The following is a 230,686-nucleotide window of genomic DNA, read 5'->3' on the forward strand; positions in this document are numbered from 1 at the left end:
ATTTGCCCAAAGGACGTAACTATCATGCATGTTCGCCAAGGTGTAGCAAAAGGCTTAGGCCATGCGGTGTTATGTGCACGTCCAATGGTAGGCGACGCACCCTTTGCAGTGGTGCTCCCCGATGTCATTATCGATGAGTACACCAGCAACCTTAAAAAAGATAATTTGGCGAATATGGTGGCTAAATTTAATACTAGCCGTGTTAGTCAGATCATGGTTGAGCAAGTCTCTCAAGAAGATGTCAGTAAATATGGCATTGTTGACTTAGAAGGCTTAGATTTAAAACAAGGCGAGTCAGGCAAAATTTACGGTATGGTCGAAAAACCTGACCTAGAAGATGCGCCTTCTGATTTAGCCGTTGTAGGACGTTACGTTTTATCTGAAAATATTTGGGATATGCTAGAATTCACTCCACCAGGCGCTGGTGACGAAGTGCAGCTAACGGATGCTATTTCCTCTTTGATGAAAACAGAACAGGTTGATGCTTATTACATGAAAGGCAAAAGCCATGACTGTGGTAGCAAGTTAGGATATATGACAGCGAATGTAGAATATGCTTTACGCCACCCTGAATTAGGTGACCAATTTAAGACATTTCTTAAAGACTTAAAACTTTAATATATAGGCGGCTCATCTTTATGATGAGCCGCCTATGCTGATAACCCATTCTACTTTACCATTGCTGTGCAGTTTTAATAATCTAAATACTAATTTGTCTCTATCTGATTCTTCAACTTTTGAAGCATTTTTTTACCTACACCTTTTACATTTACCAAGTCGTTTACAGACTTAAACTTACCATGTTTGGCCCTGTATTCGATGATGGCCGCTGCCTTTTTCTTACCTAAGCCCGGTAAAGAAACTAATTGTTCTAAAGACGCGGTATTCAGATTGACCCTAGACATATGTTTTTGACTAATTTCACTTTTTGTCGGATCAGCCATCGCTAAATTGACTGAAGTAGTCAAACATACGCCGGAAAGTAATAATATACAGATGAGTTTTTTCATAGATAAATTCCCTATTGTTGATTCCATGTTGATGCTATTACATCAAGCCAAGCATAGTAGAGGCAGCTAAGTTCGTAAAGAAATTAGCTGCGGATCTAAAAGATTAAAAATCGAATGTAACCTTAAGCATTTCGATTAGTTCACAGAAAATATTTTTTTGTGACTATGTTAGTCATTATGTCGGTAAATTCAGCTTGGCTTAGACCTAGTTCAGTTAACCCTGTATTGACGTAGGATGTTGTTTCATTACAACGTGTTGTCTTTGCTAAGTAATATTCTTTGGCAAGGGTTAGATTTAGCCCAAATAGAAAACTAAGCTGGCGGGCGTTGCCTTTATTTTCTTGCTTCTGCATGACTAAATCGTAGTGCTGCAATATGTCTAATATTTGTTTGTCTTGTTGCCATGCATTAGCCAGTGCAAGTGCGTTGTTTTTTCATGTTTTCGGTTGCTTTTAGTTTAACCAGATTTGCCACTTTAAAAGTAGGAAGGGTAGATGATTCTCATTGGTTCATGGAACGAATGCTGGTTAGGGTAAATAACCTAAACACTAAAAAGTAAGCTATTTTGCTGGCTAATCCTGGGGATATTAGTTTAGTTCTGGCTGCTAATTTACTTATTATAAATACAAAAAACTGACTAAAAGTGAGTAATGCTTTCTGTAGAGGAAAGTAGCGTTGGTTACGGCGCAACAGCAAAAATTGCTGTAATAAAAAGCTATTGGCTCGTTCAAAACCAAGCATGGCTAAAGCATGTTGAATGCTTTGCACTAGCTGTTTATTCAGGTTTTTAGCAGAGGCTGAAATTTGCAGTTGATGAGCATAAGAGGGTTCATTTTCTATTGCTTTAACCATCATGGCTACATTAGTTTTGATGTGACTGAGTTGGTCTTGAATAACCAATAAAGATGCAGGGGGAACCTGCATTCGCAGTACCGGAGCAAAAGCGGTTATTGGTTAATGCCTACTTTTTATGGAAATATAATCCATCAAGTCAGTGCCCCACCATTGGTTGAGTCGAGTAAAACCATTGAGTTGCTGACACGGATAATTTTGGATTACTTGCTGTGTTAGTGTGAGCTGAATATTTGTTTGATCTGCTGGCAGCACAACAGCTTGTTTGGTCGGTAAGGGTTTGGTGACTAAGCCTTCATTTGTTAGGGATAACACTATATGGATAGAGCTATCTTGTAATCGAATATAACTGCCTATTGGCAATACGCTTGGGTACTGTAGTAATGGTGTCAGCAACGTATACCATCTCTGACCACACTTGATAATTAGGTGTTTGATAGCGTTTGCAAAACTAATCGCTTGTTGATGTTTGTTGGGGATACATAACAACGTTAATCTGTTCGCCATGTAAGCTAAGTTTGTGACAGGGCTAGTCATATTGACGCGAGGATAACGAGTTAAGTGGATATGAGTACATAGTAGATAATTACAAAGCCAGATATGCTGTTTGTTATTTTTTAATAGCTGCGCAAATCTAGGATTTATTTGTCCGACACTTGTGGTCTGCGACTTTTCATTTTCTTCAACGGTTTGATAGTGCTTTTCTATGGATGCTTGTTCTAATGCATAGATACTCAGCGAGCCGCACATTAATTGAATCGTAACCGACGAATCAAACTTGTTTCTCACTGCTAATAAACACGTAAAAACAGCTGATTTGAAAGCGGGGTTAACAATAAATGGTAGTTGTGGTTTATACAACTGTGGTTGAGCAAAAATGAGATCGGGATAAGTCTTGGCTGCGTCATATAAGCTTTTGCAAAAGTGTGGTGACGCTTTAAGTAAATCTCTGTCTAAAAGTGCAGTGCGGTAAATTTTGAGTAACTTTGCCAGAGCAATATAGTGTTGCTTAACTATTTCTGATGGTATAAGAACATTATTTAACCATCAACATAGGATTGATATGCACTATCACCCCAAGCAATAAGCTCGTTGTTCTCAAAAAATAGTGCGGTGCATTCGTCTTCTGTGGTGATTCCGTCGGCTTGTCTGTGCTGAGTACGATAAAACATCACTTGTAGTTCTTTATCATCGTTGCGTTTAGCTTCGGTTATATCTGGGCTACCTAACAACTCTATTACCTGTTTTTTCTGAAGTCCTAATTCTAGCTTAGATATCTGAATTTTATTGTATTCTTCACGGTCTTTCCAGTCCATATCTTTGGGCGTATCTGGGTAAAATGTAATGACTGCCATAACAAAAGCAGCGTACAAACCAACACCAATACCTATTCTTTTAACTACTTTTTTGTTCATGTGCTTCTTTCTAATGTTTTACCAATCTAATCATATAAAAATAATTGATTGATTACAGCGAGTTGAACCTATATTTTCGTTAACCCAGCGTAATACATTTATTACGCTCGGATCTAGATAATTATTAACTAAATTTATTCGTTAATCGACGTTGATTTTACTGACTATGCTTTATGTTTTCACTATTCAGTGATTTGATAGCAGGGCATATATTTGCTTCCAGGAAGTTTCATTCTTTGTTGTTCAACAAAAGACTCTAACAAAGCGTCCATCATTTGCATTAATTTTGGATCGCCTTTCAGTTGAAAAGGACCGTGTTCTTTTATCAAAGCCACACCCTCTGACTTTACATTCCCCGCGACTATTCCAGAGAATACTTGTCTTAATGCTGCTGCAAGTTCAGTTTTAGGTTGGTCAAAATGTAAATTTAGCTGTGCCATGCTGCTATGATTCGGCATAAAAGGGCTCTGAAATTCGGCCGCTATTTTTAGGGACCAATTAAAATCATATGAATCGCCAGTTTGTTTGCGATAGTCTCTGACTAGACTTTGTTTTTGCTTGATTATTCGCGCCACTTTTGCCGCATCGCCTACTACTATTTCATATAGCTTCTGTGCTTCAGGACCCAAAGCCTCACCAATAAAATAATCGATGGATTCAAAGTAGGCTTTACTTTGTTCTGGTCCGGTGAGAATGATAGGCAATACTTGTTCTTTGTTTTTGTTGTCTAACATAATGCCAATTAGATACAGTAATTCTTCTGCCGTGCCTGCTCCTCCTGGAAAGATAACGATCGCATGCGATAAGCGAATAAAAGCTTCTAAGCGTTTTTCGATATCTGGCATTATTACCAGTTCATTTACTATCGCATTAGGTGGTTCGGCGGCAATGATCCCTGGCTCGGTTAAGCCTAAGTAACGGCCATTTTTATAACGTTGTTTGGCATGTCCGATGGTGGCACCTTTCATTGGACCTTTCATTGCTCCAGGGCCACAGCCAGTGCAGATGTTGAGTTCTCTCAAGCCAAGCTGATAGCCAACTTCTTTTGTATATTTGTATTCAACAGTACCGATTGAGTGCCCACCCCAACAGACCACCATATTTAATTCTGCAGTGTTTTTTATGGTTTGTGCGTGGCGCAACATGTCAAATACACTATGTGTAATGTAATCAGCATCAGGTGTCACTCGTAAAGCTTGGGCTGAATACTTCGCACCCATATGCAGTAAATCACGCAGCACAGAAAAGATGTGTTCATGCACCCCTTTTATTAACTTGCCATCCACAAATGCATGAGGGGGAGGGTTAACCAGCTCTACTTTTACGCCTCTCTCTCGGCTGAGTAAGTTGACTGCAAAATCGTGATGTGGGGAGAATATATTGTCAGAATTATCTATTTCAGCACCGCTATACAAAACAGCTAAACAGCAGTTTCGAAACAATTTGTATAAGTCTTTATCTGTAGATTCGCTAAGTAAGTTAACTTCTAGGTGAGACAATTGGCTCATTGCGCCCATAGGATTAAGTTGAATTTTGTGCATAACCACCTAAATTTATTGAGTTATTTTTGAAAATATAATTCGCTTTATTGTCTTGCCAGTCTAACTTCTGGATATATTTGTTCGAAGTTACTCCTAAACGGATTAATATCGAGGCCTCCACGTCGGGTATATCTGGCGTAGACGCTTAACTTATTGGGTTTACAATGAGCCATAATGTCACAAAATATACGTTCCACACATTGTTCATGAAATTCATTATGTTGTCTAAACGATATAAGGTATCGCAATAACCCTTCGTGGTTTATTTGTTGGCCTTGATAACGAACAAAAACACTGCCCCAATCTGGTTGATTGGTTATCAGACAATTTGATTTAAGCAAATCACTGGTGAGACTTTCTTCAACCTGTTCACCGCTGGCATGTAAAATAGAGGGGGCAAGTTGATAGTCTTTTACTTCAATATCCTGATCGTCGATAGACACCGCATCGAAGCTAGAAATTTGCATGTGGGCAAATTCTGCTGGTTTGAATAGCATCACCTTGACCTTCTCTCCCGCGCAATGAGATAAGTCTGCTGTTAAGGTTTCGACAACAGATTCAATGCAGTCAAAATGGCTTTGATTAAAACTATTTAAATATAATTTAAATGACTTTGACTCGATTAAATTTGGCGACGAGACCGGCACTTCACAGCGCATAATGGCTACAAGAGGTTTACCTTTGGAATTTAACCAAGATAATTCATAGCCATTCCATCGATCAGTTCCAGAGAAAGGCAGTTCAGCCGTCAAATTTAGCTCGACTCTGTTCATACTTCTAGGAACCGCTTGCAGTAAGTCTGGGGCGTATATTTCTCTGTACTCAGTCGCTTTGCCTAAACTTAATCCAGCAAGCATAGTGTGTTTATCAATTTTTTCGCTCACATTCACTCTTTATTGTTATGCCTACTCTCATTACAATTATTCTACCTCATGACTGCTTTCGTCAAAACCTCAGATATCATTTTTTCAAAATAATGTTAAATTAGCCGGCTAAATGGTGTCGTCACAAGAGAATGTTAATGAGTGAACAAGTAACCGCTGCGTTAGGCGAATTTGTCAAAAAGTATTTGATTGCAGCTAAAAAACATCCAGAAATGTTAATGGCCGAGTATGACAACGAATGGCCATCAGACTGCTATACAGCTTCAGGCAATACCGGTGATAGCGTTACTTGGCAGCCTGTTAAACGTTCTGGGGAAATTAACTTCAATGATTTAGAAAATGCTTTAGATATGAAGATCCATCAAGATGTTATCAGCTTTTATTCTGCATATTGGAGCGATAATTTAAGTGCTGAAACCAACAAAGGTTATTTGCAACTGCTGCAGCCATGGAATCAGCACGATTTTGAACGATTACAGCAAAACTTAGTTGGACACATACTAATGAAAAGAAGGTTGAAGCAGCCTGAAACACTTTTTGTTGCGTTAACGGATGAAGACGATTTCATCCTAACAGTGGATAACTCCAGTGGCGAAGTAATGCTTGAGCAAGTCGGTCTATTGCCAAAAGAAGTGGTCGCAGCAAATTTAGCAGACTTCATTCATTCTTTACAGCCATGTGTTACCAAGACTTAAAGGCTCTTTTTACTTGGCATTTTAATCCGCCAATTTTTTTAGCTGCTGCATAATGATCGCTACCTGAGTTTCCAACTGGGTGACGCGTTGTTGTAATGACTGGTTGGTTGCTGACGCCGTAGTAATTTGTTTGTTGTGGATTTTTGGGCGTCCGTTAGGGTTAGACTTCCAATGTTGTAAACCTTTCACCACTTCGGGAATGGCCAGGGGATGCTGAGCTAAATTCCTGATTAAGGCGATGGAAGGCGTTTTACCCTGCTCAGAAATGTCAAAACACAGATTGATAATGTAGTCGATATTACTCATTTTGTTGGTCAAAACTCCTAAAAACTTATCTAAAGCACTAATTCATTTTAGCTACTTGTTGTTGTAATCGCTATATATTTATAGAAAACAGAAGCTTAGCTTATTTTCCCCTTTGGCCCCAATATTGAATACTCAATGTCAAATTGACTACTTTAGTCATTTATAGACAAGTTACCCAAAATAAAAATATTAAGGAATTATCAATGAACAAGTTAGCAGTGGCCGCATTATTGGGATTATCACTAGGATTGAGTGGGTGTGTTATTTCTGTCGATGGTGATGGCAAATATGGTCACCATTCTGACTGGAAAGATAAAGAGCATAAAAACCGTAAATATATTTCACGATTACACCAAGGTACCGGTTATGAAGAAATTTTAAATCGTATGGGCATCGCAGATTTTAATGAGCTTCATTCAAAAGGAGATGATACTTATCAGGTGTTATACTTCCGAACACAGCGTATCGATGAAGATGGCGTTACTACAAAAAACGAATGTACACCTCTGGTGTTTAAAAATAGCGTACTGGTAGGTTGGGGCGAAAGCGCCTATGACGCGATCAGTGATTAGTTATTGTGGCTCATTGATGACTTCAGTGAGCCACTGACTGTGATTTACTTTCTAGCGAAAAAATATGTTTTTTCAAGAATTAACTTCTTGAAATGCAACAAACTATTAACAAGTTAACATCCATAGGGTAGAGTGTTAAAAAAATAATAGGTGTGGGTCACGATGGAATTGCAAGAAGAACAATTGGCAGACTTGGATAACATAAAAGCGGTTTATTTAGCAGCTGAAGATTTAAAAATTGCCGCATCGATATTGTATGTTGCTTATCGTGACGACCCGTTATTTGTCGATATATTTCAATATGAGAAGGAGGGGTATGAGTCCCGTCTGCGTTCAGCTATAAGGGAAGAGTTAAACGCCTTTTGGGCAGCTAAGCAGCCTATGATTGGTTTGTTTGATGATGATCGCCTAGTTGCCGTTGCTTGCTTAGTGAGTCCTGATGCGGCATTAGGACCTAACAGATTTTGGCATTGGCGCTTGAAGATGCTTTTGACTGCGGGCTATTTTGGTACTAAACAAATGGTTGATAAGGAAATTAGGGTCCGCGAACGCGTTCCCGCTGAGTACTTTCACATGTTGTCCTTAATTGGTGTACACCCGGATCAACAAGATCATGGGTTAGGTCATGTATTAATGAGCGCAATCGAAGGTATTATGCTTGAAGACCCTAAGAGTGAGGGAATTAGTATGTTTGTAACATTGCCTAAATGTTTATCTTTTTTTGTAAGACGGAAATTACAATTTAGTAGAAGAACTAGAAGTGGGCCATATTAAAGGGCATCTTATGTTCCGGTCTCGCGAAACTCAATTAAACAGGCTGTAAGCATATCACCCTCTGCGTGTAAGAGATTTCGTACAAAGATGTAAGTGAAGTCGTCAATTACCATTGCTATTATACGTACATTAATTTTAACCTTATGTTTTATAACGTATAAATATTTTTATCTCATTATTATTCAATACATATTTTTATTTTATTGCCTTCCTCCCCTCGCAAACACTTTTAGTTCATCTATATTATTAATTGTCACAAGGAAACACGACGAGTCAGGATGACATCAAGGATGAATCTGGACATCTTCAGGATTGAGGCAAATGCGACAAGGTTGTTGCATTAAAAGGATAGGAACTCAGGATGAGTGCTTTGCAAGGACGTGAGGCTTAAGGATAGGAACACAATGGACGGTGCCTCGTAAAGGATAATAGATACGAGGTAAAGGACAGGAACTCAGGATGAGTGCTTTGCAAGGACGTAAGGCTTAAGGATAGGAACACAATGGACGGTGCCTCGTAAAGGATACGAGATACGGGACAGGAACTCAGGATGAGCGCTTTGCAAGGAAGTAAAGCTTATGGACTAGGAACACAGTGATGTGAGACTTGCAAAGGACCAGTAAGTTAAAGGAATATGGATACACCAGAAAGGTGCCCCATTTGGACAAGTGGGATAAATGGATAAAGGACACACTCAGGATGAGTGGCTCATCGGGATGATTGAGATTGGAGGGAAAGGGCGTAATATGGACATTTTCAGGATAGATTTTGCAACGGACAGCAGAGAGGGACCCTCAAAATTCTTTAAGGGCGTGGCTTGAAATATTTCAGGTCACGCCTTTTTCATTTCTGCTTCCATATCTTCCTTCCAACCCCAATAGTACTGACCTTCACACACTCAAATTATTCAAATTATTCAACTCGATAAGCCGGTGTATCGATACTTTGTACTTTTAGACCAATCATCTTCACTTCACCTTGGCAGCTATCTTCGCCATTACCCGAAAACTCAAAAACAAAGTCACTGTGAAAATCAAGTTTACCTCGATAACTTCCGATGCGTGTTTTTACTCTTGCGGCGCTAATAAGCTGCAACTGTTGTCTTTCACAGTAAGCATCCAACTGGGTTTTTAGAGCTTCTGAAATTGCTCGAAAACGCCAAAACATTGCTGCCAGCAAACATATGCCAATAAGTAAGATTAAATCAAATAGGTTCATGGTGTATTTTGCCCAAATAGCTGAGCAATAGCCTGAGTGAGCTGTGGGCTCTTTTCAGGCCAGCGTAAAACTCCTAACATGGCTTCCCTTATTTCTGGTATTTGTGCTAAGTCAGAATACAAGCCAATAAATGTGTCGTCTTCGCAAACAGCTAACAGTTCGACATAAATGGTGAGCGTTGTTGATTCTTTTAGATATTGCCAGTGTCTTGCTGCAATTAGCATGAGCACGGCACTCGTGCGCCCATGTGCAGAATCGAGTAATGAGGATATAAACGAGCTAACGTGTGTCTTAGCTTGGCTTTGACACAGACCTCGAAGCACACTGTGTAGTCTTTTTTCATCCTTTATATCTTGTTGGTACCAATTTATTAGTAAAGCACTAATATCTTCGTCTATCTGATGATTCTCTAAGGATGCACACAATGCATACTGCATGTCTGGGGCGAGAGTTGAAAATTGCTTTAACAGCAAACGTTTACCCTTGTGTTGTGGCAAAGACGCTGTGAAGTCGGATATGCCTTGCAGAGGTACAGCTCGCCAATCGTGGCGTTCAGGCTCTGTCAAATATTGCTCCGCTAAATTTAAGTGCTCGGATAGAGGCATTTCTAATTCAATCCGACTAATACTATTAAAATCAGCCAGTTGTTGCTGGTTAGGAACAAAAGTAAAAGGGTTTTCAGGTAGTTGATTATTTATATTATTTTGCTTGTCTAGGGTTTGCCCCAAAGCTTCTATTACTGTCTGCAAAAACTGTTGTCTTGCCGCACCGATTACCAACCCTTGCTCATCTATGGGTAATTTCACAAACCAAATATAGCGCTCGTTACTCATTTTGTTATTAAAAAAGACAATACCAAACCAAGCATGCTGCTGCCTAGGATAAGGAGCTGGCACGGTAGCACTTTCAATGTCTAAAAAAAGTTGCGATGCAAGCGGCCTGATACCGCGAGCAATATCGAAAACTCGATAATCGGTGCCAGCTTGGAGTAAAAATTCGCTGATAGTATTGATCTGACTCATGTTATTATTACGTACATTAGACACTTACTTAAGTATTAATTGTTTAGAAAATAAACGTATTGGTCATTTTCATGGGAAGTAGCTGTTGATCATGACACGTAGTCATAAAGAAGTCGAAATTCTGATTCTAAAACTAGAACAAAGTCTACGTGAGGCGATGTTATGGTCGAGCTTTGCGCCATCAGTTGAAGCCCTTCAAAGTAAGCTACCTTTCGCTTTAGATACTATGTTATTCGAGCAGTGGTTGCAGTTTGTTTTTATTCCAAAAATGACTGAAATTGTAAATACTCAAGGTATATTGCCACAAAACATGCATTTGTTGCCAATGGCAGAACAATGCTTTGGTGCTGCGGACAATCAGTCTGCTCATATGCAAGTGATTAAACAAATTGATCTGATTTTTGCCATTTCATAACATGTTACTTTCCATTATTTATCAAGATGAATATTTGGTCGCTATTAATAAACCGTCAGGGCTGTTAGTGCATCGTAGTATGCTTGATAAGCATGAAACACAGTTTGCAGTGCAGTTATTGCGGGACCAAATTGGTCAACATGTATATCCTGTGCACAGATTAGACAGGCCAACTTCTGGTGTGATGGTGTTCGCCTTATCTGCTGAGATAGCCAGAAAATTAGGTGAACAATTTGCAGCTCAGTTAGTAGAAAAGACATACCTAGCGATTGTTCGAGGACATATTACGGATGCAGGGAAAATAGATTATGCACTCAAGGAAAAACTCGACAAGATAGCAGATAAAATGGTCAATCAAGATAAATCTGCGCAACATGCAGTCACGTTTTTTAAGCGACTAGATATATTTGAATTACCCTTTACTGTGAGCAAGTATGCATCGGCTCGATATTCATTGGTGCAACTTACGCCTAAAACGGGGCGTAAGCATCAGCTTAGGCGGCACCTCGCCCACATCAATCATCCGATTGTTGGTGATGTCGCCCATGGAGATGGTAAACATAACTCGTTCTTACGCCAACAATTTGACTTTCATCAATTAGCTTTGACATGTAAATCTATGCTCATAACGCATCCAATATCAGAAACTCCGTTATTTTTACACTGTGAATTAGACACAAATATGCTTGATTTACTGGAAAAATGGCAAATCAGTCACCATCAAATAGAAAGATTAAATAAATTGTAGCTGAGCAGAGCAATCCCTAAAACCAAATTATATAAATTAATACAACTTAATTAGGATTTTTAATATGAGCAAAATCGGTATTTTTGTAGGATCGGTCTACGGCAATGCACAACATGTAGCAGAAGAGGTGAATACGATGCTAGGGGCTCAAGGAATGGACTCTGAAGTGTTCATTGACCCCACACTAAATGACTTTACACAGGCCTCGTCTATCTTGTTTATTAGCTCAACCACAGGGCAGGGTGATATCCCGCCTAATTTGGAGTTTTTTATTGAAGATTTGCGTGAACAATTTCCATTGATGGATCAGAAACCTTTTGCCGTAGCAGGACTTGGTGATAGCAGTTATGGTGAAACGTACTGTGGAGCAGGTCGACAAATTTTCGAACTGTTAAGCGAACTACAAGGCAAACCAATTACAGAACTACTGGAGGTTGATGCTTGTGAAACTTTGGAGCCCGAAGCCGAAGTGGTAGCTTGGGCAGAGAAATTGTTGCCAGAATTGAAATGATTTTTCTAAATTTTAGATATAAAAAAAGCGCCACCGGCGCTTTTTTTAATCAGTACAAATTTAAGCTAAAGCTTTAATCTGAGCTGCAAGACGGCTCTTATGACGAGCAGCCTTATTTTTGTGGATCAAACCTTTCGTTGCCATACGGTCAAGTAGAGGTGTTGCTGCAGTATATGCAGCTTGAGCAGCTTCTTTATCACCAGAGGCGATTGCAGAAAGTACTTTTTTCAAAGATGTACGTGTCATAGATCGACGGCTAGCGTTGTGTTGGCGACGCTTCTCCGATTGTATGGCACGTTTCTTAGCAGACTTTATGTTAGCCAAGTTGGAACTCCCAAAAAAATTCTAGTCAAAATTCAAGGGTGCGGATTATGAAGATCAAGTCGCATTATGTCAATTGGTTTCGTGGGTTTTATAGGTAAATAATGGATTATCTTTAAATTAATTTATTCAACTTGTCTTGCTGACATCAATTAGTCTTTCTAAAGCCTGATTGAATTAATAGACTATTTGTCTGTTGTTCACGCATAATAGTGTTTTTGAAGGTTAGGAAGAAATGGGTGTCAGGTAAGTTATTCAAATCAGGCATGATTGTCAGTGCCATGACATTTATTTCGCGTATCTTAGGTTTAGTAAGAGATGCAGTCATTGCTAACCTATTGGGGGCAGGATCTAATGCAGATGTGTTTTTTCTTGCCAATAAAATACCCAATTTTTTAAGACGGTTATTTGCAGAGGGGGCCTTTGCCCAAGCTTTTATTCCCGTATTAGCTGAGGTTAAAAATGATGGCGACGACGTTCACCTAAAACAATTTGTAGCCAAAGTAAGCGGATCTTTGGGAGCAATAGTTACCATAGTCACAATCGTAGGTGTGATTGGTTCGCCTATTTTAGCTGCGTTGTTCGGTATGGGTTGGTTTGTTGACTATCTCAACGATGGTGACGAAGGGCAAAAATTTGAACTTGCCTCGTTAATGTTGAAGATCACTTTTCCTTATTTGTTGTTTATTTCTTTAGCCGGTTTAGCGGGTGCGATTCTCAACACCTTAAATAAATTTGCTGCCGTAGCTTTTACCCCAGTTTTACTAAACGTAGCCATTATCAGTTGTGCTCTTTTTTTAGCCCCTCAATTTGAAGAGCCTGTTTTCGCTATCGCTTGGGGGGTCTTTCTAGGCGGCTTCTTTCAATTGTTATTTTTAATCCCATTTCTGATCAAGGCTGGTTTATTAGTGAAGCCTCAATGGGGTTGGTCAGATCCGGATATCATTAAAGTGCGCACCTTAATGATTCCTGCATTATTTGGTGTATCGGTAGGCCAGATAAATTTATTGTTAGACACCGTTATCGCCAGTTTTTTGGGTACAGGAGCGATATCTTTTTTATATTATTCTGACCGCTTATTAGAATTTCCTTTGGGACTATTCGGTATCGCGATTGCGACCGTTATTTTACCTACCTTGTCGCACAATCATGTATCTAAGGATGATAAAGCGTTTAGCGCAAATATTGATTGGGCTGTCAAAATGGTCTGTTTATTGGGTATTCCTGCCGCAACAGGCTTGTTTTTGCTGGCAGAGCCTATGTTATTAACCATTTTTCAGCGTGGCGAATTTACCCCAGATCACGCTAAGTATGCTTCCCACAGTTTGATGGCATATTCATTTGGTTTATTAAGTTTTATGTTGATTAAAGTGTTAGCTCCCGGCTTTTATTCTAAGCAAGACATCAAGACCCCGGTTAAATTTGGCATTTGGTGTATGGCTGCCAATATGTTGTTTAACCTAATTCTAGTGTGGCCATTTGACTATGTCGGTTTGGCTATGGCAACGTCTCTCTCGGCTCTGATGAATGTGTTACTACTCTACGTGACATTGCACAGGCGAGGTGTTTATACTGCATCTTTACAAACAATCACTCTTATTCTTAAGGTTGTGTTTGCGAGTACTTTAATGGGGATCGTTATTTTTATGTTTAATCCGCTTGCGACTGCTTGGGTTGACTTTCTCTTACTAGACAAAATTTTTGAGTTAACAAAGTTAATTTCACTTGGAGCGACAGTGTTTGTTATGAGTCTCTTAATATTAGGGGTGAGAAAACGCACTTTTTCAGCGTCGTAAGTCACCACAAAATAACAGCGACTGTTGCAAATAGTGTGTGCCTTAGTTTAAAAATGTAGATTCATTAAGGTTACTGCTTTCAATCGCCTTATAGTCAGTTATAATCCGCGCCTTTGAACGATTTTCAGCAAGCCTTTGGGCTTTTACAGCGAGCCTTTGAGCTTAAAGAGAGTGCAGTGGAACTGATACGTGGTCTACATAATCTTCGTGACAAACATCGCGGTTGTGTACTAACAATAGGTAAGTTTGACGGGGTGCATTTAGGTCACCGATCGGTGCTTAGCCAAGTCGTTGAAAAGGCTAAAGAATTAGGTCTGCCTTCGACGGTGATGGTATTCGAACCTCAACCTGAGGAGTTGTTTACTCCTGAACAAGCACCTGCCCGCTTAAGTCTACTTCGTGATAAATATACTCAGTTGAAGGCCTTAGGTGTTGACCGTTTGTTGTGCGTTACATTCGACCGGCAATTTGCTGCTTTAAGCGCCACTGATTTTATTGAAGGGTTGTTAGTCGATAAACTTGGTATTAAGTTTTTGGTAGTAGGCGATGATTTTCGTTTTGGCACAGGTCGAGTAGGTGACTTTACAATGCTTTTGAAAGAAGGCGAAAAATGCCAATTTGACGTCGTCAGCACGCAGAGTTTTCGACTCGAAGATTGTCGAATTAGCTCGACTGCGGTGCGAGATGCTCTGAGTGATAATGATTTTGACCTAGCTGAGCAGATGTTAGGTCGGCCCTTCACCATTGCTGGCAAGGTGTTGCATGGGGATAAGCGAGGGCGAACGATTGGCTTTCCTACTGCTAACGTATTATTGAAACGCTGTAAGGCCCCGATTAATGGTGTGTTTGCTGTCACCGTTACCGTGGCGGATAAACGTTTTTCAGGTGTGGCGAATATTGGCCACAGACCTACAGTGAACGGTCAACGTTCACAATTAGAAGTACACATATTTGATTTCAACGATGATCTATATGGCCAATTCATTTCTGTGGCATTAGTGAGTAAAATCAGACAAGAAATGAAGTTCGACTCTTTTGAGTTACTTCATCAACAAATACAAAAAGACGCGTTAGCGGCAAAAACACTGCTATACACAAAATAATTGGAATTGCGCGGCGGCGGCGAATGAAAGCAGCCAATGAACGAGCAGTTTCAAGGATGAAGGGTATAACGGCCACTTAATTTTTACTGTAACTATTGACCAATTTGGATTTAACCAGCAATGAGTGATTATAAACATACTTTGAATTTGCCTGAAACCGAGTTCCCCATGCGCGGTAACTTAGCTCAACGTGAGCCAAAAATGCTTGAGCAATGGACCCAGAAAAAACTCTATCAACAAATTCGTGACGCCAAAAAAGGGCATACGCCTTTTATTCTGCATGATGGCCCTCCTTATGCAAATGGTGATATTCATATTGGTCATGCGGTTAATAAAATTCTTAAAGATATTATTGTTAAGTCCAAAACCTTATCTGATTTTGATGCGCCTTATGTTCCAGGTTGGGATTGTCATGGTTTGCCAATTGAATTAATGGTTGAGAAAAAAGTTGGTAAACCCGGTAAAAAAGTAACGGCTGCTGAGTTTAGGCAAAAGTGCCGCGAGTATGCCGAAAAACAAATCGTCGGTCAAAAAGCTGATTTTATCCGTCTAGGTATTTTGGGCGAATGGGATAATCCATATAAAACGATGGACTATAAATCAGAAGCCAACATCATCCGTGAATTTGGCTTGGTAGTTCGTTCAGGACATCTTGAAAAAGGTTTTAAACCAGTCCATTGGTGCACAGACTGTGGTTCAGCTTTGGCTGAAGCCGAAGTGGAATATCAAGATAAAAACTCACCATCTATTGATGTGCGTTTTAAAGTGGTTGATGCAGACGCCGTTGCAGCATGTTTTTCTGCTAAGGCTTGTGGTGATATATCTGTCGCTATTTGGACCACTACACCTTGGACTTTACCTGCCAACCGCGCAGTATGTATTCATCCGACCCTTGAATATAGTTTAGTTCAGGTCAGTGGTGAGCAAGGTCAAGAATGTTTGGTGGTCGCTACCGACCTATTAGCTGATTGTATACAGCGTTTTGGCTTTGAAAACTATGAAACGTTAGGTGTGTGTAAAGGCCAAGACTTAGAAAATAAAGCATTACACCATGCTTTTTACGACTTCCAAGTACCACTAATTTTAGGTGAGCATGTTACCACCGACGCCGGTACAGGTTGTGTGCACACCGCTCCAGGCCATGGCGTTGAAGATTTTAATGTAGGCAAAAACTATGGCCTAGAAGTAGCTAATCCTGTTGGCGCAAACGGCGTGTATTTAGAAGGCACAGAATTGTTCGCTGGCGAACATGTATTTAAAGCCAATGACCATGTGGTTGAAGTGTTAAGAGAGCATGGCGCTTTATTGCATCACCATGTGTATAACCACAGTTACCCTCATTGCTGGAGACATAAAACACCTCTTATTTTCCGTGCAACGCCGCAGTGGTTTATCAGTATGGATAAAAACGGTTTACGTGATGCGTCGATAAAAGAAATTCATAACACTCAATGGATCCCTGAATGGGGCGAAAGCCGGATTGAAACTATGGTTGCCGGAAGGCCTGATTGGTGTATTTCTAGGCAGCGTACATGGGGCGTTCCGATTGCACTATTTATTCATAAAGATACGGGTGAACTACATCCTCGCACTGATGAACTACTTGAACAAGTGGCACAGCTGGTGGAAAAAAAGGGTATTCAAGCTTGGTGGGATATCGAGCCAGCATCATTATTAGGCGATGATGCAGAGACTTTCGTTAAAGTACCAGACACCTTAGATGTTTGGTTTGATTCAGGTGTGACTCATTATTTTGTGGTGGACCAACGTGATGATATCCCTGCATCAGCTGATTTATACCTAGAAGGTTCTGATCAACATCGTGGTTGGTTTATGTCTTCTCTAATGACCTCTGTAGCCACAACAGGACATGCACCTTACAAACAAGTGCTGACTCACGGTTTTACAGTAGATGGTGATGGCAAAAAGATGTCAAAATCTTTGGGTAATACGATTGCCCCTCAGCAAGTCACAGGAAAATTAGGCGCAGATATTCTGCGTTTATGGGTCGCCTCTACTGACTATCGTAGTGAAATTGCGGTTTCGGATGAAATCCTAAATCGTTCTGCTGATGCTTACAGACGTATTCGTAATACAGCCCGTTTTTTATTGGCCAATTTAAACGGTTTCGATCCCAGTAAAGATTTAGTGCCCATCAAAGATATGGTGGAACTAGATAAGTGGGTAGTAGGTCGCGCCCACAGTATGCAACAAGACATCATTGCAGCGTACGAAAAATACGACATGTTAGTGGTAACCCAAAAACTGATGCAGTTCTGCTCTATCGAATTGGGTAGTTTTTATCTAGATATCGTTAAAGATAGACAATATACCGCCAAAGGCGACAGCCATGCGCGTCGTTCATGTCAAAGTGCGTTGTATCATATTATCGAAGCGTTAGTTCGCTGGATAGCACCTATTACCAGTTTTACCGCTCAAGAGTTATGGCAACAAATGCCTTGGCAACAAGATGAATTTGTATTTACCGGTAAATGGTACGACGGTTTAGATAAAGTCACTCTATCTGGTGAATTTGATAACAATTTTTGGCAACAAGTATTAGCTGTCAAAAATGAAGTCAATCGCTGTATTGAATTGGCTCGCAAAGACGGAAAAATTAAAGGCTCACTTCAAGCAGAAGTAACGTTATACGTAAACAGTGATCTGTTTACTTTGCTTGGTAAGCTTGAAGATGAGTTACGTTTTGTGTTGATTACCTCTGCAGCGACCGTCCTTGAAAGTACTGACGTGCCACAAGAGGCAATAGCAACTGAAATACCGGGATTGTCGGTGGCGGTGTCTGTTTCGGCAGCGAAAAAGTGTAGTCGTTGTTGGCATCATCGTGAAGATATAGGCAATCATGCTGCACATCCTGAGCTGTGCGATCGTTGTGTAGACAATGTTGAAGGTGAGGGCGAAAAACGCGCCTATGCTTAAACTTTTTACCGAAACGGGGTGGCGTTTTTTATGGTTGTCTGTGTTGGTATTAGTGGCAGATCAATATACTAAAGCTTTAGTGTTAGATAATATTGAACTCTATCAAGCTATTCAAATATTGCCATTTTTTAATTTCACTCACGTATATAACTACGGCGCTGCTTTTAGTTTTTTACATGATGCTGGTGGCTGGCAGCGCTGGTTTTTCACTATTATTGCTTTTGCTGTTAGTGCTTTGGTGTTGTGGTGGTCAAAACAAACAACGAAACAACAAATAATGCTACCCATCGCTTTTAGTCTGATTATTGGCGGGGCCATAGGCAATGCTTATGATCGATTAGTTCATGGTTACGTAATAGATTTTTTAGTGTTGTATTATCAAGATTGGTATTGGCCAGCGTTTAACGTAGCCGACAGTGCAATATGTATAGGTGCCGTTTTGTTGATCATTGATATGTTTAAGAATAAAGAGGAAAAAAATGACTGAGCTAGAGCAAAAATTGATAAAGCAAGGTAGCGAAGTGGTTTTGCATTTTGATTTGAAATTGTCTGATGGCTCTGCTGCGGATAGTACTAGAGTCAATAACAAACCGGCTAAGTTGGTGATGGGGGATGGCAGTCTTACGCTCAGTTTTGAAGATTGTTTGTTAGGCCTCAAAACAGGGGATAAAAAATCATTTACCTTAGAGGCTGATGATGCTTTTGGTATGCCCAACCCTGATAATTTACACCATATGGACCGTAGTAAATTTAGCACGGATACGCCTGCCGAAGTGGGTATGATTATTGCTTTTACTCAACCTGATGGCACAGAATTGCCTGGTATTATTCGTGAAGTCACAGGGGAATCGGTAACAGTCGATTTTAATCACCCATTGGCAGGCCAGGTTATTACATTTGACGTAGAAATACTCTCAGTCAGCTAACTCTAATTTTGATAGGTTATAAGGAAAAATATGCAGATCCATCTTGCTAATCCACGAGGTTTTTGTGCTGGAGTCGACCGTGCGATCACTATAGTTGAGCGTGCTTTAGAAATGTTTCCTGCGCCTATTTTTGTGCGCCACGAAGTGGTGCATAATAAATTTGTAGTCGATGGTCTCAAAGAACGTGGTGCGGTTTTTGTGGATGAACTATCAGAAGTGCCAGACGATAGTATTGTTATTTTTTCCGCTCATGGCGTTTCCCAAGCGGTGCGCACCGAGGCGAATTCACGCGGTTTAAAAGTGTTTGACGCCACGTGTCCTTTGGTTACCAAAGTACACATGGAAGTAATGCGTGCCAGCAAAAAAGGTACTGAATGCATTTTAATTGGGCACCATGGGCATCCTGAAGTAGAAGGCACTATGGGCCAATACGACAACGTCGATGGCGGTATTTATTTGGTGGAATCGGTAGAAGATGTGGCTGCGCTCAAGGTTAAAGACTCATCTAAACTTTATTATTGTAGCCAAACCACCTTATCGGTAGACGATACTGCTGATGTTATTGATGCCTTAAGGCTGCAATTTCCTGCTATTCAAGGGCCTCGTAAAGATGATATTTGTTACGCGACTCAAAATCGCCAAGACTCTGTTAGAGAATTATCTTCTGATTGTGACTTATTGTTAGTCGTAGGCGCACAGAATAGCTCTAATTCTAATCGACTTAGAGAATTAGCTGAAAAAATTGGTGCCACCGCTTATTTGATAGCAGATGCAGATTGTATCCAGAAGTCGTGGCTTGAAAATGCAAAAAATATTGGTGTCACGGCAGGCGCATCAGCACCTGAAATTTTAGTTCAAGGTGTGGTTAATCGTTTAAAAGAATGGGGTGCTACAGCGACAATTGAAAGAGTTGGTCGTGAAGAGAATATTGAATTCGCAGTGCCTAAAGAGCTGAGGGTCATGAATATAACTTAACCCGCAGCGCGGCTGGATTAATCGGCGTTAGTTTTGGTAGCTTGAGGAAGTAATATGGCTGTCAAACTGTCGTCGATGTTCAGGTAGCTATTGGCAGCATCTTTCAGATTCAACTTGTTAACACTGCCTACTAACCAAAATAATTCAGTTAAGTTGAGCTGTGGGTATTCATCGTCAGCATGCCATTGTAAGTAATTTTTCCAAAAAGAATTAGTTGCCAGCTTGGTTTCTCTCGTTTTTAATTTTTGTGCGATGTAGTTATCAATATACTTATCTTCGGTCTGTCTGAGTTTCAGTGTTTCGATTACCTTATGTATCTCAGTCACTAGTTCTTCAATCCTGTTGGGATCGCAGGTAAAAGATATTTTAGTAGAGTATTGATTACGTAATCTTGAAAACGCACTGTTCACATTAATACCGTAGACACCGCTTTTTTCCTCCCTGATACGCTCGCGTAAAATACTACTGAGTACATATTCTAAGGCATTTAAATGCATTTGGTTGTTATGTGACCACGGTGAATCACCATAAAAGTTAATGAGCACTGTCGCTTTGGGCACCAAGCCTTTTTCAACTTTGACGGTTAATTTGCCTTTAGTTCTGAGGGTGTCATGAATTATTGCATTCTCCTTTTTAGTAATGGATGGAAGACTTGCAATGTAGGTGCTCAATAGTATTTCCATTTGTAAAAAATCGATGTTGCCTACAAAGATAAAATTAAAATTGGCAGCATTTGAGAAACGTTGTTGGTAAAAACGATAGGACTCATCTAGGTCCTGATCTTTGACAATCTCAGCATCAAATTTCATCGAGCGCGGATTTTGACTGTATTGCCGCAACCTTATTTGTTCTGAAAAAACACCTTGTGGGCTGTTAAATCTATCGACTATAGATGATTCTACTCGTGATATATATGAAGCAAATGCTGCTTTATCCTTACGAGGAGAAACAAATTTTAAATGTAACATCTGCATAAAGTGTTCTATATCTTTTACTGAACTGCTGCCACTAACTGATTGATTGTCACTATTGATTTTTGCTCTTACCCAAAATTGTTTATCTTTCGAAAATTTAGCTATGTCTGCTAAGGTATAATTCGCTACACCCGACATTTCGACAATATTTGCAGCCATAATGGTTTTAAACATGGTTTCAGGTTCTAACAATGAGTATCCGCCATGGGCCCTAGCCGAAAACTGAATTTCATCTTGTTTAAAATCTGTTTGTTTTAATACCACCTTCACTCCGTTACTGAGTATCCAAATATGGCTATCTAGTTTCTCGTCGTACACTTTACTTATTATCGATCCCGCTTTGGGTTTTTCTGGCATAAGTTGTTGTATAACCTGACTATCTTGATATACGGTGACTTGTTGTTGTGTCATGTGTTCTATCCAGGCAAGTAGCTCAACGTTTGAGGGCAAACTGGATTGGTCCGATTCAGGTGCTGATATTTTTATAATTCTATTATTGGCAGTAAACCACGTTTTACCGATGGTATTAACTTGGTCTAAAGTGATTAAGGGCAGAAATTTTTCGCCCATCTCTAAGTAATGCTCTATGCCGGCAATGCTTTCACCTCTGACAATATGGCGAACATATTCATCTGCTAATCGAGATGATTGGGTACTATCGATTTCTTTGGCTGCATTATCTAGCTTGCTTAATAAACCTTGTTTATAGCGCTCAAGTTCTGAGTGCGTAAACCCGTGTTGTAAAACGCGGTTTAATTCAGTTAATAAAAAGGCGACTACCTCTTTGCTTTGTGAAGGTTTTGCTGTGGCCGCTAACGTAAAAGCACTTTTGTCTGCTCTAAAACGTCCAAAACGACTCCCTGCACCAATAACAGGTGCATTTGGGGTAAGCGTCGCTTCATCAAGCCGGCCATTTAGCATGCTGATAAAGAGTTGGGCAACCAATGTTTGATAATATTGTTGGTAAGTAACAGGCTCAATAAGAGCATGTTTTATTTGAATTTCAACTGTTGTTCTGGTGAGCTCAGGATCCGTCTCTATAGTGACTAAAGGTGCTAAGTTATCTGGAATGATGTAGCTGGGTTTTTGTTTGTTGCGTGACGGAGTGGATTCAATTGCATTAAAATATTTTTCAAATAGTGCCTGTACCTGATTGGGATTAAAATCACCGACAGCGACCAAAGCCATGAGTTCTGGCCGATACCAATCTTTGTAAAAGCGAACCAGATCTTGATTAGCTCCCTGCTTAAGTATCTCCTTCTTGCCTATAGGTAGTCGCAGTGCATATCGAGAGCCTTGATAGATAATAGGCAATTGTTTATTGAATATGCGCCAGCCAGCACCTTGTCGTGCTCGCATTTCTTCTAACACAACTCCTCTTTCTTTATCTATCTCTAGACCATCGAATCTAATCTTGTGAGCTCAATTTTCTAGGATATGCACGCCTTTTTCTAAGGCACCCTTTTCAGCACTAGGGATTTGTAGTTTGTATACGGTTTCATCGAAACTTGTGTATGCATTAAGGTGTGCACCAAATTTCATGCCAATAGATTCTACATATTCAACTATTTCTTGTTTGTCGAAGTCTTCAGTACCGTTAAAGGCCATGTGCTCTACAAAATGAGCGAACCCTTGTTGGTTATCGTCTTCTAGAATAGAGCCTGCCTTAACAATTAAACGGATTTCTGCGCGTTTTTCAGGAGTTTTATTTTGCCTAATTAGGTACGTAATACCATTATCTAATTGGCCTTTTATTATACGCGGTGAAATGGGAAGTGCACCGCTGAAGTCAGAGGTTGTCAGGGGCATAGATGAGGGCTTATCAGTTAAGGTGTTGCTTAAAGGCGCACTGCAACCACTACAAAGGAGAAAAGCCCCCATCAGGAAAAGAGTAAACACCAGTTTGTTCGGCATACTGCTACCTTGGTTTTTAATTAATTAAATAACTTTAACACAATGATGAGTTTCGCAGCAGTGGCCAACCACTAAAGTCATGCCAAGGCAATGTTTAGAAAAAGCAATGAGCTGGGGTTTTATTCAATGATTGATCAATCTGCATCGCCAAACATTTTTTGTCATCCATTTGACTACCTTTTGCTTTAGCGGTCATCGTATAGGTTTTAGCAGATATATCAGTAACACTAAAAGTATAATACTCAGACGTTGGTAGACTAAGTTGTTCAGTTTCGGCATATCGAGTGTTCTCTATACGGAAAGACTCTTGCTGTAATTTTAGTCGCAGTAATTGCGTGATGCCATCACCGCGTCTTACGGTTAAAATATGCTGTTCAAAAGATGGAAATATGAGAGTCGCTAAGAGTCCTATTATTATTACCACTACCATCAGTTCAATCAGCGTCACACCTAATTGGTTGGAGCATTCAACCCTATTTTTAAGGCTCTCCTCCTTTTTTTGTATTGGCATATTCATTCCTTTAATGCACTTTAAACAAACTGAACTATATTTTAAGTAATGGATTTGATTATAGGCGTTTTTCACATTAGCGCTTAGTAAGGACACTCAATATGCAAAATCTTTCAGGCTTAACACTCTTAGAACTACTTATCACCCTCTCAATTCTTGTGCTTTTAATATCACTTGGTTCACCCGCAATAAACTCAATACAAAAACACATGCAATTAAAAGGGGCGGTGCAAAGTAGCTATTTTGCCTTTCAGCAAGCTCGCGTATCTGCGATAACTAAAAATCTTGACGTGACGGTTGCAATGCGTCCTGGTGAGAACTGGTGTGCTGCCTTAAGCGACAGCGGAGTATGTGATTGTACCATCCCCAAAGAATGCTCTTTGGACGGGGTGGAATATAAAGTCGATTCTGTTGATTATCGTTTTGTCAGTATCGATAAGGTTACCTTTGGAGAGGACAACATTGCTGTGTTTGATGCAAATAGAGGAATGGCAATAGGCCATGCTGGAACGGTTGTTTTTACAGACGGGGATAGGCAACTCAAATTGATTTTGAGTAATATGGGCCGGGTTAGAATTTGTGCAGTGGGGAGCAGTCTTGGAGGTTACGAGGCATGTTAGTGTTACCCATAAAACAGTATGGGAATAGTTTGGTTGAACTGATGATTTCTATGACTCTAGGACTTGCATCCATCACTACAATGGCATCTTTGGTAGGGCATGGCATCGCGTTAAATACTAGCTTACTTGCAAGGTCTAGGTTAGATGAAGAAATGAATGCTGTAGTGGCTGTGGTCAGTCATGATCTGAAGCGTGCAGGATATTATGGCCTTACCGATGAGATAGTTAAAAACCCAACGAATGCCTCTAACCCTTTTGATGGCAGTTTGAGTACCGCGGCGTATACAGCTGAACCGGCTAACAGTTGTATTAATTTTGCTTATGACCGCAATAAAAATGGTTTATTGGATACCTCGCCGAATAGCGAAAAGTATGGCTTTCGTTTGAGAGACACAGCAGTTGAAATTCGTCTAGGTGGGGCTGCTTGTGATGAGTCTGGATGGCATGATTTAACTGATCCAAAAGTTGTTCAGGTCATGGCCCTTAAATTCACAGTCAAACAAAGTTCTATTCAGCAAGTTACTCAAACGTTAGTAACGTTTGAGTTGCAAGCTCGTCTAAAAAAACATCCTGATATTTTACGTAGTATCAACACCAGTGTATTAGTAGCAAACTATGAATAAGATACTAAGCATATACACCTCTCTAGCCCTAATTCAGAGGGGCGCAGCAATATTACTAACGGTGGTTTTGTTGTTAATTATGGTAACACTTGTCACACTTTATACGGGGAAAATCCAATCATTTGAACATCAAATAGTGATTAATACACAAAATCAAAAATGGGCGCAAGCATCAGCAAAGGCTGGATTGAATCAAGGGTTGGCGATGCTTAAAGTTAACAAAAGTTTACACAATGTTGCGGTATCAGGAAATTTAGATGACAACAGCACCTTTACTATTTCTGCTACTACTGAGAATTTATCTGGCAGTCGTAAACTTGTCACTATTGAAGCAAGCGGTCAATCAGCTGATGGTTTAGCTCAGGCCACGGTTATTGAACAGTCATTGGTTTATCCAATATTACTCAATCTACCGCCAGCTCCGTTAATGGTTCAGCATGGCTTTGAAAGTGTAGGTGAATTTGAAGTGGCTTCTAACCCAGATGGACTTGGTGTTGCAGCACCGTTGTCATTGTGGTCGGATGCTGTTGTTATCTTATCTGGCACTGGGCATCATAGCTGTATTTTAAGTGAGTTTAACACGGGTAACTGCAGGACCAATACCTATTCTGATCACAACCTAAAACTGGCTGATATTGCGGATGGGTCAGTGTCATTTCCAGCTGATTTGTTCAGTTATTTGTTTAATGTCCCTTCTACTGAGTGGGTTCAATTACAACAACAATCTGATTTTGTATTAGCAGATTGTGATAGCTTAGATACCGATAGTTGGGGAGTGATTTGGGTTGGTGGAGATTGCGATGTAAGTGCCAGCACACAAATAGGCAATCACTCAGAGCCTATAATATTAGTTGTTTTTGATGGAAACATAGTGTTTCACAATGATGCTGTAGTGTATGGCCTTGTGTTTTCATTTAAACCTGTAGGATCACTTAAAGAGCTGGATATCAATATGCATACCGATAGTGCCGTGTTTGGGGCTGTAGTCACAAATCATCAGTTAGGTACAACAAATACTTTAACGCGTGCGGTATTTCATGCCGATGTAATGCAAAAATTACAAACAAGTAAGAGCTTACAACGAGTGGCTCGAGTGCCTGGCAGTTGGCATGATTTTTAGGTCAGGGTACTTACATGTATAAAAAATATGGATTTTCTCTCATTGAAGTGTCAATAGCTTCGTTACTCATTATGTTGGGCGTTACTGGCTATGTAACCTTGCAAAGTGAATATGTTGTCGCAGATGCAAACATTAATTTACGGAATTTAGCGCTGCATCTCGCCCAAGAAAAATTAACCGATTTAGTCTACTTTCAACAACTAAGTCATATACCAGGAGCCATATCCTACCAGAATATAGCCACTAATTTGGGTGGTACTATTGCATCAGGGGAGCGGGATGTGATTATATCTTCAGTGCTGAATCTTCAAACATATGATACCCAATGGCAAGTTGAAAACTTGTATTACGTAGATACAACTTTTAATGGAATAGCTGATAGTTGGGTGAAAGACGGAGTAACCTTTTTTTCCTATTGTTATACCTCGAAATGCCGATCTTAAAAGTGTTCATGTTACGGTGACTTGGCTGGATATTAGTGGTGGTAGTAAAAAAATTGATATGTTTGGAAGCATTGCCCCTTTTCTGCAAAGCCAAAGCTTTCAAGCAAAATATCGCTTATCAAGTACCACAGCGATGCCTTAGGATTAGAAGTAAACATCTATTTGTTATACGTACGCTATGCTGTTGGCAATAAAATTAAGTTATAGTTTATTGTTTTAAAAGAATATTATTACTATCTTCGATATCTATTCAATCAAAATATATACCTTTACACCCTTACTAATAACCTAATACTTTATATTTTTAGCTATTATGCTAAGTGAAGATTTATCTAGCACCTAGTTAAACTAGTTAAATATCTATGATTTGCCATCAGAGTGAGAAAATAGCGTGAACAGCAAACCTAAAAAACTGTATGCAAATAACCAACAAGGTGTTGGCATGATTGAAGTGTTAGTCACTTTATTCATTTTATCTGTAGGGTTGCTGGGTGTGGCATATTTACAATTTGTTGGTTCATTTACAAATTCTGAGGCGTTAAGTCGTTCTCAATCCGTGTTGGTCGCCCAGCAATTAACTGAGCGTTTGAGAGCCAGTGCCGTTTTTTCGCCATTGGGGAAAGGTTTGGTAGTGCATAATAATTATTTTGACCAAGACTTGTATAACTTTTCCGGCATGTCATGTGCATCAAGTTTACCTCATGCCTGTTATTGTTTGGAGCGCCCAGTCTCAGTCCCTAACTGCAATGACAACGTCTGCACTGCAGCTCAATTAGCCGCTTTTGATGCCTATGAGGTGTCATGTTCAGCGGTGGCAGCAAATCCAGAAATAGAAATTAGTTTAACCTGTGAAGAGGACAATGACCTAGCTGATACAGACACATGCAGCGTTGGTTCGAAGCATATTGTCATCTTAAGTTGGCCCGTGGAAAATTGGCAAAATATTGAACGAACTTTAAACGCTAGTTGCAATGTGGGTGAAACGCTCCCCCATGACTGTGTGTCAGTGGACGTGACATTATGAATGTATTTAGTCGGCAACGAACTCAACAAGGTGGCTTTAGCTTAATTGAGCTGATGATATCTCTGACGCTAGGGCTCATTTTATCTTCAGCAGTGGTGCAGGTGATGATTAGCAACAACTCTACCGAACGACTCAACAGATCGATTGCATCTGCACAAGAAAATGGACGTTTTATTATTGCCCGACTTCGCAACGATTTAGTCATGACTGGGCGCTATGACTTGTTACGACCGGAACTCAATAAAGATGTTGATATCGTTGTTGAAGGGGCTTTTGTTCATAATAACCCTATTCCAGTGGTGGGTGATTTTAGTAATGGCTTAACCAAAGGTGTTATTGAGGGGGCGGGTACTGCGAGTGATACTTTGATGGTCGCGCTACAAGCACCTCAAGACTGCAGAGGCGCCACTCATGGCTATGTTGATGAAGAGTTTATGGTGGTCAACGAATACTTTTTAGAGGGCACGTCGCTAAAATGTCGAGGGTTCGATGGCAGAGTTTTACGAGGGCTTAAGGTAGCAGTGGATGACGATAAAGCTTACAGTTTGCTGGATGATGTTGTTAGCTTTCAAGTTCAATACGGCGTCACAGATAATCTTGCCTCACAAGACAATTCGGCAAGACCAGTGAAATTTATAGAAGCTGATTTGTTAGGCGCAGCAAAAGCGGCCGGCTCACTTGTTGTTGCTATTCGAATTGCATTATTACTAAAAGCTGATTCTGACGTGTTAATCAGCCCCGTTTCTAAGTTCAAACTGCTTAATGAAGACCCGATTCAGCCCTCTGAAGAGAGGCTGTATAAACAATTTGAAACCACCATCACTTTGCGTAATAGCAAAAATTTCGCTCGAAGTAGAAATATATGAACTATCAATCAAAACAAAAAAAATCTGGCATGGTCTTGGTGTTTGCTTTGTTAATACTCATGAGCCTAACCATTCTAGGTGTGTCATCAGTATCTAGTAGTTTAATGCAAAGCAAAATGGCCACATCCATGGAAAAACGGTCTCTTTCATTTGACGCGGCTGAATCTGCAATCGCAGCTGTGATGTTTGAATCCGAGGATAAATTACTGCTTAGTAGCGTTGCTTTAGATGACCCCTTGTCTGCGGCCAGAGGTGGGACACAGTTAATCTTAGCTAATCAAGAGATGAGTTGTTTTGAAGACGTAGCATGGACCAATAGAGTGCTTACCAATGCTGGTTTAAGTGCGGGTACTCAACATACCAGTGCGGGTAATTATACCGATAAACCAGTGGTGAAAAGCTGGTCACGTGCGGCATTTGTACGTGAACAACCTTGTGTTGGCTCAAGCAACGTAATTGGTGGGAGTAATATTAGCTGTCATATCTTTATTATAAGAGGATGTGGGAAATTAGACGATAGTAGTTACGCAGTGGCTAATTCTGTTAATGCATCAGTTTTTGCGCCTGCAACCCAATAAGTGATGTTTTTCATGAAATATATCAATAAATTTACTGGAATATGGTTGGCGGCTAGCTTAACGCTTTTTAGTAGCGTTATTAGTGCGGATGACTTAGAAATATACCTAGGCACTGCAGGCAGTGAAGTGACCTACAATCCTAATGTACTCTTTATTATGGATACGTCAGGCAGTATGACGAGCAAGGATGGGGGGGATGAATCTAGAATGCTACGGGTACAAAACGCGTTAAAAGAAACCCTTAATTCTGTCACTAATATCAACGCAGGTTTAATGCGATTTTCAGATTTTGGTGGACCAGTCTTATACCCTGTTAGACCAATTGACGACTCTGTTTCCCCTGAAATCATCACTTCTATCTCACAGGCAACAGATGATGCCTATGAAATTGCATCATCTGTAAACAGTTCCAATACCATATTGAAATTATCCCAAAGTACCAATGTAGTCACCCTAGGACTTCGTTACCAAGGCCTTAATATCCCTCGTGGCGCAGTGATTACTAATGCCTATATTCGCTTTAGTTCAAGTGGTTTTAATAGTGGCGCAACCAATCTAACCTTCAGTGGTGAGCTCATTGGCAACTCTATAACATTTAGTGAAACCAGTAATAATATATCTGCTCGGACTAAAACATCTAATTCCGTACTTTGGGATACTGATAATGATTGGCCAGTGTCGAATGAAACGACAGTGTCACCTGACTTAAGCGGCATTATACAAGAAATTGTCGATCAATCTGACTGGTGTGGGGGAAATTCTTTAAACATCATTGTTGATGGTCAAGGTATCAGCACCAGCAGTGAACGTGTATCACCTGCATTTGAGGATGGTCAAGGATTAGGTCCTCAACTAGTGGTGGTGTATGACGACACTACCGCAACGGGTTGTGTGAAAGGTAAGTTAAGTTATCAGGTTAGCTCACAAAACAATAATGCTGAAGAGCGCAGTGACGGATATGAATCGACAGGAACCGAACTCACGTTTAGGGACAGCTCTAACAAGTATATTGGTGTCAGGTTTAGAAACATAGCCTTACCCCAGGGTGCGAGTATTTTAAATGCCTATTTGGAATTTACCGCCTACCAAAGTAGCAGCAGCTCATCCGCTAGTTTTAATATTGCAGGAGTCGACCAAGATGATCCCCGCAATTTTAGACGCTACACGAAATATCTATTGAAAGATAAGCCAAAAACGACAGCTGTGGCTTGGTCTGGCATTCCTCAGTGGTATAAAAATTACACTTATCAAAGTCCACCAGTGACAAGCATCGTAGAACAAATTGTTGGACGGGCAGGTTGGTCGTCTGGCAACGATATGATGTTTGTATTTTCAGATTTTGTGGGTATTCGAGGTGCCTATACCTATAACGGAAAACCCTCAGGTACAGTTAGTCTGGTATTAGAGTATCAGGGTAATGCAACACCTGGCAGTACTTCTACGGTGCGTGAACTTCTTATCAGTCAAGTCGATGCATTGAGTGCAAGTGGCATGACGCCAATAGTCGATACTCTTTACGAGGCTGCCAGTTATTATGGTGGACTTCCCGTTGATTATGGGAGAAATCGTGGTCAATCATCTGTTTCAAGTACTGTACGACGTAACACCAGAGTGAGCCATAGGTTGTCATATGTTGGAACGGATTCCGTTTTACCTTCAGGTTGCACAGTAGATAACTTAAGTAGCTCAGACTGTATGAATGAGTCCATCCCAGATGGTGCCACTTACATCAGCCCAGTTACGGATAAAGTCTGTCAGACCAATAACCATATAGTAATTTTATCGGATGGTGTGGCTAATAATAATCACAGTGTGACTGAAATTGAAACATTACTTGGAAAGTCATGTACTGGATCTGGTGGCGAAAAATGCGGAGTAGATTTAACCAAAAACATAGGTGATGGCGATGACACTTCGATTAATACACGAGTTTTCACACACACAATTGGTTTCGCAGCGGATTCAACTGCAAACGCCTTTCTGAATGACTTAGCGATTAACGGCAGCGGTGATTTCTATACGGCAGAGAATACTGACGAATTAGTGGGTGTTTTTCAATCCATATTGAAAACGGTAAAAGATGTTAATGCTACTTTTGTCTCACCCGGTGTAGCGGTGAACCAACTTAATCGATTAACCCATAATGACGAGTTGTATTTTGCTTTATTTAAGCCTGCAGAAGGCACTATCTGGCCTGGAAATGTAAAGAGGTATAGGTTAGATGGTGCAGACATTCTAGATAAAAACGGCTTCAACGCCGTGGATAGTGTTACTGGCTTTTTTAACGACAGTGCTCACAGTTTTTGGTCATTGTTAGCTGATGGAAATGACGTGCGAGAAGGCGGAACGGCTGGGAAGATGGGGTTGCCTCGTGCTGCTTACACTTTTGATAGCGCGGGTACCATTATAAAAACCGAGAACTTGTTGCATGAAGATAACACTAGTTTAACCATTACAGATTTAGCTGTTGGTGCCTTAGCGGATCCAGCCGCCGCTCGCGAAACTGTATTAAAATGGGCTCGCGGAGTCGATGTGAAAGATGACGATGCTGATGGCAGTTCAACTGATGCCAGACAAGCAATGGGCGATCCTATTCATTCTCAGCCAGTTATTGTTAATTACTCCCTTACAGACAGTGCCGTTTTTGTAGCAACCAACCATGGCTTTTTACACTCGTTCGACCCAGCCACAGGTGAAGAAAATTTTGCGATTATGCCGAAAGACTTAATGGATAATTTGTACGATTTATACCTAGATTCTTCGACGTTTTCTCACATTTACGGTTTAGATGGAGATATGGTGCTAAGAACAGTAGGTAGTAATATCTACCTCTACGTTGGCATGCGCCGTGGTGGTGATAATTATTACGCTTTTGATATTACGAGCAAAAATAATCCTAGGTTGATGTTTAAAATAGAAGGTGGAGTGGGGGATTTTGTAAACCTGGGACAAACGTGGTCAAAGCCCACCGTGACAAAAATTAAAGTAGGGACTACTAGTCGAAATGTTTTAATATTTGGCGGTGGTTATGATGAAGATCAAGACAGTAAATTACTCAGAAGTACTGATGCTGTTGGCAACTCAGTGTTTATTGTCGATGCCGATAGCGGTGAACTTATTTGGTCGGCAAGTGATGCTGATGCAGACTTAATACTGCCAGAAATGGGATACAGTATTCCTGCTAGGATTTCTGTTATTGATCGCGATAATGACGGATTTGCCGATCATATGTATGTTGCAGATATGGGAGGTCAATTGTTTAGACTGGATATTCACAATGAAGAGTCAGTCGCAAGCTTGGTCACCGGCGGTTTACTCGCTAATTTTGGTGGCGATATAGAGGCAGACAACAGACGCTTTTATTATGGTCCTGATATTTCTGAGATAAGCTTAGGTACAGATCATTACTATGCCGTTGTATTAGGTTCTGGTTTTCGGGCACATCCATTAAATACAGTTATTAATGACCATTTTTACATGATCAAAGACGACGGTGTCTTTTCCCTTGATGCTGATGGAAACTTTGGTTTGCCTTCTATACCTTTAGGTTTAAGTGATTTATATGATGCTACCGAACATTTACTAACATCTTCAGACTCAGTAGCCAAAGAATTGGCCTTTGATCAATTTTCAGAGTCCCAAGGTTGGTATATTAGTCTTAAACTTGGTGGGGAAAAGGTACTTGCCTCGCCATTGATTTTGGACTACCAAGTGATATTTACCACCTACTTGCCAGCCACGGCTAGTGAGAGTGAGTGCGCACCGCCCACAGGTAACAGCCGTGCGTATTTGGTTGAACTTATCAATGGTAACTCAGTGGTAGATTTGAACAATGATGCCACACAGTTACATGAAGACCGTTACGCGCAATTAAAACAAACGGGTATAGCTCCAGATACCAAAATTTTGATTGAAGATATTATTAAGCCTATTATTTGCTTGGGAACTGAATGTGCTTCAACTGTCATTGAGGTAGATGAAGGCGGTAACAAGGTAGCTTGTGGTTCAGACTTCGAGTGTTTAGCCGAAAACATCCACAGCTATTTTGAGCGAGTCCAAAAAAGCAGTTGGAAAACAGAGACAGAGAGACAATGAAAATAACGCTAAACACACTGAGTAAAAAGCAAAAAGGTTTTTCATTAGTTGAATTGATGATAGTGGTGGCTATTATTGGCATTATTACCAGCATTGCATACCCCAGTTACCAAGGGTTTGTTGTTAGCACTAATAGAGGTGCTGCCCAAGCTGATTTGATGAGCTTAGCTGCTGCTATGGAGCGACATAAAGCCGCAAGTTTTAGTTACAAGGCGGCTGCAGCTTCTGCAGCCGATACGGGAAAGCCTGCTATTTTTCATAAACATTCGCCATCCGCTGAGCTCTATGACAACCGCAAGTATGATTTGTATATCAGTGAGGCCAGTGGCAGTGCTTACCTTATTGAGGCTAAGCCTGTGACAGGTACTTCCCAAGCCGGCAATGGAAAAATTGCCTTTTACAGCGATGGGCGACGAGCATGGGATGAAAATAATAATGGCACTTTCAGTACAGCTGAGTTTTGTTGGAAATGTTAGAGCAGCAGTATTTACTGGTGAATGTGTTTAACTCGGCCTACCTCACCGCTTTCTAATCGGACTTTAATTCCATGGGGATGATTCGGTGAATTGGTAAGAATTTTTTCGACCACTCCTTCGGTTAAATCACCGGTTCTTTGATCTTGTTTGAGCACGATAGACACTTGTACGCCTATCTTAATATTTGCTCGTTTTGTACTTTCCATTGTTATTTCCTAGTCGTCAGTATTATATTTAATGTCTCATTATATGTACATCCACCTTAAATTCGGCAGATATCACCTTTCACAATTTTTGCTCAACTGAATCAATATTTTTGCCGATAGCTGATTGATTTCTGTTTGATACTCTAAAAAAATGGGTGTCTAAAGCTATGGTAGGCCAACCAAATACGTCAGTATCGCTGTTGAGAAAACCCATCATATAATGGTGAAAGAGCAGGTTAGTGCTAAAAGCGTCTGATGGCAAGCTGCTCGTTGAACGATGCTTAACAGCAGAAGCCTGATTTAACTATCTTCTTCAAGTTAGTCACGTTAGAGAAAAATACACAACCAGTGGATTTGATTCTTATCATCCCATTTCTACTAGAATACGGCTGAACACATAAAAGAACGAAGAACTTTGTGGAAGGTTCAAAATCTTCATTAGTCAGTCCCCTTCAGCGAATTATCTAACTCGACACCCACATATCAGAGAGACAAAGCAATGGCGGGTATAAAAAAATTGTTGAAACAAATAGAATTTGATATCGTTCTTGAACTTGTTATTTCAAAAGCCACATAATGCTTAAGAATTTTGTTTCTATCATTTTGCTAATCTGCATCGCTGCGCCATCTCCTTTGGTTGCGGCATTAAGTGTGCATGATACGTATCATCATGGTAACACCTCAGTCCATGACTACTTTCATGATGTGGGACAGCCGCATGAGCACGATAAAATAGACGTTGAAAAATTTGAAATTAGTTATTCAAAACAAGCGCTAGAACACAGTAACTCCTATCATGACGGCGGTGTTGTAGGCGTTTTGATTTTCGCACCTGCAGCCATTCCAAAGAGACTGCCCGAAGCAAACTTAGACAATCTCGTTACTTGGTGGGCTCCCCCCTTTATTGAATACAACACACCTCCCCCAAAATATAAATCCTAAATTTTAGCAATCGTCTTCTTCTTGTAGGCTTTTTTATTGTGTTTAAATATTTTGGATTAAAATCTTATGGTATATCGTAGTTTTGCCTCTGGCGTGTTTTTCGTTGGAGTGCCCTTTTTATCTCTTTTGGCATTAACCCTATTATTGCTTTCTTTATCGGCTCTGTCTTCACCGGGTGCTCATGGCCCTAACGGCGAGCATCTTGATATGGAGCAAAGCAATCCATCCATTCAAAGACCAAAGTTTGAAATGTTTACTGAATCGTTTGAAGTACTGGGTGAGGTGTTTAGCAACGAACTGATTATCTATTTGCATGATTTTGAAACAAATACACCTACTCAATCTGCCAGCATAGATTTAGAAGTCGGTGCTTTGACTGCCAGCGCTAGTTTTGATGAGGCTCAAAACCGCTATATCGTCAACGATGTCGACTTTATCAGTGCGCTTAATGTTAGTGGTGAGCACGAAGTGGTTGCGACCATTTTGACAAAAGATAACGGTGATTTATTGGTGGGTAACTTTGTAATGCCCGAAGCGAATGCACAGTCAGATAATGCCGAGCATTCTCACAATGAATCGCAAGAGCAGGGGGAAGATCATCATCATTTCCCTTGGTGGGCGCTTGGCTTATCGATTGTCGTTTTTGCGTTTGGCTTTTTCTTTGGACGGAAAAACAAAGGAGTGAGATCATGAGGACACTCCTAATTATATTTATCTGTTTTTCAGCTTGGCATGCCATTGCGTCTCCTGGTGCCCACGGCCCAAATGGTGAGCACCTTAGCGACACCGATACCAATTCAGTTGATGGTTTAGGCAGGCAGGCTGATGGCTCTGTGCTGATGCCGATGCAAAATCAAGCACTTTTGGGTATTAGAACGCAATTCGTGACTAAGCAAAGTGTGAAAGGCAGTGTCACTTTAGCCGGTGTTGTACGTGCTCACCCTGAAGGCCAAGCCCTCGTTCAACCGAGTAGTGATGGTCGTTTTGAGGCGCCAGGTTCAGGCGTGCTTGCCACTGGCGAAAAGGTGTCAGCGGGTCAAATACTTGGCTATGTTAGATACCAAGATACTGCCTTTGAGTTAGCCAGCCAAACAAGCCAATTATTGGCAGTAAGAAGTCAGATTATGCAGGCTAAGCGGGATGTTAAGCGTTTGCGCGACCTGGGTGAGTTGGCATCAAAACAAGCTTTAGAGCAACTTGAGACGAGCCTAAAAATTCTCGTTGAACAAGAAGCGGTTTTACAACAAGGTTTAGAGAAGCCTGAGCCACTTATTGCGCCGATATCAGGTGTGTTAATTAATCACCAAGCCAGACGGGGTCGCTGGGTTGAGGCTGGTACGACTCTGTTTGAAGTAGTGGCATCAAATTTACGCCACATCGAAGCGCTTACCAATGACGCGTCTATTTTGATGCAACTTAACACCGCTAAAATCAAAGCGTTTCCTGAGCTTAATTTGCAGTATCGTGGTTATGCACCGCAGCTCATTGCTGGTATGGTGACCGTGCACTTTGCGTTAGAAATCCCCGCTGACTCTGCATCCTTGTTATTAATTGACCAACCGGTCACGGTGTTTGCTGAGCTTGAAAACACCTTAGAAGGTATTTTATTGCCAAGCGACGCCATTGTGACTAATAGTGCTAACTTGCCCATTGTGTGGATAAAAGTGTCTGCCGAGCGTTTTTCACCGAAAATTGTGCAGTATCGTGAGATTTCCCCGAATAAAGTGTTAATTACACAAGGCTTAGGTGCAGATAATCGAGTCGTTACAGCCGGTACGTCTTTACTTAACCAAGTACGTTAGGAGCTTGCATGTTTAATTTATTAGTTCATGCAAGTCTACGCAATCGACTGTTAGTGTTGGTGCTCGCACTTATGACCCTTGTTTATGGGTTTTGGCAAGGCAGAGCGTTACCCATTGATGTGTTTCCTGACTTAAATAAGCCAGTAGTCACCGTCTTGACTGAGGCAGGCGGGATGGCCCCCGAAGAAGTTGAGCAGTTAGTCTCGTTTCCGCTTGAAAATATGCTTAACGGCGTAACCGGCGTTACACGCGTGCGTTCAACCTCTGGGATTGGTTTGTCCATTGTATATGTAGAGTTCGATTGGGATACTGATGTGTATCGTAACCGTCAGTTAGTGTCAGAACGACTTGATCAGGCCACTTCACAACTGCCCAGTGGTATTACGCCAACAATGGGACCTGTGTCATCGATTATGGGTGAGATTATGCTCATTGCCTTGCCTATTGATCTAGCCATTGATCTACCTATAAACGCGAATACGGATGTTGACCCGATGCTCGCCCGTGAATACGCCGATTTTGTGCTGCGTCCACGGCTACTTTCTATTCCTGGAATATCTCAAGCCATCCCTATCGGTGGCGATGTTAGACAAATTAGAGTAGAGCCTAATCTCGATGTAATGCGTAATTTGGGGATCAGTGTCGAGCAGATGCGCGATGCTATTGAAAGCTTTGCATCAAATAAAGGTGGCGGCTTTATCGATGTCAATAATCGCGAGTTTTTGATACGCCACGAAGGAAGAACGCTCAAGCTGGATGACTTGCGCCAGTTAGCTGTTGCCTGGCAGGAAAACATTTCAGTACGTTTAGAGCAAGTTGCAAACGTTCGTTATGCCGCTGCTGTTAAGCGCGGTGACGGCGGTTATAACGGTAAACCTGCGGTCATCATTAATGTACAAAAACAACCAGGTGCGGACACGGTAAAACTGACACGTGAAATAGAATTAGCGTTAAGTGAGCTTGCTACAAGCTTGCCTGATGGCGTTTCTGCGCCGCAAGTGTTGTTTCGTCAAGCTGACTTTATTAAAGCATCGGTTGATAATGTCACCGAAGCGCTAATAGATGGATCTATTCTAGTGGTGATTGTGTTGTTTGCGTTTTTGTTATCAACACGCACTACGGCTATTTCTTTACTTGCTATTCCTCTATCGCTTGCCTTGACGGTGCTCATTTTTAAGTGGATGGGTCAGACCATTAACGTCATGACCTTGGGCGGTTTAGCTATCGCCATCGGGGAATTGGTTGATGATTCTGTAGTCGATGTAGAAAACATACTTCGCCGTCTAAAACAAAATGCCAAGCAAGACAAGCCACTTCCTATTTTTGACGTAATATGGCGAGCAAGCGTTGAAGTGCGCTCAGGAATTGTTTATGCGACAGCAATTGTGGTGCTTGTTTTTATCCCATTATTTGCACTGCCAGGTATCGAAGGTCGTTTGTTTGCGCCATTAGGTGGCGCTTATATTATTGCCGTATTAGCGTCTTTACTCGTATCGATGACTGTGACGCCGGTGCTTTGTTATTTTTTATTACCCCAGATGAAGCAACTGCATAAAGGCGATAGTTTTTTAGTCACTTTACTAAAAAAATGGCAGAGTTTATGGCTGTTATGGGCATTGCCCAAACGTCGCTCAATATTATTAGTAAGCGGTCTGACAGCCCTTATTAGTGCCTCATCCGTTGCCTTCTTCCCTCGTGCATTTTTACCGGCCTTTAATGAAGGCTCTTTGGTATTGGGGATGATTTTTCAGCCAAGCACCTCACTATCGGAATCTAACAGAATGGGGCATTTAGCTGAGTCTTTGTTGCTATCGGTTGATGAGGTCACCGCGGTTGGACGACGCACCGGCAGAGCAAAACTCGATGAGCATGCGGAAGGTGTGCACTCTTCTGAAATTGATGTTGATTTAGTTGAGTCGGAGCGATCTAGGGAAGAAGTCTTGACTGAAATCCGAGGAAAACTAAGCGTGTTACCAGCGCAAATAGCAATTGGACAACCTATTTCCCATCGACTAGACCATCTTCTATCTGGTGTGCGAGCACAGTTGGCAATAAAAGTGTTTGGCGACAATTTAGACGAGCTTCGCATCAATGCTGAAAAAATCAGGCAGAAATTAGAAACCATACCTGGGCTGGTTGATATCAATGTGGAAAAACAAGTGCTGATTCCACAAGTGTCGGTCAGATTAAGACCAGATAAGCTTTTACAATATGGTTTGAGTCCGGGTAAGGCAATAGAGCGCTTAGCGTTGTTAACCGACGGCGAACATGTTGTGGACATTATCGATGGTGTGAAGCGCTATGCATTAGTGATGCGTTTAGATGAAAAAGCGAGAAGCCCTCAGGCACTGCGTACAGCACTGATAGACACTCCAGCAGGTGCTATTCCCATCGCAAACATCGCTGACATAAGTTTAAGTGATGGGCCAAACCAAATCCTAAGAGAAAACGGCCGACGCAGGCTTGTAGTCTATGCAAACAGCACGGGAGTGGATGTAAAGGAACTGCTGTCAGCAGTGCGCGAGCAAGTGAATGAAGTTGAATTAGGCGCAGATAGCTTTATCAGTATTGAAGGGCAATTCTTAGCGCAAGAGCAAGCCATGCGTTTGTTAGTGATATTATCAAGCATATCGTTCGCACTTATATTTTTAGTGTTGTACATGCGATATCAATCTTTCGTATTTGCCAGCATTATCATGAGTAGTTTACCCATGGCGCTATTAGGCGCGGTTGCAGCAATGTGGTTAACGAACACACCACTTTCGGTTGCATCTGTTGTTGGCTTTATCACACTTACCGGCATTGCTTCGCGCAACGGTATATTAAAACTGAGTCATTATCTCAACCTGATAAAATTTGAGGGAGAACAATTTAACACCCAGTTAATTGTCAGAGGGGCGCAAGAAAGGTTGGCGCCTGTGATGATGACATCCATGGTGACTGCATTTGCGCTGATCCCATTATTAATGGCCGCCGATGCGCCTGGTAAAGAGATTTTGCATCCTGTTGCGGTGGTTATCTTCTCAGGACTATTAACTTCAACTTTATTAGACACCTTGTTGACGCCTTTGCTATATCGGGAGTTTGGCGGTAAGGCAAGCATGCTTTGGCAAAAACGTAAGTCAGACGAATTAATGTAAATAGGTTTATTCTGGCGACGCCTTACTGAAGTTCGCCAAAATGGAGTGTAATCATGAAAGCAATAATAAAGTTAGTGTTGATAGCGCTAATAACTTCAGCAGTGATGGTATCAAATGCATTGGCACATGGAAGCTTAGAGCCAATGCATGGCGGTGTGGTCAAAGAAGCGCATGACATGGTATTTGAGCTGGTCAGAGAGGAAAAGTCAGTCAGTCTTTATGTACGTGATCACGGTGAAGCATACCCAACCACTGAGCTTGTCGCTAATGTTGTGGTATTAGCAAACAAAGAGAAAAGTGAGGCACCATTCATCCCATCTGGAGGAAATAAAATGGTGGCTGACATTACTATTAATGATGGTGCAAAAGTATTGATTCGAGTTAGTGAAGAAGATCATCACCCGGTCACTATCCGTTATAGTTTTTAGAACTGTTAAGTGAACATCCGTAAGTGGCGTTTTTATGCGAATTCTTAGATCACTGCTCATAAGGCAATGGCTGCCTCTGATAACGTCTTGGCATCAACATAACAATGGTGAGCGTTAGTTATTGTAGAAGACTTCTCTTACAAATTTGAAACGCGTATGTATCCTTTTGCAGTTGTTAAGACGGCCGGCAGACCTTAATCATATGACTGCAACTCGCTTCTTACTGACAATGAGGTCTTTAGAGCCCAGAATATCAGAGTGGTGTTGAGACAACTACTTTGAACGCTTTCTATTCGGTTTTATCTTTGAACTCGCATAAGTCCTCGATGGAACAAGAACCACAGCGAGGTTTACGGGCAATGCATGTATACCTGCCATGTAAAATCAACCAATGATGCACATCTACCTTAAATTCGGCAGGTACCACTTTTAGCAGCTTTTGCTCTACCAAATCAACGTTTTTGCCCATAGCTAATTTAGTTCTGTTTGATACTCTAAAAATGTGGGTGTCTACGGCTATGGTGGGCCAGCCAAAAGCCGTATTTAATACAACGTTAGCTGTTTTTCGGCCCACGCCTGGTAAGGCTTCTAGTGCCTCTCTATCTTGTGGTACTACTGACTCATGTAGATTAATTAACATGCCACAGGTTTTAATGACGTTCTCAGCCTTGGCATTAAACAAACCAATGGTCTTGATGTAGGTTTTTAACCCATCCACACCTAGAGCATAAACAGCCTCTGGGGTATTCGCTACTGGGTACAACTTATCGGTTGCCTTATTAACACTTACATCGGTCGCTTGCGCAGATAAAATTACCGCAATCAATAGCTCAAAGGGACTAGAAAAATTAAGCTCTGTTTCAGGATGTGGGTTAGCCCCGCGCCAGCGAGTCAACATTTCTAAGCGTTTGAGTTTATTCATTTGATATCATTTTATACTCTAAAAAATCTCATGTCGCGCGGCGACCAGTGATGTATCTCGTAGCTTTAGCTCTCAGTCGTGACTCTAGCCCGCTGTACCACTTTTTCTTCAGTCTTGGCGGCAAATAATTTTTCCATATGGTTATCTAATACATTCTTAAGTGCGATCAACAGGCCCATACATAAAAAAGCACCGGGAGGTAAAATAGCGAGTAAAAATGGGCTGTCTGTTTCAAATACAGTGATTTTTAAGATCGTAGCCCAATCACCTAACAATAAATTAGCACCATCAAACAAGGTGCCATAGCCTAATAATTCGCGCATCGCGCCTAATAATACCAACACAACGGTAAAACCAAGTCCCATCATCAAACCGTCAAAAGCTGATTTGCCTACTGTGTTTTTAGAGGCATAGGCTTCAGCTCGTCCGATAATGGCGCAATTAGTGACTATCAGTGGAATAAAAATGCCTAGGGCTTGATACAGCGTAAATGTGTAAGCGTTCATTAAAAGCTGCACTATGGTCACAAAAGAAGCGATGATCATCACAAAAATTGGGATCCGGATTTCGCTAGGAACCCAATTACGGATTATCGACACTGTAGTATTTGAACCAATCAATACGAGAGTGGTAGCGAGGCCTAAACCTAAGCCATTGGTAATGGTGGCTGTTACGGCAAGTAAAGGGCATAAACCTAACAGCTGCACCAGTGCAGGGTTGTTTTTCCAAAGTCCTTGCCAGCTTAACTCTTTAAATTCATTCATTACTTTCGCTCATTTTTTCAGTCATATTATCTACGGAGCAGGCATTGGGAGCTTGAAAAATAGCGGCTTGATTTGCTAAGTAATATTCGACACTTAATTTAACTGCGTTAACCACTGCTCTGGGGGTAATGGTAGCACCTGTAAACTGATCAAACTGTCCACCGTCTTTTTTAACGGCCCAATTTGTAGCTATTTCTGCATTATAAATTTGATTATCGAAGTCCAATACCCAATTGCTAATCCGTAAATCAATTTTGTCACCTAAGCCCGGTGTTTCTTTGTGTTCGAGTGTTCTGACGCCCGTTACCTTAGCTGTACCTGGTTGCGAACTAGTTATGCCCACCACCAATTGGATTTTACCGCTATAACCGTCTGGCGCAGTTGTTTCTATAGCCGCCGCAACTGCTTGACCTTGTTTAGTGGCACGATAGATATGTTGAGCTTGATTAGAGCCTAACAATTCAGTTGAAGTGGCCAAGGTACAGTCTAACTGGATGGCATTGTCATAAAGGCTTTCATCAATGACTGCATTGAGAATCGATAATAATTTTTGTTGTTGCTGCAAAGCAATCTGATCTTTAGTACCAAAGTAGGTAAGTGCAATCAGCCCCGTCGTGACTATGGCGAAAACGGCTAAGATCAAGCCATTTTTAGTCATAGTATGCTGGATACTCTTTGTCATGACTTAGCCTTATCTATGGGTTTTCGCTTGTTTGAAGTATGGCCGTAGGTGCGTGGACGCGTATAATAATCGATTAAAGGTACTGCCATGTTCATGATCAACACGGCAAAAGCGACGGCATCAGGATAACCTCCCCATTCCCTTATCAAATACACCCATACTCCAATAGCTGCACCAAAAATCAACCTGCCTTTGTTCGTAGTCGAGCCAGAAACAGGGTCGGTAGCAATAAAAAATGCACCTATAATGATACTTCCATTGAATAAGTGGAATAGGCTGGATGGGTATAAGTCACTGTCAACCAGCGACATGACTAATGCACAGATGAACAAGCCAGCCAGCATACTGACCGGTATATGCCAGTTAATGACTTTTTGTTTGAGTAAATATAAGCCGCCAAGCAGATATCCTAGACTTATCCAACTTGATGCCACACCTAACCCAGAAATTACGCTATCAAAAATGGGGAATTCAATTGTTTCTGAATAAGTAAGCCCCTGAGCAATCCCCGTTTTGACGGTGTCTAGTCCCGTGGCCATAGTGACGCCATCGATGCCTGTTTTTAATTGTGCAAGGCTAAAACCCTCAACACTGAAACCCGTAAATACAGCGTACAGCGCATCCATAAAGTTATGACTATATTGGGCAAGGCTGGTAGGTGGTAGCCATTGAGTCATTTGTACAGGAAAAGAGACTAACAGCATGACATAAGCCGCCATCGCTGGATTAAATACATTAAAACCCAAACCACCATACAATTGTTTAACAATGCCAATACCGAAAAATGTACCTATAACAATCACCCACCAAGGGGCAAAAGGTGGAATACTCACTGCCAATAATATCGCGGCTAAAACCGCGCTATAATCCTTTAATGCTCTTTCAAAGTCGCGTTTACGCATTTCTAAAATGGCCGCTTCGGTCACCACAGCCGTAATGATTGCAAGCATTATCTGAATGATCGTGCCCCAACCAAAGAACCATGTTTGCATTAAAATACCCGGAACCATAGCAAGAATAACTAAACGCATTACTTGACCGGTATCACGGCGAATATGCTGATGAGGTGAGCTGGCTAACTTAAATCTCATAAGGGTTTGTCTTGTTTGTTATTCGCTGCTTTTTCAGCTGATTTTTTGGCCTTGGCTTTAGTCACCGCGGCAGCAATTCTGCGTTTTTTCATGTCTATCTGTTGTTCTTCTGTTTTAGCTAGCTCAACTGAATTGTCAGTAGTTGAGTTATCAACCTTACCTGCGGACACTGGACTTGGTTCGTCTCGGCTGTTTGCGATTTTTTGTGCTTCGCGTTTAGCCTTTGCTTTTGCTACCGCAGCGGCTATTTTAGCTTGTTTACTATCAGCTAGGTTCGGCTCTTGAGTTTGCGAGGCAACATCTGCTGAGAGTGGGTTACCAGTGACATCAGCTTGAGTATTTAGTTTGGCCTTGGAAGGTGACTTTGATACCACTTTAACTTCAATGTCTTGCTGACTTACCTCAATCTCATTTTCTATCACATCACTAGTGTCGGTTGTATCTTTTAGTTTAGTGTCGGTAATAGCTACTTCAGCGGCCGCCTTTTTGGCCTTTGCTCTAGCGATGGCCGCTTGGACTCTTTGATTTGAACTGGCTGCTTTTGTGGACGTATCAGCTGATTCAGCTTTTGTTTTTTGTTCTGAATTATCAGCAGAGATTGCTGCAGTTGGCTCCTGCGGCTTATCGTCGACTTCAGTGGCGCTTTGTTTTTTTGCTTTTGCTCTGGCTAAGGCTGCGGCAATTTTGTCTTTGGCATTGTTGCCACTACTCGCCATAGCTTGTTTTCTAGATTCTGCAGCCAAGCGATGTTTTTCGTCTCTAGCCTGTTGATCGGCAATTAATCTCGCTTCGCGCTTTTCAAAACGGTCACGCGCTTTATCTGACTTTTGTTTGTCTTCTTGCTCTACTCTTATTTCAGACTTTGCGATGCGATAATAGTGGACTAAAGGTATCTCACTGGGGCAAACGTAGGCACAAGCACCGCATTCAATACAATCAAATAAATTATATTCTTGGGCTTTTTCTAATTCTTTGGCTTTTGAATGCCAAAACAATTGTTGTGGTAACAAGCTAGCAGGACAAGCGTCGGCGCATGCACTACAGCGAATACAGGCTTGTTCGTTGTTACCTGAGATTTCATTGTCAGTCGGTGCCAAAAGACAATTCGTGGTTTTTATTACGGGCACCAAATCGCTGATTACACTAAAGCCCATCATTGGACCACCCATTATGATATTGGGTTGCTTCTGACCTGCTTGCTTATATTTACAGTGTGCCAACAGATGGGCAACGGGGCTACCAATCAGCGCCCACATATTACCTGGGTTTTCTATTGCTTCACCCGTGACGGTTACCACGCGCTCGATGAGCGGTTTCCCCGTAAAAATCGCATCTGCTATGGCAAAACAAGTGCCCACATTATGCATGATTACGCCGACATCCACCGGTAATCCCTGAGCTGGTACTTCTCGGTTGGTCAGTACTTGAATTAGTTGCTTTTCGCCGCCTGCAGGGTACTTAGTCGGCACAATGCATACACGATAGTTGGAGCTTTCTCGGCATGCCACTTGCAACGCTTCTATGGCTTCAGGTTTGTTATTCTCTATACCTATCAATACTTGTTTTGGCTTAAGCAGATGGCACAACACGTTGATACCTTGACGTATTTGCCAAGCGTGTTCACGCATTAAACGGTCGTCAGAGGTAATGTAAGGTTCACATTCGATACCGTTGATAATTAAAAAATCGATATCTTTTTTAGGCGAAGACTTGATATGAGTGGGAAAACCAGCACCGCCCATACCACTGATTCCAGCATCACAAATAGCGGCTAACACTTGCATCTTTGGTTGGTTTTGATAATCCACTAAAGGGCTAAGTTGAGTCCATTTGTCTTGTTGGTCACTGCTAATTTCAACTGTCAACTCTGGTAAACCAGAAGGATGAGCTGACACATGTTTGTGTATTGCTGTTATTTCACCCGATGTGGAAGCATGAATTGGGACGGCAAAAGGGTTCATACTTTTGGTCAATGCTTGTCCTTTGAGCACCTTCTGACCGACTTCAACAATTAAATGACCTTCGATACCTATATGTTGTTTAACTGGCACATATAGGCGTTCAGGGATAGGTAGTCTGCCTATTGGAGTTTGGTTCGACAGTGATTTGCGTTCAGCAGGAAAGACGCCTCCAGGAAAGTCCCACAATTCTTGGTTGTCTAGTTTTTCAATGATGTCGTCGAAGTTATTTGGCATAATTCCTGATTAGCCTATTCGTTTTATAGGAATGGCATCGATATTCCAGCGCCAAGATGAGGCACTGTTTTGTAAAGGCAACATATCGATGCAATCAACAGGGCAGGGGTCTACACATAAATCACAGCCTGTGCACTCATCGACTATCACTGTATGCATCTGTTTGGCAGCACCTATTATGGCATCTACAGGACATGCCTGAATGCATTTAGTGCAGCCTATACATTCGTCTTCACGAATATAAGCAACCATTTTGATATCTTCTGAGCCATGTGCGGCATCTAAAGATGTCGCTTCTACACCCATAAGGTTAGCCAGTTTTTTTATGGTGGCATCGCCACCCGGCGGGCATTTATTTATCTCGTCGCCATCAGCTATTGCTTGAGCATAAGGTTTGCAACCAGGGTACCCACATTGTCCACACTGGGTTTGTGGGAGTATTTGATCTATTTGTTCAACTAAAGGGTCGCTTTCAACTTTAAATTTTACCGCAGCAAATCCAAGCACAAGCCCAAAAACTAGAGCCAACAGACCTATGGCGAGTAAGGCAGTTAAAATAGCAAATCCTAGTGACATTAAAACTTAACCAATCCAGTAAAGCCCATAAAAGCTAAAGACATTAAACCTGCAGTAATCATACCTATAGAAGCCCCTTTAAAAGGTTTAGGTACGTCAGCAACAGCTAAACGTTCACGCATCGCTGAAAATAATATGAGTACTAAAGAGAAACCTACTGCAGCACCAAAGCCATAAATAACCGATTCAACAAAATTATGTTCCTGGTTGATATTCAACAGTGCAACGCCTAAGACGGCACAGTTGGTGGTGATGAGTGGTAAGAAGATACCTAGCAGGCGGTATAAAGTAGGGCTAGTTTTGTGCACGACCATTTCAGTGAACTGCACAACTACGGCTATCACCAGAATAAAACTCAGGGTACGCAAATAGCCGATACCAAGAGGTAGTAATATATAGTGTTCGACTAGATAGCTGGAGATAGAGGCCAATGTTAGTACAAAAGTAGTGGCCATAGACATGCCAATAGCTGTTTCTAACTTACCTGATACACCCATAAATGGGCACAAGCCTAGAAATTGAACTAACACGAAGTTGTTTACCAGCACAGTGCCAATTAATAGTAATAAGAATTCGGTCATGTAAAATGAATATTAGCCAAGAGTTATTAATGCGTCCTTATTATCTGTATTTAAGTGACCATTAACAACTTGATATTCAAAAGTTTATTGCTATATGGTGTTTATTATTGAAATAAGGGTAGATAACTAAAAGTAATGAATGAGGAAATGGCTGAATAAAGAATTGGCTCCCCCTCCCCGACTCGAACAGGGGACCTGCGGATTAACAGTCCGTCGCTCTAACCAGCTGAGCTAAGGGGGAATTCAATTTCATATTAAATATTGTTTTTCATAAACATTTAATCACAAGTATAAGTTGGCTCCCCCTCCCCGACTCGAACAGGGGACCTGCGGATTAACAGTCCGTCGCTCTAACCAGCTGAGCTAAGGGGGAACGTTATACTTACGTTGTAAACCTCACTTAGTTACAAACTAGGTGGCTTTTCAACGGGGCGGAATAATAATGAGCATACCGCTCGCTGTCAACACTCAAAGTGAGGTTTTATGTATATATTTATAAACTTTCGCGCAATCTGTACGTAATACCATCAGAAATAAAAAATCTCATTTTTATTGATTTAAAATTGTGCGATTTAAGTTTGCCAATTTAATTTTAAATCAAAGACCGTTTTTTCATTTCGTTATAGCTAATTGTTATTAACGATTTGTTGAACACTGTACGTATTGCCAGTGTTTAATAAAAGTGTAACCTTTGGTCGCCATGCTAAGGTTAGTGATTACTAACTAAAACAAAAGCAGACAGTGGTGCCAATGTACGCCAATTCTAGGGTCAAGGCAGTTATCCACGAAACCTGTGGATAACCTTGTGGATTAAATTCTAATAAGTACGATGATACTTATCAATTAAATGTCAAGAGTTGAAGTTGATAATATTAGATTAATTTAAAAAATCATTTAAAAACATATGGATACGATATTTTTTGGTTTCATAAAAAAATAAAAACTTCAGTTTGAATTGTATTGAATTTCGCTTGTGTGTTGTTTTTAAAGAGAAATTAAAAATTATGCTAAAACAACCAGATTATTTTTTAAATATTAATCGATGGTTTTTAAAACAATCTATTTATTTTCAAGTGAGGCAGTGTCGTAAAAGTAAAAACGTCAAAAAACAGACACTCAAGTGTATTCAAATGCATACATCTGATAAATGTTGACATTTGTAACAATCCCGTAACATTAGTGGCGGTAAATATAATAAAATTCATACAAAAATCGCGTATTATATGTATCTTTATGACAGTGCTGAAGACACCTCTACGAATCTTCGAATGTGTAAGGTTGAATATGTGACATGTGATCCCGGGCTAGTTAACCTTCTTACCCATCATTATCTTAAATTAAGAGAGAGTAATATTGACCTCAAGCACTAAAACATCGTCACCCCCAGATTTGCTGAACCAAGATATTGCTCTAACACTACGTAAAATGACTCTACCTATGATAATAGGAATGGTAGTGCTCATGACATTTGGGCTGGTAGATACTTTTTTTATCGGTATGTTAGGCACGCAACAACTTGCTGCTATCAGCTTTACTTTTCCAGTTACCTTTACGGTTATTAGTCTAAATATTGGCTTGGGTATTGGTACCTCGGCTATTATTGCTAAGTTGCTTGGCGCAGGGCAACGCCACCAAGCTAAGGAGACTGCAACTGGTGCATTGATGCTCACTATGGTATTAGCGATTATTTTAGCTGTTATCGGCGTGATCACGATTGAACCGATATTTCGCTTAATGGGGGCTGACCCACTGCAGTTAGTCTTTATTAAAGAGTATATGCTGGTGTGGTACGCTGCCGGGGTGTTTTTGGCAATGCCCATGGTCGGCAACAGTGTGTTGCGCGCTTCTGGTGATACCAAAACACCCAGTTATGTGATGGCCTTTGGTGGTCTTATCAACGTGATACTTGATCCCATACTTATATTCGGATGGGGCCCAGTACCTGCCCTTGGAATACAAGGTGCGGCTGTCGCTACCCTTATAGCTTGGGCAGTGGGGTTATTTTATATTTTATATATATTGGTCGTAAAGCGGAAATTGATTGAACCTAAATTACTTAATTGGCAACAGTTAAAACGCAGTACTGGGGGTATTTTAAAAATTGGTGTACCTGCAGCGGGTGCAAACATGTTGACCCCCATTTCTGCCGGAATAGTCACAGCAATTGTGGCAGGTTATGGACCAGAAGCCGTTGCCGCATGGGGAGTCGGTGGCCGATTAGAATCTATTGCTAGTATAGTGGTATTGTCTTTATCCATGTCATTGCCACCCTTTATAAGTCAAAATTTTGGAGCGAATAAGCTTGAGCGAGTAGGGCAGGCCTATAGTTTGTGCGTCAAATTTGTAATTGTATGGCAGCTGTTTATTTTTGCTATTTTGGCCCTGTTATCAGGTGTCATTGCCGATATATTCACCGATGAGTTAAACGTTGCCTCGACCATAATAATGTTTCTAATGATTGTGCCCTTAGGATATGGATTGCAAGGTGTGACTATTTTGACTAATTCATCCTTTAATGCCATGCATATGCCGATGTCAGCCCTATCATTAAATTTTATGCGTTTATTTGTGTTTTTTGTGCCTTTTTCTTACATAGGTAGTTATTGGTTTGATTTATCCGGACTTTTTTGGGCGGGAGCAATCGCCAACATTGCCGTTGGTTGTATTGCTTATATTTGGTGTAAAACCATTCTCGCCTCTCGATTTGAACAAAGTGTATTGAGTAAATAAGATTTATGAGTAGACCATTTGAATTATCCTCTAGTTATTCGCCAGCCGGCGACCAGCCCGGAGCGATTAAAGCGTTAGTAGAAGGCCTAGAAGATGGCCTTGCACGACAAATATTATTAGGTGTCACAGGCTCTGGTAAAACATTTACTATGGCAAATGTGATAGAGAAGGTGCAGCGTCCGACATTGATTCTGGCACACAATAAAACCTTAGCAGCACAGCTTTATGGAGAAATGAAAGAGTTTTTCCCAAATAATGCAGTGGAATATTTTGTTTCTTACTACGATTATTATCAACCTGAAGCCTATGTGCCCTCAAGTGACACTTTTATTGAGAAAGATGCATCGATAAACGCACACATTGAACAAATGCGTTTATCAGCCACCAAATCTCTGATGGAAAGACGCGACGTTATTATTGTTTCTAGTGTATCGGCTATCTATGGTTTGGGCGATCCGGAGTCTTACATGAAGATGCTGGTGCATTTTCGTCAAGGCGACATCATGAATCAGCGTGATATTTTACGTCGCCTAGTTGAAATTCAATATTCTCGCAATGATGTCGCATTTGACCGAGGGACCTTTAGAGTGCGCGGTGATGTGATTGACATATTTCCTGCAGACTCAGAACGTCATGGTATCAGGGTGGAATTATTCGACGAAGAAGTTGAACGCATTAGCATATTTGACCCACTTACAGGCGCTGTTGAGAAAAGGGTGACGCGCGCCACGGTTTTCCCTAAAACTCATTACGTCACACCCAGGGAAAAAATCATTGATGCGATTGAACATATTAAAGTTGAACTCAAAGAAAGACGTGAGCAACTTAAATCCGTTAATAAATTAGTAGAAGAGCAGCGAGTGTCCCAGCGTTGTCAATTTGATATGGAAATGATGCAGGAGTTAGGTTATTGCTCAGGTATTGAAAACTACTCTCGCTATTTGTCAGGACGTGCACCAGGTGATCCTCCGCCCACTCTTATTGATTATTTCCCAGCTGATGGCTTAATGTTTATCGATGAGTCTCACGTTACTGTGTCACAAATTGGTGCCATGTATAAAGGTGACAGATCCCGAAAAGAAACCTTAGTGGAATATGGATTCAGATTGCCATCAGCATTAGATAATAGGCCTCTAAAGTTTGAGGAGTTTGAACAAATAAGCCCGCAAACAATTTATGTTTCTGCCACACCGGGTAAATTTGAACTGGCTATTGCACCAGACGATATAGTTGAGCAACTGGTTCGTCCTACGGGGTTGCTTGACCCTGAAATAGAGATACGGCCAGTAGGCACACAAGTGGATGATTTACTTTCTGAAATTCATAAGTGTGTGGCAGTGAACGAAAGAGTGCTCGTTACTACCTTGACCAAACGTATGTCTGAAGACTTAAGTGATTATCTGGATGAGCATGGTGTAAAAGCCCGTTATTTACACTCAGATATCGATACAGTAGAGCGTATCGAAATTATACGCGATTTACGTATTGGTAAGTTTGACGTGTTAGTTGGGATCAACTTGCTTCGTGAAGGTCTTGATATGCCAGAAGTGTCGTTAGTGGCTATTCTTGATGCAGATAAAGAGGGCTTTTTACGTTCTGATAAATCACTGATACAAACTATGGGTAGGGCAGCTCGGCACATAAATGGCCGGGCAATCTTATATGCTGATAGGATCACGGGGTCGATGCAACGGGCGATTGAAGAAACAGATAGAAGGCGGGACATCCAACGTGCCTACAATCTTAAGCACGGCATTATTCCTACCCAGATGAATAAACCTATCACCGACATCATGGACGTGGGCGATGGCAGTTCTGACAGTAAAGTGAAGCTCAGGCTAGTGGCTGAGTCGAGCAAAAAATATAATACGCTCAGTACACCGCAACTTTTGCAAAAAATTAGTGAACTGGAAAAAGTCATGTTTAAAGCGGCTAAAGATTTAGAATTTGAAAAAGCAGCGAATTTGCGTGATGACATTGAAGCCTATCGTGCTCAAATAGTGAAAAATTCCTAGTTAACCCGAACTCTGGTTAAGACGTGCCGCGTCCCTATAAGTCATTACAATATAAACGATATGTTAGATGCTGCCAATTGGTTCGCAAAGACATTGAATACATCTAGTGCTGCTATTATTGTGTTTATCGAGGGGGAGATTGTGAGGGAATAGCGCGCTATTGTAAGCAAGTCCAACGAAGGTAGGCGCGATAATAGTGGTACTGGGTATTATGGCTTATCCCGAGCTCAGGTTATTTATACTCAAAGATTATTGTAACCGCATGGCACCAATAAGGAAATGTTTCTCCAGCCTTAGGCTGGCGTTTATAGCTTCGGTTATCGCGACGTCGGTTGTCGCAACGTCGGTAGTCGCAAAGTCGGTTTTCGATGGTCGTAATAGTTAGAAAAAGTTAAATTTTTCACTTTTCTATAGCTAAGACCTTTGTTTTAGCAGTTCTGCTAAATTTCCATTGTAATCCGGCTAAGGCTTTCCTACTATGTACTTTAGTATCAATAACTATACCTAAAAGTGGTGCTGTAATGTTAAATCGTCTTCAAGAATCCGATATCAAATTATTGCGTGTATTTTACGCTGTTGCCTCATGTAATGGCTTTACTGCAGCTGAGCCGGTGCTTAGGATGCAACGTCCGAATATTAGCGCGGCTATTAAAAAGCTCGAAGAACGCTTAGATTTAGTATTATGTCATCGTGGTCGTGGTGGTTTTCAAATGACCAAAGAGGGTGAAGTGGTTTTTCAGGAAACCAAACGTATCTTCAACTCTTTTGATAACTTTGTGTTTAACCTAAAAAGTTTGCATGATGATTATTCAGGCCATGTCACCTTAGTGATGATGGCGGGTTTACCCCTTTCATATCACTTGGCGGTGAGTAAATCTGTTAAAAGCACTATGAAAAAATTTAACGATATTCACGTGAATATTCAAACCAGATTGTATAACGAGGTCGAGCATGTTGCATTGTCTGGTGAATGTCATTTGGTGTTGTCGACTTATGATATGGTCAAACCTGAGTCTGTCACTTTTCACCCAGTTGATGTTTCATGTAAAGGAAGACTCTATTGTGCACCTTCCCATGTTCTAGCAAAATATCGTGATGGTTTTCCTAACAACGTTAAGATTGGAGACTATCCAGCAATTGGTATCTCCGGCTTGTCCTCAGCCAATTACATTGCTGACGATACACGTATGGCTATTCAAACCTTTTCTGATTCCTACGATGCTTGCTTAGCTGCGATCATGACTGGTGAATACGTAGGGCTATTACCTGATTATATACTCACAAACCAAGGTGCAGGGTTAGGACTAGTGCCAGTAGGCAAAAGTTTATTTGAATTTAGTCACGAATTATTTGTGATGAATGGCAAAAACACCCGATTAAATCCTGTGTTAAGACATTTAATTAAGGAAATTAGCTATTTTATCCAGCAGGTTGATCAGTAGCGTTTAGAACTGAGGTCTAATTTTGATAAAAAAGCCGCATATATGCGGCTTTTTTATTGGTGATTAAAGGATTTGCTTTTTTATTATGTACAACAAAAAGCAAACCACCATTTTACCTTACCCTTCATACTCCAAAGGATCAGTCACCCCATTTTCAGTAAACGCTTCTAATCTTTCCTGACAGGCTCCACATTTACCACAGGCTTTTTCACGACCGTTGTAACAAGTCCATGAGAGGTTGTAATCTAAGCCCATTTTTAAGCCTGCTGTTAAAATTGCCGTTTTGCTGACCTCCAAATAAGGCGTCACAATTTCGACTGCCTCATAGTTAGCTATAGCGCAAACGTCATTCATTTTATGCACAAACTCAGGCCGGCAGTCTGGGTAGATAGCGTGGTCGCCTGAGTGAGCACCGAAGTAGACTTTGTTGGCATCGATTGAAACGGCATAACCTACTGCCATAGATAGCAAAATCATATTACGATTTGGCACCACAGTACTTTTCATGCTTTCTTCTTCGTAATGGCCTTCTGCTACTTCAATATCTGATGTCAGTGATGAGCCTCCAATTAATTGATTGATAGCTGAAATATCGACTATTTTGTGGTGCACACTTAACTCTTGACAGGCTCGAGCTGCATAATCGAGTTCTTTTTTATGTTTTTGCCCATAATTAAAAGACAGGGCAAATACCTCTAAGCCCTGTTTGACTGCTAGGTTTAGGACTGTAAAAGAGTCCATTCCTCCGGAAAAAATTACCACTACCTTTTGTGACATGGGCTTTGCTTCTTTATAATCAATTCATTAATATCGATTTTAAGTGATTTGACGATAAATTCCCACACTAGGGACGCGTTAAACTAAAGGAAAGTGATTGAGTACCTATAAAATTAATGAAGTGTTTGAATCTTTGCAAGGAGAGGGGAGTTATACCGGGTTGCCATCGATTTTTGTGCGACTGCAGGGGTGCCCTGTGGGATGTCCATGGTGCGATACTAAACATACTTGGGTAGTGTCGCCTGAGTTAAAGACCACAAGCAATGCGGTGATGGCAGAAACGGCTGAGTCTGATAGTTGGTTTGAACAGACTACCGAACAGTTATTAGGCCTTTTTAATCTTCATGGTTACGTGGCTAAACATATCGTGATCACCGGTGGTGAGCCGTGTTTGTATGATTTGACTGAAATCACTAGTAGCTTAATAGCTAAAGGGTATTCGGTGCAAATTGAAACCAGCGGTACTTATGAGATCATCGCGCATCCAGACACCTGGGTCACTGTTTCACCAAAAATCAATATGCCGGGAGGCAGGCTTGTATTACGAAGTGCAATGCGCCGAGCAAATGAAATTAAGCATCCGATAGCAATGCAAAAACATATTGAAGAGCTAGACGAGGTGCTGACACTTTTAGGTGACCAAGCGGTACCCAATATTTATTTACAGCCGATTAGCCAACAAAAACGTGCCACTGACCTTGCAATTAAAACCTGCATAGCGCGTAATTGGCGATTGTCATTACAAACTCACAAATTTATTGGGATCGAGTAGCGATCTATATGCACGTAATATACGTGATTAAGGGGTACGTCAATTATGCCGATTGATTCAGAATATTTTTTAGATATTTATGCTACAGCATTAAATACCTTTGACCCTAAACAGGTGGTCAGCTTTTATCTACCACCTACTATTATCATGAGTGACAAAAGTAAAAAAGTCATCACTAGCGAGAAAAAATTAGAGCACAATTTAAGTCGGATATTTACAAAGCTTAAGCAAGCAGGGATTAAAAAATTTGTACCTAAATTGCAGCAAACTATTCGCTTATCAGGTTCACTATTTTTCTCAAAAATGCGCTGGCAATTCTATGTTGATCAAGATCGATTATGTTTTAGCTGTGCCTCGTCATACACCTTGCAAAAGATGCCCGACAAACAACTTGAAATAATTGTGACGGTTATTGATGATGACGAAAATAAACTTATAGATATTTTTTCCCTTGCCGAGTAAGTTATGAATAAAATCCTAGCTGGGTTTATCCTACTTTTTTAGTGTTAATGCTCAGAGTGCATCATGGCAAATAACCTTTCCCCGTTCGATTGAAACGGTGTCAACAATTGACGATTACCCAATCAAGCTGTTGGCATTGGCTTTGGATCAAACCGGCGTTAATTATCAACTTAAACCCTCAGACAATCTTCTGTCAAAAGGCAAGGCCCTAGACAGGCTTCAAGACAATAGAGAAATAAACATTGTTTGGGGTATGACCAATGTCCAGCGTGAAAAAGATTTACTGCCAATACGTATTCCCATATTTAAAGGGTTGATTGGTTGGCGTTTACTGTTGATTCGAGAAGACATGGCTGAACGATTTACCTATATTCAGCAGTTCGATCATCTAGTTAAACTTTCGCCATTGCAGGGGCGAGATTGGCCAGACACCAAAATATTGCAATCCAATGGTTTCGACGTGATCACCGATCGTACCCAAACCTCTCTTGTGAAAATGCTTGGTAGAGCACAAGGGGATTTTTTCCCGCGCTCTATTATAGAAATTTGGGAGGAACTGGCTATGAGCGACGTGGCGAATAAAATACAGATTCAACCTACTCTTGGGATACGTTATCCCGCGGCAATCTACTTTTTTGTAAATAAGAAAAGTGTTCCTTTGGCGAACCTGATTGAACGAGGGTTAGAAAAAGCCATCAAAAATGGAACGTATGACGAGTTATTTGAAGAGAATTATAAAGCTTCTATTGAAAAATCAGAGATTGGCAATAGAACATTTTACACATTAGAAAACACCTTTTTACCAGAAAAAACGCCTTTAGACAGAGAGGAATTATGGTTTGACGGCAAAATTCATACTTCTACCGAGCCATAAAAAAACCAGAGTGATTGACTCTGGTTTTTATCTGATTCGTAGATGTAGCTAGTGTAGCTTAATTATGACCTAGCTCTTACCGTGAACAGAGCTTATTGCACGACCAGAAGGGTCAGCATTGGCTTTAAAGCTCGCATCCCACTCTAAGGCTTCTACTGTACTACAAGCGATAGATTTGCCGCTAGGCACACACTTAGCTGCCGTTTCTTGTGGAAAGTAACCTTCGAAAATACTGCGGTAAAAGTAGCCTTCTTTAGTATCAGGGGTATTCACTGGGAAGCGAAATTCTGCTGAAGCCATTTGCGGATCGGTGACTTGGGTTTCAATATATTCTTTAAGTGAATCAATCCATGAATAACCGACACCATCACTGAACTGCTCTTTTTGACGCCATAATATTTCAGCAGGTAAATATTCGTTATTATCGAAAGCTTTACGCAATACCCATTTTTCCATTTTTCCATCAAGACACATTTTGTCTTGTGGGTTTAAGCGCATGGCTACGTCCATAAACTCTTTGTCTAAGAAAGGCACACGTCCTTCAACACCCCAAGCCGAGGTGGATTTATTGGCACGGGCGCAATCAAACATGTGCAAACGGTTAAGTTTGCGCAGGGTTTCTTCATGAAATTCTTTAGCGTTCGGTGCTTTATGGAAATACAGATAGCCACCAAATATTTCATCCGCTCCTTCACCCGACAACACCATTTTAATGCCCATAGCTTTGATCTTACGACTCAGCAAGTACATAGGAGTCGAAGCGCGAATGGTGGTGGTGTCATAGGTTTCTATATGATAAATCACCTCACGTAAGGCATCGATGCCTTCTTGCACAGTAAAGTGCACCTCGTGATGCACCGTTCCAATCATCTTAGCGACTTTTTGTGCCGCAATCAGGTCGGGGGCGCCTTCTAAACCTACAGCAAAAGAGTGTAAACGTGGCCACCAAGCATCCGTTTGGTCACCATCTTCAACACGTTTAGCCACGTATTTAGCCGCTACCGCAGACACTAAAGAAGAGTCGAGGCCGCCTGACAAGAGCACACCATAAGGCACATCAGACATTAAATGTGACTTAACCGCTTTTTCGAATGCTACCTTTAGATCGTCAAGGTTGGTTTCGTTGTTTTTAACATTCTCATAGTCCATCCAATCACGTTTGTAGTAATTGACTAATTGACCCGTTTTACTCCACATGTAATGGCCAGGAGGGAATTCTTGAATTGTTTTACACACAGGTGTTAACGCTTTCATTTCTGAAGCAACGTACAAATTGCCGTGCTCATCATAACCAGTATACAAGGGGATAATTCCCATATGGTCACGAGCGATCAGATAAGTATCTTGCTCTGCATCATACAGAATAAAGGCAAACATGCCTTCCAATTCATCGATAAACTCAACGCCTTTTTGTTGGTACAAAGGCAGAATAATTTCACAGTCAGACTTGGTTCTGAAGTCATAAGGTGTGTCTAGCGCCGTTTCCAAGGCTTTATGATTATAAATTTCGCCATTCACGGCTAACACTTGATTATTATCGCGGCTTATTAGCGGTTGAGCGCCTGTGTCAACGTCGACTATTGCCAAACGTTCGTGACATAAAATAGCATTATCATTATTCCAAATACCTGACCAGTCAGGACCGCGATGACGGAGTAATTTGGAAAGCTCTAACGCTTGCGTTCTAAGTTCTGCAGCATCACTCTTGATACCCAGAATACCGAAAATACCACACATAAAAATGTTTCTCTTGAGTTACTTAATGTTAATAAGGGGCTTGATATTTCTATCGTGACAAGCCAAAAAAAGCGAAACCTGTTGTTATTATTAGAGAGACTTTCGCGCCCTTGAATTTGCCAGTCTGAGCGAAAAAAGCAAGGATAAACTGTGATTTTCTTACATTAGAAAGGAATTAGTAAGAACAATGCCTGTTTTAGGAGGTTTGGGTGTGGATATTTTTAGTTGATAGTTGGCTGTGCTTCTGTCGATATTCTTTGTTGGGGGAGTTTGGCCTTGGGCGTAGTCATTGAATGCTTTATGCCCTAGCGGGCACTGACATCTCGATAACTGCTCCTGCGTTATTCTACCTTCCCCCATCCTTGGCGGTCGCATGTCGTTTTTCTCACAGAATCCCTTCTTAGCGACTTACTCTTTTCTGCAGCCACAAAAAGTAAGCAAAAAAGGTCGCTTGCCGCTATGTTCTTCATCCAATTATTTATGAAATTTAGCCAGTCGTCACAATGTGCTCCAGGCACTCTGTGACTCAATTTACATCCCTGTAAATTGTCCTACGAAATTTCATAAATAATTGGCGAACATCGATGCGAGGGTAAGTCAAAAGACAAGCGCATCGGCTTTGGCGACAACCAGTTAACTATGATGGCTGTATTGTTAATTGTTTATCATAAATCAAAGACCTGACCCCGCGCTTTTCCTCTTTTATAGGGTATTGGGTTAGCCTGACATATCGCACAAAGCATTAATATGGACTTGCGCGCTATCTATCACATTAAAGCCACACTCATATCCGTTAAATGCTAGGCAAAGGTCTGTTCCTGCTAAGATAAAAGCGTCAGCACCTTGTTCGATACATAGCTTTTTGCCGATAGTAAAAAGCAGCTCACGTTGAATTGAATCAACTTGACCCTCTGCCGCCATTTTTATATAAATGTTGTGAGCTATATCAAGTTCATCACCTAAAGGTATAACAACGTCAACGGACGAAATTCCTCCAAATAGCTTGGTTTCCATTGAAATACGATGTCCGAGTAGGCCAACTTTTTCAGTCCTCTTTTTTTAATTCAGATTCCAACGTAGGTATGATGCTAATAATTGGCAGCGGAGATAACGCTATAAATTCAGCAATACAAAAATGCGCCGCAATGGACGAAATGGCAATTACATCCGCTCCAGAGGCTTCCAAGCGGTAAGCTAATTGAATGAAAATCTTGGCTTGTTTACCGGGTGTATTAGCGGCAATATTCCCAATTACGTCACTGACCTCGGCATGTACTATAGTCAGAACAAATTTTTTATTAGCTAAAGCATGAGCCTTAATTAGGTTTCTATAATAAAAATCAGTTGCAGCAGGACCAATCCCGCCAATTATTCCTATATGCACAGGTCTCTCCTTGGGTTATTCACATCACAGAAAACAATTAACATGATTGTTTTAGTAATTTGCCTTGTGTCGGCTTCTTCAGTCTTTGCGCGTCATTGCAACATGGTACACTTTTCCATTGTCACGTTTTCCAACTGAAATCACCATGATCGTAACAATAGAGTCATTTACCTCATATACTAAGTGATAGCCTACTTGTCTTAATTTGATCTTATATAGCTCATTAGTACCAAATAACTTTGCACTTTTTATATGAGGGTTGTCTATAACCTCCGCCAATTTTTTGCCAGTCTTACAATGCAGTCTTTTTAAACTCAAGCACATAAGTCACTTAAATTTACCTTTATAATTACCTTATTCCTTCTCGCTTCAGCAATGCTCAATAATTCAAGATCTTCCATGTGATCCATCATGAACTCATAAGTATCAGCGGGTATGCAATAAAACGCTGGTTCGTTTCTATTTAAAACAGCTATTGCTTCTCCGCCCGCACTCATAGCAACCTTTATAGGGTTAGCTTTTAATTCACTAATACTTGCAGCAGCTTCAGTTAGTCTTCTAGTAGTCACATATTTGCCCGTACGTTAAGTAGATCTTTAACGTGTCTCATCGTAGTATTCGAAACGTACAAGGCAATTAAACGTATAACAAACAGTGAGTTCTTTACTTATTTTCGCTTATTGCTGAGTTAGGCTTTTCTTGAATAAGGGGAATATCTGATGAAGACGTTATTGATTTTAGCTCTTGTTGGCTTTGGTTTACGGAAGCATTTTTCAAAGAAAGCTTGGCTTGGGATTGAATTAACAGTAGGAATTAACAGGACAGCCATCGCAAGGTAATTACACGATCGGCATCGCCGATAAATGCTTTGGTGGCTCCGCCACTGCTTTTCCCGCATTTAAAGTTTCAGCACAAAAAGGCTTATTTTAGGGGCAAATGAAATGACGTCATTTGAGTGGAAGTTGGAGGGACACATTTGAAACGACAATGCGGTTGACGCCCATAAAGTGAGTCTTTTTGTCTGGTTACTTTTTTTGCTGTTGACCATATTTACGGGTTAAATATGGAACATCTTCAGCTGGCCTGAAAGGTAAAGTTCACGCGGCAGCCGCGCTGGATGCACTTTATAAAAAGAGTCACTGGCTCGAAGGGATTCGAGTCAAAACCCGCAAGGATGTGGGTGCCCGATAGGGCATGGTTATAGATTAAAAAAGCTTACGCTACAAAAGCGTAAGCCTATAGAAAACCTTACTTCCGCTGAAACTCACTCGTGGCTTTCCATTTTGGCCAATCATCCGATGACACTAAGTCATACCCCACTTCAAACAATAATTGCGCATCCTGCTGGATACCTGATAAGTCCCAGTTTTCGCGAAATTTATCACAAACCTGATGATAACAGCCGGTGACAATCACATTAGTACGCTTTCGATACACAGCTGTCTCTTCATCAATAGGTTCATCACCCCCTTTAGCGTATAGGGCAGGTACACCTTGTTTAGCAAAGCTGAAATGATCAGAACGGTAATAATAACCGGCTTCAGGACGACCTTCTTGAACTAAATAGCGGTCTTGGCGTTTGGCTGCTTTTTCAAGGTAGGTTTCTAGTTCAGATTTACCCATGCCAATAACCGCGACATCTTTGGTTTTGCCCAAGACACTCATGGCATCCATATTGATATTGGCCACTGTTTTATCTAAAGGGATAATCGGATGTTCTGAATAATACTTCGAACCTAACAAGCCCTGTTCTTCTGCGGTCACTATTAAAAATGTGGTCGAACGCTTGGGTTTAATATTTAACTCAGAATAAGCTTGGGCCATGACTAATGCAGCTGCTGTACCAGTGGCATTATCATGAGCACCGTTATAAATTTGGTCACCGTCTTTGGTTTCATCTTTACCTAGGTGATCCCAATGTGCGGTAAATATTAGGTGTTCGTCAGGTTTTTCAGAACCATGTAACGTAGCGATAACGTTATTACTGATAGATTTTTTAAAGCTATTATTAATCGTGACCGAGGTGTCTAATCCTAAGTTTTTATTGTACGGACCGGCAACCGCTTTGGCTTTTTCTGCGGCGAAATTGAGTCCTGCATCAGCAAACACTTTTTGCGCAGCCTCAGTGGTTAGCCAACCTTCGACAGCCACCCTATCAGAATTACCATTTTTGCTTACCAGACCATACTGCGGACCACTCCAACTGTTAGCGACCACTGTCCATCCATATGAGGCTGGTTTAGTTTCATGCACGATAATCGCAGCCTCTGCACCTTGGCGACTGGCTTCTTCGTATTTGTAAGTCCAGCGGCCATAGTAGGTCATGGTTTTGCCTTGAAACTTATCACCTTGTGGGTTTTCAAAACCTGGGTCGTTTACCAAAATCACGACTGTTTTACCTTTTACATCTAGGCCTTGATAGTCATTCCAATCATACTCAGGTGCGTTGATCCCATAACCAACAAATACTAACTCTGAATTTTTTAGTTCTACTTTGGTTTGTTCTCGGCTTGTAGAAGCCATCATGCCTTCTTTATAAGCAAAACTATTTTCGCCGATGGTCATGGTCATATCAGGATCAGCGGTCATCTCAATGAGTTCAACCGGCTGTAAATAGCTGTCACCATTACCGGGTTGGTAGCCTAATTGTTTGAATTCGTTAACCAAATAATCCAATGTTTTTTGCTCACCGATTGTGGTGGGTAAGCGACCTTCAAATTCATCCGAGGCTAAAATTTTGATGTGTTTTTTTAAATCATCGGTATTAATACCTTGATAAACATCGATAAAGTTATTTACTACCGGCGCAGGATCTTTGACTTGTTTGTCTTGGCAGGCTGATAAAGCTAATGTCATTGGCAGGCAAAACATTAGGAGTTTGTGGCAAGTTTTCATATAGTTGCTCTTGTAGTTACAAAGGTTAAAGATTATAAAACGAATCCTTTTTACATCAGATCAATATTAAGGGCAATTGTGACCGCTTGGAATCATGAATTTATTAGTCAATTACCAATGTTGCCAATGCAACAACTTGAAACGTATTTTGACTTGTCCAGTTTTTCTAACTGGCCAAATGCTTGTGGACTCAATAATTTAAAAAACCTCAAGGGGAATGTGGATATTCCTGATTTTGTTTGTCAAAGCCAGCTACCTGAATCTGATCATTATTATGAACAAATTATCCACCAACAAAATATTATTCCGACCCGGCCAAACGGCTGGCATGACTTGTTTAACGGATTGATTTGGCTACAGTTTCCACATACAAAACAATTGTTAAATAAGCAGCATGTTGAAGATATTGAGCAATATGGGTTATCACCACGAACTCTTAGAAGAAATAACTTAACCCATTTTGATGAGTGCGGAGTGATTGTCACTTATCAGCGTGCCGACTTTTTTAGCAATATTGTTGACAATTTAAAGCAGCATCAATGGCAATCTGTATTTGTTGAAAATAGGCAGTGTTGGGGTAATGAGATAAATAGTTTTATATTTGGTCATGCTAATCTTGAAATGTTGTTGCAGCCCTTTATTGGTTTGACAGGTAAGTGTTTGGCGATAGAGGTAGACCGTCAATTTTCAACATTACCCTATGCCGAGCAGTTGGCTCAACTCGATTACTTATTAGTTAAGCATATTCGAGAAACGGATTTGTTCTCAGCAAAAAAGCCACTTAGCCCAATACCATTATTGGGCATCCCTGATGTATGGGATGCCAACAATGATCCTGCTTTTTATGGGAATACTGACTATTTCAGTACCTAAGTCTTCGCCAAAGTCATCATCAAAATCAGCATCAAATAGCGATAAATAAAGCCCAACTGGCCCAAATTAATACGTAGGGAGCAATAGCAATCATGTAGGTCTTCTTTGCAGGGAGTTGGGTCCATTGACTTAATCCTACTGCCGTTAGGTACATCACCCATACAGATTCCAAGCGAATTGCCTGCATCAAAGACGCCCATGACGAATTCATTTCTACAGAAAAAATAAAGGCAAATGAAGTAGGAGCCATGCTTACTGGGGATAATTGGCTATCCTGCGACACTAGCACCACCAAGATGCCCAAGAGGCTAGAGACAATGACGGGGATGCTGACCCACCAACTAAAGCCATACCAGTCGCTATAACCTTGCACACACTCTTCATCTGCTTTGGTCACAATATTGAGATAAAGTGCCATGATCGCATTACTGACAATTAGCATAAATACAGAGCCAAACACCCCTGTCCACAAGGATTGTGATTGATCTGCCATCACGTTACGAAATACATTTTGCTCAGCAGGGCTTAAATCGCCCGCCATGGCTTGCACCATTAATTCGGTATACCAAGAAAAGTCGACAAAATTAAAATACGCGTAAATAGGTAATGCACCGATAACTGCGATACACATAAAAGGTATCCAAGACCAATTGTGGGTTTCACTTATGGTGGCAAAAACCTGATTAGGCTTAACAAAAATATCCTTCATGGCCTGAAATGGATTACTGACCTGTTGCATACAACTCTCCCTATTAAATTATTTTACAGCGATATTCGCCCAAGGTTATTTTCATTAATCCGAGCGAATTTAATATTGTTACATATTTTTTTTCTTAATCGCATGTAATAAAACACAAAATTGAAGGACTATAGAACTGGCCGGTCACAAACTAGGAAAATGGAATGATAGAAATAAAACAATTGGCGAAGAAATTCGCCGTGGAAAATCCTAAAAAGCTCAGTGAGCAAGAAAAAAAAGACCCAAGGTTAAAAGGGCGCTTTTTTCATTCGGTCCAAGATGTATCTTTTACATGTCAAAAAGGTGAAGTGTTAGGATTACTTGGCCCTAATGGTGCGGGGAAAACGACGACCTTACGTATGTTGTCTACTGCACTGAAACCCGACAGTGGCAGCGTAGAAATAAGTGGGGATAATGTGTTATCCCATCCTGTTGTTGCTCGTAAAAAGATAGGTTTTTTATCAGGCTCTACGGGGTTGTATGGTCGTTTAACCGGTCGTGAAAACATTCATTATTTTGGTCAACTGCATGGAATGAGTGAAGAATCTATTGGCAAACGTATAAAAGAGTTGGCTGACTTGTTAGATATGCATAACTTTTTAGACCGACGTTCAGAAAATTTCTCTACAGGTATGAAACAAAAAACTGCCATTGCACGTGCAGTAGTGCACTCCCCTGAGCTAGTTATTTTAGATGAACCTACAACGGGCTTAGATATTATGGCCACGCAAACCGTACTTGAATTTATTCGTGGTTTGAAAGAGCAGGGCACCCCCGTGATTTTCTCTACCCATCATTTGGATGAAGTGGAAGAGCTATGTGACAAGGTCACCGTTATTGATCTAGGCCGTACTATGTTTGATGGTGATATCGCCAGCTTTAAAGCCCTTGCTGAGGGCTCATTGCACCAGTCCTTTATGGCCGCCATTCAATCAACTACTAGCGAATAGAGAGCCTTTAGCGGCTTATAAATAAAGAGATATACAATATGTGGTTAGTATTTAAAAAAGAGATAAAAGAATTACTTCGCGACCGTAAAACATTATTTTTTATGATTGCACTGCCGTTATTAATCTTCCCTTTGATTATTGGGATTGTGGGTTTTGTGAGTAAACAAGCCATAGACAAGGCTGAAACCCAAGTACTCAATTATGCATTGATAGGTAGCCAATATGCGCCGGATATTGTTAAGGAGCTGCAACAACCAGAAAAATTTAAGCTAGTCGAAATTGAGGGAAACGCCGATTACACCTCAATTATTCGCAATGAAACAGTCGATTTTGTATTGGAAATACCCGAAAATTATTCTAACGATGTGCTTAAAAATGGTCAGGCTAACGTTAAATTATATTTTAATGATGCGGGGCTAAATCTGGTCTATAGACGGGTCAATGAAATAGTAAAGAGTCAGTCTGAGTTATTTCAACAAAGCGCGTTTACTAGTCTGGGGTTAGACGCTGCAGAACAAAGTGCACTAATAGAACCGCTTGTATTAGAGAAAGTAAATACCGCTGACGATCGTGAAAACTGGGGAGAAAAAATAGGTGGGATGTTGCCCTATTTGTTGTTTCTTATTTGTTTAACAGGTGCAATGGCTCCGGCTACCGATATTGGCGCCGGTGAAAAAGAGCGTGGCACCCTTGAGACCTTACTGATTTCACCCATAGATCGGAATAAAATTGTAATGGGTAAGTTTTTGACTATTGCTTTTGCTGGCACCATGACAGCGTTGATTACTGTTTTGAGTATGGTGATTTGGGGCTTGGTTTTAAGCCAAGGCATGGCAATCAAATTTGTTGCGGATTTTATGGCACAGATTGCGATACTTGATTTTTTACTGATCTTTCTAATGTTAGTTCCTGTGGTGGCTATATTTTCGGCAGTCTTGTTGAGTATTTCCATTTATGCCAAAAGTTTTAAAGAAGCACAAAGTTACATGGGGCCCATGACCATTTTGGTTGTTGTACCGATTATGCTGGCTCTTTTACCGGGTGTAGAATTAAAAGGAGGCTGGGCTTGGGTGCCCATTACTAACGTTTCTCTCGCCATGAAAGAATTGGTTAAAGGTACAATGGATTATTACCAATTATTTGCCATTTTTGGTTCGACTGTGATCATTGCAGGCGCGCTGTTTGCATTCTGTGTGTATTGGTTTAATCAAGAAAAAGTATTGTTTAGATAATCAGTATGATCGTATGGAAAAGTCATGCTTTTATATATTCTCCAAAAAAGCATGACTTTTTAGCTTCTGGTGATTGAGTGTTACTTATCCAATATTAGGCAAACCATTACCGTTTATTATCTTTGGCTGCAGTTATCTTCCTAAGCGGCCCTAATACAGTTTTTACCGGCTTGCTTGGCAATATACAGTGCTTCGTCAGCTCGTGAAAAAATACCGATTTGAGAATCATCTTCTTGATAATTCGCGCTACCAATGCTGCAAGATATATTATGTTGTTGCAGTAATGATTCGGATTCAATGGCGCTGCGAATACGTTCTGCGATTAAATTGTTGGTCAGGTTGTCTGCTTCTGGTAACAAACAGCAGAATTCATCACCACCAAATCTAAATGCAAAATCTGATTCTCTAAGGCAATGCAAAATAGTATCCGCACAAGTCATCAATACTTTGTCACCTTCTTGATGGCCATGAATATCATTAACTTGTTTAAAGTTATCCATATCTAACATCAGCAAACCAAAGGGTTGGTGACGTCTTTGTGATTGGCTGGCCAGTCTGACCATGGTTTCGTCGTAACTGGCTCTATTACCTAAGGACGTTAAGAAGTCTTTCATGGCAAACTGCTTAATTTTGTGATGCTCTAAGGCATTTTTAAAGGGATAACAAAAATTAACATGCATTTGTTGCAGTATTTGCCAATCCCTTAAAGACAAAGATTGAGTAAATGAATAATCCATAACGGCAACTGCATTTCCCACCTGCATGCAGTTAAGTGTTTTTAGGTGTGTATTCTTTGCCGCTTGGCCAAATGTAACTCTATTATCTTCAAACTGGATTTTTAGTTCAGACAACGGTAGGGTGCTTTCTAATTGCTGAAAATATAATTGACTCATCTTAGGTAAATCTATTGTTGTTAGCAATTTAAGGATGAATTTATTAAGCTGACCTTGAGTCAATCCTTGTTTCTGACCATGAACAAGGTCTTTAGAAGACTCTTCAAGGCTGAAATAAGGCTCACCGACATTTGCGTCGTAAAACTGGTTAAGTTGTTCCAACGGTTTCTCCTGCCAAAAATATGGCAACTTCCATACAAAAATGAATTTTAGTAAATTCGATGCAAGTATTGTGCCTAGCAATCAAACAAGAAAGGTAAACACAAGGTTATGCATGAAAATTTAGGCAGTATTGTTATTTTAATGGCCGTGGCAGTGGTAACTGTTTGGTTATTTAAACGTATTAATTTACCTCCAATTCTCGCCTATCTTTTTTGCGGCATTTTAGCTGGTCCCGATTTACTTGCATTATTTGAACACCCAGAAGATATGGAAACTTTTGCCGAACTAGGTATTGTATTTTTGTTGTTTTCATTGGGGTTAGAATTTTCACTTCCTAAAATGTTAGCAATGCGTCACTTGGTATTTGGCGTGGGTTTAGCTCAGATGCTGTTGACTACATTAGTGTTTATGGGCATCGCCATGTTACTGGGTTTTGATGTCAAAGCATCCTTTGTGATAGGTGGGATTATCGCCCTGTCTTCAACTGCAATTGTGATTAAACAAACCAGTGATTTAGGTATTTTGAATACTCCGCGAGCACAAATTGCAGTGAGCATTTTATTGCTGCAAGATATTGCTGTGGTGCCTTTACTAATATTAGTACCTTTGTTAGCAGCTGACTCCGAACAAAGTTTAGGTGCTGCTATTTCAATGGCGTTTTTCAAGGGCTTATTTGTAGTAGGTATTTTATTATCTGTCGGTAAATGGGTATTACCTAAGGTCTTTAGTGAAGTCGCCCGCACCCGCACTGATGAACTCTTTGTGTTGACCACTATTTTGGTGGCTTTAATGGCCGCAGGCTTAGCTTTTTCATTTGGTTTATCAATGGCGTTGGGTGCATTTTTAGCGGGTATGATGCTAGGTGAAAGCCAGTATAAATATCAATTAGAAGCCGATATACGACCTTTTAGAGACATTCTAATGGGGTTGTTTTTTATTACTATTGGTATGCGCTTAGAGCTACACAATTTACCTCACCAGATCCACTGGGCACTATTAGGCTTGATGGTTATTGTGCTGTTAAAAGTAGTGCTTATACGGCTATCTGCAAAGATTTTTAAATTGGGCAAACAAGATGCTTGGGCAGCCGGACTGAAACTGTGTCAAATGGGCGAGTTTAGTTTTGTGTTAGCAGCACTGGCGGTAGATCATGCTATTTTAAACTCAGAACAAGGTTCGTTACTGTTAACTATTGGTGTGATGAGTATGGCTATCACGCCTTGGTTAGTCGATAAAAGTCCACAAATTGCTAAAGCGATTAGTCCTGAAGCAACGCCTGATGTAAAAGGATTAGAACAACTTTCAATACAGGATCAACAATTGACTGATCATGTACTCATTTTTGGTTTTGGTCGAGTGGGTCAATCGGTAAGCCGTTTATTAAAAATTGAAGCTATTCCCTACATGGTAGTTGATGCGGATCCTTTCCGCGTTCAAGAAAGTCAAAGTGCAGGCGAGCCAGTTTATTTTGGTGACGTGAAACAAAAAGATATATTACATTCGGTCGGAATTGAAAGAGCCAAGCTGGTGCTGATTACCTTTGACCAGCATGAAAAAGCCATGAATGTGATTCATTTAGTTAAAAGCTTGTACCCAGACTTACCTGTAGTGGTAAGAACTAGAAAAGATAATCGCATGGAAGAATTGCTTGAGGCAGGTGCATCTCAAGTGGTACCGGAAATTCTCGAAGGTAGTTTGATGTTAGTGACTCAAGTTTTGCAGTTGTCTGGTGTGCCAATGTCTCGAATACTTAAGCGAGTGCGCAAAGAGCGCAAAGGACACTATGCCAATATGCACGGGTTTTTCCCCGGGGAAACCACCGAACTCGATTACTCTAAACAAAACAAATTAGAATTTATGCATGCGGTTATTCTTACAGAAAATGCCTACGCCGTTGGTAAATCATTACTCCAGCTCAACTTGCAACAATGGCGAGTTAATGTCAAAGGCCTGAGAAGGGATAATCATGAATTAGCAGAGCCAGACGAGAACATGATTTTATTAGTGGGTGATGTAATAGTGATCGCAGCAAAGCCTCGTAAAGTTGAGCGAGCCGAACGTTTTTTATTAGAGGGAAATTAAAATGACATCTACACACACGTATTGTGCGCCAAATATAGGAGCCGTTGTGGCTGTCTTAGTCAGTCCAAACGAGCAAGTCGATACAAACCAACCATTGGTTATTATTGAAGCAATGAAAATGCAAACGACTTTATGTGCAGAGGTTTCGGGAAAAGTGGGTCAAGTTTATGTCAGCCTCGATGATGAATGTTTTGTCGGTATGCCGTTGGTGGATATACATGCCGACGGTGTTAGCGAAACTAAGCCCAAAAAAGTGCCAGTCACTCAAAATACCAATCAAACATTACTACATGAACTGAGAGTCAGAGCAGCGCTCACACTTGATGAGCAAAGAGTTGAGCAACATCAAAAACGCCAGCTAAAAGGTTATTTAAGCGCCAGAGAAAACTTACAAAACCTATGTTCTGAAGACAGTTTTATGGAATACGGACAAATGGCGGTTGCGGCACAGCGTTTGCGCCGTGATTACGACGAATTAAAAACTGCTACCGCCGCTGATGGCGTCATCACAGGTGTAGGGCAAATTAATCAAGGTTTGGTCGCTGAGCAGAATACGCAAACTGCCATAGTGATTAATGATTACAGTGTATTAGCGGGTACACAAGGTTACTTCCATCACTTAAAATTAGATCGCATTTTAGCCATCGCGGCAGCTAAAAAATTCCCAGTGGTCATGTTCACCGAAGGTGGCGGAGGTCGACCTGGGGATACAGATATTACAACCGTAAATTCAGGCCTACAATGTCAATCCTTTGCTACGTGGGCGAGTTTACAAGGGAAAGTGCCACGTATATCAGTGGCGAATGGTTACTGTTTTGCAGGAAACGCTGCTTTATTTGGGGCTGCCGATATCACCATTGCTACCCAATCCTCATGGATTGGTATGGCAGGCCCAGCGATGATAGAGGGCGGTGGTTTGGGTGTGGTTAAGCCAACTGATATTGGCCCTAGCGATAAGCAGGTCAAGAATGGTGTGATCGATATTTTGGTCGAAAACGAGCAGCAAGCAGCCGAAATGGCAAAAAAATGTTTGTTGTATTTTCAAGGACCATTAGTGGATGAGCAACAAATTACATTTGCGGACCAAGAAACCCTTAACCAGGTTTTACCCGAAGACCGGCGTTTTGTGTATGACGTAAAAGAGATCATTCATACTCTCGCAGATACCGATTCTTTTACTGAAATTAAGGCGCTATTTGGCGCCTCAATTATTACTGGTTTTATCCATTTACAAGGTCATCCAGTGGGTGTGTTAGCCAGCAATTGCAAAGTATTAGGCGGTGCCATTGATGTAGAAGCTGGCGAAAAATCGAGTCAATTTATGCAACTTTGTCAGCAGTTTTCTATTCCGGTAGTTGTATTGTGCGATACGCCTGGATTTATGGTGGGGCCAGAACATGAAGACAGAGGGGCCGTGCGCAGGTTGTCGCAACTGTTCGTTGCAGGCAGTCAACTTACCGTGCCATTAGTAGCTGTGGTATTAAGAAAATGTTACGGCTTAGGTGCGCAGGCTTTGTTGGGCGGAAATACCAGTCAACCGAGTTATACTATTGCTTGGCCTACAGGCGAATTTGGTGCAATGGGGCTTGAAGGAGCGGTTAAGCTTGGATTTAAAAAAGAACTCGCAGCCGAGCAGGACCTGACAGCGAGAAAAGCACTTTATGAGCAACTTTTAGCTGCACAATATCAAAAAGGCCAAGCCCAAGAAGTGGCCAGTGTGCTGGAAATCGATGCTGTCATTGAACCAGCTAATACTAGGCAAACCTTGCTGTTAGCTTTAAACATTGTCCAATAATGAAAGCGAATAGTAGATAACTTTAAAAAGTTAGTTGCACAATTAATAATCAACATTATACTGTATGTATAACCAGTTGTTTATTGGAGGCAACATGAGCAGTTATTCAAATATAAACTTAGGTGTAAATGTCGGTGCATATAACGGTGTAAATGGCGCTGCAAAGAGAAGTGTAACCAACGTCTACAACAATTCTCTGCACGCTGAGCATTACACTACAATGGACTTGTGCAGTCAGGCACAAATGTCTGACAGTGCAGACAATATTCTCAATCGAATGGACAAACTCAGAGCCTTTGCAAGAGAGCAGCAAGCTAAACGCGTTCAGTCTCAGCGGCAACAAATCAGTTTTTGTTTTTAAGTCTGACAACGTTATGCAAGCTTAAGCTATGAGTCATGTCTTGATAAACTTGGGTCTTCTACCCAAATGTACCTAAATAAATATGCTCATTGATATTTATCTACCAATAAAATGACGCAATCGTTTTAAAAAGCTTTAAACTAATAACATCTTTACGGTTGGATAAACCAACCTCGTTTTTAGGAATATTATGATCAACAACGATGTCATGCGCCGTGTTCGCTATATCTTCGATTTTAACGACGCAAAAATGGTCGAGATTTTTGCCCAAGCCGATTATCCCGCCACAGTCGCACAGCTTCACACTTGGCTACGCAAAGACGACGATCCTGCTTTTATTGAACTAACCGATCTTCAATTTTCACTGTTCTTAAACGGTTTGATCAACATGAATCGTGGAAAGCGTGAAGGCGTCGAAGCCCCAGTTGAGCGCAAACTTACCAACAACATCATTTTTATGAAGTTGAAGATAGCGCTAAATATGCAAGCTGAAGCGGTATTAGAAGCTATGGATTTAAGTGGCTTTAAAATCAGCAAACATGAATTGAGTGCTTTCTTCAGAAAACCAGAAAATCGCCAGTATCGTGCTTGTAATGATCAGATTATGCGCAACTTCCTAAAGGGATTGCAGATTAAAGTGCGCGGGGAAGGGGATAGCGAAGATGAAGACAAGGCTGTTTAACCCCCTCTAAATAAGCGTTTAGGCAGCGCCAATGTCACCTTGACGTTTAATCGCATTTAGTTGCGACGGTCGAATTTTTCCTTTGATACATACTTATCCAAGAAACTAAAGAATTATGTATCAAAGGCAACTATCTATCAAAGGCAACTATCTATCAAAGGCAACTATTTATAATTTACTTATTCTAATTACCCAATACATCATTTTTCAACTACTAATCCTAGGTTGATATTGAGCGAGGTGATTGCCTATACACGTTTTTCTAATATCCAATTTTCTTATATATCTGTTACTCCGAACATAATTTAGAAATAAAATGTCGAGTATTTATTGACCGACATGGCTGGTATTTGACCCTTTTGACATGATTTTTTAAAAATATGTTGACTGTGATCGCCTATCTTGATCTATTACTCTCTTTTGCAAGTGAATTCTCATGTCATCAGTTTTTTATAGCTATTAAAGGTTAAACCACCTTGGCTTAGTTAATGGTTTTTGTCAGGAAATTGACGTAGTCGCTATTATTGATAAAGTGCTCGGCACTTCTGAACGTAGATAATTGAGCTATGGTCAGATTTTTATTGCTATGCTCTTGAATGGTCTGGGGTTTACCGAACGAACATTGCAGATGTGTAGCGATTTTTTGATGATAAACCGCTCTCCCGTCCGATTGGCGAAGGGATTAATGCATCACATTTACCAAGCCACCCATAACAATTTGACTAACTACCAAGACGAACTACGCTTTAATTAGGAATTAAATCAAAGGATTGATGTCATGCCCCAGCCACGTAGCAGCCAAATTAGTTTAACCGATACCCCTTATTACCATTGTATTTCCAATTGTGTGCGGCGCTCTTTTTTGTGCGGTGTAGATAAATACTCAGGTCAAAGTTTTGAACACCGCCGTGAATGGGTTGAAAAGCGGATGTTGTTTTTATCTTTCAGTGTTTGCGGCATAGATCATATGTGCCTAATGCGGTGATGGAGTAATCATGTGACATATGGGTGTTACATGTTGGATTGTGAAACGAGACGCAGGTATTGGTCAGATAATAAACGTGGCTCAGCGGCTGGCATCGTTTGCATCGAGGCACATTGCTTACCCAAATGTTTGTTAGAGGAGACACGATAAACCAAGGACAACAGCAGACCTTAGATAACACCATCACCGAGTATCGCAGGCGCTTACATGACATAAGCTGGTTCATGCGTAATCTCAATGAACACATAGCCAGAGAAGCGAACAAAGAAGATGACTGCAGGGGGAGGTTCTGGGAAGGTCGGTTTAAATCTCAAGCCTTACTAGATGATGCAGCATTGCTGTCTTGTATGGCTTATGTTGACCTGAATCCGATCCGAGCCAAGATAGCGGATACGCCTGAAACATCAAAATACACAGGCATTCAAAAACGTTTAGAATCGATAAAACAGCCATCTATTAAAAATGTGTTGATGCCTTTTGTCGGCAACCCCAGACAAGATATGCCCAAAGGTATACCCTTTTCCCTTAAAGACTACTGTGAGCTAGTCGATATCACAGGAAGAGTCATCCGAGATGACAAAGCAGGGCATATTGACCAGCAACAGCAAGCCATACTGCAAAGATTAGGCTTATCAGACGAACAATGGCTCACCCTCACCACTGAGTTTGAAAAACACTTTTGTTATGCTGCCGGAGCAGAGCAAATGATGAATCAATTTAAAGAGCACACCGGGCATCAACGAATTCGAGGTATGGGTAAAGCGAAAACCTTGCTGCGCTGCGCATAACCGCAATAAACCAGTTAACTTATAATCAACAAGGCATAGCTGTGTCTACAAATCAGTGAAACGTCTCTTATTTCCAGCAATTAGCTCTAAGTTAATTTTCTGCCTCATAACCTACTCAATTTGAACCCTTTTACACCCAGAAAATTGCTGTTGAATGTTAGTCTAGATTCAATATTTTATTATGGGTGGCTTGTTAATGATAATTGCTTCTGTGTTCTTTTGCTTTCTGCATCCATGCAGTTTGGGGAGAGGTTGTGCTCAAAAGGTTCCAGTTTTAACTCTAAAAGTCCTTTTATCTCCAGAGCAAGTTTGACAAAGTTTAAGCATTCACTTAACTTATGTCTTATATAAGACATAAAATCTAAATTACGCTTTTTAATTGGAACAAATAAATGCCAAATAGTCATAAAGAGATGCCAAAGGTCGGTTTTGGTCTTTGGAAAATACCTCAAGATATCTGTGCCGATGCAGTCTACAACGCGATTAAAGCTGGGTATCGTCATTTAGATAGTGCTTGCGATTACGGTAACGAGGTGCAAGTAGGTGAGGGTATTAAACGCGCTATTGATGATGGGCTCTGTACTCGTGCAGATTTGTGGATCACATCTAAGTTGTGGAACACCTATCATGCAAAAGAGCATGTTAAGCTGGCTTTAGAAAAAACCTTGGCTGACTTGCAGTTGGACTATCTCGATTTATATTTGATTCATTTTCCTATTGCTCAACCTTTTGTCGATTTTGAAGATCGTTATCCACCTGAGTGGATAACTGACCCGGCTGTCGGAAAAATGGAGTTAGCGCCTGTACCCTTGTTTGAAACATGGCAAGCTATGGAGTCCTTATACGAAAAAGGCTTAGTCAAGCAGATTGGTATATGTAACTACAACACTGGGTTGTTACATGATTTGATGTCTTATGCCCAAATTAAGCCTTCGGTATTACAAGTAGAATCGCATCCTTATTTAACCCAAGAGAGTTTGATGCGATTAGCGGCTCAGTACGACCTTGACGTTACTGCTTTCTCACCACTTGGTGCATTATCTTACTTAGAGTTAGACATGGCTGGTGCAGCGGAATCTGTATTAGAACAGACCGTAGTTAAACAAGCAGCACAAAGATTAGGCAAAACTGCTGCACAGGTAGTACTTCGATGGGGTGTTCAAAGGGGTAATGCTATTATTCCAAAAACATCGCGTCCAGAGCGTTTAAAAGAAAATTTAGATATTTTTGATTTCGAACTGACTTCGCAAGAGATGGATGAGATTTCAGCGCTTAACAGTAATAGACGATTTAATGATCCGGGTAACTTCTGTGAAGGTGCCTTCAATACTTTTCACCCCATATACGATTAGAGAGGGGCCTATTTATGCAAACTATTAATTATGTGAAAGTACCACATCAATTGGACTGCGGTGATTCAGTTTTCCCTAGTGTTGTGGTCAACGATGGTTCACTAACAACACAACAGGAATGTGCTGACTGGATTAAATCAAACTTGCCCGAACTAGAATCTAAGTTACGTGAGTCGGGAGCAATCTTATTCAGAGGATTTCCTGTCGACTCAGCTGAAACATTCGATGAATTCTCACATTCTTTTGGTTATCCGAATTTCACTTACAAAGAATCATTGTCGAATGCCGTCAGGATAAATTACACCGAACGAGTATTTACCGCCAATGAAGCGCCCAAGGATGTTGAAATATTTCTACATCATGAAATGGCGCAAACACCTATTTCACCGAGCAAGTTATTTTTCTTTTGTAAAAGTGCGGCCGAAAAAGGTGGTGAAACACCTCTATGTCGGTCTGATATGTTGTTTGAAGATTTAGCGAAACAAATGCCAGATTTGGCGGCTGACTTTGTGAAAAAAGGGCTTAAATACACCACTCAGATGCCTGCAGAAGATGATCCTAACTCAGGACAAGGGCGCAGCTGGAAGAGCACGTTAAGCGTACAAAATGATACTCAAGCCGAACAAAAATTAGCTGAATTGGGGTACAGTTGGGAGTGGCTAGCCGATGGTAGTTTACGTGCTACTACACCTATATTACCTGCTGTGATCGACATGGGTAACAATAAACAAGTTTTTTATAACCAATTGATTGCTGCATTTATGGGGTGGAAAGGTGTTCGCGAAAACCCTTCTAGCGCTATTACCTTTGGAGATGGTGCTGATATCCCTGTTGAAGGATTGCAATTGGCTGTGAAATTGTCTGAAAAGTATACTTTTGATTTACCTTGGCAAGACGGTGATGTGGCCTTGGTCGACAATTATATGGCTATGCACGGAAGACGCCCCTTTTCTGGTGAGCGAAAGCGCCAAGTGTTGGTTGCTTTAGCCATCGATTAAACGAGTATTAACGGTTATCTCCGACAACCTACAGACCACATGAGTCAATAAATTGCATATAAAAACTAAGCTGCCAGGTGTTTTAATTTCTGTCATTGTGGGTTTAGCCGCATTGTTCTTGAGCGAACACTATGGCGCGCCAGCCATGTTGTTTGCATTGTTGTTAGGCATCGCCATGTCGTTTTTGCATGAAGGTACAAAATGTAAAGAAGGCATCGAGTTTACTGCCTGTCATATTTTGCGGATTGGTGTTGGGTTGTTAGGATTACGTATCGCGTTTGGTGATTTGGCTGCGCTGGGATGGCAAACTGCGCTGCTATTAATAGTGGCAATTGTCAGCACTATTGGGCTTGGCATTATTTTAGCTAAAGCACTTGGCTTGCAAAAACGTTTTGGAGTATTAACGGGAGGCTCTGTGGGTATATGTGGGGCTTCTGCTGCCATGGCCATTGCCGCGGTGTTACCCGATAGTAAAGATAAGGACCGCGACACCCTACTGACAATTGTTGTTGTCACAGCATTGTCCACAATAGCCATGGTAATCTACCCAATACTGGCTGATCTGCTTAATCTGACTCCAACTCATACAAGTATTTTTTTAGGTGGCACCATCCATGATGTGGCTCAGGTAGTCGGAGCAGGTTATTCAGTGTCCGAAGAAACCGGTGATCTAGCCACGTTAACTAAGTTAGTCCGGGTGGCATTTTTAATGCCGGTAGTGGTGTGTATATTGTTGGTATTGAGGATGAACCTAGATAAAACATCAGATGCAAAACCGCCGGGTATCCCTGCATTTTTAGTTGCTTTTGTGTTGTTAATGACACTTAACAGTTTAGTGGATTTACCAGAAGTAGTGACCCAAGGCGCTACAGATATTTCACGTTTCGCCTTAGTGATTTCAATTGCAGCCATTGGTATGAAATCGAATCTGGGCCAGTTGCTACAAGTTGGGCTAAAACCCATTTTACTCTTAGTATTAGAAACTTTATGGATAGCAGGTTTGATCTTACTAAGCTTACCTTACATTTAGCCATCAAAATCTAATATTCATGATATCAATGCCGAAACACATACCCATATATTTATGGATGTTGTCAGCTGCATTCTTCCTATGTCTATCTAATTTATATCTATGCTAAAGTAGCATAATCATTATCTATAACTTTTTCCTTAAGTTGAACTTGGATCTGGTATTGGTATCTCAATATAGCACTGCTATGCTAAAAACCTGCAAGCCGATTTTATCATTATTATTCACATATGCTCCACTGCTCTATGATGTCAGACATGACTAGAGTCAAATTATGTCGCTGATAATAATGAATAAAATCAAGTGATGTTTATGGTGGTTTATGTAATGACTTTTCTATGGCTTTGAATCTGAATATGGGGCAATGCGTTGACTCATTTCTTTAAACTTAAAGGTGAGCAGTATGTCTTTATTAACACTGAATTATAGTTGGCGATGGTCTGCTGCTGTTGTCTTTTTTCTTTGTGCTTTTCTAGCTTTGATGATGGGGGTGTCGTTATCAGAGCGGCCAGATGTTCAAACCGCTGATATGCTGACTAAAGCCTATTACAGCTTAGGTTTATTTGTTATGGGGGGATTAGATCTAGGCACACCTGTCGACGGCCCCTTAGTTGCCCGATTGATGCTGTGGCTAAGTTATTTTGGCTCACCTATGTTGGCCGCATCCACCATTATCGAAGCGGTAATTAAAACTATCTCCCCCTATAAATGGCATTTTCGGCGGATCAGTAATCATATAGTGGTCTCTGGCTCAGACGAGTTGACTATTACTTATTTAAAACAACTTAGGTTGTTACAGCCCAAGGTCGCATTGCTGATTATATGTGATGAGATTTCACCTATACGAGAAGAAGAATTAAAACGCCGCTACCATGCTACGGTGATCACCGGCGATATTACCCGCAGCTATTTTTTATCTAAATTATTTCTGCATAAGGCTAAAAAAGTATTGTTGCTTGGCAAAGATAATTTTCAAAATTATGAAGCTGCCCATAAAATTTTGGAGTTACAACCTTCATTAGCAGGCAAAATCATTATTCACTGCAATAGTATTCGTTTTATGCGGTCCATGGCTGACTCTTTGGTAGCCCAGCAGTGTATTAATTTTAATGCCTACCAGTTGGCAGCGTCGGCTTTGGTGCAGCAACATTTGATTTCACACTTTATACAAACGGTGCCCAAGGATGTGGTGGTGATCGCTGGTTTTGGCCTATTTGGTCAAACCATACTTGAAGAACTGCAACATTATGCACAACAAGAAATTGATACTATTGCGATTATTGGCATCGATGCCAAACGCCGTATTCAGGTAGTGGATGAACAACGGCAATTAGCCAATTTTTGTCACAGAGAAATATTTGAGGGTAATATTTCCCATCCAGAAGTATGGCAACAATTGCGTTCCAAAGTGGATTTGACTAACACTCAACCTATTATCATTTTATGTACTGATTCAGTCGAAGATAATTTTAGAACGTCTTTATGGCTTAAAAACAAATACCCGGATTCAATGGTAATTGCGCGTAGTTATTTACCCTCAAAATTTGCCGAAAATGTCGGCGAGCAATACAATATTTTGAATGTCAGTATTAATCAGCTAGTCAAAGATAATTTTCCCATCGAGTGGATGACTCCCTAGTAAGTTTTATCCTATTTCAATCCAGTAAAAGCCTGCGATGATCATCACCCCATGCTAATGAGACTTGAGCTGATCAGCATCAATATAATAATAATTCAGTGGAATACATTTTGAATCCAGTCACTGGAGATTATTATGCACGACGCAGCAGTTCTGGCTCTTATCTGGACAACCGTTTTTTTTGCGTCTTACCTAGCACATAAAACACGCTTGACCCCAGTGTTGTGGTATATATTTTGTGGTGCTTTTTTGTAAACGTGAGATTTTCACTCGAAATTTTACCCATATTTATCATTGATTTCGCTGAGTTGTGGATCATTATTATCATGTTTGCTTTGGGATTTTATGAGAATACTGCTAATTTTTTGCAGGGAATAAAGCGTAGTTGGGGCATTGCATTATTCGGGGCTATTACTCCTTTTATAATAGGTTACAACATGGCCAACGTCTTTTGGGGTGACGCTAACACCTCAATTTTTTGTGGTTTGGTAATGATGGCGATAGCCGTATCCTTAACGATGGTTTCACTTAAAAGCGAAGGGCTAAATAACACACTTGCGGCAACAGGGATCATGACCTCTGCAGTACTTGATGACATCGCTTCACTGGCATTAGCGGCTATTCTGGTGCCTATTGCTACTGGCGAAGCCTCCGTTTCTATGGACGGAATTTTACTTGTTTTAGGTAAAGCAGTGGCGTTTTTTGCTCTTGTGACTGCGATTGGTGGATGGCTATTTCCCGCAAGTCAGGGTTTTACGCAAAAGATCCCATTGTTGGGTAAATTCAATTTACGAGAAGTATTGGCAATGGCAAAAGGTGATTACACGGTTTTGTCTTTGTTACTGATTGCCGTATTAGTGGGACTTTTAGCACATGAGTTTGGCTTTCATCCGGCGGTAGGTGCCTATATGGCTGGGCTCATCATTCATCGGGAATATTTTGATTTTCACAAAGATGAAGACAGAGATTATTACCAACAAGCCAGGGAGATAATCGACAATGTAGCATTCTCGTGGATTGGACCCGTAATTTTTGTGGCTTTAGGCAGTAAACTTTTATTTGATCTTGATACTTTCTTGTCCGTGTTACCCGAAGCCCTGATGCTGTTCGTAGGTTTATTCATTGGTCAAGTTCTCTCTGCAGCTTTAGCTGCACGTTATACTGGTAATTTTGACTGGCCCGCAAGTTGGATGATTGGCTTTGGTATGTTGGGTAGGGTGGAATTAGCATTTGTGGTGATGGATATTGCTTATGTTCAGCATCACATAATGTCCGTAGAAGCTTTTTATACATTAATGTTGGTGGCTTTTATGCTGAATCTCTCGGTACCCATCACAATAAGTTGGCACAAACTGCATTTTAAGTTGCTCTAATACTCCATAAATATACTGGTGTTGTTTGATTTTAAGGGACTAGCTGATTTCGACCTTGTTTTTTGGCTTGGTAAAATGCTTTGTCTGCGCGCCTGAAACATTTACTGATCGATTCATCGGTATCTCCATAATGGTGGTCACCTCTAGCTAAGTTTATCAGTAATCATAAAAAAGGCGCTCTAAATTCGTATGAAGTAGAGCGCCAACACACACTAAAGTTATGTAATAAGCTATGTTAGAACTTGGCGCGTAACTGCACACCAAAGTAACGATCAGCATCTCGTGGGATCTGATAGCGGAAGTTGTCGCCACTATAAGTGGTGACATAACTTTCGTCGGTTAGGTTTTTGCCGATGATAGAGATACGGTAGTCATCATCATTGAATGAGAAAGCTAAGCTTGCGTTAAGTACTGCGTAATCAGGCAAAAGGTCGACGGGTGGGTTGACTGTATCGGCTGAGCCGCCAGGGGCTCCTACAAATAGTTCGTCCGTGTATACATATGAGCCATTTAGATAAATTTCCATATCATCTAATTCCCACACATATTCGCCTGTTACTGAGTATTTTAAGTCAGGGGAATAGGGCAAGTCTGTTCCTGATACAACATCGCAACTGGTTGTTGTACCGTCAGGACATAAAAACTGATCGACTTCTGCATCTACACTAGACATTCCACCTGTCAGCGTGAGTTGTTCTGTTGCCTGCCACATAAAATCAAATTCAATGCCTTGGGTTATAACAGATCCAGCGTTAGTTAGGCGGCTAATGGTTACACCGTCCAGCAGTTCGGAGTTGTTGGCTTGGAAGCCATCTATTTCAGTACGGAATATCGCGGCGTTAAAAATTAAGTTACGGCTGGCATATTTATAACCGAGTTCATAGGCATCAGATGTTTCTTTCGATATGGGTAAAGTATCGTTAGGAGCCATGTTGTAAAATACATTAAAAGCTGGGCCTTTATAGCCTTGTGAATATGTGGCGTAAACCATGCTATCGTCGTTGATATCAAACTGAGCGCCAAATTTCCCTGATACATTTGATTCATCAGTTGAGCCATCGAAATCAGTGTCAGCACTACGCACACCTACACCGGTCCGGCTGTATTGATCGTTGCTTCTGCGATTGTGAGAATAATTGACTTCATCATCGGTGTAACGTACACCAAACAATAATCTAAAATCATCACTGATATGGTATTTACCATCGGCGAACAGTGCCCAGTTAGCAAATTCAGTTTTCATAAAGGCTGTGGCGCTGACTATATCATTGGCATTACAACTCAAATTTTCAGAGGCAATGAAGTTGGCTATGTCGGCTGGAGATGGGGCATTATTAATATTATTGTTGTCTAAATAACCTGAAATGGCTGAATCAAATTGACCACCGACATTTCTGCCAAGTGCTTCATCAAAAATACCTGCATTATTTTGACAGCTCGCATCTCGAGTAAAATTACGTTCAGACTTTTGGTTCCACCAGAAAAATCCTGCTTGGTAATCAAGGGCTCCATCAGTAGGCGAGGCAATGCGCAATTCTTGAGATATTTGGTCCCATTCCTGAGCGCCAATATCATGTAATTGAAATGGCACACCAAATACAGGTAAAATGGAATCACCAGCTGTGGATGTAAAATCACCTTCACGGAATTCAGTATTGTTCCAACCGCGCCATGCGGTAATTGATGTTAATTGATGGTCGCCCAGCTCTTTGTCTACTTGAATAGAAAATGCTGTGGTTTCATCTAGAGTACGCGTTTCAAAGTCATGGTCTATTTGTCTCTGTTCTAAGTCTAAATCGCCATTGCCTGAGCTATTTGGGGAGGCTTCAGAAACATGACGGTTACTTGGCGCGAGCTCTAAATCTGCGCAACAGCTGTCATTTGAATTCATATTTTCAAAGATAAACAAGACATCGGTTTCACCAGCCGCCTCGATATCAAGCATGGCGCGGACACCTTCTTTATCGTATCCATTAACCGTTTCGTTGTTGTATACATTATTAATGTAACCATCAAATTGCGATTTTAGCACCGTTAAACTACCACTAACATTATCGTTGAGTGGGCCTGTTACACTAGTTTTTAAACGGTATTCGTTATCTTGAAATAGAGTCGCTTCAAAGCTGCCTCCAAACTCATCTGATGGGCGTTTAGTGGTGATGTTAACCACACCTGCGGATGCGTTTTTACCAAAAAGTGTACCTTGTGGTCCACGTAATACTTCAATACGCTCAAGGTCATATAAATCTACGAATGCTTGTCCAGAACGCCCTAGCACCACACCATCAACTACGGTCGATACGCTGGGTTCAGCAGCCACACTAAATGAAATTGTGCCTACACCTCGAATCGTAATAGCTGAGTTACGGGTAGTGTTACCTTTCCTAAAACTAACTGAAGGTACTAACGCCTGAAGGCCTTCAATATTTGCGGAAAACGCAGAGTTGATTTGATCTTCTCTGAGAACAGATACTGCAATGGGCACTTCATTTAAGTTTTCAACACGCTTTTGCGCGGTAACCGTGATTGTTTCAAAACCTTGCTTTTCTTTCTTCTGCACGTCTTGTGCATTGGCGCTTAGGCCAATAGTCATACAAGCAGACAGTGCAAGCGCTTTGGTAATACTGGTGTGTAAGTTACTGGGTTTAAGTTGCATCGTGTTCTCCCAAGATTTTTTCTTGATCTAGTTATGTAACCGCGCCAGTGAAATAGTGTTTCAACTGCTTGAAGTGACGGTTTATGTATTATTAGATGATTACATCCATTATTGTATAAAGTGTGGATTTACTCTTCTGTCTTATATAAGACAGAAGGAATAGAAAATTTAACCTCTAAGTAAAAAATATGCAATCATTTTGTTGCTAAGAGGTTAATTATATCCGTTTGTATACATGTCTTCATTGAGAATAGCGTCACATTCTTTAACCGATGTTTCCAACAAATCCAACCATTCTTGTCCAAAATTAGTGATAAACCACTGGCGCATGTTGACCGAGGCGTCTTTAAAAGCTTGTTTCTCTGTGATAGAAGGGCGGTAAATAGTGCCGCCTGCTTGCTCAAAGATTTTATAAGAATTGCTTTCCTGAGTAGCGACTAATTCACTGGCTGCTGCTTTTTGTTTCGCGAATCCCTCTAGTATAATTTGCTGGATATCTGCTGGTAAGGTTTTCCATACGGGCTCAGAAAACCACCAAAGTGTGGCCATGTATGAGTGCCCATCAAGAATGATGTATTTAAGGTGCTCTTCTAATTTAGCGCCAATAATATCTTGGATCCCATTTTTACTACCTTCGACTACACCCGTAGCTAAAGCCGTGTAGAGTTCAGCCCAAGAAATAGGAGTAGGATTAGCCCCTAACTGACGGACTAATTCTTGCTGAATATCGGCAGGGGTAGTACGAATTTTTTGGCCTTTTAAATCTGCTGGACTGCGGATCGGTTTATTGGTGGTGGCAAAGTTACGCCAACCTCCGGTATTAGATACTCCAATTAAACGAATATTTAATCCTTGGCTAAGAACAGTCTCTCGCATTTTATCTAAGATGGGCCCATCTAAAACACATTCAGCCTGTGCGTCACTAGTAAACACATAAGGTAAATCCAATACTTGTGCGGGTGCAAAAAAATTACCTGTGCCGCCAGCTGTACTGGGGAACATTTCTAGAACGCCTGACTGTAAACTGCCAATACATTCGGGTACGCTGCCGCAAAATTGCCCTGAGGCATATAGCTGTACTTGTACACGTCCGCTACTGCTTTTTTCAACGTACTTTTTGAATGCTAATAAGCCCACATAGTCTTCATCCTGAGTGGAGGCTTGAATCGACGCTTTAATGGTAAATTCTGCTTGAGTGACGTTAGCTCGAAAGATCCCAACTAAGCAGCCAATGGTAATCAGGCCATAAATAACCAGTAAAACGATGCGTTTTGATGTCATGTTAAGCGAATCCAAAAAACGTAGGTAAGGTCATAGTGAGAGCAGGGAAGTAAGTAATCAAAAAAATGACTGCTGCCTCTACTGCTAAAAATGGCAGCATTTCTAAGGCTATATTTTCAGTTTTTTCACCTGACACCGCAGCAGCAACAAACAACACTAAACCCATAGGTGGTGTGGCCAGCCCCACCGTTAAATTCACGCACATGATCACTGCAAAATGCAACGGGTCTATGCCCAGAGTGATAAATATAGGAGCGAGTACAGGGCCTAAAATTAAGATGGCGGGTCCTGCATCTAAGAACATGCCTATGGCAAATAAAAATAAGTTGATGATTAGCAGTAGTAACAACACATTGTCGGTGATCCCCATTATTTCTGAGGCGAGTGTATCGGCCATGCCAGATACCGTAATGATCCAAGCAAAAGTAACCGCTGAGCCGACCAATAATAAAATGGTACCAGACTGCACCGCGGCATTGACTAATATAGAAGGCAACTTATTAAATTTGAGAGTGTGTGTCACAAACAAGGTGATAATCAGTGCGTAACCTGCTGCTACTGCGGCGGCTTCGGTGGGGGTAAATACGCCTAGCACTATGCCGCCCAACAAAATAACGGGTGTTAACAGTGGTAAAAAAGAGCTTTTAAGTGCACTGCCACGCTCATGCCACGTGGCTTTTGCATTAGCAATGGGGTAATTACGTTTTTTGGCAATATGGCTGGTCATTAACATCAAACCCGCGCAAATCAAAATGCCTGGCACTATACCGGCCAAAAACATGCCAGCGACAGATACGTTCATAATAAACGCATACAAAATCATAATGCCAGAGGGGGGGATAATAGGGCCAATGACTGATGACGCGGCAGTCACCGCTGCAGCAAAACGTCTGCTATAACCATTTTGCTCCATGGCGGGAATAAGCATTTTACCAAGGGCTGAAGTGTCTGCTACTGCTGAACCAGATAAACCAGCAAATAATACGGAAGATAAAATATTCACCTGCGCTAACCCACCTCGATAGTGGCCTATCAACGTTTGACTAAAGCGGACAATAGATTGAGTGATACCACCCTGATTCATCAGTTCGCCAGCAAGTATAAAAAACGGTACCGCCATCAAAGGAAAAGAATTCATGCCCGAATAAAGCCTATTTAACAGGGCAGAGAAGAACACTTCCTTACCGTCTAAAATTAAGCTGACACCGGGGCCAATTAACAGTGCAAAAATGACCGGTGCACCGGCGGTTAACAATAAAATAAATACCCAAAAATAACTTAACGACATATTAGGTGGCATCCTGCTGTGGTGCGAAGCAATGATCTAAGGGCAAGCATAATTGCTCAATAAGTTTTTCTAAGCCAACTAAACAAATTGAGCCAAATGCAAAAGGCGCGCAGCTATAAAAATAAGCCAATTTAACGGGCACAGACGACGCATTAATACTTAGCCCTGTTTGCCAAAATTCTAGACTCTGCATAAAAAATATGCCGCAAATAACCATCACTAATAAGGTGATCAGAAGTTCAGTTATTCTGCGTAGCAGTGCAGGCAATGCATCAGCAAACATTTGAATTGACACATTTAAGTGTTCACGATACGCCCAAGGTGCGACTAAACACGCAACCCAAACCATAGCAAATTTAGCCAGTTCTTCAGTCCACGCTAACGAATCGTTGAGTACATAGCGAAAAAACACCTGCGCCAGTATCATGCCCAACATAAGTGCAAGTAATCCTCCGGCTACGTTTTTGGCTATATTTGCAATGCCGAAGTTCAACTTGCCCAAGGGAGTGTTGATTGCAAACAATGTTTGTTGCAGCTTAATCATTGCGAGATTGCATTTTAGTTGGCCAGTAATGACTGATTTGCTGGCCGATGGTAGGCTGCTCTAATTGTTCTGTATGCAACACATCAGGGCCAATAGGCACTGAATGCCCGGCAGGAACAAATACGGCGATTTCATCTAGCGTTAAAGTTAGTTTATGAACCCTGCCCCCAGAAAAAACTTGTTGTTCAGGGAATCTCAACCATTGGCCTTGAGGTAAATAAAACTCCACCTCGCCACCGACTTGAGTACAAGGTACCACCAACATATTATCACCAAACATAAACTGTATTTCAAAACCTCTGGCTAATCTATCGTCGGGAAAGGCTAAGGCCATAGCGCGCATTACAGGCAAACCAGTTTCGCTGGCTTGTTGCATCGTAGTTTGAATATAAGGAATAAGTTGATAACGCAATTTTAAAGCTTGGTTAACGGCATTTTCTGCTTCTGGACTATAACTCCAAGGCTCTCTTTGCCCTATACCATGCAAGCGTATGTGGGCAGAAAATATTGCAGTTTGAGACCAACGTACAAATAACTCTGAATCGCGGGTGTCTTTGTAAAAGCCGCCCACGTCAGTGGCAAAATATGGTGCGCCAGACATTCCCCAAGACAATGCACCTCGAATGCTACCAATTAAACCACCCCAATCTGCCTGAGGGTCGCCGCCCCACTGACTGGGATAACGTTGCGAGCCTATCCAAGCGCTGCGGCTAAATAAGAAGGCACCAGTTTGACAATATTTATCAGCTGCTTGATACACACAGCGGTTATACAACAGGCTATACACATTGTGTAATCGATGCCCAGAGTCACCATTGTGGGCTAGCATGTTGTCGTCTTCTACTTGCTCGCCAAAGTCGGCTTTGATCATGTCTATGCCTAGGTCGAATAACGGTTTGTGTGATTCAAGCCAAAAGGCAAAAGCGTCGGGGTGGGTGAAATCGACTATGCCTGACTCAGGCAATGGCGTAAGCACTTCTGCAAAGGCACTCATATCCCATTGATAACGGTAGGCTTCGCCGCTGCGTTTATCTTTAAGTAACCAGCCTTTATTAGCCATTTTTTCAAACAAGGGATTTTGTACCGATACTAAAGGGTATTCCCAAATACACACTTTAAAGTCCATGGCTTTTAACTCAGCGATGACTTTACTGGGCGGGTGGTTGGCAAATCTCTTTGGATCCCATTCGAAGGCGAAGCGCGTATCGGTATCTTGCCATGCGCGTCCATCTAAAGTGATCACATCGCAGGGCATATTGTGTTCACGCACCGCTTTTGCGGTAGCCATTAGTTCGGGTACATCTTTGTAATAGGCTTTAGACAAAATAACCCCCAAACTCCACACTGGCGGTACCGGAGCTTTACCCGTTAGCTCGGTATATTGATGGATCATCTCAGCCCCATTTTTACCTTTGAATATAAAGATATCTAATGCGTCATCTTCTATCAATAAGCCATAAGCTCTTTGCGACCAAGGTGCATATCCAACAGCGTGAGTCACGGGGGCAGGTGTATGTACAAATACGCCCCAGCCAGATGGGCTCCAAGCAAAAGGTGTGTTTTTATAAGAGACTTCGGCATTAACCCCAAGAGCGTCATGATTATAGGAGCGAATAAATTGACCTCGTTTATTCAAGCTCGACCATTTTTCACCTAACCCATACACCGCTTCTTCTGCGCCTAAATCTAGACTAAACAGCCAACCTTGCGACGTTTTTGCTAGAGGTGGCATACGGTATTGACGCACAAAATGCCCATCATTTGGGGTTTTTTGAACACTTTTCCCATTACAATTGAGCGCAAATGAAAAAGGAGTGTGTTGAACGCTTAGTTCATAATTATCTGAGATAATAGTCGTGCTGTGTTCCGAGTGAATTAGACTACAAGGCAGTTTTTCAGGCTCTTGCAGTAGCATTTCATAATCGGCATTAGACCTACCTGCTATTCTAAGGCGTAACCCACATGAATGAAAACTTACCTGAAGCAAGCCAACCGAAGTGGGCAGCATCATCGAAGCATCATCGGCAAGATAAGCCGCACCTGTCACGTTCACTTGGGACACAGTGTTCCAATCGGGAGCTGATAGGTTAAGTTCTGGAACAACTGGTAGCACGGGTGAAAGTAAGGGTGAAAGAACGGGCAAAGGTAACCTCTGATAGTTTTCTAAACGCACCACTTTATTCTTCAGGTACTGATTTCGGTGCATTTCTGCTAGCGAATGAGTAAAGTATGAATAAAAAGCACATAATTAATCTTATATAAGACATAAGTTATAGTAGTGTTAAATTTTTGTCAATCGATGAGAATAATCAATGGGTATCAATGTTACACGCATTGTTTCTGAGTATTTCCGCTTTGTGTAAACTACTTAGGTCTATATTTTTTTGGGATAATATTTATTTAATATCTTGTATAAGAGCGATAGTTAATAATACCCTAAGCAAATGTTAACTTACTGTTCACATTAATGAATAAAAATCGTTTTGATAATAAACTTAGCCGCCCAGGGCTTGCTTTCCAGCCCTTATACAAACAAGTTGAAGAGCATGTGACCCAACTCATTGTCGAGCAACGTTGGAAGCCCGGTGATATGTTACCTAATGAGTTTCAATTAGCGAGTGAGCTGAATGTGAGCCAAGGTACGGTTCGTAAAGCCTTAAACAGCCTAACCGTTGCAAAAATTCTGAACCGTAAGCAAGGTATTGGGACCTTTGTATCTGAACATACTGGGCATCATAGTTTGTATCGATTTTTTCCTTTAATCGCAGACGGGAAAACCCCTGAATTACCCAAAGCTGAATTATTATCAGTGGAAACACAAGTGGCAACAAAACAGGTTGCTGAGGCCTTAGAATTAGACTCTACTGCGAAAGTGATAGTGCTGAGTCGGAGGCGAATTTTAAATGACCAGTTTTGCATGGCTGAAACCATCTTTTTGCCACACAAGTATTTTGCTATATTAGAAAAAAAGCCAGACGTTCCTCATACCCTTTACCACTTTTATCAAACTCAATTTAACCTTACAGTTCGTGACACCAGAGACATTATTAAAGCCGTGCTTGCCACAAAAAAAGATGCCCAGATGTTAGGCATACAGGAAGGGGATCCTTTGCTCGAAGTTACTAGAATTACCCACTCTTTAGACAATAAAGCCATTGAATTTAGATTAAGTCGCTGTCGTAGTGATCATTATCATTATTTGGTGGAACTGGGATGATTTTCAGTTGTTGCAAAGTCATTATTAAGCTAGATATTCAATAATATCTAGATTGTTCAACCGCTTATGTTCGTAAGCGAGTTTATTGCGCATAAATCTTTAAATTAACATATATATAACATTCTTAAGAATAATTTAAGTTTGGTGTGACATACTGCTACCACTTCAGCAATATTAAGGCAGTTATTGTGGCTCGTGGTCATCTTCGTTGGATCTATCCTATTCTTGGTTTTGTTGCCTGTGGATTAGTATTTTTAAGTCTCTCTCGCATAGCGTTAACGCTATGGCAGCTTGAGCGAGTAACAGAAGTCGATGGCTTTTGGTGGGTTTTATTACAAGGTGTCAGATTTGATGTGGTACTGCTCGCACAGCTTGTAGTGATACCCGTGCTAATCATCCCCTTAATCTCTATTCATCATCGTGGTTTCAACGTTATTATGCCATTGCTACGGTATTATTTTGTGTTGATTGCTGGGCTGCTGATATTTATCGAGTTCATCACGCCCAATTTCATCGAGCAATATGATTTTCGCCCCAACATATTGCTTATCGAATATCTTGCCTATCCTCAAGAAGTCATGTCGATGCTACTCAAAGCAGTGCCAATGCAATTATTCTTAGCAATAACGGCTACGGCCCTGCTGCTATGGAAATTCTCGAAATTCTTATGCTTTTTGGAGCAAAAAACGGCACCTACCTATAGCTGGAGCGCACCATTGCTTGCGATGCTTGGCGTATTGTTGTGTGTTGGCAGCGCCCGTTCTACATTTGGGCATCGACCTGTTAACCCCAGCACAGTGGTTTTTTCGTCGGACTCTCTTGTGAATACATTACCCCTTAGTTCAGCTTATTCAGTCGTTTACGCACTCTATGAAAAAATCAAACATGAGCAAGGTGGTAAGCCTATTTATGGCAAAATGCATACAGAGACGGTTTTAGGATCCATTTATCAGGGCATGCTGCTTCCAGAGAGTGATTTTTTTGATAGTCATGTTACTACTTTGCACACTCAGCGCAGTGAGCTGGTTTCACCGCCTCATGGTAAAAAGAGCTTGGTCATTATTTTACAAGAAAGCTTAGGGGCTGACTTTGTAGGTAAACTTGGCGGACAAAACCTGACCCCTAATATTGATAAATTAGCAGAGCAAGGAATCTGGTTCGATAACCTTTATGCCACAGGTACCCGTTCAGTCAGAGGTATTGAAGCGGTTATTACAGGTTTTTTGCCGACCCCCGCTCGAAGTGTTGTAAAGCTTGGAGGTAGTCAAAACAACTTTTTCACTATTGGCCAATTGTTGGCACAACAGGGTTATGACACGTCATTTATTTACGGCGGCGAGGCACACTTCGATAACATGAAGCGGTTTTTTAGTAACAACGGTTTCAATAAGATTATTGAACAGCAAGACTATGTAGACCCTAAATTTACTGGGTCATGGGGAGTATCTGATGAGGACTTGCTCAATAAAGCACATCAAACCTTTAGTCACTTATCGACTACTCAGCAACCATTTTTTAGCTTAGTTTTTACTTCTACCAATCATTCACCCTTTGAGTTTCCTGATGGTCGAATAGAGCTAGCAGAACAACCCAAAAATACCGTTGCCAATGCTGTCAAATACGCTGACTTTGCGCTGGGTCAATTTATAGAAAAAGCCAAACAATCAGATTACTGGCAAGACACCGTATTTCTTATCATCGCTGATCACAGTGACCGGGTATACGGCAACGAGCTCGTGCCCATTGATAAATTCCATATTCCTGGCTTAGTTCTTGGGGGAGGTATTGAACCCCAAATCATCACTCAAGTCGCCAGCCAAATCGATATGCTTCCGACCATGCTGTCACTGATGGGGGTTGAAACAAGCCACCCAGCTATAGGACGAGATTTAACCAGGGCTGAGTGTGCCCAAAATGAAGGTCGAGCCATGATGCAGTTTGGAAACAACTTTGCTTATATGCAAGATGACCGAGTTGTCATACTTCAAAAAGAACGTGAACCTTTAGGGTTTGTCTACTCAAACAAACAACTCATTCCCAGTGGACTCGATAGTGACTTAGCGCATAAAGCGTTGGCACATTCTGTATGGCCTGTTCAAGCATATGAAAACAAGGCATACAGGTTGCCTTAACAATGGTTTTCATCAATTACGAACCAATAACGATGCTTGTAAGGGGGATCTTACTAACATTGTTCACCGGTTTTTCACAGGCTAATGAAATTCAACCTTTGAATGACCAACTTGGGTGTAAAGCGCTCGATGGAACTGCAACAACAGCCGTAACTAATTCTGATGTAAAACGCCAAATAGGCAAAATAAACATAACAACCAGCGCTATTTTTGATGAATCTGATCAAGATTCAATGGCTATTCATACCTTAGCTAATTGGATGCATGTGAATACTAAAGAGGATGTGATTAAAGAGCGTTTACCTTTTAAAGAAGGTGACATTTTAGACGAGGATGACTTGCTTGAAGCAGAGAGGATAATCCGCAGTCAAGCCTACATACGTGATGCTAAAATTACCTTTAAGCAATCCTGCAACATCAATGAGCCTGCCGATGTAGAGATACAAACATGGGACAATTGGTCACTTATTCCAACGGTCAGTTTTGGACGTAAAGGAGGTGAAAATAAACTCTCCCTTGGGTTAAAAGAAGACAATGTGTTAGGTTCAGGTATCCGCGCTAGAGTAAAATATAATAGTGACGAACAGCGCAGTGGTTATCAGTTCACTCTCAAGTCTGCTTTCCCTTTGATTCCATTTTCAACAGTTATGGTGGACTTTTTAGACAATGACGATGGGCAACGTACATACTTAGAATTCGACAAACCTTTTTATCACTTTCGTTCAGAGAGTATGTTCAATGCTTCTTATTTTTCTGATGAAAAAACGATGGATATTTTCCAAAATGGACTGACGCGAAATAGTTTTGATGTGCAAAGCCATCGCTATGCGTTAGCCACTGGGTGGCAATTAAGAGCTGAGGATAATAATACTACTCGAATTAAAATCGGTTATGTCGATGAATATTTGCTATTCGAACCCAACAATATATTAGCAGATGCAGATACCTTGTTTTTACCTCGTAAGCGAGACTATCAATATCCTTGGATTGGCATTGAATACCTAGAGCGCGAATTCAAAACCATGTTCGATATTTACTTGATTAACCAAACTGAGGACATCAACCTAGGTTGGCATCATGAATTCAAATTAGGTTTTGAGCTGAATGATGTGGCATTGGGAAGTGATGTGGGTTACCACTTTTCTCTGGTGTCCAGTAAAGGTTTTGAAATCAACGACGGATTAATGCTGCTATCACTTGCAGGTGAAAGTGATTTTAATACACAGAACCCCGACCACTTTTTGTTGGCTGGTAACATTGAATATTTTAAACGTTATACCGATCTTCTCGGTTTTTATGCTCGGGTGTCTGCCAGTGCTTCCAATAACACATTGCTAGATATGCCTATTTCGATAGGCGATGATAGCGGGGTGAGAGGTTACCCTTTGCAATATCAACATGGCGACCACCTGATGGCAGGTTCAATTGAAGCGCGACTTTATACTGACTACAACATTTTAAAGATTCTCGACGTGGGTTTTGTCGCTTTTGCTGATATGGGTAAAGCATGGTCAGGGGAACAAGCCAAGTTCAATGAAACTGACTCAATACTCAGTAGTGTTGGTATTGGTGTAAGGCTCTATTCATCTCGTTCAAGTCATAAGAGTGTTATCCATATGGATATTGCTAAGCCCTTTGTAACATCAGAAAATGTCGATGTATGGGAATGGCGATTACAAATCAAACAATCCTTTTAGTTATAATAAAAAATTGGAGATGCAGTGCCAACATTCACTAACAAACAAAATGGTATCGGTATAAAACGGATCTTCAAGGCTACTATTTGTTCTTACTATGGATTTAGAGCAGCTTGGACACATGAGTCCGCCTTTCGTCAAGAACTCGTCATGGCGATTATGCTTATTCCTTTGACATTTTTATTGGCGGATTCCGCAAACCATTGGCTGCTTTTATTTGGTTCAATTATGTTTGTGCTTTTTGCTGAAATAGTCAATTCGGCTCTGGAGGCTTTGGCCGATAGTGTCACACTAGAGCACCATGCTTTAATCGGCCGAGCTAAAGACTTAGGATCATCAGCAGTATTTATTGCACTTAGCTTTTTACTTGTCGTATGGGGCGAAGCTATCTTCCGGTATTTTCATTAAAGAACCGTTTTATTTTTACCACGCTAGTAGTAAAACCTCTATTTAAGTGGCGCATTAGGGCTATTATACTAGGATCCTTAATCAGCTAAGCCACCGAATATATAATATCAGCAACGAATTTATGTTGTGTGGTTCAAGCATTTTTCATTTTTCATTCTTCATTTTAGATTAAGTCACTTAATGCCTGACTTACCGCTGTTTTTAGTGACATAAAATGGCTTTTAGCCAACCCCTCAGCCTTATAGACCTTATAAAAGTCCGTTACAGCGTAAATGTCTTGATACCTATACCCCAGTTTCGATTAACTACAGTCAACAGCAATAAAGCCGCCTAATTATGGGAATGTGATATGAAATTATTATCTTTTATCAGCATGCTATTAGTATTAACGGGCTTTCATTTTCAGGTGAACAGTATGACCAAAAAAAAACATGATTCTGCAGATATAAAGTCAGTATTTGAACCCATGATAAATGATAGATGGATTGGTATTGGCATATCTTATGGTTCATATCGTGACGGTGAGAGTCCTGGGAAAAAGAGTGTTTCGTCTGAGAAAGATATTCTTCAAGACATGCTGTTATTGACTGCTGATAACGATGTATCTTGGAATCTTATCCGAATGTACGCTGCTGATGCAGCCAGTGAACAAGTATTGAAAACGATCAAAAAACACAATTTGCCTGTCAAGGTAATGCAAGGCGCTTGGCTATCTTCTACTCAGACTGACGAAGAAAATCAGCAGCAAATTTCAGACGTTATTCGTTTAGCCAATGAATACAAAGACATTGTGGTGACAGTCAATCTAGGCAATGAAATTTTTGTCGACTGGTCAGCGCATAAGCTGGAAAAATCTGATTACCCAAAGTATTTAGGGTGGGTTAAAAGAGTGAAGACAGAGACGGAAGTGCCGGTAACACTAGCCGATGACTATAATTTTTGGAACAAACCATGGAGCCAAGAAATAGCGCAAGCACTGGATTATATCGTTTTGCATGCTTATGCTATGTGGAATTCTCAACCCCTCGAGAATGCGTTGCCATGGACCGAGAAAACCTTTTTTGATATCCGAGCATTACACCCGACTAAGCAGATTGTGTTAGGTGAATCAGGCTGGGCAACTAGTGCTATTACAAGTAATGGTGACGAAAGTTTAATTATAGGTGAGGCTAGCGAAATCGCCCAAAAAGTATTTTATGACGCATACAGACAATGGCTAGTCGACAATCATATTGTGTCTTACTATTTTGAAGCTTTCGACGAAAAGTGGAAAGGGGGCGAAGATAAGCCCGACGGTATTGCTGAAAAAAATTGGGGAGTATTTCGTTCAGACCGTACACCTAAGATGGCAATAAAAGAACACTATAGTAAGGGCAAGTAGGACAAGGTTGAGCGTAGTTATAAGCTCAATAAAAAGTTAAATGCTTTCATCTTAGGCATTTTGTTTTTCATAACCACAGCCCTTCGTTTCAATGTGCTTTACCGTACTGTGTTGCGAAGGGCAGGCGACAGTATATTCGACCACTGGCGCTGGGTTCATTCAGCTAGCTGCTTTATTCTAAAGCGAATGTATTCTTGTAACCAAAGATTAGGTTATATATGGATCACCAAAGCTCGAGTGATTTTAAGCGAGATAATAATGAATGACAAAAGTAACTTAATCAAATTGATTGTTTTGGAGGACCACGGCAGAGTGTGATTTTAAGGAGATGTTTGTTGCGCGTTTGGTTCACTTAATTCGAGTATCTGATGGATATTTTCCAAAAAATATAAAATAGCGATTAGAAAATCACACCACATTCATAAAGTATTTTAAATAATGAAGCCCAGAAAAGTTAGATTTTTACGTGTAGAATATGTTCATGTGAGAGAGTGTTTATCTTCTATTGCTCAAGGTAAGAAGATACAATAATTATGCTCCATAAAAAGCGTTAAACGCTTAGTTTTGTTGCCAAAAAAGAGGGGCGATGACAAGGTCAATATTCGCCATGACGCACCAGTAAGGGGGGGATGTTTACCAGAGACCTTAATCCTTGTCAATAACAATGCGATACAGGTCCTCAAGGAGCGATGTGCACAAGAAATTCTGACCATCAGAAATGTGCTCAAATATAACATTAATAACCGTCACCCCTTAATTTTTGTTAAGTTAAAAATCTATGCAGGGCACGCTCACTTAATACTAAAGGTAAACACATGATCAATATTTTTCTAAAGCTGCGATGGAGTTTAGCAGTAGTCGCTATTATGCTATTAATGGGTTGCAGCAAGCCCTCCGAAGCTCTGCACGTCTTGATACCCACCGCGTCAAAGAGTTCAAGCGTTCCCGATAGTGAAGTGAGTCAAAAGGTTCAGTTAGCATTATTGACGATCCCTGGGATTGAGACACTTGATATCAATGTATCCACACGCAAAGGCGATGTTCGCCTGGTGGGTATTGTAGATACCCAGGTTCAAATAGATGCGGCGCTTAAACTTGTCCGAGAGACTGACGGAGCTTTCACCATTAATAATCAACTCACCATTAAGCAGTAATCTAACCGTCAAAATATCACTTAGCTGCGGTCAGTTTTGAGTATTGAGGTTGAAAATTTAGACAAAGTGAAAAATCTGATTTTTACTTATTTAGGGATGGTTTATTTTTCTGGGCAGAGCATGCAGTTATAAAGATAACTACTTATTACTGTGGTTATCTTAGTGATTTTCTGTAGCTAAATTATATTTATGAAGCTGTGGCAGATGGAAAATAATAAATAAGTACATTCAGTTATAGGCAGATTCTACTTTTATCATCAACAACGTGTGGACGCTCATCGATACTTATACGGTCTTAATAAACCCTCTGCCTGCTTCTTTATTCTTACTGCATGATTGATAAGCTTTACCTTTCCTATATAAATGTTGGAATAAATGTGCTGATAAATTGTTTCATAACTAATATCGATGCTCTGGTCCTCCCTAAGCCACCCAGACACTTAATCTGGACTCCATTTCGCAGTAAGTTTTGACTCAATTAATGCAATGAGTCCTGTTGTCATTTTAATGGCTTTATAAGTGGCTAATCGTCGTATGTCTGTCGGTGTTTGAGCTTGCTTAAAACGATAGCCTCGTTTGCCTGTATTACGGGAAACGCCCTATTAATAGTTGATTGACTAACCTTTAGCTGTTTGGCAATTTTATTTTGGCTCATACCTGTTTTACTTAAAGCATAAATCTGGCATCGTTGTTTATATGTTTTCATTGTTGCATTTCTTGCCTGAGAAAAAGCGATTAGCATATATTTAGCTGACCGTCTTTTCTACTCGTTCAAGTCATGCACTTATTATTTGAATCCAAGATAAGAATCAATACGTGTGACTATAAAAATAAAATTGAAACAATATACTAACGGAAAAAAAGTACTAAAAGCGAGCCGTAAGATCCATAAATGGCTCATGCTTTTTATCGGTATTCAATTTGTTATTTGGTCGGCGACCGGTGCATATATGGTCTTTTTTGACATCGATTATATTCATGGCGATAGCCTAGTGGTTAATCACCAAGATAAGATCGAACCACATGACATTCAGTATTCCTTAAGTACCTTGTTTAACGAATACCCCAATGCTGAAAATATACGACTAGCGACATTTTTACAGCAAACAGTTTATCGTTTCGTGATCAACACTGAAAACGTACCTGTGCAGTTTTTACTGGATGCTCGCTCTGGAGAATTACTTTCACCGATACCAGAGTCGAAAGCCATTGAAGCCGCCTATTATTATTCAACATTAGGCAAGGTGAAAAGTGTGGAACTAATTACTGACAATCCCCCCTTTGAACTAAGCCCTCGCGCATTGCCTGCTTGGCGTATTAACTTCGATGTTTTTGGTTGCACCCTCTATTTATGTTTCTCAATCAACCGGAGAACTTGTCGGTAAACGTCATACCTTTTGGCGTTTATTTGACTGGATGTTTCGCTTCCATATTATGGATTACGGAGATGCAGAGGATATTGATAACTGGCTACTATTTGTTGTGACTTTCTTTGCTATTTTAGGGGGGGGGGTAGGGCTGGTAATGACCTTGTTTTTAGTTATAAAACCATTTAAAAAAAAGCCGTATCCAATAAGAATAAGTCACGAGGTGTCTTCTAATGAAGTGGGTTAGAAAACTTCATATTTGGGCATCTATTGTGGTTGGTATACAATTTTTAGTGTGGTTAGTTAGTGGTATTTACTTCAACTTAATGGACACTACTAAAGCCTTTGGTCGAACGTATAAGGCCCACATCAACGTAGAAATCCGATTAGATCGCGAGCGTCTGGTTGACCCTTCAATTGTGTTGTTAAAATATCAGCCGAGTGTGTCGATTGAGCTAATAAAAATGTTGGGCCAGCCTTTTTATCAACTGACACATGTGCAAGCACTTTATCCACGTTTTAAAAATAAATATACACTAGTGGATGCTTACACGGGCAAAGAGTTTTTAATTGATGAGCAGGTGGCAGCCAAAATCGCTGAGATTTCTTATAATGGGCCAGGAAAAATATCTAATGTTATAATGGTGGACTCATTTATTCCAGATTACCCTAAGCAGCAAAACTCGGCTTGGCAAATATATTTTGATGATGTGATTGATACCATTGTCTATGTTGAGGCCAACTCAGGAAGGATTATTGGGCATAGTGATGAACATAAACGTTTTGCGGATATTTTCTTTATGCTGCATTTTATGGATTACGGTAATAACGGCAGCTTCAATAATATTCAAAATGTGATCTTTGCTATTGCTGCTTTATGGTTAGCCCTCAGTGGATTTATCTGGAGCATACATTTGGGTCTAAAAGGGAAATATAATATTAGACGCTAAGGAAGCCTGATATAAAGACAAACTCATCTAATAGTAAACCTATAATTTTGTTTTTTACTGATCGTTTTTGCACTGTTTCAATGACTATTTAAGTTCATTAGTATGTTTAGCTAAACATGCCAAGCCTCTATGAAGTAGCAATGTTTCACTGTTTATATTTGGACAGGTAGTCGTATTTTTCAACAGGCTGCCGGCGCATTTTAATAAGTAAAAAAATACGCCTAATAGAATAAAAGTTTATATCCCTGAGTCATAGCGAGCGCGCAGTCGTGTGGAGTATTAGTCACTTTTTCGCAAGGGCCACTCATCATTTAGGCCGCGAATAGGTCGTGGAAATATAATTTTGCATGTCGATAAAGTTTACAGTGAAATGGTTAAAAATGACAAGTTAGGTATTTTTACCAATTGTAACTATTACTTATTTTGTTCTTAATATACGAAAGCCTCAAACTGGTATTAAATAATTACTGTGCTAGCATATTTTAGAAAGAGTCGGTTTAAAACAATGAAAATCAATTTTATACAATGCTTGCATGTATACCTGATAGTAACCTTTTCGACATTACTCATCGCCGCAGAGGAACCAGAAATTTCTGGTCTACAAAATATATTTAATGACACCAATTTGATCTCTGAGTTAAGGCAAGGCGGCTATATTTTGTATTTTCGGCATGGCAAAACTAATCACGATACTTATGATACGGATCGAATAAATTTAAAAAATTGTTCGACCCAACGTTTATTATCGGAAGAAGGGCGCAAAGAAATGACTTGGGTAGGTAATACCATAAGGCGACTGGATATCAAGATTGGTACTATCGTCAGCAGCCCTTATTGCCGTTCTATTGATACTGCGACTCGTGCATTTGGTCGCACCGAGGTCAATAATGACTTAAAACATACTATTACTGCAGACCAAGCGACGATAATTCACCAGGCCCAAGCGCTTAAGAAAATGCTATCAAGATTCCCCGATACTATTGGAACCAATGATGTTTTGTCTGCACATACCGCCAATCTACAAGAAGCTGCAAGGATCTGGCCCAAGCCTGAGGGTGTGGCTATTGTCTTTAAACCACAAGGCAATTCATTCAAGTATATTGCGACTATTCGACCTACAGATTGGCAAAGACTGCTTACGGTCGCGGGTTATTAATACAGCAACGGCCTATGGATAATTGATTATGCTAAATTTCGAAATGCAAACTTTAAAATGAACTGGCTATCCAATTTATCCATTCGATTCAAATTTCTGTTATTACCGGCAATTGCAATACTGCTGTTAATACCATTGAGTCTTACCTTTCTCACTGAGCAGAAATCAGAATACGCATTACTGGTACAGATCGAACGTGAACATATTCCAAAGATGCAGACACTATCCAGACTATTTTCTGATTTTTCTACTAACCATGTTCGTTTCATCAGCCTGTTGGCATCTGCGCTTAAAGAGAATCTTTCCGAAGAAGAGTTTTATGCGATTGGTCGGGAGCACATTTCCATATTGAATAGCATTATAAATGACTTCGAAAAAATGAAAGCCAGTTTAGACCTACTTCAGCATCAAACGTTGCTCTATTCTAATTTAAAATCCGAACTTGAAGCCTATTGAGACCAAATGGGTTCCACGGTATTGATGTCTTCAGTCAAGATTGATTTAATCGTGAGATTTATGCTACGTGCGAATGAGTCATATGATAAAGCCAATACTCAATTCCTTAATTTCATTGATAACTCACAGATAATAACCGAATACTCGGTGATTAATGCGAGGAAAAATCTCGATAACATTCGCAATCATCTTTTTATGGCCCTAGGCGCTACGCTGTTTTTTATCATTGTCGCCAGTTTTAAACTTTCCCAGATATTTCTTAGTGACATAAAGATCATAATTTCCAGTTTGAGTGGTCTTGCTGATGGAAACACTAATATCCCAATACCGAGGGGGGAAAGAAAAGACGAATTAGGTATCGTTAACCATGTACTCGAAGTGTTCCGAGAAGCTTTAATCAGGCGTGATGTGGTGGAAGTTCAATTAAATAAAGAAATTAGCAAGCGAAAGCAAACGGAAATGTCAGTTCGCAAAACCGAGGAGCGCTTTCGTGCTTTATACGAAGACAATCCGTTAATACTTTTTACTATTGACCAAGATGGCAAAATTCTGTCTCTTAACCGACGCGGTGCTTCTCAATTTGGTTTTTCATCGGATGAACTGCTAGGTTCGTCGATTTTTAAACTAGTGATGTCGGATGATCTCGGAGATGCCAAAAAAATGATTCAACAGTGTACCAGTTTGCCGGGTACAAGGAGGCAACTGACACTTCGCAATACTCACAAAAATGGCAATATAATCTGGTTGCGCGAAACGGCACAAGCCATTAAGTATAATAACAACGATAGTGAACGTTCCGAGATAATGCTGGCCTGTGAGGATGTTACCGAAGCTCAAGATTTATCGGCGAAGCTATCCTACCAAGCGACACATGATGAGCTTACAGAGCTGGTCAATCGTTGGGAATTTGAGCGACGGGTGACACGAACGCTGGAAACGGCAAAGAACGAAAAAAAGCAACACGTACTTTGTTACATAGACTTGGACCATTTCAAAATAATCAATGATACTTATGGGCATGCGGCTGGCGATCAACTCTTGATACAGATAACTAAGGAGTTACAAAAACATATACGCTCACGTGATACGATAGCCAGACTCGGCGGTGATGAATTTGGCATTCTGTTCGAACTTTGCTCAATGGCTGCCGGTCTGCGTGCCGCCAACGTTTTGGTTAAAGCCATTGAAGCATTCCGCTTTCCTTGGGGCAATCATGTATTCCGTATCGGTAGTAGCATAGGTGTTGTCGAAATTAATGAGCTCTCAGTTGACTACGGAACGCTCTTGTCAGAGGTTGATACCGCCTGTTATCTAGCCAAGGATCTCGGCGGAAATCGTGTGCAGGCTCATGAAGCCAATAGTGAACAATTGGCAAAAAGGAGAGGACAGATGTTCTGGGCCAATCAAATTCCAAAGGCGATCGAAGCAAACCAGTTCGAACTTTATTACCAAACGATAAGTCCACTGAATAAAAGCAATGAGTTGCACATAGAATTATTAATTAGGTTCAGAAATGAGCAAGATGAAATTATTTCTCCAGCTGTTTTTTTACCCGCTGCGGAACGTTATCATTTATCCAGCAGCATTGATAAGTGGGTAGTTAATCGTGCTTTTTCTATGTTAAATAAAATGAAAAAGGACGCACCAATTATCGGACAGTGTTCGATTAACTTGTCGGGTACCTCAATGGGCAATGCAGATTTTCTCCAATTCTTGCTAAAGAAAACTGATGAATTTAAAATTCAACCCAATCATATCTGTTTTGAAATAACTGAGACGGCAATTATCTCAAACTTGCACGCTGCAAAAAAATTCATGATGAGATTGCGCGATAAAGGCTTTATGTTTGCGCTGGATGATTTTGGCACGGGTCTATCCTCTTACGAGTACCTAAAAGAATTACCGGTCGACAAACTCAAAATTGATGGTGTCTTTATTAGAGATATCGATAAGGATCCGATAAAACAGGCAATGGTCAAGTCGATTAATGAGATTGGTCACGTTATGGGTTTAGAAACTATTGCTGAATTTGTTGAAACAAAATCAATTTTGGATATGTTGAAAGAGATTCAGGTTGATTACGCACAAGGTTACTATATTTCCAAACCACAACCTTTTGCCAATATTGCTGCGATAGAGAAATCCGAACAGTTGCCTGCCATTTCTAAGGCAGACTAAAATACACAAAACTCATAAAACGCTTTTAAGTAACTATGGTTCAATACAATTCTATTTGTAAGTTTCATTGGGAACATGCAATAGAATATTTTAGTGAGTTTTACCCTGAATGTTGCCACAGCGTGGCGAATAGCATCAACAACTACTTGCGAAGCCGCGCTAACTCAGTCAGGTATTTTATTCTCTGCCGCATGATTTTTTGCTGCTAACTTCTGTAAATTTGGTAAGGCGGCAATAGTTGCGTTACGGATTTGCCCCGCGTCATGTCGTACGCTCTCGCTTACATTAGCCATTGCATGCTTCATTCTTTGTGCAGGATCAAGTCGAGCAGAGTTGAGGAAATTCATGATTGCAGGGTTCTTCGACCAAAGCATTCGGTTCATCACATTGCCCAACATCGCCTGCGGATAATCCCCAGGTGTATCCGTCATTTGTATCGGCATAGCGAGGGCGTTCTTTTCCTCATTGCTTTCAAATGTTGCTTCGATAAATCCAGCGATTGATGCGCTCAGTGAGACCAAGGGTACTTGCAAGATGGCAGGTGTTATTCGATTACCTTCCCAGATTGGCTTAACAGCTGAACGCTTAGCGGCGGTTGCAGTGCAATCAATGAACAACGAATCAACAGGTACCTCTGCGTCGCCATCCAGCCCGTGTAAAAAGCCAGGTTCAATTAAGCTAACCCGTCCAATTTTAATTATATGTTTGATTTGCCGCAGTAAATCGACTTCGCCTTCAGAGATTGTCGGATAATGAAACTTGCTGGGTAGGCTACTTTGGTCAAGTCGGAACATATGACCATGTTTTTCCAAATGCAGGAAGATTTCATCACCGCTAGTGGCAGTTGCGCCAATACGCATTTGTTCTAGCTGCCAACCAATACTGTTGCCTGCGAATTGTGAACCAGGCTGGGTAGAAGCACGGTTGATCAACCAGGTTTCACGAGGGCGAACCCAGCTTATACTGGACGCTTCAACACCCATATTCATCAGCCAAACGCCCACATCCATGGCAGTTTTACCACCGCCCATTATGACATAATGCCCAGGGGGCTTCGCATCGGTTATCCAAGCTTCGGGCAGTTTGCCAGGTGTGGTCAAACGCACGCCATCAGCGATTTCAAACTTGCGTTTGTGAGTGGCAGGAACAGAGGCGGTCCAAGCACTGCCATCAACCACTTTACGGCGAACATTTACGCGGGTTTTCTTACCTGAAATACTTGACACAATGGTGTGTTCGCCATTAGTACCTTCTTGATACTTTGACATCGGGAAGTAACTAACGCGTCCACTTGGAATGAAGCGTTGTTGCATTGCTTGTTCAAAATAACTGAGTACTTGAGTTCCCGTGGCGAGCTTGTAATAACCTTTATTGGGACCGTCTGTGTCGATAAGATCATCACCCAAACTCATTGAGTTGATACCATAAGTCGCACTAGGCTGATGCAGTGTCACAAAGGGATAAGCGACATTCCAGTGTCCACCTGGTTTTGGATGCTGATCAACAAAAGTGATATGTGCATCACTATATTCAAGCAACGAATCCGCAAAAGACAAGCTAAGTGCGCCCGTTCCAACGATCAAATAATCAGTGTCAATCTCATACATGCACGTATTCCAATTTTTATCTGCTTCAGTCTAGTCAGGATAAACGCAATTCCTGACCTATACAACAAACCTAGAATAAGACAATACTAATTTTATTTGATGGGTAAAGTTTAATGGATACAGAAAATTTATAAATTCTGAAACAGTGCTAAATTGAGATACAAAAAAGTTCAAGACAAATAACACCTGATAGGCTGCCAGTAATGAGTCGTGATAGAACAATGGGTAATTCAGGATGAGATTTAATCATTAAGCAGTCAACAAAAACTGCCCCCGATTTAGCTTTAACTTTGTGTTCAATGTTTATTTTATAAAACTCTAGGCCAAGTTAGATGTGAAAAGTGTGCATTACTTTATATCTACAAGACAATATGCAACGACTGTTTTGGTCAAGTCCAACCGACACTCTCTAAAGGAATGTTCATACTCAATGAGTGATTGATCGCCGCTCGACGAATGCAACCGCTTTAATAATTATCTAGAGTGTTTACTCCAAATATCACTATGAAATACTAAACCCTTTGGAGGCTGTCGTAAGTGATGGGCTTTCAAAAAAGTTTGTTCAATTAAGCAAGTCGTTATACGTTTTGACGTGCTCCAACCAACAATGCGACGACCAAATGAGTCCATTACGATTGCCAAGTATTGCCAGCCTTCACCTGTTTTCAAATATCTCACATTGCATGCCAACTTTTGGTTGAGGCTTAGCGGATTAAAAGTAAAAAGACCGCTAACTTCTTTAAGGTTGCAGTCTTGTTTTGTTCGATATTTATTGCAGGTCTAAAGCGTTATTTGACTAAAGTGGATGAAAATTTACTCTCTCTCATCATTTTGTTGTTGCGTTCTTCAGCCTCAGCCCAATCTTTAGGCAGCGTTTTGGCAGCCCAAAAGAATGCAATGATAGAGATAATGTAGGGCACAACTTATGATGTAATCGCAAGACGTAACGCATGCACTTCTCCATAGTGTCCTGTTAATGCAGAGCTTAAGAGACCAATATAGCTTGGGCCTCCACCCAGCGCTATTAGATTTAATATTAAAAAGAATAATGCGGTAGACATTGCTCGCATGTTAATCGGTGCAAGTGTTTGTGCTGCAGCAAAACTAGGGCCTAAATATACGCCGGCAGAAATGAGATATACAGTAATCAGAGCTAAGTGCAGATATATGTTCTGCACCCAAAATGCCCCAATTAGAGCGGGCACGCCGATTATAAGCACAGCGCCGGGCAACCAACCATATGCGCTGATATTTTTTTTAGCTAATTTCTCGGTGATTACGGCGCCATAGTAGGTGCCTGCGCCATAACCAACAAGGTGAATCGAGCCAAGCATTAACATCAACCAACGAAACTTCCCATTACCAACGCCTGGTGCATATTCTGGGAGAAAACGAACAATATAATCGACTCCCCAGTTCGCCACAGCATAGCCTCCAAAACTGACCCAGGCGATACCCATGCACATAGCCCACCAGCTCGGAATTTTAGCTAATGTTTTGATCGATTTTCCAATGCTTACAGGCTCTAAGACAATGTTATCACCCTCCATTTGTCCGCGTTTTGGTTCGCGTACTGCCAGCGCAATAATTAACGCTAAAACGACTCCCGCCACGCCCAACGCAATAAGAGTGCCTCGCCAACCAAGCGTTTCAACTAATATTCCAGCTAGGATATAGGAAAATGCGATACCAATTGGAATACCTAACGAGTAAACACCTAGTGCACTTGCGCGTTTTTCCTTTGGGTATAAATCTGAAATTATAGAGTGAGAAGGAGGCGAACCGCCAGCTTCGCCAATACCAACACCTGTTCTGGCAATAAGCATGCTTGTAAAGCTATTAGCCATGCCTGTAAACGCGGTAAACAAGCTCCAAAAAAAGACTGAAATACTGATGATTTTAATACGGCTATAGCGGTCTGCTAGCCAAGCTATTGGGATGCCAACAGTGGTGTAGAGTAAAGCGAACCCAAAACCTTTGAGAAGGCCAAGTTGCCAATCTTCGAAACCCAGGTCGGCCTTGATACTGGGAGATAAGGCACCCATGATTTGGCGATCAATAAAACTAAATATATAGGCCAAAGTGAGTAGCCATAATACAAACCTGCGGTAGTTACTTTACTAGGCAATCTTAGGTTGGCTCATACAATATCCTTAGCTTTTATTAATCTATATATCAGACACATCTTTGTGGATCTAGGTATCGAATTATAATTATATTTTAAACATTTATAATGTGTTTGAGGTGAATAATGAGATTAAACCCTAACCTTGATCTATACAATGGCTATAGGTGGGTGAAATGTAGTCTTGACATAACCGACTGTGGCTAGTTTGAAAAACTAACCACTGAGAGTGTGAAACTGAGACAACATAACAACAATAGAGTAGATAACGGATGATTAAAATAAAGTTAGAATGTTCTATTTCAGGAGGGTGAAACTGACAAACATTAAAATAAACCATTGATAATAATGGTTTACTTTAATGTTTGGGTGATGATGCAGACCGCTGATTTACCCGGTAAAGTAACCCAGCAGCCGTCCCCGTTCTGAATTGAAATGGTTCGTTGGCGATGTTTCGCTCGATACCTGCTTACATAGTCAGCTTCGCTATATAAACATTATTTTTGCTTAATGCTCTTTTGCAAGCCGCTAAACCTTATAAGCTTGGATCCTTGCTTTCATTTCAAGGGTGATTTGCGAAAGTTGCAGACTAGAAGCGGATAACTGTTCTGCACCCACCACCGTTTCTCTGGCTTGGCCATCGATAATTGCGACGTTTTTGCTAATACTTTGGATGACCAAGCTCTGTTCTCGTGTTGAACTTTCTATCACTCCGGTTACATCGTCCACAGACTTAATGCTCTGGACAATTTTTGCTAATACAGCAGAAATTTGTTGAGCATTTGTAACCGCTTCTTTGGCTTGCTGGTTACCACTTTCAATGCTAGAAAATGCTTTTTGGGAGCTGTTTTTTAAGACGTCGACTACATCTGATATTTCTTGGGTCGATTGTTGTGTTCGTTTGGCAAGTGTGCGCACTTCATCTGCTACAACTGCAAATCCTCTTCCTTGTTCACCTGCTCTGGCTGCTTCTATGGCTGCATTTAATGCCAGTAGGTTAGTTTGATCAGCAACTGATTTAATCACGTCTACCATGCCTAAAATATCGCTTACTCTGCTGTTCAACTCGGTAATTGTGGTACCTACTCGGGCGACTTCTACCGCTGTTTGGGATATACCTTGCATCGAGATTTTGACTGCTTCTTCGCCGTTTACTGTTTCTTTTGCTGCGGTTTCTGCGCCATCTGATGCGACCAACATATGCTCCGTCACAGATTTTATGCTTGCGCTCATCTCTTCTGTGGCACTGGCTATACTAGATATCTCTAATTGAAGTCGTTTCAGGTTGACTTTGCTTTGTTCTGTTGCGCAAGCTGCTTGCTCGGTTGCTTCACCAATTTGATCAGCGTTTTCCTGAAAACTGATAAAGTCAGTTCGGATATTAGTAAAAGTAATATTGATTAACTTAGCTATTATACCTAGTTCATCTTCGGTGATTAGTTCGACTTTGTCTGTTAGGTCTTTTTCTAAATTTACTTTGTTCATAAATCTATTAATTTCAAAAGACTGTAACGCTCTTAATCTGACCGTGCTAAAGACCGCATAAGCGACGGCTAACATTAAAATCAACACTAAAGATTCAGATACGATAACAAAAAGTCGATTGCTGACATTACCTTGAGCATATAAATTAGCTTCATCAAGCAGTGTTTGTTCTGTAATCTTAAGTTTATCGATACGAGCTGTTGCGGCTTTGAACCAGTCATTCGGCTCTACGTTGAATCCGTTCATATTGTTTTTAGCAATATCTCTGTAGCCTTGTACATCACGACTTTCTTTCGATTCAACAAATCGGTTTAATACTTCTTTGAAATCTGACGAAGCGACGGTGTAAGCCGATTTAATGTAGGTTTGTTGTTTTGTGAGCAATTCAATAAAGCGAGTCATTAATGCTGGAGTGAATTCTTCGCTAGCAAATACACTATTAAGCACAGCACGTTCAATACCTGCTTGTTCTTTGGCATAAGCGATATTATATAAAATAAGAAATCTTTCGGCTGATGTGGTTTCTTCTAGCTCGGATGCCAAATGTCCATTCAAATCTAAAAGAAGCAGATTATTAGCAGTGTAATAGCGCAGTGCTTTTGGCAAAGTGATACTTAAAGCATCTACTTGTTGCCGGATGATTTGTAATTGACCTAGGTCGTTGAAAAGTTGTTGCATCGTTTTGTTGATCTGTTGCTGATAATCGATATCGACCATAAAACTTTTTAGGCTGTTGACTTCTTTGTCAGTTAACGTCCTTTGATTTTTGAGTTCAGAAACAAACTCACTGCCTTTTGAACCAATAAAACCTGCAGACATGCCCCGCTCTTTTTGCAATTCATGTACAAGTTGACTGGTAATAGTGACTAACCTAACATTAGAAATTGTTTTATTTGCCTGCTCGAGGTCGTGGTAAGCACGAAAAATATTTGCTGTGATAAATATCAGTAAAACAGCAACAGGAATCAGTGTTAACAAAGACAGGTATCTAGATAACCAACGTTTCATATTGTATCCGATGAAGGGTTTTTAATATGGTGATAGTACTACTAAGGTCATGAACGGAACATTTATTTTAATTTATGGCTAATTAGCGTTCACCCACTAAAAATTGATAAACTCTATTAAAAACATGAGCTAAGGATGACTCTTCAATCGAATACTGTCTCAGCTTACTAGACTAAAGTATTAGAATGTAATCGATTGAATTGTCATCACCGCATGTTTTTTTACCGTCCTTTTTTATTATTCGATAAGCTCAAAGGTTAACCCCGCATGATTTTCTAAACGTGTTATTAATTTAGTTCCAAAAATACTAGCGGGTGTCCAGAACCCACCAGACACATTTTTTTTACTGATATCTTGCACTAAACATGTAGCGGCTTGACCTAACATTTTAGCGGTAGAGCCATAACCTGGATCTTGGTCTCCTGTCACTTTACAGCGAATTTCTTGGCCACTATCAGTTTTGCCGTAAAAACGTAAATCGTAAAACCCTTTTTCTTGAGCATCTAGGCTTGGGCCTTCACCGGGTTTTGGTAACATAAATCGTTCCATTGCCCAGCGAGTAGGCGGTATAACGGCAGCCATAGCAAAGCTACCTAATCCCACACCTACGCCTGCCGCTATACCACTGCCGATTAGGCCCTTCCCAGTCAACATGGCTTCGTTGTATTCAAAATGTGGGCTGTAGCCACCTGCTATCAATGCATTACTTCTGTGCACAATGCGGGTGTTAATGACCGCCATCACAAAAGGAGCCACCCAGCTGTTAAAGTCGTTATCATATTGTGGACGATTCATATTGTTTTGACGTAATTTGTTACCGTGATTTGGCGGGCAAATCGCATATGGGTTAGCTAAAACCTTACGCAGGGCAGGGTTACTGGCCACTTCTTTAAATATATTGGTCATGCTAGCTACTGTGCCGCCTGATGCTGCCCCCTTCATCTTCTTGACGCGCATTTTGATACTACTGCAAGTTTCACCAAACTTTTGTTTCGCATGTTGTTGTAAAAAATACACACCTAAATCAGAGGGTACAGAGTCAAAACCACAACTATTTACAATACGGGCACCGCTTATTTTAGCCAGGTCTTCATAACGCTCTAACATTTTGGCTATCCAATGCACTTCACCCGTCAAATCACAATAGTCGGTGCCTAACGCCACGCAGGTTTTTACTAGTGGCTCACCATATAAAGCATAAGGACCGACAGTGGAAATTACTACTCGGGTGGCACTACAAAGCGAGTGAAGACTGTCTTCATCCGCGGCATCAGCGACTATAATATCAAGTGCTTCCCCCGCGATACCCAACGATAATTTCAATTCGTTTAGTTTGCTTTGTGAGCGCCCGGCAATAGCCCATTTAAGTTCGCCTTCAACGGAAAATTGAGCCAGCATGTATCGCGTTAGTATTTGCCCAACAAAGCTGGTGGCACCAAATATTATAATGTCAAACTTAGGGGGAGTGTCTTGCATAGTATTTTTTGCCTCTGAGGAAATCATCTTAGTTTATTTCACAGCATTCAAATTTGTGATGCCTTAACAACACTTTAAAAACTTATACTGAGTTGTTGATGTAATCTATCAGAATAAATTCACTTTAGGGCGAAACATAATGAGCAAAAAATATAATACAACCGAAGTTTGGATTGAAAAATCTAATGTGGCTAACACCAAAATTGTCACAAAAGAGTTAGACAGTAACCAACTAAGCACTGATGAGGTGTTACTTGAAATTGACTCTTTTGGGTTTTCAGCAAATAACGTCACATATTCTGTGTTTGGCGATAAGATGGGTTACTGGGGTTTTTTCCCAGCTAATGACACTTGGGGCATTGTACCTATGTGGGGTTTTGCCACCGTGCTTGAGTCAAATCATCCTGAAGTAAAAGTAGGCGAAAAGGTCTATGGGTATTTGCCTATGGCTTCGCATTTAGTGATCACTGCAGGTAAAACCTCGCCCACTCACTTTTTTGATATCGGTGACAAGCGTAAAAGTATTTCACCCGTTTATGACAACTATGTGCGCTGTGCCACCGACCCCGGTTATCAAGTTGACAGAGAAGCATGGCAGTTAAATTATCGGCCTCTTTTTATGACTTCTTTTGTGTTGGATGATTATGTCGGCGAAGGTTTAGTCGCTTCTGAGCAGCCCGTTAAACAAGTGATATTGACCAGTGCCTCGAGTAAAACAGCTTATGGTGCCGCTCACTTATTGATGAAACATAAAAAGGAGCGGGGATTAGACTATCAAGTGATTGGTCTGACATCTGCCAGTAACAAAGCTTTTACCCAAGATTTAGACTGTTACGATCATGTACTCAGTTATGACGACATTGCCGAACTTGGTCAAGATAAAACTAGCTGGGTGCTGGATTTTGCAGGTAACAAGAGTTTGCTACTGAAATTTCAAAAACAGTTTACAGACAATCTCGATAAGTTGGTCTTAATCGGCTCAACCGATGTGGATGCGCAACAAGATAAGCCAGACGGTCACTTAGACAGTGAGTTCTTCTTTGCACCAAGCCAAGTGAAAAAGCGCTCAGGTGAGTGGGGGCACGCCGGGTTTGCTGAACGTTATGCAAAGGCTTGGCATAGTTTTGCGATTCATATGCATGACAAGGTTTCAGTGGCTGAATACTCAGGAGCCCAAGCGATTGAAGCGCTGTATCACACCGGCCTTAAAAATAAGTTAAATAACTTGGAAATTAATGTACTGACGTTTTAGTTAAGTCAGCCTTAAATAGGGCACTACCAGAGTTGGCTGTGCCCGATGATACTCATTCTACTATTCGAAATAATCGCAGGTCTTAGAGTCTGACTCTTACTCACTCCGCGGGATTTTCACACTATCAGCCACAATTTCATACACCACACCAAGTTTTACCATATCAGTTTCGCTTCTTAAATCGGCTTTAAAGTGGGCTGCTTGTTCTGGGCTGACTTCTTTTTGTACCAGTTCACCTGCAAGCATGACGGTTTTGCCGCTGCTGTCTGTGGGTATAAAAAAACTATAATCACGAAACGAAACCCGCAAAATATGTTGGTCTTGTTGTGCGATAAAAAAACACCCTTTCTTTTGGCATACTTTGGCTATCCTAGCTTCTACTTGAAATGGTTTCGCCAGGTGTGAAGAGGAGTCTGTGAGTAAATTTTTCATACTAAGCTTAGGCAGTGAATTATCAAGTTTTACTCCGAAGGTTTCACTTTGGGCGTCCTGTGTGACGGGCTCTGACAACCTCAGTGTCTCTGCATATACGTTGAACGTGAGGACAAAGCCGAATAAAGTGCTGAGTGCGAGTTTCATATATCACCTTTAGTTTTTTGTTAAGTAAATCATAAGCGCAGTTATCATAAAAATCTACAAGTGTTGCTGAAACCAATCGGTGAGTTCTTTTATCGCTATTGGTTTTGATTTAAGACCCCAACCACGACCTTCATCTTCATATATGCTGAGTTTATGTGGGTGGACTAATTTTGTTAGCAGTTCGGCAAGCCATTTGGAATTTTCAACGGATACCCTTTTATATTGGCCTCCATGTTGTAATAAATCGGGACGTTTATATCGAGTTTGTGCGCCTATTTTAATACTGAACGTTTTTCTAATTCAGCCACTTTGTTGCTGGCATAGTTGGGTATCCTAATTATATAGACTCCTTCCATAGCAGGTCTAAATTTTAATTACTCGTAGTAAATCTGTGGTGATTGCATTAACTGCAACGGTTTTAACCCTAGGTATTTCTTGTAATGCAATGAACGTCTGCATTCCACCCCGGCTAGAGCCATAAATGCTCAATCTATTGGAGTCTACACCGTCAATGTTTGGAATGAGACTCAACAATTTGACGACATCTTCCACGTCTGTACCGCCAAATTCATCGTAGTTTCCAAGTACGACTTCCTTATCAAATGCGCCTCGATATTGAGTGCCTATAACGGCAAAACCATTTTCAGCAACAGAAAAGAGACGGTTAAACATTGAGCCAAAACCATAGCGCTATAACGACTATTGCCCCTAGGATTATATATTAAAATTGGCAGGCTTTTGTGTCCTTTGGGCTTGATAATGTACCCATCCTAACAAGTTACCCACTTGTCATTTAAATAGAATGTAGTCCATAGACTATTTGTATTTGTATTTGTATTTGTATAAGTCTGTTTTAGGAAAAAACACTGGCAGTTTGTTGAGTCTAATTTCCAATTCCTCTGGTGTTTTAGTTTTGCGCTGATTACTTTTTTTAAGCATGCCAAACCAAGTGTCATACTCCTCAAATACTTTGCTGTAGCAGTTTTGTAGGTTGGAGATATCTTTATACTTCAGGATGTTTTGAGCAAAAAATGAGGAGTGAAAAATGTTTGCTAATAGCAAACCAATAATAAGTATCCGTGACATATTAATTCCATTTAAAAGATAACGTTATAAAAACCATTGAGTGAAAAATCTACCCGTTATAACGGTCTCTGTAAAATCCTGTTTGCAATATTTATTATAAGCTGCAATTTCACCGAAGTCTTTTCCATAATGCTGAACCTGTATCTTTTAGGGACTCAATGACAACGTAGAAACCTGGCAAGTTGTTGCCTTAAAAAGGTTAAATTTACCGATGAATATCAGAATATATTTTACCTAAAACCTGTATCGTTATGAATTATATGCGTTTTAGACACCAGCCATACTGGCGTGTAAGTTGCTTCACCTCGAATAATTGTCTCTATCAGTCGTAAACATGCAAATTACTAGTAACCCACTATCACTCTTTAGTTACATTGGTGACAATAATAAAGCTGATGATGTGCTTCAAGATCTTGCTAAAGGCAATAAAAAGGATGTTAGCGGTGGGCTTGACGTGCTTGAAAGTGGTTTAAATCGAGGTGCGTTTGAAGAGACTTTACAACTATTTGAAAAAGGCGAAGTAGATATCGATCTGAACTTAGTTAAGAACTATTATAAGTTCAATCAAGAAAAGCTCAACAGAGAAGTCGCACATTTAGCTGAAAATTTTGATCTTGGATCTGAAGTCAGGGTGACAATACAAGATGGAGCGTTGCTGGTTGCAGGGGAGGCTGACAACAGCAAAGCACTGCAGCAATATATTGATAAAGACAATCGTCTTAGTACTTTAATACAACAAACCGCTAAATTGTCTCAGTTTGTGGAGTGGGGACAAGCAAAACAGCAGGCTGCTATATACAAGTCTGAAGATATGCCGGAAGCACAGTTAGTCGATTTTTTAAAGGATGCAAGGTTAGTGGTGACTCAGAGCAATCACTTTATTATGTCTGAGATGGGCTCAACTTTTTACTCTCAGGGACATACACAACGGTTAATTGATAATAATTCTAAACAGACAGAATAATCCTTTTTTGAAGTTTAAATAAAGGTTTACTCCAATTATTTAATGCCTTGTTTAATTAAGCTGAGCCACACCAATGACTTAAATGAAAATAACGAACTCACTCAATTCTGGAAATAATTGAATCATAAAGTGTATAAGCTAACCGAGTAAACTTTTATTGAATAAAATAGTCGATAGTTAGCAAAAAGCCTAGATTGATTCTTTATTCATAAACAGGTTTTGTCGAACGTAATTGATGACTATTTCTCACAGGATATATAAAATTTTTGTCTTTGGTGAAGCGAAGACTTGTTTTGGTATAACAACTACAGCTATATTGCTGAAACCTTTAAGGTTAGAGCTTAATCCCATGAATAATAAATCACTGCATTATAGATTGGGAGCCATGTGGTCTTCATTCAAAGATTCATTCATATCCTGAATCACCAGGTTAATTTGACTGATTAAAGAGCCTACACTCGCCTTTTTTTTGTCTGTCAGCATAGATAATCAAGGCATAAACAAACAAAAACGAATGAAATTTTCTGTTTATAGATCGCTCTAGGCCACCATTCCAATTGCTCTTAATATAAATGTCGGTTAGCCATGTTAAGACATTGATTATCTGGTTTTCCACCACTTTTCAATATGGATGTGAAGTTTGGCTTTTTTTAGGTGATCTAAGGTAGCTACTCTATCTGGTTGATTTAAGAATTGACCAATGACAATCGCCTGATGTCCATCATCTAAAGTGATATGAGTTTGTTCGAACTCGCTTTGTGCCTCAATTGTTTTGACGAAGAGTTTATCTCTATTAAATGAATGAAAACGTTTGGGATAATAAACACCAGCTTGAAAGGTGACAGTATCTAAATGAATGGTAATTATTTGCTTTTGATAAGTCGAATAAGACACGCGGTACATTAAAAACGCCAATAGCCCTGCTTCAAAACCAGCAAAGGGTAGGATTATCCAAACGCCCACTGCGCTCCAAGCGATGGCAATGATCATTACAAAAGCAGCCATCACCATTATAATGATCTTATTTTGCTGCCAATTAGCGGAGCGATTAGGTTGAAGGGTTAAGATAACCGATTCATGTTTATGTTTTAGTTTAACCATTTGATGATCTTTTCTTTGTTTCAATTGTTAAATTCTGGCAAAGTCCGCTTTTTATTTTTCAGTATAGGTCATGCAATTCTTATGTTTTTAAAAATGTCAGCTAAGCATATTCGGATATTTTTGCTGTTTGTGTGGTTAATCATCTTATTCTGGCAAACACAACCACTTAGCCTAATACAAGAATACGCAGGATTTGCCTTTTTAGGTCTCTTGGGTGCTATTTTTGCAAATGCCACGGGGGCAGGTGGGGGCGTTGTTTTTGTGCCTTTTTCAATCAACTGGAGTTTTCAGTTGCCAGTTCTGTGGCTACCAGTTTTGCCATTCAGTGTTGCGGTATGACCGCTGGAGCTGTGACGTGGTGGACGTTTTATAAACAGATTAGAGCCAATAATCAGCCGCAGTCTTTATATTGGCGGCCTCTAGGTAAGACTCTATTGTTAACGGTCCCATGCTCTTTGTTAGGTCTGTGGATGGTGCAAATTAGCCCTCAATTTTTTGCTCATTTTAGTGATCCCAACAGTTTGCATACCGGTTTTGGGGTTTTTTCAATTGGCTTAGCATTAGCCATTTTTGCCACAGTATTTTTGTTGCGTAATCAAGACTTCAATACAAAGCTATCTCTAATTGATTATATTGCTTTGCCGACTATTGCTTTAGTCGGCGGTGGTATTACTGCGTGGTTATCCATAGGGGTAGGAGAGTTGGTGGCTGTGTATTTAATAATTCGTCGCTTCAATGTGACTTTTGCCATTGCTAGCGCGGTTATATTGAGTGCATTGACGGTATGGGGAGGGATTGTGTTTCATATCTTCATTACTCAAGCCATATATTGGCCAGTGGTACTCTTTGCCGGTGCAGGTGCCATAGTAGGCGGTATTTTAGCCAAGCAATTGGTATTATATTTCTCAGCCAAAAATTTAAAGTTGTTTTTTGCAGGTTGGATATTTATTTTAGGGATCACATCTTTGCCCTTTTAATCGCCTAAAGTAGTTTAGGCGTCATTCTTATTTGTAATAGTCTTCTTTATTGCAATCTATTAAACAGTATTTGGTAGTTAAAATTTCTCGCTCTGGCGAGCTTGGCGCAATCCCAGAGAATATTGCCTGTAACGATGTGGTGGTGACGGAAGAACATTAGAAATAAGGTTATCTGCTGCTCCGAACTCGCCTTCAAAATTATTATTGACTACTCTGCGCACCCTTGTGTAGATCTAAAGTTGGGTAGAGGCTGACTATACTCAAGTGGAGCCATCGAGGACATCACAACAACTTCCTCTATTAAACATATAGGCACGGGATGCTTTAAGTCCCAGTCCACCAATCGAGAGCAAGTCAATTTGGCTGCAGGGGCAAATTTTGAACTCGCTGCATATCAACGCGTTGAAGTGATGAATTGAGCGTGTGGAGTATGTGGCCAGCAAAGCATCGAAATTATTTTTGATCAATTACCTCAATACTTCACCAGAGATGCCTAATCCCCTTGCTCGTGATTACCCCTATTTACTCACTGACACAGCAATTAAGAGACATACAAGTGATATTCAGGCAAACGGGCGGTAATCATGGTGTTGCTATTTGATGTAGCTGTTCGAACAGACCAAACTGAACAACGTTTACAAGTTTTAGATGCGCGTGAAGATGCGGGCAGACATAATGCTTTTGATAAACTAATAGGCGCCAACTTGGACATGTTGGCAGTTGATAGTCATTCGGATGAGTTAGTTCTAGGTGTGGTGTTAAGCTCAAGAGCCAGTTTTGAACTGGTACAGAAAGCAGCCATAGTGAATATTCGTAATATTGTTGCTATGGGTGCTCCATCTGGTTTAGCCATCGATTTAGCCAAAGGTTGTGATATCTGCTTACTTGGTTTTGTAAAATCGTCACAATCTTCGACTGGTTCTGCAATCGCATTTAATGTTTATTCAAGCCCACAACCGTTGGTTTGAAACAATAGTGAACCTGTTAATCGGTGCTTAGCATCACAGACTACGTTTATCCAATACTCGACTAGCCAACATGACAGCCCAAATCACTGAATAAATTGCAAAGATCACAATCATCCATTGCGGCATAGATATATCCATAAATGACCAGTTTATATCACCGCAATCACCTGTGGCACCGAAAATATTGGGCAACCATTGATGTAACGGTGCCCAACTTGGAAAGTTAGGCACAAACTCGCAGCTAGCAAAAAATGGGTTGGCCGCAGTTTGAATATCAACATGTTCGATGGCTATAAGTAAACCCCAAATAGCGGATACTCCCCAACCGATATAACCCATTAATCGAGGGTATAGATTATTGACTAGCATCGCCGGTATTGCCGCAAACATTACCCCAAATACGGCAGTTCGTTGGTAAATGCACATAATGCAAGGGCGTAAATCTGTAACATGTTGGAAATACAACGCGGCAATTTCTAAGCATAGCGCAGAGACAAATAATAGTCCCCACGCCCGTTTATCAGTAGATAATGATGATAGTTTATTTAGCAAAGTTGCATCACTCATTTAGTGGGGTATAGCTACACTACCGGGTATCATTCCAGAGTGATGCTCAATAAAGTGCATGTCATACAACCACTGTGTTAAGTCGTATAATCCGAAGTAAGTCGCAGCCAAGCCAACGAGTGTCAATACCACAGTGTAAGGCAATGCCATATACACCATAGTGCCATAAGACAATCTGAGTAGTGGTGCTATAGCTGACGTTAGTAAGAACAAGAAAGCGGCCTGACCGTTAGGTGTGGCAATGCTTGGAAGGTTAGTACCGGTATTAATGGCAACTGCCAATAAATCAAATTGGTCACGGGAGATGGCTCCACTATTCAGTGCTGCGGTCACTTCGGTGATATATACCGAACCAACAAATACGTTGTCACTGACCATAGATAACAAACCATTGGCTAAATAAAACATCACTAACTGTGTTTTACCTTCAAAGGTTAATACCCAGTTAATCACAGGACTAAACAGACCTTGGTCGATGATTACTGCCACGATACCAAAAAACACACATAACAACGCAGTAAAGGGTAACGCCTCTTCGAAAGCCTTGCCTATAGAGTGCTCGTCAATTACACCACCCATAGAAGTAGTCAAAACAATAATAGACAACCCAATTAATCCAACTGCGGCTAAATGCCCTGCTAAACCTACAACTAACCAAACGGCAATCAAACCTTGTACCACTAATCTAACTTTATCTTGTGTGGTTAAGTTAGCTTCGACGTTTTTGTCATAATCAGTCAATATTTGCCTAACTACCGGCGGTAATTCTGCGCCATAACTAAAGAGTGAAAATTTCTCAACAATAAAAGTAGTGGCTAATCCTGCAAAAAATACCGGAATGGTGATAGGAGACATACGAATGAAAAACTCTATAAAGTCCCAGCCCGCTTTATCTGCAATGATAAGGTTTTGTGGCTCGCCGACCATCGTCATTACGCCACCCAATGCGGTACCTACACCAGCATGCATCATCAGGTTACGTAAAAAAGCCCTAAAGTCTTCTAAATCATTACGGTTAGGCACGTCATCATCGTGGGAGTGATCGTGTTCAGAATGAAAGTCTTTACCTGATGCCACTTTATGGTAGATAGAATAAAAACCTAAACCTACCGTAATAATAACTGCCACAACTGTTAGCGCATCTAAGAATGCCGACAAAAATGCACATGCTGCAGCAAAGGCTATAGATAGTGCAATTTTATTCTTAAGTTTTATCAAAAGTTTAGTGAAGAGATACAGTAATAATCCCTTCATAAAGTAGATACCGGCCACCATAAATACCAAGAGTAGGATGACCTCAATATTCACCACCATTTCATGTTTCATATGTTCTGGTGTTGTCATACCGATAAACATCGCTTGCATCAGCAAGAGACCGCCCGGTTGTAACGGATAACATTTTAATGCCATCGCTAAAGTGAAAATAAATTCTAGTACTAACGCCCAGCCTGCTATGTAAGGATTAAATATAAATAAAATGGGGTTGATGATAAGAAATGCGACAATAGCCTGTTTATACCAACTTGGGGCTTTGCCCAAAAAGTTGGCTGCTACTGCTTGAGGTACCGACATTTGCATAAGCAAAATTCCTTGCTGAATATTATAATTATTGAATCAACGTTTTTCAGATTGTACTCAATAATAAACTCAAAATCCTATAGTTAGCACATATTTAAGTGAAATTTATCTGCTTTTCTACAATACTTTGTTAACAATTCAAAGTTTCGTTGTTACCAGTAAAATTCATCTGGTACAATCAGTCTATAATAAGTACAAAAACAATAATAACGAAGTGAGTGGTTGATGATATACAAGGCACAAAGTCCGGCAGGATTCGCTGAAGAATATATAGTGGAATCTATCTGGAGTGGTCGCTTCCCCCCCGGTACAATTCTTCCCGCAGAGCGTGAATTATCTGAACTAATTGGTGTCACTCGAACGACTTTGCGTGAAGTGTTGCAACGCTTAGCGCGTGATGGTTGGTTGACTATCAAACATGGTAAGCCTACTAAGGTTAATAATTTCTGGGAGACCTCGGGATTAAATATATTAGAAACCTTAGCTCGACTCGACGAAGATGGTATCCCTGAGCTTGTTGACCACTTGTTAGCCGCGAGAACTAATTTAAGCGCTGTGTTTATTCGCGGTGCTATTCGTCAACAACAAGATAAAACCATCGAATTATTACAGGGGTATAGTGATGTTCCTGATGATGGTAAAACTTTTGCTCAATGCGATTATCAACTAAATCACGACTTGGCTTTTGCTTCTGGTAACCCCGTGTATGTATTAATGATGAATGGTTTTAGAGGATTGTATTCACGCATTGGTGGTTATTATTTTTCGAATCAAAAATCTAGGGATTTAACACGCAGTTATTATAAGCAATTACTCGAACTTGCTGTTAAAGGCGATTACGAAAATGTTCCTTTGGTGATCAGAGACTATGGCATCGAAAGTGGTAAAATCTGGCAAGAATTACGCGCTGATATGCCAAAAGGATTGGTAGACTAGTCTTCCATAAAACTATAATTCGGCTGGTCATTTCATCAGCCGCATTTATTCATAATAAAATCATATGTATTTCAACGATATGTGATTCATTTCTAAAAAAATCAATTTATTTGTTCAATTAGTATGCAGTTTCTAATTCGTTTCTTTAACATTGCCTTTAATCCAGACAATCCGATTATTTAAACGAGGAAAGACCCATGACTAAATTAGATTCTATAAAAGGTAAAGTGAACGAAGCAGAAGAATTTGCACGTAAAATATGGCTTGCAGGATTGGGTGCATATGGTAAAAGTTTTGATGAAGCACAAGGCCGTTACGAAAAAATCAGTGTAGATGCGAGCAAAATGTTCGATGAACTAGTCGTAAAAGGTTCTAAAATTGAAACTGAAGCCAAAGATAAGTTTCAAGTAAAAGACAAAGTTGAAACGCGTGTTGCAGAAGTACGTAAAAAACTTGGTCTAGGTAACACATCTGATGATCAGAAAGTTGAAGAGTTGTCAGCAAAGATTGATGCACTAACTGACGCTGTTGCAAAACTAGCTGCAAAATAATTGTTTTGATACCCAACGCAATCATAGAATCACAAGTTCTAGTTTAAAGTTGGGTATTTAATTTTTTATCTTGTATTGGCGTGAGCTAAGATATTAGGAGAATCAATTTGAATACGGCTAAAAAAACTATAGATTTAGTACATAAAACTTGGTTAGCTGGAGTTGGTACTTATGACAGTGGGCGTGAAAATGCGGCCAATAAGTTTGACCAATTATTTGTTGATGGATCCGCATTTTTAAATGACTTACTAGTAAAAGGTGAGTCGGTAGAAACGCAATTACAAGCAAAAATAGAGGCCAAAAAAATGTTAAAGGACAAAATTTCAGCACTAAGAGCTAAGCTTGGTTTTGGTAACGAAAGTCGTGATCAGCAAGTTGATATGTTATCACAACGTGTTGATACTCTTATTGAAGTCGTCGCTAAATTAGCTCAACAAAAAGCAGCTGAGAAAAAAACAACGACAACTGCAACAAAAACTCCCGCCAAAACTGCGACTAAAACAGCGGCCAAAGCCACTTCTACAAAAACAGCAGTTAAGCCAGCAGCAGCTAAGCCGGCAGCCGCTAAGCCGGCAGCAGCTAAGCCAGCAGCCGCTAAGCCAGCAGTAGCTAAGCTTGCCGCAGATAAATCTGAAACAGCTGAGTCTGAAGCGGCTAAACCTGACACAGTTAAACCTGCAGCTGATAAACCCGAATCAGAGAGTGAAGATTAACAAGTGAGATTTTAGACCCCTTCAATTTTACTATTGTTAATAAAGCCGCTAAGTTTAGTGGCTTTTTTTTTCATTTTTTTATTTGCAACCCTGTTACTTTTCCATGCAAAACAACCCGTGTTTATTGTTAAGTAAGTAGTAGTTTGTTGTGAATAAATGCGGAATTCAGATAGGCTTACCTTGTGCTTATGAACCGCTCTATTTTTGGACAGGCGTCGCGATTGTTGTTGTATTTGTTGGTTTGATAGAGGCAATAATTATTTCTGTTTGGATAGATAAAGTTAAGCAATAGAAAAAACGCCAAACAACACGCAAGCGTCACTCCAAAAAATAATAGATTGCTAATGTGTTAAAAATTCGGATTAGTCTGCATGAGAATAATGCTACTGTAATGTGCAATGTTTATACTATTGATTAGACTTAGAATAATCGTGTTAGAATTTTTATGGTGTGTGCAGATACAAAACACTTTATTATTAGTCATGAACACGACAAATAGCACAGGGGAAGGATGTAAAATATCCCCGCCCCATTTTTAACAAATTAAATATGCACTTCTTAAAGTAATAAACTCCTTACGGCGTTAACTAAAAAGTAGCTATCTTCGTGTAAGCTACTGATGCTATATACCAACCGCTCTGATGCCACAGGTTTCAAATTTAATATGATTCTGGCTGGCTTAAGCAAACTATCTACTGATGATTTAAGTAATAGTTATAAATATAAAACTCTAGGGAACAACAACATGTACATGATAGTTAAGCACGCCCACCTGACGATAATTACACTTACTTTTATCTTTTTCATTATTAATTTTGTGTTAACAATGAAAGGCTCTGACAAGGTCAATAACAAGCTCCTGAAAATTGGACCACACATTTTGTATACCTTGTTTGTTTTAACGTTTATTTATTTGGTTTCTGTTAATCCCCTTAACTTGTATCCTTTTGTGAATGGTTGGGCATCATCTAAATTAGCCGGTTTCGTACTCTACATAGTCTCTATCACTTTTGCGCTTAAATGGGCAAAGTCGACTCTATGGCGTGTCGTTAGCTTCATCAGTGCTGTATTTTGGTTTGCCATGAGTGCTCGACTTGGCTTTGCCGATCACCTTAAAGTCAAAGGCAGTGAAGATGCCAATGTCTATATTGAAATAGGGCAATCTATACTGGCTACAATTTGCTAGAAAATTACGTTCGGATGTGATCTGGGTGTGAATGTTATAAGTCTATAATTTTGAATTACTTTTGAGCTATGTATAGTGACTTAGTAGATTCAAAAGTTTAATGTGACATTGATTAAGTGCTAATTTCAAAATTAGCACTTAATCAAGAATAGTGATGATGTCGATATTGTGACCGTTGCTTATATTTTTAATTATGACTAGTGGTATAGCTGTGAAGGTTGGGCAAGTTTTTTCGATTCAATAAATATCTTGCCTAGATTAAATCTTTTGTTAAGAACATTTCGTAATTAAGAAATATCCAATGAATTTTAAGGAGTACTAGTATGAAATTAGTCAAAATAAGTACCATCATTTTTGTTTTAGGTTTATCGAGCTGTCTTTCATGGGCGTTTGCAAAAAGTACCTTTAATGACATGCCAGCAGGTGAATATAAGGTAGATTTAAGCCATGCATCGATTGTCTGGAAGGTGTCTCATTTAGGTCTGTCTAATTATGTTGCTCGGTTTACAGAATTCGATGCTGCTATTAATTACGACGCAAGTGATATATCAAAAAGTCAAGTAACAGCCAGTATTAACCCTATGTCCATACAAACTGCTTACCCCAATGCTGCTGAAAAAGACTTCAATAATATTTTAGCCACTGAAAAAGATTGGTTTAATGCTAAAACGTTTGCAAACATTAAATTTGCGTCAACATCTGTTGATATGATTACTGAAAAAACGGCTGTGATGAAAGGCAATCTAACCTTTTTAGGGGTGACCAAAGTGATTTCTTTAGACGTAGTGTTAAATGGTGCCATGACAAAACAGCCATTTACGGGTAAACCGACTTTGGGTTTTTCTGCGAGTACTAATATCGTCCGTTCAGAATTTGGTATGGGTAAATATATACCAAGTATAGGTGACAATGTAGAGGTTTTGATTGAAGGTGAATTCGCATATTCTGATAAGTAGCTAAGCGAAGAATAAAAAAGATGACACCCTCATCACAACGCTACCACAGCCTTAGTATTGTGCTGCATTGGTCTATTGCACTAGCTTTATTATTTATGTTTGCAAGCGGCCTTTTCATGGTCAATGCAGATATTAGCAAGGCTGACCAATACCGGCTTTTTCAAATACATAAAGCCTCGGGTGTGGTAATGCTTTGGGCTTTGATTCTGAGGATAGTAACAAGGGTGTTTACTCACGCTCCGGCCCTACCAGATAGTCTTAACCCCCAACAGGTGTTCAAAGCTAAGTTGGGACATATATTTCTCTATGTAGCACTGGTTACAATGCCTTTGTCTGGATGGTTAATGGTGTCGGCTAGTCCGTTTGGTTTACCCACGTTTGTGTTTGTGGACTGGATCAAGTGGCCACATATCCCTGGTGTGGCAAGAAATAAAACTATCGAAACGTTAGCCAATAATGTGCACTGGATAACGGCAACTGTACTTGGCACTTTGATTGCCGGTCATGTTGGTGCGTTCTTTTGGCACAAGAAAAAACATAATATAAATTTAATTAGCCGAATGTGGTGGAATAAATAATGAAGGTTTCTTTGAACAAAACGTTTATGAACAGAACAACATTGCTGCGAATGTTTATACCATTTACGATTGTTATGTATTGGTGTTTAGGTATTTTAAACGCCCACGCAGAGATTAAAAGCAGTCATCAATCAGGTACCGTGTCTTTCTCTGGCCAGCATGCAGGAATGAATTTCGAAGGTAAGTTTGAGCGCTGGGAGGCCACACTCATATTGCCACCGCAGAACAATCCTAATATCACGGCAACATTTTACATGAGCTCTGCCAAAACTGGAGATAGTATCTACGACAGCACCTTACCTGAGTTCGACTGGTTTGATGTCGAGAACCACGCAACCGGAAAATTTTTAAGCACCGAAGTTTCAATAACTGAAGGCGGTTATAAGGTGCTGGGTGATCTGACTATTAAGAACATAACAAAAGCTGTGAGTTTTATGTTGTCTGACATTGATGGCAAGTTAAACACAAGTTTTGGTATTAACCGTTTGGACTATCAAATTGGACTGGAATCAGATCCAGACGCGGAATGGGTGAGTAAAACCATCTTCATATCGATGCGGATTAAAAAGTAGGAATAGCTTAAGAGCAGCTACCAGTTCAGTTGCCGAGCTATTAGTGAAAGACAAACGGAATAATAATTGTCAACGTTTTATGTATTGGTGATGCCTACAAATTTACTCAATGTTCATCTTAATTTTTATTGATTCTGGTCCTTGCAAATTTCCGGTTCTTGTTTATTTAAATTTTCATGCCGGCTAGCTAACAACTCATCTTCGAAAATCTTCTAAATAAGACCAATAAATTCATACGCTTAGATTGTCTATTTGAGTATACAATTCTATAGTGCATTTATTGATGTTGAAAAAGTAGATAAAGATATGAATACACATAAACCGCGCAAATATTCACAAAAAATTGTAGATGGTGCCGCTCAGGCACCCAGTCGCTCAATGCTAAGGGCCGTAGGGTTTAGCGACGAGGATTTCAAAAAATCGCAGGTGGGCATTGCTTCAACATGGTCAATGGTGACGCCTTGTAACATGCATATTAACACTTTGGCAGAAGAGGTAGGTAAAGGTGTAGATAGCGCAGGTGCTAAAAGCGTTATTTATAACACTATTACCGTATCTGACGGTATTTCTATGGGCACCGAGGGTATGAAGTATTCTTTGGTATCCCGGGAAGTCATATGTGATTCTATCGAGGCAGTATCAGCCGGTATGGGGCACGATGGTATTATTGCCATTGGTGGCTGTGATAAAAACATGCCGGGTTGTTTGATGGGTTTAGCACGCTTGAATCGTCCTGCAATTTTTGTCTATGGTGGTACGATTTTACCTGGCGAAAATCACACTGATATTGTGTCGGTATTCGAAGCTGTAGGCAGCTATGCTGCGGGTGATATCCCCATCACTCAATTGGAACACATTGAAAAAACGGCGATCCCAGGTGCCGGATCTTGTGGTGGTATGTATACAGCAAATACCCTAGCCTCTGCGATTGAAGCTTTGGGCATGAGCATGCCAAATAGCTCTGCGCAAAATGCGGTCTCAGATAATAAAAAGCAAGACTGTATCGATGCCGGTAAAGCTATTGTGTACTTGCTTGAACATGATATTAAGCCGTCTGACATCATGACTAAAAAAGCCTTCGAGAATGCGATTACGCTGACCATTACCTTAGGTGGCTCTACCAATGCTGTGCTGCACTTAATTGCGATGGCCGATGCCATTGGCGTTGAAGTGACTCTGGATGATTTTGTGCGCATTGGTGAGAAAACACCGGTGATTGCTGACTTGCGTCCAAGCGGCCAATACCTGATGTCTGAATTAATTGAAATTGGTGGTATTCAACCACTGATGAAGCGTTTACTAGATGCGGGCATGTTGCACGGTGATTGTATGACCGTCACCGGTAAAACCATGGCTGAAAATTTAGCCAGCGTAGCGGATTACCCTGAAGGTCAGAACATTATTTTACCTTTTGATAAGCCCATTAAAAAAGACAGCCATTTGGTTATTTTGAATGGCAATTTAGCCCCAGAAGGTGCTGTTTCAAAAATCACTGGCAAAGAAGGATTAAGTTTTACTGGCACAGCTAAGGTGTATGATTCAGAAGAGCAAGGTTTTGCCGCTATTATAGATGGTCAAGTGGTAGCTGGTGATGTGGTTGTCATTCGTTACGAAGGCCCAAAAGGCGGGCCTGGTATGCGCGAGATGTTAAGTCCTACTTCGGCTATCATGGGTAAAGGTTTAGGCAACGACGTGGCGCTGATCACTGATGGTCGCTTTTCAGGTGGCAGTAGAGGTTTTGTGGTCGGGCATATCACACCTGAAGCCTACGAGGGTGGGGCCATCGCGCTAGTAGAAAATGGTGATAGCATTACCATTGATGCGCAAAGTCGCCTGATGACGCTAAATATAGATGCTCAAGAAATGGCTAGAAGGAAGCAGAACTGGCAACAGCCTGCACCTAAATATACTCGAGGGCTGCTAGCAAAATATGCCAGAACAGTCAGCTCTGCTTCTACGGGGGCGGTGACCGACAAACCGTATTAAACAACAAGCTAATTGCGGCGCTACCGAGTTAATGTAGACACAATACTTAACTCGGTTGACCATTTTACTAAGCTTTATAACTACTGTAGTAGGGGAGGCTAGTTCGCTGCCAAAACTGTTAATGGTAGTGAAATAGTCATTTAAGTATTTACAAACAAGACAAATGACTTTAATTAGCAAACCAAATTAAATCAGCGTAGTGCCGTCATTACTCTTAACTATTAACTACTCGTAATCCATTGTGCTGACTAAGTAACCTCGCTTCCCTTTCTTTTAACTGGGTTAGGTAACCTCTGAGCGTTTTACTAATCATGGTATTTCGCTTTATTAAATCAAGCTGGGGCCAAGTGGCTCGTTCACCATTGTGGATAAGCTCTTGGATACTTTCTAAACTAGGGTTTGAAGCGATATGTTTAAGATTAGCAAACGTTGCGCTGGGTAATATATTGATATCGCCAACATATTGTTGATCAATAACAGAACGCACTTTGTGAATACCTAATCTAGCAGCACGATGACTAATAAGATTTTCAAGTATATCAAAAGCAAAAATACTATTTACTTTGGCAACTTTTGCAGCATAGCGCCAAGTTAATCCTATCAAGCCGGTGGTATCCCTTTTGTCACGGGCTAAGAAGGGAACGGCAATCAAGTTTGTTTGACTCACAATACTATGATTCACACCATATAGACGGGCTAAACGCTCAAAAGGTAAGTCTGCCATAATCGAGCCGTCAGCAAAACGACGGTTGGGAATATAAGGGACTATCTCACCCGCTCTGTTTTTGGCTTTTAATTGCACCGGCTTAAATAATATTGGAATAGCCGTTGAAGCTATGACGGCCTGAGTAATGATAGCGTTTGGCGAGGTTTTAGCATTTAACAAGCGTGAATGTTGATGCAAATCAGCCGGAGATACGGTGATTGTCATATGACGACCGGTCTTTTTGAAGGCTTCTTCAAAAGTGGTTAAATCAAACAGCTCAATTAACGCATTTTCTAGGTTACTACTATCCAGCAAGCTGTCTTTGCCAAACCCTTGCCATAAACGCCATTGCTTAAATTTATGTTGAATGCTCTGGGGTTGCATAACTTCTAATAGTTCTTCATTAGTGCGCGTACCCACTAGTGCCGCAATGATTGCGCCTGCGCTGGCACCTGAGATGACTTTAGGTAGTAAATCATGCTCTACTAATGATTTGATAACACCACAATGAAAAAAGCCAAGACCCGCACCACCACTTAACATCAAGCAGCTACGACCGAAAGCCTGTGCTGTTTCTTCAAAAAAGGATAGTTTTTCGTAAAAGTCGATTTCATTTTCGTCGGCTTGATAGATGTAATCCAAAGCGCCGCAGACTTCTAGAATAAACTCTTCGATCAGGTGTTTAGTGCCAAACTTAGCGTGTTGATTCAATGCCGCCGAAGCAATATTACCTAAGTTGCCATGTAAGCCTTCATGTAAAATATACATTAAGCCTGCAGCGTCACCGCTAACTCTGGCTTGTTTAATACGCTGTACTCGTTTACGAATAAGCCGGTAGTCATAGTCCTTGCATGGATCTTTGGCTTTCCATTCTTGGGCGCCAGACAATTCGTCATGAGCTTTTGCTGCTTCTAGGTACTCTTCATATGAAGCGGCTTGTGTCATGATGTCTTGTAATTCAGAAAGAAATTTATTTGACATACAAGTTTCTCAATTTACTAGTCTGACCAGATATAACCGTAATTAATTAGAAAATGCTACCCAAAATTAAAGATAATCAATTACAGCCGTCACCATAAATTTGCAATGTCGGTTAACTAGTTGTATTTAAAAAGAGTTTTATACAGATGATTATTAACTTATGGTAGTTTAGTTTGATCATTCTAATTTCAATAGTTAGTCTGACATGAGTTAGCATATGAATTCATACATACAAAAAAATATTATTGACTAGGCGCGACTGAATTTTATGCAATTAATCGATCAAATTATCACTCATTTTCCTCTGTTATCTATTCCAATCATTAGTGCTATGGTGGGATGGTCGACTAACTTTTTAGCCGTCAAAATGATGTTTTATCCCCTTGAATTTATAGGCATCAAACCTTTTTTAGGTTGGCAAGGTTTAATACCCGCTAAGCGCCGAGAAATGGCTGAGATTGAAGTTGAATTAGTATTGGGAAAATTGCTCAGCGTCAAAGAGCTAGCAGACCGTATTGATCCCATTGAGCTAACTAAGGCCATTGAAAGACGCCTCAAGCAAACTATACGAACTATTATTAATGATGTAATGAAGGAGTCTGCACCTCAGTTGTGGGCATCCTTGCCTGTGCATGGTAAAAATCTTGTGTACGCGCGAGTCGAAGCCGACATTCCTAATGTTGTGACTAAGATGGTGAATGACTTTAAGTACAATATTGAAGAAATAGTCGACATAAAAGAATTAGTGGTTGGGCAATTAGTTAATGCTCCCGAACTTATCAACGAGATTTTCTTGAAGTCTGGCGAGAAAGAATTTCCATTTATAGAAAAATCAGGCTTTTATTTTGGTTTTTTATTTGGTTTGCCTACCATGCTAGTTTGGATGTTTTATCCTACTTGGTGGGTTTTACCAGTGGGCGGCTTGATAGTAGGTTATGCCACAAACTGGATCGCGTTGAAGATTATTTTTGAACCCAAACATCCAATTAAGTTTATGGGGTTTACCATCCAAGGCATGTTTTTAAAGCGTCAGAAAGAAGTGTCACGGGTCTACTCAGATATTATTGAGTCTAAATTAATGACCTCAAAAAACATCATGGAGATCGCGGTACATGGTTCAGGCTCTGGGCAATTATTGGAGTTGATTGAATTACATGTGAATGATGCTATTGAACGTTATGTTGCCATCGCACAGCCTTATTTTGCCTTAGGGGTTGGCTCAGACTCTTACTATAAAATGAAAGAACTCGCTACTCAGCGCATTTTTAATGACTCAGAAAAGTACTTGGCGTATGCCTACGAATATACTAATAAAGCATTACGAATTGGTGATGACTTGTGTCAACGCATGGAGGCTTTATCGCCTGAAGAATTTGAAGGCGTGCTTCGCCCAGCTTACGAAGCCGATGAATGGAAGTTGATTGTAACGGGAGCCTTATTAGGCATGGGTGCAGGTTTTATGCAGTTGTACCTAGTGTTTATGTAACACATCGGCTCATCATGCAAAGTGAACGTTGAAAGTTAATCTAATTTTTTATTCCTGACGTATTACTATTATGAAAATAATCTTAATTGTCTTGTTTATTATGAAATGTGCCAATGTATCGGCCCAGTGGAAAGTCGATTTTTCCAGTGCTGAAGAACTTAATTACTGGTATCGGGTTAACGATAGTGTAATGGGTGGGTTATCGCAGTCGAATCTACGGGTCGTGGATAATGTTGCTTATTTTGAGGGTGAACTTTCTCTAAAAAATAATGGCGGGTTTGCCTCGGTTAGGCGTGTAGGCCCAGTCTCCCTTATAAGCGGCAATACGCCTATATCGATAGACGTGAATGGTGATGGGCGAAGTTATCAGCTTCGCCTCAGAACCGATAAGGGGTTTGATGGGGTGGCATATGTTGCAACATTTTCTACTCCCCTTGATACATGGCAAACTTTGTCTTTTAAAGAGGATGATTTTATTGCTCAATTCCGAGGACGTCTTGTGAGCCGTGCTCCGGCTCTATCATTTGCTGAGGTTACACAAATAGGCTTTATGCTTGCAGATAAGCAGCCTGGTCCATTTAAGTTATCAATAAAAAATATTGGTCAATAACAGCACTTGAAAGCCTGTTATTATTCACTCACTTTTATCTAACAAATTAAATATACTTACCAGAGACTGAGTTAGCTTGTGTTTAGGGGCGAGTAAAATTAGTGGTTTTTTAGCTTGATGTGACTCGCGCATCTTAACCGACTGACCGATGTACTCTGATAACACCGGAAACCCTTCTGCTATTAATTCATTCACAATTTGTTTGGGTAAGTTTGCATTAGTCATATATTGATTGGCAATGATGCCTTCTATTTGCAAACCCTCGTTATGATCCTCTTTTATTTCTGCAATTTTCCGTTGCAAACTATACAACCCTTGCCTAGCGAAGTCGTCGCAATCAATCGGTATCAAACATCGTTGTGCAGCAATTAACGCTGACATACTATAAAAATTAAGTGCTGGTGCGGTATCAATAAATATGTGCTGATAGGTGCCTTTCAGTGAATCTAATGCTTCTCGTAGTTTATAAATTTTATGCCTGCTGTCTAATTCGCTTTCTAACTCCGTTAAACGTTCTGAACCTGCAATAATATCTAGACCCTTAACTTGTGTTGGATGACAGAAATCAGTGGCAGGGCGACGATGCAGATGAAAGGTAATGGTTTGTTCAAATAGATCAGCTATGCTGCTTTCTTTGGGCATATCAGTAACATTCAGATAGGCGGTGCTATTGCACTGCGTATCTAGATCAATGAGGAGGGTGCGGTATCCCTGAGTAGCAGAAATAGCGGCAAGGTTTACAGTCAAACTTGACTTCCCCACACCACCCTTTTTGTTGAACAACACTCTTATCATTTTCTACCTCGGTTAATACTTTAGTCTTTTCATATTATTAAAGAAGCAAAAGCTTTATTTTCAAATACTTGCACTAGATATAAACAGTATGTCAATCTATCGTTAAGATTGACATGTTCCATCACATTTATTGGTAATCATAAAATGAAAACGGCTGAACGTATATTAATAACTTCCCTTGATATCTTTAATCAAAAAGGCGAAAACAACGTTAGCAGTGTCGAGATTGCAATGGAATTAGATATCAGTCCTGGAAATTTGTATTATCATTTTAAAGGTAAGGAAGTCATAGTGGGTGCCTTATTTGATATTTATCAAGATCAGTTGCGCGGCATTATTGATGCTCCGAGCAAACAAATAGATACTTCTCTTAGCATTGAAGATTTTTTTTATTATCTCTACCTGATTATTGAAAAGAATCATTTGTTTCGTTTTTTATATCGAAACCCTACCGATTTAACTGATAAATACCCTATTGTGGCCAAAGGATTTATCAGGTTGATGGCCGCTCAAGAACGTTGCGTTACTGAGCTTTTGGCGCAGTTTGTAGTTCAAGGTACTATTACTGCTTCTGCTGGCCAGTGTAATCAAATGGTCGAGATCATCGGATTAGTCTTTAGTCAGGCGGGAAATTATTACGCTTTAAAAGGTCACGATATCAATGGTGATGAATATTTATATAAAAGTTTGTCAGCAATTTTATTCGCGTTATTACCTCACATCAATATAGAGTCAGGTGAGTTACATCATCTGCAAGAAGCGATAGTCAATCACGAATTCACCAATGATGCATAATGAACTAAAACGTGTTGTGTATCAGCATAAAAGGATAACGTTTTGAGTAAAAAACTAACGTTTTTAGATAAGACCTTTTGGATTACTGAGTCTGAAGACAATCCAAAACATGTTGCAAGTTTGCAACTGCTGAAAATGCCAGCCAATGCCTCAAGCGATTATGTGGATAAGTTATTAGCAGAATTGCGATCTTCTGAACAAGCTAGCGCCCCTTTCAACTGTCGAGTCAGTACCTTGATGGGTTACCCGCTTAAGTTTGTAGCGGTTGAGCGGATAGATATGCATTACCATGTGCAACTGCATACTATTGCTGACTTGAATGATAAGACTGCTTTACATAAATTTGTGGCTAGTCTGCATGAGCCTTGGCTAGATAGAGATAAACCGCTTTGGCAATTCCATTTAATAAAAGACAACAATTCCAAGCAGTTCGCTTTGTATATCAAAATTCACCATATGTGTGGCGATGGTAGTACCTTAATCCGTTGGTTTCAGGCTGGTTATAGTCAGAGTCCGATTACTCAGGGGTTTGTACCTGTTTGGTCAATGGACCGAACCCAAAGAAAACGTGATAAAACACCCTGGTTCAAAGCCGTATTTGGCGGACTGTGTGGGTTTGTCATAGCCGTAAAAGATTTAATTTGGATTTGGTTTAGATTATTGCTCAAGCTACTAAGAATTAATAAAGACTATATGCCGTTGCCTTTTACCGGCACAAAAACTGTGCTAACAGGGCAGGTAAAAAAAGGTCGAGCTGTGGCGACATTGGATATCGATTTTGATCGCGTTAAAACGCTAAGTAAACGTTTAAGAGCGTCAGCCAATGAGGTGATGTTATGTGTGTTTGATATCGCTGTACACAGGCAGCTCACAGACTATGGACAGACGTTTGAAAAAGCGCTATTCACTAATATGCCGATTAACCTTCGCAAACCTGGTGAGACAACCTACGGTAATAAAATTGCCATAGTACCCGTGCAGTTAGCCCATGGGCATGTTGATCCTTATCTCAGACTCAGAGAGATTATTGAAAATCATCGGAAAGTCAAAAAAGCTGCAAAGGCATCGCATCCAGCATCATTTAGTTATTACACCTTATTAATTCAGGCCTACGCTATCATGTTCGAAATGTTAGGTTTGTCGAATTGGGTTAAACCCATCGCTAATATTTTGGTCTCAAATATGCCTGGACCCTCTGAAATAATGTACTTCAAAGATAGCCAACTGCTTGCTACTTACCCTATTTCAACCATTACCCCTGGTGGCGGAGTGAACATTACAATGGTGACTTATAATGGACAAGCTAACATCGGTCTTGTTTGCTGTAACAATAATATTGATAGCTTAGAACCATTAGCCCAATATTGTCTGGAAGCGTTTGATATGCTTGAAAAATGTATCGATGATCCTAGTCTTAATACTGATGATATAGGCGAAAAAATGAATGAAGAGGACACATCAATTGCGGATAATGAACCATTTAAATAATTAACATCATTAGATGAATTTTTTTGAATTATATTATGAATAAACATGCTCGATAAAAACAATAATTCTAGTTATACAGTCTCGATCGATATATTGGTTAATGCCATCTCGGGTGTAAAATTTGAAAGGCCTTCTCTTTACTAACAAGCGGCCGATTATTTTAGAAGCGAGCCTGTCAATAAACAAAAATTAACGCAACTGAAAGCTCAGATACGCGAAGTAAAGTTATCGCTACAAACTGAGTCTGGCAAAAGTGCAAGGTTGTTAGAGCAACGGTTGGAGTATTTGTATAAAAAGTACCTGGTTGAACATTTAAGTCAGCAGGATTTAAGAATAAGAAGGTTGAACAATGCCATTGACGTATGTCTAGACATATTGTCTTTGAGTGAAGGTGAGGATTATGAAAGCACGCAACTTAAAAGTGCAAAATTTCTGACTACATTGGTGCTTTTCTCCCCTGAGAATGACAAAAAACTTGCTGAGTTACATCATCGTTTAAAGCCTGCATATAAAGCTGTTTTGGGTTTAAGATTATTAGATAAGTTGGTGACTGATGATGTCATAAAAAACGCCTATATGATGAAGGATTACGATGCCGATAAGCGTTATGAGCCAGATACAACTAATTTTGAATGTTATACACAAGCTGTTATTTTACCTATTATGCTGGCTGCGATTTTTCAAGATGTTGGCCTGCAACATCCATCATTAATTCAGCTGTTAGAAGGCGAAGAAGGTAATAAAGACAGGTTTCGATTGTTAGAAAATCAGGAACGTGCAGAAATGCTTGCTTTAAATTATCAACACACGCTTGATTACCTTAAAAATGGTTTAGGTTGCCAGCAAGCTGGTGCTGAAAAAGAGCAAGAAATTACAGCGTTTGATGAGGCAGAACAAAAGCGACTTAAGTTTCAATTAGGCTTAGTGCTGGATGCTAATTCATCAAAACGAGGCACCAGTGAAATTATAAAAATTCCGCAAATTTACTCTTCAGTCATTTTTTCTACTAAGCGTGATTACCAACGTAAAAATTTACCTACTGCTTCAATGCTCATAGCCCAACTTGCAATTAAGAAGGCCATAAGCCCTGAGGTGTCTGATGTGTTTATGAGTATAGTAGGTCGGTTTCCGCTAGGATTTGGTATCACATATATCGCCCAAGATCAGGACGGAAATGAATTAGACTTTTATGAATATGCAATAGTCTCAAGGTTAAATCCTCCAGAGCCTACCCAAGCTATTTGCAGGCTTGTAACCAAAAAGATGATGTTTTTGCCTTACGGCATAACGGATGTTATTAAAAAATCGCAGAACTTACATTTTCAAGCTGCACGAAGAAAACTAATCAAAATTGATCCCAAACGATTGGCTGAAGTGATGGAAAAATTATCCCATAATTATGGGGTTGGAAATAATAAACCACTTATTCCTTATTTTTGGGAGCCTAATGAATACTTTTTTGTTCAGGGAAATCAGAATTTATGGAGTAGCCGCAAATAAAAAAGCGGTTAGAATTTAAACCTTAAATGATTATCTTCAACTACCACCTCTTTGCCATATTGGATAAATAAACCTTCTTCAAAGTCGTCTATGTCTAAGCTATATTGCATCTCCTCACTAGCAGCTAGTTTAATGATAATGTTTTCAATTTGTGGTTTGTGGTAATCCAATACCTTTTGTTTACTTCCACTTAGATACATTTGCAAATAGCTATTGACTTCAGAAGTCGTGGTACCTGTCATAATATTAAAGGCGGTTTTCATGGTACCCGTCATCATAGACAATACTGGGCTTGGGACAAATTGATTAATCAGGCTAGAGGTATCTTTTAAAATTGAATATTCATCGTTTAACATACGAATACCAGTGATGCGTATAGCAGTAAGTAACACGTTTTTTGTGGTGTGATCGTATAAGGGTATGGCTTGCACTACTAACATAACATGAGCACGGTAAATTGGGTTGGCAATATAGGTGACTTCAATGCCGCCTAACACTTCTGCTTGAATGTAAGTGGCGTTGATGGGCATTGAAATGTTGACTTTTGAGAGGGTAAAACGTCCTTCACCTCGAGGCACAGAAATAGGAAATGAAAGCGGCAAGTGAGGCTGAATTAATTGACTAATATCATCCACTGAGTAATCTACGTGGGTCAGTCTTTTAAAGTGAATAAGATACTTAGCAAAAAACCTGCGAAGTGATATTTTGATAGATTCTGAACCCAAACTAATGCTTCCCCATAGATATTTATGATAACGCTATATTCATCCTACATTTTATAACTAATTGAATTTTATTGTATAAAGTTATTTTGTTGGACGATGTTCAAGTTTACAAGAAAGTAACACTAAGATAGCTTTCTTGATACAATCACTGGTATGACATCAGATGAGTTTGCTTAATGTTGTTGCCGTTGACATTCCTGTTTCAACGGCTAACTATTAAGTAACAAGTCCTAATATATTTACTTCAAATAAGTAACCGATTTTATGCAAAAACCTTCTCAAACACAATTCGACTTTATTATCATAGGCGCCGGTTCGGCAGGCGCAACTTTAGCCGCACGTTTAACTGAAAATAATCAGTTTAGTGTATGTTTAATTGAAGCGGGTGGTAAAGATAAAAGTCCTTTTATTCATATTCCATTCGGTCTGGCCTTTCTTTCTAGGATGACCAATTTAGGTTGGGAATATGATACTGAGCCTCAATCCCAATTGAATAATCGCAAGCTTTTTTGGCCTAGAGGTAAAGTCTTAGGTGGTTCAAGCTCACTCAATGCTATGTGTTACATACGTGGTGTGCCTGAGGATTATGACCGATGGAGTGATATGGGGGCCAAAGGATGGGACTGGGAAACCGTGTTACCTTATTTTAAAAAATCAGAAAAACAACAGCACGGTGAGAGCGAACTGCATGGTGCAGACGGTTATCTTAGTGTCAGCGACTTATGTCACACTAACCCTCTATCAGACTCTTTTGTTGAAGCAGCTGAAGAAATTGGCCTATCAAAAGTCACTGACTTTAATAGTGCTGACCGAGAAGGATTGGGCTTTTATCAGGTTACTCAGGAAAATGGTCAACGTTGTTCTACAGCTAAGGGGTATTTAACACCGGCATTAACACGACCTAATTTAACGGTGTTGACTAAAGCTTTGGTTGAGAAAATTCAAATCAACGATGGCGTAGCGACTGGGGTAAAACTGCAACTCGATGGCCAATCTATTGAACTCACTGCTAGTAAAGAGGTGCTGCTATGTGCTGGTGCGATTAACTCACCACAAGTACTCATGTTGTCTGGTATTGGCCCGAAAGAGCATCTAACTGAAAAAGGTATTGAATTAAAAGCAGATTTACCAGGGGTAGGACAAAACTTACAAGATCACCTTGACGCCATAGTCCAACACCGCTGCAAAAACCGAAATAGTTATTCGATCTCACTTGCTCTTATTCCACGTTATGTCAAAAACGCATTCAACTACTTGTTTAATCGAAAAGGCATTTTTACCAGTAATGTTGCTGAAGCGGGTGGTTTTGATAAAACCCAAAGTGCAGCCGATATTCCCGATATTCAATATCACTTCTTACCAGCGATTTTGCTGAATCACGGGCGTGCAACAGCGTTTGGTTACGGCTATGGAGTGCATGTCTGTGGTCTGTATCCCAAAAGCCGAGGTGAAATTAAATTACGTTCGAATAAGCCCAACGATCCTGCCATGATTGATCCTCACTACCTTGAGCATCCCGATGACCAAAAAGTGATGATTGACGGTGTGCGCCGTGCCAGAAAAATTTTGGGAGCACCATCATTTAGGCAATATCAATCTTGGGAAGTCGGACCTGGTCCAGAAGCCCAAAGTGATGAGCAAATATTAGCCTTTATCCGCAAAAAATCTGAAACCATTTATCATCCAGTCGGTACTTGTAAAATGGGTGATATAGGCGATGTTATGACAGTTGTAGACTCGGAGTTGCAAGTAAAAGGAGTTAAAGGCCTAAGAGTGGTTGATGCCTCAGTTATGCCGACACTTGTTGGTGGGAATACCAATGCCCCCACTATCATGATTGCAGAGCGCTGTGCGGATTTAATTAAGCAGCAGTATTCATAAAAATAGCATAACTACTTAAAAATAAATATACGATAGATGTAGCTGAAAAAATTAGTAAGATGATATGTGATGTGTATCCTGCGTTTGATTCATACGGATTTGTTAGACATATGTAGCAAGGTTATGACCGCTTAGAACTTATAGAGCATTGCCGAAAAATTGCTGCTGCATCGAAGGCGTTTTTTCTTGAAGATTTTAAGCAGGCTATGGCTATTTTGCTGGCATCTTTGGATTCACCTGTTGAGCATGATGAAAAAAATAGCTTGGCGTCATTTATATTTATGCCACACATCATCTATCTGACTGAAAATGGCTCAGATGACTTTGATACCTTGATGCAGGCTCATTATCTATTAACTCAACGATTTACCTCTGAGTTTGGTATTCGACCTTTTATTTAACGTTACCCAGTTAAGTGTTTAGCTTTATTATCAAAATGGGCCACAGATTCAAACCTACATGTTAGGCGCCTAGTATCCGAAGGTACTCGGCCTCGTTTACTATGGGCTTCTTGTTTACCTGAGTTTATTCATGGCCCGTCAGCTGTTATCGTATTATTATAATAACTGAAAGACGATACCGAGTTATACGTTAGGCGTTCGGTGGCCAATAACCTCAATGATATTGGTAAGGACCATCCTGAACTTTTAGCAGGCATAGCTAAAAATTGGCTTGAAAATGCACCTGACGACAGAGTGTGGTTAGTGAAGCATGTACTGCGTAGCGCGTAAACGTGGTGAGAAAGGTGCATTGCAGGCTCTGGGGTATGGTGACAATGCTGACATTAAAATTGAAAATGCCTACACAACACCAGAAAACGCCAAAATGGGAGGCAGAGTTCAAGTTAGTTTTGAACTGGTTAATCAAGCCAATAAAACGGTGGCCATAATGGTTGATTTAGCTATTCACTTTATTAAGGTCATTGGTAAAGCTAATCCAAGTGTATTTGAGCTTAAGCTGTTGAACTAAGAGCTAATTAGTCGCTTAAATTTTCCAAAAAAGTGACACTAAAACTTATGACCACACGTACTTTGTACGCAGGGTCACACAAGGTTGAAGTGATCTTTAATGGGAAATGGATGCTGATTGGCGACTTTGACATAAGTGAATAGTCTGTTCTGTTTGACAGAAACTAAGCCATCGAACTCCGTAGACCAGTAAATGCGTCATTGTTACTTATATCACCTAGGCGTATTTCTTTGTTTAACAACAGCCTTCAATAAATGTCATTTATTCCGCAAGATAAGTCACCACAGTATCGGTAAAATCCGTGAACAAACCATCCACTTTTAAATCCTTAAACAATAGTTGTAGTGTTTGTTGAGTGTTGATGTTCTCTGGCAGTGCGTCTTTGCGAAAAGTATAAGGATGAACTTTTAGACCAGCAATATGTGCCTGGTCAACAAATGCCGTAGGCTGCATAGTTTTGAGGTCAACAAGTTGTGGTATCCAAGGGCCGACCCCTTGTGCAACTTTAGCTATCGCTTTCAATCCTGCTTGAGTTTTTAAAACATCATAGTCGGTGGGTGATTCTAACCAATCGTTTTCGGCAATAAGTTGTATGAGTTTTACTTTTGCGTTGAGGTCATTTCGTAACCTTTGAGTTTCGGCAAAGTCAAAACACTGTAAATATATAGCCTTATTTGGGTCATCTAGTTGATGTTTTCTCAACACCGCCATCACCAGCTGGCTTATATCTACCCCTTGCTCCTTGTGCCATGCAGGTGACTTTATCTCTGGATAAAGGCCCGTGTTTTTATTTAACTGACGATTGAGTTGCTGTATTAATTCTATTTGTTCTTCAAAAGTGGCAATTTGAAAGGTGCCTTTTCCATTATAACGATTAGGGAAAACTTGATTACCGTTTGCATCTTGACGTTCATGTACGTTGAGAGTCTTCAATTCTGTCAAGGTAAAATCTAAGGCATAATAACGTCCATCTTCACGTTTTCTAATGGGAAATACTTGCTCTACATTCGTCACCGTTTCAAGGTGAATATCATGCAATACTATTAATTTTAAATCTTTGGTAACAACTAAGTCTTGTTCAATAAAGTCAGCGCCTAACGCGTAGGCTAAAGTCACCGACTCAAGGGTATGTTCTGGTAAGTAACCCGGGGCACCTCGATGTGCAATTACCAAAGGTTTCGAAGCAATCACTTGACTCGTAAAGGCGATCATTAGTAGTCCTAAAAGGTAAGGTTTCATATTATTCACTTATTTGATTTCTATTAATTCAGTTGCATAGCCGTCTGGATCACGAACAAATGCGATCACTGACTCGCCGTCTTTTACGGGCCCTGGTTTGCGGTACACATCACCACCTTGTTGCTGAATAAATTCACACAAGGCATAGATATCATCAACTCCGATAGCGATATGCCCATAGGCTTCACCGATATTGTACTGATCTTTTCCCCAATTATAAGTAAGCTCCAACACGGTTGTATCAGACTCCTCACCATATCCAATAAAGGCTAACGTATATTGGTACTCTTTGTTGTCAGCTTGCCTAAGCAGTTTCATACCCATCAGTTTGGTGTAAAAATCAATTGAGGTTTGAAGGTTACCGACCCGCAACATAGTGTGTAGTAATCGCATATTTATACCTTTTTTGGTCTAGGAACGTATTTTATGGTGTCCGTTAATCGCGGATCTGAAAATAATGGAACAATAATAGGAACATAATATGACAATTAGAGCGTTTTTTTATAGCTTCTTTAAAGTATATTAGATTGCACAAAATATCAGGTCGTTGGTTTCTTTGGTCGTGGCTAAATGTTTTGATTTAAGTGGCTATGGACAGACAGTTAAATATAATCCGAATCTATGATTATATTTAACTTTGGGGTGACAATTAACAAGAGAGCTCGGTACCTGATAAATTTTCGTTGATGCCATTTTTGTCACTGTCAGTACTCATTTTAACCCTTCCTTGTAAGGTTACAGACAAAGAGCGCGCATTTTCTGCTTTCCCATCCTTGTGACAAAGTAATATTTCAGTCGTTTCATTTGCTTCACCGGTTCCAGTAAACTTAATGGTATCGGTTGTGTTGGTCATCAAACTAGTTGCAGATGTTGCACTTATAGTGACGAGTAACGTTTCTGTAGCGCCTCGAATAGCGTTGTTGTCTTCATCTATAAATACTATTTTAGGATTGTTCCAGTCTTTTGAACATACAGAATAATCTGTAGATGGGCATACTACTACCAGCGCTTGTTCGTCTATCGCATGGTGTCTGGCATACTGAATCAATGAGCTGATTTCGTTGATTTCTGCGACAATCCGATTTTTTATTAAGATACTTTGAATACTTGGGCCAACAAATGTCAGTATTATCGCAACAATGGAGACAGTGACCATTAACTCAACCAGTGTCACACCTTTTTGTTGTTTCACGTTTTTTACTCCAATGATTATTAACTATAAGATAAACTATATTTGCACTTTTAAAGTATGAAATAATTATCAATGGTTAGGATTAACATACACATGTTGCTAATGTTAGACTGAAGTTTCCTTTCAAGTCATAACCCTTAGACAGTAATCATGACTGAAAACAACACACTAGCTTAATTTTTTGACTGGCATAACATTATCGAGGTAAATAATGCAAACGAGTACTGTGATAGAACAAATGCGGGTTTTACCTAAAATCGATGTTAATTATGAAGTTGAGCGTAGAGTTGATTTTATTAAAACTCAGCTTATTAATAGCGGGATGACAAATTTAGTTTTAGGTATAAGTGGAGGCATTGATTCTTGTGCTTTAGGAAAGTTGGCTCAAATCTCAGTCAACCAATTAAATAAAGAATACGCCCGAAACTATCAGTTTATTGCGGTCAGGTTGCCATATAATGTGCAAGCAGATGAGGCCGATGCTCAAGCTTCAATCGACTTTATTCAACCAAGTCAAAATCTTGCAGTGAATATACAACCTGGTGCAGATGCGATAGATCAACAAACTCGTTTAGCTCTTGATACTGCTGGGTTGCTTACGGGTAGTGAAAGTAAGTGCGACTTTGTCAAAGGTAACGTTAAGGCGCGCACCCGCATGGTGATACAGTATCAAGTGGCCGGCATACTTGATGCTTTAGTTTTAGGGACGGACCATTCTGCAGAAAATGTTACTGGTTTTTATACTAAGTATGGTGATGGAGCATGTGATCTTGCACCTCTGTTTGGTTTAAATAAACGCCAAATAAGACAAATAGCTGAATTTTTAGGTGCGCCACAAAATATTATTTATAAAGCGCCAACAGCTGATTTAGAAACATTAGCACCACAAAAATCGGATGAACAGGCTTTAGGAATGAGTTATGACCAGATTGATGACTTTTTAGAAGGTAGAGTAGTCGCTGTTGATATTGCTGAAAAACTGGTCGCTATTTTTGAAAAAACGCAACATAAACGTGTTCCTATTCCAACCATATATGATTAGACATTCTTTAAATTAATAAGCCACACTAATTGAGACATGAAATGAAAAAAATTGAAGCGGTAATTAAACCATTTAAAATGGACGATGTGCGTGAAGCATTGTCAGAAGTGGGCGTAAGTGGCATGACTGTCACCGAGGTTAAAGGTTTTGGCCGGCAAAAAGGTCATACTGAATTATATCGTGGCGCTGAATACAATGTTGATTTTCTACCTAAGGTTAAAATCGAATTGATTGTGTCGAATGAACAAGTAGATCGTTGTATTGAAGCTATTATGAACACCGCGCAAACAGGAAAAATAGGTGATGGAAAGATATTTGTGTATGACGTAGAGCGAGTTATCAGAATCCGAACGGGTGAAGAAAACGAAGACGCGGTTTGATAGTCGCCCCCTGTTAATAAAATACAGCGCCTAGTTTTGATAAGCTTTACAGTTGTATAGTCGAGTGGATCATCGAGAAAGTATTTGTTCTTGAAAATATCTGAAATAATAATTAGTGCGTCTAGGTCTTCTGGATTGAAACTAGACAACTACATTTAATAATCGTTTTTTGATTGACTAATAATTTCCAAGGAAACTTAATATGCAAAAAATTAAAAAAACAGCTATCGCTACTGCACTGGGTGCAGTTGTTATCGGCTCTCTTGCTTCTATCAGTGTCCAAGCCAACACTAACCCGTTTAGCGTTCATTCTTTAGAATCTGGCTACATGCAAAGTGTCACAGAAGGCAAATGCGGTGGAGATAAAGCCGAAAAAGCAGCCAAAACCATGAAAGAAGGCAAATGTGGTGAAGGTAAGTGCGGCGGAGATAAAACCGAAAAAGCAGCCAAAACCATGAAAGAAGGCAAATGTGGTGAAGGTAAATGCGGTGGTGATAAAGTCGAAAAAGCAGCCAAAACCATGAAAGAAGGTAAATGCGGCGGTGATAAAGCTGAAAAAGCAGCCAAAGCCATGAAAGAAGGCAAATGTGGCGAAGGTAAATGCGGCGGTGATAAGGTCGAAAAAGCATCTAAAGTCATGAAGGAAGGCAAATGTGGTGAAGGTAAATGCGGCGGCCAAGCTTAATAAGTAACCAAGACTTTCTAAAATAAAGGCCGGCTAATGTCGGCCTTTATTTTAGAAAAAGTGCAGGGTGACCAATCTAATGATGAATAAACATCTTTCAGGAGTGGGCTTAGGTCTTCGCCGAGAAATGCTCGACCAGCTATTACCTGACATCCCCAGCTCGGTTGATTTTTGGGAAGTAGCCCCCGAAAATTGGATACCCCTTGGCGGAAAATATCAGAAACACCTTAACCAATTTACCTCTGCCTGTAATTTTGTCAGCCATGGCTTGTCTTTGTCGATCGGTAGCCCTGATCCTCTTGATATCAAACTTTGTAAAAACGTCAAAACGTTTTTAGATAGACATAATATTTTATATTACAGTGAGCATTTAAGTTATTGTTCTGGTCAGGGTCATCTATATGATCTTATGCCGATCCCCTTTACTGAAGAAGCAGTCAAACATGTAGTCGAGCGGGTTAAACAAGTGCAAGATATTATCGAGCGGCCATTGCTGTTAGAAAATGTATCTTATTATGCCGCACCTGGACAAGAGATGACCGAACAAGAATTCACATTATCGGTGCTTAACGACTCAGGTTGTTTGATGTTGTTAGACGTGAATAATATTTATGTTAATTCTATTAATCACGGTTACGATGCCGAGGGCTTTTTGGCTGCGATGCCCACGGGTAAAATTGTCTATGGTCACATTGCAGGACATTATGACGAAGCTGAAGACTTAAAAATTGATACTCACGGTGCCGATGTCATCGAACCGGTTTGGCGATTACTTCAAAAAGCTTATGAAATTCACGGGGTTTTTCCGACGTTATTAGAAAGAGACTTTAATATACCGCCAATCACAGAATTGTTAGTGGAAATGGAAAGAATAAGAACTATTCAACTGCGTGTACAGCAGCAAGTGTCTCCCCCGCATCTTAAAAAAATTAAAGCTTAATGAAGCCTTTTCAAGTTATCCAGCATGATTTTATTCAGCATATAAAAAATTCTGAGGCTAAACCGTTTGCTGGTGGTATCGAAGAAAGACGTTTAAAAATTTATCGAGAGTTGTTTTTTAACAATATTTTGGGCTTTCTAAGTTCTGGGTTCCCTGTATTGCAGAGTCTGTATGATGAACAACAATGGAAATTTTTGGCTCGAAACTTTTTTATTGAACATCAATGTAATTCTCCTTATTTCATTGATATTAGTAAAGAATTTGTAGAATACTTAAGTAGCGAGTACCAACTCTGTGAGTCTGACCCTATATTTATGGGTGAATTAGCACATTACGAATGGTTGGAGTTGGATGTCAGTGTGCGTACGTCGAATCAAAGCGTTACTGCATGGGATGGACATTCACCGATAACCCAGGTTCAAATGTCTGACTTAGCAAGTTTAGTCAGTTACCAATATCCTGTTCACCAAATAAGTGTCGATTTTATTCCCTCGCAGGCTAGCGAAGTTGTGTATCTAGTGATTTACCGGGATGCCTCCGATGAAGTGAACTTTACGTTGCTTAATGCGGTGTCTGCACATTTGCTAAACACTATTATGCAACAAGGAGTAGTAACAGTTGATTCGTTAAGTAAAATTATGATTGAATCCATGCCGCAATTAGACGTAAAGCAAATTACTGAATCGTTGCAACAAGTACTAAAACAGTTATTATTACAACAGATATTATTCCCTACAGAGGAATAGACATCACTGGTTTAGCTTTTTAGGGCTATCAATTTATTAAACTTTGGATTAACATCTGCGCCTTCATTTTAGTTGTTTAATAAGGGTACATACCCTTGAAGTCTGGAGTGCAATAATGCAAGAAGATAACAGTTCACACGACCCGTTTAATTGGGGTTACCTGATTTCAGCCTTAGGTGTGCTGCTAGCGTTGCCATTAATGTTCGTCATAGTGGGTTGGTTCGTTTTTTACCTTTAACACCCGCAACAACTCTACTCATCTAATTTATTAAATTACGGGAAAATTCGTGTCCGCCGAATATATAAAATCGGTTATTAAAACCGTTCCTAATTACCCAAAACCTGGGATCATGTTTCGTGATGTGACCTCCGTTTTAGAAGATCACAAAGCCTACTCAGCCTCGATCGAACTCTTATTGAAGCATTATGCGCCAATGGGTTTTGATAAAGTCGCGGGTACCGAAGCTCGTGGATTTTTGTTTGGTGCACCTCTGGCTATAGAGTTAGGTATAGGATTTATTCCTGTGCGTAAGCCAAACAAACTTCCACGGGAAGTGATTAGCGAAAGTTACGAACTTGAATACGGTACAGATAGCTTAGAAATCCACCGAGATGCCGTTAAGCCTGGTGAAAAAGTATTGATGTTAGATGATTTATTGGCAACTGGCGGTACTATGGTTGCCACAGCTAATTTGATCAGGCGCCTAGGCGGTGTAGTTGAACACGCTGGTTTTGTTATTTCTTTACCTGCACTCGGTGGCGAGCAAAAGCTCACCGATTGTGGCGTTACCAGTTTTTCTATTTGCGAATTCGACGGCGAGTAAAAACGTAAATGAGTTATCAAGTTTTAGCAAGGAAATGGCGACCTAACCGTTTTGGCGAGTTAGTTGGGCAAGAACATGTCGTTACCGCCATTTCTAATGCGCTTGATAACAATAGATTGCATCATGCTTATTTATTTACCGGTACGCGAGGTGTTGGCAAAACCACTATCGCCCGTATTTTTTCAAAAAGTTTAAATTGTGAACAAGGTTTAAGTGCTAAACCTTGTGGACAATGTAGTACCTGTAAAGAAATCGAAAATGGCAACTTTATTGATTTGCTTGAAATAGATGCCGCATCACGAACTAAGGTGGAAGATACCCGCGAGTTGCTTGACAACGTGCAATACAAACCCAGCCGTGGTCGCTTCAAAGTTTATTTGATCGATGAAGTCCACATGTTGTCAAAGCATAGTTTTAATGCTTTGTTGAAAACCCTTGAAGAGCCACCGCCTCATGTAAAATTCTTATTGGCGACGACTGACCCACAAAAACTACCAGTAACGATTTTATCCCGCTGTTTACAATTTAATCTTAAGGCCTTGTCTCGCACACAAATCAGCCAGCAATTAGATTTTGTACTGGGCGAAGAAGGCATTGTGTTTGATAAAGAAGCGCTTAACCAATTAGCTAGAGCTGCCCAAGGTAGTATGCGTGATGCGTTAAGTCTGACCGACCAAGCCATTGCCCAAGGCAACGGTGTAGTGAGTTTGCAGATTGTCACAGATATGCTGGGCTTGATGGACAAAAATCAGGTGCTTAAGTTAGTTCACGCTATCGTACAAAAAGATAGTGCGGCGGTTATGCAACAAGTCGAGTTTATGGCTAATCAAGCACCAGACTATGGCTTGGTGCTGGCTGAAATTATGAGCTTGTTACACCAAATTGCCTTAACCCAATTTGTGCCTGACGCATGTAAATTAGAAACAATTTCAGCCAGAGCTATTTTTCAATTGGCTAAATCTGTGCCTGCTGAACAGATTCAATTACTATATCAAATTGCCCTAACAGGTAAAAAAGACTTACCCCATGCAGCTGATGCTAGAACAGGTCTAGAAATGACCTTGTTGCGTATGTTGGCCTTCTGCCCTGATAATGTGAAAATGGAAGCGCTAGATATTGTTGCTTTAACTCCAAAGGTTGATGGGCGGTCACAACAAGCTGCCATTCAGGAAACAAGTCAAACAAGCGACCATGTTAACTCAGCCTCGGTAGTGACTAAGCCTACCGCCCATGTTGCTGATGATGTGGTACATCAAAACCAGCCTTTACTTGAACCTGTTGCGGAGCGTTTGGAGCAAAACAGTTCTGTAGCTGCGGTGATAGCTGAAAACCAGTCGCCTGTGCAACAAGACGTCAGTACTGAGTCTTTATCTGAAATATTACCCGAGATTTCACCCGAAATTTCGCCCTTATCCCGACAAGAACAAACTGATGAGTTTGATGATGTTCTAACAACAGCATCAGACATTGACTTATTTGCTCAACAGCAAGATATAATGGCGCAAGCAGCAGACTTTGGTCATCATCAGCCGAACGATTACGAACAATACCAGCCTGTTGCATTGGACGAGCGCCCGCATCAAGCATTTGATGTTGAGCATGAGCCAATCAACAATGAAAATCCTGGGATGCATACGCAGCCTACTGAGCAGCTTACCGGTACAAAACCTACTACCTCGACAGCTGATTTAATAGCACTTCGCAATAAGCTTAAACAAAGACAACGTGATGGGGGGGAAGGGGCTGAACGAGTAAAAAAGTCTGAAAGTGCCAAGCCATTTAATTTAGCCGCGATCCGCAAGCAAAACCAAGAAGCTGCAAATCAGCCTGCTGCTACTTATGACGATAGGCAAAGTCAGGATATACCTGCAGCATCTGCTCCAGTATCTCAACTGCAAGTAACACCTCTTAGCGCAGGCCATGTAATAGATAACTCACCGCCTTGGCCGGTCGAAAACGAGTCACAATCTACAGCGGTAGTTGCACCGATGCCTTCAGCTGAGTTTACACACGTGCTTTCACCCTTGGTCAGCAGCCCTTTCTCAGTAGAAAAAACGCTTCAGGAAGCAGAATACTTCGATTCTAGTGCTCATTTAGACGAAGAAAATGTTGGTGAAGTCACCCAAGAGATTTCTGCTTTTTTACCGAATAAACAAAAAGTCTTAAAAGCTTTACAAATTGATGGCTGGAGTCAATTAATTGAAGATATTCAAGTAACGGCTTTAACAAAACAATTGGCCTTGCACTCTTCTTTTAATCAGCAAGGCAACACAGTCAAATTGATTCTTTTAGAGACTAAAGTACATCTTATTTCTGAAACCGCACAGCAACAGCTTAAAGAGGCGCTGTGTTTAGCACTTAATAGTCCGATTGAGCTTGAAATCGAGCTAGGGCGACCCATTAACACTCCTTATGCTTTGCAATTAAAAGTTAACCAAGTGCGTCATGAATACGCGAGGGAAGTAGTGAAGAGTGATCCCGGCATCCAATTGTTACAAAAACAATTTGCTGCCAAGGTCGACGAACAAAGTATTCGAGCAAGATAGCCTACTAAAATTAGATTTTTTTAAAGAGAGACAGATTATGATGAAAGGTGGAATGGGTAACATGATGAAGCAAGCGCAACAAATGCAAGAGCGCATGCAGAAAAATCAAGAAGAGTTAGCCAAAACAGAAGTCACTGGTGAGTCTGGTGCGGGTTTGGTTAAAGTTACAATGACGTGCAGTCATGCCGTACGTAGAGTTGATATCGATTCCAGCCTGATGGAAGAAGATAAAGAAATGATCGAAGATTTGGTTGCCGCGGCCTTTAATGACGGCGTTAGACGTGTACAAGAAACCACCAAAGAAAAAATGGCCGACGTAACTGGCGGTATGCCTTTACCTCCTGGCTTTAAGATGCCTTTTTAAGGCTTTAGCTACTAGCTTAAATAACCACAAAATAATAATAAACCAGAGATGTAGGTGATGGATGCAGTTTAGCCCCTTAATTAAAGAATTGATTGATGCATTTAAAATACTGCCAGGAGTAGGGCCAAAGAGTGCTCAACGTATGGCGTTTCATCTGTTAGAGCGAAATCGTCAAGGGGCGCTGCAGTTAAGTCATGTGTTGCACAATGCTATGGAACACGTTAAACATTGTGAGCAATGCCGTACCTTTTGTGAAAACAAGTTATGTGAAATTTGCGCTAACCCCAAGCGTCAAGAAAACCAAACTTTATGTATTGTGGAATCGCCGCAAGATATGTTGGCAGTTGAGCAAACATCAGAGTTTAAAGGCCGTTATTTTGTATTGATGGGGCATTTATCGCCAATAGATGGGATTGGTCCGGCGGAAATTGGTTTAGAGCAGTTATCGCAGATACTTGAGAACGACGATATTACAGAAGTGATTTTAGCAACCAATCCAACTGTTGAGGGTGAAGCGACCGCACATTACATCGCGCAAATGTGTAAGACACAAACTATCAAAGCTAGCCGTATAGCTCATGGAGTCCCTGTCGGTGGTGAGTTAGAATTTATTGATGGTAATACTCTCACTCACGCTTTTAATGGTCGCAGAGACATTTAAGCGTTACTTAGTTAGAAACTCAGATAGATAATAATCCAGTGGTTCTGGTCTGCCATGGAAATACCCTTGTTGTAAGTTGAATCCAAGACTGTGTAACAGTGATGCCTGACCTTTTGTTTCAATACCTTCAATTAAACTTTTCATGTTCAGTGAACTCAGCAGTGTTTGAATGCACTCTAGGGCAACAGTATTATTTTCTGTTTGATTTAAAAATGCCCTATCAACTTTTACAACAGAGGCGGGTATGGCATGTAAATAGGCTAAAGAAGAATAACCAGTTCCGAAATCATCAATACTCAACTTAATCCCTTGTTTGGTCATTTGATTGGCAGGAGATTCAGCGGCATCAATATAGGTCAATAATACGCTTTCTGTCAGCTCAATAGTTAGATCCGCAGGTTGCAAATTATAGCGTTTCAATAGCGAGAAGACATAATTACCAAGATTTGGCTCTGATATATGTAAGCCTGAAATATTGACGGCCATAGTGATATGTTGACCAATTATTTGTTTGAAAGTGAGTAGGTCTTTCAGGGCACGGTTGAGGACCCAATTTTCAATATCACGGATCAGTCCCGTTTTTTCTGCCACGTCAATCACCTCTTGCGGGTTGGTATTACCCAGGTCTGGATTATACCATCGCAGTAATGCTTCAAAAGAGGTAATTTGATCGGTGGTTATATCAATTATGGGTTGATAATGTAGGGACAATTCATTGTTTCTTTCAGCTAAAGATAAATTTTGTGCTAGATCACTAAGGCGTTTTAAGCTTTTTTCCATGCAAAATTGATATTCGTTCCATCTTTTTTTACCTGATTTTTTGGCTTCATACATGGCAGCATCTGCGCACATGATCAAATGTTCAATATCATTAGCGTTATCAGGAAAATGCGACAAACCTATGCTAGCAGATAACAATATTGGGTTTTGCTGAGTGTCTAGGTAGGGCATTGAAATAGACTCAATTATTTGGTTCAATAAATCAACTAACTCCTGTTCTGGTAAGTCTTCGTAAACGACAAAAAAAATTCATCCCCACCGAACCTACACAGTGTTGCTGTGGGTAAACTATTTTTTCGCAGTCTGTTGGCGACTTCACACAAAATGATGTCGCCGGTACCATGTCCCAAAGAGTCGTTTACCATCTTAAAACCGTCTAAGTCGATATATAACAAGGTAAGGAGAGTATTCGCTTCCACACTGTTTTGTAACGCATGGGTTAGGCCGCGTCGATTAAATAAGCCGGTAAGAGGGTCAGTCGAAGCTTGCTGTTGTAAGACTTGCTCAGTAGTCTTGCGTTCATGGATATCATAATGATGCAGTAATATAGTGGTGCTGCCTTCCTGATGTTGCGAATTGTCAGCAAACAGGTGATACCAAGTTTCACCTTGTGGTGTATTCATCAACACATCTGCTTCAAAACGTATTCCTTGATTAATACTTTTAAAGATATTTTGTAGTATGTTTGGATCGCACATTAACGTCTCTAAATGTGTCACTTGATGTCCAAAATTTTTAATGAAAGGTGGGTTGCCACTTATAAACTCGCCGCTAATTGAATAACTAGAAACGATAGTTGTGGCGCTAAACGGTGCACTTATGTGCTGCATATTAGCTGTTGTTGCTTCAACCAACATAGCCATTCTGCCATCAGCTAATATATAACCAGAAAATTGGCAAAATGCTTGGGTATCTTCGCCTTTTGGGGTGAAAGACCAATTTTCTTGAATCACTTGATTTTGTTTAAATGCTTGCTGATATTGAATGAGGGTGTTTTTTACTGCTGCAGATAATCCTGTTTTTAAGTCTCTTTCTTTTAGGGTTACTACAGACGGGGAATCTCATAATTTCAGAGCTGCCTGATTTGCCCAAACAATACTGAAGTGCTCAATATCATAAATCCAGATGGCAGTTTGCAACTCGTTTAACTCTATTGGCATGAAACCTCACTAACTTTATTGCAGCCACAATGGCTGAACACGACTATTATATTGTAAATCACTGAAGCTTGTTTAATAGTCAAATTAAAACAAATTAAGAAATCATCCTTGAAAACAAACTAAGCAACCTCATTTACTAGTCATCTTTTATGTAACCACAACTCAGGAGACACTTGGCTATGGCTGAATCAGCCCATCAAGAAACTCATGGATTTCAAACTGAAGTAAAACAATTACTTCAGTTGATGATCCATTCGCTTTACTCAAACAAAGAAATTTTCTTACGTGAATTAGTATCCAACGCGGCTGATGCTGCAGACAAATTACGCTTTAAAGCTCTGTCTAACGACAGTCTTTACGAGGGTGATGGGGATTTGCAGGTCAAACTCAGTATCGATAAAGACGCTGGCACTATAACTATTACCGACAACGGTATAGGTATGAATAAAGCCGATGTGATTGAACACCTTGGTACTATCGCTAAGTCAGGTACCAAAGAATTTTTTGGTAAATTATCTGGTGACGATGCCAAAGATTCACAGCTTATTGGTCAATTCGGTGTTGGTTTTTACTCCGCTTTTATTGTTGCTGATAAAGTCACAGTTTGCACCCGTGCTGCAGGCGATGACAAAGCGCAAGGTGCACAGTGGGAGTCTGCAGGTGAAGGTGAGTTTACAATTGCCGATATTGAAAAAGCTGAGCGCGGTACCGAAATTACGCTTCATTTAAAAGAAGAAGAAAAAGAATTTTTAGATGATTGGCGTTTACGTTCAATCGTCAGTAAATATTCTGATCACATCAGCATTCCAGTAAAAATGTTTAAGGAAGAAGAGCCTGAGCGTGATGGTCCTGATGATACTAAAATACCTGCCGTACCGGGGTTTTGGGAATCAGTGAACAAAGCGACTGCACTTTGGACGCGTGATAAGTCTGAAGTAAGCGAAGACGAATACAAAGAATTCTACAAGCACATATCCCACGACTTCAGTGATCCAATGACTTGGTCACATAATAAAGTTGAAGGCAAAACTGAATACACTAGTTTACTGTATATTCCAAGCAAAGCACCTTTTGATATGTGGAACCGTGATCATAAACACGGGCTTAAACTGTATGTGCAACGCGTATTTATTATGGATGACGCAGAACAAATGTTGCCAACCTACCTGCGTTTTGTGAAAGGTTTGTTGGACTCAAATGATTTACCACTGAATGTGTCTCGTGAAATTTTACAAGACAATAAAGTGACGCAAGCTATGCGCCAAGGTTGTACTAAACGCGTATTACAGATGCTTGAAAAAATTGCCAAAAATGATGCTGAAAAGTATCAAGTATTTTGGGCTGAGTTTGGTAATGCATTAAAAGAAGGCCCTGCTGAAGACTTCGCCAATAAAGAAAAAATTGCTGGTTTGATGCGTTTTGCCTCAACCCATACTGATTCTGAAGCACAAACAGTCTCGCTTGCTGATTACATTAGTCGTATGCAAGAAAAGCAAGAAAAAATCTACTACATCACAGCTGATAGTTATCAGGCTGCTAAGTCTAGCCCACACCTAGAAATCTTCCGTAAGAAAGGTATTGAAGTGTTGTTAATGTCCGACCGTGTAGACGAATGGCTAATGTCTCACCTGACTGATTTTGCTGAAAAATCCTTTCAATCTATCACCCATGGTGCATTAGATTTAGGTGACTTAGAGGACGAAGAGAGTAAAAAAGCCCTAGAAGAAGCAGAAAAGCAAGTTGAAGGCCTAGCTGAACGTGTAAAAGCTGCGTTAGGTGACAAGGTGAAAGATGTTAAATTCACTCATCGCCTTACTAATTCTCCAGCTTGTATTGTTGCTGACGAGCAAGGTATGACCACGCAAATGATTAAACTGATGCAAGCCGCAGGTCAGCCAGTACCTGAAGCGCAGTATCACTTTGAACTAAACCCTGAACACGAGCTAGTTAAACTATTAGCTGATGTGCATGATGAGGAGCAGTTTGCACAATGGACAGGCGTGTTGTTCGACCAAGCGGCGCTATCTGAACAAGGTAGTTTAAAAGACCCAGCAAGCTTTGTGCAGAATTTAAACAAGCTACTAGCTAGCTTGGCAAAATAAACAATAAATAGCAGTAGTTTGCTAACTAAAAACGGGCTTAGATGCCCGTTTTTGTTTTAAATAGGTAAAAGTGGGTTTATTAAGACCTTTGTCGCATATGCAGGGCTTAATATTCTTGTAACATTAAAGTCGAATGTGTAAGGTTGCGGCTTTAATTTTTTAATTTAACTTATTATTCAGAGGACACAGCATGCGCATTATTCTTCTTGGTGCTCCTGGTGCGGGTAAGGGTACACAAGCCCAATTTTTAATGGGTAAATTTGGTATCCCACAAATATCGACTGGAGACATGTTACGCGCAGCGATTAAAGCTGGTACTGAACTTGGTTTAGCGGCGAAGCGTGTAATGGATGAAGGTAAATTAGTTTCTGATGAACTCATTATTGGTCTGGTAAAAGAGCGTATCACTCAAGCTGATTGTGCTAACGGTTTTTTACTTGATGGTTTTCCTCGTACTATTCCTCAAGCTGACGCGATGAAAGACGCAGATATTAAAGTCGATCATGTGATTGAGTTTGATGTGGCTGATGAAGTAATTGTTGAGCGAATGAGTGGACGAAGAGTACACCCAGGTTCTGGTCGCGTTTATCATTTAAGCTACAACCCGCCTAAGGTTGCAGGTAAAGATGATGAAACCGGTGAAGAATTGGCTATTCGACCTGATGATCAAGAACAAACAGTGCGCAAGCGCCTGGGTATTTATCATGATCAGACTAAACCTCTAGTGCATTATTACACTGAGCTAGCCAACACAGGTGGCTGTGCTTACCATAAGCTTGATGGAACCCAAGCAGTTGAAGCGGTAAGCAAGCAACTTGCGACACTATTAGGTTAAGTTACACCTTTATAATATTGATTGAAGCCCGCGTTTAGTGGGTTTTTTTTGCAAACTTTTTTTTGGAGATATTGCATGCACACACCAATTACTGCTTTTTATGCAGGGCTGTTGGGAATCTTGTTTTTCTATTATTCGGCATTGGTTGTTAAAGGGCGCTTAGAGAAAAAAATCCCTCTTGGCGATGGAGGCGACCACCACTTCCAACAAGTGATCCGTGCCCACGGAAATTTTAGTGAATACACGCCTATTGTGCTTATCTTGCTTTTTATTGCCGAAGTAAACCTTAGTCATCCTATTGTTTTACACTTAGCCGGTAGTGCGCTGTTATCTGGACGGTTTTTACATGCCTTTGGTATGCGTCGCCACTCGGGATCAAGTTGGCAGAGAGCGTCAGGAATATTGTTGACTTTTGCCTCACTGTTCACGTTATCAGTAGTGAACATCTTAATTTTATACCGCTAGGTAAATTTATTATTCAAAATAACGGCGCTCACTAGGCGCCGTTATTTTCACACATTTGTACAGGGAGTGTTTTGAAGCTTATTCGTTATTTTCGATAAGCTTACTGCCAATCTCTATTTTTCTGGGCTTCTTCGATTCTGGTACTACACGCTCTAAATCAACATGTAATAAACCATTTTCTAAGTCAGCAGCCAATACTTTAACGTGGTCTCCTAATTGGAATTTACGCTCAAAGCTACGCTCTGATATACCCTTGTGTAGAAATTTCCGCTCTTCTTTACCGGAAGAATCATTGTTTTCTTTTACTGCCTTAGTACCTATTACCTGTAAGGTGTTTTCTTGCACTTCGATGCTCACTTCATCTTTAGAAAATCCTGCAACAGCCATGGTAATTCGGTATTTATCCTCGGCTAATAACTCAATATTGTATGGAGGGTAGGCCGTTTGTTTTTCATTTTTAGAAGCCGTATCAATCATTGAAGCTAGGTGGTCAAAACCAATAAAAGAACGGTAAAGTGGAGATAAGTCGATGTTACGCATTATGTATATCCTTGTAAATTAAGCAATATAAAGTTTAAGTTGCCCCTAAAGTCGGCGGCATTTTTGGTATGGATTTCCTATCACCAACCCATTGTGGGTGCATTAACTAAATTTAGTTAGTGCATCACAAACAAGTCCTATGTTTGTATGTCAACCCTTGCGGCGTCGACCAAATATATATGTAGCTGACAAAATGTTTTTCAATGATAAGATTTAAATAAACGTTTATTTAAATCTTAACTTATTGAAATGAAAAAGAAATAAAATGGAATTTTTTTGATTCTGCTGCTACTAATGCATGGATACGGGTAGTGTCATAAAGTGTGCTTGTAGTGTCGTTTTCATGCACTGATAAACCTATCTTTATGCAGGCTAAAATGAACTCTTGAGCGCCTCTTTGCATCAAGTTTTGAATGACATGTAAAAGTTGACTGTAGGAGTTTTTGTCCACGATGCCAAGCATAATTCTTGGTAAATAACGTGATGAATAACCCCTTGTTCGAAATCAATGGGAATCAACACATTAATGGCAAATTTAACGTTCAATCTAGTTTTGTAAAAACCCTGTTGCATCAGCAATATGCAGCAGGGAGATACTGACAGCATCAGACACCTGTGATGCCATCTTGTGCATAGTGTTGGTGCAAATTAGAAAAAAAAACCGCTCCTGCAGCCTCAAGCGATTTAGCGGAATCGCTTAAAATACTTGCCGTTTTCTGCCAATCACCCTGATGATGCAAAGCTTCTATTTCTGCGAAGTCTAGGCTCACTAATACTAGTTTAGCAGAATGTAAACCACCTAATTGCTGTTTAACCTTGGTTAAATAATTGATAGTAGCTAGCTGTAGACTTCCATCACATGCTACCGATTAGTCCAATAGTTTTCATCATTGTATTCACATCAACTTAAACAAAGACTCGGAGATTATAGTGTTTAATAGGCAAAAAAAAATCGCAATTAAGCTGGTATAAAGTATACATTGGGAACTTCAAATTTATACCTGTGGTAAATAGAATTAGATTAACTTAGATCAACTTAGATAAATTAAAATAGCTTTGGCCAATTCTTTGCTCCACGAAAACTCTTTCGGCAAAAGTTAAGCATGGGCAATGGCTCGTTGATTGGCGGATGTTATATCGTTTTCCTTATAATATTTCGCTCTTACTTCGCTATGACGCAAGAAGCTTCGATGTACTTCTGGCTAAATGTTGACGTGGTTAGTTAAACTGCTTTATCAAATAAACATCACCAAAATATATTTTTAGCAGTTAGGAGAAAATACTAAACAGATAAAGATACTACCGAGTTAATATTAACTCTAAGTGAAAGCGTGCTCGAAAGAGTGCTCAAAGGTGAGGTATAAGGATAATCGAGAATTAACAAAAAAAACTAGCGTAATAACCTCGAATGAGCCCATGTTTTTTTAAGCAGTTTTCCAAATGTTCTTCTTTCAGTACCTGCTAATTCTGCCGCTTTTGTTAAATTTTCAGCCGTTTTTTTCATTATATTATCCAAGTAGTTTTTCCAAATTTCATGACTGTTTTTTCTTTTGCATCCCTAAAACTCAAATCAAAAATTGCTTTCATTTGCGGTAAATCATGTTGCTGCTTGAAATGCTGAGATTCAATATTATTGAGATACAACGTTGTTGTTTCAGCCAATAAGATTTCTTTTAACAAAGCATGCTCAAGCTCTCTAACATTGCCAGGCCAAGGATATTTATGAAGATTTTCAATTGCATCCGGATGAATCGTTTTTTCAGGGATGTGGTGTACATTACAGTGTTTGTGAATAAAGTAGTTTGCTAATAATTCAACGTCCCGACCTCTCGCTCTAAGTGGTGGAAGATGTACATCCATTATATTTAGTCGAAAATACAAATCTTGCCGAAACTCACCGCTGTTAATTTTTGATTGGATATCGGCATTAGTGGTACTGATTATTCTAACGTCAGAATGAAAGGACTGATCAGTGGCCAAAGGTTTATATTCTTTTTCTTGAATAAACCTAAGTAAACTAACTTGGCCTTTTGGAGAAAGTGTGTCTATTTCATCTAGAAACAAGGTGCCGCCATTGGCATGCGCAATCACGCCTCCGCTGGTTGACTGAGCATCAGTGTATGCGCCTTTAACATGCCCAAACAGTTCATTTTCGATTAAAGTATCCGGGATTGAACCGCAATTTATAGCCACAAATGGCTTACTACTTCGATTGCTTAACTTATGAATAGCTTGGGCACAGAGTTCTTTGCCTGTGCCGGTTTCACCATAGACAAAAACAGGCACCGGAAATTCCGCTATTTTTTGTATACGCTGAATAACATCGACAAAATTAATGGATTGGCCGATAAATAGGTCTGCTAAATATTCTGATTTGTTCTTCATTTTTTGCATTCCATGCAAAATCATACCGTGAAAGGGTGATTGATAAGTATCTGCGGTGAGTCGCTAAAAGAATAAATTTTAAAAATACTGTATCTATCTGCAGACTATGTAAACACTAGTCTCAGGCTAAAAATTATAGGAATACAACTCTATTTTTGAAAGCTTTAAAAGGCATATGAAAATAGGTTTTATGCGTTTTTTTATTGATAGAGTTAACTTGTTGAAAGAAATGGAAAATCCCCATTATAACGGATTAAAAACTGGAAACTTTAGTCGATAGCTACTTGATAATAATTAACAGTTGGCTCCGAACCTATTCGTAGGTGTTTTTCCTCACGGTATCTGCGACTCTAAAAAATAAGGGCGACTTAATTTTAGATAAAATAAGCCCACAACGAAGTGGGCAAAAGAAACACATTGTAATTTCATATAACACTTTAGATACGGTTGTAAGGATCATAAACACATATATGTTCATTGATTTGGCTAATTTGTGATTCTCGTTGCACATATGTTGGAGCGCAGTGCGGAATAACTTTAATTTGTATAGCTAAAAACCCAGTAAATACTGGGTTTTTACTTATCGATATGATGTTCTTTTATGCTCGACGTTATGCGTTTGCTGGATTAAAAACTATATTGCGCTCCTACGGAGAACGTACGTGTTTTATTGGGGCGGGCTCCGTAAGGTTGTCTACTGACAATATCTTGTTGGTCAGTTAAGTTTTCGATACGTGCAAATAATTTTAATTCATTAGACACTTGATAGTTACCACTGATGTCGAGTGTAAGGCTGCTATCGGTTTTCTCAAACACCGCACAGGATGCGCGAACACAGACTTCATCTACATATACTGCGTTTGCATATACTGACCAATTATTCGCTTCTAAACCAAGGGATATTTGGCCTTGGTTTTCTGGGATATACGGAATTGAGTCACCTGCACTAACATCACCAAAAAAGGCAGTGTCGGCAATATCGGTATCAAATTCACTGTTGATATATGTGTAGGTGATACTCAATGGAACTCTGATGCCATTAAATTCAGTGAGTGCGGTTTTCAGTATAAATTCAATACCTTGTACCGTTGCGGCATCCCCATTAAAGGCGTCGCCAATTTCACAATTACTGCCAGATGAAGCAGTACATTCACCTAAAAGGTTGTCGTAATCACTTAGGAAATAAATGGCTTCTGCATTTAAGGTATTGTTGGCAAAGCGAAAACCAAGTTCATAGTTAATAGCTTTTTCTTCTCTAACGTTGGGTGAGTTGCTTGGGGCGGTAAATCCTTTATGGGCGCCTGCTACTAATGTCCAGTTGTCATCCATTTTGTACAAGGCACCTAAGCCGGGTAAAACAACCTGAGTATCATTTTCACGGTCATCCCGAAAAGTACGTGTTTCGCCGTCATTAAAACGGGTACGTTTTTGTTGAATATCTTCAAAACGTACACCCGGTGTTAACACCCAATCGCCAAATTCGATACGATCGTATACATGTAATGCTAAAGCTTGTGCTTCTTGTATTCTGTTTCCGGCATTGCCTAATTCACCGAAATCATTAAGTTGCAACTTACCGTTAACTTGTTGGTAAGTACTGTTACGCTGTAAACGATCTTCTTCGTCTTCATGCACTCTTAAACCCACTTCTAACTGATGTTTGACCTCACCTATTGTTTGATCCCAATACAAACCAAACTGAACGCCGCGTGAGTAATATTCACGAGCATTAGAGCGTAATTGAATACTACCCTGGGCAGTATCAATATCGCCATCTAATATACCCTGCAGCTGGGTGGTGCTAATACCATTGAGGCTTTCATTATTATTCAATGCGGAAATAACATTTGCCCAACTATTGCGAGAAAAGTCTTGCGCGTTATCACTGCCATCAAAATCAATGCCTTCAGTTTTAAACCAATTGCGCTCATGTTCATTATTATAGGCTGTTGCTGTGAAGTTCAAATTAGAGTTGATTTCAAAACCATATCGTAAAATGACTTGGCTATGTTCAGTTGAAATATTATCAAGTTCAGACAAGCCATAACGTCTAGTACTCTTTTGGTTGAAATCAACATCTGTTAACCCCAAATAACTCTGTTCGGAGCCTTGCTCAGTCATTTGTAACTTTAGCTCAACACTGTGCGCTGAATTTGTGGGCGCATAGGCTAGCTTTGCAGTGAAATCGGTTACGTCTAAACCTGTATTGATGTCACTTCGGTCTATATCTTGAAAACCATCAGACTGCCATTGGTGCGCCTCTATTAGATATCCAAAACCGTTATCGAGTTTGTCGCCAAAATTAGCATGTAAGCGATAGGTTGCATCTTGTGCTGCTTCTAATGTGACTTGCCCGCCACGTGTTTCTGGAATAGGTGTAGACACCATATTCAATGCGCCACCAATAGTGTAAGGCCCTTGAGTAATCGCTGCAGGGCCTTTCACTACTTCGATGGCACTCATTCTGCCAATAGTAGGGAAATAATACGCTGACGGAGCAGAGTAAGGAGCCGGTGCAATCAGGATATTATCTTCAAGTAGGGTGATTCTGCCACTACGCTCTGTTGCCACACCTCGAATACTGATGTTTGGTCGCAAACCGTAGCCGTCTTCAACTTGTACTGATACACCTGGAATTTGACGAATAACTCTTTGAATGTCGCTGTAAACAAATTTAGCCAGTTCCTCCTCACCAATATATTGAGCAGCGCCCGTAGCTGCTTGTGCACTTGTTGCGCTACCGTAAATAGTGACGGTTTCGTCTGCGGTTTTTGGAGAATGTGCAATGGCACTATTTGCCAATAATGTAAGGGCAATGGTGGATGCTAGAATGTTCTTTTTCATGAATAAACTACCTATAGATGCGTCAAGGATAAAACGTTAAAAGGAAATAATTTGTCTGGGCAGGATAATAAGTAAATATTAATCTAAATGCAAATGATTCTTAATAAGAGGTGTAAATTTGTTGAATCAAATAATGGATATCAAAAAACCGACAAAATGTCGGTTCTTATTTTTGAAGTCATGGGTCCTCAAACCATTAAGCTTCAGTTACTTGCTTCAAGTAACGGTTAAAACTATCTTGGTTGGCTTCCTTTGTCGATACACACTGCTTGGCTGAATAGATGGCTATATCATAGCTGCGAGCCATACCCTCAAAGTTTGCTTTTTTATCTGCAAAGAACTTTTCGGCGAGTTTGATATTGTCTGCATCACAAGAGGTTGAGAAGTACTCTGGCATTCTGGCCATGTGATAGGCGGGCATTTTCTTGGATAATGCTGTAAAGTTTCTGTCCATCCAAGCATAAAACATAGTGTGATCATCCAATCCACTCATTGCTGTATACACAGTATTAATCGTATTAGCAGGACTAACATGTTCCGACAAAGCAAAGTCTAAGGTTTTCTCGATTTTATTCTCATTGATGAATATCATCGCTCGGCTAATTGTGCCTCGCGTGCTCGCATCCGAATGACTGATGTAATAATCTTTGAGCTTAGTAAACCAGTCTTGCTCACTAAAACGAGCCATATTTCTTAATGCTCTGGTGGCGATACTCCTTGGCACGCTTGTGAGGTCAGCCAAGTATTTATTAGCGAGCTCAGTACTGACCTGTTCTACCTGAGGCGTGTTTGCATAGCGACTTAACATACCGTACACCGAGCCCCGTAAACGCGTTGTATCGGTTGAGTCGTCGGGTTGGTCGACTACACCTAAACGTTCGAACCAAGGCGTGAGTTTTTTAGTAACAAATTGACCGAACATCGCCTCATTATTGACATCTACCAGATATAGAAAGTCATTCATCGTAGCCACAACGGCACTACCAATCATCGGGTCGCTGTCGTCAACTAAGGCATCCATGGCCGCCATCATTTCGTCTAACTCAATTTCACCTGCAGAGAACAATGCTTCAATATTATACAGTAGGGATTTTTTCTCTCGTACATTTAATAGTGACATATCCTTAAGTAAGGCTGAGATTTGCTTAGTTGACACTTTCCAGCGCATATAACCCATGGCGTTTTCGTTGGGGAAAATCCAATCTGCCTCAGCAAGTTCACTAACGGTTGTTTTGGCCTCATTTAGGAACAAATTAGTGCGGGATACTTTACCATTTTTCTTGTAACGAATAGCAAGAGGCACAATCCAAGTTTGTGGTTCGACTTTTGCACCTTCTAGATGATATCGAGACTGGCTAACCTCTCCATTTGCAGCAAACTCAATTAATGGATAGCTCGGCTGCTCTAGGTAAGTTTTCATCATGGCAGGTACATCGAAATCGGCTACAGTGAATAATACTTTCCATAGGTCATCGGCCTGAGCATTTTGCCAAGCGTTGTTTTTCATGTACATTTGTATGCCTTTTTGAAAGGATTTTTCGCCCACCATAGACTCGATAAGTTGCAAAATAGACTCACCTTTACTGTAATTCAAGCCGAGTCCGTCCATTACATCCGTTTGGCTCTTCACCACTTTCTTAACCGGCCTTACTGTTGGGCTTGCGTCAGCACCAAATGCACCTTCTTGTACTAATCGTCCTATAAAGTTTTGCTCCGGGTACAGGTCCATCATCACTTTACTGGCCATCCACGAAGCGAACGCTTCGTTAAGCCATAAGTCATCCCACCATGCCATGGTGACTAAGTTGCCGTACCACATATGGGCTAATTCGTGGGCAATCACGTTTAACGTGCTGCTTTGTTCGGCTAAGCGGGGTTCGTCTTCAAGTAATAATAAACTACTGCGATAGGTCACTAAGCCAGCGTTCTCCATCGCGCCAAAAGTAAAATTAGGTACGGCTATAAAATCTAGTTTTTCATATGGATAAGGTGTACCAAAATAACGTTCTAGGTTTTGTAAAATTCCAGCTGTGTTTTTGGCAGCAAATTTGGTTCGCTGAGCCTGCCCCTTAGGTGTGTATATTTTACTTGGTACGCTTAAACTTAGAATGTCATAGGAGTCTAATTCTCCCACCGCTAAGGCCACTAAATAAGAAGGCATTGGTTTGGTTTTATTAAATTCTACTGTCTGCCAACCGTCTTTTAGTGTGCGTTTTTTCACTAAAGTATTCGATAAAACGGTATGTTTTTCAGGGGACATGATCGTTACTTGATAAGGAATTTTAAACCCAGGCTCATCAAAGCTTGGAAAAGCTCGTCTCGCGTACATATCTTCAAATTGCGTAAAAATATAGTTCAGCCCCTCAAACTTTGACAAATACATGCCATCTGATGTGGTATTAAATTTTCCATCAAACACAATATGCAAAGTGTAGCGATTAGCTGTAATATTTTGGTTGGCTTTGGCGTGTTGAATTTCGTATTCATGGGACGTAACCGTAAGTGGTATACGGGTATCACCTTTACTCAAATAAGCTTGTTGGATATTCAGCTCTTTTTGGTAAAAACCAATCGTATCAGTGGCCTTTGTAACATCAATCGTAATGGCTGTTTCACCACTAAATACGGGGCTATCTGGGTCAACCTTCAGTGTGATTTGTTGAAAACTAGGTTTTATAAATGTGGATAATCGGTAAGCAGTTTCTTTGGCATAGCTGTTGACTGAAGCAGTCATACTTAACATAAGCCATAAACATAGATGTTTAAGCTTCATGTAGTTCCCTGAAAGTATCTTTTATAGTGAGCCAAAATGGCTATAACCGATGCACACTAGATAAAATATCAAAAAATGCAATCTTGAAATGGTTAATAAATGTGTATTGATAATGAGTTGAGTGCTAGAAACGCTTATAAAAAAAGGCGCTAATGCGCCTTTATCTGAACTCAATGTGTTTAAGCGATGATAGGAAACTGATAATCCGCTAAGCTTTTTCTCAAAGCTAATTTATTGAGTTTGCCTGTGGCGGTATGCGGCAATTCGTCAACAAACACCACATCGTCAGGCATCGATATTTTATGCAGAGTGTTGCTTAAATACTTTAACAGCTCATCGGTGGTTAAACTTGCTCCTGCTTGACGGACCACTACTAGTAGTGGGCGTTCTGTCCATTTCGGATGATAACGTCCAATCGCTGCAGCTTCGGCTACGTCTGGATGATTCACTGCTGCATTTTCAATTTCTATGGAACTTACCCATTCACCACCAGTTTTAATCACATCTTTGGTACGGTCAGTAATTTGTAAATAACCTTGTGGGTTAATAGTGGCGACATCACCTGTATCAAACCAGCCAAGTTCATCTACAGGGCATCCTTCTGAGCCAGGTACTTGAGATAAACCGTAATAACCACTGCAAACCCAAGGGCCTCGCACTTTAAGAGCCCCAAAGGCGACACCATCCCATGGTAATTCACGATTACTATCGTCAACGATACGCATTTCTATACCAAATACACCTCGACCTTGTAAACATTGTAAGTCGATCTCTTCTTCTTCAGATAAATCTTCCATGCCGGATTTTTTGCAGTAAATAGTGCCAAGTGGGCTGGTTTCGGTCATACCCCAGCCTTGGATAACTTCTACATCATGTTGATGTTTAAATCTTTCGATAATGATCCTAGGGCAAGCCGCGCCACCAACGCTAGCGCGTGTAAGGGTGGGTATGGTTTTACCTGTTTTATCTAGGTAGTCCAATAAAGCTAACCATATGGTAGGTACACCAGAACTAAACGTGACTTTTTCGGTTTCAATCAGATTTTGTAGTGATTCACCATCGGCCATTTTAGGCCCTGGCATCACCATTTTTGAACCTGCCATTAATGCTGCATAAGGTGCGCCCCAGGCATTAACATGGAACATAGGCACTATGGGTAAAGTGGTTTCTTTATAAGAAGCTGCGACTACGTCTGGCATGCTGCCGCCTAATGCATGCAGAAGTGTAGAACGGTGGCTATACACCACACCTTTAGGGTTGCCCGTAGTACCAGAGGTATAACACATGGCGCTGGCAGTATTTTCATCGAATTCAGGCCAATCAAAGGAAGTGGACTGCTTACTTAAAAGTGTTTCGTAACAGAATACGTTAGGTAACGTTGTTTTAGGCATGTGGGCTTCATCGGTTAAAATGATATAACCCTCAACCTTAGGAAGATGATCTTGTAGTGCTTCGAGTAAAGGTACGACCAACAAATCAACAAAGATAAACCTGTCTTCTGCATGATTGATAATGTAGTTAACTTGCTCAGGGAACAATTTAGGATTGATGGTATGACACACCATGCCACTGCCAGATACCCCATAATAAAGTTCGAGATGACGGTAATCGTTCCAAGCTAAGGTGCCGATGCGATCACCAAATTTAGCACCTAGTTCGGCTAAAGCATTGGCCAACTGACGACTACGATTAGCAAAGTCCTTGTAAGTATGTCTATGTCTTGGGTTATCTGCTGTTACAGACACAATTTCCGAATCTGGAAAGTTCTTGTCTGCATGGCGTAATATTGAAGAAATCATCAATTGGGAGTTCATCATCAAAGCTTGCATATTTTTCCTTTAAATTAACTAATGTCTTTAAATACAAATGCTGTCTCACCACAGTTGACTCCGCATGCTGCGCACTGAGGTCTAGCTGAGCAGAGAAAATGGTAAAAGAACTAAGTTGTCTTTTTCTCTGGTCGCGGTACTTTACATTCGGCACTCGGCACTATTTTTGTATTCTGTGGTTTAAAATTTTTTGTAGCTTGTGGCTATTTACTACCAAGCAGTCACGCCGCCATCGATGGCGATAGTCTGCCCCGTCATATACGAATTACCCGGAGACAAAATCAATAACATGGCATTCACTACTTCTTGGGGGGTAGATAAACGTTTCATAGGTGTACCTCTGGCCAATTGAGCTTGACCTTCTTCTGATGCATATTCACCTAAAATAGCGGTGGGACTATAGAAGGGGCAAATTGCATTGCAGCGGACGCCTTTTCTTGCATATTCCACTGCTGCCGTTCTGGTTAAACCTACTACTGCATGTTTAGCTGCTGCATAAGCGCCGCCTTTTGGCGCACCGCCTAAACCCGCTAGAGAACTGATATTTAACACATGGCCTTCGCCTTGTTTCAGCATCGCCTCAATTTGATATTTCATACCAAACAGCACGCCATTCACGTTGACGTTAAATTGGCTATGTAGGGTATCTTCAGTCAATTTATGTAAGGGAGTTAAATCGTGGGCAATGCCAGCATTGTTGACGCCAATGTCCACTCGGCCAAACTTTTCTAAGGCTTTGTCGACCATATTTTTGCAATCGTGCTCTTTGGAAACATCACACAACATCGACATTGCGTTGTCCTGATCGGGTAATGAAGCAAGCGTCTCATCTAAGTTTTGTTGGTTGATATCACTTATCACCAATTTACATCCACGTTTAGCCAGCCCTTGAGCTAACAATCGACCAAAACCGCCTCCTGCTCCGGTAATCAATGCTACTTTTCCGGTAAAATCTAATAATTCATCCACTAAATTGTTCCTATTCTTTTTATTTGAAAATTTAAATCAGTTATTTATTTAAACTCTTTATAAAACGCGCTTATAAAGGATTGGCATTCATAAAGTTTAGTAATACTTCAGCTAGTTTTTCACCTTGATCTTCTTGTAAAAAGTGACCTCCTTTTTCAATGGTCGTATGCGCTTGACCTTTACAGCCTGGGATCAATTTTTGCATGATCTTGTCTCCACCGGCCGTAACAGGATCTGAATCGCTGAAAGCGGTGATAAAAGGCTTATTAAATTGTTGCAGTATTTGCCAAGCTTGTCTGTTGGCTTCGCTTGCTGGATCTTCTGGTGTGGTTGGAACCAGCAAAGGAAACTGTCTAACACCTGCCTTATAAGTTTCATCAGGAAAAGGTGCGTTATAGGCGTCAAGTACATCAGGACTGAGTGACGTAACAGTGGCTCCTTTTATAACCCCAGCTACTGGAAACACTTCTACCTGTTGCGAAAACGTTTGCCAATTTAAGAATGCTTCGTTGGGTGAATGGTCGCCAGTAGGGAGCATTGTGTTGGCTGCCAAAACACGTGAAAACACATCAGGATGTTCTGCTACTAAGCGTAACCCCAATAATCCGCCCCAATCCTGACAAACTAACGTTATATCTTTTAGGTCTAATTGAATAATGACTTGGCGTACCCAATCAAGATGTCGCTGATAGGTATAGTCGCTTCTTTCAGTTGGTTTATCAGACTTTCCAAAGCCAATTAAATCTGGAGCTATTACTCTATAACCTTCTGAAACTAATGGATTTATCATCTTGCGATACAAGTATGACCAACTAGGTTCACCGTGCAGCATTAAAACTATATTGGCATCCCTTGGACCTTCATCTACATAATGAAGTTTTAAGGAGCCGCCTTCAAAGTCATCAACCTGCAAAAATTGAGGGGGGTAACAAAAGTCTGTTATTTGTTCAAAACAATGTTCAGGAGTAGTCAAAAATTGCAATGGTGTCTCTCAATGTAACGAAGTTGTAAAATATTCGTATTGTAGAACACCAAAAGTACTGTGAAAAGTCAACTTGCTCAGACTAATGCAAGATCATCCATTTAGTGAATAGAAGCAGTGCTTAGGTTAGCTACACCAATAAAGGCTGCTTATTCTGCAGTATAAAACCAATAAATTAGAATGATTGGGAAGGGTAGCCTAATATCCTTCACAAATATTAAGCTGGTAAGAGGTCTACATGAGTCAAGTCGAATCAAAAACAGTCAATAGTGACGCGGTAAACTACGAACTAATTGAAACTCCATCTGCAAATAAAGTTGCGGTGTTATGGATGCAGAATCCCCCTGTAAATGCATTGTCTAAATCTGTACGTGTTGGACTTATCAAGCATTTAAATGCGGCTATTGCTGATGAGTCGGTTCAAGTGATAGTTATTTCTTCGAAGCAGAGTTTGTTTTCGGGCGGAGCTGATATCAGCGAATTTTCAGGTGGTGATTTAGAGCCTAATTTGCCAGCAGTATTAGATGTAATTGAAAATTCACCCAAGCCAGTAGTTGCAGTTTTGAATGGTCCCGCATTTGGCGGCGGTCTGGAAGTAGCTTTATCTTGTCATTACAGATTGACGTTCGCGTCTAACAAAGTCGGATTGCCTGAAGTTAACCTAGGTATTTTACCTGGTGCCGGCGGAACACAACGTTTGCCCCGATTGGCAGGTGTACAGCAAGCACTAGACATGATTGTTTCTGGTCGCCCAGTTGCTGCTGATAAGTTACCTGGTGTATTTGATGTTGTGGTCGATAGTCCAGAAACATTGCTTACAAGTGCATTGGCGTTTTGCGAAAAAGTGATTGCTGATGGCAGCAAAGTACGTAAAACCTGCGATGTGAAAATTGATGTTAGTAGTGCACCAAAGGAATTATTTGCCCAATATCGTCAAGGTTTAGCGACCAAGGCCAGAGGTTTCTTTGCACCTGAACGGTGTATCCAAGCTGTAGAAGCATCGGTCGAATTACCTTTTGCTCAGGGTTTAATTCGCGAAGGCGAATTGTTTATGGAATGTATGCGTTCTAAAGAAGCGCGCGCGCAGCAGCATTTCTTCTTTGCTGAACGTGCAGCATCTCATGTCAAAGATTTTGATAAAGAAACACCAGTAAGAGATATCAAACAAGTGGGCATTATTGGTGCAGGCACCATGGGTGGCGGCATCGCTATGAACTTTGCGAACGCAGGTATTCCTGTGATCATGCTTGAGCTTAAACAAGATGCTTTAGATAAGGGTTTGGCGCTCATTCGTAAGAACTACGAAAACTCAGCTAAAAAAGGCAAGCTCACTGCACAGCAAGTCGAAGACAGAATGGGACTGTTAACTGGCTCCACAGAATACGCAGCATTGTGCAATGTGGACCTTGTGATTGAAGCGGTATTTGAAAAAATGTCGGTTAAACAAGAAGTATTTAAGGCTTTGGATGCAGTGTGTAAGCCTGGCGCTATTTTAGCCTCTAACACCTCTACGTTAGACATTGATGAAATCGGTGAAGCCACTAAACGCCCTGAAGATGTGATTGGGTTACATTTCTTTAGTCCAGCTAACGTGATGAAGTTGCTTGAGGTAGTTAAAACCAGCAAAACCTCTCCTGAAGTCATTAAAACCACTATGAAGATGGCTAAGAAAATAAACAAGGTTGCTGTATTAGTTGGAGTTTGTTTTGGTTTTGTCGGCAATCGTATGATTGAAGGATATGGCCGTGAAGCCAACCGCATGATGCTTGAAGGGGGCACACCGGAGCACATCGATAAAGTCATTTATGACTTTGGTCTGCCTATGGGGCCTTTCACAATGGGTGATATGGCTGGTCAAGATATTGGTGCCTTTGTGCGTGAATCACGCCGCGAATTTATCAAGCACGACCCAAGCTACTGCATCTTAGCTGACAAGCTAGTAGAGCAGGGCAGAGTAGGATTAAAAGTCGGTAAAGGTGTGTACTTGTACGAAGCGGGTAGCCGTAAACCCATTCCTGATCCAAGTGTACTTGAGTTAGCGAAGCAGGTTGCTGCAGATTTAGGTGTAGCGCAACGTGATATCAGCGATCAAGAAATCATTGAACGCATTATCTTTCCAATGATCAATGAAGGTGCGTTGATTTTAGAAGAAGGTATTGCTGCCAAGTCGAGCGATATAGATGTGATTTATGTGTATGGCTATGGCTTCCCTGTTTATCGCGGAGGACCAATGCAGTACGCTGATGAAATAGGTTTGAAAACAGTATATGACGCAATGTGCAAATATCGCGATGAGTTGGGTGAACATGGTAAAAACTGGTTTGAACCTGCTCCATTATTGAAAAAATTAGCTGAGCAAGGCAAACGTTTCTCTGACCTTTAGTCACCGGACATTGTCTTACCATTAACGAATTATAGAATGTATTAAAGAGAATATTATGAAAGAAGCAGTCATTGTATCAACCGCTAGAACTCCCATCGGCCGTGCCTATAAAGGCGCGTTTAATAACCTGGAAGCGCCAAGTTTAGGTGGCCATGCTATCCGTGAAGCAGTAAGGAAGTCTGGTATTGATCCTGCCAGTGTAGATGATGTGATCATGGGCAGTGCCTTAACTCAAGGTAGTGGCGGCATGAATATAGGACGTATGGCTGGTTTAGCTGGTGGTTTACCCACGTCAGTGTCAGGTATGACTCTTGACCGCCAATGTAGCTCAGGAATGTATGCAATTGCTACAGCGGCAAAACACATCATTACAGACAACGTGCCAGTAATGGTTGCTGGTGGACTTGATTCGATTAGTTTAGTGCAAAACAAGGCAATGAATACTCATCGTATCGTTGACCCAGCCCTGGCTAAAATGCATAAAAATATCTATATGCCAATGTTACAAACAGCTGAAGTGGTCGCTGCTCGTTATGGTATTAGTCGTGATGTGCAAGACGAATATGCTTATCGCAGCCAAATGCGCACGGCAGCGGCTCAGGCTGCAGGTAAATTTGATGATGAAATTGTGCCCGTAACTGCAACCAAAGTAATCATTGACCGCGAAACGAAAGTTGAAAGCTTTCAAGAAGTGACTTTGAGTAAAGATGAAGGCAACCGTGCTGAAACCACATTAGAAGGTTTACAAAATTTAAAGCCTGTTATCGAAGGTGGTGTTATCACTGCAGGTAATGCTAGTCAGTTATCTGACGGCGCATCTGCCAGTGTAATAATGAGCAGCAAGTTAGCTGAACAACAAAACTTGACACCATTAGGTGCTTATCGCGGTATTGCTGTGGCAGGTTGTGAACCTGATGAAATGGGTATTGGTCCGGTTTTCGCTATTCCAAAATTACTCAAGCAGCACGGCTTAACGATGAATGATATTGGATTGTGGGAGCTGAACGAAGCCTTTGCGGTACAAGTTTTATATTGCCGTGACAAGTTAGGTATTGATGACAGTATTTTAAATGTAAACGGTGGCGCTATTTCTGTAGGTCATCCTTACGGAATGAGTGGCGCACGTATGGTTGGTCATGCACTGATTGAAGGTAAGCGCCGTGGTGCTAAATTTGTTGTGTGCACCATGTGTATCGGTGGCGGAATGGGTGCTGCAGGTTTATTTGAAGTTTATTAAAAGATGCTGAGAGCTTCTAGCCGTTCGATATGAGCTACAAGCAACAAAAAGCAAACGATTAAGAAAGAGATTTAAGAGGTACGTTATGCAATATTTTAAAGCCCCACAAAAAGAAGCCTTATTCGTGATGAACGAATTATTAGGTTTTAAAAAACATTATGCCGATTTGGGATTTACAGATGCTACGCCTGATATGGTCGAAGCCATTTTTTCAGAAGCCGCTAAATTCGCCGAAAATGTGTTAGCGCCAATTAATGCCAACGGTGATGAAGAAGGCTGTAAATGGGAAGACGGCGTAGTGACCACTCCTGCAGGTTTCAAAGAAGCTTACAAACAATATGTTGATGGTGGCTGGACAGGTATGACACACCCAGAAGAACTAGGTGGGCAGAATTTACCTTACTCTTTAGGCAGTGTGATGGCAGAGTGGTTTTCCTCGGCGAATCACTCTTGGGCTATGTACCCCGGGCTCAGTCAAGGTTGTATCGAAACCTTAAAAGAGCATGGCACGCATGAGCAGCAAAAAATGTTTTTGAATAACCTAATTGGTGGTCACTGGACAGGCACTATGTGTTTGACTGAATCTCATTGTGGCTCTGACCTAGGTATGCTGAAATGTAAAGCAGTAAAGAATGATGATGGAAGTTATAGCTTAACTGGCACCAAAATTTTCATCTCTGCAGGTGAGCATGATATGTCGGATAACATTGTGCATATCGTAATTGCACGTTTACCCGATGCGCCAAGTGGCACTAAAGGTATCTCGTTGTTTGTAGTACCTAAATTCCATGCAGGCCCTGAAGGCGAAAAGTTAGACAGAAACGGTGTCACTTGTGGCTCTATTGAACACAAAATGGGTATCAAAGGCTCGGCAACTTGTGTGATCAATTTTGATGATGCTAAGGGTTACCTTGTCGGTACTGAAAATCGTGGACTTAACTGCATGTTCACTTTTATGAATACGGCACGAATTGGAACGGGTCTAGAGGGTTTGTCTGCCTCTGAAGCTGCGTTTCAAGGCGCTTTAGCTTACGCCAAAGACCGTTTACAGTTTAGAGCCATGACTGGCGTTAAAAACCCTGACGGCCCTGCAGATCCGATTATTAACCATCCTGACGTACGCCGCATGTTATTGACTCAAAAAGCTTTCGCAGAAGGTAATAGAGCATTAGCTGTATACGCCATGAAATTAGTTGATATTTCACAGGCTAATCAAGATGAAGGTGCTAAACAACTTGCAGAATCTAAACTTGCATTGTTAACTCCGATTGTGAAGGCATTCTTAACTGAAACAGCCCAAGAAACGACTAGCTACGGTATGCAGGTATTTGGTGGGCATGGCTTTATCAGAGAATGGGGCATGGAACAACTCGCCCGTGATACTCGTATTTGTACTATGTACGAAGGCACCACAGGTATTCAGGCGATTGATTTATTGGCCAGAAAAGTAGTGGGTTCTAATGGTAAATTGCTTACAGTATTCACTAACGAAGTGAAAGAATACTGTAAAAGTATTCGTGATAAAAGTCAGTTTAATGCTTGGTCTAACAGTATCGATACACATATCGATGAATGGCATCAGATTACTGAAGATATTATGCATCGAGCAGCTAAAAACCCTGCTGAATTAGGTGCTGCGTCTGTCGATTATCTGATGTATTCAGGTTATGTAGTGGTTGGCTATTTTTGGCTTCAAATGGCTGTTGTTGCTCAGCAAAAACTTGATGAAGGCACAAGTGATCCAGAGTTCTACCAAGCGAAGTTACATACCACTAAGTTTTATTTTGACCGTTTATTAACTCGTACCCGTTCTTTAGTTTCTGCCATGGAATCTGGTGCTGATAATCTAATGAATATGGAAGAAGAGCAGTTCAACATAGTTTAGGCTTCGGTAAAAAATAATAAGAAGCTAGGTTGGGAAATATAAAAAGGCGGACATATAAAAATGTCCGCCTTTTTTAATTAAGCGGATTAATTTGAAAGGTGAACAGAATAATGAAACATCACACAATCGACATTGAAAACGTTAATGTGCATTATGTTGAAGCAGGCGAAGATAATGTTAGTCAGTCGCCACGGCAGACTATTATTTTTTTACACGGCTTTCCAGAATTCTGGGGTACATGGCATGCACAACTTGATTATTTTGCCAATAATTATCGAGTGATCGCGCCTGACTTGCCTGGTTATAACTTAAGTGGCAAGCCACAAGAAAACACTTTTTTCGAAGTGCCCAACCTAATTCAGTTTATAGCCAAGTTTATCCAATGTGTGGCACCGCAACAGAAGATAATCTTAGTGGCACACGACTGGGGGGGCGTTATTGCATGGCCGCTTACCGCCTTTTTCCCGCAACTTATCGATAGATTGGTGATACTCAATGCTGCTCACCCCAGTACTTTTACACGGGAAATGATCCATAATGCTGAGCAACGGCAAAAAAGTGAATATATACACGATTTAATCGCGCCTAATGGTGTTGAAAAGGTATCAAATAACAACTACAAATATCTCAAAGACAAGATCCTCATTGGAATGCGCGAAGGCACATTGAGTAACACACAACGCAAGGTTTATGAAAAGGTATGGGCTCAGCCTGGTGCTGTTAATGGTATGTTGCAATATTACCGAGCTATGCCGCAGTTAGCTCCTTCTGAGAAAGAAATGGGTGCTGGAAATGGACCTGTGGTAGCAGCAACACAAATGAAAATTCCTAACATTCGCATCACTTGCCCAACATTAATATTATGGGGCGAACAAGACCAAGCCTTTGTTAAAGAGACTGTCGATGGTGTCGAGGAATATGTGCCTGACGTGCGGATTAAACGCTTTCCTGATGCCAGTCATTGGTTACAACATGAATTGCCCAACGAAGTGAATGCAGAAATAGATAATTTTCTGAAATCCACATAATACGCTCTTCACAGGGAACTCATAGCGTTTGGCGCAGTCCGCTAAGCTACAAAGAGAAAATGTGCTTCAAAACGCTAAACAATAGATGTTTTTTTTCCTCTGTGGTGTAAAAAAGCGCTTCGCTGCACAGAGGGCAAAAATTGATTTGTATTCAGATAAAAAAACGGCCTCAAAAGAGGCCCTTTTTAAAGGTGAGCAGGATAAGCAACTCACCTTCCATGTTGAACATTCCAATGGCCGTCGCCAAGTTCGTTCAAGAACAATTCATTTTAATAACTGGTTACCGACTCATAGAGTATGGCGACCGGATGCAAAGTACATTGCTTATATTCTGTCGTTAAGAGCCGCAACAATAGGTGATGCATCTAAGCCGTTTTCAGAAGCCCATATCAATACTGTTTTGCCATCTTGTTCTGGTGAGCTTAAGTCACCCTTTGGCATTTTCTTAACCATTAAGGTACCTGTTTCCACTGCATCGTTAAGCATAGCGGTACGGATAAGGCTGTTACCACCACAAGTAACACCTGTGTAGTAATCTTTTAACTTCATTCTAAAGTCAGACTGAACACGTTTCATTTTTTTGCGTAGTTCGCCTTTGTCATCTGCTTTCACGATAGTGCAGATATTTTGTAAAGCATCGCTAACGTCGGCTTGAGCGTTGCTAGCAAAAAGTAAAGAAGCGGTTGCGATGGCGATAGAAGTTTTAACAATTTTCAACATGGTTAAGTTCCTCGTTTTTTAGATTATTTGCAGCCATTGCTACGTTAATAATCATTAAAAACTATCTGAACCGATTAAAAAACCTGTGAGATGATACTTAGGTATGTGAGTTCATAACCTTGCGGTGTAGAGAATTCTTAATCCTTTGTGTTTAAAGTTGACTAAATACTCGGGCTTTAATCTCCGTCTATCGTGACTGCTTCAATCGATTAGCAAAAGGGCATTTAATTGAGGGCAGGGTAAAATTAAATATAACGGTTTTGATATTAAAAATGTTTTTTGTAGGTAAATAGTTTAACGCGCTTATTGAGTAACGTTAAAAGCACTTATAAATTTTATCCTCATGTGACGATAAAAGAGTATGCTTAAATTATTACTCGCCTAACTATTAGAATAACGGGAGGATAAGTTGAATCAATATATTGTCGAGCAAAAGTTGTCATTAGCTGAATCACTGATATTGATTGTTGAAGATGACCCTATTAATGCGATGGTAATTGAGGATCTACTCTCAGGCTTATATCAAACTAAAATAGTGCACTCCGGTGAAAGCGCTTTAAAATTTTGTGATGTTCAGCCGCCAGACCTTATTCTGCTTGATGTCGTGATGGATGGTATTTCTGGTCTTGAAACCTGTATAACCCTAAAAATTAATACTCAAACACAGCATATACCCATTATTTTTATAACGTCGATGCATGATCAGGATGATCAAAACCGCTGTTGGGAAGCTGGGTGTGTTGATTTTGTGGCTAAACCCGTCAACGGCGTAACGCTTCGTAACAGAATCAAATCTCACTTAACCCTTAAGTTACAATCCGACTTATTACGCAGAATATCGTTTGTTGACGGCTTGACTGGACTATATAACCGGCATCTACTCGAAGATGTGATGGAAAAATTCACATCACATGTCAATCGCTCTAATCAGCCTCTGAGCTTAATGATGATAGATGTAGACTGGTTCAAAGGTTATAACGATACCTATGGTCATTTAGAGGGGGATGAATGTCTTAAACGTTTAGCACGTGCGATAAAAGATAGTTTACAACGGCCCACAGATATGGCGATACGTTATGGTGGAGAAGAATTTTTATGTTTATTACCGGATACAGACCATAAAGGAGTTGAAAAAATTGCAAATTTAATGCTTAAAATGGTGAACGATTTGGCTATTGAACACAAGCTGTCGGAATTTAAAGTCGTCACTGTTAGCATTGGTATTCACACTATAAGTAGAAGTAAAAATACCTCATTAGTTAATACCTTAGCTAAGACTGACGAAGCTCTGTATGTTGCTAAGCAACTTGGTAGGAATCGTTTTTCGACTTATGTAACCAAGTCATAGCTGGTGTGGTTGATTTTTATTGCAGAGGACGATCTGTAGATGTTTCAATTAGATCTCATTTTTCTTCGATTTAAAATTAAAGTACTGCAGCACTTTTTACCTTTTTCTCTGCTAGTCGTTTTTGTTGTGGTAACGGTATCTGTTCTTGTGTTTGAGTCTCGCTTATCTGCATCTGTTATGACAGAGGTAAAAACTACCTTAGAGGATACGGGCGAACAAATTGAGAGCCAAATTCAGGAAAGATTATCTGAATATCGTAATGATTTACGTTTTTTACATACCACTCCACCGGTCTCAGGCTTGCCTCGCTCATTAAATAGTGCAGGAATTGAATCCTTAGAGCGGACGTCTTATTCTCAATGGAAAAAACGCTTAGAAACCATTTTTGTGGCTTTTTTACAGAATAATATTGTATATCAACAATTACGTATTATTGCTATCACAGAACAAGGTATGGAACTGGTTAGAGCCGATCGTATAGGAGGGGAAATAAAGGTTATTGAGGACCGGAATTTACAGAGTAAAAGTGGCCGTGATTATTTTGACTCTAGTGCACAATTATCTGATAGAGAAATCTATATGTCGAGTATTTCTCTGAACAGAGAGTTTGGCAAGATAGAATTTCCTTACAACCCGATGTTGCGCCTATCTTTACCTATATTTGATGAGTTAGGACAACGATTTGGTTTTTTGATTGTTAATATTCATGCCGAACCACTGCTGAATTCGTTAGAAAGTATGGTAGTTCCTCCTATTGAGTTGATGCTTACAGATCATGAGGGATATTTTTTAATCACTCCTAAAGACACCCATAATTTCAGTCGAGATCTCGCCCCTACAAAAACGTGGGATACAAGTTTTCAGACACTAGAGTATCTTTCTAATGATTTTACTCGGATATTAGACATTGAAGATCAGCAAACTTCTTATTTTGCTTTGACTCAAAAAATAGTGATTTCAGGAGGTATAGATCAGGGATATTTATTAGCTAGATTGATCGAGTTCCAAAGTGATGTAAACAATTTAGAAATGAGACGTAGAACCAGTGTTTATTCATTTTTAGTGGCTGTCACAGCCATATTGTTATTCGTACTCAGTGTATTTAATCGAAGTATGAAAAGAACCCAGCAATTATCTGAAGCCAAAGCTCAATCAGCGGCTATAGTGGGTGGCTCTCATGATGCAATAATAGGTATAACGAAAGAAGCCGTGGTGATCAGTTGGAACCGGGCCGCCGATCTATTATTTGGATATAATGAAGAGTATGCCAAAGGTAAAACAATGGCTGAACTTGGTCTTTTCCAGAATATTCAAGTGTTGGATATTATTGATAAACTATCCCGAAGTAATACTCAGCAAAATGCAGACGTGACTATAACTAAAGATCAAAATTCGGTGTTTCTGTCCTTATCTTTTTCAGCCATTACTGACTTTGCATCTGATGTTCAGGGTGTAGCAATTATTGTCCGAGATATAACCAATGAACATATAGCAGAAATGAAGATTAAACAGGAAAATGCAGATTTAGAACAAAAAGTAGCCAATAAAACAAAAGAACTGAAAAAAAACAGCCATTCCAAAAGTACTTTTATTTCAAATATTAGCCCTGAAATTCGTACCCCATTAAACGGTATTATTGGCACCTTAAAGTTGATTAAGGATGAAAGTCTATCAGATAACCAAAAACGTTACTTAGAGATGACTGATGTGAGTGTGGATAACTTGTCTGCTCTGATTAATGACGTATTAGATCTATCTAAAATTGAAGCGGGTAAGTTAGATGTGGATTTTCAAGCTTTTAATCCGATCGACCTCATTCAAAATTTATGTTGTACCATGGCCATTAAAGCGCAAGAAAAAGGCTTGGAATTTATTGTCGATGTAACAGACTTACATTGCGAATCTCTCGTCAGCGATGCGCACCGTTTTTCACAAATTCTCAGTAATTTGATCATCAATGCGATTAAGTTTACTGAAAATGGTTTTGTTAAAGTCTCAGCATCATGTCAATTTTGTGATGATGGACAATTGATATTACATTGTTCTGTGAGTGACTCTGGTGTGGGGATTACCGAAAATAACAAACACAAACTTTTTACTGCTTTTGCGCAAGAATATACAGCGACAGCGTTTAAGTATGATGGCGCTGGTTTAGGACTGGCTATTTGTCAGCAACTTGTCAGTTTGCTTAATGGAGAAATCGATTTTAGCTCAGAAAAAGATAAAGGTAGTACATTTAGCTTTTCTATCACGGTGCCACAGATTGATTGTAAACAAAAACTTGAAGAAACTAGCCTGAAGGCTAAATTGTGTTTAATTTTAGTGCCACACAGCGAAGTGTATCAAAGTATTCAACGTATGGTTCAATCTTGCTCAGGTGACGTCTTAGAACCTAAGCCTTATGAAAAATGGTTTAGCTCTGAAAATAATGTGTTTCCTGAAATGAAACCTGATTTTATTATCATTGACCAGCAATATCCTCAGCTCACAATTTTAGACCGTAAATGGTCACAATGGGACAGCAACACTACACAATCGCCCGAAGTTTTTTTACTTAAAAAAAGTGCCGATATAAAAATTTCACTTAATAATATAGTCGCGGCGAGCCTTGATAAACCAATGTTGTTAACTGACTTATTACAAAAAGGCTTTGCAACAGCAGTGGGAGTGACGAATAAAAAGAATGACTTGCATCAATTGAGTAAAGAAGCCGATTTTAAAACGTCTGCTGAAAATTTATCCAAAATAACAGGTGCCCGGATCTTAGTTGTGGATGATAATAAAATTAATCTTGAAGTCGCTAAGGGCATGTTATCTAGCTTACCCATAGAGATAGAGCAAGCTATGGATGGTCAGGAAGCCTTGGATATATTACAACAATCAATACAGCAAAACCGCGTTTTTCATTGCATTTTAATGGACTGCCAAATGCCTGTTTTAAACGGTTACGATACTAGTCATCAGATCCGTATGGGAATACCGGGGGATCAATATAGTACTATCCCGATTATTGCCATGACGGCCAATGCGATGTTGGGTGAACGAGAAAAATGTTTAGAGGCGGGTATGGACGATTTCACCATTAAACCTATCAACCACGATTTGCTTGTTTCAAAAATTATTGAGTGGATATTAACTGTGTATCAGGCTCCCTTGGATAGATCATTACAGCTCTCGACGAATGAATCGCCTATCAATGATGCAGACTGCCAATTGCAAGATGAGAGTGGAATGCTTGTCACTTCTAAAATATTGGAGTGGGATAAACAGGCAGCACTGACGCGGTTGATGAATAATGAAGCGTTATTGTACAAAATATGCCAGATCTTTATGAACAGCTCGCCGCACAAAATTGAGTCATTGGGTCAGGCCATTACAGAGAAAAATTTCGATGCCGTTATTAAGCTTACGCATTCATTAAAAGGTTCTGCAGGCGACTTAGGGGCGGTCGATTTGCATCAGTTGTTTTCATCTATGGAGCAGCTAGCTAAAATACCAGAGATAGAAAAACTCGAGCAATGTTATCAATCAGTACTCAACAGTTATGCTTCTTTCGTGTCAATTCTCACAAAAGAACAAGAATGAGAAAAAGAGTTAAAAATCCAGACCGTTACCAGTGACTCGTAGATGAATGAGTGTTTTCTTTTAGCCATAAGCTGCTTATGTCATTAAACACAAAAAGGGGGATGAGGGGGATAAGAAAAATTTTGTAAGTTTTGACTCCAAATATTATGTATTGAGCCGAAAAAATTATGGGATAAATGAAATATTATCACCCTCATTTCATTTATGAGTATGGGCTAAAATGTTTTGTATTTGTTGTTGCCTAATCAAGTCGAGCTCACCAGACTTTGTCATTGCAGAGATGATACTTTCAAGCTCAGGTATTAAGTATTCATGCTTTTTTGTGTAAATAATGGAAAAGTAGTCTCTTTCCCAGGGTTGGCTTTAAAGCAATAACTGAGCTAATACCCAGTTTTTCCAACTGAACTAAGCCATTTAAATTAGACGTAATAGCATAGTCTACAATATCTCTATCTAACGACTTCATTAGACTATTACTGTCAGGAAAAACAGCCACATTGTCGATACCTTGAGTGCATATTTCTGCATGCCTTACTCCTCGGGCTCTTCCTACTAACTTTCCTCTGAGTGACTCACAGCCATCAACGATAGCTTCTTTATTTTTAGAAAATATTGTCTGTTTGATATAATTAGTTGCAGTAGGGACTTTAATCAGACTTGGATAAATGGAACCAATTTCCAATATACGATGGACTTCGCCATCCAATCGACCTTGACTAGATTCTAAGAGAGCCCTTTTGCCAGATAAAGGAATGATTTCGATAGGAACACCGGCTTTGGCATAAATAACCTTAAGAACTGCAGCACCAACAATTTGATCTGGGGAATTTGTAATTTGCGCAAATCTAAGTGGCTCTGCAATAAGCATTGAGCTCGTAAACATCAATAACCCAAAAATTAAAATTGGCATCTTTAGCATATCTCATTGAGTTCCTAAAACTTCGAATTAAAATACTATAGCAACAAAAATATAGTTGAACCATGGCATTTTTTGTTTGATTATTTCTGGCCAACTTTCGTAAAATAATCAGCTTTTAGTATGAATTCGACCATACTTTTTACTTATAGCTTGATGCTGTTTTTAGTGTATAGATTGTTAAACTTAATGTATGCCAGAGCAAAAAACATTACGGCTGCGGCATCGTCAATTTTACCCAACTCGACTTTTTGATTTGCACACTGTGAGCGTTTTATTTGAGCCTTATTGATTTTCATAAGGCTTAATTTTCTGTAATCCAATCTCCGATAGTATTATTGGTGGTATATAGTTGCTTGTGAAAGCTGTTTTTGATGAGTAAACGCGGCCCCAAGCATAAATATACCGATACCAATCATTAGGGCGACTTTTTGCCATAACAAAATGTTTGTCGTATCGATAAAACCCAGCTTTAGGAGTCCGAAAAAAATAAACGCCAAGGCTAGTTTTGCCATAAATTTACTGTGTTTATGGGTGAAGAATAGATAACTGCCTTGCAGTATTAGCCATAAGCTAATGAGTAATGCCAGCTCCCATTCACTTAATAAAAATGCAGCACTGATTGCTAATAATAAATGCTGAACGGTATAGCCGGTTTGGCTGTCAGTGAATAACTTTAAATTCAGTCTGTTAAGCGCTTTTGCTTTCATTAAAAATGTCAGTGATATCACTAAGCTTAATAAACCCCCAAAGCTGCTGCTTATGATGTTAAAACTGCCTGCTGCGATGATGCCAAGCCAATAACAGAGTAAACTAAAGTAACAAAGTTAACCGAACGTGGTGCGGTTTCCAAGTAACGTTGGATGCAACCGTGAACATAATGCTGAAACAAAAATATAGCCGTTAATTAATGCGCCGGCTATATAAAAATCAGTCCATTGCCCTATATAAAATGCAATACATGCTGCCTTAAAGTAAAGGCTTATTGATGCAATCTTTTTGTCTAATAAAGATACATGGCGCTTGCACGTACTTTGTAAGAAATAACTCAATATACCTAGGCCAAATAAGGTAGATAAGCAAGTTAATAAAAGTTAGCTGTGATAAACATCCACATAAAAGACTAGATTATACAGTGCGGCACTTGCAAAAATAATGAAAGCTTCTTTGCGAATAAAAGGGTGTTTAACTCCACGCCCAAGTCCATAAGCAATAATTGCAGAGCACCAAAGAGCCAAAGCAGAAAGTTCCATGTAGTGCTTCAGGACTGAGGGTAAGAATGCCAAGGGGATGATCAGGTAAAACCCCAGTCTTAATTGTTCAGCCAATTTAGCCAAAACACCCACTCGGCCTATACGTCGGTAATATTCAGCAAATAACCAACATTCGACAAATGCTAATAAGAGGGCAACTTTTGCATAGTTGGGTAACTCTCTAAATGATAGTGATTGCACTTCGTTTATGCCCAATAAACAAATGGCGAATATAGCTGCGCCAGCTACATAAACCATTATCTCTGTGGTATTACACACACTACGATAGCTTTTGGTTAACAACATGACTTGTAATGGCAATATTGCCATGGCTGACCACACGCCAAGTTGAACCCATAGCAGTGAAAGCACAAATATGTTTATCCAAATTGATTCTGCTGGTCTGAGTAAGTGACTAAATTTTACTTCCCGATTAATATCACTGGAGAAACGACTCAACAGCTTTCTTGAGCAGAAGATTAACGCCCCAATACTTGCAACCACTAACGTGCATTTTAAAGATAACAGTGCAGGGGCGGGGAAATAGGGAAACATTGCAAAACTGCGTGTAATATCGCAAAAATTAAAAGACCAAATGCTTCAATTCGTACTGAAAAGTAGTTCTCTTTGAGGGCAATATGCAAAATAAATAGTCCTTCCAGCCCAATGGCAAAGCCCCAATAATCAGGTGCAAGGCTACTGATTATTGCAACTAACAACCATGCGCTAGCAAGCATAGTATACAAGCTGGTGGTATAGAGTTTTTGTGTTTTAGCTTGGAGTAATAAGAAAGCATTGAGTACAGCGTTGACGGTGGCAATTGCAGGTAATATTCACTCACTAGTGAAATTTGATTGGTAAAGCATATCAATATTAGCGAAAATCGTTATGACTGTGAGTATTATGTTGCTTTTTGAGTGTGCACTTTGTTTGTTCAGTAATGTACAGAGATATAGCAAATACGCACAATAAAAGCCTTGGCTAAAAAAACCTAAAATGTGTGTGGTAGTGCCAGTTAGTAAGAGGAATTCTATACAACCATAAGCAATCAATACGCTTACAAACCCCAGCCATTGCCAGTTTTTATCCGTGGCTTGGTATAGGCTAGCGAGCAAAACCTAAACCAATTAGTTAGTAACTGGTGCCTAGTTGATCCAATTGTGAAATCAGCGGAACAGCCTCACCGCCGATAACCGCCAATGCACTGACAATTTTTGTATCTAATTTATTAGCTAAAATAAAACCCGTTCAAGCAATAACAATATAACTGAGTAGCACCATCCAGTCTGGCAATAGTTGATAAAAACTTCCCGCCACATAAACCGTCACAAAATTCAGTAATAGCCTTAAGCTGACAATAGCAGAGCTAATTTCAGGGTATTGTTGACGTTTAGCTAAATATACACCGCCGAAGGTGACGCCAATAGCGATCACCAACAGCAACAAAGATTTGCTGCCAGCACCTAGTTCGCCGACAAGTAACTGAGCTAAATAACCAAAACCACTCACTAAAAGAGCAATGCCAATTAGCATAAATACAAATATTGGCCCTTAGCCTTTGGCTTGATAGTGTTGGTATAGATTCAGTAATGGCGAAACAAACTTAGTGATTGGAGATAAGAGGCTTAATCCTAGAGTAGTGGTTTCTTTTAACAGATAAACAATATAAGAAGGTTTGGCGACGGAGTCAGTATGGGAACTAATCGCAGGCTCATCAAAAGCGGCAAGCTGATTTTGTGAACCTATTACTTGCAAAGGTATAGAAGGAGAAGGGGCCTGTGCCGGTTTATGCTCTGGCTGTTCGAATGGCGTTTTTTTATCAACGTCATAACCATATCAACCTCAAATATATTTAGGTAGTACAAAACAGTTTTGGGTTGAAGCGCTAATACGCTGGAATAACTCAACATTAGGATTTATGTCGCCTGAAAAATTTATTGCCCTTGCACAAGAGAGAGGATTAATTTATGAATTAGGGGGCTGGGTCATTGAAACCCCATTCATACAATGAAGTGAGTGGTTGAGTGTCTATGAAGTGCACATTAAAATGGCTCTTAATTTATCTGCCAAGCAAATCGAGGACAAACTGTTTGTGGCTGAGTTGAAGTTATTGGTCATAAGTACAATGTTGACAGCGCTATCATATTTAAAAAACCTGCCTATACAAACTCACAAGCTAGGTAAGTCTTTTATTGACAACTTAGAGAAAGATATTGATGACACCAAAATTTGTAAAACCGCAATATCACTAAGTCACGATTTAGGTTTACGCTTTGTTGCTGAAGGAGTGGAAGCAAAGGAGCAGGCTAAATATCTTCCTGACAACGGTTGCGACGTGCTTCAAGGCTATTAATTTTGTCGTCCAGTGCCAGTGCCAGTGCCAGCTGCAGCTGCGTTTTCTTTTATTCAGAACTATCAAGCTATTCAGTTTTAGTCACATTCACTTAGTGGGCTGATGTTATAAACTAATTTCAGCCGATATTTTGCAGTGTGGTTACTTCGATACATAAAACATATTAGCTAAATACCAGCAAAATATCTTTTAATGAGCGTTTAACGGATATCCACGATTTTTAAAAAGTGTTTTATTGAACGCCTCAAGATATAGCTATATTTAAAAAAGTAAGTGATGAAGTGATGGTTTGTTATAAAATAAAAGTTTACGTCGCTAATGTCTGAAAAGCTAGACTGATAATTTTTATGGCATGGTCCGGTACCACATATTTGCTATTGATATGCAAAACCCTCTGACTATTATAAAAAAGCCCACTTTAAGTGGGCTTGGTGTTTCTTGTAAAAACATCAACAACAAAATACTAAAAAGTATTAATATTGGGTCGCTTAACCATCAATTTGCACTTATGAAAAAGCGTATGTTAATAATTATTTAATCTATCAACGCTTGATAAACTAAATTTCTAAAATCATCGTGATAACGGTGAAAACCAATAGGTACAAATTGCGCCATGGAGATCATCAAAATTTGCTCTTCTGGGTCGACTCTAAAGTAAGTTGATGCTGCACCACCCCAACCAAAGTCTCCTTTAGACGTCATAAAACCAGTCATTTCAGGATCTACTGTGACGGACATCGCAAGACCATATCCCTCACCTTGAGACGTTTTACTGTAAGGTATTAAATTTTTGGGCAAATGGTTACTGCTCATATATTCAACCGTTTTCCTGCCTAAGATCCTCACACCATTAATTTCGCCTCCATTAAGCATCATTTGTGCAAAGGTAAAATAATCTTGCATGGTAGAGACTAAACCGCCACCCGCATTATGGATTTTGGGGTCGCTCATAAAATCACCCACGGGTTCCTTTTCCATGACGATAGTTTGACCTGTTTTGTCAGCAGTATAGATTTGCGTGAGTCTGTCAACTTTATCCGCAGGTACATAAAAACCTGTGTCCTTCATTCCCAGGGGGCTAAATATCGTTTCTTGCATGTATTCTCCCAGTTTTTTACCACTGAGTTTTTCAACTAAGAAGCCAATTATATCGGTAGAAACACCATAATTCCAAGCAGTGCCAGGTTGATGAGTCAGAGGTAATTCGGCAAATTTAGTTAATATATTATCGCGATTCAACTCGTCAGGTTTAGACAGCATTTTTTGATACAGCTTGTCGACTTCACTATTGCTAAAACCGTAGCTAAAACCAGACGTATGCATAAACAGGTCAATAATACGGATAGGTGACTTAGCATCTTCTACTATCATGTCATCACCTGATCCACTGACATAGACTTTCATATTGGCAAGTTCAGGTAAGTACTTAGCAATGGGGTCAAACATATGAAATTTGCCTTGTTCCCAAAGGGTCATAGCAGCTACTGCAGTCACCGGTTTAGTCATTGAATAAATTCTGAAAATGGTGTCTTCAGTCATGGCAATGCCAGCTTCTTTATCTTGCATACCTTGAGCATTTAAGTAAACAATCTTGCCATTTCGGGCGACTAAAGTGAGGGTGCCTGCTAGCTTTCCTTGGTCGATATAACGTTGCATGGCGGGAGCAATTCTATCTAGGCGTTGTGATGAAAATCCTACTGATTCTGCTGCGTTTGCTGTGTTTTTAGCGTCGACCACTGTTGACTGGCAAGCCATCAACGTAAAGCAAACCATTAAACTAAGAATAAACTTCATAACATCCCTTAATATTTTATAAGAAGAAGTAGTTTAACCAGAGTTGAGATGGGGGCAAGTTGATTAAAATGATTGTGGTGCATATGGGGGGTTATCTTTAAAGTGCGAACAAAAACATTGATTTATCAATCAATGTTTTTGTTCGTGTGGAGTTTAATAAGATTTAAAGGCAGGTTTCGCGCCATTTTCCCGAAAGGCGTCCGCATGAGCGTTTTTGACTTGAATCACTTCAGCCTGCGACTCTTTTTATCAAGAACCACCTGCACATTTGGCGCCCGACTTTACACAAAGGCCAGATAAAGCTGTTTCATATTTCGCTCAAATGACGTCGTGCCATTTGCCCCAAAATAAGCCTATTTTTTTTGAAATTTTAAAAATGGAAATTGCAGTGGCTGTATTTTTAGGATGGTTATGTCATTAGTTTGAGAAATGACATTTTATTATACCTTTACTCAATTGATAAACCGTGGTGATTTGTGTCAGCTTTTTTTACAATAATGAGTAAAGTAATTTTATTAAAAACACTTAAACCATGAAAAATAAATAGTTTTTTATTTTGGCGCATATGATGCAGTGTTTTAAAGAGTACTTATTAATTCTTTAGTAGTGCTATTTTCATTTTACTTGGTTAAAGATAATGGATTAAAGGAAAACATTAATTCTTCAGGATGGATTCGGCAGTCTGAGTAATTCGTGTAGTTGTAACTTCCAGCGCAGCAGCGCACAAAATTGTCTGGAGGTCATAAAATGAGACGCATTCGCCAAGAGATTACCTGCATTTTTGTCGATATCCAAGATTCAAGTTATAAAAAATCCCGCTTAGATTACCAGAATGTTATTGACATAATGGCTGATTTTTTAACAGAAACTAGTCTCATTCTCACCGTTCACGATGTCAAAGTTGGCGCCTACCTAGGCGATGGGCTGATGGCTTTTTGCGATGCCAAAGACAGTCAAAAAAGGTTTATTGATGCGGCTTATAAAATTCTTGAGATGAGAGAGAAGAAAGACATGTTCTACAAGAAGAATTGGCGAAGCTCATTTAATATTTGCATTGGCGTTCAAACGGGATTTGCTTCGCTGGGTTACTTTCCATGCAAAGAGTTTCGTCACTGCACAGCGATGGGGGACACAGTTAACTTGGCATCGCGTTTTTGTAGCTTAGCAGAGACTAATTCAATCTGTGCCGATCAAGGTTTCTATCTCGAGAACAAGGGGGCTATAACGAACTTTAAGCTGACTCCCAAAACTTCATTAAATTCAATAAAAGGCTATGAGGGAGAACAGTTCAACCTAGTTCATGCTACCCCAAAATTATACAATGAGCCCAGTCACGATTTATGCCCCAATTGCAGTGGCTTGATTGAGACCACCTCGCTTTTCGACGAGCACGAGATCCGCAAGTGCAATGTTTGTGATTTTGGCAAACTCTCGCCGGTAACTTTTCAATTGAGAGGCCTTCGCCACCTGAAAAATCGGATGCGTTATTTATTTCGCCATCGATGGTGGAGCAATCTGAATCTTCAGATAACTGGAAGTTTCATTAGTTAAATAATCAATCTAGAATATAAGTTTTGTAAATTATCGTAGTTAAATATAACAAAGTGATCTTCATAAAAATGACAAACCTTGTCGAACTACAGAAAATCATCTGCCCTAGGGATGTTTAATGTGCAGCCAGTCGCAAATTGAAGACCTCATGATTTAGACAAATTGTGTTGAGAGTTTTGAAGGTAAATGTTTTTACTAGGTTGGAGCATAACAAACTTTCTTTCTTAAGCGACTCTAACTGTTTATGTAGAATAGTGTACCAAAGAAAACGTAGATGCCAGTTTTCGGCTTTGGTTGGAAAGATAGCCGGCTGCTTGTAAAACCCTCAATATATTGACTGAAACTGATCATAAAAAGTGCAATGAAATGCATTTATTCGACTTGTTTTTATGGCGGTCCTTTTATTGTGAGTTCAAGTTAACAAAAGTCAGTAGGTGAAATTAGGTGTTTTATTATTTAATAATGCTTGATATGTAATATCTTTCTCCTGAAGTGAAATATTGATAGCTCATAAATTTAGGCATCTTTCTTATACTCAGTTCATAACAATGCTCAATGTTGTCGAGGCTCAATGAGAGAGCCCAAAGTTGCGTGAAATTTGTATTAGTAGGAAGCCTCTTTTGCCCAACACCGTCGACAACAATTATTGGTACAGCAGAGTTTCGCTAAAATACTGTCCGCAGCTGTAACGGCAACATTAATGTTGCTGTAAAAGTCTAGATGATATTAATGGCTTGGTAGGGATTTTGCAGGAATTAACCAAACGCTATTAGGCTATCGCGTCAGTGTCAATGACTATACCCCACAATAGGCAACGCGATATTGTATGCCTTAAAAAAAGACATAGGCAATAATTTTATGTCAGAGGTCTGGAAGGCTTGGATTGAAGTATACAAAATTATCGCCGAGGTCACGGGCAGGTATGCCTATTTGATGTTTGACATACAAAAATAAAAAATTTATCAACACTGATATTGTGTGTGATGAAGACTTGCTTGGGGGCAGCCTGAAATTAAAGAAAATGATAGTGGTTAAGACACTAATCTAAGAGTCCATGTTAGTGATTTATTAATAATTAGCAAATATGTGGCAATTAGCTACGATTGTTTCCATTTGTCCACGGGGTATATAATTAAAGTTGTCACTGAAAGTAAATTTTCTTATCTGTAGACGAACGTAAAAACCCATAATCATACTCCCATTCCATAGACTGTTTTTCAAAAAAAACAATTATACCCAGATCAATTAAATGTATGATTTATGAACCTTTCCAGTGGTTCTTAAAGGAATTTACTCCAGCCGTCAGGCCCTGTGATGGCTATTTTTGATTCAAACCCAATTAACAAATTTTCACCATCTTTTAATCCCTTAAAATTCATCCTGAAATGTGTATTTTGAAGTTATTTGGGTATACACTATGCGCCGCATTTGAAAGCGATATATATAGAAAGCAAAAAGAGTATTGTCCTAAGTGGGACAATTTGAAAATTATTTAAAGGAAAAAAATGACTCCTATCACTAAAACTTTTCAGTATGGTCAGCATACTGTTACTCTAGAAACGGGCGTAATCGCTCGTCAAGCCACCGCAGCTGTAATGGCAAGTATGGATGATACTTGTGTATTGGTTTCTGTTGTTGGTAAAAAAGATACTAAGCCTGGTCAAGACTTCTTCCCATTGACAGTTAACTATCAAGAAAAAACTTACGCTGCTGGTAAAATTCCTGGTGGATTCTTCAAGCGTGAAGGCCGTCCTTCTGAATACGAAACACTCACGTCTCGTTTGATTGACCGTCCAATTCGTCCTTTATTCCCAAATGGGTTTATGAACGAAGTGCAAATTATCATCACTGTTGTTTCAGCTAACCCTGAAATCCCAACTGACATTATTTCTCTTATCGGTGCGTCTGCCGCTCTAGCTATCTCTGGTATGCCATTTAATGGTCCTATCGGTGCGGCGCGCGTGGGTTACACTGATGAGAAATATGTATTAAATACCCGTACTTCTGAACTTGAAGCTAGTCAGTTAGACCTAGTGGTTGCTGGTACTAAAAACGCAGTATTGATGGTTGAATCTGAAGCTGATATTTTATCTGAAGAAGTGATGCTTGGTGCTGTTATGTATGGTCACGAGCAATTACAAACCGTTATCGGTGCAATAGCTGAATTTGCTGCTGAGGTGAATACACCTTCGTGGAATTGGCAAGGCGTTCCAGAAAACACTGCGCTTAAAACCAAAGTAAAAGAATTAGCTGAAGCTGGCATGACAGAAGCCTACCAGATCTCTGACAAGATGGAGCGTAAAGACGCAATCAACGCTTTGACTAGTCAAACAGTCGAAACTATCGTTGCTGGCGATGCAGAGCAAAACGCCAAAGAAGTATCTGAAATGATGCATACCCTTGAAAGTGACGTAGTACGTTCACGTATTCTTGCTGGTCAGCCTCGTATTGATGGTCGTGATCCTGCGATGATCCGTGCCCTTAACGTTGCCACTGGTTTGTTGCCACGTACTCACGGTTCTGCTTTGTTCACTCGTGGTGAAACTCAAGCAATCGTTGCTGCCACCCTTGGTACAGAGCGTGACGCGCAGATGATTGACGGTCTTAGTGGTAAAACAGACAGTCGCTTCATGTTACATTACAACTTTCCTCCTTACTGTGTAGGCGAGACTGGTTTTGTGGGTTCTCCTAAGCGTCGCGAAATCGGCCATGGTCGTCTAGCTAAACGTGGGATTCAAGCGGTTATGCCGTCTGAGCAAGATTTCCCATATGTGGTACGTGTTGTGTCTGAAATCACTGAATCAAATGGTTCGTCTTCAATGGCGTCTGTTTGTGGTACGTCTTTAGCATTGATGGATGCGGGTGTTCCTATTAAAGCTTCTGTTGCGGGTATTGCAATGGGCTTAGTGAAAGATGACGAAAACTTTGTGGTTCTATCTGACATTTTGGGTGATGAAGATCACTTAGGCGATATGGACTTTAAAGTGGCAGGTACTACTAATGGTATTACTGCTTTACAAATGGATATCAAAATCGAAGGTATCACTCAAGAAATCATGCAGGTTGCTTTAAAACAAGCTAAAGAAGCGCGTTTGCATATTCTAGGCGTGATGGACCAAGCGATTTCTGGTCACCGTGAAGAGATGTCTGAGTTCGCTCCGCGCATCTATAAAATGAAAGTAGATAAAGACAAAATTCGTGACGTAATTGGTAAAGGTGGCGCGATGATCCGTGCTATTACTGAAGCATCTGAATGTAATATCGAAATCGAAGATGACGGTACGGTTAAGATTTTTGCAACTGAACTAGCTAAAGCGCAAATTGCTATTGCTAAGATTGAGCAAGTCACTGCTGAAGTGGAGTCGGGTAAAACTTACTCTGGTAAAGTAACGCGTATCGTTGATTTTGGTGCGTTTGTTGAAATTTTACCTGGTAAAGAAGGCCTAGTACATATTTCACAAATCGCTCACGAACGTGTTAATAAGGTTTCTGACTTCTTAGAAGAAGGCCAAGTGCTAGACGTTAAGGTTGTTGAAATTGACCGTCAGAATCGTATACGTTTGAGTATCAAAGATTTGACTGAGAAACCGGCTGCTCCAGAAGCTGCTGAAGGTAATGAATAATCAGTTGACTCATGTCTAACTGTTAAAAAAGGAGCCGAAAGGCTCCTTTTTTATTGCAAAAAAATTGAACTTTTCCAAATGTTTATTGGTGCTGCTATGGCTGTTAGTGGCTTGCTGTCAATATGCTTGAACAACCTAAAACAAACATTTAAAGTTATTGTTATTGTTATTGTTATTGTTATTGTTATAAAGAGTGTGATTTATTGCGTTTATTGACGCCGTTACATAGAGCAACTCACTTTTCCTCTTAGCTTGCAGCTCTTCATATAATAATTGGCAAGAATGTCGCTCAATACTTGATAGTTGTACAGCCTGAAAAATTAATTATCCTCTCAATCATAGCTACATACATTTAATAACAGCACCAAAAAATCGAGACGTAATAACCTAGCTATTTAAGATTCATTCCAGAAAAACAGATGAGGCTGCAACGCTTGTTTCTATAAATAGTAGTGCTAGTATTCTAAATCTATTCGTTTGGAGAAAGTAAATGGACAAAGCTACAAGCAAGCATGCCGCGTTTAGCGATATGGCACAAAGTACAGCAGAAGACTGGGCAATTATTATAAAAGAACAGACCCCATTTGCTGCAAACGGTGGGCAGCGTGTACTTGAGCACCTTCGCCTGCTAGATGGCGATTATGGTGGTTTCCCGGTAGACCGGCTTACCCACTGTTTACAAACTGCGACTCGAGCATACCGTGATGGACGAGCAGTGGATTATGTTGTCATGGCCTTGCTTCACGACATTGGTGATACTCTAGGGGCATATAATCACCCCGATATTGCTGCCGCAATTATTAAGCCTTTTGTATCAGAAGAGTTGCACTGGATTGTGCAACATCATGGTATTTTTCAGGGGAAGAACTTCTTTCATCATATTGGACTCGACCCTGACATGCGTGAACAATTTCGAGGACATGAGTATTTTACTGCAACCGAGGAATTTATTGAAAAATACGATTGCCCTGCTTTTGATCCCGAATATGACACCTTGGCAATAGAGTTCTTTGAACCCATGGTCATGGAAATTTTTGCTCGTCCGCTTAAAAGTATCTACAAAGCAGCGATGATCAAAGGCGCTTAAAGCCCCTTAAAGCAACGTTCAAAGTTAATTACAGCGTAAAATAATCAGTCGATTAACCGCGTTTAGTGTGATTTTAGATGAAATCAGACCAAAATAAAAACACGCAGTCGACCGCTCTGGAAGGGATTACTTAAGACGTGTTGTTATTTAAGTTTTTGTAAAATCAACTCAGGCTCGGGAAAACTACACTGTAGTTTAAATTTTTTATCATTTGCGGCTGTGATCTTAAGTAATCGTTAAATTCGTCAATTAACCAAGCTTGGCTGAAGGTTGGTAATTTAAATTCTACCACTGAATTTAGGCAACTTTGGGGTAAATTCAATTTGCTTAAATTTAGGATTGTTTTGCAATTAGTGTTGGCTGACACAATAATCTATTTCTGCGGTATCTACCCCATCTAAGGCTAAATATTGTCACTCTTCCATGGTGAGTACTGCCGAGATGAGAAAGCAAAACAGAGGGGACTGGTGAATGAGGTTTAAGTACTTAACGATCTAATGGAATAGGTCTTAAGATTGGCAGCGGAAGTTACCGAAGCAAATCAGCAAAAATTATTGACAATTAAAACCTTAATGAACGAGGACTAGATTATAAGTCTACAAGACGCGCAGGCTTGTAAAACACAAGTGTCGGTTTCTTACATCAAAGCCTTAGATATAAGTCAAATAAAAACTAGGCTAATCATGTTGAGGCAACGTAAAAAATAATATGGTTAATTTTAATTGTCGAAACGCGACTATTGAATGATTTGCTGCAGCACATGAGTGGTGTTAGGCGCCACGTCTTGACCTTGGGTTATTGCTGTTTCAACACATAACATCGTAAGATAACCATCATCTGACATATCCCCCATACTAATAGATTTTTCTTGCCATGGGTTCCATACAACTATGCTGTCGTGGCCTGATGACATTATATCAGTCTTAATTTCACCATCTGCAATCGTCAAGGTTTTTGGCTGCTCCTGATGTACTCTGTCTGTTTCTTCGTTGAACTTGTATGCTTGGGGTGTATCCAATATTTGATAACCACGAGTTTTATCTGAGTATTTTTTAGACAAACCTAACAACTCACATTGCTTTATATCAGAAATAGCAAAGTAACTATGTAACGCGCTGTTATAGGTTAAAGGAGTATCACCAAGGTTGGTGGTACACAATTGTATCGTTAACTGTTGTTCAACATGCACCACTAAAACGAGTTGCACGTCACCTTCAAATCCATCGCCTTTGCTAGTGTGTGGTTTTAGGGTAACGGTTGTGCCCGTTCTTGTTTCTTCGCAACTGATAATTTGCCATGTTTGGGTGCGCACATAACCGTGCGCTGCTAGATTAGTCTTGGATTTATGAGGACCAAACCAAGGCCAGCAAACAGGTATACCACCTCGAATTGGTTTTTTAGCGTCGAAAAAAGCGTGTTGGCTTACCCACAAACGTTCTCTGTGGTCATGTTTGGGTTTGAAACTTAAAATATGTCCACCAAATAAAGATATTTCAGCGTAGGCAAACGCGTTCTCAATATGTAAAAGCTGAATGTTATCTCGAGTTATGATGGTTGTTGAATCAGTCGGTAGCATGTGAGTTCTCTGTGGTGAATCAAAAAAGGCGACTTAGATAGACGCCTTTTTAACATATTTGTGTAACCACATTAACTCTCTATTGAGAGTTAATGTGTCAAAGTATTTATTTGCTGATGTGGGCAACCAGATCTAGTACTTTATTTGAGTAGCCGATTTCGTTGTCATACCAAGCCACTAATTTTACAAATGTATCCGTTAATGCAATACCGGCTGTGGCATCAAATATTGAGGTGCGAACATCACCAATGAAGTCTTGTGAAACCACCGCATCTTCGGTGTAACCCAAAACACCTTTCATATCACCTTCAGAAGCGGCTTTCATAGCTGCACAAATTTCAGCATACGTGGCTGGTTTGGCTAAATTTACGGTCAAGTCTACCACTGAGACATCAGCTGTTGGCACGCGAAAAGCCATTCCGGTTAACTTGCCATTAAGCTCAGGGATAACTTTACCTACTGCTTTAGCTGCACCAGTAGATGAAGGAATAATATTTTGAGACGCACCACGACCACCACGCCAATCTTTAGCCGATGGGCTATCAACTGTTTTTTGTGTTGCGGTAGTCGCATGTACTGTTGTCATCAAGCCATCAACAATACCAAAATTATCGTTCAGTACTTTTGCTAAAGGCGCTAAGCAGTTAGTAGTACATGATGCATTGGATACGATGTCTTGTCCTGCATACTCATTATGGTTAACACCCATAACAAACATCGGCGTTGCATCTTTAGACGGTGCAGAAAGTACGACTTTTTTAGCACCTGCTTGAATGTGTTTACGTGCAGTTTCATCCGTCAAAAATAAACCAGTCGCATCAACTACTACTTCTGCACCAATCGCATCCCAGGCTAAGTCTGCTGGATCGCGCTGCGAAGTTACTCGGATAGTTTTACCATTGACAACTAATTGACCGTCTGCCACTTCAACAGTACCGTTAAACTTGCCATGTGTAGAATCATATTTAAGCATATACGCCATATAATCTGCATCTAGCAAGTCGTTAATCCCGACTATGTCAATGTCGTTGCGTTCAAATGCAGCACGGAGTACAAATCGACCGATTCGGCCGAAGCCATTGATACCTACTTTTGTTGTCATCTTTAATCTCCTAAGCTTTTTTAACTGGTTGTTAAAATAAGGTAATTACGAAAGGTGATAACACCCTTCTGAAATTTAATTACAAAATTATGGACTAAATAGCTGAATAAGGCAAAATATTCACGGTAATATGTTATTAAATTACAATATGGTCATTGCAAACGTATTCATTATCAACAACGAAGTGTTTTCGCTGATAATAGCGGATACAAATAGCGATACATTATTGTTATCTATTTCCTCTAATATTGGGGTAAATATGAAAGGTCAATGGGCCCTGGTCAAATTGCATAGGAATTAAATTTTAATGACGACTTCGTTACTTGAACAGTTGGTGGAATATCGTGGAATTGAATCTAACTATAACGATGCTTGGGGTCGCCCCACAACTATAGCGTCTGAAACAAAAACTAAGCTGCTTTCAGCAATGGGATATCAGGTTGATAAGCCAGAACTGTTACTAAAACAAGTTCAAGACAATAGCAATAAGACCTGGTTATCTGTACTGAACCCTGTGCAAGTTTTCCGCATCGAAGAACATTTGCAAATTGTAGTGCGTCTTCCCATCGAACTAGTAACAGACGAATATGTGGCTCAGATAAATACAGAGCTAGGTGAAGTCATACAGCATCAGTTTGTACCCATCGATGGCCAATTGGCAAATGTAGTGCATATCGAAGACATTGAGTTTCAGGAATATCTCATCGATATTCCGATTACATTACCATTGGGATACCACACTTTGTCCTTGGTGATAGATGACGATGAGCTGGGTAGTATGCGACTTATTATTGCTCCGTCTTCGTGCTTTAAACCTGAGACACTGACTCAAGGTCAAAAGGTCTGGGGATTAAGTGTTCAGCTGTACTGTTTGCGCAGTGAGCACAATTGGGGAGTGGGGGATTTTTCTGACTTATCCTTTTTAGTTGAAATGTTGGCCAAACAAGGTGCGCAGTTTGTTGGACTAAATCCGATTCATGCTTTGTATCCGGCTAATGCTAATGCTTGCAGTCCATATGGACCTTCTTCTCGGCGCTGGTTAAACTTTATATATATTGATGTGACTGCTCTGGATGGTTATCAGCAAGCCAGTACTCAGAGCATAGTGAATGACGTCAGTTTTCAGTATAAACTGCAGCAGGTCAGGGCCTCTAATTTAGTTGATTATGAGACAGTTACGGCGCTAAAATTACAGGCATTAGAATCAGTGTTTGAATATCAAAATAGCCAATATCTGTCTAAAAACACTAAATTGAATAAGGTATTTAAAGCCTTTGTAGCTGAAGGGGGTGATAGCTTGCAGACTTTGGCCGTATACGACGCGTTGCAAGAGAGCCTCGCTACACAAGAAAAGCCTTCTTGGGGTTGGCCTGTTTTTCCAAAAGAATTTTCAGATTTTCATAACCCAGCAGTGAAAACTTTCACAAAGAAAAATGCTAAACGAGTCAAGTTTTTCTTATGGCTACAATGGCATGCGTCATTGCAACTTGAGCAAGTCAATCTAGTGGCACAAAAAAAATGATATGTTGATTGGCTTATACCGCGATTTGGCGGTGGGTGTCAGTGAAGGTAGCGCAGAAATTTGGGGCAATAAAGAACTGTACTGCACAGACGCAAGCGTAGGCGCTCCTCCAGATATATTAGGCCCATTAGGACAAACTTGGGGGTTGCCCCCCATGGATCCTGAAAAACTCTACGAACAACAGTATCAGCCTATTATTGAATTATTTGATGCCAATATGCGGGCCACTGGTGCGTTACGAATTGATCACGTGATGGCATTATTGAGATTATGGTGGGTGGTCAAGGGTGATAGTGCCAAAGAAGGCGGCTATGTGTATTATCCGGTGGATGATCTATTGGCTATTTTAGCGTTAGAAAGTCACAGGCACCAAAGTTTGGTGATTGGTGAAGACTTAGGTACTGTACCTGATGAAATAAGGACTAAATTAGCAGACAATGGCGTGTATTCTTATCGGGTGTTCTTTTTTGAACAAGCACCAGACGGCGGGTTTTTCTCGCCTGCTCATTATCCTGAACAATCTATGTCGACCCTCACCACCCATGATATGCCTACCTTAACGGGTTACTGGCATTGTGATGATTTGGTATTAGGTAAAGAATTGGGGTTGTATCCCACTGAAGAAATTTTAAGTACTTTATATACCAGTAGACATGAAAACAAGCAGTCCATTTTAGATACTTTACATGGCCATCATTCGATTAATGACGAGGTGGGTCGTGACGTGCATAATGTGGATATGAGTAAAGCGTTAAACTTTGGAATGCAGCTACATATGGCCGGTGGTTCAAGTGCGCTGTTAAGCTTACAGTTAGAAGATTGGTTAGAAATGGATAAACCAGTTAATATTCCTGGTACGTTTAAAGAATATCCGAACTGGCAACGTAAGTTAACACGCAATTTGCAAGACATTTTTAATGACAGTTCATTAAATCAACTAGCGGCAAATTTAACCGAGGCACGACTACAGGCCTCTAAGTAAAATAGAAAGTGGCTCACTTATTCTGTGAGCCCCCACCAAGGCGACAAAATGCAGCTCGAACAAGCACTAAAACAAGCCAAATGCACTTTTCCTTTCGCTCATCTGGGTGCTCATTATCAGACCTCAAACTCGGTTTTCACTGTCACAACTTGGTTGCCTAATGCTGAAGAAGTCAATGTCATTGACTTAGCGTCGGGTAAGCTGCTCGGTATTTTAAAAAAGGTAAATGGCAGTCATTTATTTCGAGGTGAGTTTGAGGTTAAACAAGCGCCGCAGTTTTACGCATTTGATGTAACCAATAAACAAGGGCAATATCAGGTTGTTGATCCTTATCAGTTTCAAGATCAAGCTTATCATGCGGTACATTTTATCGATCACAATGCACAAAACGTATATCAACAACTAGGTGCACAACTTATTGAGCTGGATGTGGAATTAGAAGCACCCATTCAAGCAACTCGTTTTGCGGTGTTTGCACCCAATGCCACTGCTGTTTCCCTGATTGGTGAGTTTAATTATTGGGATGGCTCATGTTTACCTATGCAAAAAACCGATTTTGGTTATTGGGTATTAGTTGTGCCGGGCATAGAAGCTGGGGCCAAATACAAATACCAACTTAAGGATGCTGCGGGTAATGACTTGCCTCACAAAGCAGATCCAGTCGGCTTTTATGCTGAGCAATATCCTTCACACACTTCTATCGTTTTCGACCACGAACTATATCAATGGAAAGATAAAGCATGGCTTAAAAAGGCTAAGAAAGATAAATACCATCAGCCGATGAGTATTTATGAATTGCACTTAGCGTCATGGAAACGACCAGCGGCTGATTCTGGGGAAACCTACTTGAGTTATCGAGAATTAGCAGCACAATTAATTCCCTACATTAAAGATATGGGTTATACCCACATTGAAATGTTACCTGTTTCTGAGTTTCCTTTTGACGGCTCTTGGGGCTATCAACCGGTTGGTTTGTTTGCACCTAGTAGTCGGTTTGGTACGCCCGATGACTTCAAGTTTTTTGTCGACCAATGTCACCAAAATGATATAAGTGTGATTATTGATTGGGTGCCTGCTCATTTCCCCGAGGATGGTCATGGGTTGGCAAGGTTTGATGGCACCCATGTTTACGAATATGAGGACCCTCGCAAAGGTTGGCATCCAGATTGGAATTCGTGCATTTACGATTTTGGTAAGGATACGGTGCGTCAATTTTTGGTGGCCAATGCGTTGTTTTGGATAGACAAATATCATATTGATGGGCTACGTGTTGATGCTGTGGCTTCTATGTTGTACTTGGATTATTCCCGAGAAGAGGGGGAATGGATCCCCAACGTAGACGGTGGTAACCACAATTACGAAGCCATTAGTTTTCTGCAATGGATGAACACAGAAGTATACGAAAAATTTCCCCATGCCATGACTATCGCTGAGGAGTCTACTTCGTTTCCTAAAGTTTCACGGCCAGTATCTGAAGGTGGTTTAGGCTTTGGGTTTAAATGGAATATGGGCTGGATGCACGATTCGTTGCATTATATTGCTAAAGATCCGTCATACCGTCGTTACCACCACAACGAAATCACTTTTTCTATGGTGTATGCATTTGACGAAAGTTTTGTGCTGCCTATTTCTCATGACGAAGTGGTTCACGGTAAAGGCTCGTTACTTCGTAAGATGCCAGGTGACGAATGGCAACAAGCGGCTAACTTACGTACTTATACTGGATTTATGTATGCTCATCCTGGTAAAAAACTTAACTTTATGGGGAATGAAATAGGTCAAGCTGCTGAATGGAATCATGACAGCTCGGTTAATTGGCATTTGCTTGAGTTCGAAAAACATCAAGGTATCCAGAACTTGTATCGTGACTTGAACAAGGCGTACCGCAAATATCCTGCACTATATGAATTAGATCACAGTCCTGATGGCTTTGAATGGATTGATCATGGCAATGCTGATCAAAGTATTTTGTCTATATTGCGTAAGTCCACTGATGCCAAGCAAAAAATTTATGTGTTGATTAATTTCACTCCCGTGGTTCACGAAAACTTTAAGTTAGGGGTGCAGAGTGGAGGTGAGTATCAACTTATTTTGAACTCAGATGATAAAAAGTATTGGGGAAGCGCCAGCAAAACGAATAAAAAAATGTATGCGGTCACCGAGCCTTGGAACGACCAACCTTATTCTGTCAGCGTTAATCTGCCCCCTTTGGCATGTTTGTTTATTTTATTTAAGGGCTAAGCAATGTCCAACTTTTATGTTGCAGATGGGCAACCTCATCCTCTTGGTGCCACTATGGGCCAGTGGGGGTGTAATTTTGCGGTACATTGCCCGAATGCCGATGGTGTTGAGTTATGTTTGTTTGATAAAAATACTGAAGAACAGTTAGAAGTCATTGCTATGCCCGCAAAAACGGGAAAGATTTGGCATTGCCAGCTTAGTAATATTCAACCTGGGCAACTGTACGGGTATCGAGTCATTGGAGAAAGTCATCAGCAAATTGGGATGACATTCGATCATCAAAAATTACTCATCGACCCTTATGCCAAAGCCTTAAACAGGCCTGCTGTGTGGAATAAGACGCAGTACGAAGGTGACAGCCAATTTATGATCCCCAAGGGCATTGTGCAAAACTCTGATGCTAACTTAAAACAAGGTCAACAATTCTCAAAACCCAAGACACCACTCGATCAAACTGTCATTTACGAGGCGCACGTTAAAGGCTTAACTCAGCTGCATCCGGATGTGCCTGACCGATATAAAGGTAAGTTTTTAGGTGTGTGTCAACCTGCAATAATCAGCCATTTAAAATCATTAGGTATTACCGCTATCCAGTTAATGCCAGTGGCGGCATTTATGCCAGAACCTTATATAACCAATAAAGGCCTGACAAATTATTGGGGGTATAATCCTGTTAATTACTTTTGTCCTGATCCTAGGTATGTAGTTGTCGATAGCATAGCTGAATTTAAAACTATGACCAACACTCTACATGAAGCGGGTATTGAAGTGATTTTGGATGTGGTTTATAACCACACTGCCGAGGGAGGCATCGACGGCCAGATGTTGTCATTTAAAGGATTTGATAATTCTTCATGTTATTTATTCGACCGAAACGAGTATGGCGCTGTCGATTACAATAAATATGTGAATAATTCAGGCTGTGGCAATAGTGTGAATACTGCGTTTCCTTATATACTCAAAATGGTGATGGATGCACTGCGTTATTGGACCACAGAAATGGGTGTGGATGGTTTTCGTTTTGACTTGGCGGCCAGTCTAGGTCGTGACCCCTATGAATTTTCAAATCTGTCTGGGTTTTTTCGTACTATCCGTCAAGATCCGGTGTTGATTAATGCCAAACTGATTGCTGAGCCTTGGGACATCGGTCATGGCGGTTATCGCCTTGGGCAGTTTCCGTCTAACTGGTTAGAATGCAATGACAAATATCGGGATACAGTGCGCGCATATTGGCGAGGCGATAAAGGTCTTGTCAGCGATTTTGCGACGCGTTTATTAGGTTCACGTGATGTGTTTCCTAAAGAAGATCGTTCAATTCTCACGTCGGTCAACAACATCAGTTATCACGACGGTTTTACTTTACACGATCTGGTGAGTTACGCTCAAAGGCATAACGAAGTTAATGGCGAACAAAACCGAGATGGCCACGGGCATAATTTGTCGGCTAACTACGGTGTTGAAGGCCCAACCACAGATGCTAAAATACTCGCCATGCGCGAACGGCAAAAACGTAACCTGTTTGCCACTTTGATGTTGTCCCAAGGCATTCCTCATATGCTTGGAGGAGACGAACTCAGTCGAACCCAACAAGGTAACAACAATGCCTATTGTCAAGACAATGAAATCAGCTGGCTTGATTGGACATTAAACCAACCTAAACAAGACTTCTTAACTTTTTGCCAACATGCGATCGCGCTGCGAAAAAGTAGTGAAATTCTCAACCACCTTAATTTAAGGGATGATCGCTATTCGTTAGGTCACAATGTGGATAAAATTAATTGGTATCGACCAGACGGCGAGCGCAAGCTAGAAGATGATTGGCAAAATCATGATAATCAATCCTTTGCTGTAGAGCTTTGCGGACCCTATAGCGAAGGTCAATCACACCACGAACATTGGTTGTTGGTATTTAATGCCAGCGAGCACGACGTACGTTTTCATTTACCCAATTTAGGCGCCAGTACAGCTTGGCAAATCATGCTGGATACTAGATATGCCAGATGGTCTGAACAACCTAATGTTCTGATTCGAGAAGTGCATATGCAGGCATTTAGCAGTATTTGTGTGTTTAAGTGCACCGTTGAGGACTGATCTGTACTGATACAATTCATGTGTTTGTAAATAAAGTTAATGTATTATGTAATATTATATCAATTTCATATAGAAATAGAGATTCAAATTTAGGGCTTTACGCAATGGTTGCCCGCACCAATTTGCAAAGGTTATGACGAGAGTTTTATGAGACTTAAATTTCTTGATTCAGAATTAATAAGATGACTAATTTGCAGGAACATGGTGAATATGTAGCGGGTCGTTCCCAACAAACAATTATGTTTGCTGCTAGAGGCCCGTGGAACGATGAAACCCTAGTGAATGGGTCCAAGGAAATGGGGCAAAACATTCAACAATTAAATTTGTCGGAACCTTGGGGATTTATTAGTTGTCTATTTGGCGAGAGCCTCATGCCACCCTCTGCTTATAATATCTTCGTGAAACAGACCCTCATTCGGAAATCTATGGGAATGCGGTGTCTGGCAGTGGTGATCCAAGACTCAGATATAACTAACACTATAATGAACCAGCTGACTAAGGCCTACGAACATGCAGGTATAAATTTTGCTTTCTTAAACGATCTTAATTCCGCTATTAGTTGGTTAAAAGAGCATGAAATTGCTATGGATCATCAAGAAGTGACACATTTTTTTCAACAAAATCTATTTTTTCGGTCCCATCACAACTAGGGTTAATCGTCGTAATCTTTAATGGGTTAGTTGTATTATTTCGTTAATCTGTTCGTCATTTTATATCGCTTCCTTCGAAGTGGAAAAAGAGGGGGTGAGTTGCAATAGTTTGGTCAGTGTAGCTACAGATTGGTCACATAAACGTCGATTTTGCTCATCATATGGTGTTCCTATAGCAATATCAGCTGCAGTACCCCGTAACAATGTTTTGGCATAGGAAGGCAGTTTGTATTTGCAATATAAATTAAGTCTATTAAAGCCTGATAGCGTGAGAATGCGTTGCTAGAACTAAACAACTTCAATTGAGCATCTCTCGAGGTTTTTCGCTTCATAATCAGGCAAAACACCACTGGCAACTTCAGTGAGAAGTACTCCAGATTTGAGAGCCTCTTTGAAAGCTGATTGGGCATTTGGACACCACAAAAAATCTGCGATGGTTGCTACAACTAATATTGTCGCAATTGCTAGGTATTTCACTCCATTATATAAATGGAACTTGGCATATCTATATAATAAAGTGCCATAAGAGATATTTTAAAATGTCATCTTTTGCCTGAGTCTAATTTATCTCAGGCTGTTTTATATTTTCTTTTACAATAGTTTAGTTAATTTTAATGTTTTTAGTGAAAGTTACTTTCATTTATTGATGATGATTATCTGCGATTTGTTACTTGAGTGATATTATTTATCTCATTTGGGCCCCTTTTATTTGTTAGTTCATTATATTTTTTAAAAACTGTTAAAAAATCACCTACATATTCTTCTTTTTGATTGAATTTCACAAAAAACTGTAAATTTCAAACAATTTGGCTCTATCGCTTTCCTTCTTTAGAATACGCCGCGAATTGAGAAAACGCATTCTTTCATGGGCCAGTGATATCTATTATCAGGGTCTTTACAGCGATTTAATTACTTAGGTAGTAAGACTTAATATTATGAATCAACAGTTAGAGCAGGAACTATTAGGTAGTTGGCAAGAAAGACAAGAATTTGCTGAGCAAATGCAACCTATTTTGGGTAAATTATATAGAAATAGAGCGATTGAAATATCAGTCTATGGACGCCCTTTATTAGGTGCTAGTGCGATAGAAATTATTAAGGCTCACCGAACAGTAAGGCTCAAAGAAAAGCAAAAACTACGCCTTAGAGAAAGTTGGCCATTGCTTGAAGCTTTAAATAAAATGGAACTTGCTCCTGCTAATATCGATTTAGGCAAATTGGCGTTCAGTTATCATTATGACCCTGCCTTTGCAGATGTATCGATTGAAGACTATTTATGTGTTCAATTAAAAGACATAGTAAATGTTAAAGATGATCAAAAACCTCAAGATGTGGTGTTGTATGGATTTGGCAGAATAGGTCGGTTATTAGCCAGATTACTGATTGAAAGGCAAGGCACTAACAATAAATTACGACTAAAAGCGATTGTGGTTCGCGGTGGTAAAGAAGGTGACTTAGAGAAACGTGCAAGTTTACTGCGTCGTGATTCAGTGCATGGACCTTTTAATGGCAGTATCACTATCGATATAGAAAAAAATGCCATTAAAGCCAACGGCTCTTATATCCAAGTTATCTATGCCAATAGCCCATCTGAGGTAGATTATAACAAATATGGGATTGATCAGGCAATCGTTGTCGATAACACGGGAATGTGGCGTGACGAAGAAGGGTTAAGTCAGCATTTACAGTCTAATGGCGTCAAAAAGGTATTGTTAACTGCGCCTGGTAAAGGTGGTATTAAAAATATTGTATACGGCGTAAATGACAAAGACATATTATCAACTGATTTAATTTTGTCTGCAGCCAGTTGTACCACTAACGCCATCACACCGGTATTAAAAGCACTAGATGAAAAATATGTGATTGAAAGTGGACATGTTGAAACCGTGCATTCGTATACTAATGATCAAAACTTAATTGATAATTTTCATAAAGGTGATCGCCGAGGACGCAGTGCCCCGTTAAATATGGTTATCACAGAAACAGGTGCTGCTACAGCCGTTGCTAAAGCCTATCCTAAATTGGAGGGTAAACTGACAGGTAGTTCTATCCGTGTGCCTACTCCTAATGTATCTTTGGCAATATTGAACTTACATCTTGGTGAAGCAACCGATAAAGTGGCTATCAATGAATATTTACGCGATGTTTCTTTATTTTCCCCGTTGCAACATCAGATTAATTTCACTGCTTCAAAGGAAATTGTTTCAACTGACTTAGTGGGTACACGTGCACCTTCTGTTGTTGATTCTCAAGCAACCATCGTAGCAGGCAATAGAGCCACTTTATATGTGTGGTATGACAATGAATTTGGTTACAGTTGTCAGGTAATGAAAGTATTGCAAAATATGTCCGGCTTGGTATATCCCACACTGCCTGAGTCTTTGCCGACTAAATAATAGTAATGTGGCAATGATTCGACAATTAATTTAATCAAAACCCGCTTCGGCGGGTTTTTATTAAAAGGTAACAAGAGATCTTGGTTTTGAGTAAAAGTATCGACAAAATGAAACAGATTAAATGGCATATTTGGATCCGAGATATTGTGGTTATATGTGCCATTGTTTATGCAGTGAATGTCTGGCAATCACGGGATATGCTCGATGTTGAAAGTAGTCTGGTTCTCGACACTCAATTATTGGTAGGGCTTGATGGGAAAATTAGCACTTTAATAAAATCTGACAAACCTACCTTGATTTATTTTTTTGCGCCTTGGTGTAAAGTCTGCTCTCTTAGTATTGGAAACCTGGAGTATCTCGATACTGAAAAGCTGAATATTATAAGAATTGCTCTAGACTATTCAAACGTAGAAGCGGTTCAAGACTTTGCTGAAAAACACAATATATCGAGCCAAATTTTGTTAGGACACGAAGGGCTAAAGCGCCAGTTTCAAATTCAAGGTTACCCCACTTACTATATTTTGGATGAGCGCCAAAAAGTGTTATCCAAGTCGTATGGTTATTCAACTGCCTTGGGATTAAGACTAAGACAGATTTTTTCGGTATAAAACTTCCTTATCTAGTCCTTTTTTAGAATGACTGTGATAAATTACTGTTGTCAAATTTCCATGGGACCAAAAAGTGAGAATCAGCAGCAATTTTGATAGCGGTAATATCCAAGTTATCCGCGCAGAAGATCCATTGAACATTCAACTAAGTATCCGAAAAGACAACCAATCTGAATTTTACCAGTGGTTTCATTTTAAGCTAGAAACCCAAAGTTTTATTACCCATCAAATAACCATAATCGACCTCGAAAAGTCAGCTTACCCTGGTGGCTGGCAGAACTACCATGCTGTTGCGTCTTATGATAGGCAAGAATGGTTTCGTGTAAATTGCGAGTTTGATGGTGATACCTTAACCATTGCGCATACTCCTGAATTTGAACATATCTATTATGCCTATTTTGCCCCGTATAGTTACGAACGACACTTGGACCTGCTCAGTTGGGCGCAAATATCAGCTGATTGTCGTCAAGAGTCTTTAGGTAAAACACTAGATGGCCGGGATATGTCTTTGCTGGTGGTAGGACAACCCGAAGAAGGCAGAAAATCGATTTGGGTGACGGCTCGGCAACATCCCGGCGAAACCATGGCCGAGTGGCTTATTGAAGGGTTTTTGGAGCGTTTGTTGGACCAAGACGACGGATTATCACGTTTGCTGCTCGAAAAAGCTGTGTTTTATGTTGTGCCTAATATGAATCCCGATGGGTCAGTGCGTGGCCATTTACGCACTAACGCCAGAGGTGTGAACTTAAACCGTGAATGGCAAACGCCTAGCATGGAAGACAGCCCAGAAGTATTTTTGGTCAAACAGAAAATGCAATCTGTGGGTGTTGATATGTTATTAGATGTGCACGGTGATGAAGCCTTACCATATAACTTTGTTGCGGGGTGTGAGGGTAATCCAAATTACGATGAACGTTTAAAAAATCTTGAAGAGTCGTTTAAAGCAGCCTTATTGATTGCTACTCCGGAATTTCAAGATGAGCATGGCTATGATAAAGACGAGCCAGGGAAAGCTAACTTAACAGTTGCTGCTAATGCGATCGGGCATGAGTTCGATTGTTTGTCTTATACCCTAGAAATGCCATTTAAAGACAATGTTGATTTGCCAGACACCGCTTATGGCTGGTCACCAGCTCGTTGTAAGCAGCTAGGCGAAGATGTATTGATTGCCATGCGCGCAGTAGTTGATATTCTTCGTTAGTTAAGACTCATTGTAAGTTGAGACTCTCCGTAAGTTGAAACTCTCTGTAAGTTGAAACTCTCTGTAAGTTGAGAATTTTGGCTAGAAAGATCTTTATAAAAATAATAATACTCATAATAAATACAATAATAATTAAGGGGAAAACAGTTGGAAGCTTTTCATAATTTACTGAAATCGATGGACGGCATGTTGGGGGGCGCTTGGTGGTTCCCTTACGTGTTACTAGGTACAGGCTTATTTTTCACAATATACTTAAAATTTCCACAGGTGCGTTACTTCAAACACGCATGGAAAGTAGTTACAGGTAAATATGATAAAGCCGATGCGCCAGGTGATACCACACACTTCAGAGCCCTTACTACCGCGCTGTCGGGAACGGTTGGGACAGGTAATATTGGTGGCGTAGCCTTTGCTCTGTTTTTAGGTGGGCCAGCGGCCTTATTTTGGATGTGGGCAACGGCTTTTTTTGGTATGACCACTAAGTTTGTCGAAGTGACGCTGTCCCACAAATATCGTGATAAAACACCAGATGGTACTATGGCTGGTGGCCCCATGTATTACATGGATAAACGTTTAAACATGAAATGGTTAGCGGTGGCCTTTGCTATTGCGACCGTTATCAGTTCTTTTGGTACCGGTAATCTTCCGCAAAGTAATAGTATTGCCACCAGTATTGAAGCAACGTTTGGATTTGATCCATTAATAGTTGGTAGTGTGCTGGGTATACTTTTGGCTTTAGTTATCTTAGGTGGTATCACGCGGATTGCTGCGGTTACTTCAAAGATAGTACCGCTTATGGCTTTAATTTATATTATCGGTGCTTTTACCGTTATTTTTGCCAACATAGAAAATGTTGGTCCTGCTTTTGCTGCAATATTTTCAGACATGTTTACTGGATCTGCTGCTACTGGTGGCTTTTTAGGCGCTACCATCGCTTATGCTTTTAATAAAGGGGTCAATCGTGGATTGTTTTCAAATGAAGCAGGGCAAGGCTCTGCCCCAATAGCCCACGCTGCTGCAAAAACTGATGAGCCGGTTGCAGAAGGCATGGTGTCTATTCTTGAACCGTTTATCGATACTATTATTATTTGTACTATTACCGGTTTAGTTATCCTCTCGTCTGGTGTCTGGAAAGAAAAACATCTTAATACCTTCGATCGCACAGATATGTACATACTGGCGGGGGATTATATGGAGTCGAACGAATCAGATAGACAAACACTTTATACCTACATCAATGATGTAGAAGGCCATGGCGTTACCCAATTCACCGGTGAGATACAAGTTGTTAATGGCAAGGCTGTTAGTAAAGGTTTCACGATTTTTAATGCCCGTTCATTTGCTGATAATGTGGTTTTCTCGCTAGGTGATCCAGATGACAACTACACAGGTACATTAAAAGTAGTAGATGGTAGCTTGCTTAAAAACAATATTATCGTGAGAGGTGAGTCGTTAATCCATTCTGCGAGTCTTACTGCTTTAGCATTCACTAAAGGCTTCTTTGGTGAATCCGGTAAATATATAGTATCAATTGGATTATTGCTTTTTGCGTTTTCTACGGCCATAGCTTGGTCTTATTACGGTGATAGAGCCATGACCTATTTGCTCGGGCCGCGCTCAGTGATGCCTTATCGCGTTGTATATGTGGCAGGATTTGTGTGGGCTGCAGTTTCGGACACCACGCTTGTGTGGACTTTGTCTGCTGTGGCCATAGTGGTAATGACCTTGCCTAACCTGTTTGGTATTTTCTTATTGCGCAAAGAAATGAAAGAATCAGTTGCCGAGTATTGGGTTAAGTTTAATAAAGAACATAAATAGTTTTAGAAATATTTTTAAAGCGCGGCTATTTGCTGCGCTTTTCTGTTTTAACTCAAGTTTTAGTGAAGTAAGTTTGGAGATATAGATATGGCTTTAATAGATTGCCCTTCTTGCAGTAAAAAAATATCAGATAAAGCACAAAGCTGTCAGCATTGTGGTTTTACTTTAGGTGCGGTCAATGCTGAAGATATCTCACGCAAGCAAAACCTAAATAGATATCTGAAAAGTCAAAAAATTCAAACACAATCGATGCTAGCTATGTTGTTATTTGTGGCAGGTTTTGGTTTTATGTACTGGGGCGGGGCAGCACCCGAGGGGTTGCAATATAATCTAGCTATAGGCTTGTCAGTGATTGGTTTTGTTTGGTACATAGTTAACCGAGTGCGGTTGATAATATTAAAAAGGTTTGATTAAAAATGGATAATACTGCGTTATTAACTTCGATGTCTGAGGGCGTTTATCAAAAATTGCTGCAAGCAGTTGAAACAGGTAAATGGTTAGACGGTTCACCGCTGACTGAGCAGCAACGAGACACTTCGATGCAAGCGGTAATGATATATCAAGCAAAAGTTCTTAAGTCTGATCAGCACATGACAATAGGTGCAGACGGTGAAATTGTGCATCGTAGTCGCGAATCTCTTCAGCAAGAACTTAAGCAAAACTCTAATAACATTCAAACAATAGCGCGGTTTAAACAGGATGATCTTTAAGCACATTTTTCGTTCCAAACATCAAAATCCCGACCCTCAGGTACGTATTCAAGCAATAGAAAATCTGAATAAGCAAGACCCGAAACACAAAACAGTGTTGCACGAATTGGCTTTTAACGACTCCGATGTCGGCGTTAGCCTAGCGGCTTTAGATAAACTCGATAGTTTTGTACTTTGGTACAAAATGTCAGAAATTGCCACAAACGATAGAGTCCAGAAAAAATCCCAACAATTTGTTGAAAACATCTTGTTAGATGGCCAAAATGAAGTTTTAACAGAACAAGAAAAAAGAAAATTTATTGTTGAAATTCGCGACATACGTTTAATTGAAAAGCTACTTACGCAGCAATGGATTCAACAAGATACTGAACTTGCTATGAGCTTACTGCAAAAAGCAGACAAGTCACAGTTGCAAGAAAAGTTATTGTTTGAAACTCAAAATGAAAGCCTACAAACGTCAATTTTATACACCTTTACCGACGGTGCCCAGTCTAGAAAGTTACTCAACAAGATACAGAAAAAGACAGCTTCAAGCGTCTTAAAAGAGCTAGCCAATAAAACACTCCAAGGCTGGTTGATGGCTGAACAAGAGCCGATTGAGGTTGAACAACAAGTGAAAATGGTGTTGTCTCGTATACTTGCTTTGAAAGACCGCGGCGATTTATTACTCATTCAACAGCAGCTAACAGAGCTTACCCATCAGTACACCCTACTTGCAGCACGTTTTGATTGTTTGCCTGAGCTTAAACGGGCCGAAATTGGACAAAAATACGCTGAAATATGCTCGCGGGTTGAACGCAACATTGAAGTATTAAAACCGCGGTGGCAAGCAGAGCAGGACGGGTTAGCCTTAAATCAAAGAATGCTTACATTGTCGGTTGAGATTGAGCAAAGTTTGGCAGCACTGTCTATACAACTGACCAGTCGGATCAGTGAAATTAGTCAATCTGAAGTAGACGATTTTGTACGAAAATTGAATCAACACATTGAGCAATTACAAGGACTGACTAACCAGTTACCTGCCAAGAATCAAGTTGACCATCGACGTTTAGAACAACTCAATAATCAATTGTTGTCAAGTTTAAATACATTAACGAATCTACCGCAGTTTCAACAAGCAATTAAGTTGGGCATGGACTTGTTAGAAAAGTTTACTGGCCTAGAATTACCCAACGATGCCAGCCAAATCGAAGCTGCTGAAGCATACCTCAGAGAACAAAGACAAGAATGGCGTAATACAGTTGCTAATTATCAGGCACATATGCCTGTTAACTTATCACAGCAGTGGAATGAACGTTTCAAACTTTGGCAACAGGCAATAAAAGCCTTAAAAAGCCAACTGGATGGTGAAGTTTCTCGTTGCAGAAATAAACTAAGAGCCGTCGAAAACTTGATTAACCAGGGTAAGTTTAAAGTGGCAATGGTGATGTACCAAAAAGTACAAAACTGGTTCACGGTTTTACCTGAGAAACAACAAGGGCAACTTGAACGCACCTTCATTACCGTCAAAGAGCAAATTGAAAACTTAAAGGATTGGCAGGACTATATTGCTGCTCCACGTAAACCTGCGCTGTTAAATGAAATGGAAGCTTTAATTGCGTATCCCTTAGAGGTTGACGCTCAGTCTACAGCCATTAAGTCCTTTCGATATCAATGGAATAGCTTAGGTAAAACAGATACTGAGTCTGACCAAGCTTTAAATAAAGCCTTTGAAATCGCGATTGAAAAAGCCTTTGCACCATGCCGTGAATTTTATGATAAGCAGCAACAGCAGCGTGAACAAAATATGTTGGCAAAACAACAAATTTTGGCTGAGATTAAAGCCTTAGATGAGACAGATGGCAGTGTTGCCGAACTGACAAAAAGCTTAAGAAGTGTGCAACAGAAATGGAAAAACATTGGTGAGGTGGACTTTAAGCAGCGCAATGATTTGTACGACAATTATCAACAGCTACTTAATCCACTCAGGGGTAAGGTGTCAGCGTTCTATCAAAACAACGCCGAACAAAAACAAGCATTGTTAACAAAAGCTGAAAAGCTGTTAGAGCTTGAGTCGGTGAATGAAGCGATAGAACAAGCGAAGAAATTACAACAAACTTGGAAAGCTATCGAGCATGCAGGTAAAAAAGCAGAAGCTGAATTATGGCCTGCTTTTAGAAAGATTAATGACAGTATATTTGCCAAAAAAGCGGAAGCAAATCAACTTGAAAAATCACAACTTAAAGAGCAAATGGTAATAGTTAAAGAGCATGTTACACAGCTTGAAACTTTGCTCGGTACTGCAAGTGATAAGGCCAGCGTGCAAAGTGCTTTGCAAGATAAACAAACTGCCATTGATGCGATAGCCGTTTTGCCGATACCTGAGCGCCGAGTATTAGAGCAGCGTGTGCAAACACTTGTTGTACAGCAACAGTTAAAATTATCTGAGCTGGTTAAATCTGCAAAAGGTCAAGCGTATCAAGATTTGTTTAGTGCATTAAAAATGTGGCAAACGGATAGTGAAATACCAGATGGTGTGGCGACCTTAAGCAAGCAGTGGCAACAATGTTTTCGTGAACTGACTGAGAATACAGACAGACCTGATTTAACCATAAAGATGGAAATAGTGGCACAACAGGACTCACCTAAACAAGACGCAGAGAAACGTCAATCTATTCAACTGCAATTGATGGCACAGAAATTACAATCCGGAGATAGTCTAGATTTGACGTCGTTACTGAAAGATTGGATTAAAGTAGGCTGCTTAAGTAACAGTGATATTAAGTTACTTAAGAGAATTGAACCGTTGTTTATGGGTTGATATATGCAAGATAAAAGTACATTGATACGCCTAAATAAGTTTATTAGCGATTCAGGTTTTAGCTCTCGTCGTGAAGCTGACAAACTAATTGAACAACAAAGAGTCAGGATAAACGACACCGTCCCTGAATTAGGCACTAAAGTAGCGCCAGGTGATGTGGTGACCGTTGACGGGCAACTAATTCAGGCTAGTGATTCAGACAAAGCAGACCGCGTGTATATTGCGTATCATAAGCCTGAGGGGATTACCTGTACCACGGAGCTGCATGTCAAAGGTAATATTGTGGATGCTATAGGTCATAAACAAAGAATTTTTCCTATCGGGCGCTTAGATAAACCCTCTGAAGGATTGATTTTTTTGACTAGCGACGGCGATATTGTGAATAAAATTTTGCGGGCTGAAAATGCCCATGACAAAGAATATGTGGTCACCGTTAACCGGCCTTTAACTGAACACTTTATTAAGAGGATGGCCAACGGTATTCCTATCTTAGATACAGTAACTAAAGCCTGTGAAGTGACCATGCAAAGCAAAATGGTGTTTCGTATCGTGTTGACTCAAGGGTTAAATAGGCAAATTCGCCGGATGTGTGAATATTTGGGTTATGAAGTGGTGAAACTTAAGCGCACACGTATCATGTCTGTGAGATTGGCTGGGTTGAAGGTTGGCCAGTGGCGTGACTTGACTGTTGAGGAAATGGCTGAGATAAATGGGGCAGTGGAGGGATCTTCTAAAACGGCGGTTTAAGCAATTCTTTTCCAATGCACTAGCGCTTACTGCCATCCGTAGCAGGCTTCTATCAGAAACATGCTGTGCGACTTAATTTTTTTCTGCAGGCAAAAAAAGTAAGCAAAAAAGCCCGCTCGACAACCTGTGTTCTTCATCTAAATTTTTCTGATATTTAGCAGATCGTCACATTGTTCTCCCGGCACTCTGTGACTCACTTTGCATTCATGCAAATTGACCTACTAAATATCAGAAATAATTGGCGAACATACATGCGAGAGTAAGGCAAAAGCATCGACTATGCCGATTTTAATATTTAGTGGCTCCGACACTCCTTTTCTATTTTTATATTTACTACTAAAAAAATGAGTTCAATTAAGGCTATTACTAAACTTGTATTTATATTCAGTAATATGCTCAAACCTACATATATATGTAAGATCACGAATAATTACCGTATTTCCTCAATGGAAAGTTTTTACTTTTTTAACAATCTTATGTGTAGTAATAATTTACTCTCTCTGTCTAAAATGGAGTTTAATTTTAAACGGAAAAAGTCTGTTTTTAAATATGTGCTTTTGCGTGTTATTAATATTGTTCACTAAGCAGATGCTTACTCACGAGACGCGATTCAATGAAAATTCTTAAAGTGTTTTTGGTTCTCTCATCAGTGACGATATAAACAGTCACCGTTATTGCATCACTAGGTCAGGGCCTAAACCGGCCTGCCGTAGCAATAGCGGACTTGTTTGAGTTTGGATGGCGCAGCCAATTTGATATCGATTTTATTATTCACTTGTTGCTGCTTGCTAGTTGGGTTATTTGGCGTGAAGTAGCAAACACTAAAGCGTATATTTTCGGCTTTCTCAGCATCATTTTAGGCGGAATATTCAGCTCCCCGTATACCTTTTCGCTACAGACAAAGCTGGGGAAGAACCGAGAGCACTAGTTCTCGGCGTTCGTGCAAGATTGTATCCAGTCTACCCTCTTTCCGATATGCCTCAGGTGGGCGGCTGATGCAAGGCGTTAGATATTCAATTATGAAATCAACAACAGAGCCAATACTCAGATACCAAGATGCAAAAAATTATTGTGTGGTTGTGTAAAATATTCAGTTTTGAGGTGTTTTTAGAAGTCCCTGGAAAATGACGCGATTGAACATGCTCGTTTAGTCCTAGGACAACATGGTAATGATTGCTTCTCTTGGTCGTTATGGTGATTTTGAAAATAGTTTTATATCACCATTAAAAGTTGGAGGTGTTATGCCATGCACTTCGATCTATGTCAAAGTACCAGAGGATATCTATAAAATGGTCGTTGAGGCTAGTGCTGAAATAATTGATATGCTTGCAGAGTTTCAGTTTGGTGTTAAGACATTCAGCTGCAAAGATATTGAACCTCATGTATGGGATTACTAGCCACAATTCATGGGAAAAATTGTGGTAAGCGTTCCTAACAAACAAACTATGGTAGTGACGCGAAAAAGCTGCGCCCTTTATTTGAAACGTACAATAATTTTCAGATGAACTTACTATTCAGACCAGTACCAACTCGTTACGTTATAACGAAACTGACTTGCATATTCTGAGGTTAATGATCTCACCCAGTGTTCTGAGCCTTCTGAGGAGGGATTAAAAAGCACGCAGCGATTATGCAGCGGTGCAATCTGAATTGGCTCATCATTCTTACCTACAAATACCAGCTCCCCACCGGCATTTCTGTGCCAGTCTTTGTTTAAATACAACAGCATACAGACTTCTCTTCCGGGGGAATCATCAGCGTGTTCGGCAACAAAGTCGTTAGGGCCTAAGCGAAAATAGTTGGTATTTATTTCAGGCTCAGCCACATTCATATCCGTGAGTGACACTTTAAAAATACGTGATAACACAGACATAAACTCGTCCCCTCGCAGGAAGGATAGAAATGCCTGGGCTATGTTTGAATGGAGGTTATTGTTTACTGTGGTCTTTGTGCTTATGGCATTACGTTGCCACACATCTCGATGTACAAAGCGTTGTTCGTTGTCGGCTTCTTGCCACTGGGTGTTATCAACATATAACGCAGAATAAGTATGTTTTTGAGTTTGCCAAGCACAGGGTTGTTGCAACGCTTTGACTACCGCATCGAGTTTCGATGGGTTGAAAAGGCCGTCAATCACAATATGCTCGGGGCAAGCGTGTTTTAATGACTTTCGATATGCGACTATCGCGGATTCGTTTACTTGTTCTCCATTCAACCACATTATTCAAACTACTCGCTGCTATTGTTAGATTATGAATGAAAAACTGGATAATACAGGCTTACACCATAATTCCTATCTTTTGCTGAGTAAACCATCACCCGTTTCATTGTTTCCTTGTTGAAACCCTCTAGAAGTGCACAATTAATTCGAATGAGTGTCTGCGTAATTCATTAAGTAATATAAGGAAATCCAAGTATGTTCCATAATTTTATAGGTACTTTAATTGCTACAAGTATATTCTTTTTCATGTAGTTCTATTTTATAGTGAACAAGCTGTAGATTGGTCTAGGCTTATATTTTTTGTTTTCTTTTAATATTGTCTAATTATTTCAAGTTTGATAAACCGCTCCTAATAAGTAATTTACAGTTAACAAAAAATTATGACTGGGATGCGAATAGGCCGCGCCCCATATGTTAAGCGTCATGTGCCTGAACAATTGAGAGGATGAAATAAATATGGGAATAAAACCTAGCCCAAATGACAAAACTCAGTCAGCTAGCCTTCTTCAAATCGTAGAGCCAGTCGAAGTTAACCGTCGCATGGCTTCTGGTAACACTTTTATTGTGAATGTAGTAACAGCATGGTGCCCAGATTGCACAGAAAGGCAAAAGCGACATATCGGTAGCTTTGCACAGAAAATGAAATCTCATGGAATAGATGTACTTCAAGTTAATGTCCAATTGTTAAAAGGTCATTTTATTGGTGCCGAACATGAAAAAATGACTACTCAATTTGGTGGACACGGTTATCCAAGAACAGTGTTAATTAATCATGGAAACGTGGCTGATCAAAATAACGTTGAGATAATCACTGAAGATACATTGTCAGAGTTAGCTGGAAAATTTATTCAAATAATATCTGAATCGTAAGCGTCATATAACAACAGACTATGGCGTCAATAGTTAGTTTGCAGCCTTTGGGGCTTCCCACATCACCCCATCTCTTAACATAGAATTTAAGATAACCTGTTCTGGTTTGTGTTTTTTGACTTCTTTGATGGCTTCATTAATGCCTTTATCGTCATTGGTAACTGTGAAATAAATATCCAGAGGACGAATGTAAATTTCGAGTTGAAATTTACCCGTATCAACACCGACGTTAATACTTTGATTCATTTTAGTATTCATAATAAGATAATTCTTGCTTGCATAATGCGGGTTGATAACCGAGTCATCGAGATCCAGTAGACTATTCGAGTGTTGTGCTTGGATTCTTTTGCAGGGTTCATTATTGTTATCGGTCTATCAATTGAGGAGCCATAATTCAATCGAACTAATGCAAAAGAAAGTTTTAGTTGCTGCTAAAGCCTGAGTCTCACTTTACTGTAAACTGGAAGTAGTCAGTAATTTAGGTGGGGTTATTATCCATACAAGCCAATCAAGTGCGTCTAAAAACAGTTTGCTGTTTTCGTTCCTAAATATTTCAGAAAATATTTTTTAGCCCCTTTTTAGCCCCTTATTAGTGCGTTATAAATAAAAGTAATTTACGAATATGAAAAGTAATACTGGTATTTTAATCAGCACACTTATTTTTAGTGAATGTGCATCAACAATAATGGAAGTTGAGTATTCGGACTTATCAGTTACTGATAATGAAATAGAATCTTCGAAGTTGGAGCCAGTTAAATCGATTTCCTGCTAGATATCCAATAAAGGCTGCGCGAAAGTCTATTGAAGGCTGTGCAACGATTGAATATGTCGTAACACCACAAAATTAAATTAAAGACGTAAGGATAATAGTATTAACAAAAAAATATTTTGCTGAAGCTGCTGAAGACGTAATTAATAACTGGAATTGGTTAGAATTACCAAAAAACATCATCAATCAACCATTAAAAACTCAAACTCAATTTGATTTGATTTTTGTTTAGATAAAAAACCTAGTCAACCTTGCTAATTGATTACACCTAAATATTCTTGCTCAAGTGAGGACATAATATATTCCGCAGGTAGTGTTATAAAAAGAGTACGTGTGCGTTAGTATTTATGAGAAACGCATCAAATCTGACTCAGCAAGCAGGCCAGTTTTTGCAAAACAATGCGCAAAAAGCGTCCAACTTGCTCGATTGTTTATGCTAGGCGTTTATACATATTGTATCTTTGATGCCTTAGTTAATCTTATGAAGGATTAGAATATTAGAATATTAGAATATTGGAATACAGAAATATTGCATTGGTTTTAGAGGTATTGGCAAGTTATGAAATATCTGGCTGCGGCATTATTTCTTTTTCAAACGAGACTCTAATCCTAATTATTTTTGCCAATTGAATGATGAATCAAAATACGTGTCCAACCTGTTTAGAAAGTATAAAGGCCATTAGTTGAAATGTTACGAGCCTTAGATAAAGTACAACGGAAATAGAAACTATGGGATTTTATGTTGTGGCAATTACATCTTTTATGTTTGGATGTAACATAAGCAGCATATAAAAAGTGCATCATGGTGGGAATTTCACTCGCGGAAAAACGTTCTAAAATCCCCGCATGTTAAGCGTTAAGCATGGTGCCGGCTAGTGCCATTTTTGAAGAAATACTGATAATAAGGAACACCTATGAGCAATAGTATTGATCCCACCCGACAACAACTTGATATGTTTAAAAACTTACCCAGAGATACGCCCATTATGATGTTGAACCTGATTCGTTTACGCGATGTGGCTCAATATCCCGATGATCGAAATGCCAGCGGCGCCCAGGCCTATAAAAATTATGGCGAAGAAAGTGGCGCAATTTTTAAGCGTGTTGGCGGTGAAATCATTTGGCGTGGCGAGCCGGAGTGCTTGGTCATCGGCCCCTTGGAAGAGGTATGGGATATTGCCTTTATTGCACGTTACCCTAATACCTGCGCTTTTTTGGATATGATCACTGACGCGGTTTATAAGCAAGTGGTAGTTCATCGTCAGGCAGCAGTTCTCGATAGTCGTTTGATTCGCTTGGGTGAAGCGATAGAGGGAAGTGGGTTTGCTGGATGAGTAAAGTCTGCTGTATGACGAGATCAAGATTTAACAAGTGCGGCAATGCGTGGCTATGCCACAGCGCGGAGAGTAGCACAGGCGTTATATGACTAATGAAGTCACATTCACATGGAGGGTAATATGGGTATTAATGTAGCAATGGTTCCTTGTATTTTAATTTTAACGGGAGTTTACCTGCTTTATTCACTATTCGATTAGTAAAGAAGCAATAACGCTCAACGTTAACAAGTGGTGGAGCAACATTCGTACTTGGTTTTACATAGATAGATGGTTGAATTTATTTAGGAATAATGAATTTTATTCAGCCTGTTCAGATTATTGATAAATAGTCATATAATAAATAAGAAAAGATCGCGAACTTTTTCAGTGACTTAATATTATTGTTGGAATAATTATATTAGGCTAATAAATAAGAATAATAATCTGTTGGATATTTTCGGTTTCGACATTTTAGACAATAATTATTTGGGTGTTATATGTCTTGGGGAATATTAAGTTAAATCGACTTTTAGACGATTATTGGATTTGAAAGACTATTAATCAGATAGACACAATTCATAACTGACTAAACAATACCTCTAAACCCTTCAGCAGTTCTTGAGCGCTAAATCTATTTTGTCTACAATAGCGCACTTTTATTTAATTCAGGTCAACATTATGAACGATACTAAATCGCCGCCCGCTTTACCAGATCGCCTTTCGAGCAATTCTCGAAGCCCACATTACGTGGAAGAAATTTTCGAGCACAACGTTGGTATTCTATTTAATGGTAAAGAGCGGACCAATGTTGAAGAATATTGCATCAGTGAAGGTTGGGTAAAAATCCCTTCTCCCAAAGCGTTGGATCGTCGAGGACAACCGCTGCTGGTTACTCTAAAAGGAACGGTTGAGGCCTTTTATAGTTAATTATTTCGTACTGCGCGGGGGAGAGACACTTATAAGTAAATCCATGAGAATTAAACAGCTGATAAGTGCGAGTGCTCACTAATTTTAGCCAATATTTAGTTTGCCATTTATACTTAGCGCTTGTCTTCCCCCGTAAAGAACTTTTTTTAATTGGTTTCATAAGTCTTTTTCTTAACCATCGACCTTTATAGATATTGTCGAATAACTTTTAATTTTTGATTGGATTATAATGGAGGCCTAATTTGCTGGATTTGTTATGGTGAGTGAAGTAGTCAGAAGTTAAAAACGATTGGTGAAAACTGTAATTATTTAGCGAAAGCCGCTGACTCCCAATTACGCTATAAATACTATCCTATTGATAATACTAATCTTTAATTGTGGAACAGTCTTTGCTCTGTATCTTCATACCAACTAGATTTTAACCAACGTTGGCTTAAATGGAGTATTAAAATGTTTACTTTCTTATGTGGTATGGTCTTTTTCTTCTTTTGGATAATTCCCATTCTCGCTATCGGCGTTTCTGATCGTACTAGCGGAGGTGAAAAACTGGCATGGATCCTAGCCGTAATTTTTGTGTCTTGGTTTGCATGGATTTTTTACTTGTTGTTAGCGCCATTGAAATCCCGCCGTTACAGTGCCTAAAGTATGTTCTTAGTGCTAGAGCGCTGAGTCGATAAATTTTATATTGCAAGTAGTGTTTTGCATACAAAGAAGATATTAAGGTTCTATGAAAAAAATATGATTGTTTGTATTAGTTGGTTTATCAATGTCATCAATCGCTATTAACATATCTTTGGTGGAAAGAATGAAAGCATTTGCTACAGTGCATTTTAAATCTTTTAATAGCTGCCAAGCTCCTAAATAGTGGAGTGTAAATGATCGTTATTTCTCTGTTTAGGTTGAGTTTTATCATGATAATGGCGGTGTAACTTAGTATCGTGACACCATGATTTAAATACTCTAAACATGCATGTGGTAAATGTACTTGTAAGCTTGTTGCTGGTTCCTTAAAAATCCACTCGATTAAAGAGTTTGGTGCAATCAGTGTCGGCTCTTAGCTGTATAAAGATCCAACATTACAATGAATTTTATCTTCCTTCAGAATATGATTAGAATCAAATAGATATTTTCAATTTTAGCCTTTATGATAAAAGCAATGGTTAAACTTTTATGCATGTAAAAATGGCGTTCCCAGAGTCATTAGCATAAGGGATGAGTCTCTCGTAATCATGCTCAAAGATATGGACTTCAAAGTAGGATTTCAACAGGTCCTCTAACTCATCAAAACTGAACGCAACCATTTGATGTTCGTCATTCCACACCTGGGTTTGCCCAGTGTTTGTTTTCTCAATGCTGAGTTTAAGCGACTGTTTATTGCCATTGCCACGGTAATGCCATCCAGAGCTAAAAGTGAACACGCTGTCGTCTTGTTTAGCAGTATGTTTTACAAATAGATTGTTGTCGATTTTTGTTTTATCGACCACGTTAAAACAGAAAATTCCATCTGTTTTTAAAGCTTGATAAACACTAGCGATACATTTCTTTAACTTCTCAATGCCATCGTTGTAATGTATGGAATACAAGAAACAAGTAATCAAATCGAATGGCTCAGACATATTAAATTCACTCATGTTTTGCAAAGAGAACTCCGCTTCTGGACAACGTACTGTGGCTATATCTAACATTGGTTGATTAATATCAAGACCACAGCTGTGATAACCTAAATCAATAAAATGGCGGACATGTGGACCCGTTCCACAGCCTAAATCAAGATAGGTACTGCCGTCGTTACCAAAGAGTTGGTGTAATCTGTGAATACAGTTACTTTGAGTTTGGTAATCGATATCGACACACATTAAATCGTAATAGGCTGAAAGATCGGTATACAGTGCGTTGGCGGACATATTTGCCTAGTATTATTATCTGAAATTTTGTGGGGGCATAGTAAACTATGTTGTAAAGCTTGCGAAGTAGAAAAACTATATACAGAGGCCGCATCAATACTTTACGTTAGCAAACCCTAATTTGGCTTGATCGTCATGCTTGAAGAATGGCCATTTCGGTTTCATCATCAGCCGAATACTCTTTGATTTGACTAACAACATACGTTTTGATATGAATATAGACATTACTCTGCTTGAAGGGCAAACTTTGGTAAACACCAGTTCATCAGTTATCGGAGTGTATCGGCAGGTGGGGATTAGTCATATCCAGAACCATTTGATTATTATGCTGCGAGCGTAACTTTATGTGCCGCTTTTTATATTCGCAAGTTTTGTGATTTAAGAGGCATTAGTACCAAAGGGATCACACTCACTCAAGAAAACTCGAACATAGGCAAAGATAAATATCACAAGCGCTTTGCTATTTCGGTAACATTATCCGAAGGTTTCCCGATAAGTATAAAAAGCATTATTTGCCGCAGCTAATTCGTACACGGTAGAAAAAGTCATACAAGTCATGCCAGAATTCGATATTCATATTGCTGACTAGTGCACTTTAATGATTTAGGGTGCCGAGTCACTCGACTGCATTTAATAAAATCGCCTGAGTCACTTTAGCTTTAAGCTTACAGTCCGAATGAATACTTCAGTAACGTCAACACAATAGTTGAGTAACAAATCGATATCGGTAGTCCAAACTTAATAAAATGTTTAAATTTATAGTTACTGGCACTAAAGACCAATAGATTGGTTTGGTAGCCATAGGGTGAGATAAAGCTAGCGCTTGCGGCAAAAGCGACTGCCAGTGCAAATGGCATAATTGGAACGCCTAGGGTTTGCACGAGTCCATAGGCAAGAGGGAACATTAGCGCGGCGGCTGCGTTGTTGGTGACCAGTTCGGTGAGTATTAGAGTGAGTACGTACACCATTACAAGTGCCCATATGGGGCTGACACTGGTGGCCCATGGACCAATCAATTGCATAATCTGGTGTATTACACCTGATTTTTCTAGAGCAGTGGCAAGGCTCAGTGCGCCAACGATTACCACGATTAAATTAAGGGGGATATTTCGTTTGATTTCGTTATTGGTGGTTACTCTCGCTATTACCAATATGGCGATAAAAAACAGTAAGCCTGTCGCTAAATTTAATATTGAAGTCGCTGCCAAGGCTACGGTGAATAGAAAACCTCCTAGCGTAATCCAATCCTGAGTACGACTCAGTTTAGTTTCCATCTTTTTTTCAGACAGAATAAAAAAGTTTTTGGTGAGGTTATGCCTTTGCATAAAGTCTGGGCCTGTAGCGAGCAACAAAAAGTCACCCGATTGCAGCTTTATTTCGCCCAGTTTGCCAGATAATGATTCTCCGTCGCGTCTTATCGCAACTACTGCTGCATCAAATAATGCCCTAAAGCCTAGCGCCTTTAATGTTTGACCGATAATTTGTGCACGGTTAGAAATGATCACTTCTGTGAGGTTTTCACGCTCTAAACCGTTAGACTCAGCAAAGAGTTTTAAGCCTATAATATGGTCTAAGTTGCCGACATGTTGAATATTGCCAGAAAATATTAATTTGTCGCCAGACTGAATTACAACATCAGGTGTAACGGGGCTGATTAGTTTTCCACCTCTCGCTATTTCAATCAAAAACAACTCAGGTAAATTTCTTAGGTGATTTTCTTCGACACTCTTACCAATTAACTCACAGTCTTCATCTACGTCAGCTTCAATAAAATAGCTATTATATTCAGAACTTTTATTGGCGATTTCTGGTAATAGTGGCGTCATCAAAAACATCAACAAACCGCAACTCAAACCTGCTACCAAACCATACAGTGTGAAATCCCAAAAATTGAACCCCGGATGACCATGCTCAATTAAGAAACTATCAACAATTAAGTTGGTAGAGGTACCAATCAGGGTCACGGTACCACCCAAAATAGCCGAATACGACAGTGGGATGAGTAGTCGAGAGGCGTGGTGATATTGGTTTTGTTTTACCGGACCAATTAAACTTGCCACTATTGCGGTATTATTTAAAAGTGCAGAAGAGAAAAAGGTCAAACCAAATAGACGCCAGTAACTGGCATTAAAGCTTGCTGTGACTAACGTTCTACCTAAACGTTTAATTAATGATGTTTTATCTACTGCTGAACTGACGAGTAGTAGTAATACTAGAGTGATTAAACCTTGATTGGTGAAGTTATTAATAACGTCACCAATCACTAACTGTTGAGTAATAATTAAGGCCAACAGTGAAGCTGCAAAGATCGAAGACGGGCGCTTGTTGGTGGTAATAAGCGCCAATATAGTACTGGCAAAAATGGCTAATACCAGATACTGATTAATATCCATATTGTCTTATTCTTTTTAAGTATGACTAAGGATTACAATTTTCTGATATCGGTCGCATTCCAATGAGGGAAATGTTTTCTGACTAAATCATTAAATTCTAATTCAAATTCAGAAAATTGACCCGCACTCATATCTTCTGCAACGTCGATGATCATACCCGCACCCACTGTTCCATTCGTGACTCTATCAATAATGATAAAAGCACCCGTAGATCGATTTTTGGTATAAGGGTCACATGCAACAGGCTGAGTGAGTTTGATTTTACCCACAGCAATTTCATTTAACGCCAGACGCACTGTATTCTTGTGTTCCATCGAGTTTACATCAATTTGATATTCCACCTCGGTGACACTACCGGGTACAAACTTGGTCGCAAACTTAAATCCATATTGCTTATTAGGCATCATCGGCTCTTCATCCATCCACACTAAATTTGTTCTATAAGTGTTACTGTGAAGAGGCAGGTTGTCGCTTTTGACTATCATATCGCCACGAGAAATATCAATTTCGTCTTCTAGTGTGATGGTTGTGGTAAGAGGGGCATAGACTCTTTCTTGCTCACCTTCAAAATTAACCAGCGCTTTCACTCTAGATTGCTTACCTGAGGGCAGGGCAGTGATACGGTCGCCGGGCTTAATCTGACCAGACACTACTGTACCTGCAAAACCCCTGAAGTTTAGATTCGGACGGTTAACGTATTGCACGGGGAAACGAAAATCGTCGGCATTGATATCGTCATTAATTTCGACTTGCTCTAACATGGTCATCAATGTTTCACCCTGGTACCATGGTGTGTTTTCGCTGACGTTAACCACATTATCACCATCTAAAGCCGACAAAGGAATAAACTGAATGTCAGGGATCTCTAGCTGTTTAGAGAACTGCAGGTAGTCTGCTTTGATTTCTTCATAAACTGTTTCGCTGTAGTCTTTTAAGTCCATTTTGTTAACGGCCACAATAACGTGTTTGATGCCTAACAAAGAAACTAAGAATGAGTGGCGACGGGTTTGAGTTTTCACGCCTGCGCGGGCATCAATCAGGATAATTGCCACATCACAATTAGAGGCGCCTGTCACCATGTTGCGGGTGTACTGCTCATGCCCTGGGGTGTCTGCAATGATAAATTTACGTTTATCGGTCGAGTAATAGCGGTATGCCACATCGATGGTAATGCCTTGCTCGCGTTCAGACTGCAAACCATCAACCAGTAGGGCTAAATCAACCTTGTCACCAGTTGTACCCATTTTTTTACTGTCTTTGGTGATAGCGGCAAGTTGATCTTCAAAAATCATTTTGGAGTCATGTAACAAACGACCAATTAAGGTACTTTTACCATCATCAACACTGCCGCAAGTTAAAAATCGCAGCATGTCTTTCTTTTCATGTTGGTCTAGATAGCCCAATATATCGGACTGTAATAATGTATTTTCGCTATTCATAATTAGCAACTCACCAAGAAATAAGGATTTAAAACGGAATCTTTTTGATTGTATCTAAGAGGTTCAACATCTGTTTTTAGGGCATCAGTTGCATCTTCAATTATGGTGACCTTACCGCCAGCTGCTTCGACAACAGCTTGCGCAGCGCCAGTATCCCATTCACAGGTAGGGCCTAAGCGCGGATAAAGATGCGCGGCACCTTCTGCTACAAGGCATAACTTAAGGGAGCTGCCCATAGCGACCAGCTCAGTCTCACCTTCTAAAGAGTCTAACAAGGCTTGTATCTCTGGGCTTTGATGAGAACGGCTACCGACTATCTTCCAGGTTTCGCCTTTGGTCCACGCTTTGGGAGATATCTCGGTTTTGACACCTGCGGTTATTTTATAAGCACCTTGGCCTAAAACACCGACATAGGTTTGTTTCAAAACCGGCGCATAAACGACACCAAATATCGGTACACCGTCTTTAATTAGTGCAATATTCACCGTGAATTCACCGTTTTTCTTAATGAACTCTTTGGTGCCATCAAGTGGGTCAACTAACCAATAGGTGTCCCAACTGCTGCGTTCTTGCCAAGAAATATCGGCAGACTCTTCAGACAGAATAGGAAAATCTGATACTTTACTTAAGCCTTCAACAATGCAGTTGTGCGCGGCTAAATCAGCTTCAGTTAACGGGCTTTTATCTGATTTTTCATAGATGGTAAAATCATTTTGATAGATATTCATGATTTTGTCACCGGCAAGGTGACTTATATCGATGATATTTTGAATAAGTGGTTGCTCTAACATTAAGCCACAATCCCTTTTTGTTTAAGTAAATCAAAAAGTTGTTCGGCTGATTGTTCGGCGGTTTGCCCAGAAAACGCTAAGGTTATTTCTGCGTTCTCAGGTGCTTCGTAAGGTGAATCGATACCGGTAAAGTCTTTAATGTCACCTTGTCGGGCTTTTTGGTATAGGCCTTTGGGGTCACGTTTTTCACATTCTTCTATTGGCGTATCAACAAATATTTCGACAAATTCACCATCAGCTAATAAACGACGGCAAAAGTCTCTTTCAGTTCTGAACGGCGATATAAAAGCGGTCAGGACTATGATGCCTGCATCCACAAAAAGCTTAGACACTTCACCAATACGTCTAATGTTTTCGACTCTGTCTTTATCACTGAAGGTCAAATCCCCACATAAGCCATGACGCACGTTATCGCCATCTAGCAAATAGGTATGTTTGCCATTTTCAGCTAATTTTTTTTCTAATAAATTAGCCACTGTGGATTTACCTGAACCACTTAAACCTGTTAGCCATAAGACACAAGGTTTCTGTTTTTTTGCTTGTGCTCTGCGAGCCTTATCTACATCATGCTGATGCCATAATATGTTAGTCACCATTAAAAATATCCTTCCATTTTTTTCTTCTCCATTGAACCTGAAGAATCATGGTCAATCACACGCCCTTGACGCTCAGACGTTTTGGTAAGCAACATCTCTTGAATCACTTCTGGCAAGGTTGCGGCAGTAGACTCAACAGCACCTGTAAGGGGGTAACACCCTAGAGTCCTAAAACGTACTGAACGCATTTCAGGGGACTCACCTTCTTCCATTGGCATACGATCATCGTCAACCATAAAGTACACACCGTCGCGCTTAACTACTGGACGAGGTTTTGCCAAATATAATGAAGGAATTTCGATGTTTTCCATGTAGATATATTGCCATATATCTAGTTCAGTCCAGTTGGACATAGGGAAGACCCGAATACTTTCGCCTTTATTAATTTGTGCGTTATAAATGTTCCATAATTCTGGACGTTGGTTTTTAGGATCCCATCTGTGGTTTTCATCACGAAATGAATAAACACGCTCTTTGGCCCGAGATTTCTCTTCATCGCGTCTTGCGCCACCAAACGCAGCATCAAATTTATAGTGATTCAATGCTTGTTTCAAGCCTTGAGTTTTCATTATATCGGTATGTTTAGAGCTACCATGGCTGAAGGGACCCACATTCATCTTCACGCCTTCCGGATTGATATGTACCAGTAGGTTGAGATCATGCTTTTTGGCTATTTCGTCACGAAATGCAATCATTTCTTGAAATTTCCAGGTGGTATCTACATGCAGCAAAGGAAAGGGGATTTTGCCTGGAGCAAAGGCTTTTCGAGCTAGATGTAATAACACTGAAGAATCTTTACCCACAGAATATAACATCACTGGATTGTCGAATTCAGCCGCCACTTCCCGGAAAATATGAATACTTTCGGCTTCGAGTTGCTTTAAATGGGTCACAGTAGGGATTGAGTTAGACATGGATTTCTCACACAAATTTGGTTGTTTATATTAAATAAATCTAAGCATAGAACAATAACAAAATTCGACTTTAAATTATATTCTTATTTGTACTATCACAGCACTATTTAAACTGGTGATAAGTCAGAAATAAATAGCTGTGATAGTCTCAATGTTCAATCTAGTTGTTCTAGTGTGTGCTGCACTTTATCGAAGGTATCCGAGACCAGTTGATCATCTTGCTTACCTAACAAGCTGAACGTGATGATGGTCAAACTACATACAATAAACCCAGGCACTATCTCATACAGCCAGTCACTTAAGGCCATTCCATTGATGGTTAGCGGTGCATAAATCCAGATTAAAACGGTAATCGCACCAGATAGCATGCCTAAAATAGCAGATAAGCGTGTCATCCTTTTCCAGAATAGACTGATTAATACAACTGGACCAAAGGCCGCTCCAAAACCCGCCCAAGCATTGCTGACTAAGTTTAATATAGTGCTGTCACGATCATAAGCGAGGTAAATAGAAACCAAAGCAACCAATGCAACTGAGACTCTGCCTGCGGTGATCAGCTCTTTTTGGCTGGCTTCTTTACGAAAAAATGCTTGATAGAAATCACCGGTTAACGAGCTTGATGTGACCAATAATTGTGAAGAAATAGTACTCATAATGGCAGCCAAGATCGCTCCCAATAAGAAACCACTTATTAATGGATGAAACAGTATTTGTGACAGATAAATAAATATAGTCTCTGGATCTTGCATGTCACCCTGAGTTTTAGTCACATAAGCAAGACCGAGTATGCCTTTGCCAGTGAGCCCACGATAGATACTACCATCCAACTAATACCTATTTTTCGTGCTGTTTTGATGTCTTTTACAGAGCGGATCGCCATAAAACGCACAATAATATGTGGCTGACCAAAATAGCCCAAGCCCCAAGACAGCAGGGATATTATGCCGACCACTGACATGGCTTGACCTGTGGAAGCATCGAGAAATAGATTCAAAAAATCAGCATCATATGTAGCTAGTTGCGATGCTGCACCGCTGAACCCTCCAAGATCAAAAAGTACTACGACCGGCACTAATACCAACGACACAAACATAATACAGCCTTGCACAAAATCGGTAATACTTACGGCCATAAATCCGCCGAGTAATGTATAAGCAACCACAACACCGGCAGTTACATACAAGCCCATTTCATAACTTAAACCAAATGAAGACTCAAATAATTTACCTCCGGCTACAACGCCAGATGAAGTATACAAGGTGAAAAAAATCACAATTACAACAGAGGAAATTAGCCTTAAACTATGGCTATTATCGTTGAAGCGGTTTGCAAAATAATCAGGAATAGTCAGAGCATTTTTTGCGAGCTCGGTATATACCCTGAGTCGCGGTGCAACCCATAAATAATTTAGATAAGCTCCAATCACTAGGCCTACAGCAATCCACGCACTGGAAATACCGGACACATACATCGCGCCAGGCAAGCCCATTAACATCCAGCCACTCATGTCTGAAGCGCCAGCGGACAACGCAGTGACTTTGGGGCTTAAACTTCGACCACCCAACATATAACCTTCAACGTCAGTACTAGATTGCTTGAACGAATATAAACCAATGCCAAGCATGACCAAAAAATACAGGCCAAGAGATACGTATGTGTAAGGTTCCATTAAGCTTCCTTTGAGTGAGGGAGGAATAAGTATTAGTTACAATTATGTTATCATAAGCAGACACTGGAAGACTAATTAGCTCCTAATAACAAGTGGTTGTATGTATCGCAAAACGTTTGAAGAACTAAGTAAAGATGAACTATATGCCTTGGCGAAACTGCGTCAGCAGGTATTTATTGTCGAACAAAATAGTATTTATAGCGATCTTGATGATTATGATCAGGTGGCAATACATTTTTTAGATTTTGACTCGTCAGGCAAGCTTACGGTCTATGCAAGGTACAGGCAATGTGATGGTACTGACGAGATCAAAATCGAACGGGTAGTACTGGATAAAAGTGTTAGGGGCAGAGGGCAGGGTAAGCGCTTAATGAATATAATGTTGAATGACATCCATGTTAACTTTTGCAAAACACGTATTGCTTTGTCTTCGCAATTAGAAGTGTGCTCATTTTACCGTTCCCTGGGTTTTACAACTCAAGGTGAGTCTTATGATGATGGTGGTATAGAGCATATCACTATGTATTATCAGGGATAAAAAATGCTTCCTTTTGGGAAGCATATTTTGCTTTAGCTTTAAATAAAGCGAACTCAGGAGCATTGCTGTTTTATATATAGGATTAGGCTGAGAAGCGTATATTTTGGTTCAGTTGTTGTTTCATTTTAGTGATATTAGCTCCTTCTTCACCCACTACAATAATGCTTGCTCGTTTCAAATCTATAGCTTGGCTAATGTATCTTGTATCACGGGATGAACCTTCTGCTAAATAACTGTCATCATGGGGTACAACAAACACCGATACTTTTCCATTTTCTCCTTCAAGCACCATATGCAGACTTCTAACATTCTCGAAATCACAAAAGTTTGCGTAATAAACGCGCCCGATATCCGCTGAAAACTCTCCACCAAACTGGGCTAACTTAGCGTTGACCTGCTGTAGCGATATATTTTCTTGGGCATCAAGTGCATAAGCCCCTTCATAGTGTACATGTGCGATGGCTTGTTTCGATAAGTCCAACAAATTGTTCTGTTGCCACATGGTAAAACTCACTCCCACCACAAAAGCAACCGACGCTGCCATAGCTAGTTGTATACGGTGCCGTGCTTTATTCGTCTTATGGGATTGCATCGTTTGACGCATAATCAATTTGTGCACCAAGTCATCTGGCACTTTCACTTGGCTGGCGTGCTGCATTTTTTTATCGAGTTGCTTAAGTTCCTTGTAGAACGCTTGTTTTTTTGGGTCGTCTGCAATGGCAGCTAATACCACATCATCTGTACAATTGGGGTCAGCATATAAGGTACGACGAAACTCTAATTCATCCATTTTTAAGCCCCCTATTATCATTCGCTTTGTCTAATGCTTCTTTGACTTGATTACGTGCTCTAAATAATCGCGTCATAACGGTATTTTTGTTTAAATTAAGCTGTTGGGCAATTTCATCACCGCTATAGCCAAATACTATTTGTAACATCAGTGGTTCTCTGTACTCTTCACTCAACGACGCCATAATGGCACGTAGTTCTTTATGTTCCATTTCAACTTCATTACTAAGCTGATCGTCAATCACCGACACATCGTCTATATCTACTAAGTCAAATTGTTTGCGTTCAAAACGCCTCGCATTTTCTCGGCGCAATATGGTAATTAACCAAGATTTCGCGGCTTTTTCATCTTTGAGTGAATCTAAGGATTTCCAAGCACGAAGAAAAGTCTCCTGTACTATGTCCTCTGCTACTGTTTTGTTTTTCACAAGCCAGCATGCATAACGGAATATGTCAGTATGCAGTGCTAGCACTAACACTTCATAACGTTTTTGTTTATTTGCCATGTCACTAAAGACCGAGGCCTGACTATTTTTCTTTCGCGAAAACATTTTTAATTCCACCATAGCTTTAGCTTGTGTTTTGTTGCATACCCAACAAAGTTATTCTGCAACGCTATGGATACCGAAGATTGGTATTCAATAGGGATAAAATAAACAAAAACTAGTCAAAGTTGGCAACCTGATTTTAAGAAATAGGGTACAGCGGTGACAATTCATGTTTCGAATGTTGGTTAATACTTCCGTCTTTACGAATTTCACACAATATTTGATGTAAGGCTGTACTTTCCCACGAGCTTTGATTTTTTGCATACCGTGAGGCTAAAAAGGTATTAACTTCCTGGTTTAGTGATTGACTGTTAATGACTTTTAAACTTTGAGCTAAAGGTGCTTGTTTGTCTTGAACGAAATTTCCAAGCCAAAGTGCCAAGTATTTTTGGGTTTCAAGAGAGGCGTTTTTATTTAACGCTTTTTCAAGGTTTTTCCATAAAAGCTGTTCATTTTGCGTGTTTTTAGCAGGTGAGTAAGCTGGTTTTTTAGTCTTCGCTTTTAATGACATAACGTGTTTGTACCAAAAAACTAAAGTAAGTAGCCATAACACTAATAAACTGGCTGTTAACCAAATCCAGTATTGAGGCATATTAATGTTCTGATTGTTTAAGTCATTTGGCATCGCTGTTTGTGGCTTAATTTCAGGGGGTGTTTGAATAACAGGGCTAGTTGGAATAGCACTAGTAGGTTGTGTTATGGCTGGCAATATTTGTAATATTTTTTCTGCTAACACCGCGAATTCAGTTTTTTGAGTGATGGTATTGAACCAGGGGATCCTAACTTCTGGAATAATCAGCTGGCCAGCTTGACTGGGTATAATCGCAATACTTTCTTTGCGCTGAGCAATTAACGTATCATCTTTTTCAACTGTAGTTGTTTCTGCTTGATCTGGGTAAGTCTTTACCGAGTTTGGATATCGACTGGTAATTTCAGGTAGTTGCTCTTCGACCACTCCAATTGCGGTTAATGTAATCGTACGAGTGATCGGTTCACCAGCCACAAACTCGCTAGTATTGCCTTGCCATTCATCGTCTAATTGCACAAATTCACTGGGTAGCCAATGCTGATCATAATTACTGGGGATAGGCAGTACAGTAATACTCTGACTAGGCCCCACTCTGTTGACTGCTTTGCTGCGGTTAAAAAAACCAAAGCTCTGTCGTGAGTTATCAATTACTTCACCTTCAAACAAAGGTCCTTCGATGGTAAAAGAACCACTTTGCTGTGCAATAATGGCAAAGGAACGCTCGATAATGCGGTAACGGCGGCCATCAACTACTTCGTTATATTCCTTATCTTTACCTATCTGCCTAATGTCAGCATTTTCTAATGTAGGACCAGATAGACTGCCTCTTTGCAAGTCTTTACCTAAATGCAATTTAACCGTGTAGCGAATTTGTTGCTGCAGATAAGCCTCTTTCACATCGACGTTGGTGGTGATGAACAGATCGCGAGCACTTGATGCAGAACTGGCCGTGGCAGGTACCACTAAGACCTCTAACTGTCTTGTCATGGAGCCATCAATGTTAAAGGCGGGTATAGTGAAACGGCCTTGGTTTTTGGGGATGAGAACCGTTGACCAAGTGGTGGTTCTAGTGGTATCAAAATTAATCATTTTGGTTTGCGAACTGATAGAGGTGCGACCCACAACAAAGTCCTTCATTAAGAATGAGGAATCAAATGCGCCTTTATCTACCTCTCCATTAGCTATGACAGACAGAATAAACGATTCATCCACCATAACCGGGTTTTTATCAACAGATGCACTCACTTCAATCGATTGTGCATGTGCCATACTCGTTAGGATAAATAATCCTAGGTAAACGATTAATTTGGGCATT

Annotated in this window: 197 protein-coding genes, 2 tRNA genes and 10 pseudogenes (2 of these 209 running past the window's edge); 121 read left to right on the top strand and 88 right to left on the bottom strand. The window is 40.2% G+C overall.

The genetic code is table 11. From position 1 onward, the window contains the following. Positions 1–618: the 3' portion of a UTP--glucose-1-phosphate uridylyltransferase GalU gene (galU, locus tag C427_RS06730; protein WP_007634933.1), read on the top strand. Its footprint begins 276 nt before the window's first position; the window shows 618 of its 894 coding nt (coding positions 277–894); its start codon lies beyond the left edge, outside the window; it ends in the stop codon at positions 616–618. A gap of 89 nt (positions 619–707) precedes the next feature. On the opposite strand, the gene C427_RS06735 is transcribed toward galU, so the two are convergent. From C427_RS06735 to queF, 7 genes are all read right to left on the bottom strand, one after another. Further along, a complete protein-coding gene (locus tag C427_RS06735) occupies positions 708–1,010 on the bottom strand; it encodes a ComEA family DNA-binding protein (protein WP_007634935.1) in 303 nt (100 codons plus the stop codon). Positions 1,011–1,150: 140 nt separating this feature from the next. Beyond that, positions 1,151–1,363, bottom strand: a complete 213-nt coding sequence (locus C427_RS06740) for a hypothetical protein (RefSeq protein WP_236613746.1) — start codon at positions 1,361–1,363, stop codon at positions 1,151–1,153. A 148-nt stretch (positions 1,364–1,511) separates the two neighbouring features. Next, the gene (locus C427_RS06745) at positions 1,512–1,934 is read right to left on the bottom strand and encodes a hypothetical protein (RefSeq protein WP_007634939.1); all 423 of its coding nucleotides are present in this window, start codon (positions 1,932–1,934) and stop codon (positions 1,512–1,514) included. Positions 1,935–1,964: 30 nt separating this feature from the next. After that, positions 1,965–2,651 carry a hypothetical protein gene (locus tag C427_RS06750; protein ID WP_226991038.1) on the bottom strand — a complete coding sequence of 229 codons (687 nt, stop codon included), beginning with the start codon at positions 2,649–2,651 and terminating at the stop codon, positions 1,965–1,967. A gap of 251 nt (positions 2,652–2,902) precedes the next feature. Beyond that, positions 2,903–3,277: a DUF3192 domain-containing protein gene (locus C427_RS06755; protein WP_007634944.1), complete on the bottom strand. Its 375-nt coding sequence runs from the start codon at positions 3,275–3,277 to the stop codon at positions 2,903–2,905. A gap of 182 nt (positions 3,278–3,459) precedes the next feature. After that, entirely contained in the window at positions 3,460–4,818 is a 1,359-nt protein-coding gene (ppnN, locus tag C427_RS06760; RefSeq protein WP_007634946.1) for a nucleotide 5'-monophosphate nucleosidase PpnN, read from the bottom strand. Between the two features lie 44 nt (positions 4,819–4,862). After that, positions 4,863–5,702 (bottom strand): NADPH-dependent 7-cyano-7-deazaguanine reductase QueF, encoded by an 840-nt coding sequence (gene queF, locus C427_RS06765; protein ID WP_007634951.1) that lies wholly within the window; start codon positions 5,700–5,702, stop codon positions 4,863–4,865. Positions 5,703–5,833: 131 nt separating this feature from the next. On the opposite strand from queF, the gene syd reads away from it, so the two are divergent. After that, entirely contained in the window at positions 5,834–6,397 is a 564-nt protein-coding gene (gene syd, locus C427_RS06770) for a SecY-interacting protein (protein ID WP_007634953.1), read from the top strand. 21 nt (positions 6,398–6,418) lie between these two features. On the opposite strand, the gene C427_RS06775 is transcribed toward syd, so the two are convergent. Further along, a complete protein-coding gene (locus C427_RS06775) occupies positions 6,419–6,703 on the bottom strand; it encodes a hypothetical protein (protein ID WP_226991039.1) in 285 nt (94 codons plus the stop codon). Positions 6,704–6,906: 203 nt separating this feature from the next. On the opposite strand from C427_RS06775, the gene C427_RS06780 reads away from it, so the two are divergent. Then, positions 6,907–7,275 carry a DUF3192 domain-containing protein gene (locus tag C427_RS06780; RefSeq protein WP_007634957.1) on the top strand — a complete coding sequence of 123 codons (369 nt, stop codon included), beginning with the start codon at positions 6,907–6,909 and terminating at the stop codon, positions 7,273–7,275. 162 nt (positions 7,276–7,437) lie between these two features. Further along, positions 7,438–8,098: pseudogene (locus C427_RS06785) on the top strand (GNAT family N-acetyltransferase). Between the two features lie 863 nt (positions 8,099–8,961). On the opposite strand, the gene C427_RS06790 reads toward C427_RS06785, so the two are convergent. Then, positions 8,962–9,267, bottom strand: coding sequence for a DUF3301 domain-containing protein (locus C427_RS06790; RefSeq protein ID WP_007643884.1), 306 nt, complete (start codon positions 9,265–9,267; stop codon positions 8,962–8,964). Beyond that, a complete protein-coding gene (locus C427_RS06795) occupies positions 9,264–10,289 on the bottom strand; it encodes a DUF3549 family protein (RefSeq protein ID WP_007643882.1) in 1,026 nt (341 codons plus the stop codon). Before C427_RS06795 ends, C427_RS06790 begins: the two co-directional genes overlap by 4 nt. A 91-nt stretch (positions 10,290–10,380) precedes the next feature. Between C427_RS06795 and C427_RS06800 the strand changes: the two genes are divergently transcribed. From C427_RS06800 to C427_RS06810, 3 genes are all read left to right on the top strand, one after another. Further along, the gene (locus C427_RS06800) at positions 10,381–10,704 is read left to right on the top strand and encodes a YqcC family protein (protein ID WP_007643880.1); all 324 of its coding nucleotides are present in this window, start codon (positions 10,381–10,383) and stop codon (positions 10,702–10,704) included. A 1-nt stretch (position 10,705) separates the two neighbouring features. Further along, positions 10,706–11,452, top strand: coding sequence for a tRNA pseudouridine(65) synthase TruC (gene truC, locus C427_RS06805; protein ID WP_007643878.1), 747 nt, complete (start codon positions 10,706–10,708; stop codon positions 11,450–11,452). Positions 11,453–11,516: 64 nt separating this feature from the next. Next, a complete protein-coding gene (locus tag C427_RS06810) occupies positions 11,517–11,963 on the top strand; it encodes a flavodoxin domain-containing protein (protein WP_007643876.1) in 447 nt (148 codons plus the stop codon). A 60-nt stretch (positions 11,964–12,023) separates the two neighbouring features. Here C427_RS06810 and rpsT read toward each other — a convergent pair whose 3' ends face one another. Then, positions 12,024–12,287, bottom strand: coding sequence for a 30S ribosomal protein S20 (gene rpsT, locus C427_RS06815; RefSeq protein ID WP_034900379.1), 264 nt, complete (start codon positions 12,285–12,287; stop codon positions 12,024–12,026). A gap of 236 nt (positions 12,288–12,523) precedes the next feature. Here rpsT and murJ point away from each other — a divergent pair, with 236 nt between their 5' ends. The 6 genes from murJ to ispH all read left to right on the top strand — a co-directional run bounded on the left by murJ (position 12,524) and on the right by ispH (position 20,021). Next, positions 12,524–14,080 carry a murein biosynthesis integral membrane protein MurJ gene (gene murJ, locus C427_RS06820; RefSeq protein ID WP_007643871.1) on the top strand — a complete coding sequence of 519 codons (1,557 nt, stop codon included), beginning with the start codon at positions 12,524–12,526 and terminating at the stop codon, positions 14,078–14,080. Between the two features lie 176 nt (positions 14,081–14,256). Next, entirely contained in the window at positions 14,257–15,183 is a 927-nt protein-coding gene (gene ribF, locus C427_RS06825; RefSeq protein ID WP_034900384.1) for a bifunctional riboflavin kinase/FAD synthetase, read from the top strand. Positions 15,184–15,303: 120 nt separating this feature from the next. Next, entirely contained in the window at positions 15,304–18,120 is a 2,817-nt protein-coding gene (gene ileS, locus C427_RS06830; protein ID WP_007643869.1) for an isoleucine--tRNA ligase, read from the top strand. Continuing rightward, a complete protein-coding gene (lspA, locus tag C427_RS06835; protein ID WP_007643868.1) occupies positions 18,113–18,607 on the top strand; it encodes a signal peptidase II in 495 nt (164 codons plus the stop codon). The genes ileS and lspA overlap by 8 nt, the downstream gene beginning before the upstream one ends. Then, positions 18,600–19,046, top strand: coding sequence for an FKBP-type peptidyl-prolyl cis-trans isomerase (gene fkpB, locus C427_RS06840; protein ID WP_007643867.1), 447 nt, complete (start codon positions 18,600–18,602; stop codon positions 19,044–19,046). The genes lspA and fkpB overlap by 8 nt, the downstream gene beginning before the upstream one ends. Before the next feature lie 30 nt (positions 19,047–19,076). Next, positions 19,077–20,021, top strand: coding sequence for a 4-hydroxy-3-methylbut-2-enyl diphosphate reductase (gene ispH / locus C427_RS06845; protein ID WP_007643864.1), 945 nt, complete (start codon positions 19,077–19,079; stop codon positions 20,019–20,021). Positions 20,022–20,038: 17 nt separating this feature from the next. On the opposite strand, the gene C427_RS06850 is transcribed toward ispH, so the two are convergent. The 3 genes from C427_RS06850 to C427_RS06860 form a co-directional block, all read right to left on the bottom strand. Next, positions 20,039–22,366, bottom strand: a complete 2,328-nt coding sequence (locus tag C427_RS06850) for a M16 family metallopeptidase (protein ID WP_015430604.1) — start codon at positions 22,364–22,366, stop codon at positions 20,039–20,041. Positions 22,367–22,417: 51 nt separating this feature from the next. After that, a complete protein-coding gene (locus C427_RS06855) occupies positions 22,418–22,909 on the bottom strand; it encodes a M16 family metallopeptidase (RefSeq protein ID WP_015430605.1) in 492 nt (163 codons plus the stop codon). 94 nt (positions 22,910–23,003) lie between these two features. Next, on the bottom strand, positions 23,004–23,420 hold the full coding sequence (locus tag C427_RS06860) for a type IV pilin protein (protein ID WP_007643862.1): 417 nt from the start codon (positions 23,418–23,420) through the stop codon (positions 23,004–23,006). Between the two features lie 101 nt (positions 23,421–23,521). Here C427_RS06860 and C427_RS06865 point away from each other — a divergent pair, with 101 nt between their 5' ends. The 9 genes from C427_RS06865 to C427_RS06905 all read left to right on the top strand — a co-directional run bounded on the left by C427_RS06865 (position 23,522) and on the right by C427_RS06905 (position 33,265). Beyond that, entirely contained in the window at positions 23,522–24,040 is a 519-nt protein-coding gene (locus tag C427_RS06865) for a GspH/FimT family pseudopilin (RefSeq protein WP_015430606.1), read from the top strand. Then, positions 24,034–24,663, top strand: coding sequence for a hypothetical protein (locus tag C427_RS06870; protein WP_007643859.1), 630 nt, complete (start codon positions 24,034–24,036; stop codon positions 24,661–24,663). Before C427_RS06865 ends, C427_RS06870 begins: the two co-directional genes overlap by 7 nt. Continuing rightward, the gene (locus tag C427_RS06875) at positions 24,656–25,783 is read left to right on the top strand and encodes a hypothetical protein (RefSeq protein ID WP_226991310.1); all 1,128 of its coding nucleotides are present in this window, start codon (positions 24,656–24,658) and stop codon (positions 25,781–25,783) included. The genes C427_RS06870 and C427_RS06875 overlap by 8 nt, the downstream gene beginning before the upstream one ends. Positions 25,784–25,797: 14 nt before the next feature. Then, entirely contained in the window at positions 25,798–26,226 is a 429-nt protein-coding gene (locus C427_RS06880; protein ID WP_015430607.1) for a type IV pilus modification PilV family protein, read from the top strand. Between the two features lie 391 nt (positions 26,227–26,617). After that, complete coding sequence (locus C427_RS06885) at positions 26,618–27,250, top strand: prepilin-type N-terminal cleavage/methylation domain-containing protein (protein ID WP_007643856.1); 633 nt, start codon at positions 26,618–26,620, stop codon at positions 27,248–27,250. Continuing rightward, the gene (locus C427_RS06890; RefSeq protein WP_007643855.1) at positions 27,247–28,116 is read left to right on the top strand and encodes a PilW family protein; all 870 of its coding nucleotides are present in this window, start codon (positions 27,247–27,249) and stop codon (positions 28,114–28,116) included. Before C427_RS06885 ends, C427_RS06890 begins: the two co-directional genes overlap by 4 nt. Continuing rightward, entirely contained in the window at positions 28,113–28,694 is a 582-nt protein-coding gene (locus tag C427_RS06895; RefSeq protein WP_007643854.1) for a pilus assembly PilX family protein, read from the top strand. Before C427_RS06890 ends, C427_RS06895 begins: the two co-directional genes overlap by 4 nt. Positions 28,695–28,706: 12 nt before the next feature. Beyond that, complete coding sequence (locus C427_RS06900; protein WP_007643853.1) at positions 28,707–32,789, top strand: PilC/PilY family type IV pilus protein; 4,083 nt, start codon at positions 28,707–28,709, stop codon at positions 32,787–32,789. Continuing rightward, positions 32,786–33,265 (top strand): type IV pilin protein, encoded by a 480-nt coding sequence (locus C427_RS06905; RefSeq protein ID WP_007643851.1) that lies wholly within the window; start codon positions 32,786–32,788, stop codon positions 33,263–33,265. Before C427_RS06900 ends, C427_RS06905 begins: the two co-directional genes overlap by 4 nt. An 11-nt stretch (positions 33,266–33,276) precedes the next feature. Here the strand turns inward: C427_RS06905 and C427_RS06910 are convergent, their stop codons facing one another. Together C427_RS06910 and C427_RS27240 are read right to left on the bottom strand one after the other, a co-directional pair. After that, complete coding sequence (locus C427_RS06910) at positions 33,277–33,471, bottom strand: YwbE family protein (RefSeq protein WP_007643849.1); 195 nt, start codon at positions 33,469–33,471, stop codon at positions 33,277–33,279. Between the two features lie 82 nt (positions 33,472–33,553). Next, positions 33,554–33,655: pseudogene (locus C427_RS27240) on the bottom strand (endonuclease III); the annotation flags it as partial. A gap of 392 nt (positions 33,656–34,047) precedes the next feature. Between C427_RS27240 and C427_RS06920 the strand changes: the two are divergent. From C427_RS06920 to C427_RS06940, 5 genes are all read left to right on the top strand, one after another. Beyond that, the gene (locus tag C427_RS06920) at positions 34,048–34,413 is read left to right on the top strand and encodes a hypothetical protein (RefSeq protein WP_007643845.1); all 366 of its coding nucleotides are present in this window, start codon (positions 34,048–34,050) and stop codon (positions 34,411–34,413) included. Positions 34,414–34,479: 66 nt separating this feature from the next. Further along, entirely contained in the window at positions 34,480–35,106 is a 627-nt protein-coding gene (locus tag C427_RS06925) for a hypothetical protein (protein WP_007643836.1), read from the top strand. After that, positions 35,103–36,215 (top strand): efflux RND transporter periplasmic adaptor subunit, encoded by a 1,113-nt coding sequence (locus C427_RS06930; protein ID WP_007643832.1) that lies wholly within the window; start codon positions 35,103–35,105, stop codon positions 36,213–36,215. Before C427_RS06925 ends, C427_RS06930 begins: the two co-directional genes overlap by 4 nt. Before the next feature lie 8 nt (positions 36,216–36,223). Then, the gene (locus tag C427_RS06935; protein ID WP_007643830.1) at positions 36,224–39,355 is read left to right on the top strand and encodes an efflux RND transporter permease subunit; all 3,132 of its coding nucleotides are present in this window, start codon (positions 36,224–36,226) and stop codon (positions 39,353–39,355) included. Between the two features lie 53 nt (positions 39,356–39,408). Then, the gene (locus C427_RS06940; protein WP_007643828.1) at positions 39,409–39,783 is read left to right on the top strand and encodes a hypothetical protein; all 375 of its coding nucleotides are present in this window, start codon (positions 39,409–39,411) and stop codon (positions 39,781–39,783) included. Positions 39,784–40,072: 289 nt separating this feature from the next. On the opposite strand, the gene nth is transcribed toward C427_RS06940, so the two are convergent. From nth to C427_RS06985, 9 genes are all read right to left on the bottom strand, one after another. Further along, positions 40,073–40,705: an endonuclease III gene (gene nth, locus C427_RS06945; RefSeq protein ID WP_007643826.1), complete on the bottom strand. Its 633-nt coding sequence runs from the start codon at positions 40,703–40,705 to the stop codon at positions 40,073–40,075. Positions 40,706–40,770: 65 nt separating this feature from the next. Continuing rightward, complete coding sequence (locus tag C427_RS06950) at positions 40,771–41,469, bottom strand: electron transport complex subunit E (protein WP_007643824.1); 699 nt, start codon at positions 41,467–41,469, stop codon at positions 40,771–40,773. Next, on the bottom strand, positions 41,462–42,151 hold the full coding sequence (gene rsxG / locus C427_RS06955; RefSeq protein ID WP_007643823.1) for an electron transport complex subunit RsxG: 690 nt from the start codon (positions 42,149–42,151) through the stop codon (positions 41,462–41,464). Before rsxG ends, C427_RS06950 begins: the two co-directional genes overlap by 8 nt. Next, on the bottom strand, positions 42,148–43,242 hold the full coding sequence (rsxD, locus tag C427_RS06960) for an electron transport complex subunit RsxD (RefSeq protein WP_007643822.1): 1,095 nt from the start codon (positions 43,240–43,242) through the stop codon (positions 42,148–42,150). The genes rsxG and rsxD overlap by 4 nt, the downstream gene beginning before the upstream one ends. Further along, complete coding sequence (rsxC, locus tag C427_RS06965) at positions 43,239–45,437, bottom strand: electron transport complex subunit RsxC (RefSeq protein WP_007643821.1); 2,199 nt, start codon at positions 45,435–45,437, stop codon at positions 43,239–43,241. The genes rsxD and rsxC overlap by 4 nt, the downstream gene beginning before the upstream one ends. A gap of 9 nt (positions 45,438–45,446) precedes the next feature. Then, a complete protein-coding gene (gene rsxB, locus C427_RS06970) occupies positions 45,447–46,013 on the bottom strand; it encodes an electron transport complex subunit RsxB (protein WP_007643820.1) in 567 nt (188 codons plus the stop codon). Continuing rightward, a complete protein-coding gene (gene rsxA / locus C427_RS06975) occupies positions 46,013–46,594 on the bottom strand; it encodes an electron transport complex subunit RsxA (protein WP_034900377.1) in 582 nt (193 codons plus the stop codon). Before rsxA ends, rsxB begins: the two co-directional genes overlap by 1 nt. A gap of 164 nt (positions 46,595–46,758) precedes the next feature. After that, a tRNA-Asn gene (locus tag C427_RS06980) sits at positions 46,759–46,835 on the bottom strand. A 55-nt stretch (positions 46,836–46,890) separates the two neighbouring features. Beyond that, positions 46,891–46,967: transfer RNA gene (locus tag C427_RS06985), tRNA-Asn, on the bottom strand. Between the two features lie 980 nt (positions 46,968–47,947). On the opposite strand from C427_RS06985, the gene C427_RS06990 reads away from it, so the two are divergent. The 3 genes from C427_RS06990 to C427_RS07000 all read left to right on the top strand — a co-directional run bounded on the left by C427_RS06990 (position 47,948) and on the right by C427_RS07000 (position 52,781). Continuing rightward, complete coding sequence (locus C427_RS06990) at positions 47,948–49,324, top strand: MATE family efflux transporter (RefSeq protein WP_187292382.1); 1,377 nt, start codon at positions 47,948–47,950, stop codon at positions 49,322–49,324. Positions 49,325–49,329: 5 nt separating this feature from the next. Then, positions 49,330–51,339, top strand: a complete 2,010-nt coding sequence (gene uvrB / locus C427_RS06995) for an excinuclease ABC subunit UvrB (protein ID WP_007643812.1) — start codon at positions 49,330–49,332, stop codon at positions 51,337–51,339. 521 nt (positions 51,340–51,860) lie between these two features. Continuing rightward, complete coding sequence (locus tag C427_RS07000) at positions 51,861–52,781, top strand: LysR family transcriptional regulator (RefSeq protein WP_007643810.1); 921 nt, start codon at positions 51,861–51,863, stop codon at positions 52,779–52,781. Positions 52,782–52,898: 117 nt separating this feature from the next. Here C427_RS07000 and queC read toward each other — a convergent pair whose 3' ends face one another. Then, positions 52,899–53,558 carry a 7-cyano-7-deazaguanine synthase QueC gene (gene queC, locus C427_RS07005; protein ID WP_007643808.1) on the bottom strand — a complete coding sequence of 220 codons (660 nt, stop codon included), beginning with the start codon at positions 53,556–53,558 and terminating at the stop codon, positions 52,899–52,901. 97 nt (positions 53,559–53,655) lie between these two features. Here queC and queE point away from each other — a divergent pair, with 97 nt between their 5' ends. The 3 genes from queE (at position 53,656) to C427_RS07020 (ending at position 55,666) form a co-directional block, all read left to right on the top strand. Next, a complete protein-coding gene (gene queE / locus C427_RS07010; protein ID WP_007643806.1) occupies positions 53,656–54,330 on the top strand; it encodes a 7-carboxy-7-deazaguanine synthase QueE in 675 nt (224 codons plus the stop codon). A gap of 45 nt (positions 54,331–54,375) precedes the next feature. Beyond that, positions 54,376–54,792, top strand: a complete 417-nt coding sequence (locus C427_RS07015) for a hypothetical protein (protein WP_007643805.1) — start codon at positions 54,376–54,378, stop codon at positions 54,790–54,792. 97 nt (positions 54,793–54,889) lie between these two features. Further along, positions 54,890–55,666: a type 2 periplasmic-binding domain-containing protein gene (locus C427_RS07020; RefSeq protein WP_015430609.1), complete on the top strand. Its 777-nt coding sequence runs from the start codon at positions 54,890–54,892 to the stop codon at positions 55,664–55,666. A 69-nt stretch (positions 55,667–55,735) separates the two neighbouring features. Here C427_RS07020 and asnB read toward each other — a convergent pair whose 3' ends face one another. From asnB to C427_RS07045, 5 genes are all read right to left on the bottom strand, one after another. Further along, on the bottom strand, positions 55,736–57,403 hold the full coding sequence (asnB, locus tag C427_RS07025) for an asparagine synthase B (protein ID WP_007643801.1): 1,668 nt from the start codon (positions 57,401–57,403) through the stop codon (positions 55,736–55,738). Between the two features lie 717 nt (positions 57,404–58,120). Next, a complete protein-coding gene (locus C427_RS23975) occupies positions 58,121–58,417 on the bottom strand; it encodes a hypothetical protein (RefSeq protein ID WP_015430610.1) in 297 nt (98 codons plus the stop codon). A 31-nt stretch (positions 58,418–58,448) separates the two neighbouring features. After that, entirely contained in the window at positions 58,449–58,787 is a 339-nt protein-coding gene (locus C427_RS23980; RefSeq protein WP_015430611.1) for an aspartate/glutamate racemase family protein, read from the bottom strand. Positions 58,788–59,101: 314 nt separating this feature from the next. After that, positions 59,102–59,356, bottom strand: coding sequence for a type II toxin-antitoxin system Phd/YefM family antitoxin (locus C427_RS07040; RefSeq protein ID WP_007643799.1), 255 nt, complete (start codon positions 59,354–59,356; stop codon positions 59,102–59,104). Between the two features lie 679 nt (positions 59,357–60,035). Beyond that, positions 60,036–61,682: a M28 family metallopeptidase gene (locus C427_RS07045; RefSeq protein WP_407636141.1), complete on the bottom strand. Its 1,647-nt coding sequence runs from the start codon at positions 61,680–61,682 to the stop codon at positions 60,036–60,038. Between the two features lie 78 nt (positions 61,683–61,760). Here C427_RS07045 and C427_RS07050 point away from each other — a divergent pair, with 78 nt between their 5' ends. Beyond that, positions 61,761–62,555, top strand: a complete 795-nt coding sequence (locus C427_RS07050; protein WP_015430612.1) for a DUF3025 domain-containing protein — start codon at positions 61,761–61,763, stop codon at positions 62,553–62,555. 31 nt (positions 62,556–62,586) lie between these two features. Here C427_RS07050 and C427_RS07055 read toward each other — a convergent pair whose 3' ends face one another. Continuing rightward, positions 62,587–63,294, bottom strand: coding sequence for a YIP1 family protein (locus C427_RS07055; RefSeq protein ID WP_007643790.1), 708 nt, complete (start codon positions 63,292–63,294; stop codon positions 62,587–62,589). A 164-nt stretch (positions 63,295–63,458) separates the two neighbouring features. On the opposite strand from C427_RS07055, the gene C427_RS07060 reads away from it, so the two are divergent. Continuing rightward, complete coding sequence (locus C427_RS07060; RefSeq protein WP_007643788.1) at positions 63,459–64,244, top strand: ATP-binding cassette domain-containing protein; 786 nt, start codon at positions 63,459–63,461, stop codon at positions 64,242–64,244. A 38-nt stretch (positions 64,245–64,282) separates the two neighbouring features. Then, positions 64,283–65,476, top strand: coding sequence for an ABC transporter permease (locus tag C427_RS07065; RefSeq protein ID WP_007643786.1), 1,194 nt, complete (start codon positions 64,283–64,285; stop codon positions 65,474–65,476). Positions 65,477–65,616: 140 nt separating this feature from the next. Here the strand turns inward: C427_RS07065 and C427_RS07070 are convergent, their stop codons facing one another. Then, the gene (locus C427_RS07070; protein ID WP_007643784.1) at positions 65,617–66,531 is read right to left on the bottom strand and encodes a GGDEF domain-containing protein; all 915 of its coding nucleotides are present in this window, start codon (positions 66,529–66,531) and stop codon (positions 65,617–65,619) included. A gap of 108 nt (positions 66,532–66,639) precedes the next feature. Here C427_RS07070 and C427_RS07075 point away from each other — a divergent pair, with 108 nt between their 5' ends. The 6 genes and pseudogenes from C427_RS07075 to C427_RS07095 all read left to right on the top strand — a co-directional run bounded on the left by C427_RS07075 (position 66,640) and on the right by C427_RS07095 (position 73,224). After that, positions 66,640–68,613: a monovalent cation:proton antiporter family protein gene (locus C427_RS07075; protein WP_007643782.1), complete on the top strand. Its 1,974-nt coding sequence runs from the start codon at positions 66,640–66,642 to the stop codon at positions 68,611–68,613. Between the two features lies 1 nt (position 68,614). Beyond that, a complete protein-coding gene (locus tag C427_RS07080) occupies positions 68,615–70,408 on the top strand; it encodes a carboxyl transferase domain-containing protein (RefSeq protein ID WP_081589102.1) in 1,794 nt (597 codons plus the stop codon). 94 nt (positions 70,409–70,502) lie between these two features. Beyond that, positions 70,503–70,769, top strand: coding sequence for a hypothetical protein (locus tag C427_RS07085; protein ID WP_007643777.1), 267 nt, complete (start codon positions 70,503–70,505; stop codon positions 70,767–70,769). 190 nt (positions 70,770–70,959) lie between these two features. Next, the gene (locus tag C427_RS07090) at positions 70,960–71,451 is read left to right on the top strand and encodes a YehS family protein (protein ID WP_007643772.1); all 492 of its coding nucleotides are present in this window, start codon (positions 70,960–70,962) and stop codon (positions 71,449–71,451) included. 475 nt (positions 71,452–71,926) lie between these two features. Next, positions 71,927–72,205, top strand: a pseudogene (locus tag C427_RS28770) (DUF4277 domain-containing protein); the annotation flags it as partial. A gap of 24 nt (positions 72,206–72,229) precedes the next feature. Further along, positions 72,230–73,224, top strand: a pseudogene (locus C427_RS07095) (transposase). A gap of 179 nt (positions 73,225–73,403) precedes the next feature. Here C427_RS07095 and C427_RS07100 read toward each other — a convergent pair. After that, positions 73,404–73,631: a hypothetical protein gene (locus tag C427_RS07100; RefSeq protein WP_034899153.1), complete on the bottom strand. Its 228-nt coding sequence runs from the start codon at positions 73,629–73,631 to the stop codon at positions 73,404–73,406. Between C427_RS07100 and C427_RS07105 the strand changes: the two genes are divergently transcribed. The 5 genes from C427_RS07105 (at position 73,617) to C427_RS07125 (ending at position 79,616) form a co-directional block, all read left to right on the top strand. Continuing rightward, a complete protein-coding gene (locus C427_RS07105) occupies positions 73,617–74,576 on the top strand; it encodes an aldo/keto reductase (RefSeq protein ID WP_007637398.1) in 960 nt (319 codons plus the stop codon). The two genes, C427_RS07100 and C427_RS07105, sit on opposite strands and share 15 nt — an antisense overlap. A gap of 14 nt (positions 74,577–74,590) precedes the next feature. After that, positions 74,591–75,574 (top strand): TauD/TfdA family dioxygenase, encoded by a 984-nt coding sequence (locus C427_RS07110; RefSeq protein ID WP_007637399.1) that lies wholly within the window; start codon positions 74,591–74,593, stop codon positions 75,572–75,574. 52 nt (positions 75,575–75,626) lie between these two features. Then, on the top strand, positions 75,627–76,604 hold the full coding sequence (locus C427_RS07115; RefSeq protein WP_007637400.1) for a YeiH family protein: 978 nt from the start codon (positions 75,627–75,629) through the stop codon (positions 76,602–76,604). A gap of 403 nt (positions 76,605–77,007) precedes the next feature. After that, positions 77,008–78,243, top strand: a complete 1,236-nt coding sequence (locus C427_RS07120; RefSeq protein ID WP_007637401.1) for an NAD-binding protein — start codon at positions 77,008–77,010, stop codon at positions 78,241–78,243. A gap of 257 nt (positions 78,244–78,500) precedes the next feature. Continuing rightward, positions 78,501–79,616 (top strand): cation:proton antiporter, encoded by a 1,116-nt coding sequence (locus C427_RS07125; RefSeq protein WP_007637403.1) that lies wholly within the window; start codon positions 78,501–78,503, stop codon positions 79,614–79,616. Positions 79,617–79,851: 235 nt separating this feature from the next. Here the strand turns inward: C427_RS07125 and C427_RS07130 are convergent, their stop codons facing one another. The 5 genes from C427_RS07130 to C427_RS07150 form a co-directional block, all read right to left on the bottom strand. Next, positions 79,852–82,272: a TonB-dependent receptor gene (locus C427_RS07130; protein WP_007637404.1), complete on the bottom strand. Its 2,421-nt coding sequence runs from the start codon at positions 82,270–82,272 to the stop codon at positions 79,852–79,854. 213 nt (positions 82,273–82,485) lie between these two features. Further along, entirely contained in the window at positions 82,486–83,553 is a 1,068-nt protein-coding gene (locus tag C427_RS07135) for a TRAP transporter substrate-binding protein (RefSeq protein WP_007637405.1), read from the bottom strand. Position 83,554: 1 nt separating this feature from the next. Beyond that, complete coding sequence (locus C427_RS07140; protein WP_007637406.1) at positions 83,555–84,841, bottom strand: TRAP transporter large permease; 1,287 nt, start codon at positions 84,839–84,841, stop codon at positions 83,555–83,557. 1 nt (position 84,842) lies between these two features. Beyond that, the gene (locus C427_RS07145) at positions 84,843–85,385 is read right to left on the bottom strand and encodes a TRAP transporter small permease (protein WP_007637407.1); all 543 of its coding nucleotides are present in this window, start codon (positions 85,383–85,385) and stop codon (positions 84,843–84,845) included. Then, positions 85,378–87,447 (bottom strand): glycoside hydrolase family 31 protein, encoded by a 2,070-nt coding sequence (locus tag C427_RS07150; RefSeq protein WP_007637408.1) that lies wholly within the window; start codon positions 87,445–87,447, stop codon positions 85,378–85,380. Before C427_RS07150 ends, C427_RS07145 begins: the two co-directional genes overlap by 8 nt. Before the next feature lie 405 nt (positions 87,448–87,852). Between C427_RS07150 and C427_RS07155 the strand changes: the two genes are divergently transcribed. The 6 genes from C427_RS07155 (at position 87,853) to C427_RS27260 (ending at position 95,374) form a co-directional block, all read left to right on the top strand. Then, a complete protein-coding gene (locus C427_RS07155) occupies positions 87,853–88,602 on the top strand; it encodes a GntR family transcriptional regulator (RefSeq protein ID WP_007637409.1) in 750 nt (249 codons plus the stop codon). 188 nt (positions 88,603–88,790) lie between these two features. Next, positions 88,791–90,734, top strand: coding sequence for an LTA synthase family protein (locus C427_RS07160; protein WP_007637410.1), 1,944 nt, complete (start codon positions 88,791–88,793; stop codon positions 90,732–90,734). A 2-nt stretch (positions 90,735–90,736) separates the two neighbouring features. After that, a complete protein-coding gene (locus C427_RS07165; protein ID WP_226991120.1) occupies positions 90,737–92,431 on the top strand; it encodes a BamA/TamA family outer membrane protein in 1,695 nt (564 codons plus the stop codon). A gap of 24 nt (positions 92,432–92,455) precedes the next feature. Continuing rightward, positions 92,456–92,839, top strand: a complete 384-nt coding sequence (locus tag C427_RS07170) for a diacylglycerol kinase (RefSeq protein WP_007637412.1) — start codon at positions 92,456–92,458, stop codon at positions 92,837–92,839. Positions 92,840–93,254: 415 nt separating this feature from the next. Further along, positions 93,255–94,220: a glycoside hydrolase family 17 protein gene (locus C427_RS07175; protein ID WP_041250488.1), complete on the top strand. Its 966-nt coding sequence runs from the start codon at positions 93,255–93,257 to the stop codon at positions 94,218–94,220. Positions 94,221–95,035: 815 nt separating this feature from the next. Beyond that, positions 95,036–95,374, top strand: coding sequence for a BON domain-containing protein (locus C427_RS27260; RefSeq protein WP_034899161.1), 339 nt, complete (start codon positions 95,036–95,038; stop codon positions 95,372–95,374). Between the two features lie 523 nt (positions 95,375–95,897). On the opposite strand, the gene C427_RS07190 is transcribed toward C427_RS27260, so the two are convergent. After that, entirely contained in the window at positions 95,898–96,080 is a 183-nt protein-coding gene (locus C427_RS07190) for a helix-turn-helix domain-containing protein (RefSeq protein WP_007637422.1), read from the bottom strand. A 112-nt stretch (positions 96,081–96,192) separates the two neighbouring features. Here C427_RS07190 and C427_RS07195 point away from each other — a divergent pair, with 112 nt between their 5' ends. The 5 genes from C427_RS07195 to C427_RS07215 all read left to right on the top strand — a co-directional run bounded on the left by C427_RS07195 (position 96,193) and on the right by C427_RS07215 (position 101,481). Further along, positions 96,193–96,759, top strand: a complete 567-nt coding sequence (locus tag C427_RS07195) for a hypothetical protein (RefSeq protein WP_236613748.1) — start codon at positions 96,193–96,195, stop codon at positions 96,757–96,759. 215 nt (positions 96,760–96,974) lie between these two features. Beyond that, positions 96,975–97,691, top strand: coding sequence for a hypothetical protein (locus C427_RS07200; protein ID WP_007637425.1), 717 nt, complete (start codon positions 96,975–96,977; stop codon positions 97,689–97,691). A gap of 505 nt (positions 97,692–98,196) precedes the next feature. Then, positions 98,197–98,847: a histidine phosphatase family protein gene (locus C427_RS07205; protein ID WP_007637427.1), complete on the top strand. Its 651-nt coding sequence runs from the start codon at positions 98,197–98,199 to the stop codon at positions 98,845–98,847. Positions 98,848–98,904: 57 nt separating this feature from the next. Then, positions 98,905–99,303 carry a hypothetical protein gene (locus C427_RS07210; RefSeq protein ID WP_007637429.1) on the top strand — a complete coding sequence of 133 codons (399 nt, stop codon included), beginning with the start codon at positions 98,905–98,907 and terminating at the stop codon, positions 99,301–99,303. A 6-nt stretch (positions 99,304–99,309) separates the two neighbouring features. Then, positions 99,310–101,481 carry a putative bifunctional diguanylate cyclase/phosphodiesterase gene (locus tag C427_RS07215; RefSeq protein WP_148285893.1) on the top strand — a complete coding sequence of 724 codons (2,172 nt, stop codon included), beginning with the start codon at positions 99,310–99,312 and terminating at the stop codon, positions 101,479–101,481. A 164-nt stretch (positions 101,482–101,645) separates the two neighbouring features. On the opposite strand, the gene C427_RS07220 is transcribed toward C427_RS07215, so the two are convergent. The 5 genes and pseudogenes from C427_RS07220 to C427_RS07235 form a co-directional block, all read right to left on the bottom strand. Beyond that, positions 101,646–103,088, bottom strand: coding sequence for a hypothetical protein (locus C427_RS07220; RefSeq protein ID WP_007637440.1), 1,443 nt, complete (start codon positions 103,086–103,088; stop codon positions 101,646–101,648). A 480-nt stretch (positions 103,089–103,568) separates the two neighbouring features. After that, positions 103,569–103,805, bottom strand: a pseudogene (locus C427_RS25835) (DDE-type integrase/transposase/recombinase); the annotation flags it as partial. A 206-nt stretch (positions 103,806–104,011) separates the two neighbouring features. Then, entirely contained in the window at positions 104,012–105,169 is a 1,158-nt protein-coding gene (locus C427_RS07225) for a spinster family MFS transporter (protein WP_007637454.1), read from the bottom strand. A gap of 572 nt (positions 105,170–105,741) precedes the next feature. Next, positions 105,742–107,706: a methyl-accepting chemotaxis protein gene (locus tag C427_RS07230; protein WP_007637455.1), complete on the bottom strand. Its 1,965-nt coding sequence runs from the start codon at positions 107,704–107,706 to the stop codon at positions 105,742–105,744. A 237-nt stretch (positions 107,707–107,943) separates the two neighbouring features. Next, positions 107,944–109,182, bottom strand: coding sequence for a saccharopine dehydrogenase family protein (locus C427_RS07235; RefSeq protein ID WP_007637457.1), 1,239 nt, complete (start codon positions 109,180–109,182; stop codon positions 107,944–107,946). Between the two features lie 139 nt (positions 109,183–109,321). On the opposite strand from C427_RS07235, the gene C427_RS07240 reads away from it, so the two are divergent. Next, positions 109,322–110,434, top strand: a complete 1,113-nt coding sequence (locus tag C427_RS07240) for a DUF2855 family protein (protein WP_007637459.1) — start codon at positions 109,322–109,324, stop codon at positions 110,432–110,434. A 96-nt stretch (positions 110,435–110,530) separates the two neighbouring features. On the opposite strand, the gene C427_RS07245 is transcribed toward C427_RS07240, so the two are convergent. The 3 genes from C427_RS07245 to C427_RS07255 all read right to left on the bottom strand — a co-directional run bounded on the left by C427_RS07245 (position 110,531) and on the right by C427_RS07255 (position 112,099). Continuing rightward, complete coding sequence (locus C427_RS07245; RefSeq protein ID WP_007637461.1) at positions 110,531–111,013, bottom strand: DUF4920 domain-containing protein; 483 nt, start codon at positions 111,011–111,013, stop codon at positions 110,531–110,533. A gap of 363 nt (positions 111,014–111,376) precedes the next feature. Further along, entirely contained in the window at positions 111,377–111,685 is a 309-nt protein-coding gene (locus tag C427_RS07250; protein ID WP_007637462.1) for an alpha/beta hydrolase family protein, read from the bottom strand. Between the two features lie 144 nt (positions 111,686–111,829). Next, positions 111,830–112,099, bottom strand: a complete 270-nt coding sequence (locus C427_RS07255; protein ID WP_007637464.1) for a hypothetical protein — start codon at positions 112,097–112,099, stop codon at positions 111,830–111,832. Positions 112,100–112,433: 334 nt separating this feature from the next. Here C427_RS07255 and C427_RS07260 point away from each other — a divergent pair, with 334 nt between their 5' ends. Next, a complete protein-coding gene (locus tag C427_RS07260; protein WP_007637466.1) occupies positions 112,434–113,063 on the top strand; it encodes a hypothetical protein in 630 nt (209 codons plus the stop codon). A 600-nt stretch (positions 113,064–113,663) separates the two neighbouring features. Here C427_RS07260 and C427_RS07265 read toward each other — a convergent pair. Beyond that, positions 113,664–114,164: a DUF2244 domain-containing protein gene (locus tag C427_RS07265; protein WP_007637468.1), complete on the bottom strand. Its 501-nt coding sequence runs from the start codon at positions 114,162–114,164 to the stop codon at positions 113,664–113,666. A gap of 81 nt (positions 114,165–114,245) precedes the next feature. On the opposite strand from C427_RS07265, the pseudogene C427_RS07270 reads away from it, so the two are divergent. Both C427_RS07270 and C427_RS07275 read left to right on the top strand, forming a co-directional pair. After that, positions 114,246–115,141: pseudogene (locus C427_RS07270) on the top strand (sulfite exporter TauE/SafE family protein). Positions 115,142–115,725: 584 nt separating this feature from the next. Then, positions 115,726–116,109 carry a formate dehydrogenase accessory sulfurtransferase FdhD gene (locus tag C427_RS07275; RefSeq protein ID WP_007637471.1) on the top strand — a complete coding sequence of 128 codons (384 nt, stop codon included), beginning with the start codon at positions 115,726–115,728 and terminating at the stop codon, positions 116,107–116,109. A gap of 33 nt (positions 116,110–116,142) precedes the next feature. Here C427_RS07275 and dsbB read toward each other — a convergent pair whose 3' ends face one another. Together dsbB and nhaB are read right to left on the bottom strand one after the other, a co-directional pair. Continuing rightward, positions 116,143–116,676 carry a disulfide bond formation protein DsbB gene (dsbB, locus tag C427_RS07280; protein WP_007637472.1) on the bottom strand — a complete coding sequence of 178 codons (534 nt, stop codon included), beginning with the start codon at positions 116,674–116,676 and terminating at the stop codon, positions 116,143–116,145. Beyond that, the gene (nhaB, locus tag C427_RS07285) at positions 116,677–118,254 is read right to left on the bottom strand and encodes a sodium/proton antiporter NhaB (protein ID WP_007637473.1); all 1,578 of its coding nucleotides are present in this window, start codon (positions 118,252–118,254) and stop codon (positions 116,677–116,679) included. Positions 118,255–118,479: 225 nt separating this feature from the next. Here nhaB and fadR point away from each other — a divergent pair, with 225 nt between their 5' ends. From fadR to ilvD, 8 genes are all read left to right on the top strand, one after another. Beyond that, complete coding sequence (gene fadR, locus C427_RS07290) at positions 118,480–119,190, top strand: fatty acid metabolism transcriptional regulator FadR (protein WP_007637474.1); 711 nt, start codon at positions 118,480–118,482, stop codon at positions 119,188–119,190. A gap of 197 nt (positions 119,191–119,387) precedes the next feature. Further along, positions 119,388–119,741, top strand: a complete 354-nt coding sequence (locus C427_RS07295) for a phasin-related domain-containing protein (RefSeq protein WP_015430624.1) — start codon at positions 119,388–119,390, stop codon at positions 119,739–119,741. Positions 119,742–119,848: 107 nt separating this feature from the next. Further along, on the top strand, positions 119,849–120,454 hold the full coding sequence (locus tag C427_RS27265; protein WP_015430625.1) for a hypothetical protein: 606 nt from the start codon (positions 119,849–119,851) through the stop codon (positions 120,452–120,454). A 745-nt stretch (positions 120,455–121,199) separates the two neighbouring features. Further along, positions 121,200–121,640 (top strand): SirB2 family protein, encoded by a 441-nt coding sequence (locus tag C427_RS07310; RefSeq protein ID WP_187292383.1) that lies wholly within the window; start codon positions 121,200–121,202, stop codon positions 121,638–121,640. 323 nt (positions 121,641–121,963) lie between these two features. After that, the gene (locus tag C427_RS07315) at positions 121,964–122,596 is read left to right on the top strand and encodes a YceI family protein (RefSeq protein ID WP_007637482.1); all 633 of its coding nucleotides are present in this window, start codon (positions 121,964–121,966) and stop codon (positions 122,594–122,596) included. Between the two features lie 20 nt (positions 122,597–122,616). After that, positions 122,617–123,174, top strand: a complete 558-nt coding sequence (locus C427_RS07320) for a cytochrome b (protein WP_007637483.1) — start codon at positions 122,617–122,619, stop codon at positions 123,172–123,174. 26 nt (positions 123,175–123,200) lie between these two features. Continuing rightward, positions 123,201–123,746 (top strand): YceI family protein, encoded by a 546-nt coding sequence (locus C427_RS07325; protein WP_226991122.1) that lies wholly within the window; start codon positions 123,201–123,203, stop codon positions 123,744–123,746. A gap of 306 nt (positions 123,747–124,052) precedes the next feature. Beyond that, the gene (gene ilvD, locus C427_RS07330; protein ID WP_034899195.1) at positions 124,053–125,732 is read left to right on the top strand and encodes a dihydroxy-acid dehydratase; all 1,680 of its coding nucleotides are present in this window, start codon (positions 124,053–124,055) and stop codon (positions 125,730–125,732) included. A gap of 214 nt (positions 125,733–125,946) precedes the next feature. On the opposite strand, the gene C427_RS07335 is transcribed toward ilvD, so the two are convergent. Beyond that, on the bottom strand, positions 125,947–127,419 hold the full coding sequence (locus tag C427_RS07335; protein WP_007637486.1) for a DUF3336 domain-containing protein: 1,473 nt from the start codon (positions 127,417–127,419) through the stop codon (positions 125,947–125,949). Positions 127,420–127,687: 268 nt separating this feature from the next. On the opposite strand from C427_RS07335, the gene C427_RS07340 reads away from it, so the two are divergent. Both C427_RS07340 and C427_RS07345 read left to right on the top strand, forming a co-directional pair. Next, the gene (locus C427_RS07340; RefSeq protein WP_007637487.1) at positions 127,688–128,905 is read left to right on the top strand and encodes a DUF445 domain-containing protein; all 1,218 of its coding nucleotides are present in this window, start codon (positions 127,688–127,690) and stop codon (positions 128,903–128,905) included. A 70-nt stretch (positions 128,906–128,975) separates the two neighbouring features. Beyond that, on the top strand, positions 128,976–129,515 hold the full coding sequence (locus tag C427_RS07345) for a CIA30 family protein (protein WP_226991123.1): 540 nt from the start codon (positions 128,976–128,978) through the stop codon (positions 129,513–129,515). A gap of 24 nt (positions 129,516–129,539) precedes the next feature. Here C427_RS07345 and C427_RS07350 read toward each other — a convergent pair whose 3' ends face one another. Further along, positions 129,540–130,310 carry a ParA family protein gene (locus tag C427_RS07350; protein ID WP_007637489.1) on the bottom strand — a complete coding sequence of 257 codons (771 nt, stop codon included), beginning with the start codon at positions 130,308–130,310 and terminating at the stop codon, positions 129,540–129,542. Between the two features lie 144 nt (positions 130,311–130,454). On the opposite strand from C427_RS07350, the gene C427_RS07355 reads away from it, so the two are divergent. From C427_RS07355 to C427_RS07365, 3 genes are all read left to right on the top strand, one after another. Then, positions 130,455–131,105: a TetR/AcrR family transcriptional regulator gene (locus C427_RS07355; protein WP_007637490.1), complete on the top strand. Its 651-nt coding sequence runs from the start codon at positions 130,455–130,457 to the stop codon at positions 131,103–131,105. Between the two features lie 42 nt (positions 131,106–131,147). Beyond that, positions 131,148–132,593, top strand: a complete 1,446-nt coding sequence (locus tag C427_RS07360) for a wax ester/triacylglycerol synthase domain-containing protein (protein WP_007637491.1) — start codon at positions 131,148–131,150, stop codon at positions 132,591–132,593. A gap of 285 nt (positions 132,594–132,878) precedes the next feature. Beyond that, positions 132,879–134,093, top strand: a complete 1,215-nt coding sequence (locus tag C427_RS07365; protein ID WP_236613749.1) for a hypothetical protein — start codon at positions 132,879–132,881, stop codon at positions 134,091–134,093. Positions 134,094–134,101: 8 nt separating this feature from the next. Here C427_RS07365 and C427_RS07370 read toward each other — a convergent pair whose 3' ends face one another. Beyond that, positions 134,102–134,818: a hypothetical protein gene (locus C427_RS07370; protein WP_007637493.1), complete on the bottom strand. Its 717-nt coding sequence runs from the start codon at positions 134,816–134,818 to the stop codon at positions 134,102–134,104. Between the two features lie 264 nt (positions 134,819–135,082). On the opposite strand from C427_RS07370, the gene C427_RS07375 reads away from it, so the two are divergent. The 4 genes from C427_RS07375 to C427_RS23990 all read left to right on the top strand — a co-directional run bounded on the left by C427_RS07375 (position 135,083) and on the right by C427_RS23990 (position 137,668). Beyond that, a complete protein-coding gene (locus C427_RS07375; protein ID WP_007637494.1) occupies positions 135,083–136,699 on the top strand; it encodes a GMC family oxidoreductase in 1,617 nt (538 codons plus the stop codon). A gap of 206 nt (positions 136,700–136,905) precedes the next feature. Further along, entirely contained in the window at positions 136,906–137,100 is a 195-nt protein-coding gene (locus C427_RS23985) for a hypothetical protein (protein ID WP_015430626.1), read from the top strand. A 201-nt stretch (positions 137,101–137,301) separates the two neighbouring features. Further along, on the top strand, positions 137,302–137,430 hold the full coding sequence (locus C427_RS28150; RefSeq protein ID WP_015430627.1) for a putative DNA alkylation repair enzyme: 129 nt from the start codon (positions 137,302–137,304) through the stop codon (positions 137,428–137,430). Further along, on the top strand, positions 137,411–137,668 hold the full coding sequence (locus C427_RS23990) for a hypothetical protein (protein WP_015430628.1): 258 nt from the start codon (positions 137,411–137,413) through the stop codon (positions 137,666–137,668). Before C427_RS28150 ends, C427_RS23990 begins: the two co-directional genes overlap by 20 nt. Before the next feature lie 261 nt (positions 137,669–137,929). Here the strand turns inward: C427_RS23990 and glpQ are convergent, their stop codons facing one another. The 3 genes from glpQ to C427_RS07395 form a co-directional block, all read right to left on the bottom strand. After that, the gene (gene glpQ, locus C427_RS07385; RefSeq protein ID WP_187292384.1) at positions 137,930–138,907 is read right to left on the bottom strand and encodes a glycerophosphodiester phosphodiesterase; all 978 of its coding nucleotides are present in this window, start codon (positions 138,905–138,907) and stop codon (positions 137,930–137,932) included. A gap of 9 nt (positions 138,908–138,916) precedes the next feature. Then, a complete protein-coding gene (gene gloA / locus C427_RS07390) occupies positions 138,917–139,300 on the bottom strand; it encodes a lactoylglutathione lyase (RefSeq protein ID WP_007637497.1) in 384 nt (127 codons plus the stop codon). Positions 139,301–139,556: 256 nt separating this feature from the next. Continuing rightward, entirely contained in the window at positions 139,557–140,099 is a 543-nt protein-coding gene (locus C427_RS07395; protein WP_007637498.1) for a GspH/FimT family pseudopilin, read from the bottom strand. Between the two features lie 211 nt (positions 140,100–140,310). Between C427_RS07395 and nadE the strand changes: the two genes are divergently transcribed. From nadE to recR, 10 genes are all read left to right on the top strand, one after another. Continuing rightward, positions 140,311–141,141: an ammonia-dependent NAD(+) synthetase gene (gene nadE / locus C427_RS07400; protein WP_007637499.1), complete on the top strand. Its 831-nt coding sequence runs from the start codon at positions 140,311–140,313 to the stop codon at positions 141,139–141,141. 41 nt (positions 141,142–141,182) lie between these two features. Beyond that, positions 141,183–141,521, top strand: a complete 339-nt coding sequence (glnB, locus tag C427_RS07405) for a nitrogen regulatory protein P-II (protein ID WP_007637501.1) — start codon at positions 141,183–141,185, stop codon at positions 141,519–141,521. A gap of 202 nt (positions 141,522–141,723) precedes the next feature. Continuing rightward, positions 141,724–142,206 carry an HvfA family oxazolone/thioamide-modified RiPP metallophore gene (locus C427_RS07410; RefSeq protein WP_007637502.1) on the top strand — a complete coding sequence of 161 codons (483 nt, stop codon included), beginning with the start codon at positions 141,724–141,726 and terminating at the stop codon, positions 142,204–142,206. 79 nt (positions 142,207–142,285) lie between these two features. Then, a complete protein-coding gene (locus C427_RS07415) occupies positions 142,286–143,146 on the top strand; it encodes an HvfB family MNIO-type RiPP peptide maturase (RefSeq protein ID WP_015430629.1) in 861 nt (286 codons plus the stop codon). Further along, entirely contained in the window at positions 143,146–143,892 is a 747-nt protein-coding gene (locus tag C427_RS07420; protein ID WP_007637504.1) for an HvfC family RiPP maturation protein, read from the top strand. The genes C427_RS07415 and C427_RS07420 overlap by 1 nt, the downstream gene beginning before the upstream one ends. 115 nt (positions 143,893–144,007) lie before the next feature. After that, the gene (locus tag C427_RS28155; RefSeq protein ID WP_007637505.1) at positions 144,008–144,130 is read left to right on the top strand and encodes a hypothetical protein; all 123 of its coding nucleotides are present in this window, start codon (positions 144,008–144,010) and stop codon (positions 144,128–144,130) included. Between the two features lie 49 nt (positions 144,131–144,179). Further along, entirely contained in the window at positions 144,180–144,716 is a 537-nt protein-coding gene (gene apt, locus C427_RS07425) for an adenine phosphoribosyltransferase (protein WP_007637506.1), read from the top strand. 8 nt (positions 144,717–144,724) lie between these two features. Next, entirely contained in the window at positions 144,725–147,262 is a 2,538-nt protein-coding gene (dnaX, locus tag C427_RS07430; protein WP_007637507.1) for a DNA polymerase III subunit gamma/tau, read from the top strand. Positions 147,263–147,296: 34 nt separating this feature from the next. Further along, on the top strand, positions 147,297–147,626 hold the full coding sequence (locus tag C427_RS07435; RefSeq protein WP_187292411.1) for a YbaB/EbfC family nucleoid-associated protein: 330 nt from the start codon (positions 147,297–147,299) through the stop codon (positions 147,624–147,626). 61 nt (positions 147,627–147,687) lie between these two features. Beyond that, positions 147,688–148,287 carry a recombination mediator RecR gene (recR, locus tag C427_RS07440; RefSeq protein ID WP_007637509.1) on the top strand — a complete coding sequence of 200 codons (600 nt, stop codon included), beginning with the start codon at positions 147,688–147,690 and terminating at the stop codon, positions 148,285–148,287. Positions 148,288–148,290: 3 nt separating this feature from the next. Here the strand turns inward: recR and C427_RS27270 are convergent, their stop codons facing one another. Both C427_RS27270 and C427_RS27275 read right to left on the bottom strand, forming a co-directional pair. Then, positions 148,291–149,265 carry a putative bifunctional diguanylate cyclase/phosphodiesterase gene (locus C427_RS27270; protein ID WP_015430630.1) on the bottom strand — a complete coding sequence of 325 codons (975 nt, stop codon included), beginning with the start codon at positions 149,263–149,265 and terminating at the stop codon, positions 148,291–148,293. 8 nt (positions 149,266–149,273) lie between these two features. After that, positions 149,274–150,020 carry a diguanylate cyclase domain-containing protein gene (locus C427_RS27275; protein ID WP_015430631.1) on the bottom strand — a complete coding sequence of 249 codons (747 nt, stop codon included), beginning with the start codon at positions 150,018–150,020 and terminating at the stop codon, positions 149,274–149,276. Between the two features lie 386 nt (positions 150,021–150,406). Between C427_RS27275 and htpG the strand changes: the two genes are divergently transcribed. The 3 genes from htpG to C427_RS07465 all read left to right on the top strand — a co-directional run bounded on the left by htpG (position 150,407) and on the right by C427_RS07465 (position 153,629). Next, a complete protein-coding gene (htpG, locus tag C427_RS07455) occupies positions 150,407–152,329 on the top strand; it encodes a molecular chaperone HtpG (RefSeq protein ID WP_007637511.1) in 1,923 nt (640 codons plus the stop codon). A gap of 190 nt (positions 152,330–152,519) precedes the next feature. After that, positions 152,520–153,164, top strand: coding sequence for an adenylate kinase (adk, locus tag C427_RS07460; protein WP_007637512.1), 645 nt, complete (start codon positions 152,520–152,522; stop codon positions 153,162–153,164). Positions 153,165–153,239: 75 nt separating this feature from the next. After that, complete coding sequence (locus C427_RS07465; RefSeq protein ID WP_007637513.1) at positions 153,240–153,629, top strand: MAPEG family protein; 390 nt, start codon at positions 153,240–153,242, stop codon at positions 153,627–153,629. A gap of 78 nt (positions 153,630–153,707) precedes the next feature. On the opposite strand, the gene C427_RS07470 is transcribed toward C427_RS07465, so the two are convergent. From C427_RS07470 to C427_RS07505, 8 genes are all read right to left on the bottom strand, one after another. Then, positions 153,708–154,169: an Hsp20 family protein gene (locus tag C427_RS07470; RefSeq protein ID WP_007637514.1), complete on the bottom strand. Its 462-nt coding sequence runs from the start codon at positions 154,167–154,169 to the stop codon at positions 153,708–153,710. Between the two features lie 605 nt (positions 154,170–154,774). Continuing rightward, positions 154,775–154,939 (bottom strand): hypothetical protein, encoded by a 165-nt coding sequence (locus C427_RS28775; protein WP_007637517.1) that lies wholly within the window; start codon positions 154,937–154,939, stop codon positions 154,775–154,777. Between the two features lie 733 nt (positions 154,940–155,672). Beyond that, entirely contained in the window at positions 155,673–156,554 is an 882-nt protein-coding gene (locus C427_RS07480; RefSeq protein ID WP_007637520.1) for a sigma 54-interacting transcriptional regulator, read from the bottom strand. A 627-nt stretch (positions 156,555–157,181) separates the two neighbouring features. Next, complete coding sequence (locus C427_RS07485; protein WP_007637522.1) at positions 157,182–159,398, bottom strand: TonB-dependent receptor family protein; 2,217 nt, start codon at positions 159,396–159,398, stop codon at positions 157,182–157,184. Between the two features lie 196 nt (positions 159,399–159,594). Then, positions 159,595–162,171: a M1 family metallopeptidase gene (locus C427_RS07490; RefSeq protein ID WP_007637526.1), complete on the bottom strand. Its 2,577-nt coding sequence runs from the start codon at positions 162,169–162,171 to the stop codon at positions 159,595–159,597. A gap of 179 nt (positions 162,172–162,350) precedes the next feature. Then, complete coding sequence (locus tag C427_RS07495; RefSeq protein ID WP_007637527.1) at positions 162,351–164,000, bottom strand: long-chain-fatty-acid--CoA ligase; 1,650 nt, start codon at positions 163,998–164,000, stop codon at positions 162,351–162,353. Between the two features lie 210 nt (positions 164,001–164,210). Next, positions 164,211–164,969, bottom strand: coding sequence for an SDR family NAD(P)-dependent oxidoreductase (locus C427_RS07500; RefSeq protein WP_007637528.1), 759 nt, complete (start codon positions 164,967–164,969; stop codon positions 164,211–164,213). 70 nt (positions 164,970–165,039) lie between these two features. After that, the gene (locus C427_RS07505) at positions 165,040–165,951 is read right to left on the bottom strand and encodes a haloalkane dehalogenase (protein WP_007637529.1); all 912 of its coding nucleotides are present in this window, start codon (positions 165,949–165,951) and stop codon (positions 165,040–165,042) included. A 238-nt stretch (positions 165,952–166,189) separates the two neighbouring features. On the opposite strand from C427_RS07505, the gene C427_RS07510 reads away from it, so the two are divergent. The 4 genes from C427_RS07510 to C427_RS07525 all read left to right on the top strand — a co-directional run bounded on the left by C427_RS07510 (position 166,190) and on the right by C427_RS07525 (position 172,484). Continuing rightward, positions 166,190–168,334, top strand: a complete 2,145-nt coding sequence (locus C427_RS07510; protein ID WP_007637530.1) for a 3-hydroxyacyl-CoA dehydrogenase NAD-binding domain-containing protein — start codon at positions 166,190–166,192, stop codon at positions 168,332–168,334. A 55-nt stretch (positions 168,335–168,389) separates the two neighbouring features. Further along, a complete protein-coding gene (locus tag C427_RS07515; protein WP_007637531.1) occupies positions 168,390–169,571 on the top strand; it encodes an acetyl-CoA C-acyltransferase in 1,182 nt (393 codons plus the stop codon). Between the two features lie 85 nt (positions 169,572–169,656). After that, positions 169,657–171,456 carry an acyl-CoA dehydrogenase C-terminal domain-containing protein gene (locus C427_RS07520; protein ID WP_007637533.1) on the top strand — a complete coding sequence of 600 codons (1,800 nt, stop codon included), beginning with the start codon at positions 169,657–169,659 and terminating at the stop codon, positions 171,454–171,456. Positions 171,457–171,566: 110 nt separating this feature from the next. Continuing rightward, positions 171,567–172,484, top strand: a complete 918-nt coding sequence (locus C427_RS07525; RefSeq protein WP_007637534.1) for an alpha/beta fold hydrolase — start codon at positions 171,567–171,569, stop codon at positions 172,482–172,484. 324 nt (positions 172,485–172,808) lie between these two features. Here the strand turns inward: C427_RS07525 and C427_RS07530 are convergent, their stop codons facing one another. Then, a complete protein-coding gene (locus C427_RS07530; RefSeq protein ID WP_007637537.1) occupies positions 172,809–173,204 on the bottom strand; it encodes a DUF3718 domain-containing protein in 396 nt (131 codons plus the stop codon). A 409-nt stretch (positions 173,205–173,613) separates the two neighbouring features. Here C427_RS07530 and C427_RS07535 point away from each other — a divergent pair, with 409 nt between their 5' ends. Continuing rightward, complete coding sequence (locus tag C427_RS07535) at positions 173,614–174,552, top strand: GGDEF domain-containing response regulator (protein WP_007637539.1); 939 nt, start codon at positions 173,614–173,616, stop codon at positions 174,550–174,552. Between the two features lie 39 nt (positions 174,553–174,591). Continuing rightward, complete coding sequence (locus tag C427_RS07540; protein WP_007637540.1) at positions 174,592–178,137, top strand: ATP-binding protein; 3,546 nt, start codon at positions 174,592–174,594, stop codon at positions 178,135–178,137. A 310-nt stretch (positions 178,138–178,447) separates the two neighbouring features. Here the strand turns inward: C427_RS07540 and C427_RS07545 are convergent, their stop codons facing one another. The 5 genes from C427_RS07545 to C427_RS07565 all read right to left on the bottom strand — a co-directional run bounded on the left by C427_RS07545 (position 178,448) and on the right by C427_RS07565 (position 181,839). Then, on the bottom strand, positions 178,448–179,056 hold the full coding sequence (locus C427_RS07545) for a hypothetical protein (protein ID WP_015430632.1): 609 nt from the start codon (positions 179,054–179,056) through the stop codon (positions 178,448–178,450). Positions 179,057–179,199: 143 nt separating this feature from the next. Beyond that, positions 179,200–179,352: a hypothetical protein gene (locus C427_RS26295; protein WP_007637542.1), complete on the bottom strand. Its 153-nt coding sequence runs from the start codon at positions 179,350–179,352 to the stop codon at positions 179,200–179,202. Positions 179,353–179,388: 36 nt separating this feature from the next. Beyond that, complete coding sequence (locus tag C427_RS07550) at positions 179,389–179,763, bottom strand: hypothetical protein (RefSeq protein ID WP_007637543.1); 375 nt, start codon at positions 179,761–179,763, stop codon at positions 179,389–179,391. Positions 179,764–180,147: 384 nt separating this feature from the next. Further along, entirely contained in the window at positions 180,148–180,765 is a 618-nt protein-coding gene (locus C427_RS07555) for a hypothetical protein (RefSeq protein ID WP_226991125.1), read from the bottom strand. A 789-nt stretch (positions 180,766–181,554) separates the two neighbouring features. After that, entirely contained in the window at positions 181,555–181,839 is a 285-nt protein-coding gene (locus C427_RS07565) for a hypothetical protein (protein WP_007637548.1), read from the bottom strand. A gap of 313 nt (positions 181,840–182,152) precedes the next feature. On the opposite strand from C427_RS07565, the gene C427_RS28780 reads away from it, so the two are divergent. Both C427_RS28780 and C427_RS07570 read left to right on the top strand, forming a co-directional pair. Then, positions 182,153–182,317 (top strand): EAL domain-containing protein, encoded by a 165-nt coding sequence (locus C427_RS28780; protein ID WP_081588999.1) that lies wholly within the window; start codon positions 182,153–182,155, stop codon positions 182,315–182,317. A gap of 36 nt (positions 182,318–182,353) precedes the next feature. After that, the gene (locus C427_RS07570; RefSeq protein WP_007637550.1) at positions 182,354–182,659 is read left to right on the top strand and encodes an EAL domain-containing protein; all 306 of its coding nucleotides are present in this window, start codon (positions 182,354–182,356) and stop codon (positions 182,657–182,659) included. A 534-nt stretch (positions 182,660–183,193) separates the two neighbouring features. Here the strand turns inward: C427_RS07570 and C427_RS07575 are convergent. Beyond that, positions 183,194–184,453 carry a serine hydrolase domain-containing protein gene (locus C427_RS07575; protein ID WP_007637552.1) on the bottom strand — a complete coding sequence of 420 codons (1,260 nt, stop codon included), beginning with the start codon at positions 184,451–184,453 and terminating at the stop codon, positions 183,194–183,196. A 747-nt stretch (positions 184,454–185,200) separates the two neighbouring features. Here C427_RS07575 and C427_RS07580 point away from each other — a divergent pair. The 3 genes from C427_RS07580 to C427_RS07590 all read left to right on the top strand — a co-directional run bounded on the left by C427_RS07580 (position 185,201) and on the right by C427_RS07590 (position 190,714). After that, positions 185,201–186,004 carry an adenylate/guanylate cyclase domain-containing protein gene (locus tag C427_RS07580; protein WP_007637555.1) on the top strand — a complete coding sequence of 268 codons (804 nt, stop codon included), beginning with the start codon at positions 185,201–185,203 and terminating at the stop codon, positions 186,002–186,004. A gap of 1,505 nt (positions 186,005–187,509) precedes the next feature. Next, entirely contained in the window at positions 187,510–189,627 is a 2,118-nt protein-coding gene (pnp, locus tag C427_RS07585) for a polyribonucleotide nucleotidyltransferase (RefSeq protein ID WP_007637558.1), read from the top strand. Between the two features lie 490 nt (positions 189,628–190,117). Beyond that, complete coding sequence (locus tag C427_RS07590; protein ID WP_007637561.1) at positions 190,118–190,714, top strand: HD domain-containing protein; 597 nt, start codon at positions 190,118–190,120, stop codon at positions 190,712–190,714. Positions 190,715–191,450: 736 nt separating this feature from the next. Here C427_RS07590 and C427_RS07595 read toward each other — a convergent pair. Both C427_RS07595 and gap read right to left on the bottom strand, forming a co-directional pair. Then, positions 191,451–192,290 (bottom strand): D-hexose-6-phosphate mutarotase, encoded by an 840-nt coding sequence (locus C427_RS07595; RefSeq protein WP_007637564.1) that lies wholly within the window; start codon positions 192,288–192,290, stop codon positions 191,451–191,453. Between the two features lie 106 nt (positions 192,291–192,396). Next, positions 192,397–193,392 (bottom strand): type I glyceraldehyde-3-phosphate dehydrogenase, encoded by a 996-nt coding sequence (gene gap, locus C427_RS07600; RefSeq protein ID WP_007637566.1) that lies wholly within the window; start codon positions 193,390–193,392, stop codon positions 192,397–192,399. Between the two features lie 307 nt (positions 193,393–193,699). Between gap and malQ the strand changes: the two are divergent. From malQ to C427_RS07670, 13 genes and pseudogenes are all read left to right on the top strand, one after another. After that, positions 193,700–195,896: pseudogene (gene malQ, locus C427_RS07605) on the top strand (4-alpha-glucanotransferase). Between the two features lie 48 nt (positions 195,897–195,944). After that, positions 195,945–198,137 (top strand): 1,4-alpha-glucan branching protein GlgB, encoded by a 2,193-nt coding sequence (glgB, locus tag C427_RS07610; protein ID WP_007637570.1) that lies wholly within the window; start codon positions 195,945–195,947, stop codon positions 198,135–198,137. Between the two features lie 3 nt (positions 198,138–198,140). After that, positions 198,141–200,228 carry a glycogen debranching protein GlgX gene (gene glgX / locus C427_RS07615; RefSeq protein ID WP_007637572.1) on the top strand — a complete coding sequence of 696 codons (2,088 nt, stop codon included), beginning with the start codon at positions 198,141–198,143 and terminating at the stop codon, positions 200,226–200,228. Positions 200,229–200,410: 182 nt separating this feature from the next. Continuing rightward, positions 200,411–200,878, top strand: coding sequence for a hypothetical protein (locus C427_RS07620; RefSeq protein WP_007637574.1), 468 nt, complete (start codon positions 200,411–200,413; stop codon positions 200,876–200,878). Between the two features lie 935 nt (positions 200,879–201,813). Then, on the top strand, positions 201,814–203,274 hold the full coding sequence (locus tag C427_RS07630; RefSeq protein ID WP_007637577.1) for a glyceraldehyde-3-phosphate dehydrogenase: 1,461 nt from the start codon (positions 201,814–201,816) through the stop codon (positions 203,272–203,274). 86 nt (positions 203,275–203,360) lie between these two features. Beyond that, positions 203,361–203,882, top strand: coding sequence for a TlpA family protein disulfide reductase (locus tag C427_RS07635; RefSeq protein ID WP_226991126.1), 522 nt, complete (start codon positions 203,361–203,363; stop codon positions 203,880–203,882). 73 nt (positions 203,883–203,955) lie between these two features. Next, on the top strand, positions 203,956–205,083 hold the full coding sequence (locus C427_RS07640) for a M14 family metallopeptidase (protein ID WP_007637579.1): 1,128 nt from the start codon (positions 203,956–203,958) through the stop codon (positions 205,081–205,083). 147 nt (positions 205,084–205,230) lie between these two features. Beyond that, positions 205,231–206,901 carry an alanine/glycine:cation symporter family protein gene (locus C427_RS07645; RefSeq protein WP_007637582.1) on the top strand — a complete coding sequence of 557 codons (1,671 nt, stop codon included), beginning with the start codon at positions 205,231–205,233 and terminating at the stop codon, positions 206,899–206,901. Positions 206,902–206,988: 87 nt separating this feature from the next. Further along, positions 206,989–207,315: a zinc ribbon domain-containing protein gene (locus C427_RS07650; RefSeq protein WP_007637583.1), complete on the top strand. Its 327-nt coding sequence runs from the start codon at positions 206,989–206,991 to the stop codon at positions 207,313–207,315. Positions 207,316–207,317: 2 nt separating this feature from the next. Continuing rightward, a complete protein-coding gene (locus C427_RS07655) occupies positions 207,318–207,611 on the top strand; it encodes a YeaC family protein (protein ID WP_007637584.1) in 294 nt (97 codons plus the stop codon). After that, a complete protein-coding gene (locus C427_RS07660) occupies positions 207,601–210,411 on the top strand; it encodes a DUF349 domain-containing protein (RefSeq protein ID WP_007637585.1) in 2,811 nt (936 codons plus the stop codon). Before C427_RS07655 ends, C427_RS07660 begins: the two co-directional genes overlap by 11 nt. 3 nt (positions 210,412–210,414) lie before the next feature. Next, positions 210,415–211,155: pseudogene (rluF, locus tag C427_RS07665) on the top strand (23S rRNA pseudouridine(2604) synthase RluF); the annotation flags it as partial. 1,172 nt (positions 211,156–212,327) lie between these two features. Beyond that, positions 212,328–212,555, top strand: coding sequence for a VOC family protein (locus tag C427_RS07670; RefSeq protein ID WP_007637588.1), 228 nt, complete (start codon positions 212,328–212,330; stop codon positions 212,553–212,555). Between the two features lie 113 nt (positions 212,556–212,668). Here the strand turns inward: C427_RS07670 and C427_RS07675 are convergent, their stop codons facing one another. Next, positions 212,669–213,379, bottom strand: coding sequence for a 2OG-Fe(II) oxygenase (locus tag C427_RS07675; protein WP_007637589.1), 711 nt, complete (start codon positions 213,377–213,379; stop codon positions 212,669–212,671). 456 nt (positions 213,380–213,835) lie between these two features. Here C427_RS07675 and C427_RS07680 point away from each other — a divergent pair, with 456 nt between their 5' ends. Further along, positions 213,836–214,249 carry a TlpA family protein disulfide reductase gene (locus C427_RS07680; protein WP_007637590.1) on the top strand — a complete coding sequence of 138 codons (414 nt, stop codon included), beginning with the start codon at positions 213,836–213,838 and terminating at the stop codon, positions 214,247–214,249. An 81-nt stretch (positions 214,250–214,330) separates the two neighbouring features. Here C427_RS07680 and C427_RS07685 read toward each other — a convergent pair. Beyond that, a pseudogene (locus C427_RS07685) lies at positions 214,331–214,507 on the bottom strand (IS110 family transposase); the annotation flags it as partial. Positions 214,508–215,932: 1,425 nt separating this feature from the next. Here C427_RS07685 and C427_RS07690 point away from each other — a divergent pair. The 3 genes from C427_RS07690 (at position 215,933) to C427_RS07700 (ending at position 217,903) form a co-directional block, all read left to right on the top strand. Continuing rightward, complete coding sequence (locus tag C427_RS07690; protein ID WP_007637597.1) at positions 215,933–216,352, top strand: DUF1330 domain-containing protein; 420 nt, start codon at positions 215,933–215,935, stop codon at positions 216,350–216,352. A 660-nt stretch (positions 216,353–217,012) separates the two neighbouring features. Next, positions 217,013–217,261 (top strand): DUF3297 family protein, encoded by a 249-nt coding sequence (locus tag C427_RS07695; RefSeq protein WP_034899185.1) that lies wholly within the window; start codon positions 217,013–217,015, stop codon positions 217,259–217,261. A gap of 450 nt (positions 217,262–217,711) precedes the next feature. Continuing rightward, positions 217,712–217,903 (top strand): hypothetical protein, encoded by a 192-nt coding sequence (locus C427_RS07700; RefSeq protein WP_007637599.1) that lies wholly within the window; start codon positions 217,712–217,714, stop codon positions 217,901–217,903. Between the two features lie 518 nt (positions 217,904–218,421). Here C427_RS07700 and C427_RS07705 read toward each other — a convergent pair. From C427_RS07705 to putP, 7 genes and pseudogenes are all read right to left on the bottom strand, one after another. After that, the gene (locus tag C427_RS07705; protein ID WP_007637600.1) at positions 218,422–219,165 is read right to left on the bottom strand and encodes a class I SAM-dependent DNA methyltransferase; all 744 of its coding nucleotides are present in this window, start codon (positions 219,163–219,165) and stop codon (positions 218,422–218,424) included. Positions 219,166–219,830: 665 nt separating this feature from the next. Further along, on the bottom strand, positions 219,831–221,558 hold the full coding sequence (locus tag C427_RS07710) for an SLC13 family permease (RefSeq protein ID WP_007637601.1): 1,728 nt from the start codon (positions 221,556–221,558) through the stop codon (positions 219,831–219,833). A gap of 32 nt (positions 221,559–221,590) precedes the next feature. After that, the gene (gene cysN / locus C427_RS07715) at positions 221,591–222,997 is read right to left on the bottom strand and encodes a sulfate adenylyltransferase subunit CysN (protein ID WP_007637602.1); all 1,407 of its coding nucleotides are present in this window, start codon (positions 222,995–222,997) and stop codon (positions 221,591–221,593) included. 2 nt (positions 222,998–222,999) lie between these two features. Further along, positions 223,000–223,788: a 3'(2'),5'-bisphosphate nucleotidase CysQ gene (gene cysQ, locus C427_RS07720; protein WP_007637604.1), complete on the bottom strand. Its 789-nt coding sequence runs from the start codon at positions 223,786–223,788 to the stop codon at positions 223,000–223,002. Continuing rightward, positions 223,788–224,384 carry an adenylyl-sulfate kinase gene (gene cysC / locus C427_RS07725; RefSeq protein WP_007637605.1) on the bottom strand — a complete coding sequence of 199 codons (597 nt, stop codon included), beginning with the start codon at positions 224,382–224,384 and terminating at the stop codon, positions 223,788–223,790. Before cysC ends, cysQ begins: the two co-directional genes overlap by 1 nt. After that, complete coding sequence (gene cysD, locus C427_RS07730) at positions 224,384–225,298, bottom strand: sulfate adenylyltransferase subunit CysD (protein ID WP_007637606.1); 915 nt, start codon at positions 225,296–225,298, stop codon at positions 224,384–224,386. The genes cysC and cysD overlap by 1 nt, the downstream gene beginning before the upstream one ends. Before the next feature lie 155 nt (positions 225,299–225,453). Further along, a pseudogene (gene putP / locus C427_RS07735) lies at positions 225,454–226,967 on the bottom strand (sodium/proline symporter PutP). 100 nt (positions 226,968–227,067) lie between these two features. On the opposite strand from putP, the gene C427_RS07740 reads away from it, so the two are divergent. Further along, entirely contained in the window at positions 227,068–227,505 is a 438-nt protein-coding gene (locus tag C427_RS07740; RefSeq protein ID WP_007637607.1) for a GNAT family N-acetyltransferase, read from the top strand. Positions 227,506–227,587: 82 nt separating this feature from the next. On the opposite strand, the gene C427_RS07745 is transcribed toward C427_RS07740, so the two are convergent. From C427_RS07745 to C427_RS07755, 3 genes are all read right to left on the bottom strand, one after another. After that, complete coding sequence (locus C427_RS07745; RefSeq protein ID WP_007637608.1) at positions 227,588–228,295, bottom strand: DUF3379 domain-containing protein; 708 nt, start codon at positions 228,293–228,295, stop codon at positions 227,588–227,590. Next, positions 228,288–228,845: a sigma-70 family RNA polymerase sigma factor gene (locus tag C427_RS07750; protein WP_007637610.1), complete on the bottom strand. Its 558-nt coding sequence runs from the start codon at positions 228,843–228,845 to the stop codon at positions 228,288–228,290. Before C427_RS07750 ends, C427_RS07745 begins: the two co-directional genes overlap by 8 nt. Positions 228,846–228,981: 136 nt before the next feature. Then, positions 228,982–230,686, bottom strand: partial view of a BatD family protein gene (locus C427_RS07755; protein WP_226991127.1) — the 3' portion only. The gene runs 8 nt beyond the window's last position; 1,705 of the gene's 1,713 nt are visible here — the last part of the coding sequence; the start codon falls outside the window, past its right edge; the stop codon is at positions 228,982–228,984.

Source organism: Paraglaciecola psychrophila 170, from assembly GCF_000347635.1.
In the GTDB taxonomy this organism is placed as follows: Bacteria; Pseudomonadota; Gammaproteobacteria; order Enterobacterales; family Alteromonadaceae; genus Paraglaciecola; species Paraglaciecola psychrophila.

Coding starts and splice junctions, on each gene's coding strand:
- C427_RS06735 (WP_007634935.1), bottom strand. CDS start 1,010: ATGAAAAAACTCATCTGTATATTATTACTTTCCGGCGTATGTTTGACT.
- C427_RS06740 (WP_236613746.1), bottom strand. CDS start 1,363: ATGCAGAAGCAAGAAAATAAAGGCAACGCCCGCCAGCTTAGTTTTCTA.
- C427_RS06745 (WP_007634939.1), bottom strand. CDS start 1,934: ATGCAGGTTCCCCCTGCATCTTTATTGGTTATTCAAGACCAACTCAGT.
- C427_RS06755 (WP_007634944.1), bottom strand. CDS start 3,277: ATGAACAAAAAAGTAGTTAAAAGAATAGGTATTGGTGTTGGTTTGTAC.
- ppnN (WP_007634946.1), bottom strand. CDS start 4,818: ATGCACAAAATTCAACTTAATCCTATGGGCGCAATGAGCCAATTGTCT.
- syd (WP_007634953.1), top strand. CDS start 5,834: ATGTTAATGAGTGAACAAGTAACCGCTGCGTTAGGCGAATTTGTCAAA.
- C427_RS06775 (WP_226991039.1), bottom strand. CDS start 6,703: ATGAGTAATATCGACTACATTATCAATCTGTGTTTTGACATTTCTGAG.
- C427_RS06780 (WP_007634957.1), top strand. CDS start 6,907: ATGAACAAGTTAGCAGTGGCCGCATTATTGGGATTATCACTAGGATTG.
- C427_RS06790 (WP_007643884.1), bottom strand. CDS start 9,267: ATGAACCTATTTGATTTAATCTTACTTATTGGCATATGTTTGCTGGCA.
- C427_RS06795 (WP_007643882.1), bottom strand. CDS start 10,289: ATGAGTCAGATCAATACTATCAGCGAATTTTTACTCCAAGCTGGCACC.
- C427_RS06800 (WP_007643880.1), top strand. CDS start 10,381: ATGACACGTAGTCATAAAGAAGTCGAAATTCTGATTCTAAAACTAGAA.
- truC (WP_007643878.1), top strand. CDS start 10,706: ATGTTACTTTCCATTATTTATCAAGATGAATATTTGGTCGCTATTAAT.
- C427_RS06810 (WP_007643876.1), top strand. CDS start 11,517: ATGAGCAAAATCGGTATTTTTGTAGGATCGGTCTACGGCAATGCACAA.
- ileS (WP_007643869.1), top strand. CDS start 15,304: ATGAGTGATTATAAACATACTTTGAATTTGCCTGAAACCGAGTTCCCC.
- lspA (WP_007643868.1), top strand. CDS start 18,113: ATGCTTAAACTTTTTACCGAAACGGGGTGGCGTTTTTTATGGTTGTCT.
- fkpB (WP_007643867.1), top strand. CDS start 18,600: ATGACTGAGCTAGAGCAAAAATTGATAAAGCAAGGTAGCGAAGTGGTT.
- ispH (WP_007643864.1), top strand. CDS start 19,077: ATGCAGATCCATCTTGCTAATCCACGAGGTTTTTGTGCTGGAGTCGAC.
- C427_RS06855 (WP_015430605.1), bottom strand. CDS start 22,909: ATGCCGAACAAACTGGTGTTTACTCTTTTCCTGATGGGGGCTTTTCTC.
- C427_RS06860 (WP_007643862.1), bottom strand. CDS start 23,420: ATGCCAATACAAAAAAAGGAGGAGAGCCTTAAAAATAGGGTTGAATGC.
- C427_RS06865 (WP_015430606.1), top strand. CDS start 23,522: ATGCAAAATCTTTCAGGCTTAACACTCTTAGAACTACTTATCACCCTC.
- C427_RS06870 (WP_007643859.1), top strand. CDS start 24,034: ATGTTAGTGTTACCCATAAAACAGTATGGGAATAGTTTGGTTGAACTG.
- C427_RS06875 (WP_226991310.1), top strand. CDS start 24,656: ATGAATAAGATACTAAGCATATACACCTCTCTAGCCCTAATTCAGAGG.
- C427_RS06880 (WP_015430607.1), top strand. CDS start 25,798: ATGTATAAAAAATATGGATTTTCTCTCATTGAAGTGTCAATAGCTTCG.
- C427_RS06890 (WP_007643855.1), top strand. CDS start 27,247: ATGAATGTATTTAGTCGGCAACGAACTCAACAAGGTGGCTTTAGCTTA.
- C427_RS06895 (WP_007643854.1), top strand. CDS start 28,113: ATGAACTATCAATCAAAACAAAAAAAATCTGGCATGGTCTTGGTGTTT.
- C427_RS06900 (WP_007643853.1), top strand. CDS start 28,707: ATGAAATATATCAATAAATTTACTGGAATATGGTTGGCGGCTAGCTTA.
- C427_RS06905 (WP_007643851.1), top strand. CDS start 32,786: ATGAAAATAACGCTAAACACACTGAGTAAAAAGCAAAAAGGTTTTTCA.
- C427_RS06910 (WP_007643849.1), bottom strand. CDS start 33,471: ATGGAAAGTACAAAACGAGCAAATATTAAGATAGGCGTACAAGTGTCT.
- C427_RS06920 (WP_007643845.1), top strand. CDS start 34,048: ATGCTTAAGAATTTTGTTTCTATCATTTTGCTAATCTGCATCGCTGCG.
- C427_RS06925 (WP_007643836.1), top strand. CDS start 34,480: ATGGTATATCGTAGTTTTGCCTCTGGCGTGTTTTTCGTTGGAGTGCCC.
- C427_RS06930 (WP_007643832.1), top strand. CDS start 35,103: ATGAGGACACTCCTAATTATATTTATCTGTTTTTCAGCTTGGCATGCC.
- C427_RS06935 (WP_007643830.1), top strand. CDS start 36,224: ATGTTTAATTTATTAGTTCATGCAAGTCTACGCAATCGACTGTTAGTG.
- C427_RS06940 (WP_007643828.1), top strand. CDS start 39,409: ATGAAAGCAATAATAAAGTTAGTGTTGATAGCGCTAATAACTTCAGCA.
- nth (WP_007643826.1), bottom strand. CDS start 40,705: ATGAATAAACTCAAACGCTTAGAAATGTTGACTCGCTGGCGCGGGGCT.
- C427_RS06950 (WP_007643824.1), bottom strand. CDS start 41,469: ATGAATGAATTTAAAGAGTTAAGCTGGCAAGGACTTTGGAAAAACAAC.
- rsxG (WP_007643823.1), bottom strand. CDS start 42,151: ATGACAAAGAGTATCCAGCATACTATGACTAAAAATGGCTTGATCTTA.
- rsxD (WP_007643822.1), bottom strand. CDS start 43,242: ATGAGATTTAAGTTAGCCAGCTCACCTCATCAGCATATTCGCCGTGAT.
- rsxC (WP_007643821.1), bottom strand. CDS start 45,437: ATGCCAAATAACTTCGACGACATCATTGAAAAACTAGACAACCAAGAA.
- rsxB (WP_007643820.1), bottom strand. CDS start 46,013: ATGTCACTAGGATTTGCTATTTTAACTGCCTTACTCGCCATAGGTCTG.
- rsxA (WP_034900377.1), bottom strand. CDS start 46,594: ATGACCGAATTCTTATTACTATTAATTGGCACTGTGCTGGTAAACAAC.
- uvrB (WP_007643812.1), top strand. CDS start 49,330: ATGAGTAGACCATTTGAATTATCCTCTAGTTATTCGCCAGCCGGCGAC.
- C427_RS07000 (WP_007643810.1), top strand. CDS start 51,861: ATGTTAAATCGTCTTCAAGAATCCGATATCAAATTATTGCGTGTATTT.
- queC (WP_007643808.1), bottom strand. CDS start 53,558: ATGTCACAAAAGGTAGTGGTAATTTTTTCCGGAGGAATGGACTCTTTT.
- C427_RS07015 (WP_007643805.1), top strand. CDS start 54,376: ATGCCGATTGATTCAGAATATTTTTTAGATATTTATGCTACAGCATTA.
- asnB (WP_007643801.1), bottom strand. CDS start 57,403: ATGTGTGGTATTTTCGGTATTCTGGGTATCAAGAGTGATGCTGCAGAA.
- C427_RS23975 (WP_015430610.1), bottom strand. CDS start 58,417: ATGGAAACCAAGCTATTTGGAGGAATTTCGTCCGTTGACGTTGTTATA.
- C427_RS07045 (WP_407636141.1), bottom strand. CDS start 61,682: ATGAAAACTTGCCACAAACTCCTAATGTTTTGCCTGCCAATGACATTA.
- C427_RS07055 (WP_007643790.1), bottom strand. CDS start 63,294: ATGCAACAGGTCAGTAATCCATTTCAGGCCATGAAGGATATTTTTGTT.
- C427_RS07060 (WP_007643788.1), top strand. CDS start 63,459: ATGATAGAAATAAAACAATTGGCGAAGAAATTCGCCGTGGAAAATCCT.
- C427_RS07065 (WP_007643786.1), top strand. CDS start 64,283: ATGTGGTTAGTATTTAAAAAAGAGATAAAAGAATTACTTCGCGACCGT.
- C427_RS07075 (WP_007643782.1), top strand. CDS start 66,640: ATGCATGAAAATTTAGGCAGTATTGTTATTTTAATGGCCGTGGCAGTG.
- C427_RS07080 (WP_081589102.1), top strand. CDS start 68,615: ATGACATCTACACACACGTATTGTGCGCCAAATATAGGAGCCGTTGTG.
- C427_RS07085 (WP_007643777.1), top strand. CDS start 70,503: ATGAGCAGTTATTCAAATATAAACTTAGGTGTAAATGTCGGTGCATAT.
- C427_RS07090 (WP_007643772.1), top strand. CDS start 70,960: ATGATCAACAACGATGTCATGCGCCGTGTTCGCTATATCTTCGATTTT.
- C427_RS07105 (WP_007637398.1), top strand. CDS start 73,617: ATGCCAAATAGTCATAAAGAGATGCCAAAGGTCGGTTTTGGTCTTTGG.
- C427_RS07100 (WP_034899153.1), bottom strand. CDS start 73,631: ATGACTATTTGGCATTTATTTGTTCCAATTAAAAAGCGTAATTTAGAT.
- C427_RS07110 (WP_007637399.1), top strand. CDS start 74,591: ATGCAAACTATTAATTATGTGAAAGTACCACATCAATTGGACTGCGGT.
- C427_RS07120 (WP_007637401.1), top strand. CDS start 77,008: ATGTCTTTATTAACACTGAATTATAGTTGGCGATGGTCTGCTGCTGTT.
- C427_RS07130 (WP_007637404.1), bottom strand. CDS start 82,272: ATGCAACTTAAACCCAGTAACTTACACACCAGTATTACCAAAGCGCTT.
- C427_RS07135 (WP_007637405.1), bottom strand. CDS start 83,553: ATGACATCAAAACGCATCGTTTTACTGGTTATTTATGGCCTGATTACC.
- C427_RS07140 (WP_007637406.1), bottom strand. CDS start 84,841: ATGTCGTTAAGTTATTTTTGGGTATTTATTTTATTGTTAACCGCCGGT.
- C427_RS07145 (WP_007637407.1), bottom strand. CDS start 85,385: ATGATTAAGCTGCAACAAACATTGTTTGCAATCAACACTCCCTTGGGC.
- C427_RS07155 (WP_007637409.1), top strand. CDS start 87,853: ATGAATAAAAATCGTTTTGATAATAAACTTAGCCGCCCAGGGCTTGCT.
- C427_RS07165 (WP_226991120.1), top strand. CDS start 90,737: ATGGTTTTCATCAATTACGAACCAATAACGATGCTTGTAAGGGGGATC.
- C427_RS07175 (WP_041250488.1), top strand. CDS start 93,255: ATGACCAAAAAAAAACATGATTCTGCAGATATAAAGTCAGTATTTGAA.
- C427_RS27260 (WP_034899161.1), top strand. CDS start 95,036: ATGATCAATATTTTTCTAAAGCTGCGATGGAGTTTAGCAGTAGTCGCT.
- C427_RS07190 (WP_007637422.1), bottom strand. CDS start 96,080: ATGAAAACATATAAACAACGATGCCAGATTTATGCTTTAAGTAAAACA.
- C427_RS07200 (WP_007637425.1), top strand. CDS start 96,975: ATGAAGTGGGTTAGAAAACTTCATATTTGGGCATCTATTGTGGTTGGT.
- C427_RS07205 (WP_007637427.1), top strand. CDS start 98,197: ATGAAAATCAATTTTATACAATGCTTGCATGTATACCTGATAGTAACC.
- C427_RS07210 (WP_007637429.1), top strand. CDS start 98,905: ATGAACTGGCTATCCAATTTATCCATTCGATTCAAATTTCTGTTATTA.
- C427_RS07215 (WP_148285893.1), top strand. CDS start 99,310: ATGGGTTCCACGGTATTGATGTCTTCAGTCAAGATTGATTTAATCGTG.
- C427_RS07220 (WP_007637440.1), bottom strand. CDS start 103,088: ATGTATGAGATTGACACTGATTATTTGATCGTTGGAACGGGCGCACTT.
- C427_RS07230 (WP_007637455.1), bottom strand. CDS start 107,706: ATGAAACGTTGGTTATCTAGATACCTGTCTTTGTTAACACTGATTCCT.
- C427_RS07235 (WP_007637457.1), bottom strand. CDS start 109,182: ATGCAAGACACTCCCCCTAAGTTTGACATTATAATATTTGGTGCCACC.
- C427_RS07240 (WP_007637459.1), top strand. CDS start 109,322: ATGAGCAAAAAATATAATACAACCGAAGTTTGGATTGAAAAATCTAAT.
- C427_RS07245 (WP_007637461.1), bottom strand. CDS start 111,013: ATGAAACTCGCACTCAGCACTTTATTCGGCTTTGTCCTCACGTTCAAC.
- C427_RS07250 (WP_007637462.1), bottom strand. CDS start 111,685: ATGTTTAACCGTCTCTTTTCTGTTGCTGAAAATGGTTTTGCCGTTATA.
- C427_RS07255 (WP_007637464.1), bottom strand. CDS start 112,099: ATGTCACGGATACTTATTATTGGTTTGCTATTAGCAAACATTTTTCAC.
- C427_RS07260 (WP_007637466.1), top strand. CDS start 112,434: ATGCAAATTACTAGTAACCCACTATCACTCTTTAGTTACATTGGTGAC.
- C427_RS07265 (WP_007637468.1), bottom strand. CDS start 114,164: ATGGTTAAACTAAAACATAAACATGAATCGGTTATCTTAACCCTTCAA.
- C427_RS07275 (WP_007637471.1), top strand. CDS start 115,726: ATGGTGTTGCTATTTGATGTAGCTGTTCGAACAGACCAAACTGAACAA.
- dsbB (WP_007637472.1), bottom strand. CDS start 116,676: ATGAGTGATGCAACTTTGCTAAATAAACTATCATCATTATCTACTGAT.
- nhaB (WP_007637473.1), bottom strand. CDS start 118,254: ATGCAAATGTCGGTACCTCAAGCAGTAGCAGCCAACTTTTTGGGCAAA.
- fadR (WP_007637474.1), top strand. CDS start 118,480: ATGATATACAAGGCACAAAGTCCGGCAGGATTCGCTGAAGAATATATA.
- C427_RS07295 (WP_015430624.1), top strand. CDS start 119,388: ATGACTAAATTAGATTCTATAAAAGGTAAAGTGAACGAAGCAGAAGAA.
- C427_RS07310 (WP_187292383.1), top strand. CDS start 121,200: ATGTACATGATAGTTAAGCACGCCCACCTGACGATAATTACACTTACT.
- C427_RS07315 (WP_007637482.1), top strand. CDS start 121,964: ATGAAATTAGTCAAAATAAGTACCATCATTTTTGTTTTAGGTTTATCG.
- C427_RS07320 (WP_007637483.1), top strand. CDS start 122,617: ATGACACCCTCATCACAACGCTACCACAGCCTTAGTATTGTGCTGCAT.
- C427_RS07325 (WP_226991122.1), top strand. CDS start 123,201: ATGAACAGAACAACATTGCTGCGAATGTTTATACCATTTACGATTGTT.
- ilvD (WP_034899195.1), top strand. CDS start 124,053: ATGAATACACATAAACCGCGCAAATATTCACAAAAAATTGTAGATGGT.
- C427_RS07335 (WP_007637486.1), bottom strand. CDS start 127,419: ATGTCAAATAAATTTCTTTCTGAATTACAAGACATCATGACACAAGCC.
- C427_RS07340 (WP_007637487.1), top strand. CDS start 127,688: ATGCAATTAATCGATCAAATTATCACTCATTTTCCTCTGTTATCTATT.
- C427_RS07345 (WP_226991123.1), top strand. CDS start 128,976: ATGAAAATAATCTTAATTGTCTTGTTTATTATGAAATGTGCCAATGTA.
- C427_RS07350 (WP_007637489.1), bottom strand. CDS start 130,310: ATGATAAGAGTGTTGTTCAACAAAAAGGGTGGTGTGGGGAAGTCAAGT.
- C427_RS07355 (WP_007637490.1), top strand. CDS start 130,455: ATGAAAACGGCTGAACGTATATTAATAACTTCCCTTGATATCTTTAAT.
- C427_RS07375 (WP_007637494.1), top strand. CDS start 135,083: ATGCAAAAACCTTCTCAAACACAATTCGACTTTATTATCATAGGCGCC.
- C427_RS23985 (WP_015430626.1), top strand. CDS start 136,906: ATGGCTATTTTGCTGGCATCTTTGGATTCACCTGTTGAGCATGATGAA.
- C427_RS23990 (WP_015430628.1), top strand. CDS start 137,411: ATGTACTGCGTAGCGCGTAAACGTGGTGAGAAAGGTGCATTGCAGGCT.
- glpQ (WP_187292384.1), bottom strand. CDS start 138,907: ATGAAACCTTACCTTTTAGGACTACTAATGATCGCCTTTACGAGTCAA.
- gloA (WP_007637497.1), bottom strand. CDS start 139,300: ATGCGATTACTACACACTATGTTGCGGGTCGGTAACCTTCAAACCTCA.
- nadE (WP_007637499.1), top strand. CDS start 140,311: ATGCAAACGAGTACTGTGATAGAACAAATGCGGGTTTTACCTAAAATC.
- glnB (WP_007637501.1), top strand. CDS start 141,183: ATGAAAAAAATTGAAGCGGTAATTAAACCATTTAAAATGGACGATGTG.
- C427_RS07410 (WP_007637502.1), top strand. CDS start 141,724: ATGCAAAAAATTAAAAAAACAGCTATCGCTACTGCACTGGGTGCAGTT.
- C427_RS07415 (WP_015430629.1), top strand. CDS start 142,286: ATGATGAATAAACATCTTTCAGGAGTGGGCTTAGGTCTTCGCCGAGAA.
- C427_RS07420 (WP_007637504.1), top strand. CDS start 143,146: ATGAAGCCTTTTCAAGTTATCCAGCATGATTTTATTCAGCATATAAAA.
- C427_RS28155 (WP_007637505.1), top strand. CDS start 144,008: ATGCAAGAAGATAACAGTTCACACGACCCGTTTAATTGGGGTTACCTG.
- dnaX (WP_007637507.1), top strand. CDS start 144,725: ATGAGTTATCAAGTTTTAGCAAGGAAATGGCGACCTAACCGTTTTGGC.
- recR (WP_007637509.1), top strand. CDS start 147,688: ATGCAGTTTAGCCCCTTAATTAAAGAATTGATTGATGCATTTAAAATA.
- htpG (WP_007637511.1), top strand. CDS start 150,407: ATGGCTGAATCAGCCCATCAAGAAACTCATGGATTTCAAACTGAAGTA.
- adk (WP_007637512.1), top strand. CDS start 152,520: ATGCGCATTATTCTTCTTGGTGCTCCTGGTGCGGGTAAGGGTACACAA.
- C427_RS07465 (WP_007637513.1), top strand. CDS start 153,240: ATGCACACACCAATTACTGCTTTTTATGCAGGGCTGTTGGGAATCTTG.
- C427_RS07470 (WP_007637514.1), bottom strand. CDS start 154,169: ATGCGTAACATCGACTTATCTCCACTTTACCGTTCTTTTATTGGTTTT.
- C427_RS07480 (WP_007637520.1), bottom strand. CDS start 156,554: ATGAAGAACAAATCAGAATATTTAGCAGACCTATTTATCGGCCAATCC.
- C427_RS07485 (WP_007637522.1), bottom strand. CDS start 159,398: ATGAAAAAGAACATTCTAGCATCCACCATTGCCCTTACATTATTGGCA.
- C427_RS07490 (WP_007637526.1), bottom strand. CDS start 162,171: ATGAAGCTTAAACATCTATGTTTATGGCTTATGTTAAGTATGACTGCT.
- C427_RS07495 (WP_007637527.1), bottom strand. CDS start 164,000: ATGCAAGCTTTGATGATGAACTCCCAATTGATGATTTCTTCAATATTA.
- C427_RS07510 (WP_007637530.1), top strand. CDS start 166,190: ATGAGTCAAGTCGAATCAAAAACAGTCAATAGTGACGCGGTAAACTAC.
- C427_RS07515 (WP_007637531.1), top strand. CDS start 168,390: ATGAAAGAAGCAGTCATTGTATCAACCGCTAGAACTCCCATCGGCCGT.
- C427_RS07520 (WP_007637533.1), top strand. CDS start 169,657: ATGCAATATTTTAAAGCCCCACAAAAAGAAGCCTTATTCGTGATGAAC.
- C427_RS07525 (WP_007637534.1), top strand. CDS start 171,567: ATGAAACATCACACAATCGACATTGAAAACGTTAATGTGCATTATGTT.
- C427_RS07530 (WP_007637537.1), bottom strand. CDS start 173,204: ATGTTGAAAATTGTTAAAACTTCTATCGCCATCGCAACCGCTTCTTTA.
- C427_RS07540 (WP_007637540.1), top strand. CDS start 174,592: ATGTTTCAATTAGATCTCATTTTTCTTCGATTTAAAATTAAAGTACTG.
- C427_RS07545 (WP_015430632.1), bottom strand. CDS start 179,056: ATGCTAAAGATGCCAATTTTAATTTTTGGGTTATTGATGTTTACGAGC.
- C427_RS26295 (WP_007637542.1), bottom strand. CDS start 179,352: ATGAAAATCAATAAGGCTCAAATAAAACGCTCACAGTGTGCAAATCAA.
- C427_RS07550 (WP_007637543.1), bottom strand. CDS start 179,763: ATGAAAGCAAAAGCGCTTAACAGACTGAATTTAAAGTTATTCACTGAC.
- C427_RS07565 (WP_007637548.1), bottom strand. CDS start 181,839: ATGCTAATTGGCATTGCTCTTTTAGTGAGTGGTTTTGGTTATTTAGCT.
- C427_RS07570 (WP_007637550.1), top strand. CDS start 182,354: ATGGCTCTTAATTTATCTGCCAAGCAAATCGAGGACAAACTGTTTGTG.
- C427_RS07575 (WP_007637552.1), bottom strand. CDS start 184,453: ATGAAGTTTATTCTTAGTTTAATGGTTTGCTTTACGTTGATGGCTTGC.
- C427_RS07580 (WP_007637555.1), top strand. CDS start 185,201: ATGAGACGCATTCGCCAAGAGATTACCTGCATTTTTGTCGATATCCAA.
- pnp (WP_007637558.1), top strand. CDS start 187,510: ATGACTCCTATCACTAAAACTTTTCAGTATGGTCAGCATACTGTTACT.
- C427_RS07590 (WP_007637561.1), top strand. CDS start 190,118: ATGGACAAAGCTACAAGCAAGCATGCCGCGTTTAGCGATATGGCACAA.
- C427_RS07595 (WP_007637564.1), bottom strand. CDS start 192,290: ATGCTACCGACTGATTCAACAACCATCATAACTCGAGATAACATTCAG.
- gap (WP_007637566.1), bottom strand. CDS start 193,392: ATGACAACAAAAGTAGGTATCAATGGCTTCGGCCGAATCGGTCGATTT.
- glgB (WP_007637570.1), top strand. CDS start 195,945: ATGCAGCTCGAACAAGCACTAAAACAAGCCAAATGCACTTTTCCTTTC.
- glgX (WP_007637572.1), top strand. CDS start 198,141: ATGTCCAACTTTTATGTTGCAGATGGGCAACCTCATCCTCTTGGTGCC.
- C427_RS07620 (WP_007637574.1), top strand. CDS start 200,411: ATGACTAATTTGCAGGAACATGGTGAATATGTAGCGGGTCGTTCCCAA.
- C427_RS07630 (WP_007637577.1), top strand. CDS start 201,814: ATGAATCAACAGTTAGAGCAGGAACTATTAGGTAGTTGGCAAGAAAGA.
- C427_RS07650 (WP_007637583.1), top strand. CDS start 206,989: ATGGCTTTAATAGATTGCCCTTCTTGCAGTAAAAAAATATCAGATAAA.
- C427_RS07655 (WP_007637584.1), top strand. CDS start 207,318: ATGGATAATACTGCGTTATTAACTTCGATGTCTGAGGGCGTTTATCAA.
- C427_RS07660 (WP_007637585.1), top strand. CDS start 207,601: ATGATCTTTAAGCACATTTTTCGTTCCAAACATCAAAATCCCGACCCT.
- C427_RS07670 (WP_007637588.1), top strand. CDS start 212,328: ATGATTGCTTCTCTTGGTCGTTATGGTGATTTTGAAAATAGTTTTATA.
- C427_RS07675 (WP_007637589.1), bottom strand. CDS start 213,379: ATGTGGTTGAATGGAGAACAAGTAAACGAATCCGCGATAGTCGCATAT.
- C427_RS07680 (WP_007637590.1), top strand. CDS start 213,836: ATGGGAATAAAACCTAGCCCAAATGACAAAACTCAGTCAGCTAGCCTT.
- C427_RS07690 (WP_007637597.1), top strand. CDS start 215,933: ATGAGCAATAGTATTGATCCCACCCGACAACAACTTGATATGTTTAAA.
- C427_RS07695 (WP_034899185.1), top strand. CDS start 217,013: ATGAACGATACTAAATCGCCGCCCGCTTTACCAGATCGCCTTTCGAGC.
- C427_RS07700 (WP_007637599.1), top strand. CDS start 217,712: ATGTTTACTTTCTTATGTGGTATGGTCTTTTTCTTCTTTTGGATAATT.
- C427_RS07705 (WP_007637600.1), bottom strand. CDS start 219,165: ATGTCCGCCAACGCACTGTATACCGATCTTTCAGCCTATTACGATTTA.
- C427_RS07710 (WP_007637601.1), bottom strand. CDS start 221,558: ATGGATATTAATCAGTATCTGGTATTAGCCATTTTTGCCAGTACTATA.
- cysN (WP_007637602.1), bottom strand. CDS start 222,997: ATGAATAGCGAAAATACATTATTACAGTCCGATATATTGGGCTATCTA.
- cysQ (WP_007637604.1), bottom strand. CDS start 223,788: ATGTTAGAGCAACCACTTATTCAAAATATCATCGATATAAGTCACCTT.
- cysC (WP_007637605.1), bottom strand. CDS start 224,384: ATGGTGACTAACATATTATGGCATCAGCATGATGTAGATAAGGCTCGC.
- cysD (WP_007637606.1), bottom strand. CDS start 225,298: ATGTCTAACTCAATCCCTACTGTGACCCATTTAAAGCAACTCGAAGCC.
- C427_RS07740 (WP_007637607.1), top strand. CDS start 227,068: ATGTATCGCAAAACGTTTGAAGAACTAAGTAAAGATGAACTATATGCC.
- C427_RS07745 (WP_007637608.1), bottom strand. CDS start 228,295: ATGGATGAATTAGAGTTTCGTCGTACCTTATATGCTGACCCCAATTGT.
- C427_RS07750 (WP_007637610.1), bottom strand. CDS start 228,845: ATGTTTTCGCGAAAGAAAAATAGTCAGGCCTCGGTCTTTAGTGACATG.